Source organism: Georgenia sunbinii, assembly GCF_036421875.1.
GTDB classification, from domain to species: Bacteria; Actinomycetota; Actinomycetes; order Actinomycetales; family Actinomycetaceae; genus Georgenia_B; species Georgenia_B sunbinii.
On the sequence record NZ_JAZGOL010000002.1, the window covers coordinates 57,672 to 288,357 of the forward strand.

General features: G+C 71.6%; 181 protein-coding genes, 3 tRNA genes, 2 pseudogenes and 1 riboswitch (2 of these 187 only partly in view). Of the genes and pseudogenes, 80 read left to right on the forward strand and 106 right to left on the reverse strand.

Features of this window, described 5'->3' with window-relative positions:
* Positions 1–1,294 carry the 3' portion of an FAD-binding protein gene (locus tag V2J52_RS04745; protein WP_491062175.1) on the forward strand. The gene continues 728 nt to the left of window position 1, outside the view, so the window shows 1,294 of its 2,022 coding nt (coding positions 729–2,022); its start codon lies beyond the left edge, outside the window; the stop codon is at positions 1,292–1,294.
* Positions 1,295–1,507: 213 nt separating this feature from the next.
* A complete protein-coding gene (locus V2J52_RS04750; protein WP_331226538.1) occupies positions 1,508–2,467 on the forward strand; it encodes a type IV toxin-antitoxin system AbiEi family antitoxin domain-containing protein in 960 nt (319 codons plus the stop codon).
* A gap of 77 nt (positions 2,468–2,544) precedes the next feature.
* On the opposite strand, the gene V2J52_RS04755 is transcribed toward V2J52_RS04750, so the two are convergent.
* The 11 genes and pseudogenes from V2J52_RS04755 to V2J52_RS04805 form a co-directional block, all read right to left on the reverse strand.
* Positions 2,545–3,417, reverse strand: coding sequence for a sugar phosphate isomerase/epimerase family protein (locus tag V2J52_RS04755; protein WP_331226539.1), 873 nt, complete (start codon positions 3,415–3,417; stop codon positions 2,545–2,547).
* Between the two features lie 2 nt (positions 3,418–3,419).
* A complete protein-coding gene (locus tag V2J52_RS04760; protein ID WP_331226540.1) occupies positions 3,420–4,583 on the reverse strand; it encodes a Gfo/Idh/MocA family protein in 1,164 nt (387 codons plus the stop codon).
* 178 nt (positions 4,584–4,761) lie between these two features.
* Positions 4,762–5,778 (reverse strand): LacI family DNA-binding transcriptional regulator, encoded by a 1,017-nt coding sequence (locus V2J52_RS04765; protein ID WP_331226541.1) that lies wholly within the window; start codon positions 5,776–5,778, stop codon positions 4,762–4,764.
* Between the two features lie 328 nt (positions 5,779–6,106).
* Entirely contained in the window at positions 6,107–10,261 is a 4,155-nt protein-coding gene (locus V2J52_RS04770) for an Ig-like domain repeat protein (protein ID WP_331226542.1), read from the reverse strand.
* Between the two features lie 265 nt (positions 10,262–10,526).
* Entirely contained in the window at positions 10,527–11,786 is a 1,260-nt protein-coding gene (locus tag V2J52_RS04775) for a DNA sulfur modification protein DndB (protein WP_331226543.1), read from the reverse strand.
* 737 nt (positions 11,787–12,523) lie between these two features.
* A pseudogene (locus tag V2J52_RS17010) lies at positions 12,524–13,831 on the reverse strand (RNA polymerase sigma factor); the annotation flags it as partial.
* 884 nt (positions 13,832–14,715) lie between these two features.
* Positions 14,716–15,564, reverse strand: coding sequence for an HNH endonuclease (locus V2J52_RS04785; RefSeq protein ID WP_331227107.1), 849 nt, complete (start codon positions 15,562–15,564; stop codon positions 14,716–14,718).
* Between the two features lie 148 nt (positions 15,565–15,712).
* Positions 15,713–19,282 carry a metallophosphoesterase family protein gene (locus V2J52_RS04790; RefSeq protein ID WP_331226545.1) on the reverse strand — a complete coding sequence of 1,190 codons (3,570 nt, stop codon included), beginning with the start codon at positions 19,280–19,282 and terminating at the stop codon, positions 15,713–15,715.
* 177 nt (positions 19,283–19,459) lie between these two features.
* Positions 19,460–20,557, reverse strand: a complete 1,098-nt coding sequence (locus V2J52_RS04795) for a VIT1/CCC1 transporter family protein (protein ID WP_331226546.1) — start codon at positions 20,555–20,557, stop codon at positions 19,460–19,462.
* A gap of 60 nt (positions 20,558–20,617) precedes the next feature.
* A complete protein-coding gene (locus V2J52_RS04800; RefSeq protein WP_331226547.1) occupies positions 20,618–21,631 on the reverse strand; it encodes a Gfo/Idh/MocA family protein in 1,014 nt (337 codons plus the stop codon).
* Positions 21,632–21,637: 6 nt separating this feature from the next.
* The gene (locus V2J52_RS04805; protein ID WP_331226548.1) at positions 21,638–21,928 is read right to left on the reverse strand and encodes a YtxH domain-containing protein; all 291 of its coding nucleotides are present in this window, start codon (positions 21,926–21,928) and stop codon (positions 21,638–21,640) included.
* A gap of 121 nt (positions 21,929–22,049) precedes the next feature.
* Between V2J52_RS04805 and trpS the strand changes: the two genes are divergently transcribed.
* On the forward strand, positions 22,050–23,195 hold the full coding sequence (trpS, locus tag V2J52_RS04810; RefSeq protein ID WP_434056374.1) for a tryptophan--tRNA ligase: 1,146 nt from the start codon (positions 22,050–22,052) through the stop codon (positions 23,193–23,195).
* Between the two features lie 351 nt (positions 23,196–23,546).
* Here the strand turns inward: trpS and V2J52_RS04815 are convergent, their stop codons facing one another.
* The 3 genes from V2J52_RS04815 to V2J52_RS04825 form a co-directional block, all read right to left on the reverse strand.
* Complete coding sequence (locus tag V2J52_RS04815) at positions 23,547–24,728, reverse strand: GmrSD restriction endonuclease domain-containing protein (RefSeq protein ID WP_331226549.1); 1,182 nt, start codon at positions 24,726–24,728, stop codon at positions 23,547–23,549.
* Positions 24,729–24,917: 189 nt separating this feature from the next.
* The gene (gene metE / locus V2J52_RS04820) at positions 24,918–27,332 is read right to left on the reverse strand and encodes a 5-methyltetrahydropteroyltriglutamate--homocysteine S-methyltransferase (protein ID WP_331226550.1); all 2,415 of its coding nucleotides are present in this window, start codon (positions 27,330–27,332) and stop codon (positions 24,918–24,920) included.
* Positions 27,332–28,228, reverse strand: coding sequence for a methylenetetrahydrofolate reductase (locus V2J52_RS04825; RefSeq protein WP_331226551.1), 897 nt, complete (start codon positions 28,226–28,228; stop codon positions 27,332–27,334). The genes metE and V2J52_RS04825 overlap by 1 nt, the downstream gene beginning before the upstream one ends.
* 31 nt (positions 28,229–28,259) lie before the next feature.
* A riboswitch (SAM riboswitch) is annotated at positions 28,260–28,352 on the reverse strand.
* A gap of 227 nt (positions 28,353–28,579) precedes the next feature.
* Here V2J52_RS04825 and V2J52_RS04830 point away from each other — a divergent pair.
* Together V2J52_RS04830 and V2J52_RS04835 are read left to right on the forward strand one after the other, a co-directional pair.
* Positions 28,580–29,155, forward strand: a complete 576-nt coding sequence (locus V2J52_RS04830) for a bactofilin family protein (protein WP_331226552.1) — start codon at positions 28,580–28,582, stop codon at positions 29,153–29,155.
* A gap of 128 nt (positions 29,156–29,283) precedes the next feature.
* Positions 29,284–29,832 (forward strand): DUF4287 domain-containing protein, encoded by a 549-nt coding sequence (locus V2J52_RS04835; RefSeq protein WP_331226553.1) that lies wholly within the window; start codon positions 29,284–29,286, stop codon positions 29,830–29,832.
* Positions 29,833–29,866: 34 nt separating this feature from the next.
* Here V2J52_RS04835 and V2J52_RS04840 read toward each other — a convergent pair whose 3' ends face one another.
* On the reverse strand, positions 29,867–30,868 hold the full coding sequence (locus V2J52_RS04840) for an endonuclease/exonuclease/phosphatase family protein (protein WP_331227109.1): 1,002 nt from the start codon (positions 30,866–30,868) through the stop codon (positions 29,867–29,869).
* Positions 30,869–30,965: 97 nt separating this feature from the next.
* On the opposite strand from V2J52_RS04840, the gene add reads away from it, so the two are divergent.
* Positions 30,966–31,970, forward strand: a complete 1,005-nt coding sequence (gene add / locus V2J52_RS04845; protein WP_331226554.1) for an adenosine deaminase — start codon at positions 30,966–30,968, stop codon at positions 31,968–31,970.
* 40 nt (positions 31,971–32,010) lie between these two features.
* On the opposite strand, the gene V2J52_RS04850 is transcribed toward add, so the two are convergent.
* Positions 32,011–33,288: a DUF6986 family protein gene (locus V2J52_RS04850; protein WP_491062115.1), complete on the reverse strand. Its 1,278-nt coding sequence runs from the start codon at positions 33,286–33,288 to the stop codon at positions 32,011–32,013.
* Positions 33,289–33,340: 52 nt separating this feature from the next.
* Between V2J52_RS04850 and V2J52_RS04855 the strand changes: the two genes are divergently transcribed.
* Positions 33,341–33,790, forward strand: coding sequence for a SufE family protein (locus V2J52_RS04855; protein WP_331226555.1), 450 nt, complete (start codon positions 33,341–33,343; stop codon positions 33,788–33,790).
* A 462-nt stretch (positions 33,791–34,252) separates the two neighbouring features.
* Here the strand turns inward: V2J52_RS04855 and pucL are convergent, their stop codons facing one another.
* The 6 genes from pucL to uraD form a co-directional block, all read right to left on the reverse strand.
* Positions 34,253–35,194, reverse strand: coding sequence for a factor-independent urate hydroxylase (gene pucL / locus V2J52_RS04860; protein WP_331226556.1), 942 nt, complete (start codon positions 35,192–35,194; stop codon positions 34,253–34,255).
* A gap of 58 nt (positions 35,195–35,252) precedes the next feature.
* On the reverse strand, positions 35,253–36,095 hold the full coding sequence (gene xdhC, locus V2J52_RS04865) for a xanthine dehydrogenase accessory protein XdhC (RefSeq protein ID WP_331226557.1): 843 nt from the start codon (positions 36,093–36,095) through the stop codon (positions 35,253–35,255).
* Positions 36,095–38,461 carry a xanthine dehydrogenase molybdopterin binding subunit gene (gene xdhB / locus V2J52_RS04870; protein ID WP_331226558.1) on the reverse strand — a complete coding sequence of 789 codons (2,367 nt, stop codon included), beginning with the start codon at positions 38,459–38,461 and terminating at the stop codon, positions 36,095–36,097. The genes xdhC and xdhB overlap by 1 nt, the downstream gene beginning before the upstream one ends.
* On the reverse strand, positions 38,461–40,077 hold the full coding sequence (locus tag V2J52_RS04875) for a xanthine dehydrogenase small subunit (RefSeq protein WP_331226559.1): 1,617 nt from the start codon (positions 40,075–40,077) through the stop codon (positions 38,461–38,463). Before V2J52_RS04875 ends, xdhB begins: the two co-directional genes overlap by 1 nt.
* 462 nt (positions 40,078–40,539) lie before the next feature.
* Entirely contained in the window at positions 40,540–40,878 is a 339-nt protein-coding gene (uraH, locus tag V2J52_RS04880) for a hydroxyisourate hydrolase (protein ID WP_331226560.1), read from the reverse strand.
* A complete protein-coding gene (gene uraD, locus V2J52_RS04885; RefSeq protein ID WP_331226561.1) occupies positions 40,875–41,366 on the reverse strand; it encodes a 2-oxo-4-hydroxy-4-carboxy-5-ureidoimidazoline decarboxylase in 492 nt (163 codons plus the stop codon). The genes uraH and uraD overlap by 4 nt, the downstream gene beginning before the upstream one ends.
* A 94-nt stretch (positions 41,367–41,460) precedes the next feature.
* Between uraD and V2J52_RS04890 the strand changes: the two genes are divergently transcribed.
* Positions 41,461–42,315, forward strand: a complete 855-nt coding sequence (locus V2J52_RS04890; protein ID WP_331226562.1) for a bifunctional allantoicase/(S)-ureidoglycine aminohydrolase — start codon at positions 41,461–41,463, stop codon at positions 42,313–42,315.
* Positions 42,316–42,339: 24 nt separating this feature from the next.
* Here the strand turns inward: V2J52_RS04890 and allB are convergent, their stop codons facing one another.
* The 3 genes from allB to V2J52_RS04905 all read right to left on the reverse strand — a co-directional run bounded on the left by allB (position 42,340) and on the right by V2J52_RS04905 (position 46,214).
* Positions 42,340–43,698, reverse strand: coding sequence for an allantoinase AllB (gene allB, locus V2J52_RS04895; protein ID WP_331226563.1), 1,359 nt, complete (start codon positions 43,696–43,698; stop codon positions 42,340–42,342).
* A 12-nt stretch (positions 43,699–43,710) separates the two neighbouring features.
* A complete protein-coding gene (aceB, locus tag V2J52_RS04900; protein ID WP_331226564.1) occupies positions 43,711–45,297 on the reverse strand; it encodes a malate synthase A in 1,587 nt (528 codons plus the stop codon).
* A gap of 227 nt (positions 45,298–45,524) precedes the next feature.
* Entirely contained in the window at positions 45,525–46,214 is a 690-nt protein-coding gene (locus V2J52_RS04905) for a hypothetical protein (protein WP_331226565.1), read from the reverse strand.
* A 145-nt stretch (positions 46,215–46,359) separates the two neighbouring features.
* Here V2J52_RS04905 and hrpA point away from each other — a divergent pair, with 145 nt between their 5' ends.
* Entirely contained in the window at positions 46,360–50,649 is a 4,290-nt protein-coding gene (gene hrpA, locus V2J52_RS04910; RefSeq protein ID WP_331226566.1) for an ATP-dependent RNA helicase HrpA, read from the forward strand.
* Positions 50,650–50,752: 103 nt separating this feature from the next.
* Here the strand turns inward: hrpA and V2J52_RS17015 are convergent, their stop codons facing one another.
* The 4 genes from V2J52_RS17015 to V2J52_RS04925 form a co-directional block, all read right to left on the reverse strand.
* Complete coding sequence (locus V2J52_RS17015) at positions 50,753–51,076, reverse strand: type II toxin-antitoxin system Phd/YefM family antitoxin (protein WP_434056376.1); 324 nt, start codon at positions 51,074–51,076, stop codon at positions 50,753–50,755.
* A 124-nt stretch (positions 51,077–51,200) separates the two neighbouring features.
* The gene (locus V2J52_RS04915; protein WP_331226567.1) at positions 51,201–53,972 is read right to left on the reverse strand and encodes an FtsX-like permease family protein; all 2,772 of its coding nucleotides are present in this window, start codon (positions 53,970–53,972) and stop codon (positions 51,201–51,203) included.
* Positions 53,972–54,715: an ABC transporter ATP-binding protein gene (locus V2J52_RS04920; RefSeq protein WP_331226568.1), complete on the reverse strand. Its 744-nt coding sequence runs from the start codon at positions 54,713–54,715 to the stop codon at positions 53,972–53,974. The genes V2J52_RS04915 and V2J52_RS04920 overlap by 1 nt, the downstream gene beginning before the upstream one ends.
* Positions 54,712–55,305: a PadR family transcriptional regulator gene (locus V2J52_RS04925; RefSeq protein WP_331226569.1), complete on the reverse strand. Its 594-nt coding sequence runs from the start codon at positions 55,303–55,305 to the stop codon at positions 54,712–54,714. Before V2J52_RS04925 ends, V2J52_RS04920 begins: the two co-directional genes overlap by 4 nt.
* A gap of 146 nt (positions 55,306–55,451) precedes the next feature.
* Here V2J52_RS04925 and V2J52_RS04930 point away from each other — a divergent pair, with 146 nt between their 5' ends.
* Entirely contained in the window at positions 55,452–57,377 is a 1,926-nt protein-coding gene (locus tag V2J52_RS04930) for a SpoIID/LytB domain-containing protein (RefSeq protein ID WP_331226570.1), read from the forward strand.
* On the opposite strand, the gene V2J52_RS04935 is transcribed toward V2J52_RS04930, so the two are convergent.
* Both V2J52_RS04935 and V2J52_RS04940 read right to left on the reverse strand, forming a co-directional pair.
* On the reverse strand, positions 57,360–57,524 hold the full coding sequence (locus V2J52_RS04935; RefSeq protein WP_331226571.1) for a hypothetical protein: 165 nt from the start codon (positions 57,522–57,524) through the stop codon (positions 57,360–57,362). The two genes, V2J52_RS04930 and V2J52_RS04935, sit on opposite strands and share 18 nt — an antisense overlap.
* Positions 57,525–57,654: 130 nt before the next feature.
* Entirely contained in the window at positions 57,655–58,722 is a 1,068-nt protein-coding gene (locus V2J52_RS04940; protein WP_331227111.1) for an NAD(P)-binding domain-containing protein, read from the reverse strand.
* Positions 58,723–59,170: 448 nt separating this feature from the next.
* Here V2J52_RS04940 and V2J52_RS04945 point away from each other — a divergent pair, with 448 nt between their 5' ends.
* The 5 genes from V2J52_RS04945 (at position 59,171) to V2J52_RS04965 (ending at position 64,805) form a co-directional block, all read left to right on the forward strand.
* Complete coding sequence (locus V2J52_RS04945) at positions 59,171–60,649, forward strand: ABC transporter substrate-binding protein (protein WP_331226572.1); 1,479 nt, start codon at positions 59,171–59,173, stop codon at positions 60,647–60,649.
* Positions 60,650–60,942: 293 nt separating this feature from the next.
* Positions 60,943–61,884 (forward strand): LLM class F420-dependent oxidoreductase, encoded by a 942-nt coding sequence (locus V2J52_RS04950; RefSeq protein WP_331226573.1) that lies wholly within the window; start codon positions 60,943–60,945, stop codon positions 61,882–61,884.
* Positions 61,881–62,969, forward strand: coding sequence for an LLM class F420-dependent oxidoreductase (locus V2J52_RS04955; RefSeq protein WP_331226574.1), 1,089 nt, complete (start codon positions 61,881–61,883; stop codon positions 62,967–62,969). Before V2J52_RS04950 ends, V2J52_RS04955 begins: the two co-directional genes overlap by 4 nt.
* A gap of 107 nt (positions 62,970–63,076) precedes the next feature.
* Positions 63,077–64,423: an MFS transporter gene (locus V2J52_RS04960; protein ID WP_331226575.1), complete on the forward strand. Its 1,347-nt coding sequence runs from the start codon at positions 63,077–63,079 to the stop codon at positions 64,421–64,423.
* Positions 64,424–64,589: 166 nt separating this feature from the next.
* Positions 64,590–64,805 (forward strand): dodecin, encoded by a 216-nt coding sequence (locus tag V2J52_RS04965; RefSeq protein ID WP_331226576.1) that lies wholly within the window; start codon positions 64,590–64,592, stop codon positions 64,803–64,805.
* Between the two features lie 69 nt (positions 64,806–64,874).
* Here the strand turns inward: V2J52_RS04965 and V2J52_RS04970 are convergent, their stop codons facing one another.
* The gene (locus V2J52_RS04970) at positions 64,875–65,756 is read right to left on the reverse strand and encodes a macrolide 2'-phosphotransferase (protein WP_331226577.1); all 882 of its coding nucleotides are present in this window, start codon (positions 65,754–65,756) and stop codon (positions 64,875–64,877) included.
* 205 nt (positions 65,757–65,961) lie between these two features.
* Between V2J52_RS04970 and V2J52_RS04975 the strand changes: the two genes are divergently transcribed.
* Positions 65,962–68,226 (forward strand): choice-of-anchor I family protein, encoded by a 2,265-nt coding sequence (locus V2J52_RS04975; protein ID WP_331226578.1) that lies wholly within the window; start codon positions 65,962–65,964, stop codon positions 68,224–68,226.
* A 90-nt stretch (positions 68,227–68,316) separates the two neighbouring features.
* Here the strand turns inward: V2J52_RS04975 and V2J52_RS04980 are convergent, their stop codons facing one another.
* The 6 genes from V2J52_RS04980 to nrdH all read right to left on the reverse strand — a co-directional run bounded on the left by V2J52_RS04980 (position 68,317) and on the right by nrdH (position 74,289).
* Complete coding sequence (locus V2J52_RS04980) at positions 68,317–69,174, reverse strand: ABC transporter permease subunit (RefSeq protein ID WP_331226579.1); 858 nt, start codon at positions 69,172–69,174, stop codon at positions 68,317–68,319.
* Positions 69,171–70,097 (reverse strand): ABC transporter ATP-binding protein, encoded by a 927-nt coding sequence (locus tag V2J52_RS04985; RefSeq protein ID WP_331226580.1) that lies wholly within the window; start codon positions 70,095–70,097, stop codon positions 69,171–69,173. Before V2J52_RS04985 ends, V2J52_RS04980 begins: the two co-directional genes overlap by 4 nt.
* A gap of 250 nt (positions 70,098–70,347) precedes the next feature.
* Positions 70,348–71,322 carry a class 1b ribonucleoside-diphosphate reductase subunit beta gene (gene nrdF, locus V2J52_RS04990; protein WP_331226581.1) on the reverse strand — a complete coding sequence of 325 codons (975 nt, stop codon included), beginning with the start codon at positions 71,320–71,322 and terminating at the stop codon, positions 70,348–70,350.
* Between the two features lie 70 nt (positions 71,323–71,392).
* Entirely contained in the window at positions 71,393–73,525 is a 2,133-nt protein-coding gene (gene nrdE, locus V2J52_RS04995) for a class 1b ribonucleoside-diphosphate reductase subunit alpha (RefSeq protein WP_331226582.1), read from the reverse strand.
* On the reverse strand, positions 73,522–73,938 hold the full coding sequence (nrdI, locus tag V2J52_RS05000) for a class Ib ribonucleoside-diphosphate reductase assembly flavoprotein NrdI (RefSeq protein WP_331226583.1): 417 nt from the start codon (positions 73,936–73,938) through the stop codon (positions 73,522–73,524). Before nrdI ends, nrdE begins: the two co-directional genes overlap by 4 nt.
* Before the next feature lie 108 nt (positions 73,939–74,046).
* Positions 74,047–74,289, reverse strand: coding sequence for a glutaredoxin-like protein NrdH (gene nrdH / locus V2J52_RS05005; protein ID WP_331226584.1), 243 nt, complete (start codon positions 74,287–74,289; stop codon positions 74,047–74,049).
* Positions 74,290–74,819: 530 nt separating this feature from the next.
* On the opposite strand from nrdH, the gene V2J52_RS05010 reads away from it, so the two are divergent.
* The 3 genes from V2J52_RS05010 (at position 74,820) to V2J52_RS05020 (ending at position 76,588) form a co-directional block, all read left to right on the forward strand.
* A complete protein-coding gene (locus V2J52_RS05010; RefSeq protein WP_491062169.1) occupies positions 74,820–75,287 on the forward strand; it encodes an S-ribosylhomocysteine lyase in 468 nt (155 codons plus the stop codon).
* Positions 75,284–76,039, forward strand: coding sequence for a 5'-methylthioadenosine/S-adenosylhomocysteine nucleosidase (gene mtnN / locus V2J52_RS05015; protein WP_331226586.1), 756 nt, complete (start codon positions 75,284–75,286; stop codon positions 76,037–76,039). The genes V2J52_RS05010 and mtnN overlap by 4 nt, the downstream gene beginning before the upstream one ends.
* 63 nt (positions 76,040–76,102) lie before the next feature.
* Positions 76,103–76,588, forward strand: a complete 486-nt coding sequence (locus V2J52_RS05020; RefSeq protein ID WP_331226587.1) for a hypothetical protein — start codon at positions 76,103–76,105, stop codon at positions 76,586–76,588.
* A 37-nt stretch (positions 76,589–76,625) separates the two neighbouring features.
* On the opposite strand, the gene V2J52_RS05025 is transcribed toward V2J52_RS05020, so the two are convergent.
* The 5 genes from V2J52_RS05025 to V2J52_RS05045 all read right to left on the reverse strand — a co-directional run bounded on the left by V2J52_RS05025 (position 76,626) and on the right by V2J52_RS05045 (position 80,401).
* The gene (locus V2J52_RS05025) at positions 76,626–77,729 is read right to left on the reverse strand and encodes a sugar kinase (RefSeq protein WP_491062176.1); all 1,104 of its coding nucleotides are present in this window, start codon (positions 77,727–77,729) and stop codon (positions 76,626–76,628) included.
* A 32-nt stretch (positions 77,730–77,761) separates the two neighbouring features.
* Positions 77,762–78,385 (reverse strand): bifunctional 4-hydroxy-2-oxoglutarate aldolase/2-dehydro-3-deoxy-phosphogluconate aldolase, encoded by a 624-nt coding sequence (gene eda, locus V2J52_RS05030; RefSeq protein ID WP_331226589.1) that lies wholly within the window; start codon positions 78,383–78,385, stop codon positions 77,762–77,764.
* A gap of 212 nt (positions 78,386–78,597) precedes the next feature.
* Positions 78,598–79,386: an IclR family transcriptional regulator gene (locus V2J52_RS05035; protein WP_331226590.1), complete on the reverse strand. Its 789-nt coding sequence runs from the start codon at positions 79,384–79,386 to the stop codon at positions 78,598–78,600.
* Between the two features lie 26 nt (positions 79,387–79,412).
* Entirely contained in the window at positions 79,413–79,682 is a 270-nt protein-coding gene (locus V2J52_RS05040; RefSeq protein WP_331226591.1) for a LacI family DNA-binding transcriptional regulator, read from the reverse strand.
* Positions 79,679–80,401: a hypothetical protein gene (locus V2J52_RS05045; protein ID WP_331226592.1), complete on the reverse strand. Its 723-nt coding sequence runs from the start codon at positions 80,399–80,401 to the stop codon at positions 79,679–79,681. The genes V2J52_RS05040 and V2J52_RS05045 overlap by 4 nt, the downstream gene beginning before the upstream one ends.
* Before the next feature lie 83 nt (positions 80,402–80,484).
* Between V2J52_RS05045 and V2J52_RS05050 the strand changes: the two genes are divergently transcribed.
* The 3 genes from V2J52_RS05050 to V2J52_RS05060 all read left to right on the forward strand — a co-directional run bounded on the left by V2J52_RS05050 (position 80,485) and on the right by V2J52_RS05060 (position 83,619).
* The gene (locus V2J52_RS05050) at positions 80,485–81,747 is read left to right on the forward strand and encodes a LolA family protein (protein WP_331226593.1); all 1,263 of its coding nucleotides are present in this window, start codon (positions 80,485–80,487) and stop codon (positions 81,745–81,747) included.
* Positions 81,744–82,742 (forward strand): ABC transporter ATP-binding protein, encoded by a 999-nt coding sequence (locus tag V2J52_RS05055; RefSeq protein WP_331226594.1) that lies wholly within the window; start codon positions 81,744–81,746, stop codon positions 82,740–82,742. The genes V2J52_RS05050 and V2J52_RS05055 overlap by 4 nt, the downstream gene beginning before the upstream one ends.
* 124 nt (positions 82,743–82,866) lie before the next feature.
* Positions 82,867–83,619 carry an ABC transporter permease gene (locus V2J52_RS05060; RefSeq protein WP_331227112.1) on the forward strand — a complete coding sequence of 251 codons (753 nt, stop codon included), beginning with the start codon at positions 82,867–82,869 and terminating at the stop codon, positions 83,617–83,619.
* A gap of 25 nt (positions 83,620–83,644) precedes the next feature.
* Here the strand turns inward: V2J52_RS05060 and V2J52_RS05065 are convergent, their stop codons facing one another.
* Positions 83,645–84,436, reverse strand: a complete 792-nt coding sequence (locus tag V2J52_RS05065) for a deoxyribonuclease IV (RefSeq protein ID WP_331226595.1) — start codon at positions 84,434–84,436, stop codon at positions 83,645–83,647.
* A gap of 206 nt (positions 84,437–84,642) precedes the next feature.
* Positions 84,643–85,665, reverse strand: coding sequence for an NAD(P)-dependent alcohol dehydrogenase (locus V2J52_RS05070; protein ID WP_331226596.1), 1,023 nt, complete (start codon positions 85,663–85,665; stop codon positions 84,643–84,645).
* Positions 85,666–85,849: 184 nt separating this feature from the next.
* Between V2J52_RS05070 and V2J52_RS05075 the strand changes: the two genes are divergently transcribed.
* The 3 genes from V2J52_RS05075 to V2J52_RS05085 all read left to right on the forward strand — a co-directional run bounded on the left by V2J52_RS05075 (position 85,850) and on the right by V2J52_RS05085 (position 88,747).
* Complete coding sequence (locus V2J52_RS05075) at positions 85,850–86,431, forward strand: NADPH-dependent FMN reductase (protein ID WP_331226597.1); 582 nt, start codon at positions 85,850–85,852, stop codon at positions 86,429–86,431.
* 339 nt (positions 86,432–86,770) lie between these two features.
* Positions 86,771–88,282: a peptide MFS transporter gene (locus V2J52_RS05080; protein WP_434056377.1), complete on the forward strand. Its 1,512-nt coding sequence runs from the start codon at positions 86,771–86,773 to the stop codon at positions 88,280–88,282.
* A gap of 129 nt (positions 88,283–88,411) precedes the next feature.
* The gene (locus V2J52_RS05085) at positions 88,412–88,747 is read left to right on the forward strand and encodes a TM2 domain-containing protein (RefSeq protein WP_331226598.1); all 336 of its coding nucleotides are present in this window, start codon (positions 88,412–88,414) and stop codon (positions 88,745–88,747) included.
* A gap of 25 nt (positions 88,748–88,772) precedes the next feature.
* On the opposite strand, the gene V2J52_RS05090 is transcribed toward V2J52_RS05085, so the two are convergent.
* From V2J52_RS05090 to V2J52_RS05105, 4 genes are all read right to left on the reverse strand, one after another.
* Positions 88,773–89,975: a Fic family protein gene (locus V2J52_RS05090; protein WP_331226599.1), complete on the reverse strand. Its 1,203-nt coding sequence runs from the start codon at positions 89,973–89,975 to the stop codon at positions 88,773–88,775.
* Positions 89,976–90,049: 74 nt separating this feature from the next.
* The gene (locus V2J52_RS05095) at positions 90,050–91,039 is read right to left on the reverse strand and encodes an ABC transporter permease subunit (protein WP_331226600.1); all 990 of its coding nucleotides are present in this window, start codon (positions 91,037–91,039) and stop codon (positions 90,050–90,052) included.
* Entirely contained in the window at positions 91,036–92,022 is a 987-nt protein-coding gene (locus V2J52_RS05100; RefSeq protein WP_331226601.1) for an ABC transporter ATP-binding protein, read from the reverse strand. The genes V2J52_RS05095 and V2J52_RS05100 overlap by 4 nt, the downstream gene beginning before the upstream one ends.
* A gap of 149 nt (positions 92,023–92,171) precedes the next feature.
* Positions 92,172–92,255 (reverse strand) — tRNA-Leu (locus tag V2J52_RS05105).
* A gap of 239 nt (positions 92,256–92,494) precedes the next feature.
* Between V2J52_RS05105 and V2J52_RS05110 the strand changes: the two genes are divergently transcribed.
* Genes V2J52_RS05110 through pknB form a run of 7 tightly spaced genes read left to right on the forward strand, consistent with a single transcriptional unit; the run spans position 92,495 to position 101,094 of the window.
* Complete coding sequence (locus tag V2J52_RS05110; protein ID WP_331227114.1) at positions 92,495–93,205, forward strand: FHA domain-containing protein; 711 nt, start codon at positions 92,495–92,497, stop codon at positions 93,203–93,205.
* Positions 93,206–93,214: 9 nt separating this feature from the next.
* On the forward strand, positions 93,215–93,712 hold the full coding sequence (locus V2J52_RS05115) for an FHA domain-containing protein FhaB/FipA (RefSeq protein WP_331226602.1): 498 nt from the start codon (positions 93,215–93,217) through the stop codon (positions 93,710–93,712).
* A gap of 7 nt (positions 93,713–93,719) precedes the next feature.
* Positions 93,720–95,036 carry a PP2C family protein-serine/threonine phosphatase gene (locus V2J52_RS05120; RefSeq protein ID WP_331226603.1) on the forward strand — a complete coding sequence of 439 codons (1,317 nt, stop codon included), beginning with the start codon at positions 93,720–93,722 and terminating at the stop codon, positions 95,034–95,036.
* Positions 95,036–96,487: an FtsW/RodA/SpoVE family cell cycle protein gene (locus V2J52_RS05125; protein ID WP_331226604.1), complete on the forward strand. Its 1,452-nt coding sequence runs from the start codon at positions 95,036–95,038 to the stop codon at positions 96,485–96,487. The genes V2J52_RS05120 and V2J52_RS05125 overlap by 1 nt, the downstream gene beginning before the upstream one ends.
* The gene (locus tag V2J52_RS05130) at positions 96,484–97,941 is read left to right on the forward strand and encodes a peptidoglycan D,D-transpeptidase FtsI family protein (protein ID WP_331226605.1); all 1,458 of its coding nucleotides are present in this window, start codon (positions 96,484–96,486) and stop codon (positions 97,939–97,941) included. The genes V2J52_RS05125 and V2J52_RS05130 overlap by 4 nt, the downstream gene beginning before the upstream one ends.
* A 2-nt stretch (positions 97,942–97,943) precedes the next feature.
* Positions 97,944–99,203, forward strand: a complete 1,260-nt coding sequence (locus tag V2J52_RS05135; protein ID WP_331226606.1) for a serine/threonine-protein kinase — start codon at positions 97,944–97,946, stop codon at positions 99,201–99,203.
* Between the two features lie 16 nt (positions 99,204–99,219).
* A complete protein-coding gene (gene pknB, locus V2J52_RS05140; RefSeq protein WP_434056378.1) occupies positions 99,220–101,094 on the forward strand; it encodes a Stk1 family PASTA domain-containing Ser/Thr kinase in 1,875 nt (624 codons plus the stop codon).
* 74 nt (positions 101,095–101,168) lie between these two features.
* Here the strand turns inward: pknB and V2J52_RS05145 are convergent, their stop codons facing one another.
* Genes V2J52_RS05145 through V2J52_RS05160 form a run of 4 tightly spaced genes read right to left on the reverse strand, consistent with a single transcriptional unit; the run spans position 101,169 to position 103,575 of the window.
* The gene (locus V2J52_RS05145) at positions 101,169–101,807 is read right to left on the reverse strand and encodes an anthranilate synthase component II (RefSeq protein WP_331226608.1); all 639 of its coding nucleotides are present in this window, start codon (positions 101,805–101,807) and stop codon (positions 101,169–101,171) included.
* Entirely contained in the window at positions 101,804–101,968 is a 165-nt protein-coding gene (locus V2J52_RS05150) for a hypothetical protein (RefSeq protein WP_331226609.1), read from the reverse strand. The genes V2J52_RS05145 and V2J52_RS05150 overlap by 4 nt, the downstream gene beginning before the upstream one ends.
* Positions 101,968–102,783, reverse strand: coding sequence for a class E sortase (locus tag V2J52_RS05155; protein ID WP_331226610.1), 816 nt, complete (start codon positions 102,781–102,783; stop codon positions 101,968–101,970). Before V2J52_RS05155 ends, V2J52_RS05150 begins: the two co-directional genes overlap by 1 nt.
* Before the next feature lie 39 nt (positions 102,784–102,822).
* The gene (locus V2J52_RS05160; RefSeq protein WP_331226611.1) at positions 102,823–103,575 is read right to left on the reverse strand and encodes a DUF881 domain-containing protein; all 753 of its coding nucleotides are present in this window, start codon (positions 103,573–103,575) and stop codon (positions 102,823–102,825) included.
* 159 nt (positions 103,576–103,734) lie between these two features.
* Between V2J52_RS05160 and V2J52_RS05165 the strand changes: the two genes are divergently transcribed.
* Entirely contained in the window at positions 103,735–103,980 is a 246-nt protein-coding gene (locus V2J52_RS05165; RefSeq protein WP_331226612.1) for a cell division protein CrgA, read from the forward strand.
* A gap of 113 nt (positions 103,981–104,093) precedes the next feature.
* Here V2J52_RS05165 and V2J52_RS05170 read toward each other — a convergent pair whose 3' ends face one another.
* Complete coding sequence (locus tag V2J52_RS05170; RefSeq protein ID WP_331226613.1) at positions 104,094–104,762, reverse strand: rhomboid family intramembrane serine protease; 669 nt, start codon at positions 104,760–104,762, stop codon at positions 104,094–104,096.
* Positions 104,763–104,941: 179 nt separating this feature from the next.
* Entirely contained in the window at positions 104,942–105,463 is a 522-nt protein-coding gene (locus tag V2J52_RS05175; protein WP_331226614.1) for a peptidylprolyl isomerase, read from the reverse strand.
* A 158-nt stretch (positions 105,464–105,621) separates the two neighbouring features.
* On the opposite strand from V2J52_RS05175, the gene V2J52_RS05180 reads away from it, so the two are divergent.
* Complete coding sequence (locus V2J52_RS05180; RefSeq protein ID WP_331226615.1) at positions 105,622–106,323, forward strand: hypothetical protein; 702 nt, start codon at positions 105,622–105,624, stop codon at positions 106,321–106,323.
* Between the two features lie 84 nt (positions 106,324–106,407).
* On the opposite strand, the gene V2J52_RS05185 is transcribed toward V2J52_RS05180, so the two are convergent.
* From V2J52_RS05185 to dnaA, 11 genes are all read right to left on the reverse strand, one after another.
* A tRNA-Ala gene (locus tag V2J52_RS05185) sits at positions 106,408–106,483 on the reverse strand.
* A gap of 37 nt (positions 106,484–106,520) precedes the next feature.
* On the reverse strand, positions 106,521–106,688 hold the full coding sequence (locus tag V2J52_RS05190) for a DLW-39 family protein (RefSeq protein ID WP_331226616.1): 168 nt from the start codon (positions 106,686–106,688) through the stop codon (positions 106,521–106,523).
* Positions 106,689–106,715: 27 nt separating this feature from the next.
* Positions 106,716–106,792: transfer RNA gene (locus tag V2J52_RS05195), tRNA-Ile, on the reverse strand.
* 106 nt (positions 106,793–106,898) lie between these two features.
* Positions 106,899–107,699, reverse strand: a complete 801-nt coding sequence (locus V2J52_RS05200) for a DUF3566 domain-containing protein (RefSeq protein WP_331226617.1) — start codon at positions 107,697–107,699, stop codon at positions 106,899–106,901.
* A complete protein-coding gene (gene gyrA / locus V2J52_RS05205; RefSeq protein ID WP_491062170.1) occupies positions 107,696–110,305 on the reverse strand; it encodes a DNA gyrase subunit A in 2,610 nt (869 codons plus the stop codon). The genes V2J52_RS05200 and gyrA overlap by 4 nt, the downstream gene beginning before the upstream one ends.
* A gap of 46 nt (positions 110,306–110,351) precedes the next feature.
* Positions 110,352–112,427 (reverse strand): DNA topoisomerase (ATP-hydrolyzing) subunit B, encoded by a 2,076-nt coding sequence (gyrB, locus tag V2J52_RS05210; RefSeq protein WP_434056379.1) that lies wholly within the window; start codon positions 112,425–112,427, stop codon positions 110,352–110,354.
* 175 nt (positions 112,428–112,602) lie between these two features.
* Positions 112,603–113,118, reverse strand: a complete 516-nt coding sequence (locus V2J52_RS05215; protein WP_331226619.1) for a DciA family protein — start codon at positions 113,116–113,118, stop codon at positions 112,603–112,605.
* Positions 113,119–113,170: 52 nt separating this feature from the next.
* The gene (gene recF, locus V2J52_RS05220) at positions 113,171–114,334 is read right to left on the reverse strand and encodes a DNA replication/repair protein RecF (RefSeq protein WP_331226620.1); all 1,164 of its coding nucleotides are present in this window, start codon (positions 114,332–114,334) and stop codon (positions 113,171–113,173) included.
* 2 nt (positions 114,335–114,336) lie between these two features.
* Entirely contained in the window at positions 114,337–115,236 is a 900-nt protein-coding gene (gene gnd, locus V2J52_RS05225) for a phosphogluconate dehydrogenase (NAD(+)-dependent, decarboxylating) (protein ID WP_331226621.1), read from the reverse strand.
* 53 nt (positions 115,237–115,289) lie between these two features.
* Positions 115,290–116,420, reverse strand: coding sequence for a DNA polymerase III subunit beta (dnaN, locus tag V2J52_RS05230; RefSeq protein WP_331226622.1), 1,131 nt, complete (start codon positions 116,418–116,420; stop codon positions 115,290–115,292).
* Positions 116,421–116,821: 401 nt separating this feature from the next.
* The gene (gene dnaA / locus V2J52_RS05235; RefSeq protein ID WP_331227116.1) at positions 116,822–118,237 is read right to left on the reverse strand and encodes a chromosomal replication initiator protein DnaA; all 1,416 of its coding nucleotides are present in this window, start codon (positions 118,235–118,237) and stop codon (positions 116,822–116,824) included.
* A gap of 317 nt (positions 118,238–118,554) precedes the next feature.
* Here dnaA and rpmH point away from each other — a divergent pair, with 317 nt between their 5' ends.
* From rpmH to V2J52_RS05275, 8 genes are all read left to right on the forward strand, one after another.
* The gene (gene rpmH / locus V2J52_RS05240) at positions 118,555–118,692 is read left to right on the forward strand and encodes a 50S ribosomal protein L34 (protein ID WP_331226623.1); all 138 of its coding nucleotides are present in this window, start codon (positions 118,555–118,557) and stop codon (positions 118,690–118,692) included.
* Between the two features lie 2 nt (positions 118,693–118,694).
* Complete coding sequence (rnpA, locus tag V2J52_RS05245; protein ID WP_331226624.1) at positions 118,695–119,063, forward strand: ribonuclease P protein component; 369 nt, start codon at positions 118,695–118,697, stop codon at positions 119,061–119,063.
* Complete coding sequence (yidD, locus tag V2J52_RS05250) at positions 119,060–119,395, forward strand: membrane protein insertion efficiency factor YidD (RefSeq protein ID WP_331226625.1); 336 nt, start codon at positions 119,060–119,062, stop codon at positions 119,393–119,395. The genes rnpA and yidD overlap by 4 nt, the downstream gene beginning before the upstream one ends.
* A 12-nt stretch (positions 119,396–119,407) precedes the next feature.
* Positions 119,408–120,670, forward strand: coding sequence for a membrane protein insertase YidC (gene yidC, locus V2J52_RS05255; RefSeq protein WP_331226626.1), 1,263 nt, complete (start codon positions 119,408–119,410; stop codon positions 120,668–120,670).
* 209 nt (positions 120,671–120,879) lie between these two features.
* Positions 120,880–121,371: a Jag family protein gene (locus V2J52_RS05260; RefSeq protein ID WP_331227117.1), complete on the forward strand. Its 492-nt coding sequence runs from the start codon at positions 120,880–120,882 to the stop codon at positions 121,369–121,371.
* Positions 121,372–121,411: 40 nt separating this feature from the next.
* The gene (rsmG, locus tag V2J52_RS05265; RefSeq protein WP_331226627.1) at positions 121,412–122,116 is read left to right on the forward strand and encodes a 16S rRNA (guanine(527)-N(7))-methyltransferase RsmG; all 705 of its coding nucleotides are present in this window, start codon (positions 121,412–121,414) and stop codon (positions 122,114–122,116) included.
* Positions 122,117–124,225: 2,109 nt separating this feature from the next.
* Positions 124,226–125,230, forward strand: a complete 1,005-nt coding sequence (locus tag V2J52_RS05270; protein WP_491062177.1) for a ParA family protein — start codon at positions 124,226–124,228, stop codon at positions 125,228–125,230.
* Positions 125,223–126,656, forward strand: a complete 1,434-nt coding sequence (locus tag V2J52_RS05275) for a ParB/RepB/Spo0J family partition protein (RefSeq protein WP_331226629.1) — start codon at positions 125,223–125,225, stop codon at positions 126,654–126,656. Before V2J52_RS05270 ends, V2J52_RS05275 begins: the two co-directional genes overlap by 8 nt.
* 7 nt (positions 126,657–126,663) lie before the next feature.
* Here V2J52_RS05275 and V2J52_RS05280 read toward each other — a convergent pair whose 3' ends face one another.
* From V2J52_RS05280 to V2J52_RS05310, 7 genes are all read right to left on the reverse strand, one after another.
* Complete coding sequence (locus V2J52_RS05280) at positions 126,664–127,629, reverse strand: D-alanine--D-alanine ligase family protein (RefSeq protein WP_331226630.1); 966 nt, start codon at positions 127,627–127,629, stop codon at positions 126,664–126,666.
* Between the two features lie 23 nt (positions 127,630–127,652).
* Positions 127,653–128,984, reverse strand: coding sequence for an aminotransferase-like domain-containing protein (locus tag V2J52_RS05285; RefSeq protein WP_331226631.1), 1,332 nt, complete (start codon positions 128,982–128,984; stop codon positions 127,653–127,655).
* A gap of 74 nt (positions 128,985–129,058) precedes the next feature.
* On the reverse strand, positions 129,059–129,385 hold the full coding sequence (locus tag V2J52_RS05290; RefSeq protein ID WP_331226632.1) for a thioredoxin family protein: 327 nt from the start codon (positions 129,383–129,385) through the stop codon (positions 129,059–129,061).
* Positions 129,386–129,391: 6 nt separating this feature from the next.
* The gene (gene trxB, locus V2J52_RS05295) at positions 129,392–130,396 is read right to left on the reverse strand and encodes a thioredoxin-disulfide reductase (RefSeq protein ID WP_331226633.1); all 1,005 of its coding nucleotides are present in this window, start codon (positions 130,394–130,396) and stop codon (positions 129,392–129,394) included.
* Positions 130,397–130,468: 72 nt separating this feature from the next.
* Positions 130,469–134,719 carry a murein biosynthesis integral membrane protein MurJ gene (locus tag V2J52_RS05300; RefSeq protein ID WP_331226634.1) on the reverse strand — a complete coding sequence of 1,417 codons (4,251 nt, stop codon included), beginning with the start codon at positions 134,717–134,719 and terminating at the stop codon, positions 130,469–130,471.
* Positions 134,716–136,926, reverse strand: a complete 2,211-nt coding sequence (locus tag V2J52_RS05305; protein ID WP_331226635.1) for a DUF6049 family protein — start codon at positions 136,924–136,926, stop codon at positions 134,716–134,718. Before V2J52_RS05305 ends, V2J52_RS05300 begins: the two co-directional genes overlap by 4 nt.
* On the reverse strand, positions 136,923–137,444 hold the full coding sequence (locus tag V2J52_RS05310; RefSeq protein WP_331226636.1) for an NUDIX hydrolase: 522 nt from the start codon (positions 137,442–137,444) through the stop codon (positions 136,923–136,925). The genes V2J52_RS05305 and V2J52_RS05310 overlap by 4 nt, the downstream gene beginning before the upstream one ends.
* A gap of 72 nt (positions 137,445–137,516) precedes the next feature.
* On the opposite strand from V2J52_RS05310, the gene V2J52_RS05315 reads away from it, so the two are divergent.
* Positions 137,517–138,974, forward strand: a complete 1,458-nt coding sequence (locus tag V2J52_RS05315) for a CCA tRNA nucleotidyltransferase (protein ID WP_331226637.1) — start codon at positions 137,517–137,519, stop codon at positions 138,972–138,974.
* 37 nt (positions 138,975–139,011) lie between these two features.
* On the opposite strand, the gene V2J52_RS05320 is transcribed toward V2J52_RS05315, so the two are convergent.
* Together V2J52_RS05320 and V2J52_RS05325 are read right to left on the reverse strand one after the other, a co-directional pair.
* Complete coding sequence (locus V2J52_RS05320) at positions 139,012–139,530, reverse strand: beta-class carbonic anhydrase (protein ID WP_331226638.1); 519 nt, start codon at positions 139,528–139,530, stop codon at positions 139,012–139,014.
* 12 nt (positions 139,531–139,542) lie between these two features.
* On the reverse strand, positions 139,543–140,844 hold the full coding sequence (locus tag V2J52_RS05325; RefSeq protein WP_331226639.1) for an MFS transporter: 1,302 nt from the start codon (positions 140,842–140,844) through the stop codon (positions 139,543–139,545).
* Between the two features lie 336 nt (positions 140,845–141,180).
* Here V2J52_RS05325 and V2J52_RS05330 point away from each other — a divergent pair, with 336 nt between their 5' ends.
* The 9 genes from V2J52_RS05330 (at position 141,181) to rplI (ending at position 150,585) form a co-directional block, all read left to right on the forward strand.
* Positions 141,181–142,149 (forward strand): hypothetical protein, encoded by a 969-nt coding sequence (locus tag V2J52_RS05330; RefSeq protein ID WP_331226640.1) that lies wholly within the window; start codon positions 141,181–141,183, stop codon positions 142,147–142,149.
* A 350-nt stretch (positions 142,150–142,499) separates the two neighbouring features.
* Positions 142,500–143,165, forward strand: coding sequence for a PadR family transcriptional regulator (locus V2J52_RS05335; RefSeq protein WP_331226641.1), 666 nt, complete (start codon positions 142,500–142,502; stop codon positions 143,163–143,165).
* Positions 143,162–144,241: an inositol-3-phosphate synthase gene (locus tag V2J52_RS05340; RefSeq protein ID WP_331226642.1), complete on the forward strand. Its 1,080-nt coding sequence runs from the start codon at positions 143,162–143,164 to the stop codon at positions 144,239–144,241. Before V2J52_RS05335 ends, V2J52_RS05340 begins: the two co-directional genes overlap by 4 nt.
* A 232-nt stretch (positions 144,242–144,473) precedes the next feature.
* Positions 144,474–146,876, forward strand: coding sequence for a penicillin-binding protein (locus V2J52_RS05345; RefSeq protein WP_331226643.1), 2,403 nt, complete (start codon positions 144,474–144,476; stop codon positions 146,874–146,876).
* Positions 146,877–147,072: 196 nt separating this feature from the next.
* Complete coding sequence (locus tag V2J52_RS05350) at positions 147,073–148,770, forward strand: glycosyl hydrolase family 28-related protein (RefSeq protein WP_331226644.1); 1,698 nt, start codon at positions 147,073–147,075, stop codon at positions 148,768–148,770.
* A 185-nt stretch (positions 148,771–148,955) separates the two neighbouring features.
* The gene (gene rpsF / locus V2J52_RS05355) at positions 148,956–149,246 is read left to right on the forward strand and encodes a 30S ribosomal protein S6 (protein ID WP_331226645.1); all 291 of its coding nucleotides are present in this window, start codon (positions 148,956–148,958) and stop codon (positions 149,244–149,246) included.
* Positions 149,247–149,289: 43 nt separating this feature from the next.
* The gene (locus tag V2J52_RS05360; RefSeq protein ID WP_331226646.1) at positions 149,290–149,826 is read left to right on the forward strand and encodes a single-stranded DNA-binding protein; all 537 of its coding nucleotides are present in this window, start codon (positions 149,290–149,292) and stop codon (positions 149,824–149,826) included.
* A gap of 52 nt (positions 149,827–149,878) precedes the next feature.
* Positions 149,879–150,118: a 30S ribosomal protein S18 gene (rpsR, locus tag V2J52_RS05365; protein WP_331226647.1), complete on the forward strand. Its 240-nt coding sequence runs from the start codon at positions 149,879–149,881 to the stop codon at positions 150,116–150,118.
* A gap of 17 nt (positions 150,119–150,135) precedes the next feature.
* On the forward strand, positions 150,136–150,585 hold the full coding sequence (gene rplI / locus V2J52_RS05370; RefSeq protein ID WP_331226648.1) for a 50S ribosomal protein L9: 450 nt from the start codon (positions 150,136–150,138) through the stop codon (positions 150,583–150,585).
* 98 nt (positions 150,586–150,683) lie between these two features.
* On the opposite strand, the gene V2J52_RS05375 is transcribed toward rplI, so the two are convergent.
* The gene (locus tag V2J52_RS05375) at positions 150,684–151,982 is read right to left on the reverse strand and encodes an MATE family efflux transporter (RefSeq protein WP_331226649.1); all 1,299 of its coding nucleotides are present in this window, start codon (positions 151,980–151,982) and stop codon (positions 150,684–150,686) included.
* A gap of 427 nt (positions 151,983–152,409) precedes the next feature.
* Here V2J52_RS05375 and dnaB point away from each other — a divergent pair, with 427 nt between their 5' ends.
* Both dnaB and V2J52_RS05385 read left to right on the forward strand, forming a co-directional pair.
* The gene (dnaB, locus tag V2J52_RS05380) at positions 152,410–155,019 is read left to right on the forward strand and encodes a replicative DNA helicase (RefSeq protein WP_331226650.1); all 2,610 of its coding nucleotides are present in this window, start codon (positions 152,410–152,412) and stop codon (positions 155,017–155,019) included.
* 275 nt (positions 155,020–155,294) lie between these two features.
* Positions 155,295–156,269 (forward strand): annotated as a pseudogene (locus V2J52_RS05385) (SDR family oxidoreductase).
* 105 nt (positions 156,270–156,374) lie between these two features.
* Here V2J52_RS05385 and V2J52_RS05390 read toward each other — a convergent pair.
* The 7 genes from V2J52_RS05390 to V2J52_RS05420 all read right to left on the reverse strand — a co-directional run bounded on the left by V2J52_RS05390 (position 156,375) and on the right by V2J52_RS05420 (position 167,434).
* Complete coding sequence (locus tag V2J52_RS05390) at positions 156,375–162,587, reverse strand: GH92 family glycosyl hydrolase (RefSeq protein ID WP_331226651.1); 6,213 nt, start codon at positions 162,585–162,587, stop codon at positions 156,375–156,377.
* Between the two features lie 352 nt (positions 162,588–162,939).
* The gene (locus V2J52_RS05395) at positions 162,940–163,344 is read right to left on the reverse strand and encodes a type II toxin-antitoxin system VapC family toxin (protein ID WP_331226652.1); all 405 of its coding nucleotides are present in this window, start codon (positions 163,342–163,344) and stop codon (positions 162,940–162,942) included.
* 175 nt (positions 163,345–163,519) lie between these two features.
* Positions 163,520–164,080 (reverse strand): hypothetical protein, encoded by a 561-nt coding sequence (locus V2J52_RS05400; RefSeq protein WP_331226653.1) that lies wholly within the window; start codon positions 164,078–164,080, stop codon positions 163,520–163,522.
* Positions 164,081–164,115: 35 nt separating this feature from the next.
* Positions 164,116–164,835, reverse strand: a complete 720-nt coding sequence (locus tag V2J52_RS05405) for a hypothetical protein (RefSeq protein ID WP_331226654.1) — start codon at positions 164,833–164,835, stop codon at positions 164,116–164,118.
* An 85-nt stretch (positions 164,836–164,920) separates the two neighbouring features.
* Entirely contained in the window at positions 164,921–165,961 is a 1,041-nt protein-coding gene (locus V2J52_RS05410; protein WP_331226655.1) for a YdcF family protein, read from the reverse strand.
* A gap of 73 nt (positions 165,962–166,034) precedes the next feature.
* Positions 166,035–166,991 carry an epimerase gene (locus V2J52_RS05415; protein ID WP_331226656.1) on the reverse strand — a complete coding sequence of 319 codons (957 nt, stop codon included), beginning with the start codon at positions 166,989–166,991 and terminating at the stop codon, positions 166,035–166,037.
* 35 nt (positions 166,992–167,026) lie between these two features.
* Positions 167,027–167,434 (reverse strand): transferase, encoded by a 408-nt coding sequence (locus tag V2J52_RS05420; RefSeq protein ID WP_331226657.1) that lies wholly within the window; start codon positions 167,432–167,434, stop codon positions 167,027–167,029.
* Positions 167,435–167,601: 167 nt separating this feature from the next.
* Between V2J52_RS05420 and V2J52_RS05425 the strand changes: the two genes are divergently transcribed.
* The 3 genes from V2J52_RS05425 (at position 167,602) to V2J52_RS05435 (ending at position 180,303) form a co-directional block, all read left to right on the forward strand.
* Positions 167,602–172,449 carry an NAD-glutamate dehydrogenase gene (locus tag V2J52_RS05425; RefSeq protein ID WP_331226658.1) on the forward strand — a complete coding sequence of 1,616 codons (4,848 nt, stop codon included), beginning with the start codon at positions 167,602–167,604 and terminating at the stop codon, positions 172,447–172,449.
* A 168-nt stretch (positions 172,450–172,617) separates the two neighbouring features.
* Entirely contained in the window at positions 172,618–179,982 is a 7,365-nt protein-coding gene (locus V2J52_RS05430; RefSeq protein ID WP_331226659.1) for a metallophosphoesterase, read from the forward strand.
* A 96-nt stretch (positions 179,983–180,078) separates the two neighbouring features.
* Positions 180,079–180,303 (forward strand): hypothetical protein, encoded by a 225-nt coding sequence (locus tag V2J52_RS05435; RefSeq protein ID WP_331226660.1) that lies wholly within the window; start codon positions 180,079–180,081, stop codon positions 180,301–180,303.
* 59 nt (positions 180,304–180,362) lie between these two features.
* Here the strand turns inward: V2J52_RS05435 and V2J52_RS05440 are convergent, their stop codons facing one another.
* A complete protein-coding gene (locus V2J52_RS05440; protein WP_331226661.1) occupies positions 180,363–181,613 on the reverse strand; it encodes an APC family permease in 1,251 nt (416 codons plus the stop codon).
* A 32-nt stretch (positions 181,614–181,645) separates the two neighbouring features.
* Positions 181,646–182,104: a GyrI-like domain-containing protein gene (locus tag V2J52_RS05445; protein WP_331226662.1), complete on the reverse strand. Its 459-nt coding sequence runs from the start codon at positions 182,102–182,104 to the stop codon at positions 181,646–181,648.
* Positions 182,105–182,294: 190 nt separating this feature from the next.
* Between V2J52_RS05445 and V2J52_RS05450 the strand changes: the two genes are divergently transcribed.
* Positions 182,295–183,206 (forward strand): D-hexose-6-phosphate mutarotase, encoded by a 912-nt coding sequence (locus tag V2J52_RS05450; protein ID WP_331226663.1) that lies wholly within the window; start codon positions 182,295–182,297, stop codon positions 183,204–183,206.
* Between the two features lie 54 nt (positions 183,207–183,260).
* Here the strand turns inward: V2J52_RS05450 and V2J52_RS05455 are convergent, their stop codons facing one another.
* The 3 genes from V2J52_RS05455 to V2J52_RS05465 are packed head-to-tail and all read right to left on the reverse strand — an operon-like array spanning position 183,261 to position 185,253.
* Positions 183,261–183,407 (reverse strand): hypothetical protein, encoded by a 147-nt coding sequence (locus tag V2J52_RS05455; protein ID WP_331226664.1) that lies wholly within the window; start codon positions 183,405–183,407, stop codon positions 183,261–183,263.
* Complete coding sequence (locus V2J52_RS05460; protein WP_331226665.1) at positions 183,404–184,678, reverse strand: MFS transporter; 1,275 nt, start codon at positions 184,676–184,678, stop codon at positions 183,404–183,406. The genes V2J52_RS05455 and V2J52_RS05460 overlap by 4 nt, the downstream gene beginning before the upstream one ends.
* Positions 184,675–185,253, reverse strand: coding sequence for an ArsR/SmtB family transcription factor (locus tag V2J52_RS05465; protein ID WP_331226666.1), 579 nt, complete (start codon positions 185,251–185,253; stop codon positions 184,675–184,677). Before V2J52_RS05465 ends, V2J52_RS05460 begins: the two co-directional genes overlap by 4 nt.
* Positions 185,254–185,708: 455 nt before the next feature.
* On the opposite strand from V2J52_RS05465, the gene V2J52_RS05470 reads away from it, so the two are divergent.
* The 3 genes from V2J52_RS05470 (at position 185,709) to V2J52_RS05480 (ending at position 189,020) form a co-directional block, all read left to right on the forward strand.
* The gene (locus tag V2J52_RS05470) at positions 185,709–186,671 is read left to right on the forward strand and encodes a helix-turn-helix transcriptional regulator (protein WP_331226667.1); all 963 of its coding nucleotides are present in this window, start codon (positions 185,709–185,711) and stop codon (positions 186,669–186,671) included.
* A 108-nt stretch (positions 186,672–186,779) separates the two neighbouring features.
* Entirely contained in the window at positions 186,780–187,604 is an 825-nt protein-coding gene (locus tag V2J52_RS05475; RefSeq protein ID WP_331226668.1) for a hypothetical protein, read from the forward strand.
* Between the two features lie 54 nt (positions 187,605–187,658).
* Positions 187,659–189,020, forward strand: coding sequence for a plasmid pRiA4b ORF-3 family protein (locus V2J52_RS05480; protein ID WP_331226669.1), 1,362 nt, complete (start codon positions 187,659–187,661; stop codon positions 189,018–189,020).
* A 17-nt stretch (positions 189,021–189,037) separates the two neighbouring features.
* On the opposite strand, the gene V2J52_RS05485 is transcribed toward V2J52_RS05480, so the two are convergent.
* Both V2J52_RS05485 and V2J52_RS05490 read right to left on the reverse strand, forming a co-directional pair.
* The gene (locus V2J52_RS05485) at positions 189,038–190,906 is read right to left on the reverse strand and encodes an acyl-CoA dehydrogenase family protein (protein ID WP_331226670.1); all 1,869 of its coding nucleotides are present in this window, start codon (positions 190,904–190,906) and stop codon (positions 189,038–189,040) included.
* 151 nt (positions 190,907–191,057) lie between these two features.
* Entirely contained in the window at positions 191,058–191,276 is a 219-nt protein-coding gene (locus V2J52_RS05490; RefSeq protein ID WP_331226671.1) for a hypothetical protein, read from the reverse strand.
* A gap of 147 nt (positions 191,277–191,423) precedes the next feature.
* Between V2J52_RS05490 and V2J52_RS05495 the strand changes: the two genes are divergently transcribed.
* From V2J52_RS05495 to V2J52_RS05510, 4 genes are all read left to right on the forward strand, one after another.
* Entirely contained in the window at positions 191,424–192,296 is an 873-nt protein-coding gene (locus tag V2J52_RS05495) for an EamA family transporter (RefSeq protein ID WP_331226672.1), read from the forward strand.
* Between the two features lie 132 nt (positions 192,297–192,428).
* Complete coding sequence (locus V2J52_RS05500) at positions 192,429–196,568, forward strand: S8 family serine peptidase (protein WP_331226673.1); 4,140 nt, start codon at positions 192,429–192,431, stop codon at positions 196,566–196,568.
* Between the two features lie 162 nt (positions 196,569–196,730).
* Entirely contained in the window at positions 196,731–197,369 is a 639-nt protein-coding gene (locus tag V2J52_RS05505; protein WP_331226674.1) for a CYTH domain-containing protein, read from the forward strand.
* Positions 197,370–197,421: 52 nt separating this feature from the next.
* A complete protein-coding gene (locus V2J52_RS05510; protein ID WP_331226675.1) occupies positions 197,422–198,006 on the forward strand; it encodes a protein-L-isoaspartate O-methyltransferase family protein in 585 nt (194 codons plus the stop codon).
* 36 nt (positions 198,007–198,042) lie between these two features.
* On the opposite strand, the gene V2J52_RS05515 is transcribed toward V2J52_RS05510, so the two are convergent.
* The 8 genes from V2J52_RS05515 to V2J52_RS05550 form a co-directional block, all read right to left on the reverse strand.
* Positions 198,043–198,894, reverse strand: a complete 852-nt coding sequence (locus tag V2J52_RS05515; RefSeq protein WP_331226676.1) for an HTTM domain-containing protein — start codon at positions 198,892–198,894, stop codon at positions 198,043–198,045.
* 10 nt (positions 198,895–198,904) lie between these two features.
* Complete coding sequence (locus tag V2J52_RS05520; protein ID WP_331226677.1) at positions 198,905–199,429, reverse strand: hypothetical protein; 525 nt, start codon at positions 199,427–199,429, stop codon at positions 198,905–198,907.
* Positions 199,430–199,575: 146 nt separating this feature from the next.
* Positions 199,576–200,037, reverse strand: a complete 462-nt coding sequence (locus tag V2J52_RS05525) for a hypothetical protein (protein ID WP_331226678.1) — start codon at positions 200,035–200,037, stop codon at positions 199,576–199,578.
* A 144-nt stretch (positions 200,038–200,181) separates the two neighbouring features.
* The gene (locus V2J52_RS05530) at positions 200,182–200,811 is read right to left on the reverse strand and encodes a copper resistance CopC family protein (protein WP_331226679.1); all 630 of its coding nucleotides are present in this window, start codon (positions 200,809–200,811) and stop codon (positions 200,182–200,184) included.
* A 46-nt stretch (positions 200,812–200,857) separates the two neighbouring features.
* Positions 200,858–202,324: a DUF2079 domain-containing protein gene (locus tag V2J52_RS05535; protein WP_331226680.1), complete on the reverse strand. Its 1,467-nt coding sequence runs from the start codon at positions 202,322–202,324 to the stop codon at positions 200,858–200,860.
* A gap of 35 nt (positions 202,325–202,359) precedes the next feature.
* The gene (locus V2J52_RS05540) at positions 202,360–205,086 is read right to left on the reverse strand and encodes a lysylphosphatidylglycerol synthase transmembrane domain-containing protein (RefSeq protein WP_331226681.1); all 2,727 of its coding nucleotides are present in this window, start codon (positions 205,084–205,086) and stop codon (positions 202,360–202,362) included.
* A 51-nt stretch (positions 205,087–205,137) separates the two neighbouring features.
* Complete coding sequence (locus V2J52_RS05545) at positions 205,138–205,905, reverse strand: CPBP family intramembrane glutamic endopeptidase (RefSeq protein ID WP_331226682.1); 768 nt, start codon at positions 205,903–205,905, stop codon at positions 205,138–205,140.
* A 162-nt stretch (positions 205,906–206,067) separates the two neighbouring features.
* Complete coding sequence (locus V2J52_RS05550) at positions 206,068–206,322, reverse strand: heavy-metal-associated domain-containing protein (protein ID WP_331226683.1); 255 nt, start codon at positions 206,320–206,322, stop codon at positions 206,068–206,070.
* Positions 206,323–206,451: 129 nt separating this feature from the next.
* On the opposite strand from V2J52_RS05550, the gene purB reads away from it, so the two are divergent.
* A complete protein-coding gene (purB, locus tag V2J52_RS05555; RefSeq protein ID WP_331226684.1) occupies positions 206,452–207,969 on the forward strand; it encodes an adenylosuccinate lyase in 1,518 nt (505 codons plus the stop codon).
* A gap of 332 nt (positions 207,970–208,301) precedes the next feature.
* Here the strand turns inward: purB and V2J52_RS05560 are convergent, their stop codons facing one another.
* On the reverse strand, positions 208,302–208,805 hold the full coding sequence (locus V2J52_RS05560; protein WP_331226685.1) for a low molecular weight protein-tyrosine-phosphatase: 504 nt from the start codon (positions 208,803–208,805) through the stop codon (positions 208,302–208,304).
* A gap of 171 nt (positions 208,806–208,976) precedes the next feature.
* Here V2J52_RS05560 and V2J52_RS05565 point away from each other — a divergent pair, with 171 nt between their 5' ends.
* Together V2J52_RS05565 and V2J52_RS05570 are read left to right on the forward strand one after the other, a co-directional pair.
* Positions 208,977–209,261 carry a hypothetical protein gene (locus tag V2J52_RS05565; RefSeq protein ID WP_331226686.1) on the forward strand — a complete coding sequence of 95 codons (285 nt, stop codon included), beginning with the start codon at positions 208,977–208,979 and terminating at the stop codon, positions 209,259–209,261.
* Between the two features lie 59 nt (positions 209,262–209,320).
* Positions 209,321–210,811, forward strand: a complete 1,491-nt coding sequence (locus tag V2J52_RS05570) for a hypothetical protein (RefSeq protein ID WP_331226687.1) — start codon at positions 209,321–209,323, stop codon at positions 210,809–210,811.
* 3 nt (positions 210,812–210,814) lie between these two features.
* Here V2J52_RS05570 and V2J52_RS05575 read toward each other — a convergent pair whose 3' ends face one another.
* From V2J52_RS05575 to V2J52_RS05585, 3 genes are read right to left on the reverse strand one after another with little or no spacing between them, the layout of a single operon-like run.
* Positions 210,815–211,192, reverse strand: a complete 378-nt coding sequence (locus V2J52_RS05575; protein WP_331226688.1) for a phage holin family protein — start codon at positions 211,190–211,192, stop codon at positions 210,815–210,817.
* A gap of 40 nt (positions 211,193–211,232) precedes the next feature.
* The gene (locus tag V2J52_RS05580; protein ID WP_331226689.1) at positions 211,233–211,913 is read right to left on the reverse strand and encodes a response regulator transcription factor; all 681 of its coding nucleotides are present in this window, start codon (positions 211,911–211,913) and stop codon (positions 211,233–211,235) included.
* On the reverse strand, positions 211,910–212,782 hold the full coding sequence (locus V2J52_RS05585) for a sensor histidine kinase (RefSeq protein WP_331226690.1): 873 nt from the start codon (positions 212,780–212,782) through the stop codon (positions 211,910–211,912). The genes V2J52_RS05580 and V2J52_RS05585 overlap by 4 nt, the downstream gene beginning before the upstream one ends.
* Positions 212,783–212,913: 131 nt before the next feature.
* Between V2J52_RS05585 and V2J52_RS05590 the strand changes: the two genes are divergently transcribed.
* From V2J52_RS05590 to V2J52_RS05620, 7 genes are all read left to right on the forward strand, one after another.
* The gene (locus V2J52_RS05590) at positions 212,914–213,627 is read left to right on the forward strand and encodes an ABC transporter ATP-binding protein (protein WP_331226691.1); all 714 of its coding nucleotides are present in this window, start codon (positions 212,914–212,916) and stop codon (positions 213,625–213,627) included.
* A complete protein-coding gene (locus V2J52_RS05595; RefSeq protein WP_331226692.1) occupies positions 213,624–214,406 on the forward strand; it encodes an ABC transporter permease in 783 nt (260 codons plus the stop codon). Before V2J52_RS05590 ends, V2J52_RS05595 begins: the two co-directional genes overlap by 4 nt.
* Positions 214,403–215,134, forward strand: a complete 732-nt coding sequence (locus V2J52_RS05600) for a hypothetical protein (protein WP_331226693.1) — start codon at positions 214,403–214,405, stop codon at positions 215,132–215,134. Before V2J52_RS05595 ends, V2J52_RS05600 begins: the two co-directional genes overlap by 4 nt.
* A 96-nt stretch (positions 215,135–215,230) precedes the next feature.
* On the forward strand, positions 215,231–216,325 hold the full coding sequence (gene hisC, locus V2J52_RS05605) for a histidinol-phosphate transaminase (RefSeq protein ID WP_331226694.1): 1,095 nt from the start codon (positions 215,231–215,233) through the stop codon (positions 216,323–216,325).
* 328 nt (positions 216,326–216,653) lie between these two features.
* Complete coding sequence (pdhA, locus tag V2J52_RS05610) at positions 216,654–217,805, forward strand: pyruvate dehydrogenase (acetyl-transferring) E1 component subunit alpha (RefSeq protein ID WP_331226695.1); 1,152 nt, start codon at positions 216,654–216,656, stop codon at positions 217,803–217,805.
* Entirely contained in the window at positions 217,802–218,806 is a 1,005-nt protein-coding gene (locus V2J52_RS05615) for an alpha-ketoacid dehydrogenase subunit beta (protein ID WP_331226696.1), read from the forward strand. Before pdhA ends, V2J52_RS05615 begins: the two co-directional genes overlap by 4 nt.
* Positions 218,807–218,833: 27 nt before the next feature.
* Complete coding sequence (locus V2J52_RS05620; RefSeq protein WP_331226697.1) at positions 218,834–220,387, forward strand: dihydrolipoamide acetyltransferase family protein; 1,554 nt, start codon at positions 218,834–218,836, stop codon at positions 220,385–220,387.
* A gap of 27 nt (positions 220,388–220,414) precedes the next feature.
* Here V2J52_RS05620 and V2J52_RS05625 read toward each other — a convergent pair whose 3' ends face one another.
* Positions 220,415–221,623 (reverse strand): PP2C family protein-serine/threonine phosphatase, encoded by a 1,209-nt coding sequence (locus V2J52_RS05625; protein ID WP_331226698.1) that lies wholly within the window; start codon positions 221,621–221,623, stop codon positions 220,415–220,417.
* A 9-nt stretch (positions 221,624–221,632) separates the two neighbouring features.
* On the reverse strand, positions 221,633–223,771 hold the full coding sequence (locus V2J52_RS05630) for a S9 family peptidase (RefSeq protein WP_331226699.1): 2,139 nt from the start codon (positions 223,769–223,771) through the stop codon (positions 221,633–221,635).
* Positions 223,772–223,863: 92 nt separating this feature from the next.
* Between V2J52_RS05630 and V2J52_RS05635 the strand changes: the two genes are divergently transcribed.
* Both V2J52_RS05635 and V2J52_RS05640 read left to right on the forward strand, forming a co-directional pair.
* Positions 223,864–224,700, forward strand: a complete 837-nt coding sequence (locus V2J52_RS05635; RefSeq protein ID WP_331226700.1) for a hypothetical protein — start codon at positions 223,864–223,866, stop codon at positions 224,698–224,700.
* A 54-nt stretch (positions 224,701–224,754) separates the two neighbouring features.
* Complete coding sequence (locus V2J52_RS05640) at positions 224,755–225,444, forward strand: HAD family hydrolase (protein ID WP_331226701.1); 690 nt, start codon at positions 224,755–224,757, stop codon at positions 225,442–225,444.
* Between the two features lie 81 nt (positions 225,445–225,525).
* On the opposite strand, the gene V2J52_RS05645 is transcribed toward V2J52_RS05640, so the two are convergent.
* Entirely contained in the window at positions 225,526–226,404 is an 879-nt protein-coding gene (locus tag V2J52_RS05645; protein ID WP_331226702.1) for a hypothetical protein, read from the reverse strand.
* A 175-nt stretch (positions 226,405–226,579) separates the two neighbouring features.
* Between V2J52_RS05645 and V2J52_RS05650 the strand changes: the two genes are divergently transcribed.
* Positions 226,580–227,272, forward strand: a complete 693-nt coding sequence (locus V2J52_RS05650; protein WP_331226703.1) for an LmeA family phospholipid-binding protein — start codon at positions 226,580–226,582, stop codon at positions 227,270–227,272.
* Between the two features lie 181 nt (positions 227,273–227,453).
* Here the strand turns inward: V2J52_RS05650 and V2J52_RS05655 are convergent, their stop codons facing one another.
* Entirely contained in the window at positions 227,454–229,499 is a 2,046-nt protein-coding gene (locus V2J52_RS05655) for a bifunctional copper resistance protein CopD/cytochrome c oxidase assembly protein (protein ID WP_331226704.1), read from the reverse strand.
* Between the two features lie 122 nt (positions 229,500–229,621).
* Between V2J52_RS05655 and V2J52_RS05660 the strand changes: the two genes are divergently transcribed.
* Complete coding sequence (locus tag V2J52_RS05660) at positions 229,622–230,644, forward strand: AAA family ATPase (protein WP_331226705.1); 1,023 nt, start codon at positions 229,622–229,624, stop codon at positions 230,642–230,644.
* An 8-nt stretch (positions 230,645–230,652) separates the two neighbouring features.
* Positions 230,653–230,686, forward strand: the 5' end (the start) of a protein-coding gene (locus tag V2J52_RS05665) for a DUF58 domain-containing protein (RefSeq protein WP_331226706.1). The gene runs 854 nt beyond the window's last position; 34 of the gene's 888 nt are visible here — the first part of the coding sequence; the start codon lies at positions 230,653–230,655; its stop codon lies off the right edge, out of view.

Here is a 230,686-nt window from a genome sequence, read left to right on the forward strand (position 1 = left end):
GCAGTTCGGCCTCTCCTCGACCAAGCCGCGGTGGAACGTCTCGGGCACCTACATGCAGGTGCTGCCCCGCTTCGTCTCCACCGACGCCGACGGCAACGACGAGCGCGAGTTCCTCACCGAGACCATCGACGACTACGGCCGGCTGCTGACCATGACGTTCCTCAAGGGCTACCAGTGGCCCTTCGACGTCCGCAAGGCGCTGGACGGCTCCTCGCTCATCGACCTCCTCGTCTACCGCGAGACGGTGCTGCGCGGCCGCCGGGTGTTCCTCGACTTCCGCCGCAACCCGGTGCATGACGAGCTCGACGCGACCGCGCTGGCGCCGGAGGCCTACGAGTACCTCGAGAAGGCCGGCGTGCTGTTCGGCACGCCGATCGAGCGGCTCAAGCACATGAACCTGCCCGCCTACAACTTCTACCTCGAGCGCAACCCGTACGTGGACCTCGAGACCGAGCTGCTCGAGGTCGACGTCTGCGCCCAGCACAACAACGGCGGGCTCGTCGTGGACTCCTGGTGGCAGTCGAATGTCGCCGGGTTCTTCCCGGTCGGCGAGGCGGGCGGCGCGCACGGGGTCTACCGCCCCGGTGGTGCGGCGCTCAACAGCGGCCAGGTGGGAGCGACCCGGGCGGCGCAGTTCATCGCCTCACGCCGCACCGAGGATCCCGTCTCGGCCGAGGCCTTCGCCGCCGCCGCGGAGCCGCTGCTGGCCGACGCCGTCGGGCTGGTCTCCGCGGCGACCGAGCGTTTCGCCGGCGGCACGGTGGACAACACCGGGGACCTGCTGCGCGACGTCGGCGAGCTGATGAGCGCCAAGGCCGGCCCGGTCCGCTCCGAGCAGTCGATCGCCGAGGCGCTCGAGCAGGTCTCGACCTGGCTCGGTGAGTACCGCGAGCTGGTCACCGCCGACGCCGGGTCGCGCCGCGCCGTCAACCGCACCTTCCTCGTGCGAGACATCCTCACCACTGCGTACGTCTACCTCACCGCGATGGCCGACTACGTCGACCACGGCGGGCGCTCGCGCGGCTCGGTGCTCTACACCGACCCCGAGGGCTCGCTGCCCGTCGTCGGGCACGGCCCCGACGCCGCGGAGGAGCTGGACCTGCCGGAGATCTTCCGCTTCCAGCTCGACGGCGGAGCGCTCGACGACGAGGTGCAGGAGATCGCCTTCGCGCTGGCCGCCGAGGGAGCCGGCGAGGTCGACCCGACGTGGCGCCCCCGCCGACCCATCCCGGAGGCCGACGACTTCTTCGAGAACGTCTGGCGCGAGTACCGCGAGGACGGCAACATCCGCTGACGCGGCCGCGGTGACGGCGCCAGCGCGGCCGGCGCGGCGCCGCGGCGCTAGGTGTGGACTATTGGACCTCAGCGGGCCGAAAGTCCACACCTAGCAGGACCGCCGGGGCCGCAGGTGGCGGGCCCATCGCCTGCCGCCGCTCTTCTCCACAGGTTTGCCCACAGGTCAGGGCATCATCCACCGGGCGCCGCCCAGACCGGGCCAAGGTGTGGCATGCCCTGGGACCGCCAACGGATCGACGAGCTCGCCGCAGAACAGCACTCCGTCGTGACCCGCGCGCAGCTGCTCCAGGCCGGTGCCTCGGACAGGTGGATGAGGCACCGCGCCGACGCCGGCCTGTGGCAGCGCGCCTACCCCGGGGTCTACATCAGCCACTCCGGCAAGCCGGAGTGGCTCACCCAGGTCTCGGCGGCCCTCGCGTATGCCGGTAAGGGCGCTGCCATCTCGCACTCGACAGCCTCCGACTGGTGGTTCGAGAGCGAGGCCACGCGGGACCAGAGATCGTCGAACCCGGTGGAGGTCAGCATCCAGGCACCTCGTACCGTGAGGCCACAGCCGGGGCTGCGGATCTACCGCCGCCGGCGGATGCCAGAGGCCTGGCGGGGCAAGGTCCGTGCCGTCAGGCCCGACGAGACCGCTGTCGACCTCATCGGTCGTGCCACGGCCGACGACGACATCATCGCCATCCTCAACCGCGCCACCCGCAAGGTGGTGCACCCGGGTGCCATCCTCATCGCGCTCGAAAAGCGAACTCGCGTCCCCGGACGGCGGCTCGTCGTCGACCTGCTCGGCGAGGTCGCCGACGGCGTGGAGTCGCCGCTCGAACTGCGGTACCGGCGCGACGTCGAGCGCGCCCACGGGTTGCCGGTCTCGCAGCTGCAGGCACGAGAGCGGCTCGGCGGTCGGTTGATCCGGGCGGACTGCCGGTACCGCGGCTTCGGGGTGAGGGTCGAGCTCGACGGCAAGCTGGCGCACCCCGGGGGCCGGACCGACGAGGACACCTGGCGGGACAACGCGGCGTTGCTCGAGACGGACGAGATCACCCTGCGCTACCGGTGGCGCCACATCCTCACCACCCCGTGCCGCAGCGCGATGCAGGTCGTGTCCGCGCTACGCAAGGGCGGCTGGCAAGGCACCCCGCGCCCCTGCGGTCCCGGATGCCCCGCGGGCTGAGTTGCCCACCAATGCCTAGGTGTGGAGTTTCAGGCCATGAGGGACCGAAACTCCACACCTAGCGGTTCAGACCAGGCCTACAGGTAGGGCTGCACCAGGCGGGCGTAGCGGTCGGCGATGGTCGCGATGACCTCGTCCCCCGGGGTGTCCCAGATCTGCTGGTTGAAGATCTCCACCTCGACGTCGCCGTCGTACCCCGCGGCGGCCACCCAGCGGGTGATCGTCGAGAAGTCGATGTAGCCGTCGCCCATATAACCGCGCGACAGCAGCGCGTCGGCGGCGAGCGGCAGGTTCCAGTCGCAGACCTGGTAGGAGGCGATCCGGCCCTCACGGCCGGCACGGGCAATCTGCTTCTCCAGCGTCGGGTCCCACCACACGTGGTAGGTGTCGACGACGACGCCGACGGTCTCCGGCGCGAAGTCCGCCGCCATGTCGAGGCACTGCTCCATGGTCGAGAGCACGGCACGGTCGGCGGCGAAGATCGGGTGCAGCGGCTCGAGCACCAGCCGGACGTCGTGCTCGGCGGCGAACGGCGCGAGCTCGCCGATCCGGTCGGCCACCCGCTGCCGGGCGGCGACGATGTCGCGGTCGCCGCCCGGCAGCGGCGGCACCTCCGGTCCGGGGGCGGCCGGCAGCCCGCCGACGACCATGACCAGCTCGCGGGTGCCCAGCGTGGCGGCCTCGACGATGGCGGCACGGTTGTCCTCGAGCGCCGCCCGGCGGCCGTCGTCGTCGGCGGCGGTGAGGAACCCGCCGCGGCAGAGCGACGAGACCCGCAGGCCGGCGTCGCGCACGATCGCCGCGGACTGCTCGAGCCCGGCCTCGGCGACCCGGTCGCGCCACAGCCCGACGGCGGGCAGCCCGGCCCCGACGGCCGCGTCGACGGCCTCCTGCAGGGTGAGCGCCTTGGTGGTGGCGGTGTTGAGGGAGAGCCGGGAGAGGTCGACCATGCTCACAGCGTGATCGCGGGGATGTCGAGCCGGCGGCCCTCGGCGGAGGACTGCAGGCCGAGCTCGGCGAGCTGGACGCCACGGGCGGCGGAGAGCAGGCCGAAGCGGTGCTCGCGGCCGGCGAGGACGTCGCGCAGGAACTCCTCCCACTGCAGCTTGAAGCCGTTGTCGAGGTCGTCGTTGGCGGGGACACCGAGCCACTGGTCGCGGAACGGCTCGGTCACCGGCAGGTCGGGGTTCCACACCGGCTTGGGGGTGTGGGCGCGCTCCTGCGCCACGCAGTTACGCAGGCCGGCGACGGCGGAGCCGTGCGTGCCGTCCACCTGGAACTCGACGAGCTCGTCACGGTAGACGCGCACCGCCCACGAGGAGTTGATCTGGGCGACGACCGAGTCACCGCCGGGCGTGGTGATGTCGAAGATGCCGTAGGCGGCGTCGTCGGCGGTGGCGGGGTACTCGTTGCCCTGCTCGTCCCAGCGGGTAGGGATGTGGGTGACAGCCTTGGCGGTGACGGTGTCGACGGTGCCGAGGATGCCCTCGAGGACGTAGTTCCAGTGGCAGAACATGTCGACGACCATGCCGCCGCCGTCCTCCTTGCGGTAGTTCCAGCTGGGCCGCTGGGCCGGCTGGATGTCCCCCTCGAAGACCCAGTAGCCGAACTCGCCGCGCAGCGACAGGATGCGGCCGAAGAAGCCCTCGTCGACGAGCCGGCGCAGCTTGACCAGCCCCGGCAGGTAGAGCTTGTCGTGCACGACGCCGGCGGTCACGCCGGTCTGCTGCGCCAGGCGGGCGAGCTCCACGGCCTCGTCGAGCGTCTCCGCGGTCGGCTTCTCGGTGTAGATGTGCTTGCCGGCCTTCATCGCCGCCGTCAGTGCGGGGGCGCGGCGGGAGGTCACCTGCGCGTCGAAGTAGATGTCGATGCTCGGGTCGGCGATGACGGCGTCGGCGTCGGTGGTCCAGTGCTCGATCCCGTGCCGTTCTGCGATCTCGCGCACGGCGCCCTCGCGGCGCCCGACGAGCACCGGCTCGAGCTGGACGCGCGTGCCGTCCTCGAGCTCGAGGCCGCCGGCGTCACGGATCGGCAGGATCGACCGCAGCAGGTGCTGGCGGTACCCCATCCGACCGGTGATGCCGTTCATCGCGATGCGCAGGGTACGGGTGCTCATGTGCTCTCCATCGAGGGGCGGGACGAATAATGGGAATGCGCTTTCCACACTAGGTGTCGACGTAGTGAGGTGTCAAGGACTTTGCCGAGCCAGGGCAATGGACGGCACGTGGGCCGGCACCGCAACAGGCGACCCGGTGCGCGCACCGGCACAGCCGGCCGGCCGAAGGACCGCCCGGTCAGCTCGCGGGCCCGGGCGTGGACTCCCGGATCAGCACTTCTCCGGCGATGGTGACGAGCTCGGGCGCCTGCGAGGGGTCGGCGAGTGCGAGCGCGGTGGCGGCGCGCCCCATCTCCTCCAGCGGGATACCCACCGTCGTCAGTGCCGGGGTGATGTCACGCAGGGTGGGGATGTCGTCGAAGCCGGCAATGGCGAGGTCCTGCGGCAGGCGCAGCCCGGCGTCGCGGGCGGCCGCCATCGCCCCGACCGCCATGACGTCGTTGACCGCGAAGACCACCTCCGCGCCTGTGTTCGCGGCCAGCAGCGCCTGCATGCCGTCGTAGCCGCCGTCGCGGGTGAAGCCGCTCTCGACGACGTCGGCGTCGGAAATCTCCACACCGAGGCGGGCGAGCTCGTCCCGGAAGCCGACGATCCGCTCCCGAGCCGTCAGGTGGGCGCGCGGGCCGCCGAGGATGGCGAACCGCCGGTAGCCCTGGGCGTGCAGCGCGGCCGCGAGCGCCGCGCTGCCGCCGACGTTGTCCACCTGCACGGCGTTGACGCCGAGGATCGGCTGACCGATCATCGCGACCGTCCCGCCATTGTGCTGATAGGCCTCGAGGCTGCGACGCAGCATCTCGTTGGCGGCCTCGTCGTCCTGCCGGCCACCGGCGAGGATGATCGCGCGTGCGCGCAGGTTCTGCAGCGTCTGGACGAACTCGAGCTCGCGCGTGGCGTCGTGGTGGGTGTTGGCCAGCGTCACGGCCAGGCCGGACTTCTCCGCCGCCTGGGTGACGCCCGCGGCGATCGATGAGAAGTAGGGATCGGCGATCTCGTGCACGATGAGCCCGAGGATGGTGGTCTTCCCGCGCGCCATCGCCTGCGCGTTCGCGTCGGGCGAGTAGCTGAGCCGGGCCGCTGCCTCGAGCACCCGTTCCTGCAGGTCGGCGCGGACCGAGCGGTCGGAGCTGCCGTTGATCGCCCGGGAGGCCGTCGCCAGCGAGACGCCGGCCTCGCGCGCGACGTCACTGAGGGTCACCGCCCGGCCGTTGCTCGCTCGGGTGCGCGGCGGCGTCACGGTCGACCGGCTCCAGGCCGCACAGCTGTTGACGCGATGGCGTCCATGCCTTCTCCTTCAACGTCATGGCGGCTCGTTCGCGCCTCCGGGGCGCGGGGCCGCCCCGCGAACTCAACGAACGGTAGCAGCAAGCGCTTACCTAGCCAGGGTGGTCCGAGAGTCGATCTTTGGACGGGATCGTCCGCTCTGCGCTGACGGCAGCGGCCGGCGACCCGAGACACCGGATGGGCAGCCGGGCCCCGCACCGTGAGTGGTGCGGGGCCCGGCTGGCGCTCACGTGCTCACTGGATCAGCGGCCGCGAATCACCGCGATGTCCAGCCCCGGGACGTAGCCGTCGTCACCGCTGTACGTCGCAGTCACCACGCTCACGCCGCGCACGGCCGGCAGCTGGACGACGGCGGTGCCGTCCTCGTCCAGCGGCACCTCGGCCACCTCGGACAGCCCGACTCTCACGGTGACGGTGCCCGTGGGCGTCGGGGTGTTCCCTCGTCCGGTCACCTCGATGGTGATCTCCGGAGAGGTCCCCGCCGGCACCGAGCTCGGCGCGTCGATATCCACCCGGGCGAGCGCCGGCAGCACCACGTAGGTCGCGGCGCGGCTCGAGGAGGCCTCGTGGCCCGCGCTGCCCGGGAACACCGCGGTGAGGCGGTGCACCCCGGCTGCCAGGTCGGCCGGCAGCGCCAGCGTTGCCGTGGCGGTGAGCTCGCCGTCGGGGCTGAGCTCCCCGCTGGCGATCACCTCGCCGCCGGCGTGGATCTCCACGGCTCCCGACGGCGCGGCGGACTCGCCGGTGACGGTCACCTCGGCGCTGGTCTGCGCACCGTAGGAACCGACGTGACGCGAGAGGTCCAGCGACGTCGTCGTCGGCAGCGGCACCTCGACCTCGGCCGGGACGGAGACCGCGAGGTCCCGCATCCGGCCGGTGTTGTCGAACGAGCCGAAGCCGATGCTCCCACCGGTGAAGGTGGTGTCGGTCGCGGTCATCAGCGGCCGGTCGAGGCCGTCGACCCACACCGCGATCTCACCGGTGTCGGCGCAATGGACGAGCCGGACGTCGTGCCACTCCTCGTCGGTGATCGCCGGCGGCGCACCGATCGCGCCGTCGTACTGGTCGTCGATCCGTTCCCGGTCGGCGTTGTTCACCTTGTAGATGCCGTTGTGGGCGTAGATCGTGTTGTCCTGCGAGAGGTGCGCGTAGTAGTACTCGGTGTCCGACTGGTGGCCGAAGACCAGGATGATGTCCCGGTTGTTCACCGATGCCGGGGCGTCGAGCCTGACCTCCGCCTCCATCTGCACCGAGCCGAAGGTCTCGTCGTCGAGCAGGGCGTACTCGAACGGCCGGCGGATGCCGTCGTCCGGGTTGTCGCCCGCCTCGGCGAGGATGATCTGGTCGCCCGGCAGCTCCCACTTGTCCGGGGTGCGCGGCGCCCAGTTCTCGGCCGCCATGAGGTCGGTGACCGGCTCCGCGAACGAGCACGACGGCGCGAGCGGCGGCTCGACCGGATGCGCGTCGAACAGCGCGTACTGCGCGGCCACCTGCTCCGCCGTCGCCACCGTGTCGAGGAACATGAGATCGTCCATGCGCCCGGTGAACGGGTTCGACTCGCGGGTGTTCTGCGGGAAGCTGCCGCCGATCTTGATCCCGGCCGGGACCGTGTCGGACGTGGCGCCCTGGCCCCACGGGTTGGTCGAGGACGTGTACTCGCCCTCGAGCTGCTCACCGTTCATGAACAGCTGCATCTCACCGTCGGCGAAGTCGAAGTTCGCCGCGAGGTGGACCCACTCCCCGCGCTCGAGGATCTCGTCCCAGGGGAGGTCCGCGGCGAACGTCCACGACCCCTCGCCATCGACGCGGCGTCCCAGGGCGACGAGCTTGAGCTCGCCATCGACGGTGATGACCTCGAGGAGCGCACGCACCCCGTGGCCGTCGGAGTCCCCGGTGAGCACGCCGGCGAGACCGATCGCGTTGTACCGGTCGTCGGGGTTCGCCGAGTTGGTGTTCAGCGCGGGGTGCAGGCCGGTCGGCTTGAACCAGCCCATGACGGAGATCTCCTCGGCGCTGGCGAAGGCTCCGAGGGAGTCCACGCCGTCGGCGTCGTACACGCCGGCCTTCCAGTCGTCGTTCGACTGCTCGGTCGGGCTCATCTGCTGCGTCTGCAGCGCCTCGCCCGCCCCCGGGTACGCGGCGTCCGCGACCCGCATCTCGACGCCGCCGTTGACGAGCTCGATGTCCGTGCCAGAGATGCCCTGGTCAGCCTCGAAGGTCTGCGCGCCGTCGACGGGGTGGTCGAAGTCGTAGTGCGCGACGACGTCGCCGGCGAGCTCGGGCAGCACGAACGGTGATTGCGCCCCGACGGTGCGGGCGCCGGTGACGGTCCAGATCTTGCCGTCGGCCTTGGACACCAGGTACAGCTCGCCGTCGGCGTCCGCGCCGAAGCGCAGGTCCACCCGCTTGTCGCCGACGAGCTCCTGGAAGGTGGTCTCCTCGCCGTCGTGGAAGACCCGCAGCTCCTCGATCGTCGCGAGGTCGGCGGGGTCTCCCTCGTTGCGGACCATCTCGTCGGCCTGGGTGGACAGCACCCAGCCGCGCACGAGGTCGGTGAAGATGTAGCGGCCCTGCAGCTCGGGGATCTCGCCGCGGTAGACGAACCCGCCGTTGAGCGCGACGCCGGCGTCACCGGTCTGGCCGGGGTCACGGTTGTGGTCGTAGGCGGCCACCGGGTAGGTGAAGTCGAAGTCCTCGGCGTCGTTCGGCGGCAGCGGGAAGATCTGCCGGTTCTCGGCGAGGAACGAGCCCTCGCGGACGGACCAGCCGAAGTTGTCGCCCGGCTGCACCTCGTAGACGGACTCGACCTGCCACTCGCCGATGTGGCCAAGGTACATCTGGTGGTCGCCCTCGGGATCCCAGCTGATGCGGTGCGGGTCGCGCATGCCGACGGCGTAGATCTCGCCGAGCGCGTCCTCGGTGTCGACGAACGGGTTGTCGGCGGGGATGCCGTACTCGCCGTTGCCGCTGTTGTCGCCGAGCGGGTCGATCCGGAAGATCTTGCCCTGGGGCGTCGCGAGGTCCTGCGGGTTGTTGTTGCCGACGCCGTTGCCGCCGTCACCGACGAGGATGTAGAGCATGCCGTAGTCGGCGTCGCCCTCTTCGACGGTGGGGTTGAAGGCGATCTGCTGGACGGTGTGCACGCGCCCACCGAACGGGACGCGCATGAGCTCGCGGCTGGTGCCCTCGAAGGTCTCGGCCGCCGGGTCGGTCGCGTCCCACTCGGTGATGACGCTGTGGAAGCCGGTGTTGCCGAACGCCGGGAAGTCGGGCTCGTCCTCGGTCAGCGCGCTGCCCGCCTCGGTGTGAACGGTGTAGAAGATGCCGTTCTCGGCGAACTCGGGGTGGAACTCGGCGAAGCCAAAGCCGGTGCCCAGGCCCGCATGGTTGTGGAAGTTGTCGACGAAGTGGTCACGCACGTTGAGGTACGGGACGTACTCGCCGGACTCCTTGTCGACGAGGTAGAGGATCTCGTTCATGTCCGGCACCATCAGCCGGCCGGAGCCGTCCGGCACCTCGTCGAGGTGGGTGATGCGGTTGTGCCGGATGAGGCGCTGGTCGCTCGCCGCGGGGGTGGTCGTCGATGCCGGCAGCTGGACGAGCTCTTCGACCTCGATGCCGACGGTCGAGAGCTCCGGGTCGGGCAGCGGGTTGAGGAGCGGCTGCGCCGACTCGTCGGCGACCTCGCAGTCCGCGACGTTGCCGGTGGGGATGTCGAGGTTCGCGCCGGCGGTGTCGATCGCGACGTCGTCGAGCATGAGACGCCCGGTGTTCGGGGCGTTGTTGATCCAGAAGAAGCGGTCGAGCGCGCCGTCGACGTTCTCCCGGAAGTCGAAGGTCTCCTCGGCGCCCTCGGGCAAGCGGGTCTGCTCCTCGTACGGGCCGCCCTGGCTGTAGACCGCGACCTCGTCGGTCTCGTTGTCCGCGACGATCCACACGCACTGCCAGACGTCCTCCGACCAGGTGCCCGCGGTGCGGAACTGGCCACCGTCCCGGACGAGGAGGGTGTCGTTGTTCTGGTTGTTCACGTAGGCGCGGCTGTGGGCGAAGTCCGACGGGTTGTCGTTGTCGGTGATGCCGAAGGAGGTGTCGACACTGCCCTCGCGCCGCATCCGGAAGAAGACCGTGCCGGTGTCACCGTCCTCGATGGCGGAGACCGCTCGGTGCGCCCGCTGGGTGGGTCCGGTCATCTCCAGGACCCGGTTGTTCTGGTTGACGGGGTCGGGGATCACCGTGGCTGCCGTCGAGGCCGTCCAGCCGTCCTGGCCGTCGAGGGCGCCGACGGTGTACTCCTCGAAGCTGAGGATCTCGGTGAAGCCGGGCTCCTCGGTCTGGGCGGTGGCCGGCATAGCCAGCAATGAGGCGCCCATCGCGGCGGCGGTGGCCCCCGCGATCACTGCTCTTCTGTATCCAACCGGTATTCGTGCTGACGTCATCGTCTGCTCCCTGTGTCGGTAAGCGCTTTCTACGCGCTTGCCAGCGTATCGGCGCTACGAAGGGAGCGGCATCCTGCGTTGGGAGGATTGACACCGCGAGGGCTAGGGCTAGGGGACCGGCGATGCCCCGAGAGCGAGCATCCCAACCGACCACCTGCCGACTAGAAGCCGATCGGCACTATGCCGCTGCAGGCCACGACTGGCCGCGTGGCCTGCAGCGAGGCATTCACCGCTGCACGAACGGCCGGCCGTCACTCCCCCATGTAGCGATCAATGAGCTCAGTCCCTTAAGGTCCTGCGCTCGAGAGCTAGGCGCCTTCGCATCCTCGGCGAAGTAGCCAGTGGCTTGCCACTCGGCGGAGACCGGGAAGTCCATGTGCGGTGCCAGCTTTTCGAAGAGAAGACGAGCGCGAGCATCACCCTCGGCACTCACGCTGAAGGTGCCGCCCCTCTCCGCACGGACGGCAAGATCGTGATACGCCCCGGCGAGGACGCGGACGATCGTGACAGATCCGAGGAGACTTCGATTACGCAGCTCAACGGGATCGATATCACCCTGCGCCATCTCTTCGAGGTCGTCGAACGATGAGCTGAGCGCCTCGAAGAACGATATGGCGATCTTGGTGAGGGGAGTTTCGTTCGCTTCCACCTCAAAGGCACTCGTCGCCCGGCCCGACATACCAAGGGCAACATGCTTGACAATGTCGGAGACATTTTTGGCGCCAAGCCAGGACTCATTCTGACCCATGACGCGATCTCGTTCGAAGTCGACTCGATCCCGCAAAATGGGCAGCTCGCGAACAATGCTAGTGGTCACACGGTTCGCAATCTGGCGTTGGTCGAAGCTCACCGTGGTCGACTTCGTGATCCCCTTAGCGTTTACCGCGATGTCGCTAAAGTACTGCTTGTGAGTCTCGGCGTCCAGCCCCTCGAGGATCTCAAGGGTGACGTACTCGCGGCCGAGCCGCTCCTGATCTCTTGTGGCCTCTCGCGTCAAACCTTCGTAGTACTGGATACCGACTGGATCCTCGGCACGCTTGGACCGCTCGAGTTGCTCGCGGCTCTTTTTCAGGTCGTCAGAGATGGTGTCCGCGATGAGCTTCCATCCGAGGATGCGATGCTGCCCGTCGAGAATATCTAGCTCACCAGCGGTGTTGTATGGCAACTTTAGGACGCCAACTTCGACGCCACCCGCTGCGTACTTTGGGTCGAAATTGTCGAGCAAAGGCGCCAATGTGTCGAGCAACAATGGTGGCGACACCCATTCTTGGTTCGCCCGCCAGTACTGCCCGAACTTTCGCGCATGCGTTAAGTTGACCCGCCGGTTACCCTCGAACGGCTTCTCCGGATCAGGAATAGGCAGATGAGTCGAGATCAACCGCAACGGCAGGGCGACAACGTAGACACTGCGCCCAGCCCGCGTGTACCGCTGCGCGAGAAGCGACCGCCGATCGTCGTAGCCACTGAGATGAAGTTCTTCTGCCACCGGGACCTCTTTCTTAGGGAAGGTTAATTCTTGCGCTTGCTCAATAGACGTGAAATGGCTGACGCGACGACTCCACCGGCTCGATTCGGCACGGCGCGTAGGTCGCGTCGGGTGGGTGCCTGGGGACGCCGACTCTCAGAGCGAGGGTAGGTGTTCTCATCCAGGGATCGGTGCTTCGGAGTCACCACGGTCGGCGCCTTACCTCCAGGGTCGTCAGGCAACGGCGCTGCCGCACTCGTCCCAGCTTCAGCCCGCACGTCGGCGCACTGTCGGTTGAGTGTGGCCTCACCAACGTGATTCGCATCTGCCGCCTTACAGTCATCACGAGAGCCATGCGGATCGGCGTCCAAAACGGGTGCTCGTGAGCCGCCCGCCTCAGATACTGCCGCCAACGGCATCCGTGGTACTTTCCCATCTTTCGGCATGGGTACGTGCTCAGGTGCGACGGCGGCACTCGAGAGGGGTGACCGCTCAGCCGTCGACACTCGGATCACCGCGCTACCGAACGCATCGAGTACTGGCCTTTCCGAAGGCTGGTCAACGGCTTGGGTCTGCAGCACGCGGTCGCGTTCCTGACGAGCACCGTTGTCGTTCGCGCGGAGATCGCCCCCCTCTTTGGCATCGTCGGCTGCGCCGTCGGTAGTGAGCTGGCCGTCGGCCTCGCTGCTATCGCTACTCTCGAAGGGTTCCGGGCTGGGTCGGACAGGCTCGGGATAGCGACACATGACATCGGACCGGTATTCACACAGTGCCTCAGACCGGCTGGGGTGACGCAACTTGGCCATGGCCTTCGCTTCGATCTGACGGATCCGCTCCCGGGTGACGCCGTATACCTGGCCGATCTCCTCGAGGGTTCTTGCCCCACCGCCATCGAGTCCATAGCGCATGGCGATGATGCCCGCCTCACGCTCGGAGAGTGTGTCGAGCACGTGGAAGAGGTCCACTCGAAGCTGTTCATTCCAGAACTTAAGAGTAGGAACCAGGTCATCGACGTCCTCGATCTCGTGCCCGAACTCGACGTCACCGCCATCGCCTAGTGGTGTGTTCAGGGAGATCGGCTTGCGGTTGTACTTGAAAGCCTCGACAACTCCCTCCAGGGATACCTCGGCCTCAAGCGCCAACTCCTCCGTCGTGGGATCGCGACCGAGATCCCATCGCATCTCACGCCTGAGGCGGGTGAGCTTGTTGATGACCTCGACCATGTGGACCGGGATCCGGATGGTGCGGGCCTGGTCGGCCATCGCACGGGTGATCGCCTGGCGGATCCACCAGGTGGCGTACGTGGAGAACTTGTAGCCCTTGGTGTAATCGAACTTCTCCACTGCCCGGATGAGGCCGAGGTTGCCCTCCTGGATGAGGTCGAGGAACAGCATCCCGCGACCGGTGTACCGCTTGGCGAGGGACACCACCAGGCGCAGGTTCGCCTCGAGCAGGTGGTTCTTGGCCAGCCGGCCGTCATGCGCGATCCACTCCAACTCACGCCGCAGCCTGGCCGCGATCTCCTCGTCGCCGGCGAGGGTCACCCCGGCGAACAACCCAGCCTCGATCCGCTTGGCCAACTCAGTCTCTTGCTCGGCGTTGAGGAGCGCGATCCTGCCGATCTGCTTGAGGTAGTCCTTGACCGGGTCCGCGGTGGCCCCGGCGGTGACGACCTGCTGGACCGGCGAGTCGTCGTCGTCGGCGTCCGAGACGATGAAGCCGGTGTCGGCCACCGCAGGCGAGGCCACGGTCTTCGCGGCGGCCTTGGGCGAAGCCTTGGCGGGAGTGGTCTGGTCGGCGCTCTCCGCGGGCGCCTTGGCCGCGGACTTCGCCGGCGCCTTCACGGTCTTCGCGCCAGTGGACTTGGTGGCTGCCGGGGCCGTCGCCTTCGCCGATCCCTGCTTCGCCTGGGTCTCATCGATGGCCACGGTGCTCTCGTCCCGCGTGGGGGTGACCTTGACAGCCGGTGTTCGCTCGGATTGCGTGCCCAATTTGCCCGTTCGAGGACCGTCGGACTGCATCACATCGCGACGCCGTGCGAGCACGTCCTTCGACGGCAGCGCCATATCCTCGGGTCTCGTCTCCGTGCTGTCCGAGCGAAGCGGCTTCACGTCGGTCGACAAGCCGGTCGGTGCCGGCTCCGGTGCCAAGTCAGTGACTACGCGCTCATGTGGGAGCCGGGGCGCCGCGATCCTGTGTTCATTCGTGAGTCCCCTGACAAGGCGAGTGAGGGCACCCTGCGGCAATCCCATTAGCGAGAACAGTCCGAGATCGTGAATGGGCTTGGTGACGGACGCGGCCGGATAAGCGCCCGCACGATGGTCGAGGTCCTCAATGAGCAGTCGGAGGTCCACAATGATCGTCGCAGGCCGCGGCAGCGATGCGGCAATGAGAACATCATGGTCACCGACGGCTCCCACAACTGCATCAGAAAGCTCCTGCGTGCCAACCATGCTCCGCGTCAGAAGGCGTGCAGCCGCCTGATCCATGGTGAGGAGTTCACTGCCGACAGCTTGAGTCACCATGTCGACGGTCGCCAGGCCCTCGAACCTACCGAGCGCCGGCACGACGCGCTGCGCCCATCGGTACCGCTGTCGTACTGGCTCGAGCGCCTCGCACACCGCTAGCCAAGTCGACGCGGTGAGACCGCGATGCAAGCCGAGTCGTCGCGCCACCATCGTTACCGATCGGGCCGAGCTGCATGGTGCCCGCAGCTCGGCCATTGCGCGGGCGACTTCGAACTGCGTCTCCGGCAACCGGATCTCTTCGAGGACGGAATCAATCGTCGTCGACAAAACACCTCGTGAACCTTCGGCGTGAACCGATGGTCGACTCGACTGGGACAACGAATGGCCTCGGACTCTTCAGGATGTGGCAGTTTGGAGCGACGAGGGCAGCTTAACCACGGGCTCTGACATCTCCGGAACCCTGGGCTTCCCGGCGTCCAACGTCATGAGCCGGCGAACCGCGAGTAGCGCCAGTCGAGCAGCTCTCGCGACGGTTGATCGCGCCGGCGAGCCGGCACCGTGAGATGGCGACCGTGCATCGCCTGGAGACCGTGCTTAAGCATCGGCCCGTCGACTTCTGCGAGCAGGTCGAGCGCGATACGGACCTCGTACTCGGGCGTCACGCCGAGCATGTTTGCGTCGTACGCCGCGTGGTGGATCTTGCACAGTGATAGCCCGTTGTCGACGGTCGGCACACCACGCTCATGGCCGTCCGGAACGATGTGCGCGGCGTCCAGCAGCGCACCGTGCTTGAGCTCGCACACCGCGCACCGGGTCTCGTACGCAACGAGCACCCGGGTCCGGAACGCCGGCTGGTGGAGGCGCTGCTTGGCGAGTCGCAACGCGTACTCGCGCTGCGGCGTCGTCAGCTGCTTGACGTCGGGCAGGAACGTGAACGATTCGTCGAGGGCGATGATGAACGAGCGCTCCTCGGGATAGTCATCGACGACGTACACCGGCATCACCGGGGTGTAGATGTTCGCCATCTCCTTACGGAACAGGATGAGTGGCTGGCCGGTCTGCAGGGCATTTCGCAGCTTGCGGTTGTCGCCACCCCACTCATCGCCGTCCCGGTACGAGTAGTGCAGCAGCCCATCCTCGGACTCGACGTCGTCGTACGGGCCATGCACCGAGGCGACGATGGAGAGCGTGGATTCGAAGTCCCGAGGGTTACGGATACCGCGTGAGAAGTCGATGAGCGGCAGCTTCTCGCCGTCGATCCGGTGGTCGAGCAGTTCCTCGCGTCGGACGAAACCACCGTTGGCCTCGGCCCGCTCCTGGACCCACGCCATGATGCGCACGCGGAGCGCAGATTCTAGGGCCGAGTCCATGAGCTCAGCTAAGCACGACGGACGGCCCAGCAGGCCCGAATCACAAGAAGAGACCAGGGGCCCTGCACCTGGTGTGGTGCAGCGCCCCTGGTCGCGTGAAAGTGAGTCGTCAGGAGACGCCATCCGGTGTCCGGCGCACACCGAGCGTGTCGCGACCGTCCCCGTTCCAGTCCCCGACGTACACCTCGTCACCCACACGGCCGTAGGAGATCGCCAGTTCCGCCTCGCCACCGGTGAGCGAGTTGTTCACGTGGTAGGCCTTGCCCCGGCGCACCGCGAAGGTGTCGTGCCCGTCGCCGTCCCAGTCACCGGCCAGCGTCACGTCACCTTCCCGGCCGAATGTGAAGACGTGATCGGCGTCCCCGCCGGCGATGGTGTTCTTCACGTGGAAGTTCGTGCCGCGGCGTACCGCGAATGTGTCGGTGGCGTCGGCGTCCCAGTCACCGACCATCACCTCGTCGTCCGCGCGGCCGTAGGAGATCACCTGGTCAGCGTCCCCGCCACGCAGCGAGTTCATGACGTGGTACTCGCTGCCACGGCGCACCGCCAAGGTGTCGATGCCGTCGCCGTCCCAGTCACCCACCAGCACGACGTCGTCCGCGCGTCCGTACGTGAAGACGATCTCGGCAGCCCCACCATGCGGCTCGTTGCTCACGTGGAACGTGTTGCCGCGACGCATCGTGATCGAGTCCGCCCCGTCACCGTCCCAGTCACCGATCAGCACCTCGTCGGCGAACCGGCCGTACTGGAACACATGCTCCGGGACACCGTCCCACCCGTCGTTGAGGAAGAACCCGAACCGCTGAGTCGGCTCCTCGGGCTCACCCGGCTCACCTCCGGTGGTGAACGTCGCCAGCGGCGACACCGCGCGACCCTCGGTGGCATTCTCCGCCACCACGTACCACCCGTAGGTCTCACCCGGCTCGAGACCCGTCCACTCTGCCGACGCAGCTTCACCGGAAGCCACCGTGACGGAGCCGATGGCGTCGTCGGAGAGCACCGCGACGGAGACTGCATCAGTGGCGATCGACGTCGTCCTGCTCGTCAGGTTGACCGGGACCGTGAACTCATCCTCTCGCCCGTCGTAGCGGGACGCGGGGTCGAACTCAGTGGCACCGTGGTTGTCCATCCACGGTGAGTACGTGTCAACGGTCATCTCCGAGCGGTCCACGTCGAACTGCAGGAACCGGAAGAAGCCGGCCATCCGCTCGCCGTCAACCTCGTACGCCTGGTAGTCCGCGAGCATCTCGACGACGTTGTGCCCCGGCTCGGCAACGTCCGTGAGTACGTTCGTACCAACACCGCTCACGTGCCCGGACAGCACGAGGAACACGTTGGAGTGCTGCGAGACCAACGAGTCGAAGATCGGCTGACCGTCCGGGCTCGCGTAGCCCGCGCCACGACCGTCAGGAGCACTCGACGCGCCGAGGTAGTCGTGCGACGCGATGATCGCGTTGCGGTCGGGGTACTGGGAGAGGATTTCGTCCGCCCAGATCAGCTCCTCGTCGGTGACGTAATACGCCAGGTGGAGCGCGATGAAGTCGAGCCCACCTGCGGAGAAGAGGTCGTAGTGGTTGGAGTTGTCGCCCTCGCGCCACGGGGCACCGTACTCAGCGTTCTCCCACGAGTCCGACAACGCCTCGTACCGCTCGGGACCGAAGTACTCGTTGTACAGGTCCTCGTCGGCGCCGAAGACGTTGTCGTGGTTGCCGGAGAGCACGCCGTTGGGGATGCCCGCGTCGTCGAGGATCGACTGCATCTCGTCCGCAAACTCCCACTCGGCGCGGACCTGGGCGTTCCAGTCCTCGTTGTCGGTGAGAAGGAAGTGGTTCTCGGTGATGTCACCGGAGTGAAACGCGTAAGCGATGTTGCGCTCGTCGGCGTTATCGACGATCCACTCCGGGATCGCCCGGTACGCCTGCGCGAACGCGGCGCGCTCCTCGGCGGACTCACGCTCCGTCGCGCCCTCCGACAAGTACTGCGTGTCAGTGTTGTGCACGAGCGAGAAGTCGTAGGTCCCCGGGTCGCGGAACGCCTCATCGGGATCCTCCGCGATGTCGTCGGCAAACGGGTCGTAGCCCTCGACGAGGAGGTGCACCTCGGCCCCGTCGACGTGCTCGACGCCGGCAGTACCGGACGCCTCCGTCGGCCCGTCGGCCGTGCCGCGGACGTCGGTGGCCTTCTCCCAGACGAGCTTCTCGGTGTTCCACACGTGCAGGCGGACCCCTCGCGCGGGGTCGACCTCGCCTGACCACGACACGACGAGCTCGTCGTCCGCGGCAGCCTCCACAGGCACGTCGAACCGCTGGTAGGTGACGCCCTCGGCGGCCGGGCTGCGCAGCACCTCACCGTCACCGGGGCGCAACGCCACGGTGTCCGCCTCGGTCTGCCCGGTGAAGTCCAGCTGGCTCACCGGGAGCTCTTGCGCGGTGCCCTCGTAGGCCGCGTCAGGGAACGTCGGGTTGGCCGCGTAGAACGTCGCCTCGAGGTCCGAACCGTTCGGGTCGACAACCTCAGCGTGCAGCGTGACGTCGCTCCCCTCCTCGCTGCTCCCGCTCTGCGGGGACATCGCCCCGACGTTCGCGGAGTTCGGCGACGTCGTGAAAGAGACGACGTGGCGAGCGGTGTTGCCCAGCTCGTCCTCCGCCTCGACGACCAGCTCGTGCTCACCGGCCGCCAGATCGTCCGAGGAGATCGTGTCGCCGACGGCGACTACCCCGCCGTCGAGCGTGAGCGTGGGGGTGCCGCGGACACCGGCCTCGTCGGCGACCCGGGCATCAAGGGCGACGTCTCCGATGAGAACGCTCCCCGCAGCCGGAGTCGAGTCGATGAGCGCGGGCCCGGTGTTGTCGACGACGAGGCCGTGCGTCGTCGTCGCGCCGCCCGCGGTGCTCGCGGTGACCTCGTGAGCGCCGTCGGGGAGCTGGGTGGTGTCGAGCACGTGAAGGAGTCCGGCGTCGGCACCTGGCTCGCCGCCGATGGTGAACGTGAGGTCGATGGAGCGCGGTCGGGTCTCGTTCGACCCACAGTTGCCGTCACCAATAGTGATGTCCGAGGGGTTGGCGTCGTCGCGGATCTCGGTGCCGTCGGCCAGCGCGAGGCGGAAGTCGTCGAGGACGAAGTCGTCGTAGTTCATGCCGCACGAGCTGGGACGCGGACCCGCGCCCAGCGTGATCGTGTTCTCCCCGTGGACAAGGAGTTCGTACGGGACGCTGATGTCCGTCGTCGTGCTCGCGTACGTCTCGAGGATCGTGATCCGCGTGCCGTTGACCACGAGGTAGTTGCTGTAGCCCCGGGACATCGAGTTCGAGCCGACGTTGACCTGGAAGGATGCCTCGCCGTCCCCGAGTGTCGGCGCCGCGGGTACGTCGTCGCCGTTGACGGCGAGCGAGGCGAGCGGGTCCGTGCTGGACGTCGACGAGGCGGCTAGCGTCTCCCGCCCCGCGATCCGGGTACCGTCCGCCGGGGTGATCGTCGGCGACCCGGCGATTTCCTGCGCGGGGGTCGCCGCTGCGGGCTCCCACTCGCGCGGCAGGATCGGAGTGAGGGCGTTCTCCCCCACGGTGTCCACCGGGCTGTCGGGTGCCGCAGCGTGGACCGCGGCAGCCGGGACGGCCGTCACCGCCATAACGAGGCCGACGGTTGCCGCCGTGAACCGAGGAAGTCGTGAAGAACTCACGCATGCTCCTTCTGTGTGGTTGACGCCGGGCTTACGCTCCGGCGGCACCAGGGTCACCCACGGAGATGTCCCGCCGGCCACGCCACGATGACGTGCGGCTGAACGATCGGAGCGGTCCAGGCGTGCCCACTGCGGCCCTCCTCATCATCGAGGTAGCCGCCCCCACGCCGTCCAGAGTCAGCCCAACGTCGTCCCGAACACCAGCCCCAGCAGGTACGTCACCGCGGCCGCGCCGTAGCCGATGCCGAGCTGGCGCAGCGCCCGCTTGAGCGGCGGGGCGCCGGAGAGAACCCCGACGATCGCGCCGGTCGCCAGCAGCGCGAGCCCGACGATGACGGTGGCGACGACGATCGCCGTCAGACCGCTGAGCCCGAAGATGTAAGGCAGCACCGGCAGCAAAGCGCCGGAGGCGAAGAAGCAGAAGCTCGCCCCGGCGGCCGTCCAGGCGGTGCCGATCTCCTCGTAGTCCTGCTCGCCCTCGGTCGCGGGGCGCTCGGGTGCCGCGTTACGTAGCACCTGCTCGGCGTGCTCGGTGGCCTCCGGCGCACTCATGCCGCGAGCGCGGTAGACCAGGGCGAGCTCGTTGGCGTCGACGTCGAGGTGCGGGATGGCGTCGTCGGCGGTCGGGTCGGGCTGTGACGCCTCGAGCAGCTCGCGCTGGGAGCGGACCGAGACGTACTCCCCCGCCGCCATCGACAGCGCCCCGGCGAGCAGGCCGGCGATCCCGGTGAACAGCACCGTCTCGCTGGCGACGCCGGTCGCGCCGATCCCCAGCACGAGCGCCAGGTTGGACACCAGGCCGTCATTCGCGCCGAACACCCCCGCCCGGAACATCCCGGACATCCGGCTGCGGCCGCGGGTGGCGAGCGACCGCACCACCTCGCCGTGGATCTGCTCGTCGGCCGCCATGGCCGCGGTCGCGTCGTCGTCCGCGCCGTAGCTGGAACGGGTCTCGGCGCGCTGCGCGAGGGCGAGCACGAACACCCCGCCGAACCTGCGGGCGAGCCAGCCGAGCAGCCGGGTGCGCACCGCGCCCTTGCGCGGGTAGCCGACATGGTCGCCGAGCAGCTCACGCCAGTGCGTTTCGTGGCGCCCCTCGGCCTCGGCCAGCGCCAGCAGGATCTCGCGCTCTTCGCCGTCGCGGCGGTTGGCGAGGTCGCGGTAGACGGCGCCCTCGGCGCGTTCGTCCGCGAGGTACCTGCGCCACCGCCGAACCTGGGCGCCGGTCGGCCTAGCGGTCCCGCCGTGGTCGGGCGAAAGGTCTGTGGGAGTCACTTGTGCAGCATCCCAGGTCCGTCGCGGACCCGGGAAGCCGTGCCCACCACGCGACCGCCGTCAGGAGAGCGCGGTGTGGATCTCCTCGATGATCTCGATGACGGCGAGCGACTCCGAGGGGTCCACCGGCAGCGGGCCGTCGTCGCGCAGCGCGGTGGCGAGCAGCGAGTAGAAGGTCGGGTAGCTGCCCGGCTCGCTCGGCACCCGGGCGAGGTCGCCGACGACGCCGAGCACGCCGTCGTCCTCCGCCGTAGGTCGGCCGTAACCCGGGTCGGTCGGCAGCATGCCGCGGCCGAGCTGGTCCTCCTGGACGTCCCCGGCAGCAACGGTGAAGGCAGCCTGCGAGCCGAGCACCCGCAGCCGCGGCCCCGGCTGCCCGACGACCAGGCTCATCCACAGGTGCGACTGGGTCCCGCCGTCGTGCTCGAGCGAGACGAAGACGTCGTCGTCCGCGGCACCGCCGTACTGCGACACCTCCGCGTGCACGACCTCCGCCGGCCCGAACAGCACGAGCGCCTGGTCGATGAGGTGGGCGCCGAGGTCGAACAGCACGCCACCGCCCTCGCGCCAAGTGGCCTCGGCCTTCCAGGCCTTGGTCTGCCCGGTCTTCCAGCGTTCGATCCGTGACTCGTACCGGTGCACCTCGCCCAGCGCCCCGCTGTCCAGCAGCCGCCGGAGGGTGAGGAAGTCACTGTCCCAGCGCCGGTTCTGGAACGGCACCAGCACCTGCCCCAGCTCGGCCGCGCGCGCGACGAGCTCGCGGCCGCTCGCGACGTCGACGCTCAACGGCTTGTCGACGACGACGGCGCAGCCGGCTTCCAGCGCGGCGGTCGCCGTCGGCACGTGGGTCTGCGGCGGCGTGGCGACGACGACGAGGTCGACCTCCTGCGCGAGCGCCTCCTCGAGCGACGGGACGACGCGCGCCTCGGGGTAGCGCTGTTGCGCGTCGGCGACCCTGCCCGGATCGCCGGTGACGATGACGTCGAGCGAGTACGCGTCGTCGGCGGCGATGAGGGGTGCGTGGAAGACGCGCCCCGCCAGCCCGAAGCCGACGAGGGCGGTGCGGCTCGGCATCTCGCCCTAGATCCCCGGCTGCGACGGGGACGGGCGGACCGGCGCGTCGTCCGCGGAGGACGCCGAGGAGTGGATCCGCGTCTTCACGGCGTCGGCGACCTTGTCGGTGACCGCGGCCGCCTGGTCGCGGGCCACCTGGCCCACCTTGTCCTCAACCTTCTGCACGCTGGACTGGACGCGCGGGTCCTGCCAGACGGCCCGGCTGGTCGACTTGATCCGCTCGAACTGCTGCCGGCCGGCACGGGTGCCGAAGAAGTAGCCGACACCGACGCCGAGCAAGAACGAGAGCTTGCGCATGGACGTGCACCTTTCGAGTTGCCTGCCTGGCCGCCCAGCCTACGGGCCGCGCCTGCCACGTGCGCGCCCGGTGGCCGGGCGCGGCGCGGTCCACCGACGGTGACGAACTACCATCGTCCCCATGGCACAGGCACCGATGAGCACCGACGCGATCACCGAGGCGGACGCGGAGGTCGCGGACGCACTCGCCGACGCGACGTCCGAGGCGTCGCTCGCCCGGACAGTGATGCGCTCGGCGACCATCGAGTCACAGATCGACACCGACCCCTCCCGCTTCCGGGTGCTCACCGGGGACCGCCCCACCGGCAACCTGCACCTCGGCCACTACTTCGGCACCCTCGCCAACCGCGTCGCGCTGCAGCGCCGCGGGGTGGAGACCTGGGTGCTCATCGCCGACTACCAGGTCATCACCGACCGGGACGCCGTCGGCGAGATCGCCGAGCGCACACTTTCGCTCGTCGCGGACTACCTGGCGATCGGCCTCGACCCCGCGAAGACGACGATCTTCAGCCACTCCTCGGTGCCGGCCCTCAACCAGCTGATGCTGCCGTTCCTGTCGCTGGTCACCGACTCCGAGCTGCGCCGCAACCCGACCGTCAAGGCGGAGTTCGACGCCACCGGCGGCCGCCCGATGTCGGGTCTGCTGCTCACCTACCCGGTGCACCAGGCGGCGGACATCCTGTTCTGCAAGGCGAACCTCGTGCCGGTCGGCAAGGACCAGCTGCCCCACCTCGAGCAGGCGCGCGTCATCGCCCGCCGGTTCGACGAGCGCTACGGCCGGTCCAACCCCGCCGAGCCGGTGTTCCCCGCCCCCGAGGCGCTGCTCTCCGCGGCCCCGCTGCTGCTGGGGACCGACGGCCAGAAGATGAGCAAGTCCAAGGGCAACACCATCGAGATCGGGATGGACGCCGACGCCACCGCGAAGAAGCTGAAGAGGGCCGTCACCGACGCCGACCGCAACATCACCTTCGACCCCGCCGGCCGGCCCGAGGTCTCCAACCTCGTGCTGCTCGCCGCGCTGGCCAGCGGACGCGACCCGCACGAGATCGCCGAGGAGATCGGCGCCGGCGGCGGCGGCACCCTCAAGCGGGTGGTGACCGAGGCCGTCAACGAGCACTTCGCGCCGATCCGCGCCCGCCGCACCGAGCTGCTCGCCGACCCCGGCCACCTGCGCCAGGTGCTGGCCGCCGGCAACGACCGAGCCAACGAGGTCGCCGACGCCACCCTCACCGAGGTCCGCACCGCCATGGGCATGATCTACAACTGACCCCCAGCCGCATTTCCCAGCCCCGGCCCCAGCCCCCCCTTCGCCGACAGCTGGATTGTCACCGACAGCAGACTTGTCAGCGACAGCAGGATTGTCAGCGACAGCAGGATTGTCAGCGACAGCAGGATTGTCAGCGACAGCAGGATTGTCCGCAGAATTCTCTGCCTACGACAGGGCTGGGAGCGTCGACAATCCCGCTCTCGACGATAGGGGCGGCGTTGACAATCCCGCTCTCGACGACTCTAGGGGAGGTCCGCGTTGACAATCCCGCTCTCGACGACTCTGGGGGGAGGCTCGCGTTGACAATCCCGCTCTCGCGAGAGGTGGGTCTCGCGTGAAGGGCGGGCGGGGTTACTCGCAGACGGTGCCGTCGTTGTCGCCGTCGCGGTACCAGTCGTACTCCGGGTCTGTACCGGCGACGTAGGGGCCGAAGCCGGCCGCCTTGGCGTCCTTGCAGGTGCGGAACTGCGGGTCGGTGCTGCCTCCCTGGACCGGGGCTGGGCTGGCCGGCGGCGCGGACGTCGGTGCCGGGGCCGTGCCGGCGAGCTCCGGCATGAGGGCCGCGGTCTCGCGGATCGGCAGCGGCTGGTCGGGGCACCCGTCGAGGACGCTGACCATCGCGCGCTGCTCCGCGTCGGTCACCCACAGCGAGTACTCGCGCTTCACCGCGACCTGCCGAGCCACGTACTCGCACCGGAAGGACGTGTTCGGCGGCAGCCAGGTGGCGGTGTCCCCGTCGCCCTTCTGCGAGTTCAGCGGGCCGTCGACGGCGAGCAGGTTGAGCGGGTCGTTGCCGAACTCGCGCATGGTCGCACCGTCCCATGACTGCGCGCCCTTCTGCCAGGCGTCGGAGAGCGCGACGACGTGGTCGATCTGCACGTCGCTCGACGTGTCCGCGCCGCGGCGGAAGGAGATCTCGGCGCCCGAGTACGGGTCGTGCAGCAGCCCGACGGTGACCACGCAGCCGTTGGTCCCGGGCTCGACCACGAGGTCGACGAGGTCACGGCGCAGGACGTCGTTGCGGACGTCGCAGCCGTTGCGGTCCTGGTCGTAGGACCGGTAGGCGAACAGGTCGCGGTCGTACCCGGTCTTCGGCGCCCGGCCCTTGACGACCAGGTCCTGCGCCGCGGCGAGCGCAGATCCGGCGCGCTCGTCCACCGCCGGTGACGTCGACTCGGTCACCGTCGGCTCCCCCGCCGCGTCCGTCGTCGGCTCCCCTGCCGATGACGGGCTCGCCGCCGTCGGCGGCGACGTCGGCGCGTCCGGAGCCGCGTCGGCCGGCGGGCTCGCCGGCATCGTCGCGGCGCCGCTGGCGACCAGCACGGCCGCGACGACGAGCGCCACCGCACCACCGCCGCGGCCCGGCAGGTTGAGCGGCCGTCGGCCGGTGACGAGGGCCGCGAGGCCGACGACGGCGGCCGCCAGGCCGAGGACCATGAGCACGCCGGTGAGGCCGTCGACGAGCACCCCGAGGACGATCAGGGCTGCGACGGTGCTGACGGTGGTGCGCCACCGGCGTGAGGAGGAGGACACCCCTCATCTTCGCCTGACGACGACCATCGCTCCAACAGCCGCACCCGTGATGTCTCTATCCTCACGACACCGCGGCGAGAGTGCCCTGCCGCGCCGGCAGCGGCGTACCGGGGCCGGCAGGCCGCGACCCCGGATCGGGATCGCGGCCTGCCCGCCCGGCGCCGAATCAGCTGACCCGGCAAGCCAGGTTCAGACCGCGGCGGTCTGCGACAGCTTCTGCCGGACGGCGGCTGCGGCCTCGACGAGGTGGCGCAGCGCCGGCTCCACCTCGGCGTACCCGCGGGTCTTCAGCCCGCAGTCGGGGTTGACCCACAGCAGCCGTGCCGGCACCGAGTCGGCGGCCAGCGCGACGAGCTCCTCGACCTCGGTCTCGCTGGGCACCCGCGGCGAGTGGATGTCGTAGACGCCCGGGCCGACGCCGCGTGCGAAGCCGGCGGCCTGCAGCTCGGGCAGCACCTCCATCTTCGAGCGCGCTGCCTCGATGCTGGTGACGTCGGCGTCGAGCGCGTCGATGGCGCCGATGACCTCACCGAACTCCGAGTAGCAGAGGTGGGTGTGGATCTGCGTGCGGTCCGCGACGCCGGCGGTGGCGAGCCGGAACGAGCCGACCGACCAGTCGAGGTAGGCCTGGTGGGCCGCGGCGCGCAGCGGCAGCAGCTCCCGCAGCGCCGGCTCGTCGACCTGGATGACGCCGATCCCGGCAGCCTCGAGGTCGGCGACCTCGTCGCGCAGCGCGAGGGCCACCTGCGTGGCGGTGTCGCCCAGCGGCTGGTCGTCGCGGACGAAGGACCACGCGAGGATCGTCACCGGCCCGGTGAGCATGCCCTTGACCGGCTTCGCGGTGAGCGAGGCGGCGTACTGCGACCACTCGACCGTGATCGGCGCCGGGCGTGCGACGTCTCCCCACAGGATCGAGGGGCGGGTGCAGCGGGTGCCGTAGGACTGCACCCAGCCGTTGCTGGTGACCGAGAACCCGTCGAGGTTCTCCGCGAAGTACTGCACCATGTCGTTGCGCTCGGGCTCGCCGTGGACGAGCACGTCCAGGCCGAGGTCCTCCTGGAGCGCGATCACCCGGGCGATCTCCTCGCGCATCGCGGTGGTGTAGTCGGCGTCGCTCAGCTCGCCCTTGGTGTGGCTGGCGCGAGCCTTGCGGATCTCGGCGGTCTGCGGGAAGGAGCCGATCGTCGTCGTCGGCAGCGGCGGCAGGTCGAGGACCGCCTCCTGCGCCGCGACCCGCTGCGCGAAGTCGGCGCGGCGGTAGTCGGCCTCGGTCAGCGCTGCGGCCCGGTCGCGCACGTCGGCCCGGCGGACCCCGGCGTGCTCGAGACGGCTGCGGCGGCGGTCGGCAGCGGCGTCGAACGCCCCGGCTGCCGCCTCACGACCGTTGACCAGCGCGGTCGCCAGCGCGAGGACCTCCTCGATCTTCTGGTCGGCGAACGCCAGCCAGCTGCGCACCTGCGGGTCGAGCCCGGTCTCCGGCTCGACGTCGTAGGGCACGTGCTGCAGCGACGTCGAGGTCCCGACGGCGAGCCGGCCGGTGGCGACGGCGTCGGCCGCCAGCCCGGCGGCGAGCGCCTCGAGCTTGCCGAACGCGGCGTCGAGGTCCGAGCGCCACACGTTGCGGCCATCGACCACGCCGGCGACGACGGTCACGTCGCCGAGCACGCTGAGCACCTCGGGCGCCGGCACCTCGCCGCGCACCGCGTCGATCCCCACCGCCTCGACGCCGGCGGCGGCGAGCACCGGCAGCGCATCCTCCGCCGGGCCGTAGGCGATCGGCACGAACAGCGCCGGCCGGCCGGGGCGGGTGACCTCCCCGGCGAGCACCTCGTAGGCGCGGGCGGTGGCCGCGAGGATCCGCTCGCGCGGCAGGTCGGAGTCCACGGCCAGCGCCGGCTCCTCGATCTGCAGCCACGGCACACCGGCCTCGCCCAGCGCGTGGAGCAGGTCGACGTAGGCGGGCAGCAGGTCCTCGAGGCGGTCGAGCGGGTGGAAGCCCTCGGGCGCGGGGGCGGCCGGGGCGGCGCCGTCGGCCTCGGTCGCCGGCTCCTCGCCGACGGCCTTGCTCAGCAGCAGGAAGGTCACCGGCCCCACGATCGTGGGGCGGGTGGTGATGCCCTCGGCGGCGGCCTCGAGGAAGAGCTGGACGACGCGGCAGTCGGTGAGCCGGAAGCTCGTCTCCGGGCTGATCTCCGGCACCAGGTAGTGGTAGTTCGTGTCGAACCACTTGGTCATCTCCAGCGGGGACCGGTCGTCCTTGCCACGGGCCACGGTGAAGTAGCCGTCGAGGTCGAGGGCGCCGTCGTCGTCCTGGAGGTGACGGAACCGCGGCGGCACGGCACCGACGGTGGTCGCGGTGTCGAGCACCTGGTCGTAGTAGGAGAAGTCGCTGGGGATCGACGCGTCGTCACGGCCCAGGCCGAGCTCGACGAGCCGCTGGCGCGAGAGTCGCCGCAGCCCGGCGGCCGCGACCTCGAGGTCGTCGGCGTCGCTGCGGCCGGCCCAGAAGGACTCGATCGCCCGCTTGAGCTCGCGGTTCGGCCCGATCCGGGGGTACCCGAGGATCGTGGCGGCGGGCAGCACGGGGGTGGTGGAGTCGGGCATCACAGTGTCCTTGCGTGAGTGGGGGCGATGGTGGGTAGCGGCCGGCGCAGACGCTCGACGACGTCGAGCGCCGGCCGGAACTGGTTGAAGGTGTACAGGTGGATGCCGGGAGCGCCGGCGGCGATCGCCGCCTCGACGAGCTCGACGGTGGCGTCGATACCGAGGCGGTGGCGGTGCTCGTCGTCCTCGACGGCGAGCAGGTCGACCACCCGCTGCGGCACCTCGACGCCGGTGAGCTGGGCGAGGCGGGCGAGGCGACCGGGGTCGGTCATCGGGATGATCCCGGCGACCACGGGCAGGACGACGCCGGCGGAGCGGGCCTCCTCGACCAGCGAGACGTAGGGCTCAACGTCGTAGAAGACCTGGGTGACGGCGAAGTCGGCGCCGGCGGCCTGCTTGTCGAGCAGGGCCCGGACGTCCTGCGCGCGGGTGTGGCTGGTGCCGGCCGGGTAGGCGGCGACGGCGATGCTCACCGCGCCGTCGGTGCCGAGCCGCTCTCGCTCGACGTCGCGGATGAGCTCGACGAGCTCGCTGGAGCCGGCCAGCCCGCCAGGCTGCGGCTGCCAGCGGGTCTCCCCGGCCGGCGGGTCGCCGCGCAGCGCGAGGAAGTCCCGCACCCCGTCGTCGACGAGCTGCCCGACGAGGTCGGCGAGCTCGGCGCGGGTGGCGCCGACGCAGGTGAGGTGGGCGATCGGCGGCACCGTCGTCTCGCGCAGGATCCGCCGGACGACGTCGCGCGACGCGGTGCGGGAGGAGCCGGAGGCACCGTAGGTGACCGAGAAGAAGTCCGGGCCCGCAGCGGCGAGGCGCTGGACGGTCTCCCACGCGGCGGCGGCTGTCGCCGGCGTGCGCGGTGGGTAGAGCTCGAACGAGACGGTCGGTCGGCCGGACGGCACGGATACGAGGCTAGCGGTGCTCAACAGAGTTCTCCCATCGAACCTGGCGGAAGCACCCTCACCCGTGATCGGGGGGTTGCTGCGACGTCGACGAGCCAGGACTCTCGGCCGCTCTTGATGGCGTGGACATCGTGGCGGCGACGGTTGTCGCTGAGCAAGACACGTCCACCATGCGAGACCTGCAGGTTCGCCTGATGGCAGAAGTCGTCCCGCCCGCACGCAGGTGAACAGCGGGTGACCGGGCGGTGAGAGGCCTCTCACCGCCCCCTCACGGTGGCCTCACGGGCACCCGATGGACTGGTGCCGATCCACGGGGACGGTCCCGAGGACTTCGAGAAGAGGAACACCGCCATGAACGTTCGACGCACTCTCGCTGCCGGCGCGGTCGCCGGGCTCATGCTCGTTGCACTCCCGTCCGCAGCACAGGCCGACGAGATCGTCCGGTCCGGCAACTACACGGTGGCCGCCGGGCGCACCATCGACGGCGACCTCAAGGTCCGCAACGGCACCCTCACCATCAACGGCACGGTCGAGGGCAACGTCAAGCAGGTCGGAGTGGGCTCCATCGTCATCGGCAAGAACGGCCGGGTCGACGGCAACGTCGAGGAGACCGGCCACGGCACCGTCCAGGTCCACGGCCGGGTGGACGGCAACATCCAGGAGAGCAGCACCGGCAAGCTCGAGATCTTCCGCACCGCACGCGTCGACGGCAACGTCCATGAGCTGCACGACGGCGCGGTGTACATCCGCGGGACCGTCGACGGCAACGTCAAGGAGAGCGGGGCCGGCCACCTGTACCTCTACGGCACCGCCCGGATCGACGGCAACGCCAGCGAGCGCGACAAGAGCAACCTGTACGTCTACCGCGGCGCCCGCGTCGAGGGCGACATCAGCGAGGGTGGTGCCGGCAGCCGCATCAACCGCTGACCGGTCCGCCAGCCGCGACGCCCCGGTTCGCCGGCCAGGCCGCCCACGCCGCGGCGCGCCCCCACCTGCCCGGTGGGGGCGCGTCGTCGCCCTTCCCGCACCGCCACGGCGCCAGTACCGTGTGCGCCATGACGCGACGTACCGAGGACCTGGTCGGCGATGACACCGTGGTCGACCGCACCGGCCGCCCGCGGCAGGAGTGGTTCGCGCTCCTGGACGGCGCCGGCGCCACCGGCTGGGACCACAAGCGGATCGCCGCCTGGCTCGTCGAGGAGCACGACGTCGACGGCTGGTGGGCGCAGGGCCTCACGGTCGGCTACGAGCAGGCGCGTGGCATGCGCGAGCCGGGCCAGCGCCCGGACGGAACTTTCGAGGCGAGCGCCTCCAAGACCGTCGGCCGCTCCGTCGACGACCTCTTCCCGCACCTCGCGGACACCGACCTGCGCCAGGCCTGGCTCACCGGGCCGTGGCAGCAGACCGGCGTCACCGCCGGCAAGACGGTCCGGCTGGCCGGGGACGACGGCACCCGGGTGCTGCTCTCCGTCACCGCTGCCCGCGAGGGCCGGGTCAGGGTCACCGCGACCCACTCCCGGCTGCCCGACGCCGACGCCCGCGACCGCGCCAAGACCTTCTGGCGCGACGCCGTCGGGAAGCTCGCGACGCTCCTCAGCCGCTGAGCCGAGGTCCGGCCGGCGCCGCCGCGCCGCGGCGTCACGGCGCCACCGGACGGATCCGGGTCACCACCGCCCGGTGGTCGCTGCCGTCCACCTCGCGGACGGCGGCGTCCACGACCGTGAACGCCCGGTCGTCGACGAGCACGTGGTCGATCGCTGCCCCCAGGAGCGTGGGCAGTCGCGCCGGCCACGTCGCCACGCCGCCGACGCCGCCCTCGACCGACGCGTCTACGCAGCTGCCGAGCTCGCGCATCGGCGCGTGGTCGAGCGTGGCGTTGAAGTCCCCGCCGACGACGACGCCGCTCACCTCCCGGCACAGCGCGGTGACGGCGTCGAGGTCCCGCTCCCAGTCGGCCATCGTGCCGCCGCGCGCCAGCGGGGCGATCGGGTGGACCGCGACGAATACCGGTCCGGAGCCGTCGGCGGGCTCCGCGCGGACCGAGCCGAAGGTCGTCTCTGGACCGGCTGCCTCGGTGTACTCGCCGAGCCGGTCGCTGACGAGCAGCGCCGTCGAGCGGGCGTCCCACGCGCCCGTGCTCCGGGCGAACCACTGGTAGCCGGTGCCGGTGCGGTCGGTGAGCTCGGTCGCGATCAGCTCGGCGCTGGCGCCGGAGGTCTCGGGCAGCATGAGGACGTCCGCCGCGAGCTCGGCAGCGGCGTCGGCCACCTCGGCCGGGCCGGCGCCACCCCCGTAGGTGTTCAGCGCAAGCACGGTGATCTGCTCGCCGGGCTCGGCGGCCGCGAGCGTGCCGCTGGTGTCCAGGCCGCGGTGGCCCAGCACCGCGGCGTGCCCGAGCCCGACGGCGAGGAGCACGACGGCGAGCACCGTACGCCGCACACCGCGCCGGCCGAGGAGCAGCCCGACGAGGACGCCGAGCAGCAGCAGCGCACCGAGCCCGCCGAACCCCACGGCGAGCGCCGGCCGCAGCGCGATGACCTGGGTGACCGGCACCGTCGTCGAGAGGCCGAGCCGCGCCGGGTCGAGGCTGATGAGCGCGGCTGCCGCAATCACGAGGGTCAGCAGCCAACCGGCAAACATGCGCACAAGGACATTCTCACCCGCCGTGGCCCGGCTGGTGGACCCGGCCACCAGGGGCTGGTTTCATGGCCGGTCAGACAACCGGAAGAGGATCACCATGACCAGCACCAGTGAGTTCCTCGCCGCGCTGCCCAAGTGCGAGCTGCACGTGCACATCGAGGGCACGCTGGAGCCGGAGCTGCGGTTCCGGCTCGCCCAGCGCGGCGGCGTGCCGCTGGACTTCGCATCGGCCGAGGAGGTCCGTGCCTCCTACGAGTTCGACGGGCTCAGCGACTTCCTGGCGAGCTACTACGCGGGCATGGAGGTACTGCTGACCGAGCCGGACTTCTACGACCTCGCCTGGGCCTACTTCGAGCGGATGGCCGCCCAGAACCTCGTCTACACGGAGATCTTCTTCGACCCGCAGGCCCACACCTCACGGGGCGTGCCGTTCGACGTCGTCATCCGGGGGCTGCGGCGGGCGCAGATGGACGCCGAGAACATGCTCGGGGTGCGCAGCGCACTGATCATGTGCTTCCTGCGGGACTTCCAGCCGGAGTTCGCGATGGCGAACCTCGTGGCGTCGCTGCCCTACCGGGAGTGGATCGTCGGCGTCGGGCTCGACTCCGACGAGCGCGACAACCCACCGCGCAAGTTCGCCGCGGTGTTCGCCCGTGCCCGCGCCGAGGGCTACCGGCTGACCATGCACTGCGACCCGGACCAGCCGGACTCGATCGAGCACATCCGTCAGTGCCTGCACGAGATCGGGGTGGAGCGGATCGACCACGGCACCAACGTGCTGGAGAGCGACGAGCTCACCCAGGAGCTCATCGACCGCGGCATCGGCCTCACGTCCTGCCCGATCTCCAACCGGCAGCTCTACGGCGCCACCAAGGCCGCAGAGATCGCCGAGCTGCTGCGCCGCGGCGTGAAGATCACCATCAGCTCCGACGACCCGGCCTACTTCGGCGGGTACGTGCAGGAGTGCCTCGAGGTGCTGGTTGCCGAGGCCGGTCTTTCCGAGCAGGAGCTGATCCAGCTGCAGCGCAACGCCATCGACATCTCCTGGGCGCCGCCGCACGTGAAGGACGATTTCCGCGCGCGGCTGGCGGCACTGGGCTGATCCGGCGGCCGCTCAGCCACTCGGCTGACCCGGCGGCCGCTCAGTCGTCCCCTCCGGGGCGGCGCACCAGGGCGGCGACGTCCTCGACGCTCACGCCCGCCTGCGTCAGCTCGGCCCCGCTGATCGCCCCGCAGTCGAGACCACGACGTAGGAACCACGCCAGTGCCCGGGCGGTGGCGGGCTCGTCCATCACCGCGCCACCGGCCTGCCGGAGGTAGCCCGCCAGTCGGCCGGCTGCCGGAGCCAGGCCCTCGCGGTAGAACGCGTAGGTGGCGGCGAACCGGCTCGGCAGCTGGCCGGGGTGCAGGTCCCAGCCCTGGTAGAAGCCGCGCTCGAGCGAGCGCCGCACGAGCCGTCCGTGGTTGTGCCAGGCGGCCCGTACGTCGTCGTCGCCGCCGACCGGCAGGATGTTGGTCGACCCGTCGGAGAGCCGGACGCCGGTGCCCGCGGCGGCCAGCTGCATCACCTGCTTGGCGTGGTCCGCCGCCGGGTGCGCCATCGACTGGTACGGCGCGGCGATGCCGAGCGCCGCGGAGTAGTCGTAGGTGCCGTAGTGCAGCCCGGTGACGCGGCCGGCCCCGGCGTGGACCATCGCCGCGACGGCGGTGCGGCCGTGGTGGTCGAGCACCGCCTGCGGCGTCTCGACCTGGATCTCGAAGCGCAGCCGGCCGGCCGGCAGCCGGTTGGCCCGCTCGAGCTCGGCGCACAGCATCACCATCGTCTCGACCTGCGCCACCGCGGTGACCTTGGGCAGCGTGAGGGCCAGCCCGTCGGGCAGCGGCCCGTCCTCGAGCAGCGTGCTGACGAACAGGTCGAGGCTGCGGATGCCCCGTGCCCGGGTGACCCGCTCGAGGCACTTGAACCGGATCCCGACGAACGGGGTGCCCCGGCCGGTCGCGATCTCTCGCCGCACCCCGCGGGCGGCGGCGACGACGTCGCCGTCCTCCTCGGCATCGGGGCGCCGGCCGTAGCCGTCCTCGAGGTCGATCCGCAGGTCCTCGACCGGCTCGCGGGCGAGCTTGTCCGCCACCTGGGCGCCGACGGCGTCGCGAAGCTCGTCCGGGACGCCGATCGCCGCCAGCAGCGCCGCGGTGCCGCCGTGCTCGGCGAGCAGCCGGCGGGCCGCCGCGCCCCACTCGTGCGCCAGCCCCTCGCGGTACCGGTCGGCGGGGACGTAGACGGTGTGGACCGGCTGCCGGGAGCCGTCGTCGCCCGGGTAGGCCGTGGCGAGCAGCTCGTCGACGTCGCGCAGCCGTGCGTCGGCGTCGTCCAGGACGGCCCGGCCGAGCGAGGTCCGGGGCTCATCGCCGGGCGACACCGTCACTGGCCCCTCCCTCACGGCTGTCTGCGTTGAGTGGAAGACTACTCAGATGACCACTGCTGCCGAGGGACTACCGGACCAGCTCGCCGAGATCGTCGACGACTTCACCGCGATGTCGGTGCCGGACCGGCTGCAGCTGCTCGTCGAGTTCGGGCAGGAGCTGCCCGCGCTGCCCGAGCGCTACGCCGCGCACCTCGAGCTGCTCGAAGCCGTCCAGGAGTGCCAGTCCCCGGTGTACCTGCTCGCCGAGGTGGTGGTGAGCGATGACGAGCCGGTGGTGCGGCTGCACATCTCGGCACCGCCGCAGGCCCCGACGACGCGTGGCTTCGCGGGGGTGCTGCACGCGGCGCTCGACGGGCTGCCGGCGGCGCAGGTGCTCGCGGTGCCGATCGACGTCACCGACCAGCTCGGGCTCGGTGAAGCGGTCAGCCCGCTGCGGCTGCGCGGCATGGCCGCCATGCTCGGCCGCATCCAGCGCCAGGTGCGCGAAAAGTCGTAACAGCCCCGTCCGCGACAGCGGGATTGTCACCCACAGCAGACTTGTCACCGACAGCGGGATTGTCACCCACAGCAGACTTGTCACCGACAGCGGGATTGTCACCCACAGCAGACTTATCACCGACAGCGGGATTGTCACCCACAACAGACTTGTCATCGACAGCGGGATTGTCACCCACAGCAGACTTGTCATCGACAGCGGGATTGTCACCCACAGCAGACTTGTCACCGACAGCGGGATTGTCACCCACAGCAGACTTGTCACCGACAGCGGGATTGTCACCCACAGCAGACTTGTCACCGACAGCGGGATTGTCCGCAAGGCTCAGCGTCATCGGATCCTCAAGGCGTCGACAATCCCGCTGTCGGCGAGGAGGTTGAGCTCCGCGCTGTCGGCGCGGGGGCTCGACGGTGTCGACAATCCCGCTGTCGGCGCGAAAGGGGGGCGCGTGTCGGTGCGTGATCAGCAGAAGCCGGTGACCGTCGCCCACGCCCGCGGCTCGGGGGCCAGCCCGTCGCGGCGAACCTCCGCCTCGATGAGCCCGTACGGCCGGTCTGGGGCGTAGAAGACCTCGCCCGGGTTGTCCAGGCCGAACGGTGCGAGGTCGACGAGGAAGTGGTGGAGGTTGGGCATCGAGAACCGGATCTCGGCGATCTGCGGGTGGGCCTCGAGCACCCGGCGGCCCATGTGGAACAGCGACTGCTGCAGGGCGAGTGAGTGCAGGTCGGCGAAGGTCTCGAGCAGGATCCGCCGGACGTCCTCGTACACCGCGGTGAAGTCGACGCCGAGGTCCGCGTACCGCCACCGCGCGGTCACCGAGGTCGCCAGGATGCGGTCCGTGGTCTCCGCGAGCGTGGTGTAGCGGTCCCGGACGAAGCCGTGGAACTCCGAGCCGGTCGACTTCAGCACCGACAGCTCTTCCAGCCCGGCGACGACGAACACGTCGTCGCCGTCGCGCTGGACCACTGCGGTCCGGGTCTCGGTGCCGCCCTTGACGAAGGCGTGGTCGTGCTCGCCGTCGGAAGCGTGGTTCGGCAGCGACGTCGCGATGCGCTGCCAGCTGTGCTGCTTGACCTCCCAGCGGCCACCGCTGACCCAGTCGAAGGACTCGGTGAAGTGCCGTGCCAGCCGGATCGCGAAGTCCTCGGGCGAGCCGATGCCGTCCCTGGCGTGCGCGAAGACGGTGTTCTTCTGGGTGTCGGTGGCGACGACCGGGCCATTGTCCCCCTCGGTGTGGGCGACCGTGAAGTCGCCGCGCAGCTGGGAGCTGACCGTGAGGTCGGTGATGCGGTGACGCGCCTCGTCGCGGTCGACCTTCACGAGCCGCACCTCGGCCTTGCCGTACTGGTTGGCGCCCAGCACGATCCCGCCGCCGGCATCCGGCGTCTCCGCACTCTCGGTCATCGCTCGCTCCTTCGGTGGGGTGGGTGCGCTCGTCGCCGACGCGGGTGGACGGCGGTGGTCACGCCGGCGCCGCCACGGCCCGGCCGCCGCGGTGGGCCGTCGCGGACGTGCTGCTCTCGAGCGACTGCACGAGGGCGGCGGCGACGCTCACCGCGATGACCGCGGGCGACTTCCCGGTGATCCCCGGCAGTCCGATCGGGCAGGTGATCGTGCTGATCGCGGCGTCGTCGTGGCCGGCGTCGTGCAGCCGGCGACGGAAGCGCAGCAGCTTCGCCCGGGAGCCGATGAGGCCGACGTGCGCGAGGTCGCCGCGGGTGAGGGCGGCGTCGCAGAGGATGAGGTCCTCGGCGTGGTCGTGGGTCATGACGAGCACGTGCGCCCCGGGCGGCAGGGACCGGAGCACCACCTCGGGCGCCGGGGCGTGGTGGACGTGCACGTCGGCCTGGCCCTCGACGTCGGCCAGCTGATCAGGATGCAGCGGGTCCTGCCGGCTGTCGACGAGGTGCAGCGAGACCGGCAGCCGGGCGAGGATCCGGGCGAGCTCGTGCCCGACGTGCCCGACGCCGAAGATCGCCACCGTGGTCCGGCTGCGCAGCGGCTCGAGCAGGAGGGTGACCTCCCCGCCGCAGCACTGCTGACCGTGCCTGGTGGTCGCGTGCTCGTTGAGCGGCAGGGTCAGCTGCTCCGGTGCGGGGCTGCTGGCGGCGAGCATCTCCCGGGCGCGGTCGGTGGCGGTCGCCTCGAGGTTGCCGCCACCGATGCTGTCCCACGTGACGTCCGCGGCGACCACCATCTTGGCGCCCGCCTCGCGCGGGGCGTGGCCCCGCACCCCGACCACCGTGACCAGCACCCCCGGCCGGCCCTCGGCCCGCAGCTGCGCGACGGCGCCGAGCCAGTCCATCAGACCCTCGCCACCGACCCGTGGCGCGCGGCCACCGCGGCGTCCCGCACCGCCTGGATCGCCCAGAACACCGCCTCGGGGGTGGCCGGGCTCGCGAGGCGGACCTCCGGGTCGCTCTCGCCGAAGGCCGCCACCGCCTGGCGCAGCGCCTCCCGGACCGAGAACGCGAGCATGAGCGGCGGCTCGCCGACGGCCTTGGAGCCGTAGACGACGCCGGACTCGGTGGCCCGCTCGAAGAGGTGGACGTGGAGCTGCTCGGGCATCTCGGAGAAGCTCGGCAGCTTGTAGGTGCTGGCGGCCTGCGTGGCGAGCCGGCCGCGGTGCTCGCCGTCGGACTCGTCCCAGCGCAGCTCCTCCAGCGTCAGCCAGCCCACGCCCTGGACGAACCCGCCCTCGATCTGGCCGAGGTCGACCAGCGGCGAGAGGCTGTCGCCGACGTCGTGGACGATGTCGGTCCGCAGGAAGCGGTAGGCGCCGGAGAAGCCGTCGACCTCCACCTCGGAGACGGCGACGCCGTAGGCGAAGTACTTGAACGGCTCGCCCTGCATCCGCGCCGCGTCCCAGTGCAGGCCCGGCGTGCGGTAGTAGCCGGCCGCAGACAGCGAGATGCGCTGGAAGTAGGTGTCATGGACCAGCTCGGCGAAGGAGAGCTCGGCGTCGTGGAAGCCGATGCCGGTCACCCGGCCGTCGACGAACCGGACGTCGTCGGGGTGGATGTTCCACTTGCGCGCCGCCACCTCGGCGAGCCGGTCGCGGATCTGGTCGCAAGCGTCCTTCACCGCACCGCCGTTGAGGTCGGCGCCCGAGCTCGCCGCCGTCGCCGAGGTGTTGGGCACCTTGTCGGTGCGGGTCGGGGCGAGCCGGATGGCACTCAGCGGCACCCCGAGCGCGGTCGCCGCCACCTGCCGCATCTTGGTGTGCAGGCCCTGCCCCATCTCGGTGCCGCCGTGGTTGATGAGGACCGAACCGTCCTTGTAGACGTGCACCAGCGCGCCGGCCTGGTTGTAGGCGGTGAAGTTGAAGGAGATGCCGAACTTCACCGGGGTGATCGCCAGCCCGCGCTTCACGTGCGGGTAGGCCGCGTTGAACGCGTCGACCTGCCGGCCGCGAGCCGCGTGGTCGGAGCGCTCGAGCGCCTGGCTCCACAGCGCGGCAAGCCGCTCGGCGTGCCGCACCGGCTGCCCGTAGGGGGTGGACTGCCCCGGCTGGTAGAAGTTCGTGCGGCGCAGCTCGGCCGGGTCGAGCCCGAGGAGCGGGGCGCAGCGCCCGAGGATGTCCTCGATGACGAGCATGCCCTGCGGGCCGCCGAAGCCCCGGAACGCCGTCTGGGAAGTCTTGTTGGTCTTGGCGATCCGGCCGTGGATCTCGGCGTGCGGGATGAAGTACGAGTTGTCGACGTGGCACATCGCCCGGGTGAGGACCGGCTCGGACAGGTCCAGGCTCCACCCGCCGTCTGACGTCAGGGTGGCGACCAGCGCCTGGATGCGGCCGTCGGCGTCGAAGCCGATCTCCCAGGTGGCGTGGAACGGGTGACGCTTGCCGGTCATCGTGATGTCCTGGTTGCGGGTGAGCCGCAGCCGGACCGGCCGGCCGGTGAGCACCGCGCCGAGCGCCGCGACGGCGGCCAGCCCGTGCGGCTGCATCTCCTTGCCGCCGAAGCCGCCGCCCATCCGCAGGCACTGCACGGTGACCTCGTGGCTGCGCAGCCCGAGCACCTGGGCGACGATCTCCTGGGTCTCCGACGGGTGCTGGGTGGAGGACTGGAGGAAGACCTGCCCGCCCTCGTCGACCTGCGCCAGCGCCGCGTGGGTCTCGAGGTAGAAGTGCTCCTGACCGCCGCACTCGATCTCGCCGGCGAACCGGTGCGCCGACTGCGCCAACGCCGCTCGGGCTTCGCCGCGAGTGATCGTCGGTCGCATGCCCTGGAAGCTCTCCGCCTCGATCGCCTCGGTGAGGCTGAGCACGGAGGGCAGCGGCTGGTAGTCGACCGTCACCGCCTCCGCGCCCTGCCGCGCCGCCTCGAGCGTCTCGCCGAGCACCCAGCAGACCGCGTGGCCGTAGTACATGACCTCGTCGGGGAAGAGCGGCTCGTCGTGCTTGGTGCCGGAGTCGTTGCGGCCCGGCACGTCGGCGGCGGTGAGCACCCGGACCACACCGGGGACCGCGAGCGCCGGCTCGGCGTCCAGCCGGGTGACGCGGGCGTGCGCGTGCGGCGCCTGGACCGGCCAGGCGTGCAGCGTGCCGGTGCTGCGCAGCGCGAGGTCGTCGGTGTACAGGGCGGTGCCGGTCACGTGCTGGTCGGCGCTCTCGTGGGGGACGGCGCGGCCCACCACGGGGTCGATCGGACGTTCGGCGAGGGATGCCATCAGGGCACCTGCTCGCTGCGCGACGGATCGTGCTCGGCGTAGAACCGCAGCAGCGACTGCTCGAGCATCGCGCTGCGGTAGCGGGCACTGGCCCGGTGGTCGTCCATCGGGGTGCCCTCGCCCGCCATGACGGCCGCCGCGGCGACGACGTTCTCCCGGGTCCAGGCCCGGCCGCGCAGCGCCTCCTCGGTGGCCCCGGCCCGTACCGGGGTGGCGGCGACACCACCGAGGCCGATCCGGATCTCCGTGACGGTGCCGCCGTCGAACCGGGCAGCCAGCGCGACGGCAACGCTCGAGATGTCGTCGAACCGCCGCTTGGCGATCTTGTGGAACGCGGTGTGCTCGCGCAGCGGCAGCGGGATCCGCACCGCCCGGATGATCTCGCCAGGCTCTCGGAGCGTCTGGCGGTAGCCGGTGAAGTACTCCGACAGCGCGACCGCGCGCTCCCCGTGGCTGGCGGCCAGGACGAGCGCGGCGTCCAGCGCGAGGAGGGCCGGGGCGGCGTCCCCGATCGGCGAGGCCGTGCCGAGGTTGCCGCCGAGGGTCGCGCTGTTGCGGATGAGCCGCGAGGCGAACAGCGGGAACAGCGCGGTGAGCATCGGGACCTGGCCGTCGAGGGCGCGCTCGATCTCCGAGAGTGTCAGCGCCGCGCCGATCTCGATGTGGTCGGCGGCGACGGTCAGCGTGCGCAGCTCCTCGAGCCGGTCGATCGCCACCAGCCGAGCCGGCCGGGCGTGGCGGATATTGACCTCGACGCCGAGGTCGGTGGCACCGGCGACCAGCTGGGCCTCGGGACGCTCGGCAAGCTCGGCGAGCAGCTCGGCCAGCGTGGCGGGGCGCCAGAACTGCGCGCCGCCGACGGCGAGGGACGTGGCGCGCGGCGCCGGGGCCGGGCGCGCTCGACGCTCCGCCACCGGGTCACCGACGTCCGGGTCGCCGAGCGCGTAGGCGGCGTCGCGGATCGGGCGGTAGCCGGTGCAACGGCACAGGTTGCCGCTCAGCGCGTGCAGGTCGAAGCCGTTGGGGCCGGTCTCGCCGTGGCCGGCGGGGCGCTGACCATCAGCGGACAGGTGGCCGTCGGTCTCGCCGTGACCGTCGGTGGACGGATCGTCGTCGCGCGACCGCTGGCCGTCGCTGGAGAGATCGCCGTCGGTCGGCAGGTCGCCGTCGCTCGATGGCTGGACGTCGTCGGCCGCCAGGCCGACGGGCCGGCGACGCTCGGGCCGGTAGTACTCCGCGGCCATCGCGCAGACGAAGCCCGGCGTGCAGTAGCCGCACTGCGAGCCGCCACGGTGGGCCATCTCCCGCTGGACCGGGTGGAGGTTCTCGACCACGCCGGCGCCGGCCGCGGTGCCCAGCCCCTCCGCGGTGATGACCTCCTGGCCGTCGAGGGCGAGCGCCGGCGGTAGGCAGGCATTGACCGCCGTCCAGCGGGTGCCGGCGTCGCCGTCGGGCCGGGCGACGAGCACCGCGCAGGCGCCGCACTCGCCCTCGGCGCAGCCCTCCTTGGCGCCGGTGAGACCCTCGGCGCGCAGCCAGTCGAGCAAGGTGGCGTGCACGCCGGTACCGGCGATCTCTCGGACCCGCCCGTTGACGGTGACCTCAGCTGGACCCATCGCTCACATCCTCGTTGAGCCGTTCCCAGCACCCTAACGCGAACCCCGCCCCGCCGTCGGCCGAAGACTCCCGCCAGTTGGGTCGATCTTCTGGTGCATAGATCGACCGTCACAACGCGACATAAGTACCCAGAGGATCGACCTATCCGGAGGGTGCGGAGGGGCGGGTGCGGGCGCCAGCGTCGGCCGCCGGCGCCGGCCCGGCGGCCGGAGCGTCAGACGGCGCTATGGACGGGCCTGCGACCTCGCGGAACTGCGGATGCCGACATGAAGTCCGCGACCGGCGCGAAGTTCTGCCGCAGTTGCGGCCACAACTTTAGGTTCTCCCAGTATCTGCGGTGCCGTGGCGTCAGTGCCGGTGACTTCATGTCGGAATCCGCAACACCTTTGCTCAAGCGGCTGAGCAGTGCCGCGGTGCCGGTCTAGCGCGTCAGCCGAGCCGGTCGGTCACGCCGGGCGCCGTCAGGTGCCGCGGTAGGTGGAGTAGGCGAACGGGCTGAGCAGGCAGGGGACGTGGTAGTGGTCCTGGCCCTCCTCGACGACGAAGTCGATGGTCACCGAGGGGTAGAAGGTCGGGGTGTCCCGGGCGCGGAAGTACTCACCGGTCGCGAAGATGATCCGGTAGGTGCCCGGCGCCAGCCGCGCCGGGCCGAGCGCGCCGCAGCGGCCGTCGGAGTCGGTGGCGCCGGAGCCCACCTCGGTGACGGCGTCGCCTTCGACCCGCGACAGCGTCACCCCGACGCCCACCGCGGGCGCGCCGGCGACGGCGTCGAGGACGTGGGTGGTGATGTGTGAGGTCATGCCAGCTCCTCCTGGAGGCGACGGACGGCGATCTCTCGGAGCTGGTCGGCGGTGATCCGGTGCTCGGTGGCCGGGTCGTTGCCGAGGCGGTGCTCGAGCGCGGCGAGGATCTCGTCGCCGCCGCGGCCGGCGGCCCGGATGAGGAAGACGTGGCCGAACCGGTCCTCGTAGGCCCGGTTGGCGGCCCGCAGCCGCTCGGCTGTCGTGGCGTCGACCGCGGCCTGTTCGCGGCGCGAGTGCGCGGCGCCGGCGTCGTCGCCCGCGGGCGGCTCGCCGACGCGCGGGTGGCGCGCGGCCGCGGCGTCGACCTCCTCGTCCGTCCAGGGGTCGGCCGCCGTCCGGGCGGCCGCGAGCAACGTCCCGACGTCGGTGTACGGCCGCCCGGTCGCCAGCTCCGCGGCCCACCGCGGCACGTCGACGCAGGTGAGGAGCAGACGCCGGGCAGCGTCGTCGGAGGCGGCGTTGAAGCTCGCCAGTCCCGAGGTCACGACGTCGGCCTCCCACTAGATTCGAGGAGCGGAGCTGGTGCCACTCTCGTCACCCGCACGCAGGACCGCAACCCCCGGCCCGAAAGGACCCCCGATGCCCGAGCCGACGTACTGGTCCACCCACGGCGGCCACCCGCCGCAGACCGACCTGCTGACCGACCGGGCGATGTTCCGGGAGGCCTACGCCGTCATCCCGCGCGGCAGCCAGCGCGACATCGTCACCTCGAAGCTGCCGTTCTGGGAAGGCACCCGGCTGTGGGTGCTCGCCCGGCCGCTCACCGGCTTCGCCGAGACCTTCTCGCAGTACCTCATGGAGGTCTCCCCCGGCGGCGGCTCGCAGCGGCCCGAGGACGACCCGGCGGCCGAGGCCGTGCTGTTCATCCTCGAGGGCGAGCTGACGCTGCGCCTCGACGAGGACGCGCCCGACACCAACGAGCACCGGATGGTCCCGGGCGGCTACGCGTTCCTCGCGCCCGGCACGCCCTGGTCGGTCCGCAACGACGCCGCCGTGCCCGCCCGCTTCATGTGGATCCGCAAGGCCTACCAGCACGTCGACGGCGTGGCGGTGCCCGATTCCTTCGTGACCAACGAGCGCGAGGTCGAGCCGGTCGCCATGCCGGGCACCGACGGGCGGTGGGCCACCACCCGGTTCGTCGACCCGGCCGACGTCCGCCACGACATGCACGTGAACGTCGTGACCTTCCAGCCCGGCGCGATCATCCCGTTCGCCGAGACCCACGTGATGGAGCACGGCATCTACATCCTCGAGGGGCAGGCGGTGTACCGGCTCAACGAGGACTGGGTGGAGGTGCAGGCGGGAGACTTCATCTGGCTCCGCGCGTTCTGCCCGCAGGCCTGCTACGCCGGCGGGCCGGGCCCGCTGCGCTACCTGCTGTACAAGGACGTCAACCGGCACGTCCCGCTCGGCCTCGGCGGCATGCACCGCTGACCGGCGGTGGCGCACCGGACCCGTTCAACCGCCACGCCGCAGCAACCGCCCGCGCGGCTGCGCGAGGTCGACCTCGACGCCCCGCACGAAGCTCCGGCGGACCACCCCGCGCAGCGTCCTGCCCTCGTACGGGGTGAGGGGGTTCTTGTGGTGCAGGCGCTGAGCGCGCACGACGAACTGCTCCTCCGGCGCCAGCACGACGAGGTCGGCGTCGTAGCCGACCGCCAGCCGGCCCTTGCCCCGCACCTCGGCCCGGTCGGCGGGCCGGGCCGCCATCCAGTCGACGACCCGCTCCAGACCGATGCCGCGACGGCGCGCCTCGGTCCACACGATCGGCAGCCCGAGCTGGATCGAGGAGATGCCGCCCCAGGCGGCCCCGAAGTCGCCGTCGTCGAGGTGCTTGAGGTCCGGCGTCGACGGCGAGTGGTCGCTGGCGATGTACTCGATCGTCCCGTCGAGCAGCCCCTCCCACAGCGCCTCCCGGTTGGCCGACTCGCGGATCGGCGGGCAGCACTTGAAGGCGGTGGCGCCGGCGGGGACGTCCTCGGCGACGAGCGTGAGGTAGTGCGGGCAGGTCTCCGCGGTGAGGTCGACGCCGTCGTGCTGGGCCGCGCGGATCACCGGCAGCGAGTCGGCGGAGGAGAGGTGGACGATGTGGCTGCGCGCGCCGGTCCGCCGGGCGCGCTCGACGACCTCGACGACGGCGCCGTCCTCGGTCTGCCGGGGCCGCGAGGCCAGGTAGTGCCGGTAGTCGCGGTCCGGCGTGCTCGCCGGCCCGAGGACCGCCCCCGGGTGCTCCGCGTGCACGATCATCATCGCGCCGAGGCCGGCGAGCGCCGTCAGGAAGGTCTCGAGCTCGTCGAGCTCGAGGTGGGGGAACTCGTGGACGCCGGAGGGCAGCAGGAAGCACTTGAAGCCGAAGACGCCGTCGTCGTGCAGCGCGCGGAGCTCGCCGAGGTTGGTGGGCACCGCCCCGCCCCAGAACCCGACGTCGACGAACACCTGCGGGGCGGCGACGCGACGCTTGAGTGCCAGCGCCGCCGCGTCCACTGTGGCCGGCACGGAGTTCAGCGGCATGTCGAGGATCGAGGTGACGCCGCCGGCGGCTGCGGCGCGGGTGGCGCTGGCGAACCCCTCCCAGTCGGTCCGGCCGGGCTCGTTGACGTGCACGTGGGCGTCGACGAGCCCGGGGATGAGCGCCTCGTCGCGGGCCAGCTCGATGACGGTGCGCCCGGGCAGGCCGGTGCCGAGCGGCTCGACGGCGGTGATCACGCCGTCGACCACGCCCACCTCCCGGGGCGCGACGCCGTCGGGGCCGACGACCCGGGTGCCGCGCACGACGAGGTCGAACCGGTCACCGGTGGTGGACTCCCGCGAGGCCATCGGCGGGCCCGGTCAGGGCATCCGCTCGTAGGCCGGCAGGGTAAGGAAGTCGGCGTAGTCGTCGGCCACGGCGACGGCGAGGAAGGTCTGCTTCGCCTCCTCGTAGTCGCCCGGCTGCCCCGGCAGCGCGGCGATCTCCTCCTCGACCACCCGGCCGACGAGCTCGCGGGTGACCAGCTCGCCGGTGTCGGCCAGCGTGATCTTGTTGTGGAGCCACTGCCAGACCTGCGAGCGGGAGATCTCGGCGGTGGCGGCGTCCTCCATGAGGTTGAAGATCGCCACCGCGCCCTGCCCGGCCAGCCAGGACCGCAGGTACTGGATGCCCACCGAGACGTTGCTCCGCAGCCCGGCCTCGGTCACCTCGCCGGGCGTCGAGCGGACGTCGAGCAGCTGCGCCGCGGTGACCGTGACGTCTTCGCGGGTGTTGTCGATCTGGTTCGGTCGGTCGCCGAGCACGGCGGTGAAGACCTCCGCGCACAGCTCGACCATGCCGGGGTGCGCCACCCACGAGCCGTCGAAGCCGTCAGTGGCCTCGCGGGTCTTGTCCTCGCGGACCTTGGCGAACGCGGTCTGGTTCACCGCCTCGTCGCGGCTCGGGATGAACGCCGCCATCCCACCCATCGCGTGCGCGCCGCGCTTGTGGCAGGTGCGCACCAGCAGCTCGGTGTAGGCGCGCATGAACGGCACCGTCATCGTCACCGCGTTGCGGTCCGGCAGCACGAAGTCCCGGCCGCGCGTCCGGAAGGTCTTGATCACCGAGAACATGTAGTCCCACCGGCCGGCGTTGAGCCCCGCGGAGTGCTCGCGCAGCTCGTGGAGGATCTCCTCCATCTCGAACGCCGCCGGGTAGGTCTCGATGAGGACGGTGGCCCGGATGGTGCCCCGCGGGATGCCCAGCAGGTCCTGCCCGATCTCGAACGCCTCGTTCCACAGCCGGGCCTCGAGGTGCGACTCGAGCTTGGGCAGGTAGAAGTACGGGCCCTGCCCCTTCTCGATCTGCCGCCGCCCGGCGGTGGCCAGGTAGAGCGCGAAGTCCACGAGCGCCCCCGACGTGCCCTCGCCGTCGACCAGCAGGTGCTTCTCCGGCAGGTGCAGGCCGCGGGGCCGCACGATGATGGTGGCCAGTTCCTCGTCGGGACGCAGCGCGTAGCGCTTGCCATTCTCCGCGGTGAAGTCGATGGTGCGGTTGATCGCGTCGAGCAGGTTGAGCTGGCCACCGACCACCGACTCCCACCGTGGCGTGTTCGCGTCCTCCTGGTCCGCCAACCAGGCTCTCGCGCCGGAGTTCAGCGCGTTGACCGTCATCTTCCGGTCGGTCGGGCCGGTGATCTCCACCCGCCGGTCGACCAGGCCCGGCGCCGGCGGAGCGACCCGCCAGGAGGCGTCCTCGCGGATGCCCGCCGTCTCGGGCAGGAAGTCCAGCGTGCCGCCGTCGGCCAGCGCCGCGACCCGCCGTCGTCGTGCCTCGAGCAGCTCGCGCCGCCGGGCGTCCAGCCGGCGGTGCAACGTCGCGACCAGCTCGAGCGCGGTGGGCGTGAGCACCTGCTCGTACCGCTCACCGGACTCACCGGTCACACGCACGCCGTCGGGAGCCTTCACGTCGTCACCCACCTTCACCACGGGGAAGCGAGAGATTCTTCAGCCGAGCGTAGGTGAGAATGGACCATCGTGGGCAGTGAACAGAACGCCGCACCCGCCGGTGACCGGCCGCCCGGGGGCGATCGACGCGAGCCGATGGTGCCCGGCGCGATCCAGGCGGCGCCGGGGGCGAGGGTGCGGCTCCGCGCGGTCCGGTGAGGCCCGCGGGATCAGCGCAGCAGAGCCGGTCAGCGGGCGAAGCCGTTGATCCTGGCGCGCGCCTCGTCGCGATTCGCCCCGACTCCGCGCTCGGGCAGCGCCACCTGCGCCAGCTGCTCGGCGTGAGGGACCTGCTGTGCGACAAGCCTCTGCTGCAGCGTGGCGATCAGCTCCTCGGGGCGGCCGCGATAGGCGAAGGCCCAGAGCTTGCCGCCACGCACCGTATCTGTCGAGGTGTCGAAGCCGTGGGCCACCACGCTGCTGCGCGACCGTGCCTGCGCGGGCAGCGGCCCGTCGAAGACCAGGCCGCGCCGGGACTGCGGGAAGTAGAACAGGGTCGAGCCGAAGGACCTGCCGGTCACCGCGGACAGCCGTCCGACGTCGCTCACACAGGTCACGCCCCGCGGCTCGAGGGCGCGATAGGGGATCACGTACGGGCTCAGCAAGGGGAAGAAGCGACCGACGACCAGCCCTGCCTCGCACAGCACCAGACGGACGTCGCACAGCAACCACCACGCCACCACCAGCAGCACCAGGGGGATCGAGGCGCCCCACACCTTGGTGCCGATCCCGAGGTTCTGGTTCACCGCCGTTGCGCCGACGATGACCACGATCATCGCGACGAAGAGCAGGTGGAACCAGAGTGGGAACGTCTGCCGGTAGGTGCGCACGGGGCGACCGAAGCTCTGACGCCGGGCGATGCGCGAGGCCTTGCCCACGGCTCAGCCCTCCTCGGGAGCGAGGAACCAGGCCGCGAGCCCGAGGAGCTCCTTGACGGCCTCGGACCTCGTGTCCAGGGAGGCACCTTCGCCATCGGGGAAAGCGCGCGCCTCTTCAGCCGAGCGTAGGTGAGAATGGGTCATCGTGAGCAGTGAACAGAACGTCGCAGCCGCCGGGGACCGGCAGCCCCGGGGCGACCGACGTCCCGCGGGTGCCGGCCAGCGGCGCCGTGGTGGCGGCCGGGGCCGCACCGGGAACCGCCGACCCCGCGAGCACCGCGGCTTCACCGAGGAGCAGCTCACCGCGCGACGCGAGGCGCTGCCGGCGATCAGCTACCCCGAGCAGCTGCCGGTGTCCGCACGGCGCGACGAGATCGCCGCCGCGATCGCCGCGAACCAGGTCGTCATCGTCGCGGGCGAGACCGGCTCGGGCAAGACCACCCAGCTGCCGAAGATCTGCCTCGAGCTCGGCCGCGGCATCACCGGCCAGATCGGCCACACCCAGCCGCGCCGGATCGCGGCGCGCACGGTGGCCGAGCGGATCGCGGAGGAGCTCGGCGTCCAGCTCGGCGGGGCGGTCGGCTACCAGGTGCGGTTCACCGACGAGGTCGGCCCCACCACGCTGGTCAAGCTGATGACCGACGGCATCCTGCTCGCCGAGATCCAGCGCGACCCGATGCTCCGCCAGTACGACACGATCATCGTCGACGAGGCGCACGAGCGGTCGCTCAACATCGACTTCATCCTCGGCTACCTCGCGCAGCTGCTGCCCCGCCGGCCCGACCTCAAGGTCGTCATCACCTCCGCGACGATCGACTCCGCACGGTTCGCCGCCCACTTCAGTGCGCCGCCCGAGGACGACGGCGAGCGCGTGCCGGCCCCGGTCGTCGAGGTCTCCGGGCGTACCTTCCCGGTCGAGCTGCGCTACCGCCCGCTCGTGCCCGACCTCGAGGAGGACGACGGCGGGACCTCGGCCCCGGCCGCTACGGACGCCGACGCGCTCGACCAGCCGACCGCGATCTGCCGGGCGGTCGACGAGCTCGTCGCCGAGGGACCGGGCGACATCCTCGTGTTCCTCTCCGGCGAGCGCGAGATCCGCGACACCGAGGTCGCGCTCGCCGAGCACCTCGGGCCGCGCTACCTCGGCCGCGGGGACGCCGACCGCCCCGGCGTCATCGAGGTCGTCCCGCTGTATGCCCGGCTGTCCGCGGCCGAGCAGCACCGGGTGTTCCGCACCAGCCGCCACCGCCGGGTGGTGCTCGCCACCAACGTGGCAGAGACCTCGCTGACGGTGCCGGGGATCCGCTACGTCGTCGACCCGGGGACGGCGCGGATCTCGCGCTACTCCAGCCGGACCAAGGTGCAGCGGCTGCCGATCGAGCCGGTCTCCCAGGCGAGCGCGAACCAGCGGTCGGGGCGGTGCGGGCGCGTCGCGGACGGCATCGCGATCCGGCTGTACTCCCGCGCGGACTTCGAGTCCCGCCCGGAGTACACCGAGCCAGAGATCCTGCGGACCTCGCTGGCCTCGGTCATCCTGCAGATGGCCTCGCTCGGGCTGGGCGACATCGAGCGGTTCCCGTTCGTCGACATGCCCGACACCCGCGCGGTGCGCGACGGCATCCAGCTGCTCACCGAGATCGGCGCGCTCGACGGCGGGCAGCCGGCCGCGGACGGCGGGCCCCGGCTGACCCCGGTCGGGCGCCAGCTCGCCCGGCTGCCGATCGACCCGCGGCTGGGGCGGATGCTGCTCGAGGCGGAGAAGCTGGGCTGCGCCGCCGAGGTGATGGTGATCGTCGCCGCGCTCAGCCTGCAGGACGTCCGCGAGCGCCCCGCGGACCACCAGCAGGCGGCGGACGAGAAGCACCGCCGGTTCACCGACCCGACCTCGGACTTCCTCGCCTACCTCAACCTGTGGCGCTACCTGCGGATCCAGCAGCGCGACCTGTCCGGCTCGGCGTTCCGGCGGCTGTGCCGCGCGGAGTTCCTCAACTACCTGCGGGTGCGCGAGTGGCAGGACGTCGTCACCCAGCTGCGGCAGCTGGCCAAGCCGCTCGGGCTGACGATGCGGCCGCTGTCGCTGCCGAGCACCGCCGAGACGGCCGGCGACCCGGTCGGCGCGGCCCTCGCCCTCGGGCAGTCCGCCGACACCCCGAGCGCCGACGCGATCCACCAGGCGATGCTCGTCGGGCTGCTGTCGAACCTCGGCAGCTACGACGAGCGGCGCCGGGAGTACCTCGGCGCGCGCGGCACCCGGTTCGTGGCATGGCCCGGCTCGGGGCTGGCGCGCAAGCGGTACGAGTGGGTGATGGCGGCCGAGCTGGTGGAGACCTCCCGGCTGTTCGCGCGCACCATCGCGCGGATCCAGCCGTCCTGGGTGGAGCCGGCCGCCGCGCACCTGGTGAAGAAGGTGCACTCCGAGCCGCACTGGTCCACCAAGCAGGGCGCCGCGATGGTGCACGAGAAGGTGCTGCTCTACGGCATGACCCTGGTGGCCGACCGCACCGTGCTGCTGGCCAGTGTCGATGACGCCGACTCCCGGGCGCTGGCACGGGAGATGTTCATCCGCCACGCGCTGGTCGAGGGCCAGTGGCGCACCCACCACAAGTTCTTCGCCCACAACCGGGCGATGCTCGAGGAGGTAGCGGAGCTGGAGAACCGCACCCGCCGCCGCGACCTCGTGCTCGACGAGAACGGGCTCTACGACTTCTACGACGAGCGGCTGCCAGACTCCGCGGTCAGCGCCCGGCACTTCGACTCGTGGTGGAAGAAGCAGCGCCACGAGCAGCCCGAGCTGCTCACCTTCACCCGGGAGCTACTGCTCGGCGAGCGCGGTGACGTCTCCGCCGGGGACTTTCCCGACACCTGGCAGCAGGGCGACCTCACGCTGCCGCTCACCTACCAGTTCGAGCCGGGCACCGCGGCCGACGGCGTCACCCTCCACGTCCCGATCAGCGTGCTCGGCCGGCTGCGGCCCGACGGCTTCGACTGGATGGTCCCCGGCCTGCTGCCCGAGCTCACCGTCGCCACGATCCGCGCGCTGCCGAAGAAGGTGCGGGTCCAGCTGGTGCCGGCACCCGACGTCGCGGCGGAGGTCCTCACGATGCTGCCGCAGTGGTCGGAGGTGGCACCGGCGCCGTTCGGTGCGCCGTCGTTCCGGGAGTCCTTCAAGGCCACGGTGCGGATGCTGCGGGACGTCGAAATCCCCGACGATGCGTGGGACGACGAGCGTCTGCCGCCCCACCTGCGGATGAACTTCCGGGTGGTCGACGGCGACGGCAAGGTGCTCGGCGAGGGCACCTCGCTGGCTGCCCTCCAACGGCGGCTCGCCGCGCAGACGCAGCACGCGGTGCGCAGCGCGGTCAAGAGCGCGGTCCAGATCGCCATGGAGGAGGCCAGTCGTGACGCAGGTCCCGGTGCCGGGCAGGTCGCGCGGCGCGGGGACGACGCGAGCGGGGGCGGCACGGCGGCTGCCCGCGACGCCGGGCCGGTGGCGCCCGGGAGCTCCGCGGTGCCGGCCGGGTTCGCCGAGCAGCGCGGCCTCACCGGCTGGCCGGACCTGCCCGACGGCGTCATCCCGCGGCAGATCGAGTCGGTCGGCCCGCAGGGGCTGCTCGTTCGCGGGTACCCGGCGCTGACCACCCAGGTCGCCGGCCCGGCCGCGGGCCGGGTCGACCTCGTCGTGCTCGCCGACGCCGGGGAGCAGGTCCGCGGCCACCGGCGCGGCGTGCGCCACCTGCTGCTCGCCGAGACGGCACTGGCGACGCCGAGGGTGACCACCCGGTGGACCGGCCGGGAGGCGCTCTCGCTGGCCGCCAGCCCGTACCGCGACACCGCTGCGCTGGTGCGTGACGTGCAGCTGGCCGCGGTGACGGCGATCGCCGACGAGTGGGTGGCCCGCGGCGCCGGCGAGCCGATGGACGCGACGGCGTACGGCGAGCTGCGCACCGCGGTGCGCGCCGACCTGGAGGAGCGGGTCTACCGGATCATCGGGCAGCTGGTGGCGACCCTTGACGCGTATCGCGGGCTCGAGGCCGCGATCCGCGATGCGACGTCGATGTTCCTGCTCAACACGCTCACCGACGTCCGGGACCAGGCGGCCCGGCTGGTGTTCCCCGGCTTCGTCTCGGCCACTCCGGCCGACCGGCTCGTCCACCTGCCCCGCTACCTGCGGGCCGCCCAGCGCCGCATCGAGCGCGCGCAGGACAACGTCCACCAGGACACGAACCTCGCGTGGCAGGTCGGCGAGGTCGAGGACGAGTACCAGGCCGCCGTCGACGCCGCCCGGCACGCCACCGCCGGGCCCGACCGCGACGCGACGCTCACCGAGGTCCGGTGGCTGATCGAGGAGCTGCGGGTCAGCCTCTTCGCCCAGCAGCTGGGCACGCCGACGAAGGTCTCGGTCAAGCGCCTGCAGAAGCTGCTGCGCTCGGCCTGAGCTACCGGATCGAGCTGAGGCCGGCGGCGCTTCGGGCCCTCTACACCGTGGACGACGGCGTCCTTCTCGTCGTCGTCGTGACCCTTGGTCATCGCAGTGACGTCTACGGACGTTGACGGCGGTGGGACCTGCAGCTCCTCATCGCGCAGCTCGACCTGCGCGAACTGTCGCGACAAGCTCCTCCGCGGGCCCGGAGCTGAGGACCGGCCGCGGAACCGGCTTGCTGCGGGCGTCGTCGAGCAGGGCAACCGATGCGGTCGGCCTGACGCCATGCCTCTGGGGCGCGGCGAGCCCTGAGGGCGTCGGGACGAACGAGCACGGCGACAACACGCCCGTGCCGGGTGATCGCAACCTCTTCGCCCGCTTCCACCCGGTCCAGCTGGGCGGGAAGAGTCTGACGTGCGACGCTCGCACTGATCGTGACCATGCCGTCACCGTACGCTCACGTACAACACTGCACGGTCTGCCGTGCGCCGGACTGGACAGGGGACGGTAGGGCTGCGTCGCGGGCGCCCTCCACGCCCGCGACGCAGCCAGTTGGGGGTCGCGGGCTATCCCGCGATGCGGCGCACCATGGGCAGCCGGGAGCGGGTGAACAGCCAGGCGGCGCCCATCGCCACCAGCGGCACGCCGAGTCCGATGGCGGCCACTGCCGGCCACGGGATGACCAGCTGCCAGAGCGGGTCCACCCGGCCCCACTGGTGGCGCATCGCTGTGACGATGACGGCGGCGAGCAGCAGTCCGGTCCCGGCGCCGATCACCCCACCGATGAGGGTGAGGACGCCGGCCTGGGCCGCCGCGATCCGCCGTCGGATCCCCGGCGAGGCGCCGACGGCCGCCAGGGTGGCCAGGTCGGGCCTCGTCTCGGTCTGTGCCAGCGCGATGCTCATCATCGTTGCGCCCAGACCGACGACGAGGGCCGCAGCCACGACGATCCACACCGCGAGGGACTCATTACCGGGGCCACGCTCGACGCCGACGTAGGCCATGGTGTCGAGCTCGTAGGCGGCGTCGTAGGCAGCCGTCTCCTCGCCCTCGGTCGGCATTCGGGAGGTCGAGGCCAGCAGGCCGACGTCCTCGGTGTGCAGGCCGAGCTCCTCGACCACCTGGGGAGGGAAGACCATGGCGAACACGTCGAACATGCCGTTGCTGCCGAGATCAGCTGCGGTGGCAGGCAGCTCGTAGGTGTCGACCACCCTGACCTCCTCACCGTCGACGTAGCGCTCGTCGTCGAGGTGCACGGTGCCGTCGCGATGGATCGCGAGCTCGCTGGGGACCACGACTCGTCCCGCTGCAAGCGCCGCAGCAGCCTCCTCGGCACCCGGGAATCCGAGGCTCGTCATCAGGGTGCCGTCGTCGACGAGCACCGCACCCGAGAGCCGGGACACGAGCGTCTGCGTTCCCGACCACGCCGACTGCTGGCACCGTGGGTCGTCAGCGTGCTCGAGGAGCTCGGCGGTGCCCGGGCTGCTGAGCTCGTCCAGCGGGCACGCGTCGCCGCCGGGCCATCTGGTGAGGAAGAAGGCTGCCTCGTCGGCGGACGCGGCATCGTCGGGATCGATGAGCGAGGCCATGGCCACGGTGTGCACGGCCTCGACCGGGAGTGTGGCGTGCACGATGCTCGACAGAGCCGTGAGCTGGTCAGCAGTCACGGCCGCGTCGGACTCGAAGGGGAGGATTCCTGCGATGACCGTGCCCTCGGGCCCTGCGGCCATGTACGTCGCGTCTCGGTGCGCCTCGGAGGACGCAATGAAGCCGGCTCCGGCAGTGGCGCCCGCGAGCGCCGCGATGATGGCCGCAACCGCCGGCGCGGTCCGGGACCGCTGCCGGGACGCGTCGCGCAGCGCGAAGCGTCCCGCGAGTCCCAGGCGCGGCGCCAGCCGGGCCACCAGCGCGACGATCGCGCCGGCCGTGGCCACGATCCCGATCTCCAGCGCGACGACGCCGCCCACGACGAGGAAGGGTTGCGACGCGCTCGCCCCGACGATGGCCACCGCGACGCCGGCGCCGGCGAGCACCGCACCGATGATCGCCACCCGGCGGCGCGGACGGGCCTCGGCGCGACGGCCGGCGAGCGCGGCCACGACGTCGAGCCGGCCGGCGCGCCGAGCCGGCAACCAGGCGGCGGCCGTGGCGATGAGGGTTCCCAGGGCGATGACCGCCGGCAGCACGAGCCAGGGAATCCGGAGCGCCGGGAAGGTGAGCGGCCAAACGAGGTTGACGCCCCAGACCGCGAGGACGGCGACGCCCAGCCCGAGCACCACGGCGAGCGTCGAAGCCGCCAGCCCGATCGTGACACCACCGAGCAGAACGACCCGACGCAGCGTTCGGGCATCGCCACCGACGGCCGCGATCATCGCGAGCTGACGCTGGTTGCGCTGGGCGCCCACGGCGAAGGCGGGGCCGATGAGCAGGATCGCCTCGACGAGCACGATGGCGGCGACGGCACCGACGACCGCAACGACACCGGCGTCGGTGCCGCCCATATCCGGGCCGCCGTGCCAGGTATCCGGGTTGAGCACGACGTGCCGGCTCAGCACCGGCGAGCCGATGGCATTGAGCTGTTCGACATGCGCGGCGGTGACGGGACTGTCGCCGAAGACGTACCAACGCACCTGCCGCTCGCTCCTCCCGCTCTGCGTGCCGTCCGGCACCGCGGGCAGCGTGCCGGTCAGCGCGAGGGCGGCGTCCGTCGCCGCACCGGCTTCGAGGACGCCTGCAACCGTGCCGGTGAGCGGCTCGTCGAGGCCCAGGTCGATCGTCAGGGCGTCCCCGACCTCCACCGAGAAGGTCTCGGCGGTGTCCTGACCGACGAGGAACTCACCGGGAGATCGGGGCAGTGCGCCGGAGGTCAGCGGTGCCGTGACGAGGTCGGCGAGCCGGTCCTCGGGCAGCTCGAGGACCTCGGCGTGGGACGGCCGGGAGCGCGCCTCGCTCGTCGCCATCCCGCCGTCGGCCGTCGCCCGCACCAGCTCGGCGTCAGCCGGCAGTATCGCGGCGATCGCGCGCTCGTGCTCGACGTCGCTCGGCGGATCGGAGTCGTCGCCTCCACCGCCCATCGGCCCGTACTGCCCGAGCACACCCTGGTCGACCTCGCCGGCCCAGCGCGCGCCGATCTCGGCCTGGGCAACATCCCCGAGCCGGCTGGCGACGATCTGCTCAGGAGTCGGTTCCCCGGAGTTCAGCAGCGTGCCGCCGGCGGTACCGACGAGCAGCGGCAGCCCGATCATGGTGGCCACGAGCGCGGTGCGGCCCTTGGCCCGCCGGGCGTCGCGCGCCGCGATACGGGCGGCGGCCCGGAGCGCGACGAGCCGGCGCGCCATCAGTGCCCGTCCGCGGTGGTCAGCAAGGACTCCGGCTCGGCCGGGTCGCCGGTGGAATCGATGACCACGCCGTCGCGCAGGAAGATCGTGCGGTCCGCCCAGGCAGCGTGGCGTGCCTCGTGGGTGACCAGCAGGCCGCCCGCGCCAGCGTCGATGCGTGCCCGCAGCAGGCGCAGCACGTCCTCGCCGGTGGTGGAGTCCAGCGCACCGGTCGGCTCGTCGGCGAGGATGAGACGGCGCGGTCCGACGACCGCGCGGGCGATGGCCACCCGCTGGCACTGCCCGCCGGACATCTCGTCGGGGAAGCGGCCGGAGAGCTCGGCGAGACCGACCTCCTCCAGCGCCGCCGTCGCCTCCGCGCGGGCGCTGCGTAGCGCCACGCCGTCGAGCTCGCGGGGCAGCGAGATGTTCTCCAGCGCGGTGAGCGCGGGGATGAGGTTGAAGTCCTGGAAGACGTAGCCGATGGAGCGCCGTCGGAGCTTCGCGCGTGCCTGCTGGTCGAGCGAGGTCAGCTCGTGACGGCCGAGGTTCACCGTTCCGGCGGTGGGTGTGTCGAGCCCGCCGGCGATGTTGAGCAGCGTCGACTTCCCGGAGCCGGAGGCACCCATGATCGCCACCAGCTCGCCGATGCGGATGTCCAGGTCCACGTCGCGCAGGGCGTGCACGGCCGTGGGACCGTCGCCGTGCACCCGGCCGACACCGCGCAGGCTCAGCAGGACGGGCCTGGCATCGGGTGTGCTCATCGCCGTGCCTCTTGGTCCTGTCGCGACGACGGGCTCACGTCGGCCGCGCCCTGCTCTGCCGTTCGTTGATCCGGTGCCGTCCGAGCGGCTCGGGCGACCTTCGCCTCGACGTGGTCGAGCCAGCGGATCTCTGCCTCGAGGGCAAAGATGAGGTGGTCGAGCACCAGGCCCCACGCGAGGTCGTCGCCGGCGGTGCGGTGCAGCCGGGTGTACTCGTGAAGCGAGCGCATCGACTCGCGGCGCTGGCGCTGGACCAGGTCGACGACGTCGACTCCCGGCGCGGCAGCGGCCAGCGCGAGCTTGATGACGAGCTCGTCACGGGCCGGCGCCCCCCGCTCCACGGGCGTCGTCCACCATGCGGCTGCGGCCTCGCGCCCGGCAGTGGTGAGCCCGAAGCGCTCGACGTCGCTCCCCTCACCGGCGAGCGCCTCGACCAGGCCGTCGCGGGCGAGGCGCTGCACCGTCGTGTAGACCTGCCCGATGTTGAGCGGCCAGGTGCTCCCGGTGCGCTCCTCGAACTGCTGCTTGAGCTGGTAGGTGTGCATCGGCTCCTCTGCGAGGAGGGCGAGCAGACCGTGCCGGACCGACATGTCATCTCCGATGGTTACTGAGTAATGTGTCAGAGGTTACTCAGTAACCTTTGCCTGTCAAGAACCGGCCCGCCGCGTCTTTTCCTACCGCCGGAGTACGCTCAGGTGCACGGCCGCCAGCCCGCCCACGAACGATCGAGACCGCCATGCGCAGCTTCCGTCACCTCGTCTCCGCCGGCCTCGCCGCGCTCCTCGTCGGCGCCGTTCTCGTGGTGGCACCCGCTCCTGCCACCGCCGCCGAGACCTACCCGCGTCCCGCTTCCGGCTCCTGGGAGGTCCAGGGCCGCGGGTGGGGCCACGGCATCGGGATGTCCCAGTGGGGCGCGCAGGGCGCCGCTCAGCAGGGGCTGAGCTACCGCCAGATCCTCGGGTTCTACTACCCCGGCACCAGCGTCGGCTCCGTGGGTAACAGCACGCTGGACGTGCGACTGATGGCTCACCAGAACACCGGGTCGGTGCAGCTCTGGGCGCCGGCGGGTGCGACGCAGATCAGGGTCGCCGGCGCGGGCAACACCACCCGCAGCTACCGGGGCGGCTTCATCACCGTCGATCGCGCGGAGGGCAACCGGTTCTGGGTGCGGCACACGACGGCGTCCGGAGCGAAGGGGCCGGAGCACGTCTTCACCGCGACCGAGCTGACCGTCACGGCACGAGACAACGACGGCGACAACCTCGGCGCCGTCGTCGGCTCCAGCTCCTCCCGGGGCACCTGGTACCGCGGCACCATCCAGCTCGTGCGCGAGAACAGCACCCAGCTCGACGTCCGCAACCACGTGGCGCTCGAGCAGTACCTGCGCGGCGTCGTCCCCCGCGAGGTGCCGGCCTCCTGGCACGGGCAGGCGCTGCGCGCGCAAGCGGTCGCCGCCCGCAGCTACGTGCTCGCCGAGATCGCCGGCAACTCCGCGGGTCTCACCTGCGACACCACTGCCTGCCAGGTCTACGGCGGCCGCGCCGTCGTCGACCGCGCCGGCAACGTCGTCACCGCTCACGACCACCCCCGCACGGACGACGCGGTCACCGACACCGGCGGCGAGGTACGCAGGTACAACGACGCCGTCGCCTTCACCCAGTTCTCCTCGACCAACGGGGGCTACTCCACCCGTGGTAGCCAGCCCTACCTCGTGGCGAAGGCCGATCCCTACACCGGCACCGCCTCCGGGGACACCCGCAGCCGGTGGACCGACCGCCTCGACGTGAGCACCGTCGAGGCGCACTGCCCGCGCAACGGGCGTCTCCAGGAGCTGGTCGTCACCAAGCGCGACGGCAACGGCGCCTGGGGCGGGCGGATCACCGAGGCCCAGGTGGTGTGCAGCACCGGCACGCAGACCGTCACCGGCACGAGCAACCTCCGGTTCGGGATGCTCCACCACTGGTGGCGGGTCACCCCGCCGCCCACCGGCTTCTTCATCTCCAACACCTTCGGCTCTGAGGCAGACGTCGTCTTCCAGTACGGCCGCGACACCGACGAGGTGCTCATCGGTGACTGGGACGGCAACCGCAGCGACACCATCACCGTCCGCCGGGGCGACGTCTTCCACGTGAGCAACACGCTGCGCGCCGGCGGCGCCGACTACTCCCTGCGCTACGGCCGCCCCGACGACGTCATCCTCGTCGGCGACTGGGACGGCGACGGCCGCGACACCCTCGCGGTGCGCCGCGGAAACGAGTACCACATCCGCAACGACAACCGGGGCGGACCGGCCCAGCAGGTCATCACCTACGGCCACGCCGGCGACGACGTGCTCGTCGGGGACTGGAACGGCGACGGCCGCGACACGCTCGCTATCCGCCGCGGACAGGAGTACCACGTGAAGAACTCGCTGCGGGGCGGCGACGCCGACGCAGTGATCTTCTACGGCCGGGCGAGCGACGACGTCATCGTCGGCGACTGGGACGGCGACGGCCGCGACACCTTTGGGGTGCGCCGCGGCCAGGTGTACCACCTGAAGAACTCCATCAGCGGCGGCGACGCGGACCGCGTCGTCTCCTACGGCCGCCCCACCGACGAGGTCCTCGTCGGCGACTGGGACGGCAACCGCACCGACACCCTCGGCCTACGCCGCCTCCAGTAGTCCCGCGCCCCCCTCCTCACCGACAGCAGGATTGTCACCGACAGCCGACTTGTCGTCGACAGCGGGATTGTCGTCGACAGCCGACTTGTCGTCGACAGCGGGATTGTCGTCGACAGCCGACTTGTCGTCGACAGCGGGATTGTCCACGCCAGAATGTGTGGACAATCCCGCTGTCAGCGCATGTGAGGGGCGGCGGCGGGTCGACAATCCCGCTCTCGGCGCAAGTGGGGGCCGGCGGCGGGTGGACAATCCTGCTGTCGGCGCGTGGGGTGGCTGGTCAGCTCAGGAGGTCGTCGAGCTCGCGGACGGCGTCGCGGCCGGCGCGGTTGGCGCCGACGGTGGACGACGACGGTCCGTACCCGATGAGGTGCACCCGCGGCTCGGCCGCGACCCGCGTCTCGGCCATGACGATCCCGCCGCCGTGGCCGCGCAGCCGCAGCGGTCGCAGGTGGTCGAGCTGCGCGCGGAAGCCGGTCGCCCACAGGATGACGTCGGCCGGTTGGACGCTGCCGTCGGCCCAGCGCACGCCGTCGGGCTCGATCCGCTCGAACATCGGCCGCCGCTCGAGCACGCCGCGCGCCGCCATCGCGGCCACCGCCGGGGTCCGGAGCAGGCCGGTGACGCTGACGACCGACCGTGGCGGCAGGCCGGCGCGCACCCGCTCCTCGACCATCGCGACGGCGTGCCGGCCGGCGTCCTTGTCGAAGGGGGTCTCCCGGAACGTCGGCTCCCGGCGGGTGACCCACGTCGTCGACGTCACCTGGGAGATCTCGTCGAGGTGCTGCACGGCCGAGATCCCGCCCCCGACGACGACCACGTGCCGGCCGCGGAACTCCTCGGCGGAGATGTAGTCGGCGGTGTGCAGCTGCTCGCCGCGGAAGTCCCGCTGCCCGGGGTAGGTGGGCCACATCGGCTTGCGCCAGGTGCCGGTGGCGTTGATGAGCGCGCGCGTCGACCAGATGCCGGCGTCGGTGACGACGCGCAGTCGGCCGGCCGGGTCATCATCGACGCGCTCGACCGACCGCACCCGCACCGGCCGCTCCACCGGCAGGTCGAAACGCTCCTCGTACTCCCCGAAGTAGCGCGGCAGCGCAGCGCTCGACGGCTCGCAGTCGTCCGGCGGCGGCTGGCTCATGCCGGGCAGGTCGTGGATCCCGTTGACCGTGGCCATCCGCAACGACTCCCACCGGTGGCGCCACGCGCCGCCCGGGCCGTCCTCGGCGTCGAGCACGACGAAGGTGCCCGACGCTGCGGCCGAGTCCGCGCCGTCGTCGCCCGTGATGCCGCGGTAGCCGCGCCGCTGCAGGTGGTAGGCCGCGGACAGGCCCGCCTGCCCCGCCCCGATGACGACGACGTCGACGCGCCAGGTCGGCGTGCCGGCCGGGGCACCGTCGAGGACGGGGTGCGGGTCGTTGAGGAGAACTGGGCTCACGTCGAGGTAACGCCACGGCGCGGAGGTTGCTTCCCGCCGGTACGTTCGAGCGCCGCCGCGACCAGAGCCCCCACACCACCACCCTTAGTCGCTCCTAAGGGCGCTCAACCCAGGTTCAGATGGTCGATCTATGGCCCGGGTGGTCGTCCAAAGCTGCTGGCGGCCCTCCCGCGGGCGCGGGCGGCCCTCACCCAGGCGCGGGCCGGGCACCGACCGGGCACCGACCGGGCACCGGTGGCGACCGACCGAGCCTTGGCACCCCATGGCTCGCCCCGCGATTTCCCTATGTCACGTATTGGTTGGGTCACCTGTCGGCAACGACATCCGGGTAGGCTGGTCGATAGCGACCTGGGGAGGACAGATGAGCCGCGTGGGCCGACGCGTCGCCATCGGCGCGCTCGTGACCGGCTCGCTGATTCTCGCCGCCTGCGCGGATCCCGGCGGTGACGACTCCGACGCCGACCCGCAGGCCGGCATCACCACGGTGACCTTCCGGCTGTGGGACGAGGCCGCCGCCACCGCCTACCGGGAGTCCTTCGACGCCTTCACCGCCGCGAACCGCGACGTGCACGTCGAGGTCGAGGTGGTGCCGTGGGAGTCCTACTGGTCCCAGCTGGAGGCTGACATGGCGGCAGGCACCCCGGCGGACATCTTCTGGACCAACACCGCGAACGTCGAGGGCTACGCCGACGCCGGCCTCCTCGTGAGCATGGACGAGGTGCTCGACCGTGACGCGGTGCAGTGGCAGCCCGCCGTCGTCGACCTCTACACGCACGACGACCAGCTGTGGGGGGTGCCGCAGCTGTGGGACGCCGTCGCCCTCTACTACAACGCCGACCTCGTCGAGGAGGCCGGCATCGACCCCACCGACCTCACCTGGGCTCCACCGCCGGCGCCCGAGCCCGCACCAGATCCCACCGTCGCCCCCGAGGCGGACGCCGCCGCGGTCACCGTGCCGGCCGCGGAACCCGCCGCGGAGCCCGCCGGCGAGCCGACCGACGAACCGACCGACGAACCCACGGACGACGCCGAGCCCGCGGCACCGGCGGACACCCTGCTGCCCGCTGCCCAGCAGCTGACCGTCGACACCGAGGGCCGCACCGTCGCCGACGAGGACTTCAACCCCGAGGCGGTGGCGCGCTACGGCTTCAACGCCGAGCCAGAGCTCCAGTCGGTCCTCCTGCCGTTCCTCGCGCAGGCGGGCGCCGAGTTCCAGACCGGTGACGAGCTCGGCTTCGGGTCACCGGAGGGCGTCGCCGCGGTGCAGTACCTCGTCGACCTCGTCACCGTGCACCACGTCGCACCGCCCGCGGAGGTGACCGCCGGCGTCGACGCCACGCTGGAGATGTTCCTCGACGGCCGGCTCGCGCTGTTCCAGTCCGGGTCCTACCACCTGCGCCAGATCGCCACCGAGGCCGACTTCACCTGGGGCATCGCGCCCGTCGTCGCCGGCCCGACGGGCCAGGTCTCGATCGTCCACGGCGTGGTCGCGGCAGCCCACGCCGGCACGGCGGACCTCACCGCCACCACCAAGGTGCTCGACTGGATCGGCTCGGCCGACGGCCAGCTCGCCCTCGCCGGCCAGGGCATCGCGCTGCCGGGCGTGGTCGACGCCGAGCCGGCCTTCCTCGACCACTGGGGTCAGGCGGGCGTGGACGTCTCCCCGTTCCTCGACGCCGCGGCGGGCGAGCTGACGCCCCCGCCGGCCGGCCCTGGCATGCAGGCCGCCATCGACGCGATCGCCCCGGTGCTCGACGACGCCTTCCGTGGCGACCTGCCGGTTCCCGACGCCGTCGACCTCGCGGTGGCGAGGGGCGACGCCGCCCTCGCAAGCGACTGACCCGATTAATCCCGTGACAGGCCCACCGGACGGTGCCTACGCTCGTCGGACACGGGAAAGGAGGTGGTCCGACCAGTGAATTCTTATCGGACGCGTGAGGTGACTGCTCGCTAGCAGTCCGGCGGACGGACTCCTGGGTCCCCGCCGCGACCGCGGCCAGATCCCAGCAGTCACCGGTACCCGCGGGCGCCGTGGCTCGTCCACCACGGCATCCCGGCTCAGCATCGAGCCGGGGCCCGCGGGTTCTCCGCAGCCTGGGCGGGCCCGACGACGGCGCATGGCAGGCTAGCGGCATGGACCTTCGTATCTTCATCGAGCCCCAGCAGGGCGCCACCTACGACGACCAGCTCGCCCTGGCGCGCCGCGCCGAGCAGCTCGGCTTCTCGGCCTTCTTCCGCTCCGACCACTTCCAGCGGATGGGTGACGGTGACCCCGGCCCGGGCCCCACCGACTCGTGGGTGACGCTCGGCGCGCTCGCGCGGGAGACGTCGACGATCCGGCTCGGCACCCTCGTCACCTCCGCCACCTTCCGGCACCCCGGGATGCTCGCGGTCCAGGTCGCGCAGGTGGACGAGATGTCCGCCGGCCGCGTGGAGCTCGGGCTGGGCACGGGCTGGTTCGCCGAGGAGCACGCCGCCTACGGCGTGCCGTTCCCGGCGCAGCGCTTCGGACTGTTCACCGAGCAGCTGGAGATCCTCACCGGCATGTGGTCGACGCCGATCGGCGAGCACTTCAACTTCGACGGCGAGCACTACCAGCTGGTCGACTCCCCCGCGCTGCCCAAGCCGGTGCAGGAGCCGCTGCCGATCATCATCGGCGGCAACGGCCCGCGCCGGACCCCGCTGCTCGCCGCCCGCTTCGCGGCGGAGTACAACCAGTCCTTCCCGGAGAAGTCCGCCATCGCGGCGCAGCGGGACCGGGTGCGCAGCGCCTGCGAGGAGCTCGGGCGCGACCCCGACGAGCTCGTCTACTCCGTCGCACTGGTCGCCTGCGTCGGCCGGGACGAGGCCGAGGTCGCGCGCCGGGCGGCCACCATCGGGCGGGAGCCCGCGGAGCTGCGCAGCAACGGACTAGCCGGCACCCCGCAGGAGGTCGTCGACGGGATCCGCGCGCTGCGCGAGCAGGGCATCACCCGGGTCTACCTCCAGTGCCTGGACATCGCCGACCTCGAGCACCTCGACCTCATCGCCGCCGAGGTCATGCCGCACGTCGCTACGACGGCCGCGGCACGATGACCGACGACGGCGAGCGGGACGTGGCCGGCGCAGCACCTGGGCCGCAGCGCTCGCTCGCCGTCGGGCTCCACCTCGGCTACTGGTCCGCCGGCCCGCCGGAGGGCGCCGCGCAGGCGGTCGCACTCGCCGACGCCGCGGGGCTGGACTCGGTGTGGACCGCCGAGGCTTATGGCTCGGACGCCTTCACGCCGCTCGCGTGGTGGGGGTCGCAGACCTCCCGGGTGCGGCTGGGCACCGGGATCGCGCAGCTCTCGGCGCGCACCCCGACGGCGACCGCGATGGCAGCGCTCACCCTCGACCACCTCTCCGGCGGCCGGTTCGTGCTCGGCCTGGGCGCCTCCGGGCCGCAGGTGGTCGAGGGCTGGTACGGGCAGCCGTACCCACGGCCGCTGGAGCGCACCCGCGAGTACGTCGACGTCGTGCGGCAGGTGCTGCGACGCGAGGCGCCGGTGACGATCGACGGCCACCACTACCGGCTGCCGCTCACCGGCGGCACCGGGCAGGGCAAGGCGCTGCGCCCGACGGTGCACCCGCTGCGAGCCGACCTGCCGATCCACCTCGCCGCCCAGGGACCGCGGAACGTGGCGCTGGCCGCGGAGATCGCCGACGGCTGGCTGCCGGCGTTCTTCTCGCCCCGGCTCGACGACGAGTTCCGCGAGCGGCTCGCGACGGGCTTCGCGGAGCGGGACGCCCGGCTGCGCCCCGCAGCGGACTTCGAGGTCAACGCGTCGCTGCCGGTGGCGCTGGGCCGGGACGTCGAGCAGGCCGCCGACCACCTCCGTGGCCATCTGGCGCTGTACATCGGCGGGATGGGCTCGACGGAGACGAACTTCCACCGCGAGGCGATCGAGCGGCTGGGCTACGACTCGGCGTGCGCCGAGGTGACCCGCCGCTGGGCCGCCGGCGACCGGGAGGCCGCTGCCGCCGCGGTGCCCACCGAGCTGGTCCTCGACGTCGCGCTGGCCGGCAACCCGGATCAGCTGCGCGACCAGCTCGCCGAGTGGCGCGGCACCGTGGTCACCGGCGTCCTGCTGCAGACCGACCCCCGTGCGGTGCCAGCCGTCGTCGAGGCCCTCGCCCACTGACCAGCCCCCCTCGTCACGGCCCGTCCCACCGGACCGCCGCACGGGTTATGCTCATGTGGAGTACAGCAGGTAGAGTCGCGCCTTCTGGCCCCGACACGAGGACTCCCATGACCCAGCACGCCGCCCCCGACACCCCGGTGTCGAGCTCCCTCACCCGCGCCCAGCGGCTCGACCGGCTGCCGTTCACCCGGGCCCACCGCAAGCTGCTCGGGGGCTCCGGGCTGGGCTGGGCCCTCGACGCGATGGACGTCGGCCTCATCTCCTTCATCATGGCGGCGCTGGCCGAGGAGTGGCTGCTCAGCCAGACCCAGGTCTCCTGGATCGGCTCGGTCGGCTTCGTCGGCATGGCGATCGGAGCGAGCGTCGGTGGGCTGCTCGCCGACCGGATCGGTCGGCGGCAGGTCTTCGCGCTGACGCTCCTCATCTTCGGGCTGGCGACCGGCGCCTCCGCGTTCGCCGGCGGCCTCGCCATGCTCATCGTGCTGCGCTTCCTCGTCGGCCTCGGGCTCGGCGCGGAGCTGCCGGTGGCCTCCACCCTCGTCAGCGAGTACGCCCCGAAGCGAATCCGGGGCCGCATCGTCGTCATCCTCGAGGCGTTCTGGGCCCTGGGCTGGCTCGCCGCCGCCCTCATCGGCTACTTCGTCGTGCCGCTGCACAACGGCTGGCGGTGGGCGTTCCTCATCGGCACGGTGCCGGCGTTCTACGCGATCTACGTCCGGCTCCGCCTACCCGAGTCGGTGCGCTTCCTCGAGCGCAAGGGCCGCGCCGCCGAGGCCGAGGCTGCGGTCCGGGTCTACGAGGAGTCGGCCGGCGTCGCGGCCGTCCCCTCCCCGCCGTTGCCGCCCGAGCAACCTGCGCCGCACTGGCGGGCGCTGTGGGCACCGCGCTTCCGGCGCCGCACCGCAGCGCTGTGGGTGACCTGGTTCGGGGTGAACTTCGCCTACTACGGGGCCTTCATCTGGCTGCCGTCGTTGCTCGTCAACCAGGGCTTCTCGCTGGTGAAGTCATTCGAGTACACGCTCATCATCACGCTCGCCCAGCTCCCCGGGTACGCGCTGGCCGCGTTCCTCATCGAAAAGTGGGGACGGCGCGCGACGCTCGCCACCTTCCTCGCCGGCTCAGCAGTCGCGGCGGTGCTGTTCGGGCAGGCCGACACAGTGGCGACGCTCATCGCCGCCGGCATGGCGCTATCCGCCTTCAACCTCGGTGCGTGGGGCGCGCTCTACGCCGTCAGCCCGGAGATCTACCCGACGGCGCTGCGCGGCACCGGCGCCGGCAGCGCGGCCGCGTTCGGCCGCATCGCCTCGATCATCGCACCACTGTCGGTGCCGTGGTTCGTCGTCACCGGCGGCTCAGAGCTGGCCTTCGCCATCTTCGGTGTCGCATTCGTGGTGGCGATGGTGGCGGCACTGTTCCTGCCGGAGTTCCGGGGCGTCGAGCTCGAGGACGAGTAGCCGGCGAGTCCCGGCGATGGCCCCGGCGATGACCCCGGTGACAACGGGAAGGTTTCGTCAGGCTGAGCCGGACGGAACCTCCCCGGTCCAGCCGCGCGATCGGGGCGCCGTCGCGAGCCGGGCGCCGTCGCCGAGCGGGTGAGGGCCGACCGCGCCATGATGAGTCATGGACAACAACACGTACCGCGTCACCGAGATCGTCGGCACCTCTCCCGAGGGGGTCGACCACGCCATCCGCAGCGGCATCGAGCGGGCCTCGAAGACCATCCGCAACCTCGACTGGTTCGAGGTCACCCAGGTGCGGGGGCACATCGAGAACGGCGCCATCGCGCACTACCAGGTCGGTCTCAAGGTGGGCTTCCGCCTCGACGACGACGCCTAGTTCCTCCGGTACCCGCAGCGGCACCCGGGGCTGTGCGGCCTTGTTCCCGGGGCGGTCACGGTGCCCGAGCTACGGATCGAGCTGTGCCTGCGCGGCCTCGCGGTGCTCGGCGCGGCCGGTGGCGAGCGCGTAGAGCCCGTAGCCGATCGGCCCGGCGGCCATGAGCGCGGCGCACCGGTCGGCGAGCCGTGGCCACTCTGTGCCGCCGGCGGCGCGGTAGGCGGCGACGGTGACGTCGAAGGCCTCCGTGGGCGCGCCGGCGTGCTGGAACATGAAGTCCCGGGCAGGGTCGTCGAACCTCGCGGTGGTCCAGTCGATGACGCCGGTGATCGCGCCGTCGTCGTCGATGAGTGCGTGCGCCGGGTAGAGCTCGCCGTGGCTGAACACGGTGCGGTCGGGCCACAGGTCGTCATCGGCCAGCCACGAGTCGAGCCGGCCGCGCAGTGCGTCACCGATGCGGAAGGAGTCGGCGACGACGGCGACGTCCTGCTGCCAGCGGCGCCGGACCTCGTCGGGCTGACGGACCTCGATCCCCCGGGCCCGCGCCTCGGCCACCGGCGTCGCGTGGAGGTCGGCGAGGAGCCGGCCGAGGGTCTCGGCGTAGCGCGGGGACGCGGGATCGAGGTGCCAGACCGGCTGGTCGCCGTCGAGCGTGAGGCCGGGGGCACCGGGCAGCTGCGGGTAGGCGACGAGCTCGTCGGACACCACCCGCCACTCCGGGACCGCCACCGACAGGCGCTCGGCCGCGAGCTCGAGAACGGCAGCTTCCTTCGGCAGGCCCACTGCGACGTCGGGGCGGCGGGGGATCCGCAGGATCCATGGCGTGCCGTCGAGGGTGCGGGCGTAAGCGACCTGGAAGTCCAGGCCGATCTCGTTACGAGAGATCGACGCCGGATCGAGCGTAAGTCCGTGAGCCGCCGCCAGGTCGAGAAGTGGGTCGGGTGTAGCCATGCCGCCACCCTCCCAGCGACCGATGCGGTCCGCATCGGAATTTCCGCTACCGCCTCGGGCGAGCATGCGGGCGGCCGGCCGTGAGCACGGCGGCGGTCAGTGCGCCGACACCGCCCCCGTCCGTTCATCCGCGAGACATCTCGTCGCTACCGCGCGCTCATAGCGTTGCCGTGACCCGGCACGTGCCGACCGACGAAGGACGATCATGCCTCCACAGCCGACCGCCTCCCACACCGTGCGCCGCCCGCTGCGGCGCGCCCTCCTGCCCGCGACCGCCACCCTCGCCGTCGCCGCCCTCACCGCCCCGCTGGTCGGGATCGCCGCCCAGGCCGCGATCGTGCCCGAGCCCGTCACCTACTCCGCCGACGACGCCGCCTTTGAGCTCACCGCCGTCGGTACCTACGAGTCCGGCATCTTCGACGCCTCCGCCGCGGAGATCGTCACCTACCACGCCGGCACGCAGCGGCTCTTCGTCGTCAACGCCGCCGAGGCGAAGGTCGACGTCCTCGACCTCGCGGACCCGTCGAACCCCACACTGCTTCACGAGATCACCGCGGCAGCGACCCCGTCCGCCGACGGCGGGACGATCCCCGAGGGCGCGGTGGCGAACTCGGTCGCCGTGCGCGAGGACGGCCTCGGGCTCATCGCGGTCGAGCACCCGACCAAGACCGAGCTCGGCTACCTCGTCACCTTCGACGCCGCCGGTGACGGCACCGCGCTCGGCGCCGTCCGCGTCGGCGCGCTGCCGGACATGGTGACGGTGAACGCGGCGGGCACCTACGCCGTCGTCGCCAACGAGGGCGAGCCGGCCAACGACTTCTCGGTCGACCCCGAAGGCTCGGTCTCCGTCGTCACGCTGCCGGCGACGCTCGGCGCTCCCGCGCAGGACGACGTGCGCACCGCGGACTTCCACGCCTACGACGACGGCACCCGCACCCTGCCCGACGACGTCCGGGTCTTCGGCCCGACGCCGCACGGCGACGACCTGCCGATCTCGCGGAACCTCGAGCCCGAGTACATCGCCATCGACGGTGACGACCGCACCGCCTACGCCGCGCTGCAGGAGGCCAACGCCGTCGCCGTCGTGGACCTGGAGTCCGCCACGGTCACCGACATCTGGCCGCTCGGTTTCAAGGACCATTCCGTCGAGGGCAACGGGCTCGACGCCTCGGACCGGGACCCGCGGGACGCACCCACCATCGCCATCAACACCTACCCCGGGCTGCACGGGATCTACATGCCCGACGGCATCGAGTCCTACACGGCCGGCGGCGAGACGTTCCTCGTCACCGCGAACGAGGGCGACGCCCGCGAGTTCGGCGACTACGTCGAGTCGATCCGGGTGAAGGACCTCGGCGACCCTGACGAGACCCCGGCCCCGGGCGTCTGCGAGGACGCCGCCGTCACCGACCACCTCTCGGACGACCAGCTCGGCCGGCTCAACGTGAGCATCGCCAACGGGCTGGCCGAGGACGGTTCCTGCTTCGACGAGCTCTACGCCTTCGGTGCCCGGTCGATCTCGATCTGGACCACCGACGGTGAGCAGGTCTTCGACTCCGGCGACGAGTTCGAGCGGATCACCGCGGCCGCCGCGCCGGAGTTCTTCAACTCCAACCACAGCGAGTCGAACCTCGAGGGACGTAGCGAGGACAAGGGGCCCGAGCCGGAGAACCTCGCGATCGGTGAGGTCGACGGCCGCACCTACGCCTTCGTCGGCTTCGAGCGGTTCGGCGGCGTCGTCGTCTACGACATCACCGAGCCGTCCGACGCCCGCTTCGTCACCTACCTCAACAACCGGGACTTCTCGGTCTCCATGGAGGACGTCGTCGACGCGGAGCCCGGGGACGACGCCGTCCAGGCGGCCCTCTCCCAGGCCGGCGACCTCGGTCCCGAGGGCGTGACCTTCATCCCCGCCGCCGCCTCCGGGAACGGCCTGCCGCTGGTGGTCGTCGGCAACGAGGTCTCCGGGACGACGACGATCTTCGCCGTCGGCGAGGCGACGGCGGTGACACCTGCCCCGGCGACGTTCACCGACCTCGACGGGACCGAGCAGGACGTCGTGACCGTCCCGGCCGTCGACGGCGTCGAGTACCTGCTCGACGGCGCGGTGGTGCCCGCCGGCACCTACCCGGGTACCGGCGCGGTCACCGTCGAGGCACGGGCGCTGCCCGGGTTCGCCCTCGCCGACGGCGCCGAGGCCACGTGGTCATGGGCCTTCTCGGCCGACAGCGAGCTGCCGACCGAGGAGCCGACCACCGTACCGGCGGACGACCGCCCGGACAGCGGTGACGACGGCGGCCGGGACGACGACGGTGCGCCGGGTGGGTCCGGCGCACCGGAGCCCACCGGTGGGGAGGCCGGCTCGTTGCCGAGCACCGGAGCCTCCGTCGGCTGGCTGGCGGGCGCCGCGGCGCTACTCGTCGGCCTGGGCCTGGCGGTCCCGCTGACCCGCAGGCTCACGCGCGGCTGATCTGGCACACCACGACAACGGCGCCCCACCCGGATACTCCCGGGCGGGGCGCCGTTGTCACTGCTGCGGAAGGAGTCGGCGGCGTCAGGGTCAGGCGTCGCGCCGCCAGATGCTGATCGCCCCGGCGGTGAGGGCCAGCAGGGCGTAGCCACCGACCACCGCGACGCCCTGCCAGGCGGTGAGCACCTCGTTGGTGCCCTGCACCCCCGAGGTGCCGACGAAGGCGATCGCCGCCGGCAGGGGCGTGACGGCCACCAGATTCTGCACCCACTCGATCGGGACGACCTGCAGCACGCCCGGGATGAGCAGCAGCAGACCGAGCACGGTCGTGATGGTCGCGGCCGTGTGGCGCAGCACGGCGCCGAGACCGAGCGCGATGAGCACGACGGCGACGAAAAAGTACGTCATCCCGCCGAACGACTGCCAGGTGGTGGCCTGGTCGAGCGCCGGGACGAGGTTCGCGTCGGAGAGCCACGGGGCCGCTGCGGCGGTGCCGGCGAGCAGGCTCAGCACACTGACCAGGATGGTGAACGAGACCAGCGCCAGGCCCTTGGCCCACAGGACGGGCAGCCGGGTGGGCACGGCGACGAGCGTCGAGCGGACCGTGCCACTGGCATACTCCCCGGTGATGAGCAGCGCTCCGAGGACGGCGACCGTCACCATCCCGAACTGGAAGCCGGAGATGACGAGCTCGGCGCCGTCCGGCTCGATGCCCAGCTCGGCGGCGAGCCGGACGACGTCGTCGACCGCGGAGGCCTGGACCGCGCCGAGGGCCGCGATGACCAGCACCGTGATGGCCGCCGTCCACCAGGTCGAGCGCAGCGAGACGAGCTTGACCCACTCGCCGGCGAGGACGCCGCGGAAGCTGACGTCACCGGCTACCGAGGTACTCGGCCGGCCGGCAGTGCGCGGCGTGGTGGCGGCAGGGTGCGTCGTCGTCGTGGTCATCGCGAGGTCTCCGTGGTCGTGGTGGTGGAGCGGTACTCGACCGCCGTGCCGGTGAGGTTGAGGTAGGCCTCCTCGAGGCTGGCGCGCTGGAGGCGCAGCTCGTGCAGGACGATGCCGTCCCGGGCGGCGAGCGCTCCGACGGCCTGGGCGGAGGTGCCGCGGACCCGCAGGCCGCCGTCCTCGGCCCGGTCGACGACGGCGCCGGTCGCCTCCAGCCGCGCCCCGAGCTCGCCCGCCTGCGGGGAGGCCACCACGACGACGGCGCCGGTCGCGGAGTCGATGACGTCCTGGACGGGACCGGCGGCGAGGATCCGGCCGCGGCCGATGACGAGGAGGTGGTCCGCGGTCATCGCCATCTCGCTCATGAGGTGGGAGGACAGCAGCACGGTGCGACCCTCCGCCGCGAGCTGCCGGACCAGGGTGCGCACCCAGGTGACGCCCTCGGGGTCGAGGCCGTTGACCGGCTCGTCGAGGATGAGGGTCCGTGGGTCACCGAGCAGCGCCCCGGCGATCCCCAGCCGCTGTCCCATGCCGAGGGAGAAGCCCTTCACGCGTTGGTGCGCGACCGCGCTCAGACCGGTCATCTCGATGACGTCGTCCACGCGCTTGCGCGGGATCCGGTGGCTGGCCGCGATCGCCCGCAGGTGCGAGCGTGCGCTCCGCCCGGGGTGCGCGGCGCTGGCGTCCAGCAGTGCCCCGACCTCCCGCAACGGTGAGCGGTGCCGGCGGAAGTGGGCTCCGTTGACGGTGACGGAGCCGGAGGTCGGCCGGTCGAGGCCGACGATCATCCGCATCGTCGTCGACTTCCCGGCCCCGTTCGGTCCGAGGAAGCCGGTGACCGTGCCGGCGGGGATCGTGAAGCTGACGCCGTCGACGGCGGTCTTCTCGCCGTACCGCTTGGTGAGGTTTCGTGCCTCGATCATCTGCTTGCCTCTGGCTCGTCAGCCGGGCTCGGTGCGCCGGCTGGTGTCGAGTCCAGTGAATCGGGCATGGCCGTGCCGGCGGATCGGGGATCGACCCCGGTTCAACCCTGGTCCGTCGGCTGGCGGGCCAGGGTTTCCCCCTCCGGTCTGCCGGCCTCCCCGGCCTTCCTCAGGGGGCCACCGGGCACAGCCGAAGAGCCGGACCGTTCGGGTGAACGGTCCGGCTCTCAGCAGCGAGCAGAGGCGAGACTCAGAAGTCCCAGTCGTCGTCCTCGGTCTCCACGGCCTTGCCGATGACGTAGCTCGAGCCCGAGCCGGAGAAGAAGTCGTGGTTCTCGTCGGCGTTGGGGCTCAGCGAGGACAGGATCGCTGGGTTGACGTCCGTCTGGTCCTTGGGGAACAGGCCCTCGTAGCCCAGGTTCATCAGCGCCTTGTTCGCGTTGTACCGCAGGAACGCCTTGACGTCCTCGGTCAGCCCGAGCGGGTCGTAGAGGTCCGCGGAGTACTGCTCCTCGTTCTCGTACAGCTCGAAGAGCAGCTCGAACGTGTAGTCCTTGAGCTCCTGACGACGCTCCGGGGACTGCTTCTCCAGCGCGCGCTGGTACTTGTAGCCGATGTAGTAGCCGTGGACGGCCTCGTCACGGATGATGAGGCGGATGAGGTCAGCGGTGTTGGTGAGCTTGGCCCGCGAGGACCAGTACATCGGGGCGTAGAAGCCGGAGTAGAACAGGAACGACTCGAGCATGACCGAGGCGATCTTGCGCTTCTCCGGGTCGTCGCCGCGGTAGTACTGCAGGATGATCGCGGCCTTGCGCTGGAGGTTCTCGTTCTCCTCCGACCAGCGGAAGGCCTCGTCGATCTCCGGGGTGGAGATGAGCGTGGAGAAGATCGAGGAGTAGCTCTTGGCGTGCACCGACTCCATGAACGCGATGTTCGTGTAAACGGCCTCCTCGTGCGGGGTCGTCGCATCCGGGATGAGGCTGACCGCGCCGACCGTGCCCTGGATGGTGTCCAGCAGCGTGAGCCCGGTGAACACCCGGGTGGTCATGTTCTTCTCGGCGTCGTTCAGGGTCGCCCACGACTGGACGTCGTTGGACAGCGGCACCTTCTCCGGCAGCCAGAAGTTCGAGGTCAGCCGGTCCCAGACCTCGACGTCCTTCTCGTCCGGGACCCGGTTCCAGTTGATCGCCTGGACCCGGTCGACGAGCTTGAGCTTCTCCGACACGTTCGTTGCTACTTTCGTCGTCGTTCAGGAGGCCGTCGGGTGGCGGCCCGGGAGAGCTGGGTGCCGGCTGCTACAGCATGCAGCTGACGCAACCCTCAATTTCCGTGCCCTCGAGGGCGAGCTGGCGGATCCGGATGTAGTAGAGCGTCTTGATGCCCTTGCGCCACGCGTAGATCTGCGCCTTGTTCAGGTCCCGGGTGGTCGCACCGTCCTTGAAGAACAGCGTCAGCGACAGGCCCTGGTCCACGTGCTGGGTGGCCGCGGCGTAGGTGTCGATGATCTTCTCGGGGCCGATCTCGTACGCGTCCTCGTAGTACTCGAGGTTGTCGTTGGTCATGTAGGGCGCCGGGTAGTACACGCGCCCGAGCTTGCCCTCCTTGCGGATCTCGATCTTCGACACGATCGGGTGGATCGAGGAGGTCGAGTTGTTGATGTAGGAGATGGAGCCGGTCGGCGGGACCGCCTGGAGGTTCTGGTTGTACAGCCCGTGCTCCTTGACCGACGCCGCCAGCGCGCGCCAGTCGTCCTGGGTGGGGATGTGGACGCCGGCGGTGGCGAACAGCTCGCGGACCCGCTCGGTCGCGGGCAGCCACTCCTGCTCGGTGTACTTGGTGAAGAACTCACCGCTGGCGTACGTGGAACGCTCGAAGCCGGCGAAGGCCCTGCCGCGCTCCTGGGCGAGCTTGTTCGACTCGGTGATCGCGTGGAACGCCACCGTGTAGAAGTAGATGTTGGTGAAGTCCACGCCCTCTTCGGACCCGTAGAAGATCCGCTCGCGGGCGAGGTAGCCGTGCAGGTTCATCTGGCCCAGGCCGATGGCGTGGGACTCGCTGTTGCCCTTCTCGATCGAGGGCACCGAGTTGATGTGCGTCTGGTCCGAGACTGCCGTCAGTGAGCGGACCGCGGTGCCGATCGTCTTGCCGAGGTCCGGGGAGTCCATCGCCTTGGCGATGTTCAGCGACCCGAGGTTGCAGGAGATGTCGTTGCCGACGACGTCGTAGGACAGGTCGTCGTTGTACGTCGACGGCGTGGAGACCTGGAGGATCTCCGAGCACAGGTTCGACATGGTGATCCGGCCGTCGATCGGGTTGGCCTTGTTCACCGTGTCCTCGAACATGATGTACGGGTAGCCCGACTCGAACTGGATCTCCGCGAGGGTCTGGAAGAACTGCCGCGCCTTGATCTTCGTCTTCTTGATCCGGCGGTCGTCGACCATCTCGTCGTACTTCTCGGTCACGCTGACCTCGCCGAACGGCACCCCGTAGACACGCTCGACGTCGTAGGGCGAGAAGAGGTACATGTCCTCGTTCTTGCGGGCGAGGTCGAAGGTGATGTCGGGGATGACGACGCCGAGCGACAGGGTCTTGATGCGGATCTTCTCGTCCGCGTTCTCCCGCTTGGTGTCGAGGAACCGCATGATGTCGGGGTGGTGGGCGTTGAGGTAGACCGCGCCGGCCCCCTGACGCGCACCGAGCTGGTTGGCGTAGGAGAAGGAGTCCTCCAGCAGCTTCATCACCGGGATGATCCCCGAGGACTGGTTCTCGATCCGCTTGATCGGGGCGCCGGCCTCGCGCAGGTTGGTCAGCGAGATAGCGACGCCGCCACCGCGCTTGGACAGCTGCAGCGAGGAGTTGATGGCGCGCGCGATCGACTCCATGTTGTCCTCGGTGCGCAGCAGGAAGCAGGAGACCAGCTCGCCACGGGCCGCCTTGCCGGCGTTGAGGAAGGTGGGCGTCGCCGGCTGGAACCGGCCGGAGAGGATCTCCTCGACCATGTCGAGGGCGAACTGCTCGTCACCGCCGGCCAGCGCCAGCGCGACGACGACGGTGCGGTCCTCGAACCGCTCGAGGTACCGGGTGCCGTCCCACGTCTTGAGCGTGTAGGAGGTGTAGTACTTGAAGGCGCCGAGGAAGGTCTCGAAGCGGAACTTCTTGGCCCACGCCGCGTCCCAGATCTGCTCGAGGAACTCCGGAGAGTACTGCGCGAGGACCTCGGGCTCGTAGTAGCCCTCCTCGACGAGGTAGTCGAGCTTCTCCTTCAGCGTGTGGAAGAAGACGGTGTTCTGGTTGACGTGCTGCAGGAAGTACGCGCGAGCGGCCTTCTTGTCGGCGTCGAACTGGATGTTCCCGTCCGCGTCGTAGAGGTTGAGCATGGCGTTGAGAGCGTGGTAGTCCAGCTCCGGCGCCGCGCTCTGCTGCGTCATGCCGATATCAGTGACCGTTGCTGCCAAAACTGTCCCAATCCCTCGCGGACGCGGTTGACGTCCTCAGTTGTACCCAGAAGTTCGAAGCGGTAGAGATACGGCACCTGGAGCTTCGCGGAGATGATGTCGCCCGCGATGCAGAAGGCCTCGCCGAAGTTGGTGTTGCCCGAGGCGATGACCGCCCGGCACAGGTCCCGGTTGGATTCCTCGTTGAGGAACTTGATGACCTGGCGCGGTACCGCGCCGCGGCCGTGCCCGCCGCCGTACGTCGGGACGATCAGCACGTATTCCTCGGTGACACGGAGGAACGGGTCGGCCGGGCGCAGCGGGATCCGCTGCGCCGGCAGGCCGAGCCGCTCGACGAACCGGTGCGTGGTGTCGGAGACCGAGGAGAAGTAGACGATGTTGCCCATCTCGCCCCCTGCCTGTAGCCCTACGATGCGCCGGCAGGCCCTCGGCCGAGGCCGGCGCGTTGGTCTCGGCCGGATCGCCGGGTGAGGGCGATCCGGCCGAAGCATGTGTCAGACCGCGACGGCTGCCTGCGCCGCCAGCGCCTTGATCCGGTCGGGCCGGAAGCCGGACCAGTGGTCGCCGTCGGCGAAGACGACCGGGGCCTGCTGGTAGCCGAGCGCCTTGACGCTCTCCAGTGCCTCGGCGTCGACCGAGATGTCGACGACGTCGTACTCGAGCCCGTTCTTGTCGAGCGCACGGTAGGTCGCGTCGCACTGGACGCAGGCCGGCTTGCTGAAGACGGTGATGCTCATGTGAGCGGATCTCCTTTCGTGCGGTGAACTCGAGTCCCGCTCCCCCTCAGGGGCCGGTCATTCACCAGTGGAACCACACGGATGTAGTTCCCGCGGTCAGTAGGTCTCAGACACTACACCTAGTGGTGGCGGTTGGGTACTACCCCAAGGTGTTGTGTCGGCGAGTCGACTCTCGGCGTGTCCTCCACAGTTCCGGCGTACTGCTGTGCATCATGCGCCCCCTGCTGGGGACGGGCTGTGGACGACGCCTCTCGCGTCGCCGTCGGCCCGTGCCCAGAGCCTGCCAGCGACCACTGACATCGCGCGGCCCGCCTCGTCCGCCGACGGCGCCACCGTGGCCTGTGGACAACTCCGGCCGGTATCCCCCAGGTTTATCCACAGGATGTGGACGGCCGTCGACGAACCGTCAGACACGCAGACCGACACGCCGGGGCGGCGTGTCGCAGGCCACGAACGACCGGCTGGGCAGGTCCGAGGGTGGCGCAATCCACACCAAACTCGCAGGACAGGCACATACCACATCGCCCATGATGGAACCTGTGAAGACAATGAATGTCGAGAGCTTCAACCTCGATCACCGAGCCGTCCGAGCGCCGTTCGTCCGGGTCGCCGACACCAAGACGCTGCCGGGGGGCGACGTGCTCACCAAGTTCGACATTCGGCTGCGCCAGCCCAACGTCGAGCACCTCGAGATGCCGGTCGTGCACTCGCTCGAGCACCTCATGGCCGAGCACATGCGCAACCACAGCGACGTCGTCGTCGACATCTCGCCGATGGGCTGCCAGACCGGCTTCTACGCCATCGTGCTCAACACCGGCTACGACGCCTTCCTCCCTCTGCTGGAGACCACGCTGCGCGACGTCGTCACTGCCGACGAGGTGCCCGCGGCCAACGAGGTGCAGTGCGGCTGGGGCGCCAGCCACGACCTCGAGGGGGCCCGCGCCGCGGCCCAGGGCTTCCTCGACGCCCGCGACGCGTGGGAGCAGGTCATGGCATGACGGAGCTGCTCGGGACCGCCTTGCCACCCGGCTCGCCGTTCGCCGCGCCCCAGGCGACCGTGGACGCGATCGTCGTGGCCGCGATGGACGAGGAGATCGCGCCCTTCGAGCAGCGGGCCGAGCACCTGAGCCACCACCGGCAAGCCGGCGCCGCCCGGTCGGTGCTCGCGACGGTCGACGGCCGGCGGCTGCTGCTCGTCCGCAGCGGGATCGGCGCGGTCAACGCGGTCACCGCGACGACGCTCGCCGTCCACGCGGTCCGCGCCACCGTCGTCATCTCCGCCGGGTCCGCCGGCGGGCTGGGCCGAGCGGTACGCGTCGGGGACGTCGTCGTCGGCACCGAGCACGCCTTCGCCGGCGCCGACGCCACCGCCTTTGGCTACACCCTCGGCCAGATCCCGGGGATGCCGGCCACCTTCCCGGCCAGCGCTGCGCTGCTCGACCGCGCCCAGAACCGCCCCGGCGTCCTCGTCGGCGCGATGCTCTCCGGCGACTCCTTCGTCGACGGTCGCACCGTGGAGCACTACCGGGGCGCCTTCCCTGACGCGCTGACCGCGGACATGGAGTCCACCGCGATCGCCCAGACCTGCTACAACTTCGACGTCCCGTTCCTCGCCGTCCGCGGCGTCTCGGACCTGTGCGGCCCCGACGCCGGGGACGACTTCCGGCTCGCCGTCGACGATGTCGCGGCACTGTCGGCCGACGTCGTGCTCGACCTCATCGCCGCGCCGGTCGCTGCCCGCACCCCCTGACTCCCCACCGCCGGCGCGGCGCGGGCCGGTCGCCGGCAGGATCACGGCCGTAGGCTTGGCGCCATGAGTTCGATGCTCGCCGCCGCCGCACTGCTCGTCGTCGTGCTGCTGGTCATGGTCGTCGTGGTCACGGTCCTGGTGCTGCGGGCGCGGCGCGCACCCGCGGCCGACGGCGGGCCGGTCGCGGCACCGGGCGCCGGAGAGGCACGCGCCGAGGCCGCCGAGCTCACGCTCGCGCTGGACGAGCAGGTCGCACGATCACGGACGAGCCTCGAGTTCGCCCGGATCCAGCTCGTCGACGGCGCGAGCGCGTCGCTCGCCCGCGCCATCGACGAGGGTCGCGCCGCGGGCACCGAGCTCGCTCACGCCCTCGCGTCGTCCCGGGCAGCCGCAGGCTCGACCGGGACGACGCACGGCCCGGGTGGCACAGCGGCCGCCGGGCAGCTCGCCGCGGGTCTGGTGCGCGCCCGGGCGGCGCACGCCGCGCTCAGCGCCGCCGAGGCGGAGGTCGCCCGGGCCACCCGCCGGCTGGACCCGCCGCCCGCCTGACCCGAGCCGGGTGGCCGCGCCGGGTGTCTCGGGCCCCTCAGCGGTCGACGCGTGCGCTACCGCCGCCGGCCAGCTTGAGAACCTCGTCCTTGGTGACCATCGAGGTGTCCCCGGGGGTGGTCATCGCCAGCGCGCCGTGGGCGGCGCCGTACTCGACGGCGGTCTGCAGGTCGACCCCCTCGAGCAGCCCGTAGATGAGGCCGGAGGCGAAGGAGTCGCCGCCGCCGACGCGGTCGAGGATCTCCACGCCGGTGCGGTGGGTGGCCTGCACGACGCCGGTCTCCCGCGACCACGCGAGCGCGCCCCAGTCGTTGTCCGAGGCGCTGCGGACGGTGCGCATGGTGTTGCCGATGACCTGGAAGTTCGGGTAGTCGGCGGCGGCGCGCTCGATCATCGCGACGAAGCTGTCGGTCTCGAGGTTGGCGAGGTTGTCGTCGACGCCCTCGATCTCGAAGCCGAGCGAGGCGGTGAAGTCCTCCTCGTTGCCGATCATCACGTCGATGTACTTGGCGATCTCCCGGTTGACCTCCTGGGCCTTGGCCTGGCCGCCGATCTCCTTCCAGAGGCTCGGGCGGTAGTTGAGGTCGTAGGACACGATCGTGCCGTGCTTCTTCGCCGCGGTGACGGCCTCGACGACGACCTCGGCGGTGGTCTCGCTGAGCGCGGCGAAGATGCCACCGGTGTGCAGCCAGCGGGCGCCGAGCTCACCGAAGAGGTGGTCCCAGTCGACGTCGCCGGGCCGCAGCTGGGAGGCAGCGGTGTGACCGCGGTCGGACACCCCGACCGCGCCACGGACGCCGTAGCCGCGCTCGGTGAAGTTGAGGCCGTTGCGGGCGGCGCGGCCGAGGCCGTCGAACGGCAGCCAGCGGATGTGGGAGGCGTCGACGCCGCCCTGCAGGATGAAGTCCTCGACGAGCCGGCCGACGTGGTTGTCGACGAGCGAGGTGACGACGGCGCTGCGCAGCCCGAAGGCGCGGCGCAGGCCACGGGCGACGTTGTACTCCCCGCCGCCCTCCCAGACGCGGAACTCGCGAGTGGTGCGGATGCGGCCCTCGCCGGGGTCGAGGCGGAGCATGACCTCCCCGAGGGAGACGGCGTCGTAGCGGCAGTCAGCGGCTGGGCGGATGGTCAGGGCCATGATCGGTTCCTTCGTGGTGGTGAGGTCGGGTCTGGTCAGGATGCGGCGAGCGCGACGGCCGCGGCGGTGAGCCGGGTGATCTCGTCGAACCTGCCGGCGGCGACGAGGTCGCGGGGCGCCATCCAGGAGCCGCCGATAGCGGCGACGGCGTCGATGGCCAGGTAGTCGGCGAGGTTCGCCGGGCCGATGCCGCCGGTCGGCACGAAGCGCACGCCACCGAACGGCGCGGTGAGTGCCTTGATCGCCGGGGCGCCGCCGGAGGTGCCGGCCGGGAAGAACTTGACGGTGTCGAGGCCGAGCTCGAGGGCTGCCTGGATCTCGGTGGCGGAGACCGCGCCGGGCAGCGGCAGCACGCCGTGCTCCTGGCAGCGCTCGACGACGGCCCGGCTGAGGCCCGGGGAGACGACGTACGTGGCGCCGGCGGCGACGGCCTCGTCCACCTGCGCCACGGTGAGGACGGTGCCGGCGCCGACGAGGATGTCGCCGCGGTCGGCCATCGCGCGGATCGCGTCGGCTGCCGCGGCGGTCCGGAAGGTGACCTCGGCGACCGGCAGCCCGCCGGCGACGAGGGCCCCGGCGAGGGCGTCGGCGTGCGCGGCGTCGTCGAGGACGACGACGGGCACGAGCCGGGCGGCACTGAGGGACGAGAGGACGCTCATCTGTCAACCATTTCGCTAGGCAGAACGCACGTGTCGGCGTCCAGAACTGATGATGTCAGGTGGATCGACACCTGGCAATGATCGGCACTCGGCGGCTCGGGCCGCTGCCGTCCGCCGGCGTCGGGCCGAGCACGACGGGGCGCCCCGCCGCGGCGGCTACGCGGGCGGGGTGGTCACCGCACGCCGGCCGGCGTGCAGGAGCTCGTCCGGCGCTAACCGACCGTCGGCAGCGTCATTCCGGTGGGCAGCAGCGGCGGCAGCACGCGCTGCACCTGCTCGTGCAGCCACCCGTAGCGCTCGTCAGTCATCCGCTCGGCCGGCGCGGTGATGCTCACCGCAGCCACCGGCAGCCCGGCACGCAGCAGCGGGACGGCCAGGCAGCTGATGCCGGGCTCGTTCTCCTCGCGCTCGGCCGCGAAGCCGCGCCGTCGGGCGTCCTCGAGCGCCCGCCACAGGTGGTCGGCGGTCACCGCCGCCGCCGGGCCGTCGTCGTCGGCCCGGGAGACCTCGACGTAGCCGTCGAGCATCGCCTCGGTCGTGCCGCGGTACGCCAGCAGCGCCCGCCCGAGCGCGGTCGAGGCCGCGGGGGGCCGGCGCCCCACCGCCGACCACACCCGCACCGACCGCTGCGGCTCCACCTTGTCGATGTACAGCACATGGGCGCCGTTGAGCACCCCGAGGTGGACGAGCTCAGCGATCTCGGTGGACAGCGCCACCAGCGCGGAGTGCAGCAGCAGCGGCAGCTGGTCGTCGGCGAAGTAGCGGTCGTGCAGCCCGATCGCCGCGGGGCCGAGGAGGTAGACGCCGGTGGCGTGGTCCTGGGTGACGAAGTCACGGAACCGCAGCGCCGCGAGTGCGCGGTGGACGGTCGACTTGTTCAGCCCGAGCCCGGTCGCCATGTCCGCCAGCGACGAACCGCCCGCACCGGCGCGAGCCAGGGAGTCGAGGATGAGCAACGCCCGGTCCACGGCTTCGATCGGGGAGCCGCCCGTCGCGTCCACCGAGCCTCCCGTGCCGTCGCGTGCCGTCAGTGCCTGCCCGTCAGCGTATCGGCGCCGGGCGCCACCGAGGGCATCGACCGGTGGGCCCAGCCCGGCGGCAACTGATGGCACCTGGCTGCAGTGATGGGATCGGGGCGGTAGCCGAGATCGCGGGCCACCTGCAGCACCCGCTGTGTCCGCTCCTCGCTGACGACGGCGCTGCCGGCCATCACGCGGCTCACGGTGGCGATCGAGACTCCCGCCGCCCGCGCCACCGACCGCACGGTCACGGCCTCGGGTGGCTCGGCCTTGGTCATCCCCCCATTGTGTCCGATGCGGAGCCTGGCTGGTCATCGCCCCGTGCGCCGATGGCGCCGGCGATGCGCTGCTCGAAGCTGTCGGTCGCTGCGACCGGCAGCACGACGAGCCCGTCGAGCTCCCGGGTGGCACGGCGGTAGGCGGTCTGCCGCTCGGCGTAGGTGGCCGACGGGTTGTCGGCGAGCGCGATGAACTTCCGCGCCCGGACCAGCGCCTGCTGCTCAGCGGGCGAGAAACCGGCGGTCTGCCGGCGCCGGGCCTCCTGCTCGGCGACGTCGAACGCGGTCTCGTAGTGCCTGACGGCGTCGCGGAACTCGGTGAGGAGGTCGGGGTCGGTCAGCTCGGCCGGGTCGTCGGGACGCAGCGACTCGGCCTCCCGCTTGGCGCGGTGGAAGTCGACGGTCAGCGGCTCACGCATGTCGGTCATCAGCGGGTAGTCGATGAGCTTGGCGATGTCGAGCTCGTAGTCCAGCCAGCGCTGGTTCACCGCCGTGTGCCGGTCCAGCGTCCGGTCGATCTCCCGGCGGGTCACCCGGACCTGCTCGGCCTCGGCCGTCCGTGCCCCGTACTTGATCCTGGCAAGCTCGATCCGGTCCCGACGACGGCGCTCGTCCCACTTGCGCAGCCCTTTGGCGAAGCCGCTCACCGAGCCACCGATGACGCCTCCCAGCGGGAAGACCAGCCACCAGTAGCTGCCGATGAACTCGAAGATGCCCACTGGCGAAGTGTAGACAGTGCGGCACTGGCACCAGCGCCGGGGCCGACGTACCGTCGATGCAGGCGCGTTCGAAGGAGCACCCCATGACCCGCACCTGGCACCGCTGGCTACCCGCCGGCGCCGTCGCCGCGATCATCGCGGGCACGGTCGCCGTCACCTCGCAGGCCGGCGCGGTCGACCTGCCCGACAGGTCCCCCGAGGACGTGCTGGCGATGGTCGGCCGCCACTCGGTCACCGCGTTCTCCGGCAGCTTCGAGAAGAGCGCCGACCTCGGGCTGCCCGAGCTGCCGGCCGGGCTCGCCGGCGCCGGTGGCTTCGGTGGCGGACCGCCCGGTGGTGCGGGGCTCGGTGACGACGCCGGCGGCGACGACGCCCTCCCTGCCGACTCGGATCAGAGCACGCCCGCGACCGAACCTCCCGAGGCCACCGCGGCCACCGAGCTGCTCGAGCTGCTCACCGGCGACCACACCGGCCGGGTGTTCGTCGGTGGCCCGGGCGAGGCGAGGTTCCAGCTCGTCGACGGGCTGGCCGAGCGCAACGTCGTCGTCAACGGCACCGACGTCTGGGCGTACGACTCCGCCACGAACACCGCCACCCACGTGACGCTGCCCGACCCGGCCGACCTTCCTGCTCCCCCGGAGCGGCCCGGCCACCCGGAGCGGCCGGACGCCGTGGACATCCCCACCCCCGAGGAGCTGGCGACCGCCGTCGTCGACGCGCTCGAGCCGAGCACCGAGCTCAGCGTCGGCCAGGACGCCCGGGTCGCCGGCCGCGACGCGTACACCCTGGTACTCACCCCGCGCGCGGCGGAGACGCTCGTGGCGAGCGTGACGATCGCCGTCGACGGCGAGACCGGGTTCCCGCTCGGCGTCACGGTGATGGCCGACGGGCAGACCGACCCGGCGTTCCGGCTGGCGTACACCGACATCGACCTCGCCGCGCCGGACGCGTCGCTGTTCGACTTCGCGCCACCCGCTGACGCCACCGTCGAGGCGTACGACGTCCCGGTGCCGGACCCGGCCGACTGGCCCGACCACGGCGCTGCGGGGCCAGGCACCGACCACGCGCTGCCGCCCGAGCTCGACGCCCCGGGGCAGGCAGGGGCGCTCGGCGAGCTGCCTGGACCGGCGGTCCTCGGCGAGGGCTGGGGCACCGTCGTCGTGCTCGACGCCGGGGCAGATGCCACCGCACTCACCGAGGAGCCGCTGCTGGCCGAGCTCACCGAGCCGGTCGACGGCGGCCGGCTGCTGTCCACCTCGCTGCTGAGCGCGCTGGTGACGGACGACGGTCGCATCCTCGTCGGCGCCGTCACCCCGGAGCACCTCCAGGCACTCGCCGACTCATGACCCCCGCCGCCGCGGCTGCCGGTGACGACCTCGCCGTCGAGACCCACGGGCTGACCAAGCGCTTCGGCCGCCAGCTCGCGGTCGACGATCTCGACCTCGCCGTGCCGCGGGGCAGCGTGTTCGGTTTCCTCGGGCCCAACGGCTCGGGCAAGACGACGACGATCCGGGTCCTCCTCGGCCTGGCCACGGCGACGTCCGGCGCGGTGCAGCTGCTCGGTCGCGACATGCCCGGCGCGCTCCGCGAGGTGCTGCCGCGGGTCGGGGCGCTGGTCGAGGGACCGGCGAGCTACCCGTTCCTCTCCGGGGCCGCCAACCTCCAGCGCCTCGACGCCGCGGACGGTCATGCGGCGTCGGCCACCCGCGACAGTCGCGTCGCGGCGGCGCTCGAGCGGGTGGGGCTGAGCCACGCCGGCAGCAAGCGGGTGCGCGCCTACTCGCTGGGGATGAAGCAGCGCCTCGGGATCGCCGGGGCGCTGCTGATGCCGCGCGACCTCCTCGTCCTCGACGAGCCGACCAACGGGCTCGACCCGCAGGGCACCCGGGAGGTCCGCACGCTCATCCGGTCGCTGGCCGACGGCGGCACCACGATCGTCGTCTCCAGCCACCTGCTCGCCGAGATCGAGCAGGTGTGCAGCCACGCTGCGGTCATGCGCGAGGGGCGGCTCGTCGCGCAGGGCAGCCTCGACGAGCTGCGCGGCCTGGGCCAGACCCGGCTGCGGGTCGTCACGCCCGACCCCGTGGCAGCCCGCCGTGAGCTCGCCCGGTTCGGTCTGGTCCCGGTCAACGACGACTCCGCGACGGCACCGCCCCGGGCCGATGAGGGCGCGGCCGCCGTCGTGGTGGCCGCGTTGCCCGACGACGCGCCGCTGCCGGAGACGGTCGCGGCCGCGCTCGTCGCCGGCGGGGTACGGCTGCGCGGCTTCGGGATCGAGCAGGAGACGCTCGAGGACCGGTTCGTCGCACTCACCGGAGAGGGGTTCGACGTTGCCCACTGACGCCGGGCGCCCGGACGGCGCCGGGCCCACGACCGGCGCCCCGGCAAGCCGCCGCAGGGGCAGCGCCTGGGCGTTCGTCGGGTCCGAGCTTGCCCTGCTGCTCGGCCGGCGCCGCACCTGGGCGATGCTCGTCGCGCTGGCGGCGATCCCGGTGATCATCGCCGTCGTCGTGAAGGTCTCGTCGACGCCGCCCGGCCCGGGCCAGGGCCCGCCGTTCCTCGACCGGGTCACCCAGAACGGGCTGTTCGTCTCGATCACCGGCCTCGTGGTGACGATCCCGCTGTTCCTGCCGCTGACCGTCGGCGTGGTCGCCGGGGACACCGTGGCCGGCGAGGCCGGGCTCGGGACGCTGCGCTACCTGCTGCTGGCACCGGTCGGGCGGCTGCGGCTGCTGGTGACCAAGTACGTCGGCGCGGCGGCGTTCTGCTTCGCGGCGACGGCGAGCATCGTCGTCGCCGGCTCCGCCATCGGGGCCGCGCTGTTCCCGGTGGGGCCGGTGACGCTGCTGTCCGGGGACACCATCGGGCCGTGGGAGGCCCTCGGCCGTGCGCTGCTCGTCGCGGCCTACGTCAGCGTGTCGATGCTCGGGCTCAGCGCGGTCGGGCTGTTCCTCTCCACCCTCACGGTGGTGCCGGTCGGGGCGATGGCGGCCACCGTCGTCGTGTCGATCGTCGCGCAGGTGCTCGGCTCGCTCGACCAGCTGGCCTGGCTGCACCCGTGGTTGTTCAGCCACCACTGGCTCGGCTTCGCCGACCTGCTGCGAGAGCCGATCGCGTGGGGCTCGTTCGCTGACAACGCACTGCTGCAGGGCGGCTACATCGCGATGTTCGGCGCCCTCGCCTACGGCCGGTTCGCCGGCAAGGACGTGCTGTCCTGAGCCGGTGAGCCCGGTGCCCGGCGGCTCAGCCGAGCCGCTCGCGCAGCCAGCCGATGTCGGTGCCCTGCTCCGCGACGCCACCGGGGGTCTCGACGATCACCGGTGCCCCGGCGTCACGGACGAGGGCGACGAGGTCGTCGGCAGGCAGGCTGCCGGCGCCGAGGTTGGCGTGCCGGTCCGCACCGGAGTCGAAGGCGTCGCGCGAGTCGTTGGCGTGCACGAGGTCGATGCGGCCCGTGGCGGCGGTGATCCGCTCGACGAGCCCGGCGAGCTGCTCGCCGCCGGCGTAGGCGTGGCAGGTGTCGAGGCAGAAGCCCACCCGGTCTCCGCCGTCAGCGGCCGAGACCGCCTGCCACAGCTGGGCGATCCGGTCGACGCCACGCGCCATCGCCCTGGTGCCGCCGGCGGTGTTCTCGATGAGGATCGGCACGGCCAGGTCGAGGCCGTCGATGCACTTGCGCCAGTTGTCGAAGCCGATCTCCGGGTCCTCGTCCTTGGTCACGTGGCCGCCGTGGACGACGACGCCACGCGCCCCGACCTCCGCGGCCAGGTCGACGATCCGCTGCAGCAGCTTGCGGCTAGGGATCCGGATCCGGTTGTTCGTCGAGGCGACGTTGATGACGTAGTGCGAGTGGACGTACAGGTCCACGCCGGCCTCGGCGGCCTCCTCCCGCAGCCCGGCCGCCCCGCCCGGGTGGGCGACGGAGACGTCCTTGAAGCTCTGCGGGTCACCGAGGAAAATCTGCGCGGCCTGCGCACCGCGAGCGCGGGCCTCCCCGACGGGATCGGTGCGGTCGACGTGAGATCCGATGATCATGCCCCGAGCCTACGACGCCCGGGGCAGCCGGGTCAGCGGCGCCGGCGCCGCCGCCCCGCCTCGCTCCGCCGCCCCGACCCGAGGGCTCGTCCCTTTCGCTCAGAACCGCCCTGCTAGAACTGGCGACCGTTGATCGAGAGGTACGAGACGACGGGCCACAGGTGAGGCTGGGGCCGGGCGCCGGGCCACAGGTGGGACGGGGCCGCTCAGGGGACGACGATGGCGCGGCCGGTGATCTGGCCCTCGTCGAGGAGCTGGTACGCCCGGGGGGCGTCCTCGATCGGGTACGTCGTCGTGTGGATCTCGATCTGGCCGCGCTTGGCCATCTCGACGACCTCGATGAGCTCGTTGCGCCGGCCCCACAGCGAGGTGGTGACCGTGACGTCGTACGGCGCGGACATGAACCCGACCTTCGCGGTGCCGCCACCGGCCCCGAGGATGACGACGACGCCCGCGACCCGCACCGCAGCGAGCGCAAGCTCCCCGGTGGCGTCGATGCCGACGAAGTCGAACACGACGTCGGCTCCTCGTCCGCCGGTGAGCTCCTTGACCTTCGCGGCGGCGTCGGCGTCGGACTCGAAGGCCTCGTGGGCGCCCATCTCGCGGGCGAAGGCGAGCTTGTCCTCACCGATGTCCAGCGCGATGACGTGGGTCGCGGTGAGCTCGCGGAGCAGCTGGATCGCGACGTGGCCCAGGCCGCCGGCTCCGATGACAACCGCGGTCGAGCCACCGCCGAGATGGCCGATGACGCGCTTGATGCCGCGGTAAGGGGTGAGCGCGGCGTCGGTGAGCGAGGCGGCCTTGACCGGGTCGAGGTCGCCGATGGGAACGAGGTGGCGGGCGTTGTCGACGATCATGTACTCCGCCATCGCGCCAGGGGCGCCGAGGCCGGGCGAGCGCATGCCGCGCAGGCACAGCTGCTCGGAGCCGTCGGCGCACATCTCGCAGACGCCGCAGCCCCAGCAGCCGTAGACGATGACGGCGTCGCCGATCTCGACGCCCGTGGCACCCTCCCCCAGCTCCTCGACGACGCCCGCGGGCTCGTGACCGAGCGTCTGCGGCATCGCGTAGGGGAAGCCTTCCTCCGGCATGTCCATGACGACGTGGTCGGAGTGGCACATGCCGGCGGCGGTGATCCGCAGCAGCACCTCTCCGGGGCCGGGGACCGGCCGGTCGATCTCGACAACCTCGGGGCCTGCTCCAAAGGTGCGGTACTGGACGGCCTTCATGGGGACTCGCTCCTCGCTCGGCGGGGGTGGATATCTCGACGGTACCGGCGCTCGGGCGGCGGCCCCTGGGACCTCGGTCCGCCCTGGGCCCCAGGGTGACGCAGCCCACGTCGAGGGGCGGAACAACCTGTCTATCTTGAAGGTTCAAGCCAGCGACCACAGCCCACCTGAGTGAGGAAATCTCTTGACCAAGATCGCCATCGTTACCGGAAGTGTCCGTCCCGGCCGCCAGAGCCTCAACGTCGCCCACTGGGTCAAGGGCGTCGCCGAGCAGCGCTCGGACGCCGAGTTCGAGATCGTCGACATCGCTGACTTCGCACTGCCGGTGTGGGACGAGTCGGTGCCGCCGGCCATGGGCCCGGGCCAGCAGCCGCACTCCCAGCGGTGGTCGGCGAGGATGAACGAGTTCGACGGCTTCGTGTTCGTCGTCTCGGAGTACAACCACTCGATCACCGGCGCGCTGAAGAACGCGCTGGACTACCTCGCGCCGGAGATGCACAACAAGGCCGCCGGCTTCGTCAGCTACGGCTCGGCCGGCGGCGCCCGCGCCGTCGAGCACCTGCGCGGGATCCTCTCGGAGATGCAGGTGGCGCACGTGCGCAACGCCGTGCTGCTCGGCCTCGCCACCGACTTCGAGAACTACGCCGTCCTCGCGCCCACCGCGAACGCCATCGCGTCCGTCGAGCCGATGCTCGACCAGCTCGTGCCGTGGACCAAGGCGATGGAGGGCGTCCGCAGCAGCCAGCTGGTCAGCGCCAACGCCTGAACCACCCGAGAGCAGCCCTACCCCCGAGAGCGGGATTGTCCCCGAGAGCAGACTTACCCCCGAGAGCAGGATTGTCCCCGAGAGCGGGATTGTCCGCAGCGCGCTCGACGGGCAAGCGGGCTCGAACGTGGACAATCCCGCTCTCGGCGAAGGGGCGGGGTGGACAATCCCGCTCTCGGCGAAGGGGCGGGGTGGACAATCCCGCTCTCGGCGAAGGGGAGGGGTGGACAATCCCGCTCTCGGCGAGGGGGCGGGGAGTGGGAGAGCGGGCGGGGAACTCCGTCGCCCGGGGACGGTGACCGGCTGGCGGACCACCGGTGACGAGCGGAGCATGGGGCCATGGCCTCTGAAGATCCGGCAACGGCCGGCATGTCGCCGGCAGCACCCTCACCCAGCGGCGATCGCGGCGGGAGGAGCTTTCTCGGTCAGCCTCGGGGCCTGGCGAACCTGTTCAGCGTTGAGCTGTGGGAGCGGTTCTCCTTCTACGGCATGCAGGGCATCGTGCTGCTGTACATGTACTTCCAGACCACCGACGGCGGGCTGGGCATCGACCGGGTCGAGGCGACCAGCATCCTCGGGGCCTACGGCGGGTCGGTGTACCTGTTCTCCATCCTCGGCGGCTGGGTCGCCGACCGGCTGCTCGGCTCCGAGCGCACGATGTTCGTCAGTGCGGTGCTCATCATGCTCGGCCACGTCGGGCTGGCCGTGCTGCCCGGCTTCCTCGGCCTGGCGACCGGCCTCATCCTCGTGGCCATCGGATCCGGCGGGCTCAAGGCGACCATCACCAACCTCGTCGGCGCGCTCTACTCCGCCGACGACCCGCGCCGCGACGCCGGCTTCTCCATCTTCTACATGGGGATCAACGTCGGCGGGCTCATCGGCCCGTTGCTCACCGGGGTCGCACAGGAGCGGTGGGGCTTCCACCTCGGGTTCACGCTCGCTGCGGTCGGCATGGCCATCGGGCTCACCCAGTACCTGCTGGCGCGCCGGCACCTGCCCGACCGCGTCCATGGCGCGCCCAACCCGCTGCCCCGTGACCAGTACGGCCGGTACCTGGGGATCGCCGTCACGGCCGTCGTCGTCATCGTCGTCGCCGCCGTCACCGGGCTGCTCAACCCGGGCAACCTCGCCGACGTCGTCGTCGTCGCGACCGTGGTGTCCGCGGTGGTCCTCTTCGCGGTACTGCTGACCAGCAAGCGGATCGACCGCGACGAGCACTCTCGGGTGGTGTCGTTCATCCCGATGTTCATCGGCTCGGCCGCCTTCTGGGCGCTGTTCCAGCAGCAGTTCACGGTGATCACGATCTACTCCGACACCCGCCTCGACCGTGAGTTCGCCAACCTGCCGTGGCTCGGGGACTGGACCATGCCGATTCCGTGGGTGCAGTCCTTCAACCCGTTCTTCATCATCGTGCTGGCACCGGTCTTCGCGGCGCTGTGGACCCGGCTCGGGAACCGGCAACCGAGCACGCCGGTGAAGTTCAGCCTCGGCATCATGCTCATGGGCGCGGCATTCCTCATCTTCCTGCCGATGGCCGGCACCGTCGCGGTCCCGGTGCTGTGGATCGCGCTCATCATGCTCGTCGCGACGATGGGTGAGCTGATGCTTTCCCCGGTGGGGCTGTCGCTGTCGACGAAGCTGGCGCCGAAGGCCTACCCGGTGCTCATGGTGGCGCTGTTCTACCTGTCCCTCGCGCTGGGCACCGCGCTGTCCGGCACGCTCGCCAGCTTCTACACCGAGGAGAACGAGGCGGCCTATTTCGGCACCCTCGGCGCGGTGACGATCGGCATCGGCCTGCTGCTGCTCGCGGTGGCGCCCCGGGTCACCCGGATGATGCGCGGGATCCGCTGACGATCGACAAAACGGCGTTCTACCACCGCAAACCGCTCTAGGATTGGGAGCATAACCACGCCCCCCGAGCCGAGCTCACCGGCCCAGCCTCACCACCAGCCGAACAGTGGAGCTCCGCAGCAGTACGGGGTGCCACCGCAGTACGGCGTGCCAGCGCAGTACGGTGCCGCGCCGCAGTACGCCGGCCACCCGCAGTACATGGCGCCGCCGAAGTCCCGCATCGCCGCCGTGCTGCTGTGCTTCTTCCTCGGCAACCTCGGGATCCACAACTTCTACCTCGGCTACACCGGGCGGGGCATCGCGCAGCTGTTGCTCGCGTTCGCCGGTTACGCGACCGCATTCATCCTCATCGGCTTCGTGTTCCTCGTGCCGCTGTGGATCTGGGTCATCGTGGAGTTCATCGCGCTGCTGGTGTCCCAGCAAGGCACCTACTCCAGGTCGGCCAACGGGATGCCGCTCACCTGACCAAGCTGACCCGGCCGACGGCCGGTTACGGCGACGCCGCGGTCAGCACCCGCATCACATCGGGCGCGAAGAAGCGGCGGGGATGGCTCCCTTCCACCGAATCGAGGAGGCCTAACCGCTCGAGGTCAGCCGCCAACGCGTTGGCGCGGCCGTAGGACACAGCGAGGTCCCGTTGGACCTGACGGACCGTAAATGTTGAGTGAGCGATGGCGTAGTCAACGAGGTGGTGTGCAGTGTCCGCCCGCAGGTTCGACGCGCGGATCACGTCCTTCATCTCTCCTTGCGCGGCGACGAGCGCGAGCATCTGTTGGTGGGTCTGCGTCGCAGAGGCTTCCAGGCCCTCAGCGAAGAACCCGATCCAGCCGTCCCAGTCGCCCGTCGTGCTGACGGCGAGGAGCCGGTCGTAGTACTCCGTCCGGCGCGCCTCGAACCACGGCGAGACGGTCAGTGTCGGCTCGCTCAGTGTGCCCATCACCAGGAGGTGCAACACGATGAGCAGTCTCCCCATCCTCCCGTTGCCGTCGTGGAACGGGTGCAGGGTTTCGAACTGGTAGTGGCCCATGGCTGCGGCGACGACCGGATCGATCGCCCTTCGATGGTCGGTATGCAGCCACGAGAGGAGGTCACCGACCCGAGCGCCCAGCTCGATGCCAGGTGGCGGCGGCACGAAGCGGGCGGCGTGTACCGGGAACTCGTCCGCTCCGGTGCGCCTTCGATGACCGATCACGACCTGGGTATCGCGGATCTGGCCCGACGAGCTGGTCTCCGTGGGCGTTCCGGCAACCAGGTTCCGCTGGAGCTCCGCCAGCATGCTGACGGACAGCCGACGACCGCTCCCGATCCAGTCGAACGCCTGATCGGCCGTCGTCACGAAGTTGAGCACCTCCCGCATCGCCGGACTCGCTGGGTGATCGGCATCCGCCGTCAACACATCGCGTAGCGGTTCGTACGTTCCTTCGAGCGCCGCCGTACTCTGAGCCTCTCGCCGCAACGAGGGTTGCCGTAGCAGGCCTGGGTTCGGCAGATGTCGCGCCGTACTGTCGAGGGCAGCAAGGGCCGCCCGCGCATCGCCCACCCGGATGTGTGTCGCGGTGCTGAGCGATCCGGACATTCGGCCGAGCGGCTCGGGGACGAAGGCGACGTGAGTCCAGGGCCCGAGCCGAGCGTCGGTGCCCTGGATGGGAACCAACTCACCCGTCTTTCGGTTTCCGAACATGGCTACGTCCATGATTTCAGTCTATGGCCCGTTCACTGAAATATCGCGGGTTGATCTTCTTGATTGCAGACATCGCTGCCGACACCTCAGGCAGCGTCCCGGCGCCGGAACACCAGCGCACTGACCACGACGACGACGGCGGTCAGCACCAGCAGGAAGCCGGCGCTGTGCCCGAAGGACAGCGTCTGCTCGGTGTACTCGCACATCGTGCCGGTCGCGTCGGTGGTGCACTCCTCGAGGTAGTAGGAGGTGCCGTGCTGCACCCAGCCGTTGACGTTGGTGCTCAGCACCCAGGGCGCGGTGGCCGGCACCAGGCCGGTGACGATCTGCTCGCCGACGAGGTAGGCGACCCCCAGCCCGAGGATGGCGGCGGTGTGGCGCAGCAGGAAGCCGAACGCGCCGCCCACGAGAGCCGCCAGCGCCACCACGCCGACCACCCGCAGCGACATCCAGGCGGTGTCCTGCCAGTCCTCGCCGGTCATCGCGTGCGCCAGCCCGACGTGGTCGGCGATAAGCGCCGAGCCCGCGACGACGACGCCGACGGCGAGCAGCGCCACCGGGATCATGCCCAGAGCCGCAGCCAGCATCTTCGAGGCGTACACCCGCAGCCGGCGCGGCTCGAAGCTCAGCCAAGTGCTCATCGCGCCGGTGCTCAGCTCGGCCGCGGAGAACGTCGCGCCGATGAGCAGCGCCGCGAACACCAGGAGGTAGGCGTGCATGCCGAGGTAGCCGGGCAGGCTGTCCTGCAGCGGCGGGGCGGTGTTGATGAACCACTCCCGCTCCGGGGCGGTGATCCCCTCGCAGCCCCAGTCCACCGCTTCACCGAGCCGCTCGGCCTCGGCTGCCTCGTCCTCGAGGCACAGCGCGATGTCCTCCTCGCCGTGCTCCTCCCAGTGCGCCAGCTGCTCCTGGTAGGCCTGCTCGGCGTACTCCAGCTCCTCGCCGGACATCGGCTGGGAGGTCTGCCAGACCCCCCACAGCAGGAGCAGCGACGCCGCCAGCGTGCCGAGCATGGTGAGGACGACGAGCCGCCGGGAGACCAGTCGGCGCAGCTCGACGCGCAGCAGGCGGGTCATCGGACCTCACCGTCCTTCGGTCCGGTGCCGGCATCTCGGCCGTGACGGCCGGCGGCCGGCCGGTCGAGGCCCTCGCCCGCGGTGAGGTCGAGGAAGACCCGCTCGAGGTCCATCCGCTCGGGGGTGAGCTCGTTGACGTAGATCCCGGCGACGGCGAGCAGCTCGGTGATCCGGGCCGGGTCCGACGCACCACGTACCCGCAGCATCCCGCCGTCGTGGCGGACCCGCAGCCCGGCCTCGGTCAGGATCCGCTCGGCGGCCACCGGGTCGGCGACCCCGACGTTGACCGCCGCCGGCTGGGCGCTGCCGCCGATGACGTCGGCCACCCGCCCCTCGGCGAGCAGCCGGCCGCGGCCGATGATGGAAACGGTGTCGGCCACCTGCTCGACCTCGGCAAGGATGTGGCTGGAGACCAGCACGGTGCGCCCCTCGGCCCCCAGGCGCCGCATGGTCTCGCGGATCTCCCGGATGCCGCCCGGGTCCAGGCCGTTGGTGGGTTCGTCGAAGATCAGCAGGTCGGGCGACTTGAGCAGGGTGGCGGCGATCGCCAGCCGCTGCTTCATGCCCAGCGAGTAGGACTTGTAGCGGTCACCGGCCCGCTCGTCCAGCGCCGTCGACTCGAGCACCTCGTCCACCTTCCCGGCCGGTGCACCGATGGCGCCGGCGAGCAGCTCGAGGTTGCGTCGGCCGGTGAACGTGGGGAAGAACTTCGGCGACTCGACGATGGCGCCCACCCGGCCGATGACCGCCGGCAGCTGGCGCGGCACCTCGTGCTCGAAGATGCGCATGGTGCCGGACTCGGGCCGGATGAGGCCGAGCAGCATCCGGATCGTCGTCGTCTTGCCCGACCCGTTCGGCCCGAGGAAGCCGTGCACACCGCCGATCGGCACGTGCAGGTCCAGCCCCTCCACCCCGACGCTGCCGCCGCCGCGCCGGCGGTAGGTCTTGCGCAGCGCTGTCGTGGCGACGGCGAACTCACTCATCAAGGCTCCAGGGGAAGGATGGGGCACCGTTCGGGCCTGGAGCGGAGCCTATCGGCGCCAGCGCCGCCGATGACGGAAGATCAGGCGCTGGGCGGAGCTCAATGAAGACGAACGGCGGGATCCCGTCTCGGGATCCCGCCGTTCTGCTGTGCGCGAGGGGGGACTTGAACCCCCATGCCCTTTCGAGCACACGGACCTGAACCGTGCGCGTCTGCCAATTCCGCCACTCGCGCCTACATGGTCACAGCGTGGAAAAGGTTAACACGCACGGCCTCCTCGCATCGACGTCCAGGGGGTCAACGAGACGCGCCTCACACGACCAGAGGTCCGCAACCGGCCGGAGCCCTCAGAAGGTCGCCACACGCTCACCGTGCCGGATGCACCGGGAACGATGCATGATCGTTACCATCAGGAAGGTTGTGTCTGGGGGACGTCCGCAGGGTCCGGTGTGCTGGGGAGGAGGTGTGTGAGGTTGGGAGCGCTCGACCGCTTCGAGAAGAAGGTGGAGAACGCGGTGAACAACGTCTTCGCCAAGGCGTTCCGCAGCGAGGTCAAGCCGGTGGAGATCGCCAGCGCGATCCGCCGCAACATGGACGATCGCGCCGCGGCTCTCTCGCGAGGGCGCACCGTCGTGCCCAACGAGTTCACCGTCCAGCTGAGCACCAGCGACCGCGAGCGCGTGCAGTCCTGGGGCGAGGAGGCCCTCGTCGACGAGATGGTCGCCGCCATCACCGAGCACGGTGCCAGCCAGCACTACTCGTTCGTCGGTCCGGTCGCGGTCACCTTCACCACCGACGAGGAGCTCGCCACCGGCCGCTTCGCCGTCGACTCCAACACCCGCCGCGGCGCCACCGCCCCGGCCGCCGCCACCGCGGCCTCCACCCGCCACCCGATCATCGACATCGACGGCGAGCGCTACCTGCTCACCGGCCCGGTGACCGTCCTCGGGCGCGGCACCGAGGCGGACATCGTCGTCGACGACTCCGGGATCTCCCGGCGCCACCTCGAGCTGCGGGTCACCCCGAGCGGCACCGTCGCCACCGACCTCGGGTCCACCAACGGCACCTATGTGGAGGGGCACCGCACCGAGGCCGCTACGCTGCTCGACGGAAACACCATCACCATCGGCCGCACCCGCATCCTGTTCTGGAACGGCTCCGACGACGACACCACCGGCGGGTAGGGACACGTCATGACCGAGCTTGCCGTCACGCTGCTACGCCTCAGCTACCTCGCGCTGCTGTGGGTGTTCGTGATCGCTGCCCTCGCGGTGCTGCGCAAGGACGTCTTCGGCACCCGGATCACCCGCCGCGCGCGAGCCGAGGCCCGCGGCAGCCGCCGGCCCAGCCCGCCGCCAGCCCCGGCGGCCGCCCGCAAGGAGCAGCGCCCCGCCCGCAACGCCCCCACCCGGCTGATCGTCACGCAGGGCCCGCTGTCGGGCACCACGCTGCCACTGGGCCCGTCGGCGGTACTCGTCGGGCGCGCCCCCAGCTGCACGCTGGTCCTCGACGACGACTACGCCTCCGGCCGTCATGCCCGGCTCTTCCCGCAGGACGACGCCTGGTGGGTGGAGGACCTCGGGTCCACCAACGGCACGCTCGTCGCCGACCAGCCCATCGACCGCCCGGTCCAGCTGGCCGCGGGCACCCAGGTGCGGATCGGCCAGACCGTGATCGAGCTGCAGCGCTGACCCGCCGATGACCCTCACCGTCAACTTCGCCGCCCGCTCCGACGTCGGGCTCGTGCGCACCGCGAACCAGGACTCCGGCTACGCGGGGCCGCACCTCCTCGTGCTCGCCGACGGCATGGGCGGCCCGGCCGGCGGCGACATCGCCTCCTCGGTCGTGCTGTCCCACCTCGTCCACCTCGACGACGACGTCCCGGCCGCCGACGACCTGCTGCCGCAGCTGCGCGAGTCGCTCGCCGCCGCGCACCGCGACCTCGAGGAGCGCGCCGACCAGGACCCGGAGCTCGCGGGCCTGGGCACTACCTGCATCGCGCTGCTGCGCTCGGAGACCAAGATCGCGATGGTCCACATCGGCGACTCCCGGGCCTACCTGCAGCGCGACGGCGTCGTCACCCAGGTGACTACCGACCACACCTTCGTCCAGCACCTGATCGACCTCGGCCGGCTCACCCCCGAGCAGGCCGAGCGCCACCCGCAGCGCTCGGTGCTGCTGCGGGTCCTCGGCGACACCGACGGCGACGTCGTCTTCGACGAGTCGGTGCGTGAGGCACGGCGAGGCGACCGCTGGCTGCTGTGCTCCGACGGGCTGTCCGGCGTCGTGAGCGCCGAGACCATCGCCGACGTCCTCGCCTCGGTCGCCGACCCGGGCGAGTGCGCCGAGGAGCTCATCGCCCTCGCGCTGCGCGGCGGCGCGCCGGACAACGTCACCTGCGTGGTCGCCGACTTCCTCGACGTCGATGCGCTGCCCGACGGCGCCGCTCCCTCCACGGCACCGCAGATCGTCGGCTCGGCGGCCACCGGCCGGTCGCTGCGCAGCCGCGGCTCGCTCGGCGCTGCCGGCCGCGCTGCCGCCCTCAACGCGCCGCCCCCCGAGGAGCCGGAGCCCGCAGAGCGGCGCCCCGGGCGACTGCGCCGGTGGCTGCTCGGTACCGCCATCACGCTGGTGGTCCTCGGGCTGATCGCCGCCGGCGGCTGGTTCGGCTACCGCTGGACCCAGACCCAGTACTACATCGCGCCCGACGGCGACGTCGTCGCGATCTTCCAGGGCATCCCGCAGGAGGTGGGCCCGGTGTCGTTCTCCCGGCTCCACACCCGAACCGACCTCCGGCTGGACGAGCTGCCCACCTTCGCGCAGCGTCGCCTCGAGAGCACCATCACGGTCTCCTCCCTCGACCAGGCGCAGCAGCGGGTCGGTGAGCTGCGCGAGGAGGTCCGCGACGTCGGCAGCGGCAGCACCCCGGTGCCCGAGCCGACCCCCACGCCGACCTCGACGCAGACGCCGACCCCCACCCAGACGCCGAGCCCGTCGACCTCCGGCGGTCCGTGATGGCGACCATCACCCAGCAGACGGCCCGGTCCGGCCGCGGCATCGAGCTCGTGATGCTCGCCCTCGGGCTGGGCATCGGCCTGTACGCCTACCTCCAGGTGGGCCTGGCGACCACCGGCTCGCCGCCGGCCGGGATGCTCACCCACGGCGGCGTGCTCGCCGCGCTGGCCCTCCTCGCGCACGTCGCGCTGCGGTGGCGGGCCCGCTACGCGGACCCGGTGATCCTGCCGACGGCCGTGGCCCTCAACGGCATCGGGCTGGCGATGATCTACCGGCTCGACCACGCCTACGCGCTGCGTGAGATGACGACCGGCTTCGCCAACCGGCAGGTGCTGTGGACCGTCATCGGGATGCTCGCCGCGGTGGTGATCCTCGTCGTCCTGCGCGACCACCGCACGCTGCGCCGCTACACCTACCTGTCGATGATCGCCGGCCTCGTCCTGCTGCTGCTGCCGCTCCTGCCGATCATCGGCAACGAGATCAACGGCGCCCGGATCTGGATCAGCGTCGGCCCGATGTCCTTCCAGCCCGCCGAGCTCGCCAAGGTGTTCCTCGCGATCTTCTTCGCCGGGTACCTCGTGACCAACCGCGACACCCTCGCGCTCGCCGGGCCGAGGATCCTCGGCCTGCAGCTGCCTCGCATCCGCGACCTCGGCCCGATCCTGCTCGCGTGGGCGGTGGCGCTGGTGGTGCTGGTCTTCCAGCGCGACCTCGGCGCCGCGCTGCTGTTCTTCGCGCTGTTCGTCGCGATGCTCTACGTCGCCACCGAACGGCTCAGCTGGGTCCTCATCGGGCTCACCCTGTTCGGCGCTGGCGCCGCGCTGGCCGCCACCACCTTCGGGCACGTCGGCGCCCGGTTCGCCGTCTGGCTCGACGCGCTGAGCCCGGAGATGTACAACCGGAACCCGGGCGGTTCAGGACAGCTCGTCAACGGGCTGTTCGGGATGGCCTCCGGCGGCCTCATGGGCACCGGCTGGGGTGAGGGCCGCCCGGACCTCGTGCCGTACGCGAACTCCGACTTCATCATCGCCTCCCTCGGCGAGGAGCTCGGGCTCACCGGCGTGCTGGCCATCCTCCTCATGTACCTCGTCCTCGCCCAGCGCGGCATGCGGGCGGCGATCGGTGTGCGCGACGGCTTCGGCAAGCTCCTCGCCTCCGGCCTCTCGTTCGTCGTCGCGTTCCAGATCTTCGTCGTCGTCGGTGGCGTCACCCGGCTCATCCCGCTCACCGGGCTGACGACGCCGTTCCTCGCGCAGGGCGGCTCCGCGCTGGTGGTCAACTGGATGATCATCGCGCTGCTGCTGCGGATCTCCGACAGCGCCCGGCGCCCGGCGCCGCTCGCCGGCGACCTCCCGGTGGGCCCGATCGCCCCCGGCGGCAGCGCCACCCCGGTCACCTTCGACTCGGTGGGCGACGACTCCTCACCCACCGAGGTGGTGAGGCTGACGTGAACACCCCCGTCCGCCGACTGACCGTCGTCGTCGCCCTCATGTTCCTCGCGCTCATGGTCACCGCGACGTCCGTGCAGTACTTCCAGGCGCCCTCGCTCAACGCCGACGGCCGCAACGTGCGCACCATCTACCAAGAGTTCGGCCGCGACCGCGGGCCGATCATCGTCGCCGGCGACACGATCGCCTCCTCGACCCCGGTCGACGACGTCTACGGCTACCAGCGCAGCTACGACCAACCACACCTCTACGCCCACCTCACCGGGTACTTCGCCGCGGCGCTCAGCTCGATGACCGGGCTCGAGCGAGAGACCAACGAGGTCCTCAACGGCACCGCCGACTCCCTCATCGTCCAGCGCATCCAGGACCTGGTCACCGGCCGCCAGCCGCAGGGCGGCTCGATCGAGCTGACCATCGACCCGGCCGGGCAGCAGGCGGCGTGGGACGCGCTGGGCGACCAGCGCGGCGCCGTCGTCGCCCTCGACACCCGCACCGGCGCGATCCTCACGATGGTCTCCAAGCCGAGCTTCGACCCCAACGAGCTCGCGGTCCACACCGGGGCGGAGGCGAGCGCCGCCTACGAGACGCTGCTCGCCGAGGAGACCGACCCGCTCATCAACCGGGCCATCGGCGGCGACCTCTACGCCCCGGGATCGAGCTTCAAGGTCCTCGTCGCCGCGGCGCTGGTGGAGCAGGAGGGTTACGAGGCCGACACCGAGGTACCCGCGCCGGCGCAGCTGGCGCTGCCGCTGTCGGACCGGGTGGTGTCGAACCCGGGCGGGATCTCCTGCACCGCGAACCCGACCGTCCCGCTGCAGTACGCGTTCACCCACTCGTGCAACACGCCGTTCGCGGCGCTGGGCATGGAGCTCGGCGAGGACGCGCTGCGCGAGCAGGCCGCCGACTTCGGCTTCGGCGAGCCGCTGCGCGTGCCGCTGCGGGTCACCCCCTCCACCGTGCCGCAGGGCATGGACGCCGCCAACACCGCGATGGCCTCGATCGGCCAGTACGACGTGCGGGTCACGCCGCTGCAGATGGCGATGATCTCGCAGGCGATCGCCAACGGCGGCCAGCAGATGCAGCCCTACCTCGTAGCCACCGAGCGTCGCGCGGACCTCGAGGTGGTGTCCACCACCGAGCCGACCGTGCTGCGCCAGTCCGTCTCGGCCGGCACCGCCGACGTGCTCACCGACCTCATGGTCGATGCCGTCGCCAACGGCACCGGCAGCCCCGCACAGCTGCCGGGTATCACCGTCGCCGGCAAGACCGGCAGCGCACAGAGCGGCACCGATGCCCCGCCGCACGCCTGGTTCACCTCCTTCGCCCCCGCCGAGGACCCGCGGGTGGCGGTCGCGGTCGTCGTCGAGAACGGTGGCATCGACGGCGACCTCGCCTCCGGCGGCACCACCGCTGCCCCGATCGCGCGCCAGGTGCTGGCCGCGCTGCTGCAGGAATGACCATGGCAGCCCACGCCGGCCGCGTCCTCAAGGACCGGTACCAACTCACCGAACGCATCGCGGTGGGCGGGATGGGCGAGGTCTGGCAGGCCCACGACCGCACCCTCGAGCGGGTGGTGGCCGTCAAGGTGCTCCGCGACGACCTCCGCGGCAACGAGACCGCGCTGGCCCGGCTGCGTGCCGAGGCACGCAACGGCGGCGGGGTCTCGCACCCGAACGTCGCCACCCTCCTCGACTACGGCGAGCGGGCCGGCAGCGGGTTCCTCGTGATGGAGTACGTCGCCGGCGAGCCGCTGTCCGACGTCCTCGACCGGGAGCGCACCCTGCCGCCGCGTGACGCGCTGCGGATCATCGCGCAGTGCGCCGCTGGCCTGCACGCCGCGCACGTCGCCGGCGTCGTCCACCGCGACGTCAAGCCGTCGAACATCCTGCTCACCCCCGAGGGGGTCGCCAAGCTCACCGACTTCGGCATCTCGCTGGGGGTGGGGCAGGACGCGCTCACCGCGGCCGGCATGGTCATGGGCACCGCCCAGTACCTGCCGCCCGAGCTGGCGCTGGGGAAGAAGGCCTCGCCCGCGGGGGACATCTACGCGCTCGGGATCGTGGGCTACGAGTCGCTCGTCGGGCAGCGCCCCTTCACCGGCGCGAACCCGGTGGAGATCGCCTTCGCGCACGTCGAGCAGCCGGTCCCCACGCTGCCGGCCGGCATCCCGGCGCCGGTCCGTGACCTCATCACCGCGATGCTCGCCAAGGACCCTGCCGACCGGCCCCGGTCCGCGGCGGCACTGGCCCGCGCCGCGGAGGAGCTGCTCAGCGGCCCACCAGCGTCGCCGGTGGTCCCCACCCGGCCGGTGGCGGGAGCGGCTGCCGAGCGGGCGGTCACGACAGCCGCGCCGGCCGCGGCGACGACGCGCTCACCAGCTGCGGCCGACACGCCGCCCGCCGGCGCCGTCGTCCCCGCCACCATCGCCGGCTCCGGGCCCGCCCCGGACCGCCAGGACCAGCCCTCCGACGACCACGGACCCACGGCGGCCCTTCTTGCCCCGGCCGTTCCCACGCGCCGGGCCCTGCACCGCACCGCGCGGGCCCGACGGCGGCCCATCGGTCGCGACCTCGCCGCTGACCGCCGGTGGCTCACCGCCGTCGGCGTCGGTGTGGCCATCGTCATCGTCCTCGCAGCAGTGCTCATCGGTACTCTTGCCCTGGGCGAGGACTCCCCGGCCGGGGCCGTGCACGTGACCATCGACCGATCCAGCGACTGACAGCGAGGAACCACGCGTGGTGGACGAAGTACCCAAGGTGCTCGGCGGACGATACGAGGTCCACGACCTCATCGGCCGTGGGGGCATGGCAGAGGTCTACATCGGCCACGACCGACGGCTCTCGCGCACCGTCGCGATCAAGGTGCTGCGCTCCGACCTCGCCCGTGACCCGATGTTCCAGACCCGGTTCCGGCGTGAGGCGCAGTCGGCCGCCGCCCTCAACCACCCGGCGATCGTCTCGGTCTACGACACCGGGGAGGACGACGTCGTCACCACCCGGGGCGAGTCCGTCCACGTGCCGTACATCGTCATGGAGTACGTCGAGGGGCACACCGTCCGCTCACTGCTCACCGACGGCACCGCGGTACCGATCGACGAGGCCGGCGAGATCGTCGTCGGCGTCCTGTCGGCACTGGCCTACTCCCACCGCGAGGGCATCGTCCACCGCGACATCAAGCCCGGCAACGTCATGCTCACCCCGACCGGCCAGGTCAAGGTGATGGACTTCGGCATCGCCCGGGCGATGGCGGACTCCGCCGCGACGATGACCCAGACCCACGCCGTCGTCGGCACCGCGCAGTACCTCTCCCCGGAGCAGGCCCGCGGCGAGGTCGTCGACGCCCGCTCCGACATCTACTCCACCGGCTGCCTGCTCTACGAGCTGCTCACCGGCAAGCCGCCGTTCAGCGGCGATTCCGCCGTCGCGGTGGCCTACCAGCACGTCCGGGAGATCCCGCGCCCGCCCAGCGAGGTCGCCGCCGACATCCCCGAGGCGCTGGACCGCATCGTCCTCAAGTCGCTGGCCAAGGACCGCGAAGAGCGGTACCCGGACGCCGACGCGATGCGCACCGACCTCGAGAAGGCGCTGCGCGGCGGCGCCGTCTCCGCGCCCGCCGCCAACACGTGGGCCGCCGCGGCCGCCGCCCAGCCGACCACCGTGGTCTCCGGGCCCGCCACCCGCGCGATGCCGGCCGCCGCACCCGCGACGGCGACGACCGCCACGGTCAACGACGAGGACGAGGACGAGGAGAGCCGTTCCCCGTGGTGGGTGTGGCTGCTCGTGCTCATCGGGCTCGCCGCGGCGATCGCGGTCGCCTACCTCCTCATCACCGACGGCGAGGAGGAAGAGCCCCCGCCACCGACCGCCGTCGAGGTCCCGGTGCTGGACGGCATGGACGAGGCGCAGGTGAGGGCCGAGCTCGAGGAGGAGGGGCTCGTCCTGAACATTGGCGACCCCCAGTTCTCCGACGCGGTCGAGGAGGGGCTGTTCGTCAGCGCCGACCCGGAGGTCGGCACCGAGGTGGAGCCCGGTGAGGCCGTCACGGTGAGGTTCTCCGCCGGCCCGGACTCCGTGGCGATGCCCGACGTCCGCGGGATGACCCAGGTCCAGGCACGCGACACGCTCGACCGGCTCGACCTCGACCTTCGGTACCGGACCGAGTCCGTCGACGATCCGCGCAACGAGCGCGACCGCGTCTCCGAGGTCGAACCGGCGGTGGGTGATCCGGTGTCCGCCGGTAGCGAGGTCACCCTGGTCCTCGCGACCGGCAACGTGGAGGTCCCCGACCTCAGGGGGATGCCCCTGGAGGAGGCGCAGGAGGTCCTCAGCGACCTCACCATCACCCCCGGTACGCCGGTGCAGCAGGAGACCGGCGACCACGATCCCGGCACCGTCATCGACCAGGACCGTGAGGGCCCCGGTATCCCGCGGTTCAGCACGATCACCCTCACCGTGGCCATCGAGGTCCCCACCCCGGATCCGACGACGGACGAGCCCACCGACGAGCCGACGACGGAGGACCCCCCGCCCGGCGACGAGCCCACGACGGAGGACCCCCCGCCCGGCGACGAGGATCCCTCACCCGACGCCGGCATCGGCACCACCGGCTGAAGCACAGCGCCGACCCGCCACCCCACGCAGCACGCGCCCCGCGCCCCCGCCGGGGGCTAACCGCGGGGGCGGCGTCAGGTGCGGATGAGGGGGGCCATGCCGGCGCTGCGGGCGGGGGCGCCGGCGTCGCCGGTCATCGCCAGCCAGTTCGCCAGCAGCCGGTGGCCGTGCTCGGTGAGCACCGCTTCGGGGTGGAACTGGACGCCGTGAAGCGGCAGCGAGCGGTGCGCCAGCGCCATGACGACGTCGCCGGTGCGGGCGGTGACGACCAGCTCGTCGGGCACCGTGGCGGTCTCCACGGCGAGCGAGTGGTACCGGGTCGCGGTGAACGGCGACGGCACGCCGTCGAAGACTCCGCTGCCGTCGTGCTCCACGAGCGAGGTCTTGCCGTGCATGAGCTCCGGCGCGTGGCTCACCGTGGCGCCGAAGACCTCGGCCAGCGCCTGGTGGCCGAGGCAGATGCCGAGCAGCGGCACCTGGGCCGCGGCGCACGCCTCGATGATTTCCCGGCTGCTGCCGGCCTCCTTGGGGGTGCCTGGCCCGGGTGAGATCAGCACGCCGTCGTAGTCGGTGACGTCGCCGGCGGGCTCGTCGTTGCGGACCACGGTGGTCTGGGCACCGAGCTGCTGCAGGTAGCCGACGATGGTCCACACGAAGCTGTCGTAGTTGTCGATGACGAGGATGCGGCGGGCGGCGCCCGGTGCACCCGTCACGTCGTCGCCTCGATGGTCGTCTCGTTGAACGGCATGAAGGGAGCGATCTGCGGGAACAGCCAGGTGAAGCACGCGTAGACCGCCACTGCCGCGAGCATGAGGAGCAGGACGACCCGGAACCACGCAGGGCCGGGCAGGATCCGCCAGAGGGCGCCGTACATCAGTTACCTCCCTCGACCATCTCGGCGGGCATGCCGTCGGCCTTGTCCACCCAGTAGTCGAACTCGCCGTAGGTGATCCCCCGCTGCGCCGCCGAGAACAGCGGGTGGCAGGTGGTGAGCGTGATGAGCCGCTCGGTGGGCTCGACGCCGACCTCGTTGGGGACCGGTGCGATGACCTCGACCTGGTCGGGGTAGACGATCTCGTGGCTCGTCACCCGGTAGACGATGTAGGCGTCGTCGGTCTCCACGATGAGCGAGTCGCCATCGACGATCTTCTCGATCTCACGGTAGGGCGCGCCGTAAGACTGCCGGTGCGCCGCGGAGGCGAAGTTGCCGATCTCCCCGGGCCGCGCGGTCTCGGGGTAGTGGCCGATGTAGCCCTGGTTGAGGGTGGCGTCCAGGCCGACCCCGCTGGCGATCGGGCGGTTGTAGTCCTCGCCGAGCCGCGGGATGTGCATCGTGCCCATCACGTCGCCCTCGTCGCCCGCCGCCGGGACCGGCGGGGCGTCGCGACGCTCCTCGCCGACGAGGCTCGGGGCCTCGACGTAGTTCTCGGTGGCCTGCCACTCCTCGAGCACGGTGTCCTGGAAGGCGTTGGCCTCGACATCGGTCCACCACAGCTGCCAGACCACGAACAGGCCGAGCAGCACCCCGAGGGTGATCATCAGCTCGCCGACGACTCCCACGAGGCCCGCGAAGAACCCACGGCGACGGCGGGGCCGTTGCCGGGTCCGGGTACGGCGCGGCGGTTCGCCGGACGGTGGCTCGCCGGACGGCCACGTCTCGGTCAGCTGCCGGACGTCGGAGGTCGCCATCGCGGATCCCCTCAGTGGTGGTGAGTGATGTCTCGTAGCCTAATCGACCACGACGCGGGCATGTTCCATCCGGGTGGGACCGCTGTAGGCGGGCATCTCGATCTCCTCGACCGTCTCCTGGGACCAGCCGAGCCCCACCTGGGCAACGTACTGCTGGTAGATCTTCACCGCGGGAGCGGCTCGCACCGCAGCCGTCAGCTCCGCGGTGTCACCGATCGCGCTGATCCGGTACGGCGGTGAGTAGTGCCGGCCGTGGAGGAGCAAGACGTTGCCGATGCACCGCACCGCGGAGGTGGAGACGATGCGCTGGTCCTGGACCATCATTGCCTCCGCCCCGCCGGCCCACATCGCGTTCATCACCGCCTCGAGGTCCTGCTGGTGGACGACGAGGTCATCGGGGTGCAGCCCGGCAGCGGCCAGGTCGGGCGGCGCCGGGGCGTCCCACATCTCCACGACGATGCCCGGCCCCGCCAGCGGCGTGCTGCCAGCAGCGATCTCGGTGATCTCGGCAGTGGCCTCGTCGACGACGGGCGCGACGTCATCGGTGTCGATCAGCGTGTCGACCGCGGCACGCAGCTCCGCGACGTTCGCCTCGGACTCCTCCAGCCGCTGCGTCTGCGCCCGGGCCAGCTCGACGAGGTTGCTCGGGGAGCGCTGGTCGGCACCCTCGAACAGGTGGGCGTTGGTCGCGAACAGCAGCCCGGCCAGCGCTGCCACCAGGCCGACGGCGACCGACCGCCTCGCCCGGCGCGGTGCGGGGGCGCTCTCGGACGGGTCAACCGGCAGTGTCATGTCGTCCCCATTCTGCCGATTGCGCCATCGATCGCCGAGCCGCGGCACGGGTGTGTGCTGCTGACCACTACGCTAGGTGACGACTGTTGCGTCCGGAAGGGCACAACGCCAGCCCCATGCCCATCGCCCGTCGGGCGACCCGTTGAAGGAGACGCGAGCGTGCCGGAGTCCAAGCGCCGCAAGAAGAAGTCCACGTACACCCCGCCCGCACCGCCGAAGGCCAAGGAGAGCCCGCAGTGGTGGGTACCGACCGCCGTCGTCCTCATGGTCGTCGGGATGCTGTGGGTGGTGGTCACCTACATCATCGAGGCCGCCGGCCCGATCCCTGGGCTGGGTCAGTGGAACCTCGCGGTGGGCTTCGTCGTCCTCCTCACCGGCTTCCTCATGACGCTGCGCTGGCGCTGACAGGTTCTCCCCAGGTGTGCACATCCCTGTGGAGAACTACACGGGTGTAAGTCCACCCCTGTCCACAGCTGTGGACAGGGGTGTGGAGAACTACATCGGTGTGACTCGCCCGTTCAGACCGTGGCGTACTTGAGTACCGCGAGCACGATCAGGACGACCAGGACGACGACGCTCGCGGCCACCGCCACGATGGTGCGCCGTCCCTTCGGGGCGTAGACGAACGCGGCGGTCAGCAGCCCACCGGTGATGAACCCGCCCAGGTGCGCCTGCCAGGCGATGCCGGCGATGACGAAACCGAGCACCGCGTTGATGACGAGGAGCACGAGGATCTGCGTCGCGTCGCGCCCCAGGCGCCGCAGCACGAGGCCGATGGCGGCGAACAGCCCGAAGACCGCACCGGAAGCACCGACCACCGCGGTCATCCACGAAGCGGCGGCCGGCGAGGCGAGCAGCAGCACCCCCACCGAGCCACCCAGCGAGGACAGCAGGAAGAGCGCGGTGTAGCGCCACCGCCCCAGGGCGGGCTCGAGCACGCTGCCGACGATCCACAGCGCGTACATGTTCACGGCCAGGTGGAGGAACCCGCCGTGGAGGAACGCCGCCGTGAGGAACCGGTAGGGCTCGGTCTCTCCGAAGGCGGGGACGAACCACAGGGTGCTGCGGACCCCGGGTGCCACCCGGTCGACGACGTAGACGAGCAGGCACAGCGCGATGAAGGTCATCGTCACCACCGGCTTGCCGTGCCGGACCCGGCCGCCGAAGACGGTGCGCTGGGTCGGCATCGCGCGCTCGGCCTGACGCACGCAGTCGACGCACTGCACCCCTACCGGGGCGGCTCGCTGGCACTCGGGGCAGGTCGGGCGCCCGCAGCGCTGACAGCTGACGTAGGAGACTCGGTCGGGGTGGCGGGGGCAGACCGGCGCCGCAGCGCCGGTCTGCCCCGAGGGGTAGCTCATAGGTGTCAGTCGGTGACGGTGACCGAGTTGATGACGAGGTCGGTCACGGGGCGGTCGTTGCGCCCGGTGGGCGTGCCGTTGATCGAGTCGACCACCGCTCGCGAGGCCGCGTCGGTCACCTTGCCGAAGATGGTGTGCTTGCCCTGCAGCCACGTCGTGGGAGCCGTGGTGATGAAGAACTGCGAGCCGTTGGTGCCGTGCCCGGCGATCTTCCCGGCGTTGGCCATCGCGAGAACGTAGGGCTCGGTGAAGTCCAGCTCGGGGTGGATCTCGTCGTCGAACTGGTACCCGGGGCCACCGATGCCCTGTCCGAGCGGGTCGCCGCCCTGGATCATGAAGTTCGGGATGACCCGGTGGAAGATGACGCCGTCGTACAGCGGGGCGTTGGTCTCCTCACCGGTGCCGGGGTGAGTCCAGGTCTTCGCGCCAGTGGCCAGCGAGGTGAAGTTCTCGACGGTCTTGGGGGCGTGGTTGGGGAACAGCTCGACGACGATGTCGCCGACGCTCGTGTGCAGTGTGGCTTCCATGCAGCGATACTTTCACGCATCCGCCGCATCGTGCAGCCGCGGCGCGTCTGGCAAGGTAGACGATGGTAGGACGCCACAAAGAAGACGACGGGATGGTGCAGGAGTCGGCCCGTGATGGGACCATGATTCCTTAGCATCGCAGCCACGAGGGAGAGCACATGTCGCGCAAGCAGAAGTTCAGCGAGATCGACGCCGAGAAGGTCCGCCGACAGGCCGCTGAACTCGGGCACGTCATCGGTGAGCAGGCCGGCAAGGCCGGTGAGGCCGCGGCCTCGCTCGCCGAGCAGGGCAAGGTGTGGGCGACCGACGTCGCCGCCCCCAAGCTCGACAAGGCCTGGCGCGACGGCGTCAAGGCCACCGCCCCGAAGATCGAGGCCGCTGCCGAGAAGGCGCGGCCGGCGGTCGACACCGCGCGGGACAAGCTCGTCGAGGACTACATCCCGCGGCTGCAGCAGGCGATGCACGACGCCGCCGCTGCCGCCGCTGGTGAGGACAACATCAAGGACCGCGCGGGCAAGGCCGGCAAGGCCGCGAAGAAGGCGCTGACCAAGCCGACGAAGTCGCACCGTGGGGCCAAGACCGTCGGGTGGATCCTCGTCGGGACCGCCGCCGCCGGCACCGGCTACCTGCTGTGGCGCCGCACCCAGCCGGTCGAGGACCCGTGGGCCGAGGAGTACTGGGAGGACGCGACCAGCGCACCCGAGGTCTCTACCGTCCCGCCGGTGGCGGACGCCGAGCCCGCCGCGGACATCGCGGAGGTCGTCGCCGACGCCGACGCCGAGGCTGCTGAGCAGGCCGCGGAGTCCCCGGTCGACCTCGGTCGTGGCGGCGAGACCGCGACGGACAAGACCAAGAAGTAGGACGTCCGTCGCGCTGAACGACAGAACGTGCTGGGTCCGCCCCCTGGGGCTGGATCCAGCACGTTCTTCATTCCCGCTGCGTGATGGTGGAGCCAGCGGGACTCGAACCCGCAACCCCCTGCTTGCAAAGCAGGTGCGCTACCAATTGCGCCATGGCCCCTCGGCCGGTCGCCCGGCTGAAGAGATAGTACCGGCCCTCAGGAGCCGGCCGGTGCCACCGTGCCGGTCGCCTCGGGGAAGGTGTTCCCGCCGAAGCTGTCGGTGACCTCGGCCCACAACGCGCGGTCCTCGCGGTCCTGCTTGACCTTGGTCCACACGGCGTACCCCGCGACGGCGAGAGCGGTGATCCCGACCAGCTTCTTCATCATCACTCCCGTGGCTCGGACATGCGGTGGTGGGCCTAGCTGGACTCGAACCAGCGACCTCTTCCTTATCAGGGAAGCGCTCTAACCGTCTGAGCTATAGGCCCGTTCGCCCCCGGAACTTCCAGGAGGGCGCCGATGCAGACTACCTCAGCGCGCCGACCGTTCCCAAACCCGGCGAGCGGTTGGCGAGAGTCATCTTCGCCACACCTGTCAGTCGTCGGTGAGGGTGAGGTGCACCCCGCCGACCAGCGCGGCGACGATGTTGTAGAGGAACGCCGCGAGGGTGGCCAGTGCGGTGAGCAGCAGGATGTCGACGACGGCGATGATCGCCGCCATCGAGATCACCCGGTCGAACTCGGCGTACTCCATGAGCTGGAGGAAGTCGGGTGACCCGAGCGTGACGAGCAGTTCGCGGATGTCGGCGAACACCTGCATCGAGTCGAGCAGGAACCACATGGCCGCGGTCGCGATCATGATGCCGATGCCGATCGCGATCGACATGAGGAACGACAGCTTCATCACCGACCACGGGTCGACCCGGGCCAAGGAGAGCCGGACCTTGCGCGCACCCGTCGGCCGGCCGGCGGTGGGGGGCTGGTTGGCAGCCCTCGCCTGCGCCGCGGGTCCGGGGTCCTCGCCCAGCCTGGTGGCACCGGTCGCCTCGCGCGCGGTCGAGCTCGTCGCGGTGGCACCGAAGCGTGGCGCGGTGGCCGCCGGCGGGCTGGCCACCGGGCCAGCGGTCGGCGCGGCGGGCCCGGTCGGTGCGGCACCCGTCGCACCGGTGGCGTCAGCCTGCACGGGCGGGTGCTGGGCCGTCCGCGGGGTCGCCATCGTCTCGTCCACCGGTGATGACGGCGAGTCCGGGGCGCTCAGCGACGGCTCGGCCTTGGCGGCGGCGAACCGCTGGGCGAGGCTGGTGCGGATGGCTGTGCGTTCCGCAGCGCCGGCCTCGTCCGGACCACCGGCCGCTGGGCTAGGAGCGCTCGGCCCCTCGGGGGTGCTGCTGCTCATGCTTCTCCTCCGTCGTCACCCGGTGCGGCCTCTTCAGGGGAAGACGCTACGCCATCGTCCCCGTTGAGGTCGCTCTCCGTGTTCCGGGCCAGCCCGATGATCCGGTCACCGTTGTCAGGCTTGGCGAAGATGACGCCCTGGGTGTTGCGGCCGGTGAGCTTGACCTCGTCCACCCCCGACCGGACGATCTTGCCGCGCTCCATGATGACCAGCACCTCGTCGCCGGGCGCGGTGAGGAGGGCTCCGACGAGGTCGCCCCGAGCCTCGACCAGGTTGGCGACCTTGATCCCCAGACCGCCACGGCCCTGCACGCGGTACTCACTCACGGCGGTGCGCTTGGCAAAGCCGCCCTCGGTGACGACGAACAGCGCGCTGTCCTCGTTCCAGGGCCGCACGACAGCCATCGCGAGAAGGTCGTCATCCTCCCGGAACTTCATCCCGGTGACCCCTGACGTCGCGCGGCTGAGCGGGCGCAGCGCCTCGTCGGACGCGGTGAACCGGATCGACTGTCCCTTGCGGGAGACGAGCAGCAGGTCGTCGTCGTGGTTGGCGAGCCGCGCGGAGACCAGTTGGTCGACCTCGCCGCCGTCGTCCTCGCGCAGGTTGATCGCGATGATGCCGCCGCTACGGGTGGAGTCGTAGTCGGTGAGCCGGGTCTTCTTCACCAGCCCGGCCTTGGTGGCGAGCACGAGGTACTCGGAGTCCTCGTAGTTCGGGATGCTCAGCACTTGCGCGATGCTCTCGTCCGGCTGGAAGGCCAGTAGGTTGGCAACGTGCTGACCCTTGGCGTCACGCCCGCCCTCGGGCAGCTCGTAACCCTTGGCGCGGTACACCCGCCCGGTATTGGTGAAGAACAGCAGCCACTGGTGGGTGGTGGTGACGAAGAAGTGGTCGACGATGTCGTCCTCGCGCAGCTGGGTGCCACGGACCCCCTTGCCGCCACGGCGCTGCGAGCGGTAGTTGTCGGTCCGGGTGCGCTTGGCGTAGCCGCCACGGGTGATCGTGACGACGACGTCTTCCTCGGGGATGAGGTCCTCGATCGACATGTCGCCGTCGAACGGCACGATGGTGGTGCGCCGCTCGTCGCCGAACTTCGCGACGATCGTCTCCAGCTCGGTGGAGATGATCGTGCGCTGCCGGGCCGGGGAGGCGAGGATGTCCTGGTAGTCGAGGATCTCCGCCTCGATCTTGTCGTGCTCGTCGATGATCTTCTGCCGCTCGAGTGCGGCGAGCCGGCGCAGCTGCATCGCGAGGATCGCGTCGGCCTGCACCTCGTCGATGTCGAGCAGGTCCATCAGGCCGGTGCGCGCGGTGTCGGCGGAGGCCGACGCCCGGATGAGGGCGATGACCTCGTCGAGCGCGTCGAGCGCCTTGAGCTGGCCGCGCAGGATGTGGATGCGCTCCTCGGCCCGCTTGAGGAGGAACGTCGTGCGCCGGACGATGACCTCGACCTGGTGGTGGACCCAGTGCCGGACGAAGGCGTCCAGGCTCAGCGTGCGGGGCACGCCGTCGACGAGGGCCAGCATGTTGGCCGGGAAGTTGTCCTGCAGCTGGGTGTGCTTGTACAGGTTGTTGAGCACGACCTTGGCGACGGCGTCGCGCTTGAGGATGATGACCAGGCGCTGACCGGCACGCCCGGAGGACTCGTCGCGGATGTCGGCGATGCCCTGGATCCGGCCGTCGTGGACGTACGAGGCGATCTTCGTCGTGAGGTTGTCCGGGTTGACCTGGTAGGGCAGCTCGGTGACCACGAGGCACTGCCGGCCCTGGATCTCCTCGACGTTGACCACGGCGCGCTGGGTGATCGAGCCACGACCGGTGCGGTAGGCGTCCTCGATGCCGCGCCGGCCGAGGATGGTGGCACCGGTGGGGAAGTCGGGGCCCTTGATGCGCAGCATGAGCTCGCCGAGCAGCTCCTCCGGCTCCGCCTCGGGGTTCTCGAGGTACCACTGCACGCCGGCGGCCACCTCGCGCAGGTTGTGCGGCGGGATGCGGGTGGCCATCCCGACGGCGATCCCCTCCGAGCCGTTGACCAGCAGGTTCGGGTAGCGCGCGGGGAGCACGATGGGCTCTTGGTTCTTGCCGTCGTAGTTGTCCTGGAAGTCGACCGTGTCGTGGTCGATGTCCCGGACCATCTCCATGGCCAGCGGCGCCATCTTGCACTCGGTGTACCGCGGGGCGGCGGCACCGAGGTTGCCGGGAGACCCGAAGTTGCCCTGGCCTGCGATGAGCGGGTAGCGCAGCGACCAGGGCTGCACGAGGCGGACCATCGCGTCGTAGATGGAGGTGTCGCCGTGAGGGTGGTACTGGCCCATGACCTCGCCGACGACGCGGGAGCACTTGTTGAACGACGCGTCGGGGCGGTAGCCGCCGTCGAACATCGCGTACAGCACGCGTCGGTGCACCGGCTTGAGGCCGTCGCGGACGTCGGGCAGCGCACGCCCGACGATGACGCTCATCGCGTAGTCGAGGTAGGACCGCTGCATCTCGAGCTTGAGGTCGACCTGCTCGATGCGGTCACGCTGCACCGCAACACCTGCCGTGCCCGGGTCGGCCGTCCCCTCGTCGCCGGTGGGCTCGGGGGGCGTGGTGGGAGGCTGCGTCACTGTTGTCCTTCGTCGTCGGAATTAAGGGGCCGGGTAGCCGCGCGGCCTAGATGTCGAGGAAGCGCACGTCGTGGGCGTTGCGCTGGATGAACTCGCGGCGGGACTCGACGTCCTCGCCCATGAGCACCGAGAAGATCTCGTCGGCCGCTGCGGCCTCGCCGATGGTGACCTGCTTCAGGGTGCGGGTGTCGGGGTTCATCGTGGTGTCCCACAGCTCTTGGTCGTTCATCTCGCCCAGGCCCTTGTACCGCTGGATGCCGCTGTCCTTGGGCAGCCGCCAGCCGGCGGCGCGGCCGTCGGCCAGGAACGCGTCACGCTCTCGGTCGGTGTACACGTACTGGTGCGGGGCGTTGGACCACTTGAGCCGATACAGCGGCGGCTGCGCGAGGTACACGTGGCCGTGCTCGATGAGCGGCTTCATGTAGCGGAACAGCAGGGTGAGCAGCAGGGTCGAGATGTGCTGGCCGTCGACGTCGGCGTCGGCCATGAGCACGATCTTGTAGTACCGCAGCTTGGAGACGTCGAACTCCTCGCCGATCCCGGTGCCGAACGCGGTGATGAGCGCCTGGATCTCCAGGTTGCCCAACGCCTTGTCCAGCCGGGCCTTCTCGACGTTGAGCACCTTGCCCCGCAGCGGCAGGATCGCCTGGTGCTCCGGGTCACGGCCCTGGACCGCGGAGCCACCGGCCGAGTCACCCTCGACGATGAAGATCTCCGACTTGGTGGCGTCGCGGCTCGAGCAGTCCTTGAGCTTTCCCGGCATCGAGGCGGACTCGAGCGCACCCTTGCGGCGGGTGGCCTCGCGCGCCTTGCGCGCCGCCAGCCGGGCCGCGGCGGCCTGCTGGCCCTTGCGGATGATGTCCTTGGCCTCGTTCGGGTGTGCGTCGAGCCAGTCACCGAGGTGGCTGTAGAGGACCTGCTGCACGTAGGTGCGGGCCTCGGTGTTGCCGAGCTTGGTCTTGGTCTGGCCCTCGAACTGCGGCTCGCCGAGCTTGATCGACAGCACCGCGGTCAGACCCTCGCGGATGTCGTCACCGGTGAGGTTCTCGTCCTTCTCCTTGAGGATGCCCTTGTCCTTGGCATACCGGTTGACGACCGACGTCAGCGCGGAGCGGAAGCCCTCCTCGTGGGTACCGCCCTCGGAGGTGTTGATGGTGTTGGCGTAGGTGTGGACGGCCTCGGAGTAGGCGCTCGTCCACTGCAGCGCGACCTCGAGCGAGATCCGCCGCTCGGCGTCCTCGGACTCGAGGTAGATGATCTCGGGGTTGATGAGCTCGACCCGCTTGGCGGCATTGAGGTGCTTGACGTAGTCGAGCAGGCCGTCGGCGTAGAGGTAGCTGACCGCGCGCTGGCCGGGGTGCTCCTCCTCGGTGGGGTCGGGCTCCTGGCCGGTGACCTCGTCACCGGTGTCGCCAGCGCGCTCGTCGACGAGCGTGAGGCGCAGGCCCTTGTTGAGGAAGGCCATCTGCTGGAACCGGGCCCGCAGCGTCTCGAAGTCGAAGGTGGTGGTCTCGAACGTCTCCTCGCTAGGCCAGAACGTCACGGTGGTCCCGGCGGACGTCGCCTCGCCGGCCTCGACCAGCGGCGCGACCGGCACGCCGTGGCGGTACTGCTGGTGCCAGATCTTGCCGTCGCGGTGGATCTCCACCTCGAGCTGGGCGGAGAGCGCGTTGACGACAGAGACGCCGACGCCGTGCAGCCCGCCGGAGACCGCGTACCCGCCGCCGCCGAACTTGCCGCCGGCGTGCAGGACGGTGAGGACGACCTCGACCGCGGGCTTGCCCTCGGACTCGACGATGTCGACCGGGATGCCGCGGCCGTTGTCGACGACCCGGACCCCGCCGTCGTCGAGGAGCGTGACCTCGATCAGGTCGGCGTGCCCGGCGAGCGCCTCGTCGACGGAGTTGTCGACGACCTCGTAGACGAGGTGGTGCAGGCCCCGCTCACCGGTCGACCCGATGTACATCCCCGGCCGCTTGCGGACGGCCTCGAGACCCTCGAGAACGGTGATGTTCGTTGCGTCGTAGCCCGGTTCCTCGGGGCTCGTCCCGGAGTCCGGGGCGAGAGTCTCGTCAGCCACTGTCTGGGGCTCTCCTCGTCGATCGTTGTCGCGCAGCACCATGCCACCACCTGGTGACGGACAGCATGCGGCGCTCCGCATTCACCCGCTGGCGGCAGGACGCCGGCAGTGCGCGGGTCGGTCGGTCAATTCTACTGCGTGGCGGCGCCAAACCGCGAATATCCACAGGGCTTTCCACAAGCAGATCGTCCGTTTCGGGGAGTTCTCCCCATGCCGGTCAACCGTAGGTGTCCCGTGGACCACGTCCCGGCACTGATCGGCGGCCCTTCGCCCACGACGGGCCGCCGGGGCCGCGGATGACGATGGTCTCCACCACTCCCTCGCCGACCTCTTCGGCGAGCCGCCGCTCGAGCTGCGGCTGCAGCAGCCGCAGCTGGGTGGCCCAGGCGGTGGAGTCCGCGCGGAGCACGAGGGTGGCTTCGTCGAAGGTCTCGATCTCGCAGTGGTCGGCGAGGTGGTCGCCGACGATCTCACGCCACCGCCCGACGACGCCGCCGATGCTGATCGGTGCGCTCCAGCCGTGCTCGAGGGTCATCTTGGACACCAGAGTGCTCAGCGGTTGCGGGTCGCGCCGGGAAGGGCCGGAGCCGCTGCCGACGTTGCCGATCCCGGGGCCCGGCCGGAACCGTGGCCGGCCCGGTGAGGTACGCCGCAGCCCCTTCGCGGCGGCGGCGCCGCGGGCACGGGCCAGCGCCTGCCGGGCGGCGCTCAGCTGCTCCTTGTCCTGCGCCACAGGGGCGGCGTCGGGGGTCGCGCCTGAGGGAGGTGGGGTCGCTGCGGAGCCGTCAGCCACGGGTCACCGTCCCTCCCGCCACCGTGAACCGTGCGCCGGCGAGGCTCTCTGGCACGTCCTCGGCGACCGCCGCGGTGATGAGCACCTGCTCCGCGCCACCGACCATGCCCGCCAGCCGCTCCCGTCGCCGGACGTCGAGCTCGGCGAACACGTCGTCGAGGATAAGGATCGGCTCGGTGTCGTGATCGCGCAGCACCTCGTACCCGGCCAGGCGCAGCGCCAGCGCGAAGGACCACGACTCCCCGTGGCTGGCGTAGCCGCGGGCGGGCAGCCCACCAAGAGTGAGCACGAGGTCGTCGCGGTGGGGGCCCACGAGGCTCACCCCCCGGTCGATCTCCTTGCTCCGCAGCTGCGCCATCGCGTGCACGAGACGCTGCTCGACGGCGGCACTGTCGGCCAGGGCATCCTCGTCCGCCTCCCCGGCGGGGCCCTCGCCGCCCTCGGCGTCGAGCAGCGCGGAACGGTAGCTGATCACCGCGTCACCCTGACCGGCGCTCACCTCTTCGTACGCCTGAGCCACGTGCGGTCGCAGTCGCCGCATGACGTCCACGCGGGCGGCGATGACCTGCGCGCCGACAGCCGCGAGGTGTCCGTCCCACACGTCGAGCGTGCTGAGGTCCGGCGACGAGCCACCCCGCCGGCGAGCCGCTCCAGCGCTCTTGAGGAGTGCGCCGCGCTGCCGCAGGACCTTGTCGTAATCGCTGCGGACGCCGGCGAGCCGGGGGGTGAGCTGGACGAGGAGGTCGTCGAGGAGCCGTCGTCGCACCTGCGGGTCGCCCTTGACGAGCTCGAGGTCCTCCGGCGCGAACACCACGCTGCGGACGATGCCGAGCACGTCCCGGGTGCGGCTGACCGCGGCCCGGTTGAGGCGGGCCCGGTTGGCCCGGCCGGCGACGATCTCCAGCTCGACGAGCGTCTGGCGGCCGTCGCGCACCGCTCGGGCGCGGATGACGGCACCGCCGGTACCGTGCCGCACGAGCGCCTGGTCGGAGGCGACCCGGTGGCTGGTGAAGCTGGCGAGGTAGGCGATCGCTTCGACGATGTTGGTCTTGCCCTGGCCGTTGTGGCCGACGAAGGCGGTGACGCCGGGGTCGAGGGCGAGGACGAGCTCGGGGTAGGACCGGAAGTCGTTGAGCGCGAGGTCAGAGACGTACACGCCTACGACGCCGGGCCGACCGGGCGCGTCGCGTGCCCGCCGAACTCCTCCCGCAGTGCGGCGATGGCCTTCATCGCCGGTGACTCGTCCTGCCGGGAGGTGAACCGGGCGAACAGCGCCGCGGAGAGGGTGGGCGCCGGCACCGCGTTGTCGATGGCCTCCTGCAGCGTCCAGCGTCCCTCGCCGGAGTCCTCGGCGTAGTCGTCGATGGAGGCCAGTCCGGGATCGTCCTCGAGGGCGTCGACGAGCAGCTCGAGCAGCCAGGAGCGGACAACGGTGCCGCGCTGCCAGCCGCGCATGACGGCGGTGACGTCCGGAACGAGGTCGGGCCGGGAGGCGATGACCTCGTAGCCCTCGGCGAAGGCCTGCATGAGGCCGTACTCGATGCCGTTGTGGACCATCTTGGTGAAGTGGCCGGCACCGGTGCCGCCGGCGTGGACGAAGCCTTCGTCACGCGGCCCCTCGGGGCGCAGTGCGTCGAAGATCGGCATCAGCCGCTCGACGTCCTCTGCGCTGCCGCCGACCATCGTGCCGTAGCCACCTTCGCGGCCCCAGACCCCGCCGGAGATCCCGACGTCGAGGTAGCGGATGCCTCGCTCGGCGAGGAGGTCCGCGTTGGGCTGGTCGTCGCGGTAGTAGGAGTTGCCGCCGTCGATGACCAGATCGTCTTCGCCGAGGACGTCGGCGAGCTGCGCGATGGTGCTGCGCGTGATGTCGCCGGCCGGCACCATGACCCACACGACGCGTTCCCCAGCGGGCATCGCGGCGGCGAGGCCGGCGAGGTCGGGAACGTCGGTGATGTCCGGGTTGGTGTCGTAGCCGGTGACGGTGTGTCCCGCCGCGACGAGCCGGTCTCGCATGTTGCCGCCCATGCGACCCAGACCGATCATGCCGATGTGCATGTCAACTCCTTCACGTGGGAACGGCGCCACGGTTGTGGCGTTGCGGTGGTGAGCTACCCAGCGAACCGGATGGGCATGAGGAGGTAACGGAAAGTGTCGTCGCTTTCATCCTCGAGGCTGCCCTGGCCGGTAAGGACCGCGGGCTTGCTCGGGTGCGTGAAGGACAGCCGGACGAAGTCCGTGGTCAGCGCGCCGAGCCCGTCGAGGAGGTAGTGCGGGTTGAACGCGGTGGTGATGTCCTCACCGACGAGCATCGCCTCCAGCGCCTCGGATGCCTGCGCGTCCTCACCCTGCCCGGCTTCGAGGACGACCTGGCCGTCGGTGAACGAGAGCCGGATCGGGGTGTTGCGCTCGGCGACGAGGGCCACCCGCTTGGCGGCCTCGACCAGCGGCGCGGTCGCGACGACGGCGTGGGTGGTGGTCTCGTCGGGGAAGAGGCGGCGGACCGGGGGGTAGTCGCCGTCGACGAGGAGCGACGTGGTCTGGCGGCCGGCGGCCTCGAACCCGATGAGGGAGGCGCTGGCCTCGCTCCCGAGCGCGACGTCGACTGTCCCGGCGCTGGTGAGCGACTTGGCGACGTCGGACAGCGTGCGGGCGCGGACGAGGGCGACCGCGGAGAACGACGGGGACGCCGGGTGCCAGCTGATCTCACGCATGGCGAGCCGGTAACGGTCGGTCGCCAGGAGCGTGAGCTTCTCGCCCTCGATCTCCAGGCGGACGCCGGTGAGGAGCGGCAGGGTCTCGTCACGGCTCGCGGCAGTGCTCACCTGAGCGACGGCCTCGGTGAGGACGTCGGCATCGATGGCGCCGGAGATCTCGGGCATCGCAGGGAGCGCGGGGTAGTCGTCGACCGGCATGGTCAGCAGCGAGAACCGGCTCGAGCCGCAGGTGATCATCACCTTGGTGCCGTCGAGGGTGAGGTCGATGGGCCGTGCCGGCAGCGCCTTGGTGATGTCCGCGAGCAGCTTGCCCGAGACCAGCACGACGCCGGGAGCCTCGACCTCGGCGGCGATGCTCGAGCGTGCGGAGACGTCGTAGTCGAAGCTCGACAGTGTCAACGTGCCGTCGCTGGTGGCCTCCAGCCGGACGCCGGCGAGGACAGGAACCGCGGGGCGGCTCGGTAGTGACCGAGCTGTCCATGCGACGGCCTCGGCGAGGATGTCCCGTTCGACCCTGAGCTTCACGTTGATTGACCTTCCATGTGTCCACGACGGCGCTGCTGGAACCTTACGCGACCTGTCGGGAGCCGTGTCACCGGGATGCGCGGATGGGCACTGTACCGCGAGGTTCTTGTTGTTCACAGGCATCGCAGGGGTAAGGGTTCGTAGTCGTAGTAGGCCTTGTGGATCCTGTGGACAACTCGCAACCGTGCAGGTCACGGCCGAGATCCGGATGTGTAGTTCGGAGCTGGGCGACCTGGGGACAACTGTGGTTGTCGGTGGACAACCGAAATGGGTCCGCCGCTGTCCACTGGTGGAGGACAAGTTGTCCACCGACAACCGGCCGTCGTCCACGGCTGTCCACAGGCTTGTCCACATCTGTGCAATTCGGGGCGACCGACGGCGCTGTCGGGTCCGGCAGAACGTCAGGAACTGTTGCGAGCCTGCTGCTTGATCCGGTTGGTGAGCTCGGTGACCTGGTTGAAGGTCGACCGCTTCTCTGCCATCTGCTCGCGGATCTTACGGTTGGCGTGCATCACTGTGGTGTGGTCTCGCCCGCCGAAGAGCTGTCCGATCTTCGGCAGCGACAGCTCGGTGAGCTCCCGGCACAGGTACATCGCGATCTGTCGGGCGTTGACGAGCACCCGGGACCGGTCCGCGCTGCACAGTGCCTCGATGGAGATGGAGAAGTAGTCAGCGGTCTGACCCATGATGAGCGTGGGGGTGAGGTCCTCGCCGTCGGTGTCGGTGATGAAGTCCTTGAGCACCATCACCGCGAGCGACTCGTCGACCGGCTGCCGGTTGAGGTTGGCGAAGGCGGTGACGCGGATGAGCGCACCCTCGAGCTCGCGGATGTTCGTCGAGATCCGCGACGCGATGTAGGACAGCACAGCGTCGTCGGCCTGCAGGTTCTCGTTGCCGGCCTTCTTGCGCAGGATCGCGATGCGGGTCTCGAGGTCGGGCGGCTGGACGTCGGTGAGCAGGCCCCACTCGAACCGCGACCGCATCCGGTCCTCGAAGCCGTTGAGCTGCTTGGGTGGCAGGTCGGAGGTGATGACCACCTGCTTGTTCGCGTTGTGCAGCGTGTTGAAGGTGTGGAAGAACTCCTCCATCGTCTGTTCCTTGCCCTGCAGGAACTGGATGTCGTCGATGAGGAGCACGTCGACCTCGCGGTACCGCCGTTGGAACGCCTCCGCCTTGTCGTCACGGATCGAGTTGATGAAGTCGTTGGTGAACTCCTCGGAGTTCACGTAGCGCACCCGGACCCCCGGGTAGAGGTTGCGGGCGTAGTGCCCGATCGCGTGCAGCAGGTGGGTCTTGCCCAGCCCGGAGTCGCCGTAGATGAACAGCGGGTTGTACGCCTTCGCGGGGGCCTCGGCGACGGCGGTCGCGGCGGCGTGGGCGAAGCGGTTGCTCGCGCCGGTGACGAAGGTCTCGAAGGTGTACTTGGGGTTGAGTCGCGCGGCCTGGCCGTCGGCGTCGCTGGCGGACCGTCCGCGCTCGGTGGCGCTGCGGGGCCGGGACTCTCGAGGTGCGGTGGACCACGTGTCGTCGGGCTCCGGCTCGGGCTCCGCCGGCGAGGGCACCTGCACCTCCTCGAGCGTGGGGTCCACGGTCACCGCGAAACGTACCGGGCTGCCGGTGGCCTCGGTGAGCGCGTCGGTCAGTGCCACCCGTGCGCGCGTCTCAAGAAACTCCTTGGCGAAGTCGCTCGGTACCGCGAGCAGGAGGGTGCCGTCCACCGCGCCGAGCGGACGGGTGAGGCGGATGAAGGCGAGCTGGGCGCCGCCGATGTCCCCGCTCTCGGTGAGAATCTCCACGGCGCGTGCCCAGGTATCCATGATCTGGATCTGGTCGTTCTCAGGCACAATGGTCCTCTCCAAAGCAGCGGTCGGGCGTATCGAGTGTCGCACCCGTCGGACTGATCCACATAGTTATCCACAGATTGTGTGCAACGCCGCAGCGACGCGACGAGGCGTGGCAGTGACAGGAACCACGGTTGGTGGATTGACCAGCGACTGGGCGGTCACCTATCGTTGGCAGGTCGCTGCGGCGGCTCTTGTGTGGTGCCTGTCACCAGACGGAAGCCTGCGCGCTGACCGTCTGGATCTGCTACCGAGCACGGTGGCGGGAACAATCGACTTTTTGGAGTACTGCCGTGAGCAAGCGGACCTTCCAGCCGAACAACCGGCGTCGTGCCAAGGTGCACGGCTTCCGGCTGCGCATGCGTACCCGTGCAGGTCGCGCCATCCTCGGTGCGCGCCGCCGCAAGGGACGCAACAAGCTCTCGGCCTGAGCGTGCTGCCGCCGCGGCATCGGATGCGTCGGTCGGAAGACTTCACCGACGCCGTCCGTGGCGGCGCCCGCAGCGGGACGCGCACCGTCGTCGTCCACCTTCGCGAGCCCACGAGTGCTGGTGACAAGCCTGCGCTCGTGGGACTTGTCGTATCCAAGGCCGTGGGGAACGCAGTCGAGCGCACACAGGTGAAGCGGCGGCTGCGCGGGGTCATGGCATCGCGGATGACTGGGCTCGCGGCCGGAGAGATGATCGTGCTCCGCGCCCTGCCCGCAGCCAGGGATGCCAGCAGTGCGGTGCTCGCCGCAGACGTTGACACCGGGCTCAGCGGTGCGCGGCGCCGACTGGCCCGCCGCGGGGCGTCCCGGTGACCGCCGTCCGACGAGGGCTCGGCGCGCGGGTGCTCGCGCTGGTGGTCCGCGGATACCAGCTGATCGTCTCGCCCTGGCTGCCGGCGAGCTGCAAGTACTACCCCTCATGCTCGGCCTACGCGATCACCGCGCTGGAACGCCACGGGGCCCTTCGTGGCAGCGGGCTTGCAGCGTGGCGGCTGCTGCGCTGCAACCCGTGGAGCGACGGGGGCGTCGACGAGGTCCCCGACCGTGGCGGAGTCATGCCGTGGTCCTCGAAACGGCGCGGACAACGTACCCTCGACGTAGTTGACGGTGGGGCGCGGACTCAGGACGCGCCGGAAGAACTCTAGGAGATCACCCGCATGGGTTTCTTTGACACAATTCTGTACCCACTCAAGTGGGTCGTTGCGTGGATCCTCTATCTCTTCCACGAGGTGCTGACCGCCGTCGGGCTCGACCCGGCGAGCGGGACCACGTGGGCGCTGTCCATCGTGGGCCTCGTGATCCTCATGCGGATCATCCTCATCCCACTGTTCTTCAAGCAGATCAAGGCATCGCGCGGCATGCAGCTCTTGCAGCCGGACCTCCAGAAGCTGCAGAAGCGGTACAAGGGCAAGAACGACCCTGCCTCGCGCCAGCAGATGCAGGCCGAGATGATGGCGCTGTACAAGGAGCACGGCACCAACCCGTTCTCCTCGTGCCTGCCGATCCTCGCGCAGTCCCCGATCTTCTTCGCGCTATTCCGCGTGCTGTACTCCATGCCGCAGATCGCCAACGGCAGCTACCGGGAGGGTGAGCCGCTCGGGCCGATCGACGCGGGCGTCGCCTCGCAGTTCATGGACGCCACGTTGTTGGGTGCCCGACTGTCCCAGTCGTTCCTCGGCGAGGGCTCCACAGTCGGCGTAAAAATTCTCACTGCAGTCCTCATCGTGCTCATGTCGGCAACGACGTTCACCACGCAGCGACAGCTGACGATGAAGAACATGCCGCAGTCCGCGCTGGACAACCCGATGGCCAAGCAGCAGCGGATGCTCATGTATCTGATGCCGCTCGTCTTCATGTTCTCGGGGGTCTACTTCCCCATCGGTGTCCTCATCTACTGGTTGACCACCAACCTGTGGTCGATGGGTCAGCAGTTCTACACGATCCGCAAGTTGCCTGCACCGGGCTCGGAGGCCGAGCGTCAGTACCAGGCGCGGCAGCGGGCGAAGCTGGAGCGCAGTGCCGCGCGCAAGGGTGTGCCGGTCGAGGAGCTCCTGCCTGCGGAGGAGGCACCCGAGACGACCGTCCAGCGCGGGCAGCGGGTACAGCCCAAGCGCAAGGACCGCCAGCGGAAGGTCGACGGCGCCACGGCGCCGGCCGGCGCCGGGAGTGCCCCTGGGTCTGCTGCGTCGGCCGACGACGCACCCGTAGCGGCCGCTCCGCCGAAGAACGCTACGAAGAGCAATGCTCCGAGCGACGACCAGCCCGCGAAGAAGAAGCCGGCTGCCGAGGTCGGCCCCAAGAAGACCCCGCAGCAGCGTGCAGCCGAACGGCACGCGCAGCGGGCTGCGCAGCGGAAGGCTGATCTCGAGCGTCAGCAGCAGCGCAAGAACCCTGGGTCCGGCTCCACGCCGAAGAACTGAGCCCCTGCACTGCGGCTGGTGAGCCGCACCAAGATCTGGTCCGATAGCGGACACCGAGGAAAGAGGAAGAACCCGTGAGTGAGCAGCAGGCAGCACCGGCGGAACGGGCATCCGACGTGGAAGACGATGTGGTCACCACCGAGGCGACGGATGACACGGCCGCCGAGCAGGACGTCACCGAGGACGCTACCGCCAACGGTGAGCGGCGGGTGTCGAACACGGTCAAGCGCCTCGAGGAGGAGGGCGAGATCGCAGCGGACTACCTCGAGGAACTGCTCGACATTGCCGACCTCGGCGGCGACATCGATCTGTCGATCGATCACGGCCGCGCCGCGGTGGAGATCGTCGCAGAGTCCGGCGAGGAGCATGAGCTGCGCAAGCTGGTCGGCGAGGACGGCAAGGTTCTGGACGCGCTCCAGGAGCTCACGCGGCTAGCCGTGCAGGCACGCACGGGCGAGCGAAGCCGACTGATGCTCGACATCGCTGGGCATCGTCGTCAGCGCAAGAGTGAGCTCACGACGGTTGCGGACGAGGCCATCGGCCGCGTCACCGCGGGAGAGCACCGAGTGACGCTGGATCCGATGAATCCGTTCGAGCGCAAGGTGGTCCACGACGCTGTGGCCGCGGCTGGATTGGTGAGCGACTCCGAGGGCGTTGAGCCCCACCGGTTCGTGGTCATCTCCAGCAAGCCGAGCGCCTAGGTTCGAACGTGCGTTCTATTATGTGGCGTCGGAGCAGACGATGACGGCAGACGGCGAAGCGGGGGGCGACGCGGCAGGAGCCGGCGGCTCCCCCCTCGGTGTCGACCAGGAGCTTTCTGCTGAGACGCCGCCGGCCGGTGCCGCCGACGTGTTCGGCTCGGGGTGGGGCCAGGCGCAGCAGTTCGCCGAGATGCTCGTTGCTGAGGGCGAGCTCCGAGGCCTCATCGGCCCGCGCGAACTGCCGCGGCTGTGGACCAGGCACCTCCTTAATGCCACTGCCGTCGTGCCGTTCATACCGGAGGGCGTCACTGAGTTCGCTGACATCGGTTCAGGCGCAGGATTCCCGGGCGTGATCGTCGCGCTCATGCGGCCGGATCTCCGCGTACACCTCATCGAACCCATGGATCGCCGTGTCACGTGGTTGACCGACGTCGTCGCAGAGCTCGACCTGGACAATGTGCGGGTCCACCGCGCCAGGGCAGAAGAGCTCCACGGCGAGGAAGCGTTCGAGGTGGTGACCGCCAGGGCCGTGGCGAGTCTCAAGAAGTTGATCCCATGGACGGTGCCGCTATTGGTTCCCGGCGGCCGGCTGGTGGCTCTCAAGGGAGAGCGTGCTGCCGAGGAAGTGTCTGAGGCACGCAACGTGCTTCGGAAGGCCCGCGTGAGCGAGGCCGAGGTTCATGAGGTGACGGTGCTTGGCAGCGATGTCCCGGCGCGCGTAGTTGTCGCGGTTCGAAACTCGTAGTTGATTGCAAGGCGGTCGCGTTTCACGTGGAACCGCCCCGCGCGAGGGTCTGTGCAGCGGTGGCTGGTGGCTGGGATGTGATGGGCCGCGCGTGCCGGCGGCGGCACGGTGACGTCCAGGAGCTGCGCCCACCGTTGGTGCTGCGGGCGACGCGGTGCGTGCGTCGCCGCTGTTGGCCGGCAGCTCCGACGCGGCTGGCGGTGGTAGCAATGCGATCTGGATTTGTGGCAGTTGATCTCGCTCGCCAGTTGGACACGGTTCCACTCCGCGATCCTCCGTGGCGGACGCCACGGCCTTAGGGCCGATCGCGTTGGGCGTGTTGCGCCAGTTAGGGTTCCACTGGTGGAGCCCACCCGACGATCGGATGGTTCCACGTGAAACTTTGACCTGAAGTGGCGGTGGCGACCCGTCAGCCAGGGATCCTCGCCGAGCGCCGAGCGCCGAGCGCCGAGCGCCGAGCGCCGAGCAGAGTGCCTCCAGTGGCATTCACGCTCGATCCCAACATGCCTTGCATGGTGTGCAGCAAGCACTCGGTCCACGACCAAGGCGGCGGGCACCGTGACGGCCCATACGCTGGTCGCGTCCAGCCGCTACGTTAGCGATTGGAAAGATGACGCCGCAGTTACCCACCTTAACGATGGCGGCTGAAAGGAGCTCCATACGTTTCTGATGCCGCAGGCGGAGCCTGTCATCGTCCACGAGGGCCAAAGTCCGAGCGCGGCACGAGCGTTCCTGACGACTGCCACGGTTTCACGTGAAACCCTTCTCCCGCCCGTGCGCAACACCATGCTCGACTGTCCCGGACAGGAGGAAGCTACTGCGCCCTCCGTGGTTGCCCGCGCTAGTTACAACTACAGCGACGCCTTGCGGGCACACGCCTATCGCGGCGTTAGAACGTACGCGCCTTGTTCGCGCAGCTTCACCACCGCTATCGCCCGCGGCCAACCTGGGACCGCGCGGTTTCACGTGGAACCGAGACCATCTTGGCCGGCCGGCGAGGTCGGAACCGACGGTACGCCTAGGACGCCCCTCGACGGAGCCTGTCGTCCGTGCCGCAGCGCATCATCCACCGAGCGCGGGGATGCCACGAGGTCCGACGTGATGGGCTTGAGCGCTCATAAACGTTGAGAGAGGTATTGGGCGGCCATAGCCAGGCCCCCGTGCCCGGTGAGCTGCTTGCGCAGTCTGACCGCTGACCATGCAGCATTGAGGCGGCCGACAGCGCAGCAGCAGCCAGTACCACCGCAACTTGCTGTGTGAGCTTGCTCGGGAAGTACCGGCGAGCTTCCGACGCTTCGTCCCGGAGGACGTGTCCACATGACTGCTCTCCGCTCCAGTTTCGGGTGATGATCAGGTTGGCTGTACATGGTTCGCTAATGCCAGTACGGGCGCGGGCGTGGGCCGTGGAGGTGCTCCGTGATGGTGGAGATCGGCGCATCCTTCGTTTCACGTGGAACGGCGGCCGAATCTGCCAGCCGAGTTCCCCGGCTCCTGTCCCTGGCCGTGCGGTATCAGCGTCCCCTTGATGCAGTGAGGGCGAGGATGGCCATGTGGTCGCCACGCAGAAGAGCAACCCTGCCGCCTGGGCACGCACGCGATGCACGATGAAGCCGGCTCCATCTGGGGGCGAGCCCTGTGGACGGCCGAGCGGGATGTCTGCACCAGTGAACGGCGAAGGAGGTCGGCAGGGGATGCACGATACGACCTATGCACGGACCTCGGTTCCACGTGAACCATGGTGACCAGAGACTGAGGCGCGCTCGGTCACAGTGAGCTGGTGAGCCTTGCGCATCCCCTACTACGGACGAGAGTTTCGGCAAACACCCGCCTCATTAACTCGCAACCGAACGATGCGGTCGCGGTTTCACGTGGAACCGGAATGCTCCAAGGCGACAGTGCCGCGGACGCGATCCACGACACTACGCGGCGCTTGTCAACGGAACCGTGGGGAGCGATTACCCTGGTACCAGGCCGATGGCGCAAGTGTCGCCGAGTGCGGAATCAATCTGAGGGGTGCGTGTGGCACAGCCAAAAGACCGTGTCGATCCGACGACCCGAGGTACCTCCGAGCGCCAGGCGACGGCGGGCGCGGCGAGCTTCTTCGACGAGATCTCAGGATCCGATGAGTTCACTCCCCTCGCTGCTCAACTAGCCGAGGACGCGCGGCGCCGGGTCGCCCTTGAGGGCACCTTGTTTCCCAAGCCACAGGAGACGCGCATCTTCACGGTCGCGAACCAGAAGGGTGGCGTAGGCAAGACGACAACTACCGTCAACCTCGCTGCTGCGTTGGCGATCGGCGGGCTCCGCGTACTCGTCATCGACAACGACCCCCAGGGCAACGCCTCCACCGCACTCGGCATCGATCACCATGCCGGCACACCGTCGACCTATGACGTCCTCATCGACGACGTACCGCTGGCCGAAGTCATCCAGCCGTGCGAAGCAGTTCCGGGACTCTTCGGCGCCCCGGCCACGATCGACCTTTCCGGAGCCGAGATCGAGCTCGTGTCGATGGTGGCCCGAGAGAACCGGCTGCGTAACGCCATCGCGACGTTGCAAGACGACGAAGAGCAAAAGTTCGACTACATATTCATCGACTGCCCGCCAAGTCTAGGTCTACTCACGGTCAACGCGTTCGTCGCGGCACGTGAGGTGCTCATCCCGATCCAGTCGGAGTACTACGCCCTGGAGGGCCTCAGTCAGCTGTTGCGCAACATCGAGCTCATCCGGGGTCACCTCAACCCCACGCTACATGTGTCGACGATCTTGCTGACGATGTACGACAAGCGGACCAACCTCTCCCGCCAGGTGGCAGAAGAGGTACACACCCACTTTCCCAAGCAGACGCTCGACATCGCGATCCCGCGATCGGTGCGAATCTCCGAGGCGCCCAGCTACGGGCAGACGGTGCTCACCTATGACGCCGGCTCGACCGGGGCCCTCGCCTACCGCGCAGCGGCGCAGGAGATTTCTAAGCGTGCCACCCAGACAGGCCAGGCGGGCGATGCCGACAACAACGGTACGGCTCCGAACGCGGACCACCACGCCAACGATCCACAGCAAGAGACGCCCGGAAACGGGCACCTGAACTCGGAGGACGACATCAATGAGTGAGAAGCGACGCGGTCTGGGCAAGGGACTGGGCGCCCTCATTCCGTCGGCACCGGCTACCGGCCGGCCGGTCGACGTCTTCTTCCCCGAGCAGCGGTCTGGCGACCGCCCCGCCGAACGCGCAGTGCGCGGCGAGGCGGTCGTGGCGCCGCCGGCTGAGGTGGCCGCCACGGTGTCCGCCACAACGCCGGCGGCCGCGCCGGCCACGACCGGACGGCGCACGGGGGCGTCCAGTGCGTCCTCGGCGGGCGCTGCCCCGAAGAACGGCACCCGCCGCCCTGCCGCCAAGCGCGCGAAGATCCCGGCTGACACGCTGACTCCCCGCCGCCGGTCAGCGCCCACGGCCGCGACGCCGCCCACGGCCGCGCCGCACACGCCCGAGACGGATGCAGCGGCCCAGACGCCGTCGGCGGTGTCCGCGGCGGCCGCACCGGCTCCCGTCGAAGCACCGGCCCCCGTCGAGCCCCCTGCCCCCGTCGAGACCCCTGCCGCAGCCGAACAGCCTGCCACCGCTGCCCCGGCCACCCCCGCTTCCCCGGGCGCCGCAGCGGTGTCACCGGTGGCCGAGGACGACGGCCTCGTCGAGGTGCCAGGTGCCACGTTCGCCGAGGTCGCCGTGGGTGACGTCGTCGCCAACCGGCGTCAGCCTCGTCAGGTCTTCGACGAGGAGGAGCTCGAGGAGCTCGCTGCGTCGATCCGCGAGGTCGGCGTGCTGCAGCCGATCGTTGTTCGGCCGCTGCCCGCCGGCGACGACGCCGGCTACGAGCTCATCATGGGCGAGCGCCGCTGGCGTGCCTCCCAGCTCGCCGGGAACACCACGGTGCCGGCGATCATCCGGCAGGTAGACGACAACGACCTGCTGCGCGACGCGCTGCTGGAGAACCTCCACCGCTCGCAGCTGAACCCGCTGGAAGAGGCTGCCGCCTACCAGCAGCTGCTCGAGGACTTCGACTGCACGCACGAGGAGCTGGCTGCGCGCATCGTCCGGTCACGTCCGCAGATCTCCAACACCCTGCGGCTGCTCAAGCTGCCGCCGCTGGTGCAGCGGCGCCTCGCCGCCGGCGTGCTCTCCGCCGGCCACGCGCGCGCGTTGCTGGGGTTGTCGGACGCCGGCGCCATGGAGCGGCTCGCACAGCGCATCGTCGCGGAGGGGCTGAGCGTCCGGACCACCGAGGAGATCGTCGCGCTCGGTGACGAGCCGGTCGACCCGGAGCTGCGCCGTCGTCCGCGCACCACCGCGTACACCGCCGAGCTCAACCAGATTGCCACCAAGCTCGCCGACCGGTTCGACACCCGGGTGAAGATCGGGATGGGTCAGCGCAAGGGCCGGATCAACATCGAGTTCGCCAGCGTCGAGGATCTCAACCGCATCCTCGAGGTCCTCGCGCCAAGCGTCGACCAGGTACCGACGGACAAGCCCGCCGGCTGAAAACGACTCAGCCGCGGGCGGCGGCCGCTGCCACGAGGGTCGTGTAGAGCCCGGCCGGGCTGGGCCCGCCGGCCTCGGCGTGCGCCTGGGCGGACTGCGGGAACAGCGAGGTCTCGGTCATCCCCGGGGCCACGTTGATGTCGAGGAACCACGGCACGCCGGCGTCGTCGACGATGAGGTCGGTGCGTGACAGGTCTCGCAGGCCCAGCGCGCGGTGGGCGGTGACCGCCGCGTCGCACGCAGCCGCGGCGACGTCAGCCGGCAACCGCGCAGGGACGAAGTACTCGGTGCGTCCCGGGTTGTACCGGGCGTCGTAGTCGTACGGGCCGTCGGTGACGATCTCCACGGGCGGCAGCGCCACCGGGCCGTCACCGGAGTCGATCACGCTGACCGCGACCTCCGTGCCGGCGACGGCGCGCTCGATGAGCGCGGTGCTGCCGTAGGACAGGCTGCTGACCAGCGCCTGCGGCAGGTCCGCGGCGTCGGTCACCATGGTCACGCCGAGGGCGGACCCGCCGTCCTCCGGCTTGACCACCAGTGGCAGGCCCAGGCCCTCCAGCGTGGTCGACATGACACCCGGGGAGCCGATCTCGTGGAACAGCCCGCGCGGCAGGGTGACGAACGCCGGGGTGGCGACCCCGGCGCGCGCGACGATGCCCTTGGCCACCGGCTTGCGGGAGGCGAGCCGGCAGGCGGCGGCGTCGGACCCTACGAAGGGCAGCCCGAGCATCTCGAGGAGGCCTCGGAGGGAGCCATCCTCCCCGGTCGAGCCGTGGACCAGCGGGAACACGACGTCCGGCCGTGAGTCGGCGATCGCCGGCAGCAACGTGTGGTCGACGTCGCGCACCTCGACCTGCTGGCCGGAGCTGCGCAGCAGCTCAGCGATCCGGCGCCCGGACCGCAACGAGACGTCGCGCTCGTGCGAGAGGCCGCCGGCGAGGATGAGGACGTTCAGTGGCTTCTTCGTGGGCATGGTTGCCTGCTCCGATCCGCTGGTCACGCCTGGTCGGGTGACGGAATGTCGATGAGTTGGCCGCCGCCTCGCGGCCGGGCCGTCGTGCCGAACATCTCGGTCAGCTCCGCCTCGGCCCGCACGACGCCGGCGAGACGGCGCACGCCCTCCCGGATCCGCTCCGGCGTCGGGTAGCAGAAGGAGAGCCGCATGTGGTCCGCGCCCTGCCCGTCGGCGTAGAACGCGGTGCCGGAGACGTAGGCGACGAGGTTGGTGACGGCGCGGGGCAGCATGGCCTTGGCGTCGAGCCCCTCGGGCAGCGTCACCCAGGTGTAGAAGCCGCCCTGCGGCACCGTCCAGCTGGCCTCCGGCAGGTACTCCTGCAGGGCCGTCATCATCGCGTCCCGGCGCTCCCGGTACTGCACGCGGAAGTTCTTCACCTGCGAGTACCAGTCGTACTCCTGCAGGTAGGAGGTGATCGACAGCTGGCTGAACCGCGACGGCGAGAGGATCGCTGCCTCGCTGGCGAGCACGAGCTTCTCGCGCACCGCGTGCGGCGCGGCCGCCCAGCCCACCCGGTAGCCGGGCGCGAAGGTCTTGGAGAACGACCCGAGGTAGATCACCCCGTCCGGGTCGTAGCTCTTGAGGGCCGGCAGCGGGTCGCCGTCGAAACCGAGCAGGCCGTACGGGTTGTCCTCGAGGATGAGCACACCGTGGCGGCGACAGATCTCGACGATCTGCGGGCGCCGCTCCTCGGTCAGCAGCACCCCGGCGGGGTTGTGGAAGTTCGGCACCGTGTAGAGCATCTTCACCCGGCGGCCCTCGGCCTTGAGGCGCTGCAGGATGCGGTCGAGCTCGACGGGCACCAGGCCCTCAGCGTCCATCGGCGCGTGCACGATGTCCGCCTGGTAGGCGCGGAACACCCCGAGCGCACCGACGTAGCTCGGGGCCTCGGCGACGATCACGTCGCCGGGGTTGACGAAGATCTCGGTCACGAGGTCGAGGGCCTGCTGAGACCCGGTGGTGACGACGACGTCGTCCGGGTGGGCGTGGACGTGGTCGTAACGCATCACCTCGACGATCTGCTCACGCATCGCGAGCTCGCCCTGGCCGCTGCCGTACTGCAGCGCCTCCGGGCCGCGATCGCGCAGCAGCCGGGCAGTCATGTCCGCGAGGAAGTCGATCGGCAGGCCGGAGATGTTGGGCATCCCGCCGGCGAGCGAGACGACCTCCGGCCGGCTGGCCACCGCGAAGAGCGCTCGGATCTCCGAGGACCGCATCCCGTGGGCGCGCTCGGCGTAGGAGTCGAACCACGGGTCAAGTCGTGTCCCGGTGACCGGGGGTGTCTCCGGTCGTGGCTCGTCGGGGCTCGTCACAGGTCGTCCTCCTCCGGCGTCGTGCGCGCTGCCCGACACGTTACGCCCCGGCGCCCCGGCGGAGCACATCCGTGTCAGGCTGCGAACGGTTCGAGCTCAGCCAGGAGGGTCGGCTTGGGGCGCGCACCCACGATCATCGCCTCGAGCTCACCGTCCCGGACGACGACGAACGTCGGGATGGAGACGACGCCGTAGCGGGCGGTCGTCAACGGCGCCGCGTCGACGTCGACCGTGACGAAGGTCAGCCGGTCCCCGAAGCGGTGCGCCAGCTCGGTCACGACCGCGGCCATCGTCATGCAGGGCGCGCACCAGCCCGCCCAGAAGTCGACGACGACGGCGCCGGCAGCTGCCAGCACCACGTCGTCGAACTCGTCGTCGGTGACCGCCCGTACGCGTCCCATCGTCGGTTAGAGCGCCAGTGCGCCCTGCGGGGTCTGCGAGGCGTCCTTGGCCGGCTCGGCGGCCTCGCCGAGGGCGGCGAGGTAGCGCTCGGCGTCCAGCGCTGCCGCGCAACCGGTGCCGGCGGCGGTGATGGCCTGGCGGTAGGTGTGGTCCACGGCGTCGCCGCAGGCGAAGACGCCCGGCAGGTTCGTCACGGTGCTCGGGGCAGCGACGACGATGTAGCCGTTCTCGTCCAGCTCGACCTGGCCGGCGAGCATCTCGGTGCGCGGCACGTGGCCGATCGCCACGAACACTCCGGTGGCGTCGAGGTCGCGCTCCTCACCGGTGACGGTGTCACGCAGCCGGACCCCGGAGACCTTCTCCTCGCCCTGGATCTCGATGACCTCGCTGTTCCACGCGAACTCGATCTTGTCGTTGGCCATCGCGCGGTCGGCCATGATCTTCGAGGCACGCAGCTCGTCGCGGCGGTGGATCACGGTAACCTTGTCGGCGAACTTGGTGAGGAAGGTGGCCTCCTCCATCGCCGAGTCCCCGCCGCCGACGACGATGACGTGCTGGTTGCGGAAGAAGAAGCCGTCGCAGGTCGCGCAGTAGCTGATGCCGCGCCCGGTGAGCTTCTGCTCGCCCGACAGGCCCAGCTCCTTGTAGGCGGAGCCGTTGGCCAGGATGACGCTGCGGGCGCGCAGCACGTCACCCTCGCCGGTGGTGACCACCTTGACGTCACCGGCGAGCTCGACCGACACGGCGTCGTCGTAGCGGACCTCGGCACCGAAGCGCTCGGCCTGGCCCTGCATCTTCTCCATCAGCTCCGGACCCATGACGCCCTCGGGGAAGCCAGGGAAGTTCTCCACCTCGGTGGTGTTCATCAGCGCGCCGCCGGCCGTGATGGCGCCGGCGAGCACCACCGGTGCCAGGTTCGCGCGCGCGGAGTAGATCGCCGCGGTGTAGCCGGCCGGACCGGAACCGATGATGACGACCTCGTGGGTCGTGGTGGATGCGTTCTCAGTCATGGCTGTCCTAACGACGGTCGGGGTGCGGGGATCTGGTAGCGATAACGGCGACGGCGGACCGATTGTTCCGGCTCACTCGACGGTGAGCCCGGCCAGCTCGATCCGGTTGCGCCCGTCAGAGGCGGCCGTCGGCAGCTCGGTGAACCACAGCACGAGCTGGTCGGTCGTCACCGGCTCGGCGAAGGTGAACGTGGTCTCCGGGCCCATGTCTCCCGAGGCGAGGAGATCGCCCTCGGTCGGCGTCGACGGGTCGGTCGCGCGGATCTCCACGTTGCCGCCCTCGCCCATGAGGTCGAGGGTGACGGCGGAGACGACGGTCTCCTCCTCGAGCTCCACGGAGAGCCCGATGCCGGACTTCATCCCGTAGGAGGGATCGACGTAGGAGCGCGACCGCCAGTAGCTGCTCGAGTCGTCGTCGAGCGCACGGCCGGTGAGATCGGGGTTCTCGGCGCCGTCCCCCTCGGGGTCCAGCGGGGCGAGGGAGGCGATCACGGGCGGCTCGGCCGCCTCGGTGGTCGGTTCGGCCTCGGTGGTCGGCTCGGGCGCGGCGCTGCCGTCGTCGGTCGCCTCCGGCTCCGCCTCCTGCGTCACGGCAGGAGTGGGCAGGACGACGGGCTCGGAGTCGGCGAACAGCGTCCGGAACGCGAGGACCGCCGCGAGCATGACGGCGACGAAGGCGATGGCGAGCACGATCGGGGTGGGGTCGAGGCGCCGTTCCCGGAACGGCACCGGGGCGCCGTCCGGGCGGGCCTCGTCAACCGGACCGGTGGGCTGCGGCTGCCACGTCGGGTCGGCTGCCGGCCGGACGGGGGCGTCAGTCGCGACGGGTGCAGGTGTTCCGGCACCTGCGGCCGGCGCCGGCGGGGCATCAGCGGTGGCGGCGTCCTGCTCCTGCGCGGACAGCGCAGCCTCGACGGCCTCCTCCCGCCGTACGGCGTCAGCCTCCTCGGCCCTCGCCTCGCGCTGCTCACGCCAGCCGGCGATCTTCCCCCGTACCGAGCTGGTGCTCGTGCGGGCGGCGTCCGCCACCGCCGACGCGGCGCCCGCAGCCGCTGCGCCGAGTGCCGCGGTGGCCGCGGAACCACGGTGGTGGCGACCGCCGCCGGCGGGAGCCTCGGCCGGCACGTCCCCGCCGGCGGCCACGACGTCGGTGAAGTCGGTGGGAGCCGGCGTTCCGGTCAACGAGCGCGGCCGCCAGCCGGTGGTGTCGGGAGCGGCTGCCTCGGTCGCTGATGAGGGTGCGCCGGTCGTGTCCTCCGACGCGCCGTGCTCGTCGACCTGGGCGCGGACGGCGGCGCCTGTGGAGACCGCGGGCCAGGTCGGTCGAGGCCGGGCGGCAGGCATGACCGCTGCGGGGTCGGCCGTGCCACCGGTCGCCAGCGTGCCGGCGACGGCGGCACCGGCGACGGCGGTCGCGGCCGATGCACCGGCTGCCGCCGCAGCGGCCGCTGCGGCACCGGGGGCAGTGACGTCCGGCGGGCCGGATCCGGAGTCGGGGTCGGCCGGTTCGGTGGCGGTGGGCACCGCGTCGTCGAGACCGTCGACGTCGTCGTCCTCGTCGTCAGACTCGCTGCCGGCGGCGACCTGTGCCGCGGTGAGTGACGCGGCGGGTTCGGGCGACGCGGTGAGTGACGGCAGCGCGAGGTCGTCGCCGGCGAGTGCCTCGACGTTGATGTCGCGCCAGGGCGCGAGCTCACGGATGAGCTCGCTGGGCGTCCGCGGCCCGTCGTAGCCGGGGCGCAGCGTGCGGCGACAGAGGTCGTCGAGGTCGGCGGGCACGTCGGCGCGCAGCTCGCGTGGCGCCGTCGTCACGCCCTCGGTGCTCGGGGCGTCGGGCAGGTGGGCATCGGCCATGCCCGGCCGGCGGGTGGCGTCGGCGGCCGCGCTGCCGTTGGGCCAGTGGCCGGTGAGCGCGACGTACATCAGCCGGACGAGGCCGACGGCGTCGTTGCGTGCCGCCGCCAGCGGGTCGCCGTCGTCGAGCCCGAGGTAGGCCGCCGCGATACCGGTGCCGGCGAGCTTGACCTGGCCGTCCGGGGTCAGGTGGAGCGCGGCGGGAGTGAGGGCGAGGTGGTGGACACCACGGCGGCGCGCGGTCTCCAGGGCGCTGGCGGCCTCCCCGATGACGGCGCGCGCCTGGCTGGCCGGCAGCGTGCCGGTGGCGGCGAGCTGTGCCAGCGACGGACCGCCGGCGACGTCGGTGACGATGTAGCCGTGGGCGTCGTGCTGGCCGACGTCGAGGATGCGCTGCAGCCGAGGGTCGTCCACCAGCGCGGCGCGACGTGCGGCGTCGAGCGCCTCGAGCGACGGGCCGGTGGTGCCGGGCAGCACGATCGCGGAGACCACCCGGTCGAGAATCTGGTCGCGGCCCTGCCACAGCGCGGTGCCGGGCAGCATCGGGTCGAGCTCGTGCTCCAGCCGGTAGCGTCCGGAGAGCACGGTGCCGGGTGGCAGCGTGGGCGCGTTCTGCGCGGAGTGGCTGTCCAGCGTCTCGTTCCCTTCGTGGCGACCCGCGCCGGTCGTGGCGACGTGCCCGCTCATGGTACGCACTGCGTCACCCGCTCCCATCCGACGGGCCAGCGTGCCGGACCAGCGCGCCAGCGGCTGCGGCAGCCGCTGGCCCACGGCAGCCACCATCGAGCCGACCGGACGCAGCATGGTGTCGAGCTCGTCGACGCGCAGCCCCCGCAGCAGCAGGAAGTACACGACGCTCATGACCACGCCGGTGCCGACGACGCGTGCCAGTGCCTGGAGCAGCCGGAGCACGGTGCTGTCGGCCATCGCCGCCGGTCCCATGAGGTGCAGCAGCGCCCACCCCACGAGGATCGCGGGCGTCGCCGCCATCACGAGTCGCAGGTGGGTGCGCAGCACCCGGCGGCCGTCGAGGCTCGGCAGCTTGAGCCGCAGCGCGAGGTAGGCGACGAGGAAGCCGACGACGTTCGACAGCGTCATGGCCGCCGCAGCGCCCACCAGCCACCAGTGCGGCGGCAGCAGCGTGGCGGCCAGGCAGCCGACGATGACGATGGCGGTGAGCGGGATCTGGAGCCGGAACAGCGACCGGGTGTCCTCGAAGGCGTAATACACCCGCTGGACCATGGTGAAGGCGCCCAGCGCGGCGATCCCGGCAAGCAGCACGACGACCACTCGCGCGATGCCCTGCGCCTCGGCGAGCGTCGTCGTCGGCAGCACCGCCTGGACCAGCGGCAGTGCGATGACAGCGAGCGCCCCGCCGGCGAACACGGTGAACACCCCGATGGTGCGCAGCCCCAGCGAAAGGTCGGTGCGCACCGCCGCGGTGTCGCCGCTCGCCGCGTACCCGGAGACCCGGGTGAACAGCGCGGTGACGAGGGAGACGGTGATGAGCGACTGCGGCAGCAGGTAGAGGAAGTTCGCGTTGTCCCAGGCGGCGTTGCCGGGCACGAAGGTCACCGCGCGGGCCGCGATGCTCGGCAGCTCGGCCACGGTGGACACGCCCCGGGTCGCCATCGCGGAGGCAGCCCCGGCGGCGAGGTTGGAGATCGCGATGAAGCCGAGCTGAGCGACCGCGAGGCTGGCGAACGCCCAGGTCGCCACCCGGCTTGCCCGGCCCAGCCCGGAGCCGCGCAGCCCCCAGCGGGGCCGGAAGTGGAAGCCGGACCGGCGCAACGGCACCACGAGCACGACAGCCTGCAGCGCCACACCGACCGTGGCGGTGCCGGCGATGACCGCGATCCGCAGCCCGGTCCACGCCGCCGGGTCCTCGTGGGCGCCGGTGGCGGCCCCGCCGAACACGAGGATGTAGCCGACCAGCCCGACGATGGCGACGACGTTGTTGACCGCCGGCGCCCACATGTACGGCCCGAACACGCCGCGGGCGTTGAGCACCTGGCCCAGCAGCGTGTACATCCCGTAGAAGAACAGCTGCGGGATGCACCAGATCGCGAAGGTGACCGCGAGCGTGAACCACTGCGGCTCGAGCTCGGCGGCGTAGACCGCCACGAGCACAGTGGCACCGGCGGTGAGGAGCGTGGTGAGGGCGAGGAGCGCCACGCCGGCCATGGTCAGCAGCCGGTTGACGTACTCGTCGCCGCCGTCGCGGCCCTTCATCGCCCGGACGATCTGCGGCACGAGGATCGCGTTGAGCACCCCGCCGGCGACGAGCATGTAGACGACGTTGGGCAGCTTGTTCGCCACCGAGAACGAGTTCGCCGCCCCGGTGAGGCCGATCGCGGCCACGAGCACGACGTTTCGGACGAGGCCGAGGAGCCGGGACACGAGCGTCCCGGAGAACATCACGGCCGCGGAGCCCGCCAGGCCCCGGGGCGCGTCGGCTGACGTGGTCACGGTGTCTCGTTGGGGTCGTTGGGGTCGTTGGGGTCGCTGGGATCGGTGGTGTCGGTGGCCGGCTCGGCGAGCGAGGCGCCCTGCCGGGTGCGCCGGGCCCGGCGGACGGTGCGGATGAGGCCGACGATGATCATGACGACGAGCAGGCCGGCGACGATCGCGGTGCCCACCGTCTCCCAGTCCGCCCGCACCCGGACCTGGATCTCGGTCGGCTCGTCGATCGGGTCGCCTGCGGGCGAGGTGAGGATGACGTCGACGACGACGTTGCCGCTGCCGACGGCGTGCACCGGCACCTGCGCGGTGGCCGTCTCGTGCGGCGCGACCGTCAGCGAGACCGCATCCGGTGCCACGAGCCGGGGGTCACGCGGTCGCAGCCGCACCTGGACGTTGGCCGCCTGGGTGAGGCCGTTGCTCACCGCGACCGGGATGTGGGCCTCGGCGTTGATGAGGTTGAGCGTGCTGCCGGGGCGCGCGGCGACGAGGCCGCGGCGGGTGTCGGCCGCATCCTCGGCGGCGCCGAGGATGCGGGTCCGGCCCGCGGGTGCCTCCCGCCAGGCGACGGCGGGCAGCTCGAGGAGCTCGGTGCGGACCGGCTCGACGAGGGCGGCGGGCTCCTCGAGCACCGCGGCGAACGCGGACGTCCGCGCCATGACGTCGGCGGCCCGGTCGAGCTCCGGCGGGGTGAGCTCCCCGGTCTCGACCACCTCGTCCGGCAGCTCGGTGCGCTCGAGGTCGTCCGGGACGTCATGGCTGAGCACCTCGGCGAGATCGACGCGGTCGAGCCACGGCGCGCTCGACAGCGCGTTCAGCCGTTCGGTGAGCTCGGCGGGGTCGCCGGCGAAGTCGCGGGGCAGGGCCAGGACGAGGTCGCGGCGGTCGGTCGGTCGTTCCCGGGTGACGACGGCGGTCTCGGCCAGGAGGAGCTGACGGGCGGTGAGCGCGTCCAGCGGGATGGCGGCCGGTACGTCGGCCGGCAGGAACGGCAGGCGCTCGCCGGCGAGGAGCGCGGAGAGCCGGTCGTCGCTGAGGGCAGCGGGCAGCTGCCAGCCGTCCCCGGCGAGCTCGGCCCGGCCGCTGGGGGTGTAGGTGAGCTGGTCGACCACCTCGAGCGCCGAGCTCGGCAGCACCGCGGCAGTGGCGCCCCTGCCGGCGACGGTGGCGAGCGTCGCGGCGTCCGGCTGGGTGGCTGCCGGCCACGCCAGGGTGCTGCTGACCGTCCCCGCCAGCCCGCTTTGCTCCAGGGCAGCCACGGTGAGGTCGGCGCCGTCGTCGAGCAGGTCGGTGCGACCGAGGTGGGTCAGCGCGGCGACGTCGGCGTCGGCCCACGGCAGCGCGTGCACGGTGCGCCCGGCGCCACCGGCGAACGAGGCGACCGCCTCCCGCAGCGCGGTCACCGCAGGGTCCACGGCGTCGACATCGTCCTCGTCCTCGTCCTCGGGAGGGGCGGTCGTGGGGCCGTCGGCGGGGGCGCCGTCGCCGGTGAGGTCGACCGGGTCCGGCGCACCGACCAGCAGCGACGGGTCGACGGCGAGATCGACGTCGGCCTCGTCGAGCGCCCCGACGAGCCCGGTGAGCCGGTCCGCGGCGGCCTCGGCCACCGACGTGCCCTCGAGGCGGGCGGTGGTCCGCTCGCCCGCGGTGGGGGTAGCGGCGCCCAGCACGGCCAGCGGCATGGTCTCGATGTCGAGGTCGGGCCACCACAGCAGGAAGCTGCGGTCGGTGGCGGCGGGCGTGACCGGGTCGGCGGCATCGCTGGCGGCGACCTCCAGCCCGCGCGGGCCCCAGCTGACGTAGCTCTCGTCGAGCGGCAGCTCTTCCGCGGGCACCCGAATCGCGAACGAGGTGACCTCACCCGCCGCGACCGGCTCCTCGAGAGCGACGGCCTGCAGCAGGTAGGTGCTGGAGAAGGTGCCGGGCAGCAGCCACTGCTCGAGCATCGAGCGGCTGATCGGCGTCCGCTGCTGCGCCCGCAGCCGCAGCTCGGGCTCGACGAGCGGGGCGTCGGTGTCGTTGGTGACCGTGCCGCGCACGACGAGGTCGTCCCCGGGGCGCAGCACGGCGGGCTCGATGGACGTGAGGCTGACGGTGACCTCGCCGGCCGTCTCGCCCGCGGTGGGGTCGTCAGGCGCCGGGGCCACGCCGAACGTCGGGATCGCGGTCGACAAGATCAGGGCCAGGGCGAGGACTGCCAGGCGGATGCTCCTCATGCGCGGCCGGCCAGCACGTCCCTCGCGGTGGCGACCACCCGGCGTTCGTTGGGGTAGGCCAGGCGGGCGGCCACCTCGTTGAGCCCTACCCACGCGACGTCCTCTGCCTCGTGGTCCGGGTCGTTCTCGATGGTCAGCTCACCGCCGGTCGCCTCGAGCAGGAAGTGGTGGACGACCTTGTGGACCCGGCGGTCGTCGCCGGCGAACCAGTAGTCGATCGTCGCGAGGTGACGCAGGACACGGCCGGTGATCCCGGTCTCCTCCTCGATCTCCCGCACGGCGGCCTCCTGCGGGGTCTCCACGCCCTCGAGGTGCCCCTTGGGCAGGCACCACTCGAGCCGGCCGCCGCGGTTGCGGCGCGCGATGACAGCCGTGTAGGCGAGGCCGTCGATGACCTTGACCACCAGCCCACCGGCCGATGTCTCGTCGACGACGGGCAGCAGCGCGGTCCGCCGCACTGTCGCGTGGATCCGCGGTGGCCGGGGAATGCGGCGGCGCGGAGACGGGACGGCGGACATGAGGTCACCATAATCAACGCCGGCCGCTCCCGGCGCCGCGCGCGCCGCCGGGGACGTGGCAGGCTTGGACAAATGCCCACCCAGAACGCGCCCCGTCCCGCCGCAGCGCTCGCCCGCACCGCCGCTGCGGCGCTCACCTCGCTGCCCCCGACCGTGCTCGAGCTCGGCGGTGTGTTCGCCGACGCCGGGCACGAGCTGGCGCTCGTCGGTGGCCCGGTCCGCGACGCCTTCCTCGGCTCGGTCAGCCACGACCTCGACTTCGCCACCTCCGCCCGGCCGGAGGAGACCGAGGCGCTGCTGGCGCGCTGGGGCGACGCCCACTGGGACGTCGGCAAGGAGTTCGGCACCATCGGCGCCCGACGCGGTGACGTCATCGTCGAGGTGACGACCTACCGCACCGAGAGCTATGAGGTGGGTTCGCGCAAGCCTGTCGTCGAGTACGGCGACACCCTCGAGGGCGACCTGTCGCGGCGCGACTTCACCGTCAACGCGATGGCGGTGCGGCTGCCCGCCCTCACCTTCGTCGACCCGCACAACGGGATGGCCGACCTCGAGGCCGGGCTGCTGCGCACACCGGTGGAGCCGGAGCAGTCCTTCGACGACGACCCGCTGCGCATCATGCGCGCCGCCCGGTTCTCCGCCCAGCTCGGCTTCGACGTCGCCGAGGACGTCATGGCGGCGATGTCCACGATGGCGGAGCGGCTCGAGATCGTCTCGCCCGAGCGGGTCCGGGGCGAGCTGGAGCGGCTGCTGATCTCCCCGCGGCCCCGACGCGGCCTCGAGCTCATGGTCTACACCGGCGTCGCAGCCGTCGTGCTGCCGGAGCTGGCCGAGCTGCAGCTGACCGTCGACGAGCACAACCGGCACAAGGACGTCTACGAGCACACCCTGGTGGTGCTGGACCAGGCCATCGAGCTGGAGACCGGCCGCGCCGGTGCCGTACCCCGGCCGGACCTCGTGCTGCGGCTGGCCGCCGTCATGCACGACGTCGGCAAGCCCGACACCCGCCGGTTCGAGCCCGGCGGCGGGGTGAGCTTCCACCACCACGAGCTCGTCGGCGCCAAGATCACCCGCAAACGGCTCAAGGCGCTGCGCTTCGACAAGCAGACCATCAAGGACGTCAGCCGGCTGGTCGAGCTGCACCTGCGGTTCCACGGCTACGGCGAGGGCGCGTGGACCGACTCCGCGGTGCGCCGTTACGTCACCGACGCCGGCCCGCTGCTCGAGCGGCTGCACCGCCTCACCCGCGCCGACTGCACCACCCGCAACCGGCGCAAGGCGATGCGGCTGTCGGCGGCCTACGACGACCTCGAGGAGCGCATCGTCGCGCTCACCGAGGCCGAGGAGCTGGCCAAGGTGCGTCCCGAGCTCGACGGCGAGCAGATCATGGCGCTGCTCGGCGTCGGACCGGGCCCCGTCATCGGGCAGGCCTACAAGATGCTGCTCGAGCTGCGGATGGAGGAGGGCATGGTCGGCGAGGAGGTTGCCCGGGAGCGGCTGCTCGCCTGGTGGGCCGAGCGCGAGGGCTGAGTGTGAGGGCTGAGCGCGAGGCTGTGGCCGGGCCTGGTCAGACGACCGGGCGCAGCAGGCCGGAGTCGACGTCGTACAGGAAGCCGCCGACCTCCACGTAGTCCGCGACCAGCGGGTGGGCGTAGACCTTGTTGACCTCGGCGCGGACGTCGGCCTCCTGGTCGCGGATGACGCCGAAGGTCATCCAGGACGCGTCCTGACCGGTGCGCTCGGCGACCTTTGCCTGCAGCTGCTCCTCGGTGTCGGTGGCCATCGCGCAACGGGTGTGGTGCACGACGAGGATGCGCCGCACGTTGAGCAGGCTGACCCCGATGACCAGCGCGATGAGCACCTGGTCGGTGACCCGGCCACCCGGGTTGCGCAGGATCTTCGCGTCCCCCGGCTCGAGGCCGATCATGCCGAGCGGGTCGATCCGCGAGTCCATGCAGGTGACCATGGCGACCCCGGCGCGGGCGACGCCGTCGAAGCCGGCGAGCGCGAAGTTGCCGGCGTATCGCCGGTTGGCTTCGAGGAGGTCAGAGAAGTCAGGGTCCGGGCGCGAGGGCTGAAGAGTCACAGACCGAACTTACTACCGGTGGATCGGCCTCGGCTCATCGTGCAGCCGGCGGACGCCGGTGCGGTAGCCGGTCGCGAGGACGACGTAGGTGACGGCCAGCCCGGCGAATACCGCCCGTGACCAGCCGCTGTCCGGCAGCGCCACTGCTCCCAGCGCCGCTGCGGCGACGAACGCTGCGTTGTACATCACGTCGTACAGCGCGAAGGCGCGGCCGCGGTAGTCGTCGTCGGTGTCGCGGTGCACGATCGTGTCCACTGCGATCTTGGCGCCCTGGACGCTGAGGCCCAGCATGACGGCAGAGACCCCGACGACGCCGATCACCGGCGTGGTGGCGAGCAGCAGCTGGCTCACCGCGCCGATCCCCAAGCAGACGACGATCCAGCTCGACGGTGACATCCGCTCGTGCGCGACCGGGGTGAGCACGATCGCCAGGCCGTTACCGGCGAACGACACCCCGGTGAGGAGCGCGAAGGTGGCCATGCCGGCGCTGTGGTCGGCGGGGTCGGAGAGCAGGTTGCGGGAGATGAGGATGAGCGCGATGAAGTTCATCCCGTACAGGAACCGGTGCAAGGACATGACGGCCAGCCCCATCCCCGGGGTGCCGCGGCGCACGAGGTAGCGGGCGCCGTCGGCGAGCTCCGCGAGGGTGTGGCGGAGATCGTCGGCCAGCCCGGCAGCGGTGGCGGCGCGGGTGGGGCCGAGCTGGTCGCGGCCCAGCCGAGCCGCCAGCACCGAGGCGACACCGAACAGCAGCGCCGCGCAGACCAGCGCCGCGGAGTCCTTGACGCTGTCGGCGGTGACGATCGCCCCGACGAGCAGCCCGAGCGCCGCGCCGACGACGGCCGACACCGCGCCGAGGGTCGGGGTGAGCGTGTTGGCCATGAGCAGCTGGTCCCGCGGGACCACCCGCGGCAGCCCGGCCGAGAGCGCGGACAGCAGGAAGCGGTTGACGCCGAGCGTGACGAGCGCGACGACGTACACCAGCGCCGTCACACCGGTGGCGGCGATGAGCACGGCGAGGACGAGCGCCAGCACCACTCGGATCGCGTTGCCGAGCAGCAGCACCTGGCGCCGGCTCCACCGGTCCAGCAGCGGCCCGACGAACGGGCCGACGACGGTGAACGGCAGCAGCAGCACCGCGAAGGCGGCGGCGACGCCGGTCGCGGTGGCCATGCTCTGCGGGCTGAAGAAGAACAGCGCCGCGAGCCCGACCTGGAACATGCCGTCCCCGCACTGCGACACCAGCCGCACCGCGAACAGCTTGCGGAACCCCTCGTGGACGGCGACGGTCCGCAGGTCGCTCAGGACGCTCATCGGCTGGTCATGACGTCGCGAGGCACCGACGCAGGCTATCCGACCGGTGCGCGCGGGTTGCGGAGGGCCCCGCCCGCCCCGCGAGGTCGCCCCGTCCGTGAGCGGGGAGCTTGCGTCAGTCCAGGCCTGACGGAAGCTGCCCGCTATGACGGGCCGTTTGGTCGGCGGCGGGCGCGGCCACGGCTAGGGCTCGGCGACAGTGTCAGTGTCAGTGCTGCAGGCCAACTGGCCGTCCGTCGCAATGACGGTGGTCCACGGTTGCCCTTCGCGGCGGTGATTCCCCCACCTGCGGTCGACTGCGGGTAGCCGTGGCGGGAGTCGGACCATGCTGGGTGGATGGCCCCGGACCCACGGCGTCTCGACCACCTCGCTGCGCGCCGCGCCTCGGTGCTCACCCGGCGCGAGCTACTCGCGGAGGGGGCGACGCCGGACTGGATCTCGCGCCAGGTGTTAGGCAAGCGCTGGCAGCGGGTCTACCCCGGCGTGTACGTCACCCACACCGGTCCACTCAGCTGGCGGACGAGCATGGTGGCCGCGCTGCGGTACGCGGGACGGGGCGCCGCGCTCTCCCATCGCAGCGCCAAGGCCTACTGGGTGGAGCGCAACGATGCCCAACGCGCCGCGGCGGGGGGCCTCGTGGAGGTGAGCGTCCCGTGGTCCCGTGTCGTCCGTCCGCAGCCGGGGCTGCGGGTGCACCGACGTCGGAGGATGCCCGAGGTCAGACCGGGCCTGGTGGCCGTGACCGCGGAGGCGGAGACCGCGCTCGACCTCGTGGACCGGGCGACGGGCGCGGACGACGTCGTCGGGATTCTCACCCAGGTGTGCCGCCGACTGCCGCCGGCGGACGTGCTGAGCACCGCCGAGCAGCGCTCGCGGCTGCGGCACCGGGCGTTCGTCGTGGCGGTGCTCGCCGACGTCGAGGACGGGGTGGAGTCGCCGATGGAGCACCGCTATCACCGGGACGTCGAAGATGCGCACGGACTGCCGGCGGCGGAGCTCCAGGTGCGCGAGAAGCTCTCCGGCCGGTGGACCCGGGCCGACTGCCGTTACCGGCGCTACCGGGTGCGGATCGAGCTCGATGGCCAGCTCGCCCATCCCGATGGTCGGACCGACCTCGACACCTGGCGGGACAACGCCGCGCTGCTCGCGACCAACGAGATGACGCTGCGGTACCGCTGGCGGCACGTCGGCGTCGATGCCTGCCAGACGGCGGTGCAGGTGATCACCGCGTTACGGCGAGGGGGCTGGACCGATGCCCCTCGCCCCTGCGGCCCCCGCTGCCCGGTGGCCGCGCTGCCCCGGTGACTCTCGCGGCTCTCTGACCGGTGACTCCCGTGACTCCCGGTGACTCTCGCCGACCGGGGAGCTTCCGTCGGCCATGGACTGACGAAAGCTCCCCGGTCCGGGCAGCCCATGTGGACGGCGGGCTCCGTGGCGACGGCGGCCCACGGGCGGGCGCGATCGGGTGGGATTCGTCGGCCCTGGACCGACGGAAGTCACCCGTTTCGCGGGGCGGGCAGCCGCTGCCCGCTGCCCGCTGCCCGCTGCCCTGAGCCGCCGCCGCTGCGGCCCGCCCGCCGAGACGAGGCCATGTGGTGCGCTACTCTCGATCCGGATATATCGCAGCGATAGATCGGGCATGAGGAGGTGTGGGCATGGCGGCACGGAGCAGCGGCGGGAGCACGCGCAGCGGCGGGACGAGCACCCGCGCACAGGTCCTCGAGCTTGCCATCCTCGGCCAGCTCGACCGGTCGCCGATGCACGGCTACGAGCTGCGCAAGCAGCTGAACGCCCAGCTCGGGACGTTCCGCACGCTGTCCTACGGTTCGCTGTACCCCGCGCTGCGGCGCCTCACCGACGCCAGTCTCATCGTCGAGGCCACCGGTGACACGCTGCCGCACGCGCTCGCGGGCAAGCGCGCCAAGATCGTCTACGAGCCCACCGCGGCCGGGCGCAAGCACCTGGCCGAGCTCCTCGCGCGCGCCGAGCCGACCGCGTGGGACGACGACGTCTTCGACGTCCGCTTCACGCTGTTCGCGACGACCGATGCCCGCACGCGGCTGCGGATCCTCGAGGGCCGCCACGCGCGGATGGTCGAGCGGCTGGCGATGCTGCGCCTGTCCACCCAGCGCGCCCGGCACCGGATGGACGCCTACACCGCCGAGCTCGCCCGGCACGGCCTGGAGCAGGTCGAGCACGAGGTGCAGTGGCTGGAGAACCTCATCGACACCGAGCGCGGCACCCGTGGCGCGCTCGACTTCCGTACCCCACGGGCTGCCGACGGCAGCCCGGATGCCACCAACAGCAAGGAGACACCATGAGCTCGATCCGCGTCGCGATTGTCGGAGTGGGCAACTGCGCATCGTCACTCGTCCAGGGGGTGACCTTCTACGCCGACGCCGACCCGGCGGGCTCCGTCCCGGGGCTCATGCACGTGACCTTCGGGGACTACCACGTCAGCGACGTCGAGTTCGTCGCCGCGTTCGACGTCGACGCGAAGAAGGTCGGCCTCGACCTCGCCGAGGCGATCAACGCCAGCGAGAACAACACCATCAAGCTGTGCGACGTCGCGACCACCGGCGTGACCGTCCAGCGCGGCCCCACCCTCGACGGCATCGGCAAGTACTACGCCGAGCTGGTCGAGGAGTCCGACGCCGAGCCGGTCGACGTCGTCGCCGCCCTCAAGGAGACCAAGGCGGACGTCCTCGTCTGCTACCTGCCGGTCGGCTCGGAGGACGCCGCGAAGTTCTACGCCCAGTGCGCGATCGACGCCGGCGTCGCCTTCGTCAACGCCCTGCCGGTGTTCATCGCCGGTACTCAGGAGTGGGCCGACAAGTTCACCGCTGCGGGCGTGCCGATCGTCGGTGACGACATCAAGTCCCAGGTCGGCGCCACGATCACCCACCGGGTGCTCGCTAAGCTGTTCGAGGACCGCGGTGTCGTGCTGGACCGCACCTACCAGCTGAACGTCGGCGGCAACATGGACTTCAAGAACATGCTCGAGCGTGACCGGCTGGAGTCCAAGAAGATCTCCAAGACGCAGGCGGTGACCTCCAACCTCAGCCACGACCTCGGTGCGCGCAACGTGCACATCGGCCCCAGCGACTACGTCCAGTGGCTCGACGACCGCAAGTGGGCGTACGTGCGCCTCGAGGGCCGCGCCTTCGGCGAGGTGCCGCTCAACCTCGAGTACAAGCTCGAGGTGTGGGACTCGCCGAACTCGGCGGGCATCATCATCGACGCGATCCGCGCCGCGAAGATCGCGCTGGACCGCGGGATCGGCGGCCCGCTGCTCTCGGCGTCGAGCTACTTCATGAAGTCCCCGCCGGTGCAGCGTCCCGACGACGCCGCCCACGCGTCGGTCGAGGCCTTCATCGCCGGCGACGTCGAGCGCTGACCCGCCGCGGCCGGGGCCATCGACGGCCCCGGCCGCGTACGACGTCCGGGCACGTACGACACCCTGGGCACGGTGAGCACCACCGGCAGACCAGTGGCGGATGCTGGGTAGATCGTGTGAAGACCACCCGTTCTGAGGGATGCGTCACGGCGCCAGAAATAGGTGTACCCCATACTGTTTGGCGATGTCGGGCGCTGCCCGGCCACCTGTAGCCAACGAAAGAGGGAAGCCCGTGGCGGGCGACACGAAGGACGCACGCCGATCCCGGCGACGGACAACGGGCGAGTCGACCAAGAAGCGTCGGTTCGACTACCCGCGGGCCGGCAAGGGCCGGGTCCGTCGCTGGGTGCCGAGCTGGCGGGTGGTCCTCGGCGTCGCCGTCACCGGGGTCGCCGTCGTCGTCGGGCTGTTCGCCGCGGCCTACATCACCACCGACATCCCCGAGCCGGGCGACTTCGCCCAGGCGCAGGGCACCAACGTCTACTTCGCCGACGACGAGACCGAGATGGGCAGCTTCGCGGAGTACAACCGGCAGATCGTCGACATGGCGACGCTGCCGGAGCACATCGGCCAGGCGGTGGTCGCCTCCGAGGACCGCCGGTTCTACGAGAACGTCGGCGTCGACCCGATCGCCATCGGCCGCGCGCTGTGGAACAACCTGCGAGGAAACCCCACCCAGGGTGGCTCGACGCTGACCCAGCAGTACGTCGAGCGCTACTACCTGGGCACGACGACGAGCTATGTCGGCAAGTTTCGCGAGGCGATCCTTGCGCTGAAGATCGACCGCGAGCAGACCAAGGACACGATCCTCGGCGACTACCTCAACACCATCTACTTCGGCCGCAACGCCTACGGGATCGAGACGGCCGCGCAGAACTACTTCGGCAAGCCGGCGGCTGACCTCACCCTCTCGGAGTCCGCGCTCATCGCCGGGATCATCCCGGCGCCCAGCGCGTGGGACCCGGCGGAGAACCCGGAGCGGGCCGAGGAGCGGTGGGCGCGCACGCTGGACTTCATGGTCCGTGACGGGTGGATCACCGAGGAGGAAGCTGCCGCGCAGACCTTCCCCGAGACGATCGACTACGCGCGCTCGGATACCTACGCCGGGCCCAACGGCTACCTGCTCGACATGGTGCGCGACGAGCTCGTCTCCGAGGTCGGGATGACCGAGGAGCAGATCGACACCCTCGGCCTGCACGTCCGCACCACGGTCGACGCCGAGGCGCAGGCCTCCGCCGTCGAGGTCGTCGATGCGCTGCCGGAGGACCGGCCGGAGAACAACCGGGTGGCGCTGGTGTCGATCGACCCGGAGAACGGCGCCGTCGTCGCGCTGTACGGCGGGCCGGACTTCATCAGCCAGTCCCGCAATGCCGCCACCCAGGACGTCGCGCAGGCGGGGTCCACCTTCAAGCCCTTCACGCTGGTCGCCGCGCTGGAGGAGGGGATCGGGCTGGACAGCACCTACCCGAGCTACACCCCGATGGAGATCGACGGCTTCGAGCAGCCGGTCAACAACTACGACCAGGTCAACCGCGGCTGGGTCAACCTGATCACTGCCACCGAGCAGTCGGTCAACACCAGCTACGCGCTGCTCAACGTCGAGGTCGGGCCGGAGCGCTCGATGCAGGCGGCGATCGACGCCGGCTACCCGGAGGACACCTTGGGCCTCGAGGCGGTGCCCTCGAACGTGCTCGGCCCGGCCTCCCCGCACCCGATCGACGTCGCGCGGGCGTACGCGACGTTCGCGGCGCAGGGCGTGCGGCACGAGACCCACATCGTCGCCGAGGTGCTCGACGGCGACGGCAACACCATCTACACCGGCGGCAGCCCCGGCACCGAGGTCTTCGAGCCCGACGTCATGGCCGAGGCGACCTACGCGATGACCAAGGTCATCGAGGACGGCACCGGGGTGCGCGCCCGGGACATCGACCGGCCGGCGGCCGGCAAGACCGGGACCTCCAACGAGGGTCGCTCGGCGTGGTTCGCGGGCTACACCCCGCAGTTGGCGACGGTCGTGGCGATGTACCAGGTCGGGGAGGACGGCGGCGAGGAGAGCCTCACCCCGTTCGGGGAGTACGAGTCCATCACCGGCTCGACCTACCCGACGACGATGTGGCGCGACTTCATGGTCGAGGTCCTCGCCGACGAGCCGATCGAGGACTTCCCGGACCGCCCGACCCCGCAGGCGCCATCGCCGCGGCCGCAGCCGACCCGCGAGCCGGCCCCGGACCCGACCACCCAGGAGCCGGAGACGGTCGAGGTGCCCGGCGTCGTCGGGCAGGACGAGGCGTCCGCCGTCGCGGCGATCACCGCGGCGGGCCTGGTCCCGGAGGTCACCCGCTCGGAGTCCGACCAGCCAGCGGGAACCGTGGTGAGCACGCTGCCCGGCTCCGGCAACGCCGTCGAGCCCGGATCCACGGTGACCGTCGTCGTCTCGAGCGGGCCACCCGAGCCGGAGCCGCCCCCCGAGCCGACCGAGGAGCCGACGACGCCGCCGACGTCCGAGCCCACCGAGGAACCGACCACCGACGAGGGCGACGACGAGCCACCGCCCGGACCCGGCCCGGGCACCGACGACAGACCCGGCCCGGGCGGGCCGGGGAACAACGGACAGGCACCGGCGCCCGGCGGCTGACGACGGCGGGCGATGCCCGTGGCTCCAGGCAAGACGTGGCAACCCCGCTGGCCCGTGACGCGATCCGTGGTGAGATCCGACGGTCGCGCGCAACGGCGGCGACGTCGGGGGGACCGGTCGTACCGCGAGGTGATCGCGGTGCGGAGCGGTCGGCGCAGACCACCCCGACGACGATGAGGTCAGGGGGAATGTCATGGTGGACTTCGGATCAGCACCGGTCAGTCGGCGCGGTTTTCTCGGTGTGGCGGCCGCGACGACGGCGATCGCCGCACTCGGTCCGGCCGCGGGGGCCGCACCTGTCGGCGCGGTGCCCGCCGCGGGGCAGCAGGACCTGTCGCGACAGCTCCTCACCGAGTGGTCGCAGGCGCCGGGGGCACACCCGCTCGTCGGGGACTTCACCCGCGCCGGCTACCGCGGCGGGTCGCGGGCGCCGCGCATCCGGGTAGCGGCCAACGTGAGGAAGTTCGGCGCCAAGGGTGACGGGGTCACTGATGACGCCGCCGCGTTCAACGCCGCCGTCCGTGCCGTCGGGGAGCAGGGCGGCGGCACCGTCCTCGTCCCGTCGGGGACGTACCTGCTCAGCTCGCCGATCTTCATGCACTGGTCCGGTGTCGTGCTTCGTGGCGCGAGCGTCGGGCGAACCGTCCTGCACTTCTCGCGCCCGCTCCAGGAGGGGTACCGCGACAACTGGCAGGAGTCGCAGGGGCAGAACCGCTGGTCGTGGGCCGGTGGCCAGATCTGGGTGGTGCCGGAGCCGGTGCTGCGCAAGCTGGAGCGTGAGGAGTGGCTCGGCACCGAGGGCTGGATCCCCGGCGCCACCCTCGCCGCCGTCGGTGCCGCGCCGCGTGGCGCGCAGGAGATCAGCGTCTCGTCGACGGCAGGGCTGCGGACCGGCGCCATGGTGCTGCTGGAGACCGAGAACCCGTCGGACGCCGGGCTGCTGCGCCACCTCGCCGGGGGCACCCCCGGCGCCATCGGGTACGACTGGCCGGCCGGGGCGCCGCAGCTCGTGCGCGGCACCGAGGGCTTCTACCCGCAGTACGGCACGCTGCAGTGGCCGGTCCGGGTCGAGAAGGTCATCGACGCCACCACCGTCCGGCTCGCCCAGCCGGTCAAGCACGACCTCAGCCCGCGGTGGCCGTCGGTGCTCCGCGAGCTCGGGCCCGCCGTCACCGAGGTGGGCGTCGAGCGGCTGACCATCCGCAACGAGCTCCTCACCCAGACCCGGCACAACCAGAACCCGGGCTCCAACGGCGTCCACTTCCAGGCGGCACACGACTGCTGGGCCGACCAGGTCCGGGTGGAGAACGCCGACGTCGCCTTCGGTCTCACCGGGGCGAAGTCGGTGACGATGTCGAACGTCACCGTCGCGGGCCGGGCCACCCACCACCCGTTCGTCATGCGGATGCAGTCCCACGACAACCTTGTCGAGGACTTCGAGGTCGAGCCGTTCACCGTGCCGCTGGTCGAGGGCGCGAACCTGCACGGCCTCAACGCCGAGGGGCTGTCGTCCGGCAACGTCTACCACCGGGGAGTGGTGGCGGAGGGCACCTTCGACTCCCACCGGGCGCTGCCGTTCGAGAACCTGCGCACCGGGATCACGATCAACAACACCGGTCGCGTCGGCGGCTCGTCGCGGTCGGGGCCGTACTTCGGTGCCCGCACCGCGCACTGGGGCGTGGACGTCACCAACGGGCGGTCCTACGCGGTCTGCCTCGGTGACATCGCGCCGAAGAGCGTCACGGTCGGTGTCCGTGGGGTGACCGAGGACACGAGCGAGCTGCGGGCGGACTACCCGGGAGGCCGGCCGGCACTGGAGAGCGTCACCGACCTCGGCGCGTCCGCCGTCGCCGATCTGTACGAGGCGCAGCGTGCGGCGGGCCGGCCGCGCTGACCGGGCCGCCTCCCCGCCGTCGGGTGTGAGCGGGACGACTGTCCGAGGGGTGGCACCGGTACGTTAGAGTGTTGTGCTGGCCTGTGCGGAGCGCACCCGCGTCCACCCGCCCGGGCCAGACAACGCAGCACCCTCCTGTCACGGAAGGACCGTGACCGCCAAGTCCAAAGGAGGTGGGTATAAGCATGCGTCGATACGAAATGATGATCATCCTCGACCCGGAGGTCGACGAGCGCACCGTCGCCCCGTCCCTCGACAAGCTGCTCTCGGTCATCACGACCGGTGGCGGAACCGTCGAGAAGGTCGACATCTGGGGCAAGCGTCGGCTGGCCTTCGAGATCAAGAAGCGTTCCGAGGGCATCTACGCCGTCGTCGACATGACGACGACGTCGGAGCTCGCGCAGGAGCTCGACCGGCAGCTCGGCCTCAACGAGGCAGTCCTGCGGACGAAGCTCATCCGCCCCGACGCTCGCTGAGCCTCGAGGCACCCACCAACGACCCGAGCTGAAGGAGACCGGCATGGCAGGCGAAACCATCATCACCGTCGTGGGGAACCTCACGGCGGACCCGGAGCTGCGATTCACCCCCTCGGGGGCTGCGGTCGCCAGCTTCACCGTGGCTTCCACGCCCCGGACCTTCGACCGGCAGTCCAACGAGTGGAAGGACGCCGAAACGCTGTTCATGCGTTGCTCGGTGTGGCGCGAGGCGGCGGAGAACGTCGCCGAGTCGCTCGCCAAGGGCAACCGGGTCGTCGTCCAGGGACGTCTCGTGCAGCGGTCCTTCGAGACCCGTGAGGGCGAGAAGCGCACCGTCGTCGAGATGCAGGTCGACGAGGTCGGTCCGTCGCTGCGGTACGCCACGGCCAAGGTCACCCGCACCCCGCGTGGGGGCGGCGGCCAGGGTGGTGGCGGCGGCTTCGGCGGCGGTCAGGGTGGCGGCGGCGGCAACCAGGGCGGCTTCGGTGGCGGCAACGCCAACCAGCCGGCCGGTGGCCAGTCCGACGACCCGTGGGCCACAGGTGGGTCGAGCTCGTTCGGTGACGAGCCCCCGTTCTAGTCAGACGTTTCGTGCGGCTCGCGCCGCGCACTGAATCTCAAGGAGTACAACCATGGCGAAGCCCGTTCTTCGCAAGCCCGGCAAGAAGAAGGCCAACCCGCTGAAGTCGGCCAAGGTCACCGGGATCGATTACAAGGACACCGCGCTGCTGCGCAAGTTCATCTCCGACCGCGGCAAGATCCGCGCGCGCCGGGTCACCGGTGTCACCGTCCAGGAGCAGCGTGCCATCGCCCGCGCGGTCAAGAACGCCCGCGAGATGGCGCTGCTGCCCTACGCTAGCTCGGCTCGCTGAGGCGGAGGGACACACTCATGGCAAAGATCATCCTCACCCACGAGGTCTCAGGCCTCGGTACCGCTGGTGACGTCGTCGAGGTCAAGGACGGCTACGCCCGCAACTTCCTGTTCCCCCGCGGCCTGGCCACCGGCTGGACCAAGGGCGCGCAGAAGCAGATCGACCAGATGCGTCAGGCGCGCAAGAAGCGCCAGGTCGCCACGGTCGAGGAGGCTCGCTCCATCCGCGACAGCCTGCAGTCCAAGCCGGTCGTCGTCTCCGCGCGCAGCGGCGCCGGCGGACGTCTCTTCGGTGCGGTGACCACCACCGACATCGCCGAGGCCGTCAAGGCGGCCGGTGGCCCCTCCGTCGACAAGCGCAAGATCGAGGTCTCCAGCCCGATCAAGTCGCTCGGCGAGCACAAGGTGCAGATCCGTCTGCACGAGGACGTCCAGGCCACGGTCGAGATCTCGGTCGTCGAGGCCTGACCAGGCTTTGAGTCGGCCTCCGGGCTGGCTCATTGGGCTCGCGCTGCGGCCCGCCCTGCGCGAACGGGTAGTTTTCGTCAGTCTCTGGCTGACGAAAACTACCCGTTCGTCGATCGCCCCTCCGCGCCCAGCACCATCCAGCGGTCGCCGCGGAACCGTACGCCGGTCGTCACGGCGCGCGAGAGCATGAAGCCGCCGGCGAAGGCCGCCCACAGCCACGCGAGCCCGGGGGCGCCGCCGGGCGCCCACAGCCACACGGCCGCGACGAGCGGCACGTAGACCACCAGCGTGAGCATCCCGGCCCACGCGAGGAACCGGCCGTCGCCGGCGCCGATGAGGACGCCGTCGAGGACGAACACCCAGCCGGCCATCGGCATCGTGACGCCGGTGATGACGAGGGCGACGGCGGCCGCGTGCTGCACCGCCGGGTCAGCGCTGAACAGCCGGGTGATCCACCAGCCGCCACCGGCGATGACGACGCCGATGACGGCACCGAACCCCACTCCCCACCACAGCGCGCGGCGGGTGACCGCGCGGACGCGGTGGTGGTCGCGCGCGCCCAGGCCCTGGCCGACCAGTGCCTGGGCAGCGATTGCCAGCGCGTCCAGCGCGAAGGCCGCCAGCCCCCACAGCGCATTGACCACCTGGTGCCCGGCCAGCCCGACCGGGCCCAGCGCCGTCGCCGTCGTGACCGTCAGGAGGATCGCTACCCGCAGCGTGAGGGTGCGGACGAACAGCGGTGCGCCGGCGACCGCACCGGCCCAGATCCCTGAGCGGTGGGGCCGCAGCGAGATTCGCAGCCCGCGGGCGCGGTGGAGAACGACGAGAGCCAGCGCGGCTCCCATGAGGGTCTGAGCGACGGCGGTGCCCAGGCCGGAGCCGGCCACGCCCATGCCGAGCCCGTAGATGAGCAGGGCGTTGAGACCCACGTTGAGGGTCGCGCCGGCGACGGCGACGACCAGCGGCGTGCGGGTGTCCAGCAGCCCCCGTAGCGTGCCGGTGGCGGCGAGCACGACGAACATTCCGGGCAGCCCGCCGGCGGAGTAGCGCAGGTAGGCGACGGCGTGCGGCGCCACGGTGGCGTCGGCGCCGAGGGCGGTCACCAGCCAGTCGGCGCTCAGCCCGAGCGCCAGTGCGACGGCGACGCCGAGCCCCAGGGCCAGCCACATGCCGTCGATGCCGGCACTGACGGCGCCGGCCCGGTCGCCGGCCCCGACGCGCCGTGCGGTGGCGGCGGTGGTCGCGTAGGCGAGGAACACGAAGATCCCGACGGCGGAGACGAGCAGTGTGGAGGAGAGTGACAGGCCGGCCAGCTCGGCGGTGCCCAGCCGGCCCACCATGACGGAGTCGATGAGGACGAACAGCGGCTCGGCGACGAGGGCGCCGAGCGCGGGCACCGCGAGCCCGAGGAGCTGACGGTCGAGCCGGCGGCCGGCTGATGCTGCCGGGACCGCTGGTGCGGGTGTGACTCGGCCGTCATCCCCAGGCCGTGGTGCTCTGTCCACCAATGTGCTGACCAGTTTCCTTCCACATGCTGTGCACTCACCAACCCGTGTCATGCTGCGGGTTCAACCGAATTGCACCGGTGTTATCCACATAGTTATCCACCTCCTGTGCACAGAGGTGGGGACACTGTCCACCGGCTGTCCCCAGGGTTGTCCACAGGCGTGGATAGCGTACCCGCGGTGCGCCGCGTACCGTCGCTCGCAGTAAGACCGTGCGCGTGGCGCGACCCTCCAGTCGTCGCCTGCGGCCCCTGGGCTCGCCGCCGGCCAGGCATGTCAGTGGCCTGCGGTAGACCTGCAGCACGAAGAGGGAGTCGCGATGACCGATATCGACACGCGGGTACTTGAGTCCAACAACGGCGGCCGCGAGTACTTCGATCGCACCCCGCCGCAGGACGTGGCGGCCGAGCAGGGCGTGCTCGGCGGCATGCTGCTGTCCAAGGACGCCATCGCCGACGTCATCGAGGAGCTGCGGGGCCAGGACTTCTACCGGCCGGCGCACGAGATGGTCTACGACGCCGTGCTCGACCTCTACGGCCGCGGCGAGCCTGCCGACGCCGTCACGGTCGCCGCCGAGCTGAACAAGCGCGGCGAGCTGAGCCGGGTGGGCGGGGCCGCTTACCTGCACACGCTCATCTCCTCCGTCCCGACGGCGGCCAACGCCGGGTACTACGCCCGCCTCGTGCGCGACCAGGCGGTGCTGCGGCGGCTGGTCGAGGCCGGCACCCGCATTGCCCAGCTGGGGTACGCCACCGACGGCGGCGACGTCGACGAGCTGGTCAACTCGGCGCAGGCGGAGGTCTACGCGGTCACCGAGAACCGCACCAGCGAGGACTACACGCCGCTGCGCGACACCATCAACCAGACGATGGAAGAGATCGAGAACAACGCCAACCGCGGCGCCGGGATGGTGGGCGTGCCCACCGGGTTCACCGACCTGGACGCGTTGACGAACGGCTTGCACCCCGGGCAGATGGTCATCGTCGCGGCACGGCCGGCTGTCGGCAAGGCGCTGGCTCTCGACACCCCGCTCCCGACGCCGGACGGCTGGACCACCATGGGCGAGGTCCAGGTGGGTGACAGCCTCCTCGCCGTCGACGGAACGCCGACGAGGGTCGTCGCGGCCACCGAGGTCATGGTGGACCGGCCGTGCTACGAGATCAAGTTCGACGACGGGACGACGATCATTGCCGATGCTGAGCACCAGTGGCTGACCGAGACCCGTGCCTCGCGGAGGTCGGCACAGGAGGCTCTCGTCGGCGCCGGCAGTTCTCGCCGCAAGGCCGTCGTAGCCGAGGTGAGGACGACGGCGCAGATCGCCTCGTCGCTGCGCTGCGCGACCGCGGACAACCGGCTCAACCACTGCGTGACGACAGCCGCCCCGCTAGCGCTGCCCGAGCGTGAGCTGCCCCTCGACCCGTACGTCCTGGGTGTGTGGCTCGGCGACGGTCACAGCAACGGCGCCCGGTACACGTCCGACGACCCGGAGATCGGGCTCTTCATCGAGGCCGCCGGCTACCAGGTCCGGGCGTGCGCCGGCCGCAACTACTCGATCCGGCTTCCCGAGAGCACGTGGCGCAGTGAGCGCGCGTGCGATGTCTGTGGCGCACTGTTCGTGCCGCGGGCCACGCAGGTTCGCACCTGCGGTCGGACTTGCGGCCCCAAGCGCAGGACGCTGCACCTGGAGGAGGTCCGGCCGGTCTGCATCGACTGCGGCGTCGAGTGTTCGGGGACTGGGCAGTGCGAGTCGTGCTACCGGGACCACGGCAGCGTCCAGGCGATCCTGCGCACCGTCGGCGTGCTGGGCAACAAGCACATCCCGATGGAGTTCCTCCGCGGGGGCGAGCGCCAGCGTCGCGCTCTCTTGTCAGGCCTGATGGACACCGACGGGACGGTCTCGCCGGCCGGCTCGCTTCAGTTCACCGTCACGAGCCGGCGACTGGCGAATGACGTCCGCGAGCTGATCCACAGCCTCGGCTACCGGACCGGCTGGTCGGAGCGCACCGTTCGCGGCCGGACGGCCGACAGCTCGACCGCGTTCACGATCACCTTCACCACGGACGACACGGTCTTCGCCCTCACCCGCAAGCGTCAAGTGCACCTCGAGCGCCGGCATGGTTCCACCCCCCGCCGGAGGTCCCGGTTCATCACCTCGGTACGGCGGGTGGAGAGCGTGCCGGTCAAGTGTGTGCAGATCGACCACCCGACCCATCTCTACCTCGCGTCCCACGCGATGGTGCCGACCCACAACTCCACGTTGGCACTGGACTGGTGCCGTTCGGCGTCCATCAAGCACGGACTCACCTCGGTGATCTTCTCGCTGGAGATGGGCCGTACCGAGCTGACCATGCGGCTGCTGTCCGCCGAGGCCGGCGTGCCGCTGCAGAACATGCGCAAGGGCACCATGCGTGACGAGGACTGGACCAAGGTCGCTGGCGCGATGAGCCGGGTGTCAGAGGCGCCGCTGTTCATCGACGACAGCCCAAACATGTCGCTCATGGAGATCCGCGCCAAGGGCCGGCGGCTCAAGCAGCGCCACGACCTCAAGCTCATCGTGGTCGACTACCTGCAACTGATGAGCTCGGGCAAGCGGGTGGAGTCGCGACAGCAGGAGGTCTCGGAGTTCTCCCGTGCGCTCAAGCTGCTCGCCAAAGAGCTCGAGGTGCCGGTCATCGCGGTCGCGCAGCTCAACCGTGGCCCCGAGCAGCGCACCGACAAGAAGCCGATGATGAGTGACCTCCGTGAGTCCGGCTCGTTGGAGCAGGACGCGGACCTCGTCTTGCTGCTGCACCGCGAGGACTCCTACGACAAGGAGAACCGGCCCGGCGAGGCCGACCTCATCATCGCCAAGCACCGTAATGGCCCCACCGACACCATCACCGTCGCCTTCCAGGGCCACTATTCGCGGTTCCACGACATGCCGCAGTAGGGGTGCCGCGATGACGCGCACGCGGCTCGGAAAGTTCGGCGATGACGTTCCGCAGGGGGGATTCCCTTCGGAACGTCCCCATGGAACGCCGCCTCGGCCAGCGTGATTACCTCCACCGGGTTCGATGCTTACGGTGCGGACTCGGAAGGTCTGCCCTACGGGGGTTGCGTCCGTACTCGCGCAGGTCTTTCGTGTGTTCGCCAGTGCAGCGCCGCATTGTCGGCGGTGTGGTGTAGAGACGATGGTGCCCCTAAGAACAGAGCATCGGAGATCTGATGGCACGCAGAGACGCTGACCCCAACTACGAGACCCGCCCGGCCAGGACTCCGCTCGAGGGGAAGTCCCTCTTCGGCAGTTCGTACGGCACGGAAGACAAACGCCAGCGTCCCATCGTCGTCACTGGCGCCACTGGGGCCATCGGCCGCCGGGTCATTGTGAGCTTGCTGGAGGCTGGCTACTCGGTGCGGGGCACGTCTCGAAGTCCCGAACCTGCGTCACTCCCATCGGGCGCGGAGGCGGCTCACGGAGACTTGGAGGCTCCGTCCACTCTGCGCAGCGCGTTCCGTAGCGCGGCTCAACTGGTGTTGATCGCGGTGCCATAGACCGTGCAGGAGGTGCTCGCTCGCGCCAAGCAGCAGGGAATCGAGCACGTTGTCGTCATCTCATCCGCGGCCGTGACAGCTGGCTACGACACCACCTACAACGCTGTCGTGGAAGACGCCGTGATGCGTTCAGACCTGGAGTGGAGCATCGTCCGCCCGGGTGAGTTCGCGACGAACTCGCTCCTGATCTGGGGGCCCACGATCAGAACATCTCGCCGAGTGGTCGAACCCTTTCCCGATCAGGTCGGCCACCCCATCCATGAAGGCGACGTCGCCGACGTCGTCGTGGCCGACCTGCTCGACCCGCAGCGTCGAGGGCGAATCGACACGATCATCGGACCTGACAGCCTCACCAAACGTGAACAGGTCGCGGCAATCGCAGAAGCGGTTGGCGAAGAAATCGCTCTCGACGTAGTCACCGCAGACGAGGCCCGCGCCTTCTATCGGGATCAAGGCGGCTTCGCGGCCGCGAATGCAGAGCTTCTATTCGGCTTTGAAAACTACAACGGCGTCGAAGGCGCCGCCGACGAACCGCACGACACAAGCGCCCCAGACGACGGCGCTTACCTCACTCTCGAGCAGATCACAGGAGCCACGGCACGTACCTACCGACGATGGGCGGATGATCACGCCCCCGACTTTCTCTGACCCCGGAGTGCAGCAGCTCCTGGGGGCGGCTCTGCAGCAGAGGGGGTGCCGACCCGGCGTCTCCGCCGTTCGGCACCCCCTCAGTGGTGCTCTGTCAGCTCAGGGCTACTCGCTCACGCCCCCCGCGCGGCGGGCGCGCACGGCGAAGAGCGCACCGCCGACGGCGAGCAGCAGCGCCGCCGCGAGGCCGAGCCCCGCGACTGTTGCACCCGTGGCCGCCAGGCCGCCGGTGCTGCTGCCGGTGTTGCTGCCGTGTCCCGCGCCGTGATCGCCACGGTCGCCGGAACCGCCGGACTGCTGGCCGGATCCACCGGGCCGACCGGGCTCACCAGGCATGCCGGGCTCGCCGGGTTCACCGGGCCGACCGGGCTCGCCGGGCTCGCCGGGGGTGCCGGGCTGACCGGGCTGACCGGGCTCGCCGGGGGTGCCGGGTTCACCGGGCTGACCGGGCTCGCCGGGGGTGCCGGGCTGACCGGGCTGACCGGGCTCGCCGGGGGTGCCGGGCTGACCGGGCTCGCCGGGCTGACCGGGCTCGCCGGGCTGACCGGGCTCGCCGGGCTCGCCGGGCTGACCGGGCTCGCCGGGCTCGCCGGGCTGACCGGGCTCGCCGGGCTCGCCGGGCTGACCGGGCTCGCCGGGCTCGCCGGGCTGACCGGGCTCGCCGGGCTCGCCGGGCTGACCGGGCTCGCCGGGCTCGCCGGGCTGACCGGGCTCGCCGGGCTCGCCGGGCTGACCGGGCTCGCCGGGCTCGCCGGGCTGACCGGGCTCGCCGGGCTCGCCGGGCTGACCGGGCTCGCCGGGCTCGCCGGGCTGACCGGGCTCGCCGGGCTCGCCGGGCTGACCGGGCTCGCCGGGCTCGCCGGGCTGACCGGGCTCGCCGGGCTCGCCGGGCTGACCGGGCTCGCCGGGCTCGCCGGGCTGACCGGGCTCGCCGGGCTCGCCGGGCTGACCGGGCTCGCCGGGCTCGCCGGGCTGACCGGGCTCGCCGGGCTCGCCGGGCTGACCGGGCTCGCCGGGCTCGCCGGGCTGACCGGGCTCGCCGGGCTCGCCGGGCTGACCGGGCTCGCCGGGCTCGCCGGGCTGACCGGGCTCGCCGGGCTCGCCGGGCTGACCGGGCTCGCCGGGCTCGCCGGGCTGACCGGGCTCGCCGGGCTCGCCGGGCTGACCGGGCTCGCCGGGCTCGCCGGGCTGACCGGGCTCGCCGGGCTCGCCGGGCTGACCGGGCTCGCCGGGCTCGCCGGGCTGACCGGGCTCGCCGGGCTCGCCGGGCTGACCGGGCTCGCCGGGCTCGCCGGGCTCGCCGGGCTCGCCGGGCTGACCAGGCTCGCCGGGCTCACCCGGCTCGGATGCCGACTCGGGCCGCAGCAGGGTGATGCTGGCGAGGCTGAGCTCGCCGGCGTCCTGCCGCAGGCCGACGGTCGGGGCCCAGCCCGTGTAGAGCTCCTCCTCCATGCTCAGGCTGAGCAGGCCACGACGGACGAGCTCCCACTCGCCGTCGTTCTCGAACCAGACGGTGACCTCGCCGTGGTCGCCGCGGACCGCGAAGCGGTCGCCCTGCTCCCACTCGACCGGGAAGGCCGGACCGGCACCCTCGGACAGGCCCTGACCGATCCTGTCGGCCTGGACAGTGATGCCGCTGTTGCCACGCGAGTGGTTGTACCAGGAGTACGCACGCTCGGCCGGGCCGGCGCTGATGCCCAGCATCAGCGTGTTCTCGTCCGGCGTGCCGTCGAGGAAGGCGCTCGGCTCGACGACCAGGGCGAACTGGTCCCCGGCCTCCTGGGGCAGCGCGAGCTGCGTCCAGGCACGCTCCTCGGACGAGGAGGTAAGCACGCCGTCGGCGACGTCCACGTCCAGCGCGGCCGGCTGCTCGGAGCCTCCGCCGTAGACCGTGTACTCCTCGAGACGGTCCTCGGAGAAGTCGTCCTCCCAGACGACCTCGCCGTAGGTGTCGGCGTCGAAGTCCTCGGGCGTGGGGAGCGGCAGGTTCTGCGCGGGCTCCTCCGGACCGGGCGCCTCGGCGCCCGCCTCGGTGACCCAGCGCGCGCCGTCGTCGTACTTGGTGATGGTGAAGGAGTCGAGCGTGTCACCGGCCGCGTACTGCCCGTTCGTGCCGCGGGGTGCCACCCACGTCGCGACGGACTCAAAGCTCAGCGTGTTCTCCTCCACGCGGATCGCCTGGTACGTGGCCACGTCCTGGACCTGCACTTGGAGTTCCGCGTTGTTCTGCGTCCAGCGGTTGTCGTCGGACGGCGGGAGGTCGTACATCTTCTCGCCGGCGTTCGCGACCACGTAGACCGGACCGGCGCTGGTGCCGTCGACGTCCGTGCGAGCGTTGTTGTGCATCCCGCGGCCGTAGGTGTGGTCGTGACCCTGCAGCACGAGGTCGACGTCGTTGCGCTCGATGACCGGCAGGATGTGCTGCCGGTACATGACCTCGTCACGCAGCCCACCGCTGGAGACGCCGACGGAGAAGACGGGCTGGTGGTTGAAGACCACGGTCCAGTGGTGCGGGTTGGACTGGATGGTGCGCTCGAGCCACTGCGCCTGCGCGGTGAACCACGCCTGACGGTTGAGCTCGCAGTCGTCCGGCTGACCCGCGGGGCGCGAGATCGGGCAGATGTCGTCGTGGTTGGCGTTGACGCTGATGTAGCGCACGCCCTGGTAGTCGGTGAAGTAGGCGGTGTCCTTGAGGACGTTGGCCAGGTGCTCACCGTGGGTGGCGGCGAACTGACGCGCGTCGGACGGGATGGGCCCGTTGGCGTCGTAGGTGAAGCTGTCGGTGAAGTTCTCGATGAACGGCTGCCCACCGATCTCGTGGTTGCCGAGCGTCGCGAGGACCTGGCTGTCCGTCCGGAGCGGTGACATGACGTCGAACCAGTCGTCCCACTGCTGCTCGCTCGTCGCGTGGTCGATGAGGTCACCGGCGACGATGGTGAGCGGCGCGTCGGGGTGCGCCTCGTGCGCGGCGTTGACGGAGCGCGGGTAGATCGTCGGGATGCCGTTCTGGGCGTCGCCGAGGTACAGGAACGTGTACGGCTCGAACTCCGCCGCTGCCGTGGTGAAGCTGAACCACTCGCTCCAGCGGTCACCCGACGCGACGCGGTACTCGTACTCCGTGCCCGGCTCCAGGCCCTCGAGCCGTGCGCTGTGGCTGCGCGAGGGGTAGCCGAGCACCGAGCGCTCGGGCTGGCTCTCCGCCTGCACCGTCACGGTGTCGCCACCGTCGGCGGGACGGACCTCGGCGATGCCGGCCAGGCGGCGCGGACTCTCCGAGCGCCAGGTGACGTACTGCGAGGTCGACGGGTCCTGCGTCGCGGTGAGGACGACCCGCTCAGGGTCACCGAGCGGCGCGTTCTCGTCGAACCAGTCCTCCTCGGACGTGGCGATGTCGAAGACGTGCATGAGGCCGCCGTGGTCGGCGCCCGGAAGGATGACCGCCTCGACCGTCTTGTCCGCGTCGAGCGGGGCGGGGCGGGTGGCGAAGACCCGGAACGTGCCGCCACCGACGCTGCCGCTGCGGCTGATCCGGTTGCCGACCTGGACCGCGGTCTCGTTGCCGCCACCAGGCCCCTGGCCCCAGTCGGTGAAGTAGACGGGCACCTGCTGGGTCGAGCCGTCGGTGTACTCGACGGTCGCGTCACCGGCCGCGGGGCCGTTCGTGGCGAGACCGAGGAAGGAGATCGTCGCCGCCTGCTTTGGCTCGAGGTCGATTCGCTGGCCGTGGGGGATCCAGTTGTCCGGCTCGCCGGGCTCGGCTTCCGGCCAGGTGAAGACCATGCTCTCGTGGCGGGGGTGGGGGATCTCGGCGCCCTGGGCCGCGCCTCCGGCGGCGAGACTCTCCCGGGAGAACGCCCAGTCGCTGAGGTCCATCGATCCCATGTTGGCTGCGCCGTGGGGGACGGTGCCGACGTTGTTCCTCGCGGAGGTGCCGTCGGTGTATGACGGCGGGACGTCCTCGGCGCCCGAGCCCCAGCCACCCGGGGTCTCGGACATCTGGAAGTCGAGGACGCCACCCTCGCGGGTGAAGTCCTCGTCCACCCAGGACGCCGTCTGCGCGACGCCGTCGACGCTGAGGCCAGCGGTGTAGCGCGCGCCGTCGGAGACGCCCGGGGCGTTGATCTCGTAGACGCGCTCGGAGTCGGCGCTCGTGATAGTCACGGCGTCGAACATCGGGGCGGTGACGACGAGGTTCGCCGTGCCGTAGATGGCGGGGAAGACGCCGAGGTTGGCGAAGACCGCCCAGGAGCTGAGCGAACCCTGGTCGTCGTTGCCGGGAAGGCCGGAGGGGCCGGTGTGGTACATCTCGTCCATCGCGCGGTAGAGCACGTCGGTCGTCTTGTGCGGCTTGCCGAGCCAGTTGTAGACCCAGGGGGTGGTCAAGGCCGGCTGGTTGGACAGGTAGTTGCCGGACTTGTTGTAGGCACCGGCGTCGAGGTCCTCCATGAGCCGGTCGACGACCGCCTCGGAGGCCGCCGCCCCGCCGCGCATCTCGATGAGCGTGCCGATGTTGTGCTGCACGTGCCAGTTCCACTGGTGGCCGGTGGACTGGTGGAACTGGTTGCCCCGCTCCTGAAGGTTGAAGCCGCGGTCGAAGTCGTTGCGCGAGCGCGGGCGGACCTCCTCGGTCTGCGGGTCGAGGACCATCCGCCAGTTCTGCGCGCGCCCCATGAAGGTGTCGTGGGCCTCCTCGTCCCCGAGGCGCTGTGCCAGCTGCGCCACGGAGAAGTCCGTGAGGGCGTGGTCGAGGATGCGCGAGGTGGCGTCGCCGCCCTTGCCGTTCTCGATCATGCCGGTGGCGAAGTACTGGAACGCCTGGAAGCGGCCGGAGTCCGTCGCGGGCAGGCGCTGGGAGTCGACGATGGACGCGAGCACCGCCTCACGGTCGTAGTCCGTCGCCCCGAAGGCGTCGAGCGTGCTCACGAGGTTCTGGTAGCTGTCGACGCCCCGGAAGGCCTCCCACCGGCCGGCCAGCGCGACCTGGTCCGCGACCGTCTGGTTCATGTCGTCTGCGACCGACGGGTAGAGCATGGCGAGCAGCTGGGCGTGGCTACGGACCATGTCCCAGCCGCCGCCGGAGAAGATCTTGTAGTGGTTGCGGCCCGGCTCGACGGTCTGGACCGATCCGTCCTTGGCGCGGTACTCGCCGTTGACATCCTGGTGGACGTTCGGGTGGAGCAGCGCGTGGTAGAGCGCGGTGTACAGCGTCACCCGCTGGTCGTGGGTGCCGCCCTCCGCGTCGATGACCCCGAGAGCCTCCTCCCACTCGGCCCGTGCCTGTGCCCGGACCTCGTCGAAGTCGGCGTCGGCGACCTCGGTCTCGCGGTTCTCCGCGGCGTTGTCGACGCTGACGTAGCTGAACCCGGTCTGCGCGGTCACCTCCGCGCCGTCGGCGAAGGTGATCCACCCGCCGACCTGGTTGCGGAAGTCCGCGGACGTGTCGCCCGTGACCCGCTCGGCCTCGGTGCCCGAGGCGGTCAGCTGGGCGCCGTCCCAGGTCCCCCAGGACTCGAAGGGCTCGTCGTAGGTGGTCGAGAAGTGGGCGACGTACTGGCCCTCGTTGCACACGTCGGCGCCGTAGGTCCAGCCGCTGACAGTCCGGGTCTCCGGGTCGATGTCGAGGACGACGTCGTGGACCTGGTTGTTGGCACCGGACGCGTTGACGAGCAGGGTGGCGCTGTCCGCGTCCTCGGGGAAGGTGAAGCGGCTGACGGCGGTGCGGTCGGTCGACGTCAGCTCGGAGAGCACGCCGTCCGCGGTCTCGACGGCGTAGTAGCCGGGCTCGGCGACCTCGTCGTCGTGGCTGAAGTCGAGGAAGTAGCTGCGGTGGTCGACGCCCGGGCTGAGCGGGAGCGCGCCGGTCTCGGTGAGCTCACCGCTGTAGGGGGTCGTGGGGAACTCGTAGCCGCCGTAGTTCAGGTGGCAGCCGGTCCCGGAGTAGCGGGTCATGCCGAAGCCGCGGATCTGGTCACCGGTCCACTCGTACCCGCCCTTCTCCTTCACCAGGGTGTGGGCGTCCGGGTCGGTGTTGTACGTGGTGGGGCTGGGCTGGACCATGCCGAAGGGCAGCGCGCCGGAGGGGAAGGTGTTCCCGTACGCGTCGTTGCTCTTGTCCTGGGTGAGGTCGAGCTCGGTGCCGATGAACGGGTCGACGGCGTCGAACGGGGCCGTGGTGTCGGCCGCGGCAGACGTCGCGGTCGCCGTCAGCGCTCCGGTCGAGGCCATGAGTGCGGTCAGCAGGTAGCCGACCGCACGCCGCGGACGGCGCCTGGTCGCTCTGGCCGCGGGCGCGGTCGGCGTGGGTGGAACTGTGGACATGCGGAAGCCCTTCGACAAGCGAGACGGGGGGACCTTCAAGTACTCCCAAATCGAAGTAAACGGAAGGTGTCATTTGCGCCAACCTGTCGCGAACGTTTGTGACGTCCGATGAGCACGTCCGTAAAGGCCGGAGCCAGTGCCCGCGAGTAGCGGCCCATGAACGTGTCGTAGGCATCGCCGTCGGCACTGAAGGATCGTGCACCTGGCACGGGGGTCGTCCCGTCAGGACGGACCTCGCGGTGAGTGGTCGCAATACCGACCCCGCCCCGGTGCCCCGTCGGCTCCCGAGGACCGGACGCGAACCTTCGCCTGCCCGTGTCGGTGACGGTGACGGTGACGCAGGCACTGCGCCTCACGAGTGCCCCAGCACGTCCTCCAGCGTCGCGACCGGCACCACGGTCGCGGCGACCTTGGCCAGCTCGGGGTCGAGGGTGGTGAAGGCGTCGGCCTGCAGGCGGGTGAGGGCGAGGTACTCGGCGGTGAGCGTGTCCGGCCAGGAGAGGCGCTCGGCGATGTCCCACGCGGTGCGCTGCAGCACCCGGTCGCCGAGGAGCCGGATCCGCAGGCCACGGACGTGGTCCAGGTAGTCATTGGCCTCCTGCCTGGTCAGCTCGCCGGCCCGCACCGACCGGTACAGCAGCGAGACCAGCTCGGAGCGCAAGAGGGTCGGCGCGGCCAGCTGGGTGCCGATGCCCGGCGCCGCCCCGGTCCGAGCAAGCTCCAGCGCGACGTCGGCACCGATGACGAAACGTCGCATGGCACGTCCTTCCGCGGACACGCGTGTCGACTATTGCACCGCAGCTCGCCATCCGGCGCCACCGGGATCGCACCGCCCACACCGGGACCGCCCCGCCGAACACCGGCGCTACCGTCCAGCGCACGCGCCGTCAGCCCCGCCGGCAACGGCCAGTCATGCGGCCTCGAGGCAGTGGTCAGCCGGTCGTCGGCGGCGCGGTGAGCTTCTCCACCATGACCGCCAGCCCCTGACGGGCGGACCGTCGCGCCGACTCGACCCGCTCCTGCATCGCCCGGGCGTCCTCGAGCGACGCCGTCGCCCGCTCCAGGGCTTCCCGGCACGCCTGGACACCGAGCTCGCGGTCGCGCTGCGCTGCCGTCTGGTCGTCGTGGAAGCCCTGGACCTCCCCGGCGGCCAGCTCCACCGCACGGTCGAGCAGGAACCGGTAGGAGGCCCGCAGCTTCTTGGGGGTCGTCTTGCGCACCAGCGCGTCGACGTCGTCGTCGACGGTCGCCCGCATGAAGACCAGCGGGTCGGACCGGTACTGCTCGTCGGCCGCGGCCTGCTCGGCGCTCGCCAGCCGGTCGCCGGCCTCGGCGAGCTCACGCTCGGCCTCCCGAGCGGCTGCCGCAGCGGCGTCGAGGTGGGCGGTGAAGCGCGTCTCCAGCGCGTGGGCCAACTGCTCGTGCTCCCCGGCGGCCAGACCATCGGCGGTCTGGGGCTCGGTCGCCCTGCTACGCGCGTCCTGCTCGGTCATGCTCACACCTCACCCGTCGGTCGACCTCCACCCTCTCATCCGGCACCGTTCGGGAACATCTCCGCATAGCCGGGGACGACAGCGGCGAGGACGCCGGCGGCCACGATGCCCAGCAGGAAGGCCCACCCGCCGGTGAGGCGGGTGGCGACCGGCCCGCGCGACCCTCGGCGCCACAGCGGCAGTGGCTCGAGCACGACGAAGAGGAGCATCATCGGCGGCACGGCGAGCCACAACCACCACCAGGCCCACTTGGTCGCCAGCCGCGGCGGTGGTCCGGCGATGAGCACCACCAGCGCGGTGAGGGCGGCGATGCCCGCCCAGTGCCAGGTGATCCCCGACGGCATGATCTGCGACGGCGGAGCGACCCTGACGTCCACCCCAGCGCGCTGCGCGGCGTGCAGGATCGCCTGTCCCTCGTCGACCCAGCCAGGCGGCTGCGGGAGCGAACCACGCTGGAACTCGTAGCTGGTGCGGCCGGGGCGGCCATGCCCCTCCCAGGTGACCGGGAGGCTGCCCTGGACGAAACCGGGCTCCCGGAGCGCGATGGTCACGCTCGTGACCTCGCCCGTCTCCAGGGCGTAAAGGAGATCGTCGACCGACCGGTCGACGGGGGTCAGCGCCAGCTGGAACCAGCCGGCCACCAGCCCGACGGCGATGAGTCCCCGGAGCGCCAGCCGCCACCAGGCCTGCTGGTGCCATACGGCCGGCGGCAGCACCGCAGGAGGCGGGAGCTGTAGCGGTGCCGGGTGGGCCATCCGGCCACCATAGCGACGCCGCCACTGCCACGGGCTCGGTGACCGCCCCGCGCCCACCGGCCGGGTGGGCGCAACCCTGCTCCGGCTATCCGGCCAGCGCCCTCACCAGCACCACGGCCCCGTAGCCCACCAGGGGCAGCGACAGCAGCCCGAGCAGGACGGCGTTGAGCCGCAGGTTGTCACGCAGCAGCGCGACGAACTCCCGAACCATGGCGGAGGGCCAGAAGTAGCGTGCCGTCGGTGCCCCGACGGCGTTGCCGGCAAGCCCGACCGTCCGCATGAGGGTCGCCGCCCGCAGTGCGTGGTAGCTGCTCGTCACCACCGTCACCGGGCCGTCGACCCCAGCCTTGGCGAGCATCTGCCGTGACTCCAGGAGGTTCTCCCGGGTGGTCCGGGAGCGGTCCTCCACCAGCACGTGGTCGGCGGGGACGCCGTCGGCAATGAGCCAGTCGGCCATCGCCCGCGCCTCAGGCATGAGCTCGTCCGGTCCCTGCCCGCCTGACGTGACGAGCACCGCCGCGGTCCCGGCGGCACGGGCGCGGTCGTAAACCTCGCGTCCGGTGCGCAGCCGCCCGGCGAGCAGCGGGGTCACCTGGTCGCCGGCGAGGCCGGCGCCGAGCACGATGACCCCGGCCGGTGTCGGACCGAGGCGTGACTGGCGTCCGTAGAGCCAGGAGTAGCCGAGGAACGCGGTGAAGGCGAAGCCGAGGTAGCCGATCGGCAGCGCCGACAGCAGGACCGCGACGGCCATCGGCTCGGACCCGCCGCCTCGCACTGCCGCGACGCCGAGGGCGAGGTAGGTGAGCAGGCCCAGCCCGGCGACCAGGGCGAGCGCCGTCGCCGGTGATACCCGTTCCCGGCGGAGGACTTCGACGCCGTAGTAGACCCCCGCCAGCGCCAGCACCGCCGCATAGCCGAACAGGATGCTGAGCAGAGCGAGCAGCGCGAGCCCGCCCGCCAGATGCCCAGGGTCGCCGCCCAGCTGGCCCACGAGCTCCACGACACCGAACCCGACCATGGAGATCCCGGTGAGCAGGACGACCCCGTTGCCGAGCCGCCGGGGCTCGGCCCGCATGAGCGCCACGCCGAGCGCGAGCACGCCGGCGGCGACGATCAGCTGCGTCATGGGCGTCCCTCCCTCGGCCCGGTCAGGGCCGGACCCGGGACGGGGTGGATGTTGCCGGAGTGCACCGTGCCGGTCACCCGAGGACGTCGTCGAGCGCGGCGTCGAGGGTCGGGAACGCGAACCGGAAGCCGGCGGCGTCGAGCACCTCGGAGGTGGCGTGCCGGCCGGTGGCGGCGAGCGCGGGGTCGGTGCGGAGCACCACGGAGCCGAGGCGCAGGAGCGGCAGCGGGGTCGGCGGCGCCCAGGGCCGGCCCAGCCGCCGGCGCAGCGACCGCATCATGTCGGCGTTGCGCACCGGCTCGGGCGCCGAGGCGATGACGGTGCCCTGGACGTCGACCGCCGGGTCCAGCCCGAGCGCCGCGCGCACCACCGCGAGCCAGTCCTCGACGTGGATCCAGCTCATCCACTGCCGGCCGGTGCCGATCGGGCCGCCGAGGCCGAACCGGGTGACGAGCAGCATCCGGTCCATCACCGGCACGTCGCGGTCGAGCACCAGCGACGTCCGCAGCACGGTGAGCCGGTCGGTGTTCGCGCCCTCGACGGCCGCCTCCCACGGCACCGCGACGCCGGTCATCTGCGGCAGGCCGGGGTCCGGCACGGGGGACGACTCGGTGACCCGCTGCTCGCCGGCGTCGGAGTAGATCGCCGTCGTGCTCGCCTGCACCCAGCGGGCCAGCGGCGCGTCCAGCCGCCGGCTGGCCTCGACCAGCGCCCGGGTGGCCGCCACCCGGCTGTCCCGCAGCGCAGCGATGTTGGCCGCGGTGGGCCGGACGTCGACGAGCTTGCCGGCGAGGTTGACGAGGGCGGTGCCGGCCGGGTCGGTCAGCTCGGTGGCCCAGGGGCCGACGCTCCGGCCGTCCCATGCGACCTCCCGTGCCGCCGCGCCCCGGTCCGGGGTGCGAGAGAGGACGACGACGTCGAGCCCTCGCCCGGCGAGGTCGGCCGCGAGCCGCCGCCCGAGGGCGCCGGTGCCGCCGGCGATGACGACCTTGCGCAGCGGGGCACCGCCGCCGCCCGGTGAGGTTGACATGCGGCCAGCATGCCACCGGCGTGGCCGTCGCCGCGTTATGCCGCGGTGGTGAAGTCTCCCGGACCGGCCGCGATCCGGGCGCCGGCCGGGTAGCTGAGCTCGGGCCCGACCGTCGCGCCGTTCTCGACGCGGGCCACCGCTCCGATGACGGCCCGCGCCCCGAGGCGAGCGCCCTGGCCGAGCACCGCGCCGGCACCGAGGTGGGCGTGCGAGCCGATGACGGCGTCGCGGCCCACGACGGCGTCACGGTCGATCCAGGCGCCGGCCGCGATCCGGGCCCCGGCGTGGACGCGGGCACCGGAGTCGACGTAGGCGCCGGCCGCGACGTAGGCGTTGGGATGGACCTGGGCGCCGATCTCCACGAGGCCGCCGCCGTTGGGGTGCGGGGCGTAGCGGAGCTGCAGGCCGTCGTCCTCGAACTCGATGTAGCGGCGTCTGCGCACTCGTTCCTCCTGTCATGGCGTCACGTGTCGGTCTATCTGTTTCAACACCGGGAGCCGGGCGAAATTCCGGCGCGCGGTACCGGTCCACAGCGCGGCGGCTCGGCGCGGTGCGTAGCATCCGGCACAGGTGCGGAGCCCGATGTACCCGAGCAAGGGAGTTGTCAGTCATGGCCTCGATGCGCGACGAGGAGCGGACCGAGGTGCTGCGGGCGGCGGCCGCCACCGCGGACAGCCTGCCCGCCGCCGAGGGCGTCCCCCGGGCCCAGGTCACCACGCTGCTGCAGAGCTTCTACCGCGACGTCCTCGGTGAGGACCTTCTCGCGCAGTCGCCCCGCGAGCTTCTCGGTGCTGCGCTGTCCCACCTCGCCGTGGCCCGGGACCGTCGGCCCGGCACCGCGAGCGTCCGGGTGCTGGCGCCGCAGGAGGGCGCCGGCGCCACCGTCGTCGAGGTCGTCACCGACGACATGCCCTTCCTCGTCGACTCCGTCACCGCTGAGGTCTCCCGTCAGGGCCACGCCGTCCGCCTCCTCGTCCATCCCCAGCCGCGGGTGCGGCGCGACGCCGACGGTGCGCTGATCGTCGTCCTCGACCCCGCCGACGACGCCGACGACGCGCTCAACGAGTCGTGGGTGCACCTCCACGTCGGCCCTGTCGCCGGGGCGGATGACCGGGAGAAGCTGGCAGACGGCCTGCGACGGGTGCTGGGCGACGTCCGCGCCGCCGTCACCGACTGGCCGCCGATGACCGCCCAGGCCCGCACGATCTCCACGGCGCTCCGAGACAGCCCGCCGGGCCATGCCGCGGCCACCGAGGTGGCGGAGGCCCGGGCGCTGCTCGACTGGCTCGCCGACGGCCAGTTCGTCTTCCTCGGCTACCGCGAGTACGCGTTTACCCCGGAGCAGGGCAGCGAGGAGGCCTACCTCGAGCCGGTGCCGGACACCGGCCTGGGCTTGCTCCGCGACGACGACCGGGACCGGCGGACGCTGCCGCCCGCTGCCGCCCGCAAGGCCGCCGAACCGCGGCTGGTCATCGTCACCAAGGCGAACTCGCGCTCCACCGTCCACCGCCCGGAGTACCTCGACTACGTCGCGGTGAAGGTCATCGACGACGACGGCCGCGTCACCGGAGAGCAACGGTTCATCGGGCTCTTCACGCCGACGGCGTACGACTGGGCGGTCACCGAGGTGCCCTTCGTCGCGAGCAAGGTCCGTCAGGTCCAGGAGCGGGTCGGCTACCCGCCGGTGAGCTACCTGGGCAAGACCCTGCTGCGCGTCCTCGAGGCCTACCCGCGCGACGAGCTGTTCCAGGCGCCGGTCGCGCAGCTGAGCGAGGTCGCCACCGCCGTCGTCCACCTGCGTCACCGGCCCCGGACCCGGCTGTTCCTGCGCGCGGACCCCTACGAGCGGTTCGTCGCTGCCCTCGTCTACCTGGCCCACGACCGGTACACCCCCGCGGTCCGTCAGCACATCGCTGACCTGCTGCGCGACGCCGTCGGCGGCCACGGGGTGGAGCACGCCACCCGCGTCTCGGAGTCAGCGCTGGCGCAGCTCTACTTCGTCGTCCGCGTCGCCCCCGGGACCGCGCTGCCGCAGCTCGACGTCGCCGCGCTCGAGCAGCGCGTCGCCGCCGCGGTCCGCAGCTGGGAGGAGGACCTCGCCGACGCGGCCGTCGAGCGGTTCGGCACCACGGACGCGCAGCGGCTGCTCAGCCGGTTCGGCCAGGCGTTCCCCGAGGGCTACAAGGAGGACGTCGCGCCACCGGAGGCCGCCGAGGACCTGCGCCACCTCGACGCGCTCACCGGCGACGCCCTCGGCCTGCGTCTCTACCTGCCGCCCGGCGCGTCGCCCGAGGGGCGCCGCCTCAAGCTCTACCGCCACGGCACCCTCGCGCTCTCCGCGGTGCTGCCGATCTTCCAGGGCTTGGGCGTCGAGGTCCTCGACCAGCGCCCCCACACCCTGCACGAGGCCGACGGCACCGAGACCCACATCTCCGACATCGGCCTCGACCTGCGCTCCGGCAGCCTGTGGCCCACGAGCGACGACGACCTCGCGCAACGGCTGCACGATTCTTTCCTCGCCGTGTGGCACGGCGCCGCGGAGGACGACGGGTTCAACGCGCTGGTCCTGCTCGCCGGCCTCCGGTGGCAGCAGGTCGTCGTGCTGCGGGCGCTCGCGGCCTACCTGCGGCAGACCGGGTCGGTGTTCTCGCGCCAGTACGTCGAGGCGACGCTGCGGGACAACCCCCGGCTCGCGCGCCTCGTCGTCGAGCTGTTCGAGACCCGCTTCGACCCGAACTGGGACACCGACGACGACGAGCGCGAGCGCGCTGAGAAGGAGGTCGCGCAGCGGGTCCTCACCGAGCTCGACGACGTCGCGAGCCTCGACCAGGACCGGATCGTGCGCGCCCTCGTCGGCATCGTCCGGGCGACCGTGCGCACGAGCTACTTCCAGCACCTCGACCCGGCGGCGAGCGACCACGACGGCCCGCCGACGGTGACCTTCAAGCTCGACCCGCACCGGGTGCCAGACCTGCCGGCGCCGCGCCCTACCGTCGAGCTGTGGGTGTACGGCCCTCGGGTCGAAGGCGTGCACCTGCGGTTCGGCGAGATCGCCCGCGGCGGGCTGCGCTGGTCCGACCGGCGCGAGGACTTCCGCACCGAGGTCCTCGGCCTGGTCAAGGCGCAGGTGGTGAAGAACGCGATCATCGTGCCGGCCGGCGCCAAGGGCGGCTTCGTCGGCAAGGACCTGCCCGACCCGGCCGCCGACCGGGAGGCCTGGCTGGCCGCGGGGCAGGCGGACTACCGGCTGTTCATCGCCGCGCTGCTCGACGTCACCGACACCGTCGTCGACGGCGAGATCGTCGCGCCGCGCGGGGTGGTGCGCCACGACGGCGCCGACCCGTACCTCGTCGTCGCCGCGGACAAGGGCACCGCGGCATTCTCCGACGTCGCCAACGAGATCTCCCGCGAGTACGGCTTCTGGCTCGACGACGCCTTCGCCTCCGGCGGGTCCAGCGGCTACGACCACAAGAAGATGGGCATCACCGCCCGCGGCGCCTGGGTCGCGGTGCAGCGCCACTTCCGCGAGCGTGGCCACGACACCCAGGCCGAGGACTTCACCGCCGTCGGCATCGGCGACATGAGCGGGGACGTGTTCGGCAACGGCATGCTCCGTTCGGAGCACATCCGGCTGGTGGGCGCCTTCGACCACCGCCACATCTTCCTCGACCCCGAGCCCGACGCCGCAGCCTCCTTCGCCGAGCGCCGGCGCCTCTTCGAGCTGCCCCGGTCGAGCTGGGCGGACTACGACGACTCGCTCATCAGTGCCGGCGGCGGCGTCCACCCGCGGTCGGCCAAGTCCGTCGCCATCACCCCTGAGGTCCGCCGGCGGCTCGAGCTGGCCGACGACGTCGAGCAGCTGACGCCCGCCGAGCTCATCCGGGCGATCCTCACCGCCCGAGTCGACCTGCTGTGGAACGGCGGCATCGGCACCTACGTCAAGGCGTCCAGCGAGTCCCACGCGGACATCGGGGACCGCGGCAACGACGCGATCCGGGTCGACGGCGCCGAGCTGCGCTGCCACGTCGTCGGCGAGGGCGGCAACCTCGGGGTGAGCCAGCTGGGCCGGGTGGAGGCGGCGCAGCACGGCGTGCACCTCAACACCGACGCCATCGACAACTCCGCCGGGGTGGACTCCTCCGACCAGGAGGTGAACATCAAGATCCTCCTCGCCGCCCCGGTCGCTGACGGCCGGCTCGCGCTCGCGGACCGCGACGAGCTGCTCGTGACGATGACCGACGACGTCGCCGCCCGGGTGCTGCGGCAGAACTACGAGCAGAACGTCCTGCTCGGCAACGCCCGCACGCAGCAGGCCCACATGCTCGGTGCGCACCAACGGTTCATGCACTGGCTCGAGGAGCGCGGCGAGCTCGACCGCGACCTGGAGTTCCTGCCGCCGGACTCCGAGCTGGCGCGCCGCGCCGACCGCGGCCAGGGGCTCACCTCCCCGGAGTTCGCGGTGCTCGTCGCTTACGCCAAGCTCGCGCTGAAGACCGACCTCATCGCCTCCGACCTGCCCGACGACCCGTGGTTCGAACGGGAGCTGCGGGAGTACTTCCCGCCGGCGCTGCAGGAGGACTTCGCCGCGGACATCCCGTCCCACCGGCTGCGCCGGGAGATCATCACCACCCGGGTGGCGAACTCGGTGATCAACCGCGGCGGCATCACCTTCGTGCACCGCGCGCTCGACGAGACCGGTGCCGCGCCCGCGCAGGTCGCCCGGGCCTTCGTGGTCAGCCGGGAGGTGTTCGACCTCGCGGCATTCGTCCGGGAGGTCGAGCAGCTCGACAACGAGGTGGGCACCGAGGTGCAGAGCGCGCTCTACCTCGAGTTCCGGCGGCTGCTCGACCGCGGTGTGCGGTGGTTCGTCGAGCACGGCGGTGCGGACCTCGCCGTCGGCGCGACGATCGACCGGTTCGGTCCGGCGGTCCAGCGACTGGGCCCCGAGGTCGCCGGCTACCTCCGCGGCCGCGCCCGGCAGGACGTGCTCGACCAGGTCGAGGAGCTGACCGCGGCCGGCGTGCCACGGCCGCTCGCGGAGACGGCCGGCTGCCTCGTCGAGTCGTTCTCGCTGCTCGACGCGGTGGTGCTCAGCGAGCGGTCCGGCCGCCCGGCCGAGCAGGTGGCGCCGTTGCGCTTCGCCGCCGAGGAGCACTTCGGCATCGACCGGCTGCTGCTGCGGGTCCGCGAGCTGCCCCGTGAGCAGCGGTGGGACTCGCTGGCGCGGGTGGCGATGCGCGAAGACCTCCACGGCGTGCTCAACGACCTCACCGAGCGGGTGATGGCCGACGGCGACGACGCTGCCTCACCGGAGGAGCTGCTCGCCGCCTGGGACGAGGCGCACCCGGCGGCGGCCGACCGGCTGCGCGAGGTGCTCGCCGAGCTCGAGGACCGCGAGGAGGTCTCGTTGGCGTCGCTGTCCGTCGCGCTGCGCACGCTGCGGACGCTCGTCGGCTGATAGGAGCCTGAGCCGGTCGCCGCACCGGGAACCGAGTTCCGCCGATGTACGTCCGACGTTCATGACGTCGCCGCTATGCGTTCGTCTCGAGCCGGTTACCTGGTCCAGGCGGTGGCTCCTGGCCTCGCCGGTACCAGGACCTACGACTGAATCGGCTGTGATCCCGGCATGTCCCGTACGCGCTCCGTCCGCACTGCTCTCGCCACCCTCGTCGTCGGAGGTCTCGCGTGCGCGGGCCTCCTGCCCACTGCCGCAGCGGCCGAGCTCTCGCTGTCCGGCGCGGGCAGCAACCGAGACCCGTACCAGATCGCCAGCGCGGACGACCTCGTGGCGGTCGCGGACGCGATCAACGAGGAGCCCGGACGGTTCGGCAGCGCGAGCTACCGACTCACCGCGGACATCGACTTCGCCGGGGCGGAGTTCGACGGCATCAACACGTTCTCGGGGGTGCTCGACGGCGCGGGACACTCGATCAGCGACATCACCTACGGCACCCACCCGGACGACGGCGATGCCAACCGGGACTCGCGGGCGCTGATCCGCCGCGTGAGCCAGGGGACCGTACGCAACCTCACGCTCGACGGCGTCCGGGCCGACAACGGCGACGACGCGGGCTTCGTCGCCGGCCTGGCCGTGTTCGCCGTCGGCGCCACCGTCACCGGCAACAGCGTCATCGACGCGGACCTCACTGCGCGCAGCGCCGAGAAGGTCGCGGGAATAATCGCCGAGCTCGACGGCGGCACGGTCACCGACAACCGGGTCCACGGCACGATCGTCGCCGGCGAGATGCCCGCGGGAGCGGTGGCGTACGCCAAGGGCACCACCCTCGTCGCGAACAACCTGGTGGACGTCGACCTCACGATGCTCACCGGCGGCGGCAGCGCCGGGACGAGGGGCAACGACGCCGGGCACGTCCTGGCCTACCCCGGCACCCCGAACGACGGCACCTTCACCGGGAACGTCGCGCTCGGCGGCACCATCGACTACTCCGGGAAGGTCGACGGATTCACCGGGCGGATCATCGGTTACACCGGGTATGACGGGTGGACGGCGGAGGACAACCTCGCGAGCACCGCGATCACCATCTCGGGCGAGTCGGTGACGGGCCCGGGTACCCGCAACCAGCACGGCGCGGACACCACCCCCGAGCAGCTCGCCCAGCGCGCGACCTACGAGGAGCTCGGCTGGGACTTCAACAACGCCTGGGACTGGGACGAGGAGCTCGCCCACCCGGTGCCCGCGACGTCCTACAGCCTGTTCGGCACCGGTACCGAGGAGAACCCGTTCGAGATCGGCACCGAGGAGGACCTCGAGCTGCTCGCCGCCCAGCTCAACGCCGGCAACGGCAAGTACACCGGAGACAAGCACTACGTCCTTACCGGTGACCTCGACTTCACCGGTCGGGCGGCGTTCCCGGGCATCGACCGGTTCGAGGGGGTGCTCGACGGCGCCGGGCGCACGGTCCGCGGCCTCACCTACGGGCCGAGCAGCGACAGCAACCAGCTCGGCCTCGTGCGGCAGCTCGACGGCGCGTCCGTGCACGACCTGACCCTGGCCGGTGTCACGGCGGACGGTGGCCAGCACCCGGACCTGGTCGCCGGGCTCGCGGTGATCGCCACGGACAGCACCATCGAGGGCGTCAGCATCATCGACGTCGAGCTCGTCGCGCACGACGCCGAGAAGGTCGCCGGCCTCAGCGCCGAGGTCCACGGCGACAGCATCGTCCGCGCCAGCTGGGTCGACGGCACGATCTCGGCCGACAAGATGCCCGCCGGGGTCGCCTCCTACGCCACCGACGACGCGCAGATCACCGACAACCTGGTCTCCGTCGATCTCACCACGCGGCAGACCGGCGGCGCCCGGGGCGTCGATGCCGGCCACGTCCTCGCCTACCCCGGCCACGACAATTCGGTGTCCGTCGAGCGCAACGTCGCGCACTCCGGCGACATCGCCTACAGCGGCACCGTGCCCGGGTTCGCGGGCCGCATCCTGGGCTTCGTCGGTCCGGACAGCTACCGGGTCGCCTCGCTGCGCGACAACCTCGCCCTCGACAGCATCCGCATCGACGGTGCCACCGTCACCGGCGCGCACGACGACCAGAACGGCGCCGACACCAGCGCCGACGACCTGCAGGAGCAGGCGACGTACGAGGCCATCGGCTGGGACTTCGCCGAGGACTGGCGCTTCGACGCGGAGCTCGGCCACCCCGTGCCCCACGTCATCAGCGACGACCAGCGGCCGAACCGCATCACCACGACCTTCCACGGTGACAGCCAGACGCAGCGGGCGTTCAGCTGGTACTCGAGCATCGCCGACGGCGAGGCCGTCGTGCGGATCAGCAGCGACCGGGAGTTCCCCGAGGGGGAGTCGACGTTCGACGTGCCGGCCGAGCAGCGCACCAGCCGGGACGGCGAGACCTTCTACCAGGCCGTCGCCGCCGGCCTGCAGCCGGGGAGCACGTACCACTACCGGGTCGGCGACCGGGCCGCGCAGGTGTGGAGCCCCACCGGCGCCTTCGTCACCAGCGACGGCGAGGACGACTTCACCTTCGTCAACCTCACCGACACCCAGTCGCAGAACGAGGACGAGGCCGAGCTCTCGGCCGCCACGATCGCCAAGTCCCTCACGCACGTCCCCGAGGCGGAGTTCATCGTGCACAACGGTGACGTCGTGGAGAACGGTGACCGTGAGCAGGACTGGATCGACCTGCTGGACGCCGCGCAGCCCAGCCTGCTGAGCACGACCGTCGCGCCGGCCGCCGGCAACCACGAGGCCACCGCCGGAGGCTTCGTCGACCACTTCGCGCTGGACGCACCCAACGGCCAGGACACCGAGAGCGGCGCCTACTACTCCTTCGACTACAACCGGGCGCACTTCGTCGTGCTCAACACCAACGAGGACCCCGAGCAGGCGGTGAGCGACGCGCAGCTCGAGTGGCTCCGCTCCGACGTGACGGCGGCCCGCGACGGCGGCGCCGAGTGGATCATCATGAGCCTCCACAAGGGGCCCTACACCACGGCGACCCACCTCGACGACCACGACATCGTCGCCATGCGCGACGTGCTCGTGCCCCTCATCGACGAGCTCGACATCGACCTCGTCCTCCAGGGCCACGACCACGTCATGAGCCGGAGCAAGGTGCTCGTCTCGGACCCGGACGGCGTCGAGAACGCCGCCGTGGCCGAGACCACCGTCATCACCGAGATGAAGAACGGCAAGCGGGCCGAGTACGCCGTCGACCCGGACGGCACGATCTACTTCCTGCCGAACACCGCCGGCGCCAAGCACTACACCCAGGCCACCGAGGCCGCGGACGGCATCGACCTGGACGCCTACCTCGACCTCTTCGACCGCACCGGGGAGCAGGACACCGAGAACTTCGCCGGGATCACGGTGACCGAGGACCGGCTGACGGTCGACGTCTACGACATCAGGGCCGAGGGCAGCCCGCGCGTCTTCGAGAGCTTCGGCGTCGACCGGCAGGTCTCACCGGTGAGCGCCCGGATCGACGCGCTGCCCGAGCCCAGCACGCTCAGCGTCGATGACGCGGACGCGGTCGGTGCCGCCCGTGACGCCGTCGACTCGCTGAGCACCGCCCAGCAGGGCGCCGTCGAGAACCTCGACCGGCTGGCCGCGCTGGAGCAGCGCCTGCGCGAGCTGGGCGGACTGGTGTCCACCGACGGCAGCACCCTCGCGTGGGCCGACGGTGCGGCGACCGAGCGCCAGCCGATCACCGTGCGCAACACCACCCGTTCCGACTTCACCGGCGCGCCGGTGCAGGTCAGACTGGCAGATACCCCGGACGTCGCCGCGGACGCGCTCGCGGTGCTCGGCACCGACGGCGCCCCGCTCGCCTACGAGGTGGAGCGGTGGCAGCCGGGCGAGACCTCCGTGCTGTGGATCAAGCTGCCCCAGCTGGCCGCCGGCTCGGCGACCACGGTCTGGGCGTACTACGGGGGCAGCGGCGCCGGCAACGACCCCACCCAGGTGTGGGGTGAGGACTACGCGCTGGTCGAGCACCTGGCGACGCCGAGCGAGGCCGGGGAGGCCCGGACCGACTCGACCGGGACACAGACCGGCACCGTGGTCGGCGACGGGCTGGACACGGTCGAGTCCTCGCTCGGCACGATGGCCACCGACTTCGGCGGGGCGCGTATCGAGTACCCCGGTGACGTCGGCGGCGACCACGACCGGTTCACCGTCAGCACGGTGTCCGTCATCACTGACGCCGAGCTGGCCACGCTCAGCGGCGACGCCCCGATCGTGGCCAAGGAGAGCGCCACCGACGACGGCCTCGCGACCTTCTGGCAGGGAGTGCGAGCCGACGCCGAGGTGGGCACCCGGCTGGCCGGCAACAGCTTCGAGTTCGGCGACGTCGACCTCAACCACTCGTTCGCGATGCCCGAGACCGGCACGCCGCACCTGGTCACCCAGACCTACGACGGCATGACGTACTCGGTCTTCATCGACGGCGAGGAGGTGCACAGCGAGATGCTGGAGTACCGCACCACGTTCTCCGACCCCGCCGTGCTGACCACGATCGGTGACTACGCCACCAACGACGGCGAGCTGTCGGCGCCGTTCCCGGGTGTCATCGACGAGGTGCAGATCGCGGGCGTCCCCTTCACCCCGGACTTCGAGGCGTTCCGGTACGCCAACTACTTCGGTGACGCCGTGACCGTGGGCGAGCGTGCTCAGCGCGAGGACGACCCGGTGCAGCTCATCATCGGCACCCCGGAGGGCGGAGCGGAGCTCGAGGCCGGGCTGGTCGACGTGACCGGCACGGTGAGCAAGCGCGCGACGATCACCGCCTCCGTCGCCGGCGACGTGACCGCATCGGAGGAGGTCGGCGCCGGTTCGTTCGCGATCGAGGTACCGGTCAACGCGCTCGGTGAGCAGACCATCACGTTCACCGCCACGGGCGAGGACGGCACCACGGCGGCCGACGTCGCTGCGACGGTGCTCGACACCGTGGCCCCCGCCCCGCCCCACGTGGCCGACGACGCCGCGGACGCCGGTGGCGACGATGCGGCGGTGACCCTCACGGCCACCCCGCGGACCGAGGACCTCGAACGCACGACGGCGACGTTCTACGCCGACGAGCTCCTCGACCTCGACGCGGGCGGCACGGTCGTGCGCACCGGCACCACGACCGACAGGTTGCCCGACGCGCTGACCCCGCAGAGCGGCGAGGTCACCGACGAGCTGTCGCCCACCACGGTGGGCGAGGACGAGAACCCGTTCCAGATCTACGAGATCCCGGTGCCGGACGACCAGGCCGCCGAGGGCCAGCTCCACCTCAGCTGGCGGGGCACGGCCGACGATCGGCCGGTCTCGGCGTACGTCTACGACCATGACGCGAACACCTGGCTGCTCAAGGACTCCGGGGCGAGCTCGGCGGGCGACGAGGTCACCCTCGACGTGACCGCGCGCAGCGACGAGGGGGCGCTGGCCGACGGCGTGCTGCACCTGCTGGTCTGGCGCGGCCTCACCTCCCTGCCCACCGACGCCGGCTACGACTTCGAGCAGCTGCCCGACCCGGCGACCTACGACTGGGCGTTCGACCACGTGCCCGACACCCAGCTGTACGCCCAGGCGACGCCGGAGCTCATGGTCGACCAGTTCGAGTACGTGGCCGAGGTGGCCGACGAGCGCAAGACTCAGATCGCGGTCCAGGCCGGTGACCTCGTCAACCGCCCGTACCTGTCGCAGGAGTACCAGTACCTAAACGCGGAGCCCGCGGTGGCGGCCTGGGAGGACGCCGGCCTGCCGTACATGGTCTCGTGGGGCAACCACGACTACCACGACGTCGACGAGGGCCGTAACACCAGACTGATGCTGCCGACGTACTTCCCGATGTCGCGCCTCGAGGCGAGTCTCGAGGACAGTGCGTTCACCTTCGGTGGCAGTCACGAGATCGACAACTACTACTACACCGCCGAGATCGACGGTGCGAAACTGCTCTTCCTCACGGTCGGGTTCTTCTCGATCGACGACGGGGACGAGTCCGGCATCGCCTGGGCGCAGGACGTCATTGCCGGCCACCAGGACCACGCCGTCGTGCTCGCGGTCCACAACTCCGTCAACACCGAGGCCGGACGGTGGTCGAACGACCACGTCGTCGACAACCTGGTCACGCCGTACGCGAACGTCGAGCTCGTGCTCGGTGGCCATGTCACCGGCACGGGTGTCGCGAGTGCGAGGACGGCCGGCGGTGGCACTGCCTACGGTGTGCTCACCGACTACCAGGGTCGTGTCTACGGCGGTCAGCAGTACCTCAAGCACATCAGTGTCGACGCCGAGAACGACCTCATGTACTTCAACACGTACTCACCGCTGCTCGACACGGCGACCTCCGACGGGCCGTGGCACAACGAGATCGGCGAGGGCGAGGTGCCCGGTCTCTACGGCCACGACACCGAGAACTTCGTGCTCGAGATCGACCTCGGTGGAACGACGACGCGCACGCTCGCCACGAGCTCGCTGACCGTGGCGGCGGGGGAGCCGGCCCAGGTGGGCTCGCCGCAGCACGCGACCGGTGACGAGCCGGTGAGCGTCGTGCTGGACGACGTCACTCCGGACCAGCGGTACGGCTGGTTCGTCGAGCTTGAGGACGCCGCGGGCCACGTCACCCGCAGCACCGTCTCGGCGTTCGTGGGAGGGGCGGCGGCGACTCCCGAGGCGCCGGGCACCCCGACGGACGTCATGGCCACCGTGAGTGGTGACGCGATCACCGCCGAGTGGTCGGCACCCGGCGACGACGGCGGCGCGCCGGTCGAGCAGTACGAGGTGACGCTGAGTGACGGCACGACCGCGACGGTCGGCGGGGGCCTGCTGTCCGCGGTGCTCGACGGGGTGGCGCCGGGCGACTACACGGCCACCGTGCGGGCGCTCAACAGCGTCGGTTGGTCCGAGAGCTCCGCTGCCTCCGAACCAGTCGTCGTCGAGGAGGACGGACCGGGCTCGCCGGACCACCACGGCACGATCGACGTCACCGGCGACCTCGTCCCGGGCGGCGGCATCAGCGTGAGCGGTACCGGGTTCGTGCCGGGCGCCGACTACGAGGTCCAGCTGCGCTCGACCCCGACCGGTCTCGGCACCGCCACGGCGGACGACGCGGGCGCGTTCACCGTTGCGGCGACCGTCCCGGCCTCGGTCGCGGTCGGCGAGCATCGGGTGGTGGTGCGGCACGGCGGTGAGGAGGTCGCCTCCGCCCTCGTCGACATCCGCACGGTCGACACCGACGACGGGGACGACCTGCCCGACGGGGATGGCGCCGCGGACGACGGCGACGGGTCAGGTGTCGGGACCGGTGATGACGGCGGGACCGGCGGCGACGCCACCGGCGACGGCGGCGGCAGCGACGACGGTGGGGCGGACGCCGGTGCCGGCACTGGCTCCGACGCGTCCGGCGGCCTGCCCGCGACCGGCGCCGACGGGACGCTCTTCGCGTGGCTGTCCGTGCTTGCACTGCTCGTCGCCGCAGCGGGCGCCGGACTGGTCGTCAGCCGGCGCGGACGCCCGGGCCGGTAGCACGCCGGCGATGACGCTCCGTCCCCGACCGGACGGAGCGTCATCGCCCGCCGGCGGGCGGCGCCGGGGCATCGCGAGGCCGACCCGGTCCACGACGTGCGCCACGGCCGCCACCGCGACCGTCGCCAGCATCACCTGCACCGGCAGCTGGCCGAGCAGTCCACCAACGAGCGGCGGCAGGCGGTCCGGGACCACGGCGTCGAGGACGAGCCGCCACGCCTCGACGACATCGGCGACGCCGCCGGAGGAGAAGGACATGGTCTCAGCCCACCGCGGCAGGCCCCGGTACCGCTATCGGGGATCGCCCTGGACCGACCCTGAGGTGTCGCGGCGCGACCCCGACCGGTGGGTCGCCGACGACTGACGGCCGGTAGTTCCTGTCAGCGCGTCCGGCGGGCCAGCCGCAGGAGGACACCGACGAGCAGCACCCCGGCGCCGACCGCGATCGCGGCCGGCGGCAAGGTGGCCACGAGCACCAGGCAGCCGACCGCGCCGAGCACCTGCAGCCGCCGCGGGAAGCGCCGGTACGGGGCGTGCTGGCTGAACGCCGCCACGTTGGCGACGAGGTAGTAGACCAGCACCCCGAAGGACGAGAAGCCGATCGCCCCCCTGAGGTCCACGGACAGCACGAGCACGATCACCACGACGGCGAGCGTCACCTCCGCGCGGTGCGGCACCCGGAACCGGGGGTGGACCGCGGCCAGGGTCCGCGGCAGGTCGCCGTGACGGGCCATCGCCAGCGAGGTGCGGCCGATCCCCGCGATGAGCGCGAGCAGCGCGCCAAGCGACGCCGCAGCGCCGCCGATGCGCACCACCGGCGCTGCCCACGACCAGCCGCTCGCGTCGACCGTGGCGGCCAGCGGCGCCGTCGTCGCGGCCGTGCCCGCCGGTCCCAGCACGGCGAGCACGGTGACCGCGAGCACCGCGTAGATCGCCACCGCCAGGCCCAGCGCGATGAGGATGGCGCGCGGGATGGCTCGAGCCGGGTCGAGGACCTCCTCACCCATGGTGGCGACGCGGGCGTACCCGGCGAACGCGAAGAACAGCAGCCCGGCCGACTGCAGCACCCCGTACCAGCCGCCCGTCGTGCCGTCCCACGGACTCAGCTGTGACCACTGCGGCGCGCCCCCGACCAGCCCGGCGACGACGACGACCGCCAGTGCCACGAGGACGACCGCGACGATCACCCGGGTGAGGCGCGCGGTCCGGGTGACTCCCCGGTAGTTGACCGCGGCCAGCCCGACCACCGCCGCCACGGCTACGGGCCGCTGCCAGCCGGCCGGGGCCGCGTACGCGGCGAAGGTCAGCGCCATGGCGGCGCAGCTCGCGGTCTTGCCGATGACGAACGCCCAGCCGGCGAGGAAGCCGGGCCACGGCCCCAGCCGTTCGCGGCCGTAGACGTAGGTCCCGCCCGACGTCGGGTACTGCGCCGCCAGCTGCGCCGAGGCGGTCGCGTTGGCGTAGGCGACCGCGGCGGCGATCACCAGCCCGACGAGAAGCCCGGAGCCGGCCACCGCGGCCGCGGGGGAGAATGCGGCGAAAACCCCGGCGCCGATCATCGAGCCGAGGCCGATCACCACCGCATCGGTGGTGCTGAGCCGGCGCGCCAGGGCGCCGTCGTGGGAGGTCACGGCTGCACCGTAGGTGACCCTGGTGAACGGAGTCAGTCTCGCAACGGCCAGCTGAGCTCGGTACGCATCGCGGCCGGGTCGCCGTCCGGGGTCGGCTCGGTCACGTAGACCTCCCACATCTCGTCCGCGGCGTTGAGGCCGCGAGCGACGATCCACTCCCACAGCGCCCGCCAGCTGTCGCCGAGCTGGTCGTAGGAGCCCTCGTGGACGGCGCGGACGACGCGCGGCGCCGCCAACGAGGCCGCGTAGACCTCACCCTGCCGGCGGATCACCTCGGCGACCGGGTACCCGAGCTCGACGTCGACGGTGTCCCCTGGCAGCCCGAAGTACCGCGCGTAGGCCGGGCCGGTCGGGCTCGCCCCCTGCTCCGCCAGCACGGTGGCGAGCAGGCCGAACGACCGGTCGAAGAAGCCGGCGAGCTCGGTCATCGGGATGGTGTCGCGCACGGCGGCCGTGGCGACCTCTGGCAGCTGGATGATCTCAGGTGTCATGGCCCGGCCTCCTGATCGGCGACGCGGTGTCGCGCGGTGTGGTGACGACAGGCTAGGTGATGTGGCAAGCCGCGGCCCGCTGGCCCTGGCAAGGCGCCGCCGGAGTCGGAACGAACGCCCCGGGCGGAACGGCACGTCGGCAGCAATCTCGTAACGATCACCGACCGCTGAGCCGGAGTACCGTCGAGCCATGGACAGCATCCGCCCGGTCACCGACCTTCCCGACTCCGTCACCCTCACCACCGGCGAGGGTGACCTGCCGGTGCTCCGGGTGGCCACCCCGGCCGCCACCGCCGAGCTCTATCTCAACGGTGCGCACGTCACCGCCTGGACGCCGGCCGGTGAGCGGCCGGTGCTCTGGATGAGCAACCACTCCGAGTTCGCGCCCGGTTCGGCCATCCGCGGCGGCATCCCGGTCTGCTTCCCGTGGTTCGGCGCCGGGCGGGAGCCCGGGCTGGCACCGCCGGCCCACGGCTTCGCCCGGCTCGCCGGTTGGCGGCTCGTCGGCGCCGAGGATCGCGACGACGTCGTCACGCTGACGCTGCAGCTCGCCACCGCCGACGTCGCCGGCCTCGAGCCGGCGGCGGCGTGGCCGCACGACTTCGAGGCGACGTACACGGTGCGGGTCGGGCGCGAGCTCCATGTCGACCTCACGGTGCGCAACACCGGCGACTCGGCGTTCTCCTACGAGGAGGCGCTGCACACGTACTTCGCGGTCGCCGACGCCCGTACGACCCGGGTTCTCGGTCTCGACGGCGCGGCCTACCTCGACAAGGCGCCCGGCGCGGGTCCTGATCTCGTGACGCAGCACGGCGCCGTCACGTTCGAGGCGGAGACCGACCGGGTCTACCGCTCGACGGCGACCGCGCTCGTCGACGACGCCGCCGGTGGCCGGGTCATCGGCATCGCCAAGGAGGGATCGGCGCACACGGTGGTGTGGAACCCCTGGATCGACAAGGCGGCGGCGATGGCCGACTACGGCGACGACGAGTGGCCCGGCATGGTCTGCGTCGAGACCGCCAACGTCCTCGACGAGGCGATCACGCTGGCGCCCGGGTCCCAGCGCACGATGGCCGTCACGTACACCGTCAGCGACGAGTGACCAGAGCCTGACTCCGAGCGATGACCGCGCGGCCCGGCAGGCCAGCAGGGCGGCTCAGCGCCGGGTGCCGGGCCAGCCGAAGGTCGTGCGCGGCTTCCTGGGCCGGGATGCGGGGGTGCGCTCCGCGCGGGTGTAGTCCGCGAGGGTCGTCCCGACGCTGCGGGCCGCAAAGTCGTGGAGCAGGTGCGGGTGCATGGTCATGCCTCCTCTCCGACGTCGTGGCGGGCGGCCGTGAGCGGCCCGACGGTGTCACCACGGCCGACCCGGCCGGCGACGACGGTCGCCAGCAGCAGGAGCACGATCGTGGTGAGGATGAACAGCCGGTAGTCGACCACGCCGATGGCCGCGGCACCCGCCATGGTCAGGAGGGTCTGCGGCAGGTTGAGTGCCACGTTCGAGGCGGCGGCCACGCGGCCCTGCAGGCGTGGTGGCGTGAGTCGCTGGCGCAGCGTGACGAAGGCGACGATCATCCACGGCGCGCCTGCTCCGACGGTCACCAGGCCGAGCATGACCACGCCGAGGTCGGCGCCGCCACCGATCGTCCCGGCGAAGGCCAATGGGGTCATGCCCATGGCCATGGTCAGCAGCCCGACGGTGATGAGCCGCGGCTCCCCCCACCGGCGGATCAGCCGGGCCGAGGTGAGGCCGCCGCCGACGGCGCCGATCCCCTGAAGGCTGACGAGCACGCCGAGCATCGCGGGATCGACCCCGAGCCCCTGCTCCATCACCGGGAAGACGGCGACGTTGGTCAGGCCCGTCGCTCCAACCCCGATGGCGAGCGCGATGGTCAGCACGCCGAGCGGTGCCATCCGGGTCAGGTGGCGGAAGCCGCCGGCGAGCTGCGACCGGTACGCGCCGGACGCGGGCTCGCCTGGGCTCTCGGTGACCGTGAGTCGCGTGAGCAGCACGGCGGTGACCGCGAAGCAGACCGTTGTGAGGACGACGACAGCGCGCGGCCCGGCGAGCACGTACAGGCCGGTACCGAGCAGCGGGGAGAGCAGGCGGAAGGCCTGGTCGACCGTGCTCAGCAGGGCGTTGCCGCCGGGGAGGTCGTCGTCGTCGAGGAGGTCGCGGATGAGGCCGGACTGTGCGGCGGCGGTGACGTAGCCCATGGCGCCGTAGGCGAAAGTGACCACGTAGACGAGCCAGAGGTCGCCGGGGCCCGTGACGAGCACGAGGCTGAGGACGACGGGAGCCATGAGCGCGTTCGCCACGGCGAGGAGCCGCTTGCGGGAGACACGGTCGACCAGCTGGCCGATGAACGGGGCGACGAAGGCCGGCAGCCCGAGGGCCGCGAACACGGCGGCGGCCGCGCCGTCGGAGCCGGTGAGCTCCTTCACCCACACCGCCACCATGAGGTAAAGGGCGCTGTCGGCGACGTTGGTGAACACCCAGGCGACGCTCAGCTGACGAAAGCCCCGGTGGCGCAGCGCGGACGGGCCGCGGCGCGCGGGAGCGCCGGTGGCACTCACGGTGTCTCCGAGGGCGGGTCGGCATAGACCGCCGAGAGGAGGCGGACACGGCGGACGCCCGCGGGGCGCGACGCCGGATCGTCCTCGCGCTCGGCGAGTCCGTCGAGGAGCTCCTTGATCCCCCGAGCGAGATCGGCGGCCTCCTCGGCGGTCGCCCAGACGGTCGAGGTGATCAGGGCCGTCGCGTCGAGCCACTCCTGCGGCTCCCGGGGCAGGTGGTCGAGAGCCGCGGCGAGCCGCTCCGCCTGGCGGCCGAAGGACATCCGGGCGAGCTCGGTGGTGGCGTGCAACGACCCCGGGACGTCCGGCGCCGGCTCGGTGCGCAGGGACCGGTGCACCACCCGCCACGGCTTCTCCCGGCCACGGGGCTCGGCGCGCTCGACGTAGCCGTACTTCTCCAGGGTCCGCAGGTGGAAGGAGCAGCTGGCCACCGACTCACCGACACGCGCTGCGCACTCGGTCGCGGTCGCCTCCCCGACCTCGTGAAGCACATCGAGGAGCTCCAGGCGGAGGGGGTGGGCCATGGCGCGGATGCGCTCGGGATCGGAGATCGACTCGTACTTCTTCGGGCTCATGCCCCAAACCCTAGATGCTAAAGAAGCCTTGCGCAAGACTTCTTTAGGAAGACTCCTTGCATGACAGCAGGCGTCGGCAGCTGGGTTCTGGCGCCGCTCAACGGAGCATCTGTGAGATCACCACCACCGACGGCAGCCCGACGAGGGCGGCACCGCCGATGGCCGTGGTCAGCCGCGCCGGCCGGCGGGTCGTTGGTTGCCGCCGCCCCGGTGTCGACCGGCGGCGGAGCGAGCTGCGTCCGCGGCGGGTGCGTGGTGGGCGAATGGCGCGTCCGGAGGCGGGCATACGCTGCTTCCGGGTGAGCTCCGCCAAGGTCACACCAACGCTCCGAGCAGCGAAGTCGTCGAGCAGATGGGGATCCATGTCATGTTCCTTCCGAGGCCGGACCGGACATTCATGACGCTACGAGCGGTACCGGACACCCTGTGTCCGCTGCCCCAGGCAGGCTGACCACATGGCCGACTCCTCCCGCCGGATGCTCGAGCTGCTCAGCCTGCTGCAGCTGCGGCGCGAGTGGCCCGGACGTGAGCTCGCGGACCGACTGGCGGTCAGCGACCGCACGTTGCGGCGCGACATCGACAAGCTCCGGGACCTCGACTACCCAGTGCAGGCGATCAAGGGGCCCGGCGGCGGGTACCGGCTGGGTGACGGTGCCCGGCTGCCTCCGCTGCAGCTCGCCGCGGACGAGGCGGTCGCCGTCGCCATCGGGCTCAGCACCGCCGCGAGCAGCAACGTCCACGGCGTCGGGGAGGCAGCACTGCGGGCGCTGGGCAAGCTGGAGCAGATCCTGCCTGCCGGCATGCGGGCCCGCAGCCAGCAGCTCGGCGCCAGCGTGGTCCATGTGCCGGGCTCCGCCGTCGTCGAGCCGAGCGTCCTCGTCACCCTGGCCGGCGCCTGCCGGGACAGCTTCGTCGTCCGGTTCGACTACGTCGGGGGCGACGGCGCAGCATCGCTGCGGGAGGTAGAGCCCTACCGGCTGGTGACGTGGGTCGGGCACTGGTACCTCGTCGCGTGGGACCTCACCCGCCAGGACTGGCGCACCTTCCGGGTCGACCGGCTGCGCCCCCGGGTCCCGCTGGGCCGCCGGTTCACCGCACGGCAGCTGCCCGAGGACGACGCCGGCGCCTACCTCGTCGCCAGGGTGCGGGCGCTGTGGAAGGACAAGGCCGCGATCCTCGTCCACGAACCGGTCGACAGCGAGGTGATGCGGCGCTGGCGTACCCACGGCGAGGTCGAGGCGGTGGACCCGCGCACGTCGCGGCTCCGGCTGGACGGTGACTCGCTCCACGTGCTCGCCGGGATGCTCGCCGAGCTCGACGCCGACTTCACCGTCGAGTCGCCACCGGAGCTGGTGGCCTACCTCCAGACGGTCGCGCGCCGGTTCGCCGGAGCGGGCGAGCCGCCGCAGGGAGCCTGACCGCTGCCACTCACCTCGCGGCCGCGACCGGCTGGTGCCAGCCGGTCGCGAGAGCCCCTGCTACTGTCGGCGCCCAGCGGTGCCAATGTCGATCTCGGGGGCGAGGACATGACGGAACGAACCGACCAGCAAGCGGCAGCCGTCCGACGATCAGCACCGTCGCGGGGGGCGATCATCGGGCTCACCGCTCTGGTGGCCGCCACGGCGGCCATGGCGCAGATCCAGCTGCACGAGTACGCGCACGCCGTCGTCGCGCTGCTGCTCACCGGTTCGGCGACCGTCACCGGGGCGATGGCCGACCATCCGGCGACGACCGACGCGAACCTTGCGCTCATCGCCATCGCCGGGCCGGTGTTCTCGCTCGTGCTCGGCGCGGTGCTGTACCTGCTCGGGCGGGCGGTGGCGAGCGGGTACCTCCGGGCGCTGGTCGTCTGGGCGGGGCTGGCGTCGCTCCAGGGTGCCTTCGGCTACCTGATGATCAGCCTCGTCGCGCCGGTCGGTGACACCGCGGTGGCATTCGAGATCTGGGGCGTGCCGCTGTGGGGCTCGGTGCTCGCCTTCGTCGTCGGGCTCGCCGGGATGTTCCTCAACGCGTACCTGCTGTGCCGGGAGATCACCCGGGCGCTCTCGGAGCCCGCCGGTATCGTCGCGGCCTCGGTGTGGACGTGGCTGGTGGCGACCGGCGTCCTGCTCGTCACCTACGCAGCGGTCGCGCTCGCCGCCGGGGCCGACGGCGAGGTTCTGCTGTGGACCATCATCGGGCCGGGCACCGCCCTGGTGTTCGCACCGATGGCGACGTTCTTCTGGCGCCGCACGCCGCACCTCGAGCGCGGCTACGACGTCGGGCGGCCCGGTGCTGTGGTGACCGGGTTCGTCGTCGTTCTGGTGATCGTGCTGGTCCACGGGTTCGTCGGCGTCGAGCTCGGCGGCTGACGGCCGCGCGGCGATAGCCTGGCGGGAACGCCGTGCTACCGAGGAGATGACGTGATGACCGACGCGTTGCTGCCCGGACCGAGCCACGCCGTCATCACCAGGCTGACGATCACGCTCGACGACGTCGAGCCGCCGGTCTGGCGGCAGCTGGAGGTCCGCGGCGAGCTCACGCTCGACGTCGTGCACGAGCTGCTCCAGGCAGCAATGGGCTGGGAGAACTACCACCTGCACCGCTTCTGGCGGGGTGTTGACGCCTACCAGCCGGCCGAGCCGCGGTTCGTCACCGAGATCGACATCGCCGAGGGCGAGGACGGCGTCCGCGAGTCCACCGTCCGGCTCGACCAGGTGCTGCGGGAGGCGGGAGACGTCCTTGGCTACCTCTACGACTTCGGCGACGACTGGCAGCACACGCTCACCGTCGACGACGTCCAGCCAGCCTCCGGCGACGAACCCGCCGCGAGGTGCCTGGACGGGCGGGGTGCCTGCCCACCGGAGGACGTCGGCGGTCAGTGGACCTACAGCGAGCTGGTCGCCGCCCTGGCGGCCACGGACCCGGACGCTGAGCAGTCGGCACTGCTCGACCAGTACCGCGACTGGCTGCCGGCCGGTTTCGACCCGGCCCGCTTCGACCCCGCCGAGGCGACCGCCGCGATGGCGGCCGTGAGTGAGGGCGCGGCGGCGGTCGCCGACCTCATGAGCACGCCGGTCGTCGCGCTGCGCTCGTTGGCGGGCCGGCTCGGCGGCGAGGACCTCGCGCTGCTCGCCGAGCTCGCCCGGTCGGCCGCGGCGGCGCCACCGACAAACCTCGCCCCGGCGGTGCGGCCGTGGCAGGTGCTGCTCGACGCGGTCGGCCCCGAGGGCACCTCGCTCACCGCGGCCGGCCGGTTGCGGCCCGTCGTCGTCCAGGAGCTGGCGCAGGCGCTCGGCGTCGACCACTGGTGGCCGGGACGGACCGACCGGGAGGACCAGACCGTGCCGGTCGCCCGGCTCCGGGAGACGGCGCGGGCACTACGCCTGGTGCGCAAGGACCGGGGACGGCTGGTGCGGACCCCCGCGGGACGTCGGGTGGCGACCGACGCCGCCGCGCTCGCGGCGCACATCGCCGGTGCGCTCCCGCTCGGCCGTGACGACTTCGAGCAGGAGGCGGGCGCTGTCTGGCTGCTGTGCGTGGCGGCGGGCCGGGATGACGCGCACGAGGTCACCGCCCGACTGCTGTCCGAGGCGGGCTGGCGGATCGGCGCCGACGCGCTGATCGACACCTGGGCGGTGCGGCAGGGCGCCCGGGCGACCGGCATAGTGCTGGGGATCGTCGTCGACGCGTTCCGTGAGGGCTCACCCCGGGAGCAGACCGGAGACCAACCGGCGGCCGCACCGGCGGTCCGGGCGCTCGCCGCCCGCGCGGTGCTCGGCCGGTAGGGACCCGCAGCCGCTGGTCACGACGGCTCGGCGATCCACGGCCCGGTGCCCTCCGACGGGTCGAGGACGCCGTCCTCCGCCCAGGCGTGCTCCCCGGCGAGGACCTCTCGGGCGAGGCGTTCGTCGTCGACGTCGTTGTTGGACCACAGCGCCCGGAACAGGCGGTCGACCTCGAGCCGGGCCTGCCGGCAGTAGGCGTCGGCAAGCCGGGTGCTGCCCGGTTGCCCGTCGGCAGCCTGCATGCGGGCGCGTACGCACACCGCCGTCATCGCGAACAGCTCGGCGCCGATGTCGACGACCCGGCCGAGGAAGCCCTGCTTCTTCTCCAGCCCGCCCTGCCAGCGCGCCATGCCATAGAAGGTCGAGCGGGCCAGCCGCCGCGAGGACCGCTCGACGAACCGCAGGTGGCGCGCGAGCGTGCCGAACTGGTCGTAGCTGCCAGGCAGCTGGCCGCGGCCGGCGTAGAGCGTGGGCAACCAGGTGGCGTAGAACTTCGCCGCGTCCAGCGCCGCGGATGCCTTCTCCCCCGGGCTGGTGTCGGGGTCGATGATGTCGCCGGCCACCGACAGGTGGGTGTCGACCGCCTCCCGTGCGATGAGCAGGTGCATGATCTCGGTGGAGCCCTCGAAGATCCGGTTGATCCGCAGGTCGCGCAGCACCTGCTCGACCGGCACCGCGCGCTCACCGCGCGCCGCCAGCGACGCCGCCGTCTCGTAGCCGCGCCCGCCGCGGACCTGCACCAGCTCGTCGGCCACCCGCCACGCGCGTTCGGAGGTGTAGAGCTTGGCCAGCGCCGCCTCGATCCGGATGTCGGTGACCCCGGCGTCGGCAAGGTGGCCGGTGAGCTCGAGCACCGCCTCCTGCGCGTAGGTGTTGGTGGCCATGAAGGCGATCTTGTGGGCCACCGCGGCGTGCTCACCGACCGGCCGGCCCCACTGCACCCGCTCCCGAGCCCACTCCCGGCCGATCTTCAGCGACCACTTGCTCGCCCCGACGCACAGCGCGGGGATCGACAGCCGGCCGGTGTTGAGCGTGGTGAGGGCGATCTTCAGGCCGGTGCCCTCGCCGCCCAGCACCGCGTCCCGGCTCACCCGGACCCCGTCGAACCGGGTGACGCTGTTCTCCAGGCCGCGCAGGCCCATGAAGGCGTTGCGGTGGGTGACGGTGACGCCCGGGGCGTCGGCCTCGACGACGAACGCGGTGATCCCGCCGCGCCGGCCGTCCTCCGTGGGAACCCGGGCCATGACGACGAGCAGCTCGGCGATGGCGCCGTTGGTCGCCCACAGCTTGGTGCCGTCGAGGACGTAACCGCCGTCCGGCGTCGGGGTGGCGCGAAGCTGCAGCCGGGCGGGGTCGGAGCCGACGTCCGGCTCGGTGAGGAGGAACGCGGAGACGGCGCCCGCCGCGCAGCGCGGCAGGTAGGCGACCTTCTGCTCCTCGGTGCCGAACTGCTTCACCGGCTCGGGCACCCCGATCGACTGGTGCGCGGACAGCAGCGCCCCGAGCGACGGGTTGGTGGTGCCCACGAGCATGAGCGCGCGGTTGTAGTACACCTGGCCGAGCCCGATGCCGCCGTACTCCTCGGGGATCTTCATGCCGAACGCCCCTACCGCGGCGAGCCCGTCGAGCACGTCCTGCGGGATGCGGGCCTCGCGCTCGATGGCCTCGCCGTCGACGGTGCTGAGGAACTCCCGGAGCCGAGCGAGGAACGCCTCGCCGCGGCGGATCGCCGCCGGGTCCAGGCGGGGGTGCGGGTCGATGAGCTCGGGCCGGAACCGGCCGAGGTAGAGCTCCTTGGCGAAGCTCGGCTGACGCCACTGCGTCTCCCGGGCCTGCTCGGCCACCTGCCGTGACTCGCGCTCCGATACCTGCGTCGTGCTGGCCATGATCGCCTCCCAGCGTCGTTACCGGTACTCGAAGTATCGGATAGTTTGCGTCGGAGCGATAGGGGAGGGGGCATGGCGCTCGTCCGGGGCGTGGTCCTCAGGTCCACGGGGAGCAGCGCTACCGAGGGCCGGGCGAGTGGAGCCCGCCGCGCTATCCGCGGCTCTTGCCGCGGAGCTTGAGCGAGATCCCGTACAAGACCATGAACGGGCCGGCGATGAGACTTATCCATGCCAGCACGTATCCCCTGGCCTGCCTGGACTCGGAACTGGCACCGGGGGCGAGGTCGAGAAGGAACAGCCCCATCGCGACCAGCAGAGCGCCAAGGATGAGATAGCCCCACCAGACCAGCTTCTTCTCGGTAGCGGGCATCGGCCGCAGCCCCTTCGCCTCGGCATCCGTTGTCCCACCTGATTCTGCGTCACGGGAGCTCGTCGTGCTCGCTGTGGCCGGTTGAACCTGGCCGAACGGACCGGTCTGGCGAGATGCCCGCCATCACCGCGCGGCTAGGGTGGCCCGGTGCCCCGAACCCCGCCGAGCGGGCGCGTCGTCGCGATCGGACTGGTGCTCGCCGCGTCGGTGTCCACCCAGTTCGGTTCCGCCGTCGCGGCCCTGATCTTCCCGCGCGTGGGCGCCGGGGGCGCGATCACCCTGCGGCTCAGCTGTGCCGCCGTCATCCTCCTCGCGGTGCTCCGGCCACGGGTCAGGGGACGGTCGCGGGCGGACTGGCTCGCGGTGGTCGCGCTCGGCACGTCGCTCGCGGTGATGAACACGACGTTCTACCACTCGATCGCCCGCCTTCCCATCGGCGTGGCGGTGACCTTCGAGGTGCTCGGGCCGCTCGCCCTCTCGGTGGTCACCCGGCGCCGGGCGAGCAGCGTGCTGTGGGCGCTGCTCGCGCTCGCCGGGGTCGCCACCCTCGGCGGCGGCGACTTCAGCGACCTCGACATCGCCGGGGTCGTCCTCGCGCTCGTCGCCGGCGCCGCCTGGGCGGCCTACATCCTGCTGAGCGCCGACGTCGGCCGCCGCTTCGCCCGCGCCGACGGGCTGTCGCTGGCGATGGCGGTCGCCGCGCTGCTGACCCTTGTGCCAGGGATCCTCGATGGCGGGAGCGAGCTGCTGGTCCCCAGCGTCCTCGGTGTCGGTGTCCTCGTCGCCGTGCTCTCCTCGGCGCTGCCGTACAGCCTCGAGATGGCCGCGCTGCGCCGGATCCCGCCCGGTGTCTTCGCGGTGATGATGAGCCTGGCGCCGGTGATCGCCACCCTCGCCGGCTTCGTCGTGCTCGGTCAGGCGCTGGCACCCGCCGAGCTCGGCGGCATCGCGCTCGTCGTCGTGGCCACCGCCGGTGCGCTGCGTGCCAGCCGGCCGGCCGGCCCGGGTCTTCGAGACTGAGATTCGCGGCCGGGTGGGGTGACGGGTGTCTCAGGGGGACGCTACGTTGGTCGCAGCTCCGCGGCAGTGATGCCGTGGTGCCCCCGCCGAACCGACCCGCGGCGTGGGTCCTCCGGCGAAATGAGTCCCGAGATGCGTCGCTCGCTGACGGCCGTCCTGTCCACCCTGGCGCTCGCCGCCGTCGCCGCGCTCGGGGCAGTACCCGCTGGCGCCGCGAACGATCCGCCGCCCGACCTCTCGCTGCCCGGCATCGATGCCGGGCACAAGGTGAGCCAGACGCTCCGGGCGGCCGACGGTCCGATCACCGCCTTCGTCCAGCTCGCCGCGCCCTCCGCGCTCGACGTCGTCGAGGAGGGCGGCTCGGTGGCGGCCGCCGGAGCGGCGGTCGAGGAGGTGGAGCAGCTCGCGGCCGCGGTCGTGCCGCAGGACGCTGCGAGGCTCCAGACCCGCAGCGCCGCGCCGCAGCGGCTGTCGGTGACGAGCAACCTCGTCGCAGGCACCGTGGTCACCGGTGACGCCGACCAGATCCGGGCGCTCGCGGAGTCCGACGACGTCGTCGCGGTCCACCTGGTGACCCTCAAGGAGCCGCAGAACAAGGGCACCAACAGCTTCACCCGTGCCGCCGAGGTGTGGGAGGCCTACGGCGAGACCGGTGAGGGCATCCGGATGGGGGTCATCGACACCGGGCTGGACTACACCCACGCCGCGTTCGGTGGGCCGGGCACCGCCGAGGCGTACGCGGCCGCCTATGGCGAGGACGGCGCCGGACCGGTCCCTGAGGGGCTCTTCGACGACGCGAAGTTCCTCGGCGGCTACGACTTCGCCGGCCCCAACTACGACGCGTCGGGCCGCATCCCCGGTACCACGCTGATCCCCGAGCCGGACGAGAACCCCATCGACGCGCTCTACACCGGCGAGAACAGCGGGCACGGCACGCACGTCGCGGGCACCGCCGCCGGCTACGGCGTCACCCCGGACGGCGAGACCTTCCGGGGCGACTACGGCGGTCTCGAGGACACCAGCGACTGGCAGGTCGGGCCAGGCTCGGCGCCCGAGGCCGGCATCTACGCGCTCAAGGTCTTCGGGGACCAGGGCGGCTCGACCGGCGTGACCATCGACGCCCTCGAGTGGGCGGCCGACCCCAACGGCGACCTCGACTTCAACGACCGGCTCGACGTCATCAACCTCTCGCTCGGCGCCTCGGCCGCCCCGGTCGACGACCCGGAGAACCTCTTCGTCGACCGGCTCGCCGAGCTCGGCACGCTGTCGGTGATGTCCGCCGGCAACAGCGGCGACGCTACCGACGTCGGTGGCTCCCCGGGCAACTCGCGCAGCGCGCTCGCCGTCGCGAACTCGGTCGGCGGCACGATGACCTTCGACGCCGTCGAGGTGACCGCCGCGGCCGACGAGTCGCTGCTCGGCCAGCACGCCATGCAGAACACCGTCGCCTACGCCGGCAGCGAGGACGCCGAGGGCCGGGTGATCTACCTCGGTGCGGCCGTCGACGGCTGCGAGCCGCTCACCCCCTATGCCGAGCAGATCGCCGGCGAGATCGTCTGGCTCTACTGGGACGACAACGACGCCACCCGGGCCTGCGGCAGCGGTGCGCGCTGGGCGAACGCCACCGCCGCCGGCGCGGCCGGCGTCCTCATCGGCACCGAGGACCCGATCTTCGCCGCCGGTATCGCCGGTGACGCGCAGACGCCCGGCGGCCAGCTGACCGCCGCCACCACCGACCTCCTGCTGCCGGAGATCGAGGCCGGCACGCTCGAGGTGCGGGTCGGCCCGTCCTACACCGGCGCCGAGTTCGTCGCCGACCCCACCGTCGCCGACACCCTCAACCCAGGGTCCTCCCGCGGCGCCCACGGCTCGCTCGGAGTGGTCAAGCCGGACGTCGCCGCGCCGGGGACCTCGATCTCCTCGGCAGCGTCCGGGGCCGGCACGCTCGCGCACACGCTCACCGGGACATCGATGGCCTCGCCGCACGTGGCCGGCATCGCCGCGCTCGTCCGCGGCGCGAACCCGACGTGGACCCCGGTCGAGGCCAAGGCCGCGATCATGAACACCGCCGTCCACGATGTCCTGCGCGACCCCGGCCCCAGCGGGCCGCTGTTCGGTCCCGAGCGGATCGGCGCCGGACGGGTGGACGCCCGTGAGGCTGTCACCACCGGTGCTATCGCCTACGACTCCGCTGCGCCGGACCTGGTGTCGGTGAACTTCGGGGTCGTCGACGTCGGCGAGGAGACCGTCGTCGCGAGTCGCACCATCACCGTGGAAAATGTCGCGTCCCGCGCCCCCGTGCGGTTCCTGCCGCGGTTCGAGGCGGCCTCGACCACCGGCGGTGCGACCATCACGACCTCGCCGGCCTCCATCACGGTGCCGCCGGGCCGCAGCCAGACGGTGACGGTGACCCTCACCGCGGACCCGGCGACCCTCGCCCGGGAGATCGACCCGACGTCCGACCCCGACTCCGGTATCGGCGTCGCCCGGGAGTTCGTCGCCACGCTCGCCGGCCGGGTCGTGCTCGCCCCTCGGGGCGAGGGCGACACCCTGGTGGTCCCGGTCCACGCCGCCCCCCGGCTCGTCTCCGAGGTGTCCGCCGAGCCGGTCGTGATGCCGGCCGCCGACGCGCTCAGCGCTCCGCTCGAGCTCACCGGCCGCCCGGTCGACTCCGGCGGCTGGACCTCGCTGGCCTCGGTGCTCGAGCTCGTCGCCACCAGCCCGAAGCTGGAGGCGTCCCCGGGCATCGCGACGTCGCCGACGCAGGTGGCGGCGGGCGACATCCGGTACGTCGGAATGATGTCGACCGCGCCGCAGCTCGAGGCAGCCGGTGAGGCCCCCTGGCTCGGCTACCTCGGTGTCGGCATCGCGGTGGAGGGCGAGTGGCCCACCCTCGGCACGACCACGGTGCCGGTCATCGACACCGACCTCGACGGCGACGGCGTGCCCGACCTGCAGACGGTGGTGCAGAAGTACGACACCACGGTCGACGTCACGCTCGCGATCACCTTCGACTACGAGACCGGGCAGTCGATCTCCCTCTCCGCGATCAACGGGACGTGGGGCGACGTCGACTCGACGGTGTTCGACAACAACGTGCTCGTCGCCCCGATCCCGCTCGGGCTCATCGAGCCCGGCACGGTGCCGACGTTCACGGTGTGGACCTCCTCGCAGTACGCCCCCAGCGGTGACGGCGTCATCGACTCCGTCGAGCCGGTGAGCTACGACCCCTATGCCCCGGACGTGTGGACGACCGGCGGTGAGCTCAACGCGATGTGGTCCCCCACCGGCACCGATCTCACCGTCCACCGCGCCGCCGGCGCCACCGAGCCTGGCCCGCTGCTCGTGCTGCACTCGCACAATGAGCTCGGGGCGCGCGCGCAGGTCGTCGACATCACCGTCCCCGAGGTGGAGACCACGCCGACGACGACGACGCTCACCGTCACCGGGGAGCCGGTCGTCGGCTCCGAGCTCGCGCTGAGCGCAACCGTCGCACCCGCCGAGGCGGAGGGCACGGTGACCTTCCACGACGGCGAGCACGAGCTCGGCTCGGCCACGGTCGAGGCCGGCTCAGCGAGCATCGCCACCCCCCTCGGTGCCGGCAGCCACTCGCTGACCGCCGCGTTCGTCCCGGAGTCCGAGCTGTGGGAACCCTCCGTGAGCGAGCCGGTCGTCGTCGATGTCGCGGCCGCGCCGTCGCGCACGACGCTGCGGCTCGGCAGCCGGCTCGGGACCTACGGCACCAGCACGACGGCGCAGGTGACCGTCGACGCCGACGCAGACGCGCCGTCAGGCACCGTGGAGATCCGTGAAGGTGACGAGGTGATCGCCGCCGGTGAGCTGGTCATCGACGGGAGGACCGGGCAGCTGACGCTCGACCTGCCGGCCGACCTGGCCGCCGGCACCCACCGCCTCACCGCCGTCTACACCGGCGGCGGCGAGGTCGCCGCCTCCACGAGCACCACGACCAGCTACACGGTGCGGCCGCTGGTGTCACGGGTGAGCATCAGCGCCGAGTCCTGGCAGGTGCCGCGGGGCACCGCGCCGGAGATCACCGTCGAGGTGCTCGGTCGCGGGCAGGCACCGGTGCCGACCGGATCGGTGCAGGTCTACGCCGGGCTGCGGCACGTCGCCACGGTGCCGCTGCAGGCGGACGGTACCGCCGACGTCCAGCTGCCGGCGCTGAGCTCGCTCACGATCGTCTCCGCGATCTACACCGGTGACGACGGCTACCTGCCGGGCCTGGACCTCGCCACCGTCCGGGTGCGCTGATGAGGCGTGGGGGGGGGGGGGGNCACGATCGTCTCCGCGATCTACACCGGTGACGACGGCTACCTGCCGGGCCTGGACCTCGCCACCGTCCGGGTGCGCTGATGAGGCGTGGTTCGGCCGCGTCTGCGGCCGAACCACGCCTGCGGCCCGTAGCCTGACGCCATGAGCGACACCGGTTTCGGTGACTTCGAGTTCGAGCGCAAGTTCGTCGTGCGCGAGCTGCCGGCGCAGCTGCGCGACGAGCCGGGCCCCTCGGTCATCGTCCAGAGCTACTTCCTCGCCGCCGACGGGTACGCCCTGCGCATCCGTCTCCAGGGCCCGGCCCCGGACGAGCCGCTGCCCGTCGAGGTCGACGAGTACGACGTGCTCGAGCGGCTCGCCGACTCGTTCACCTTCTGCGCGCTGACCGCCAAGGGTCCGTACGTGGGCGGCACCCGTTACGAGGCGGAGCGCGAGCTCGACGTCACCGCCGGGCTGGCGATGGTGCGCCTCGGTGGTGACCTCGTCGCCAAGCTCCGCTACTCGCTGTGGCTGGGGACCGACGGCTGGGTGATCGACTCGTTCCTCGGCCGCAACCACCCGCTGATCATCGCTGAGTGCGAGCGCGGTGGCCCGGTCACCGACCTGACCATCCCGGACTTCTGCGTCACCGAGGTCACCGACGACGCCCGGTTCGCCAACGACTCCCTCGCGGGCACCCCGTTCCGGCACTGGAGCGCGAGCTTCGGGCGTCAGCTGGCCGCGGACGGGCCGCGCTTCCTCCAGGAGTTCGGCCGCAACGAGCTGGGCGCGCACAGCTGACCTGGTGACCTGCGCCCGCGCGCTGCGGCCGGCGGGTGGGCATGATGGTGCCATGGCGACGGCAGCCGAACGCGTGAGCCGGGCGATGGCCCGGCTCGACCGCCGCGCGTTCCTGCCGGCCGACCAGCACCGGTTCGCCGACCTCGACCTTCCGCTGGCCCTGGGGCACGGTGCCACGTGCTCGCAGCCGACCACGGTGGCGCGGATGCTCGAGCTGCTCGACCCGTGCCCCGGCCACCAGGTGCTCGACGTCGGCAGCGGCTCGGCCTGGACCACCGCGCTGCTCGACCTGCTCACCGCGCCCGGCGGCAGTGTCCACGCCGTCGAGCTGGAGCCTGAGCTGGTGAGCATCGGAACCGCGAACCTGCGCGCGGCGGGCGTCACCGGACCGGTGGTCCGGCTGGCGGCGTCGGGGGTGCTGGGTGACCCCGACGCCGCGCCGTTTGACCGGATCCTGGTGTCCGCCGAGGCGGACTCGCTGCCGGCGGAGCTCGTCGCGCAGCTCGCCGACGACGGCCGGATGGTCATCCCGGTCGCGGGCCGGATGACGGTCGTCGACCGGTCCGACGGCGAGACGCAGACCCGCGCCGAGGGCACCTACCGGTTCGTGCCGCTCCGTCAGGAGCCCGACGGCTGACCGTGAGAGCGGCGGGTGCCGAACGGCGTCGGCTCCCTACGCGCTTGACGGCTGGGCGACCTGGCCGGTGCGGCGCGAACGGTCCACGAGCCGACGGGTGACTTTCTCGAGCGGGAGGAAGGCGAACCAGCACACCACCGTGGGCAGGAAGTGGATGCCCATGGCCACGAAGGTGGCGAGGTGGAAGGCGAAGAAGCAGCCGATGGCCAGGTAGAGCCACCGCCCTCGCAGGAAGAGCACGACCGGCGAGAGGATCTTAAGAATGAGGGAGCCCCACTGGGCCGCCCGCAGCAGCATCGGGTACTCCAGCGTCCAGCGCACCAGGTCCGATCCCCGCCGCACGATCGCCCAGGTCAGTACCGAGCCGTTGGCCCAGGTGACCAGGCTTCCGGCGCGTGACCACTTGGCGAACACCGAGCCGAAGTAGGTGAGCACGGTCGCGAGCTGGATGCAGCGAAATGCCCATCCGGCTGCCTGGGACAGGCGGTGATCGCGGTAGTGGGCGACTCCGATCGTCGGCAGGACGAGCGTGGTGACCATCAGGGCCATGTGGTCGTGCTGGACGTAGGAGAAGCCCTGGGAGTTCAGCGCCCAGATCCAGAAGGTGACCGTCGCGCCCCAGCCGGCGAGGCGTTGCACCCTGCCCGCGATGGCGAGCACGCAACAGGCGATGAGCGCGGCCAGCAGCCCGTAGGAGATCTCGGTGCTCAGGGGCGGCAGTTGGACCAACCGGGCCAGGAGCGTGGGTTGGTACAGCTCGGGGACGTAGGAGTGCTGGACGACGTCGTTGAAGTTGTAGAGCACGTCCCAGATGACGAAGGCATAGATCAGGGCACGAAACGCTGCCACCCGGGCCAGCGGGACGGGACGGGTCAGCCAGCGCCGCACCGCGCCCACGTCAGTCCCCCTCCATCGCGGTGGACTCCCAGCGCAGCAGCTCGATCTGCTCGGGCTCCCCGACCACGTAACCGTTCTCCAGCTGTTGAACCGAACGCATGAGGTAGAGCGTCTCGATCAGGGGTGCGCCCGGATCGAGGGCGGCACGCGAGTCGACGACGGCCTGCATGAGCTCTGGACGAGCCAGGATGCGGTCCAGCTGGCCCTCGATCTCGGCTCGTGCCACACCGATCGACCGCTCGTTCATCGCGATGCGCTGGCCGTCGCCAGCGGCGGTGTCGGCAAGCAGGTAGGTCGAACGGATGGTGCCGTTGAGGTCTCGTGCCGTGGCGTACTGCGACAACGTGCCGAGGGGGAACAGGTCGTTGGTGTCGGCGAGCTGCCCGTAGCCGAGCACACCCAAGGCGGCAACCATCGCGACGACTCGAGTCACCAGGCCCGCAGTGGACAGCCGCTGGGCGTCAGCGTTGGTGGGAGGTGACGTCACGAGCCGGCCCTGTGTGGCGACCTCGGTCTCGTTCGGCACCGGCCCCGTCCATTCATGATCAGCAGCGTATCGGCGCGACGCGGCCGCAAAGTGGGTACCGGCACGCGATCACGACCAAGCGCGGCTCGATTCGCCGCGCTTGGTCGTCGTTCGGCCGTACCCCGACGGTGAGGGCGACTGCCGGATCAGGCGGCGTCGGTCTCGCAGGTGGCGGTGAGCTCGTCCTGCGCGGCGGCCGAGCCCGCGACGTCGATCGAGGTGAGGTCCGGGAACTGCGGCTCCTCGCCCTCGCTCATCGCCTCGTTGTAGGCGGTCACGGCCTCGCTGAACGGGGCCTTGATCTCGTCGAGGAGCGTGGCGACGGACTCCGGCGCGGTGCGGGACAGCTCGGTGAGGCGCTGCTCGAGGACGTTGACCTCGCTGTAGGAGGCGGGGTCGATGACCTCGCCGCCGGAGAGTGCCGAGCGGGCCGCGTCGGAACGCTCCGCCAGCGGCGTGCCGGTGCCGGCGAAGAACGCCTCGCAGGCGGTGGTCTGGGCGTCGTCCGTGGGTGCCGAGGCGGTGGCGTCCTCGTCCGGTGTGGACGAGCTGCAGCCGGCGACGAGGACGAGGAGCAGGGCACTGGGGGCGATGAGGCGACGGATCATGGCTCTGACACTATGCCGCCGAGGGGCTGCGGCTCACGTTGATTTCAGCGGCGCCGTCTGCCGGAGAATGGCGCGTGCTTGCAACGAAAAGTCGTTCCGAACCGGCTGTCGACGAGCAGTGCGACATGGGTCACACGGCGACGGTCACTCCGCCGAGCGCTGCCGGCGAACGGCGTTGACGATGAGCGCTCCGACGCTCCCGACGGCCACCACGCCGATGGCGACGACGGCCCACGTCGGCAGCCCGGAACCGTCGTCGGTCGCGGCTGGCGTCGACGTGGCGGACGCCTCCGGGTCGGCGGTGGTGGCCTCCGTCGTCGGCTCCGGCGCGGGCGCCGCGGCGTCGGTGGTGGGCTCGTCGGCTGCCGGCTCTGTAGGCTCGGGCTCGGCGGCCTCGACGGTGAACCCGATGCGGCCCTCGATCGGGTGGCCGTCGCTCGAGGCGACCCGCCAGACGGCGGTGTACTCCCCGGCCGGCAGCGGGTCCGTGATGTCGGCGCGGACCTCGGTGCCCTCGACGACCCCTTCTGCCTCGACCACCGGCTCGCCGTCCGCGTCCTCGACGACGATGGCGGACCCGACGGCGAGCGGCGGGTTGTTGAAGGTCAGCGACACCTCCGCCGGGGACTCGGGCAGCACCTGCCCGTCCTCCGGTGAGGACGCGATGAGCATGTCGTGAGCGACTGCGGTGGGCGCGAGGAGCCAGCCGGTCAGCGCGACCAGGACGGCGACGAGCAGGACGCGGGCACCACGAGAGGAGTCGACGGAAGGCATGACGCCATCCTAGGCAGGAGCCGGCAGGCGACCGTTCACCGGCGTGTCAGCCGTCGGTGGCCCGTTGGGCGACCTGGTAGCCGTGGCTGTCGAGCACGACCTCGTAGGACGTACCGGGATGCTTCCCCTCGGCGTAGCTCGCGGCGTCCGCCGGCGGGTTGTCGCCCCAGGTCGAGCCTTCGCGGTCGATGACGTAGTAGTCGGCGGCGGGGTTGTCGGCGGTGCCGGACCACAGCGTGGTGGTCGTCGGGACGAGGTAGGCCAGCAGCGCGATGTCGCTGGCGACGGTGGCGCCTTCCGGGATGAGCTCGAGCACCTCCCGGGCACCCTCGGCGCGGCTCGGCACCCGGTAGGTCTCGGCGTCCAGCAGGCCGACCACCGGCAGGTCCGGCGCGGTGAGGACGACTGCCAGCAGCGTGCCGGTGACGGCGACCCGCGTCCGGGTGCGGTGGGACCAGCGGTCCGGTGCCGAGCGGACCACCGCGTCCGCGGTGTCCGCGGTGTCCGCGGTGTCTTCGGCGGCCGGCGCCGGGTCGCGGCCTCGGGACACTCCGGCGCGCGGCCCGACCGCGTCGAGCAGGGCGGCGGCCGCCAGCGGCATGAGGACGGCGTCGTAGTGCCACAGCCACGTCCAGTAGAACGAGACGTCGCCGAGGAACCGCCAGGCGAGGGTGGGCAGCGCCGCGAGCAGGATCGGCGAGCGCAGCCCGACGACGCCCGCGGCGAGCACGAGCAGCAGGACGGTGACGACCTTCTCGCCGGGGCCGAGGAACGCGGCGAGGGTGCCGAGCGGGTCACCGAGGGCATCCCCGACCGACAGGTTGTCGGTGTAGTCCCACTGCCCCCGCGGGTTGAGTGCGGGCAGGATCACCGTCGTGGCCAGCAGGAACCAGCCGGCGCCCCAGGCTGCCAGCCCGATGCCCTCCCGGGTGGCGCCCCGGCGCCAGATGATCAGGCCGAGGACGGCGACCAGGAGGCCGAGGTCCTCCTTGACGAAGACGACGAGCCCGAGCCACACCACCGCAGCACGCCATCGGCTCTCCAGCAGGGCAGCGAGGCCGAACGTCAGCAACGGCAGCGCGAAGGCGATCTCGTGGAACTGGGTGCGCACCGCGCCCTGGAGCCCGAATGACAGCGCGTACCCGACGGCGACGAGGACGCCGGGCCGGCGTCCCAGCCAGCGCACCGCCAGCGCCGTCACCGGCCAGGTAGAGACACCGACGAGGAGCGCCTGGACCACGAGCAGCGTGAGGCCGGAGGGGAACAGCCGGTACACCGGGCCGAGGAGCACGAGGATCGGGTGGAAGTGGTCGCCGAGGAGGTTGAAGCCCGGTCCCTTGATCGGCACGATCGGCGCCTCGAGGTGCGCGTAGGCCTTGGCGAGCTGGGTGAAGATCGCCAGGTCCCAGGACGGTGAGTACCAGCTGCGCCACTGGGTGACGGCGACGAGGAGGTAGACGGCGGTCGCCACGGCGGCGACCACCCAGGCCTCGCGGCGCGGCCGTCGGGACACGCGCGTCGGCGTGGTGGTTGTGGCCGTTCTCGCCGTCACACGTCGCCCCGGCGCTGGAGGTAGCGCAGCGCCACCCAGCCGATCGGCACCCTCGCCCAGAAGGTCAGCACCCGGAACACCAGCGCGGTGGAGAAGGCGACGCCGGCGGGGATCCCGCTGACCGTGAGGCCGGCGGTCAGCGCCGCCTCGACCGGCCCGATGCCACCGGGGGAGGGGACCGCCGCGCCGACAGTGTTGGAGGTGAGGTAGGTGATCGCGAGGGTGGTCGGCGCCAGCGTGTAGCCGAACGCGGCCAGCGCCGCACCGAAGGACGCGACGTAGCCGATGGTCATGATGAGGTTGCCGCCGATCCCCATGAGCAGCCGGCTGGGGCTGCCGACCACCCACAGCAGGCGTGGCCACACCTGCTGCAGCGTGGGCCCGACCTTCAGCCACAGCCAGCTGCGCAGCGGCGGGACGAGCAGGACGATCGCGACGAGCGCGACGGTGGTGACCGCGACCGCGTTCACCGCGCCGGTGGGCAGCGAGAGGGTCCCGGCGGAGCCGGTGATGAGTGCCATGGCGACGAGCAGCAGCACCGTGGTGACGAACTGCGAGACCTGCACGAGTGTGACGGTGGCGACCGCCAGCGGCATCTTCACCTTCTGCTTGGTGAGGAAGCGCAGGTTGAGGGCGGCGGGGCCCACCCCGGCGGGTGCGACGAGGGTGACGACGCCGGCGGCGGCCTGCACCAGCGTCGTGCGCACCAGCCCCAGCCGTTCCGGGGAGAAAGCCACCAGGCCCATCGCCGATCCGAGGTAGGTGATGACGCCGAGGACGAAGGTGGCCAGCAGCCACCACGGGTTGGCGTCGCGGGCGGCCGCGACCACCTGCTCGAAGTTGAGCGATCCGAGGAGCAGCCAGACGGCGACGACCGCGATGGAGACCATGACCACGGTTCGAACGCTGAACCGCGCGAGCCGGACCGGCTCGACGTCTGCTGCCGGGACCTCGTCGACCAGCCGGGCGCGCAACGAGTTGAGCAGCTCCCGTGGTTTGCCGGCCGCCGCGCGGGCCTGCCCGGTGAGGATCACCGGCTGCAGCAGCGGCGCCAGCGCGGCGAGCTGGCCCGACCTCAGGCTGCGGCTGGCGCTGGCCAGCGCCCGTTCCTCGCCGACGTGGATCGCGGTGAGGGCGAGCAGCTGCGCCTGGTCCAGCCGGCGGGTGAGCTCGGCGGAGGCGATCTCGCCGTTCTCCCAGTCGGTCAGCCACACGGCGGCGTCAGTCCCGACGAGGATGGCACCGGTGGTGAGGTCCTGGTGGGCGATCCCGGCGACGTGGGCGGTGCGCAGCTCGGACCACATCGCGTCGAGGACGTCGTCGCCGACGTCCTCGGGATCCATGTCGACCAGCCGGCGGGCGCCGGGGATGTGCTCGCTGACGAACAGGACGGAGTCACTGGCCTCGGCGAGGCCCACGAGTGGCGGGATGCGCACCCCGGCCCGCTCCGCGGCGTACGCGAGCAGCACTGCACGGTCAGCGGTGTCGCGGAGCGTCGCGCTGCGGCGGTGGGCCAGGCCCCGCACCCGCAGCGTGCTCCACAGCGAGGAGAGGTAACCGACGACGTGGCGGTCGCCGTCGAGCACGGTGACGTACCAGCGCTTGCCGGCGGTGTCGTGGACCGAGTAGACGCGGTGCGCGCCGAGCGCGTCGAGCGTCACGCCGCCCGGCGCGGCGAGGTCGGCGATGACCGTCGCGGGGTCGACGAGCGCGTCGGGGACGATCGTGTCGGGGCGCCGAGGCGCACCGCCGGCACGCGTCGGTGTGGCGCCGTCGTCCTTCGCGGCAGTGGCCATGGTGGGCGCCGGCGGCTCGGCGGCCACCGGCGTGCTGATGTCCAGCCCCTGCTCGGTGTAGCCGATGGGCGCGGTTGTCGTCACCGTCCAGGCTTGCGGCTCGCCCTCGGTGGCGTCCAGCCGGACCACGCGCGCCGGGTCGAGCCCCGCGCGCCGCAGCCCGCGCACCAGGCTGACGCCGGTGGCGCGCACGTTGAGGACGCCGGCGGCGTAACGCATGCCGAGCCCCACCGCCCGACCGAGCAGCACCGTGACGACCGCGCCGGGCAGCGTCAGCGCGCCGCGGAGCACGCTGAGCACGATCACGCCCCACAGCAGGCTCCACGACCAGCGCACCGCGCGGCGCCGCCCTCGCGGCCCCACGGTGGTCAGCAGCGCGGCGAGGGCGGCGACCACCGGGTTCATCGCGACGACCCGATGGCCCTCGGTGGTGATCGTCAGCCCGATGGTCAGCGCGGTGGCGCCGTAGGTGTCGAGCAGGAACGCGGCACCGGCGGTGACGAGCGCGGCGACGATGCCCGCGGTGAGCGCCTCGAGCGCGGTGCGCCACCGCCGTCGGACCAGCTCAAGGGCGAGGACGACGAGCGGCACGAAGAAGGTGACGAGCCCTTCGAGGATCGTCACCGGCAGCAGGAGGAGCTGACGGAGCACCGCGGCGACGGCGGACTGCACGTCCTCGGTGACGCCGATCGCGGTCGCGTGGGCGTACACCGCGAGGAGGAGCACGACGGCGATACCCACGCCGGAGCCGATGAGCTCGACGAGGTCCCTGGCCCGGCGGACCCGCACCTCGGGGAAGTCGACGAGCAGGACGCGGCTGCGGGGAGTGGTGTCCTCCGGCCGCCGCGAAGTGCTGCCAGGACGGAGGTTGCTCCAGGATGCGGTCGCGGGGACGGTGAGGTCGGTGGCGCCCCCAGGTTCCGTCATGCGCCCGAGTTTAGGCGCACCGGTCACCGAAGACGTTGCACGGCCCGCGGCTCAGCCCACGCCAAGGTGGCGCAGGACCGTCGCCGGCAGCAGCGCGTAGCCGACGAACGCGACGACGTCGAGCAGGGTGTGGGCGATGACGAGCGGGCCGGTGCGCCGTCGTCGGCGGTAGTACTCGGCGAACACCAGGCCCATCGCGAGGTTCGCGAAGAACGGGCCGATGCCCTGGTAGAGGTGGTAGCCACCGCGCAGCACGCTGCTGGTGACGACGATGGCGACCGGTCGCCAGCCGAGCTGCTCGAGCCGCTCGGTGACGTAGCCGACGGCGATCACCTCCTCGAGCAGGCCATTGGCCAGTGCGGAGAGGATGAGGACGGGCACCACCCACCAGTAGGCGTCGAGCGCGGCGGCGCGGATCTCCACCGTGATGCCCAGGGCGCGGCCCAGGCCGTAGAGCGCGAGGCCCGGGACCCCGATGACGGCGGCGAGCCCCACCCCGACCCCGAGGTCGCGCGCCGGCCGGCTGAAGTCGAGCCCGACCCGGTGCACGGCGCGGCGGCCGGGCTCGCTCAGCAGGTAGAGCGCGAGGAGGACCGGCAGCACCTTGAAGCCGATGCCGAGCAGCTGGTAGACGAGGTCGAGGTAGGGCCGAGACGACCGGGACGCGTTGAGGGTCGCGGACTGCTGCCCCAGCGGCGGCCCGGCGGTGAGCCGGGCGACGATGTTGACGACGGCGTAGACGGCGGACTGGCCGAGGGACAGCCCGAGCACGATCCAGATCTCGGCGCGTATCCGCGACCGGCGCCAGGTGGGGTCCACGGTCCGGTTATAGCAGGCCTTCCGGTGCGGGTCCTCGCGGGGCCGCCTGCCCGCCCGGGTCGTCGACGACCCGTCGCCCGGCTCGCCCCTTCCACTCACCAAACCCCTGTTCGAAGGGGCGAGCGGTGATCGAGGGGGGCGGCCCGAGCGACGTTGCGTTTCTCAGTCGTCGACGTGGATCGCGGTGACGGTGTAGCCGGCCTCGTCGACGGCGGCGCGCAGCGCGTCCTGGTCGAGCACGGCATCGGAGACCACGGTCGCCTCGGAGGTCCCGCCGTCGCGCAGGATCACGCTGACCTTGCTGACGTCGGGGACGGCAGAGAGCTCCTCGGTCACCGCGGCGACGCAGTGCGCGCAGGTCATGCCCTCGACGTCGATGACGGTGGTGCGGTCGACGGGCGACGGGTCGTTGCTCATGGTCTCTCTCCCGGATAGGTGTGGCGCCATAGTGGCGCACATCAGCGTGCGACCGCCAGGACGGCGCCGCACGCGGGCCGGCCGCGGACGTGTCGGCAGCAGGTCGGTGCACTCTGAAAGACTGAGGGCATGAGTGAGCACAACGCCTCCGTCCCGGTCACCTCCGCACTCGCCACGACGACGGCGAGCGCTACCGCCGCGCCCGGCCGCAACCGGGTGGAGCTTGCGGGGATCGAGCCACCGATCGCGCTGGGGCCGCTCGACGGCCGCTACCGGCCGATCGTCGCGCCGCTCACCGAGCACCTGTCGGAGGCCGCGCTCAACCGCGCCCGCCTCGACGTCGAGGTCTCCTGGCTGGTCCACCTCACCACCACCGGTGCGCTGCCCGGCGCGCCGTACCTGGACGACGCCGACATCGCCTACCTGCGCGGCGTCGTCGACTCGTTCGGCGCGGCGGAGATCGCCGAGCTCGCCGAGATCGAGGCGGAGACCCGCCACGACGTCAAGGCCGTCGAGTACTTCCTCAAGCGGCGGCTGGCCGCGGCCCGCGACGTCCTGGGGGAGGGCTCGGTGCTGCCGGACGTCGGCGAGATCGTCCACATCTTCTGCACCAGCGAGGACATCAACAACCTGTCCTACGCGCTGACCATCCGTGACGCCGTCCGCCAGGTGTGGCAGCCAGCGGCGATCGCGCTCGTCGGCGAACTGGCGGCGCTGGCCAAGGACAACGCCGAGATCCCGATGCTCTCGCGCACCCACGGGCAGACCGCGACGCCGACCACGCTCGGCAAGGAGCTCGCGGTGCTCACCGCTCGGCTGCGCCGGCAGCTGCGGCGGATCTCGCTCACCGAGTTCAACGGCAAGATCAACGGCGCGACCGGCACCTACGGAGCGCATGCCATCGCGGTGCCGGAGACCGACTGGCAGGCGGTGTCACGGTCCTTCGTGGAGGGCCTCGGCCTCACCTGGAACCCGCTGACCACCCAGATCGAGCCCCACGACTGGCAGGCCGAGCTCTACGCCGACGTCGCGCGGTTCAACCGCATCCTGCACAACCTGTGCACCGACGTGTGGACGTACATCTCGTTGGGCTACTTCCGCCAGCGGCTGTCCGCGCAGGGCTCGACCGGCTCCTCGACGATGCCGCACAAGGTCAACCCGATCCGGTTCGAGAATGCCGAGGCGAACCTGGAGATCTCCAGCGCACTGCTCGACACCCTCGGTGCCACGCTGGTCACCTCACGCCTGCAGCGCGACCTCACTGACTCCACCACGCAGCGCAACATCGGGGTGGCCCTGGGGCACTCGTTGCTGGCGATCGACAACGTGCGCCGCGGGCTCGCGGGGCTGGACGTCGACGTCGACGCCATGGCGCGCGACCTCGACGACTCGTGGGAGGTGCTCGGCGAGGCGATCCAGTCCGCGATGCGGGCGGCCTCCGTCGCGGGCGCCGAGGGGATGGCCGACCCCTACGAGCGGCTCAAGGAGCTCACCCGCGGCCGGCGGGTCGACGGCGAGGGCATGCGTGAGCTCATCGCCGGCCTCGGCCTGCCCGAGGAGACCGCCCAGCGCCTGCTCGCCCTCACCCCCGCCACCTACACCGGCCTCGCCGCAAGCCTGGTCGACCACCTCGACGACCTCCCCTAACCCCGCCCGGGATTGTCAGCGAGAGCGGGATTGTCCGCGACAGCCGACTTGTCCGCGAGAGCCGATTTGTCCCCGAGAGCTGACTTGTCCGCGACAGCTGACTTGTCCGCGACAGCTGACTTGTCTGCGAGAGCGGGATTGTCCGCAGCGCACTCGACGGGCAAACGGGCTCGAACGTGGAGAATCCTGCTCTCAGGGACGGGTGTACGTGGACAATCCCGCTCTCGGTGAGGGGGAGGCGCGAGGGGCGTGGACAATCCCGCTCTCGGCGAAGGGGGGAGGCGCGAGGGTGGGCGTGGACAATCCCGCTCTCGGTGAAAGAGGGGGAGGGGTCAGCGGGGGCGGTCGGCGAGCACGGCGCGTAGGTGCTCGACGAGGCCCTCGCAGGCGGGGGCCAGCTCCTCGTAGGTCGTGACGAAGTCCCGCTCGTCCCCGAAGTAGGGGTCGTCGACCTCGAGCTCGCCGGTCTCCCGAGCCACCGGGTCGAAGTCGCGCAGCAGCCGGATCTTGGCGGCTGCCTCGTCCGTCGGCGCGAGGGCTCGCAGGTGGCGCTCGTGGCTGCGGTCGAGGGCGAGGACGAGGTCGACGTCAGCGAAGTCGGCGCGGATGAACTGCTCCGCCTTGTGCAGACTGCCGTCGTGTCCCCGCTCACGCAGCGTCGCGACGGCGCGAGGGTCGGCCGGGCCGCCGATGTGCCAGTCGCCGGTACCTGCGGAGACGACCCGCACCGCCTGGCCGAGACCTTCGCGGTCGAGCAGGTCGCGCAGGATCGCCTCACCCATCGGTGAGCGGCAGATGTTGCCGGTGCAGACGAAGGAGACAGTGAACGGGGTCATCTCCGCATTGTCCCAGGTCAGCGTGGCAAAGGCACATGACGGCGTGGCGCCGGCGGCGCTGTCCACAGCTCCGCCTCGGACCCTCGCCATCCTCGGGGCTCGATGGCGGCGAACGGCGGCGACGGCGCACCGGACTAGCGTCCTGCGCATCCGAGCATCCTGGAGGTGGTTATGACCGACCTCAGCTGCCTGCCGGTCGCCGTCGACCAGTGGGGCGGTGCCGGCGACGCCTGCGCTTCGGCCGTGGACGCGATCGGTGCCCTCACCGAGATGCAGGCGTCGCTACGAGCGGCCTTCCCGGAGCACTGGCGGTCGGTGGCCGCAGACGGCTTTGCTGACCGGCTCACCGAGCTGCTGGTCGGCTGCGCCCGGGTCCTCGACGCCGTCGAGGAGGTGTACGGCCTGGCCCGGCAGATGGCCGAGGACGTCGCGACGTCACACCCGGCGGCCGGCTGATGCTCTTCCACGCCCACGATGGAGACGGCGCCCCCGCCGCTCTCCGAGACCCGTACGCGATGGCGGTGCACGTCCGTGGCGGCGTCGGCCACCAGCGGTATGACACCGAGGAGCTGGTACGGATCGAGCAACGGCTCGACGACGTACGCCGCGGCGGCGACCACGCCCGGGGTGCGCTCGAGGCGATCCGTCACGACGTCGACCTCGACGCCGACCTCGCACCCACCGCCGCCCGGCTCGTGCACGGCGCGATCGACGAGGCCGTCCATGGGCCCGTGGGGCTGGAGCACCTCCGCTCGGAGGTCGATGAGCTCCACATCGCCCTGCGGTACGCCCGGCTGACCTACGAGGAGGCCGAGGCAGCGGCTACCGCCCACGCCGCGGTGCCCTCGGCGATCAGCTACTTCGCGGCGCTCCTCGACCCGCTCCACCTGCCGAGCACGCTGGGCAGCACCCTCGGGGCCGCGCTGCTCGTCGGGCGGCTGCCGGTACGGCCGCCGAGCACGACGTTCGGCCGAATCGGGGCCGCGGCGTCGGAGCTGCTCAACTGGGCGATCGGTGACGACACCCTGCCGCCGGACGCGATCGCGCTCGACCGTGCCGTGCGCGAGCTCGGCGAGGGCGGGCAGCACATCCTGCCGTGGTTCCTGCTGCCGGGGACGTGGACCTACGACGGCCGGCGGTTCGACGTCGAGCAGCTCACCCGGGCCCAGCGCCTGCTCGTCCCGGTCGTCACCGGCTGGCACCTCGTCAGCGGGCGTCGGCCGCGCGGTGCCCCGGACGCCGCGCTGGACGTGCTCGCCGTCGAGCCGCCCCACCCGGTGCCGGTGACCACCGACCTGCCGACGACGGTGGCCGCGCTCCACGCCATCCATATCGGCGACGACGACGTCGAACCGGGCAGCATCCAGCTGCGCCGCGCCGACCACCCCGATGGCTCGCGCAGCTGGGTGCTGCTGCTGCCGAGCACGCAGGCGCTGGGGCTCGGCGGCCGCAACCCGGTGGACAACCTCACGAACTTCGAGACCTACGCCGGCGCCGTCAGCGACGTCGAGATCGGCGCCATCCGCGCGATGGAGCTGGCGGGGGTAGCGCCCGGCGAGGCGATCGCCGTCGTCGGGTTCAGCCAGGGCGGGCTCACCGCGATGCGGCTGGCCGCCGACCCGCTCGTGCGCAGCAGGTACGACATCCGCGCGGTGGTCACCGCCGGGTCGCCGGTGGGGCACCTGCCGACCCCGGCCGAGACCGAGGTGCTCAACCTCGAGCACATGGAGGACGTCGTCGTCGGCCTGGACGGCACGTCCAACCCCGCGGAGCTGCACCGCACGACGGTGAGCCGCGCGCTGACCACCGGGGAGCACGGCGCGCTGGACTTCAGGGTGCCGCTGACCACCGCGCACTCGATCGACGCCTACGCGCAGACCGCCGCCCTCGCGCTGGCCTCCGGCGACCCGTCCGTCGGCCACCTGGACGCGCGGCTGGCGGAGATCACCGGCCGCCCGGGGACACCGGTGACGGCGACGACGTACCGGCTCGAGCGGGCCGGCTGAGCGCTACCGCTTGCTCGGCAGCAGCGCGTTGAGGAGCCAGCTCGCCAGCGAGATGATCACGCCCGCGGCAAGCGCCCACCAGAAGCCGTCGACGTGGAGGCCGAACTCGGTGAAGCCCGAGAGCCAGCTCGTCAGCAGCACCATCAGCGCGTTGACGACGAGCGTGAACAGGCCCAGCGTGATGATCGTCAGCGGCAGCGCGAACAACGACACGACCGGTTTGATGACCAGGTTGACCAGCGTGAAGATCAGCGCGATGACGGCGATGACGAGGACCTGGTCCCAGCCGTCACCGCGGTCGGCGACCGTCACGCCGCTGAGCAGCAGCGTCGACAGCCAGATCGCGACGCCGTTGATGATGAGTCGGAGGATGAATCCCATGTAGCGATGGTGCCATCCTGCTGGCCTGCGATGTCAGGCCTCACGAACTGCCGGGGCCACCGCCGGCGGCGACCAGCCCCTGCTCGTAGGCGGCGATGACCAGCTGAGCGCGGTCGCGGGCATGCAGCTTGGCCAGCAGGCTGCCGATGTGGGACTTGACGGTGCCCATCGAGACAATGAGTGTCTGGGTGATCTCGTGGTTGGACAGGCCACGCCCGACGAGGGTGAGTACCTGCCGCTCCCGGCTGGTGAGCACGTCGCACGCCGGCGCGGGCGACGGGACCGGGCGCTGAAGATAGTGCTCGATGAGGCGCGCGAGGATGCGCGGCGCGAACAGTGATTCACCGGCGTGGGTCCGCCGGACAGCCTCGGTGAGCTCCTCGGGGACGGCGTCCTTGAGAAGGAACCCGCTGGCGCGGGCGCGCAGAGCGGCATCGACGTACTCGTCCAGCTCGAACATGCTGAGCACGAGGATCCGGACGGCGGTCAGCGCCGGGTCGGCGGTGATCCGGTGGGTGGCGTCGATACCGTCGCCACCGGGCATCCGGATGTCCATGAGCACGACGTCGGGGCGCAGCTCGGTGGCCTGGGCGACGGCGTCGTCACCCGTGCCGGCCTCACCGACGACGGTGATGTCGGGGGCGGCGTCGAGCACCAGGTGCAGGCTGTGACGGATGAGCGGCTGGTCGTCGACGACGAGCGCCCGGATCGGTGCGCTCACCGAAGCACCGGTCGGCTGGGCGTCTCCGGCACGCTCGCGACGAGCAGGTAGCCGCGGCCGGTGCTCTCGGTGTCCATGGAGCCCTGCAGCGCGGCGACGCGCTCGCGCAGCCCGACCAGCCCTGTGCCGGCCCCGGGCTGCGCTGTCCAGCCGAGGGCCGGACCGTCGTCGACGACGGTCGTGAGGACGGCGTCCTTCGTACGGCGCACGGTGACGCGGGCGGTGGTCGGTCCGGCATGGCGGGCGGTGTTGGTCAACGCTTCACGCACGACGGCGCACACGGTCAGCTGGGTGCCCGCGGACACCTCGCCGAGCTCGCCCACGTCGAGCTCGGCAACCACGCCACCGGCTCGGGCGGCATCGACGATCTCGGCCAGGTCGGCGAGGCTGTTTGCGGGGCGCAGCGGTGCCTCGGTCCCCGGGGTGCGCAGCAGGGCGAGCATCCGACGCAGCTCGGTGGTCGCTGCCCGGCCGCTGCGTTCGATGTCGACGAGGGCCGCAGCATGCTCGGCACCGGCGCCGGGCCCCGAAACGCTCTGGGCTGCGGCTGCCCGGACCGTGATGAGGCCGAGGCCGTGGGATGCGAGGTCGTGCAGGTCCCGGGCGATCCGTAGTCGTTCGGCCTGCGCGGCTCGTTCCGCGGCCCAGGCGGTGAGCTCGTCCTCGTAGACGCGGCGCTGATGACGACTGCGCAGCAGCGCCCAGGCCATCACCGACGCGGCGAGCACGGCGGCGACGAGCATCGTCGTCAGGACCGCGGCGGGTGGGCCGATCCCGATGGTCGAGAGCGTGAGCACCAGCAGTGCCAGCAGCAGGCCGGCGGTCAGCCAGACCCGCGAGCGCAGCACGGGCCGGTCGGCGATCTCCACCTCGCCAGCGTAGATCGCGGGTGCTCACGGCACATCGGACCTGGGTCCGACGTACCAGGGTCCGACGGCCGTCGCGAAGTCCGGACCCGGGGCCGATGTCCGCCCCGGCGCCGCCGTCGAGGCTGATGGTCATGATCCTCATCGACCAGCTCGTCAAGCGCCACGGCACCCGGACGGTCCTCGACCACGTGACATTCCGGGCCGAACCCGGACGGGTGACCGCCTTCCTCGGGGCGAACGGGGCGGGCAAGTCCTCCACCCTGCGGATCCTGCTCGGCATCGACCACCCCGACGGCGGCAGCGCCCTCGTCACCGGCCGGCCCTACCGGCAGCTGCGGTACCCGTTACGCACGGTCGGCTCGATGCTCGACGGTTCCGGTGCACACCGGTCGCGCACCGCACGTCACCACCTGTCCTGGGTCGCCCGCTCGAACCGCATCGCCCGCCACCGGGTCGCGCAGGTGCTGGAGGATGTCGGCCTCACCGACGCCGCCGATACGCGGGTCGGGCGCTTCTCGCTGGGGATGGGGCAGCGGCTGGGGCTGGCGACGGCGTTGCTCGGTGCGCCGCAGATGCTGGTGCTGGACGAGCCGGTCAACGGCCTGGACCCGCAGGGAATCCGCTGGATCCGCGACCTGCTCCGGGGACATGCGGACGCCGGGGGCACCGTGCTGCTCTCCAGCCACCTCATGAGCGAGGTCGCCGACGTGGCGGACGACCTCGTCGTCATCGCGGGCGGCCGGATCGTGACGACGGGGACGGTCGAGCAGGTCACCGCGGGGCACGCCTCGCTGGAGGCAGCGTTCTTCACCCTCACCGCCGGTGAGCACGGGGCGGCACGATGATGCTGTGGACCACGCTCGCGGCCGAGCTCCGCAAGGCGGTGTCCCTGCCGGCGGTCTGGGCCGGGCTGGCCGTCGCGCTGCTCGGATCGACCGCCCTCACCCTGCTCAACGCGGTGACCACGCGGTCGGCCATCGACGCCGGCGCGCTGCACCGCGTTGCTGACACCTCACCGGTCGAGACCGCCTTCGCGGCGATGCCGCTCGGCACCGTCGGCGCGGTCATCGTCGGCGTCGTCGTGGTCAGCAGCGAGTACGTCACCAGCGACGACGGCGGCGGCAGGCAGATCGCCGCGACCCTCGCCGCGGTGCCGCGCCGCGCCGTCGTGCTTGCCGCGAAGGCGCTGACCGTCGCCGTGCTGGTCCTCGCCGTCGCCGCGGCCACGATCCCGGTGACGGTCGCCGTCGCCGTCGGGATCATCGGCGAGGGCGGCGTGGAGACCGTCACCGTGGCAGAGGCCGCCACCCGCGGTCTTGGCGGCGCCCTGTACTGGTCGCTCACCGGACTCATCGCCTGCGCGATCACGGTGCTGACCCGCAGCGGGACCGTCCCGCTCCTCGTGCTCGTGGTGAACAGCTCCCTGGTGTCGGTCTCGTTGCTGCTGACGAACGTGACGGAGCTGGCCCACTGGTTGCCCGACATGGCCGGCCGCCGGCTCTTCGGTGGCGACTTCACCGTCGACGGCGGGCTGGACGCCGTGCCCGGGGGCCTGGTGATGGCCGGCTGGACGATGGCCCTGCTGGTGGCCGCCGCGGTCGTCTTCCGCCGCCGGGACGCGTGAGTCCGGTGCGTCTGCGCGACATCGTGGCCGCCGAGCTCGACAAGCTCCGCACCCTGCCGCTGGTCGCATACTCCGTCATCGGCACGATCCTCACCGGTGGCGTGATCGCCGCCGCGCTCGCTGCTGCCGACGGGGCCGGTGCTCCGGCGTCCGCGCTGGACATCACGCTGCGCACAGTCCCCTTCGTGCACGGGGGCCTCGTGCTGCTGGGGGTGCTGCCCGCCGGCCAGGAGTACGACGGCCGTCAGCTGCGCATGACGTTGGCAGCCATGCCTCACCGTGGGCGTCTGGCCACCGGCAAGACCGTCGCCGCGCTGGTGGCCGTCATGATGGCGGCGGCAGCGACCGTCGCTGGCTGCCTGGCCGCGGCGAGGCTCACCCAGGTGCTGCTCGACGTCCCACGACAGCCGACCGCGGTGGACCCCTGGAGCCTGGCGGGCGCCGTCATCTACCTCGCGGTCATCGGTGTGCTGGCTCACGCGGCGGCGATGCTGCTGCGGCACGTGATGCCCGCGCTCACCGTCGTCCTCGGTCTCCTGCTGATCATCTCGCCGGTGCTCGCCGGCGCCACCGAGCATGCGCGTTGGCTCCCTGACCGTGCCGCGGCGCAGCTCTACCAGGCCACGGATCCGGCGCTGTCCCCGGTGGGTGGCGTCGCCGTCGCCGTGGGGTGGATCGTCCTGGTCGGGGTCGCCGCGATGCTCCGGGCCGTCCGCAGCGACCCCTGAGTGGGGGACCGCCGGCGCTGCTCGCCGGTGGTGGTGCTCAGGGGGCCGTCGCGACCGAGTTACGTCTCCAGCAGATGGGGTGCGACCATGGCGCCCATGGCACCTGCGTTCCGGCTGCGTGGAGATCTCGACTCCCTGCCGACCTACGTCCCCGGCCGACCGGCTCCCGCGGGCATGACGACCTTCAAGCTCTCCTCGAACGAGAACCCGTTCCCGCCGCTGCCGGGAGTCGTCGCCGCGGTCGCCGACGCTGCCGCGGACCTCAACCGGTACCCGGACCTCGCGGCCACCGAGCTGGTCGCACGGATCGCCGCCCACGTCGGGGTGAACGAGGACCGCGTCGTCGTCGGCAACGGCTCGGTCGCGGTGCTCGAGACGGTGCTGCAGGCCGCCTGCCGGCCCGGTGACGAGGTCATTCACGCGTGGCGCTCGTTCGAGGCGTACCCGATCGCGGTGCAGCTGGCACGGGCGACGTCGGTCCGGGTGCCGGTCACCGCCGACGGCCGGCACGACCTCCCGGCGATGGCCGCCGCGATCACCGACCGGACCCGAGTGGTCCTCGTGTGCAGCCCCAACAACCCGACCGGCACCGTCGTCCACGAGGACGAGATGCGGGCCTTCCTCGCTGCGGTGCCGCGCGAGGTCCTCGTGGTCCTTGACGAGGCGTACATCGAGTTCGTCCGCGACCCGGAGGTGGCGGACGGCCTTGCGCTGCTCGCCGAGTTCAAGAACCTCATGCTGCTGCGGACCTTCTCCAAGGCGTACGGGCTCGCCGGCATGCGGGTGGGCTACGCGCTCGCCCGGCCGCGCCTCGTGCGCGGACTGCGGTCGGCGTCGACGCCGTTCGGGGTGAACGCGCTGGCCCAGGTGGCCGCGGTTGCCGCGCTGCGCGCGCAGCAGGAGGTCGAGGCCCACTGCGCCGAGGTCGTTGCGGAGCGGGAGCGGGTCGTCGACGCGCTGCGTGGTCAGGGGTGGGCAGTGCCGGACGCGCAGGGCAACTTCTACTGGCTGCCGCTGGGGCGGGCGTCGGGCGCCTTCGCCCGTGAGTCGTTCGCGCGAGGCGCGGTGGTGCGTCCCTTCAGCGACGAAGGCGTCCGGGTGAGCATCGGTGAGCGGGAGGGCAACGACCTGGTGCTCGACCTCGCCGCCGACTGGCGCCGCCACCCCATCACCTCCGCCGCCACCCCGTAACGAGGCGGCCGCGGCCGGCTCCGGCACGCGGTACCCCACCCGCCGCCGGGTCGTGCGCGGACAATCCCGCTGTCGGTGACAAGTCTGCTGTCGGTGACAAGTCTGCTGTCGGTGACAATCCCGCTGTCGGTGACAATCCCGCTGTCGGTGACAAGTCTGCTGTCGGGGACATGGGAGGGCGGTTTCGGGTCCGTACAACGGGGTCCCGGGAGATCTGTGCGACCTCTACAACCGCAAGTTACGGGACCGTAGGTTACGCTTGCGTAGGTTCGAGGCTCGACCCGAATATCTTGCAGGAGGACAGGGACCGATGGAGGTTGTCACCACCATGGACAGACTGACGCCGACCCCTGGCACGACGCACACGGATGATCCCGACGCGCTCGTCCAGCTGCTCGACCGCACGGGTCGACGCCTCGACCATGACCGTTACGACCGGTGGGTCGCGAACGTCGACGGCGCAGCGTTGCGCGACATGTACCGCGACATGACCCTCACTCGCGCCTTCGACAACCAGGCGACGGCGCTGCAGCGTCAGGGCCAGCTCGGGCTGTGGCCGCCGAGCCTCGGCCAGGAGGCGGCGCAGGTCGGCTCCGGCCGCGCGATGCGCTCCCAGGACTTCGTCTTCCCGTCCTACCGGGAGCACGGTGTCGCCCAGGCCCGCGGCATGGACGTCCGCGACCTGCTGCGGGTGTTCCGCGGCACCGAGCACGGCGGTTGGGACCCGAAGGCGCACAACTTCCATCTCTACACCTTCGTCATCGGCTCCCACACGCTGCATGCCACCGGCTACGCGATGGGGGTCCAGCGCGACGGCGACGTCGCGACCGGTGACGCCGAGCGCGACCGGGCCGTCATCGCCTACTTCGGCGACGGCGCTACCTCGCAGGGCGACGTCCATGAAGCCATGGTGTTCGCCGCCGTCAACAAGGCGCCAGTGGTGTTCTTCTGCCAGAACAACCAGTGGGCGATCTCGGTCCCCGCGAGCGGGCAGACCACCGTGCCGCTCGCGCGCCGCGGTGAGGGCCTGGGGATCCCCTCGGTCCGGGTCGACGGCAACGACGTGCTCGCGACCTACGCCGCCACCGCCGAGGCGCTGGACCGGGCCCGTAACGGTGGTGGGCCGACCTTCATCGAGGCCTTCACCTACCGGATGGGCGCCCACACCACGTCGGACGACCCCACCCGCTACCGCACGAGCGTGGAGGAGGAGTACTGGAGCGAGCGCGACCCGATCGCGCGGCTGCGGAGCTACCTCACCGACTCCGGCCAGGCCGACGCCGCCTTCTTCGCCGAGGTCGACGTCGCCGCCGAGGAGCTGGCCACCAGCACCCGTGACTTCTGCCGCGAGCTCAGCGCCGGGTCCCCGACGGAGATCTTCGACCACGCCTACCAGGCCGAGCACCCCCAGGTCGCCGCCGAGCGGGAGTGGTTCACCGAGTACCACGAGTCCTTCGACGACGCCGGGGCGGCCCGATGACCGCGGTCGCCACGCCGATGGCCAAGGCGATCAACGCCGGCCTGCGGGCGGCGATGACGCGCGACGACAAGGTCCTGCTCATGGGCGAGGACATCGGCCCGCTCGGTGGGGTCTTCCGGGTGACCGACGGCCTGCACCGGGAGTTCGGCGCGACGCGGGTGGTCGACACCCCGCTCGCTGAGTCCGGCATCATCGGCACCGCGATCGGGCTGGCGATGGCCGGCTACCGCCCGGTGTGCGAGATCCAGTTCGACGGCTTCATCTTCCCGGGCTTCGACCAGATCACCACCCAGCTCGCCAAGCTCAGCTACCGCTCGGCGGGCCGGGTCACCGTGCCCGTCGTCATCCGGGTGCCGTACGGCGGTGGGATCGGCGCGATCGAGCACCACAGCGAGTCTCCCGAGGCGCTGTTCGCCCACACCCCGGGGTTGCGGGTGGTGTCCCCGGCGACCGCGGGTGACGCGTTCACGATGATCCAGCAGGCCATCGCCTCCCCGGACCCGGTGCTGTTCTTCGAGCCGAAGGCCCGCTACTGGGACCGCGCCGACGTGGACGTCGACGCCGACGTCGATCTCTCCGGCACCGGCGTGACCACCGGCCTCCACGGCGCCCGCATCGCCCGGCCCGGGACCGCGGCGACCCTCGTCGGCTACGGCCCGACGGTCAAGACGCTGCTGGCGGCGGCGCAGACCGCGTCGGACGAGGGGCACGAGCTCGAGGTGATCGACCTTCGGTCGGTCTCGCCGATCGACTTCGCGACGGTCACCGCGTCGGTGCGGCGCACCGGACGGCTCGTCGTCGCCCACGAGGCACCGATGTTCTTCGGCGCCGGCGCTGAGATCGCCGCCCGGGTGACCGAGGAGTGCTTCTACCATCTCGAGGCCCCGGTGCTGCGGGTCGGGGGCTTCCACACCCCCTACCCCGCCTCCGCCCACGAGGAGGAGTACCTGCCCGGCCTGGACCGGGTGCTCGATGCCGTCGACCGTGTCCTGGCATTCTGAGGACCGCCGACCCCAAGAGGAGAACGTGTGCCGACCTATCAGCAGTTCCTGCTCCCCGACGTCGGTGAGGGCCTGACCGAGGCCGACATCGCCGAGTGGCACGTCGCCGTGGGTGACACGCTCTCCGTCAACCAGAACATCGTCGAGATCGAGACCGCGAAGTCGCTCGTCGAGCTGCCCGCACCCTGGGCCGGCCGGGTGAGCCAGATCCTTGTCACCGAGGGGCAGACGGTCGCGGTCGGCACGCCGATCATCGTCATCGACGTCGACCCCGACGGCGAGGCCCCGGCCGACGACGGCGCACCGGTGGCCGTACCGGCCGACGGCGTCGCCCAGGAGGCGAGCACGAGCGGTGACGTCCTTGTCGGGTACGGCACGAAGGCCGCCCCGACGGCTCGCCGCCGGCGCCGCCCGGCTGCACCCGAGCCGTCGTCGTCACCGAGCCCGGCACCGACGTCGGCCGCGTCCGCAGCCGTGCCACTCGCCGCCGCCCAACCCGCCGCACCTACGCAGCCCGCCGCACCCACGCAGCCCGCCGCGCCGGCGCAACCCAGCGCGCCCGCGCAGCGCAGCGCACCCGCCACTCCCGCCCAGGTCCCGCCGAGCGCGCCGGTCGCCGTCGGCGCACCGAAGGGCGCCGGGCAGCCCGCTGCCACGCCCGCCGCCGCGCGGACCCCGGCGGTGCTGGCCAAGCCCCCGGTGCGCAAGCTCGCCAAGGACCTCGGCGTCGACCTCACCGCGGTCGCCGCCACCGGCCCGGGGGGCATCGTCACCCGTGAGGACGTCGTCGCCCACGCTGAGGAGGCCGAGCCCCGACGGCTCGCCACCTACCCCGGGGACGACACCCCGTGGCTCGCCGACGGCCTGGTCTCCCCCGACGGCCGCACGACGCGGGTCGCGGTGCGCTCGGTGCGCAAGCGGACCGCGGAGGCGATGGTCTCCTCGGCATTCACGGCGCCGCACGTGACGGTCTTCCACACCATCGACGTCACCCGGTCGATGAACCTCGTCTCCCGGCTCAAGGCGGATCGGGCGTTCGCGGACGTCCGCGTGACACCCTTGCTGCTGGCGGCCAAGGCGCTGCTGATCGCGGTGCGCCGCCACCCGGAGGTCAACGCGTCGTGGGACGACGAGGCGCAGCAGATCATCTACAAGCACTACATCAACCTCGGGATCGCGGCCGCGACGCCGCGGGGCCTGATCGTGCCGAACATCAAGAACTCCCACCGGCTCGACCTCCACGAGCTGGCGACGGCGATCGCCGAGCTGACCGCGACGGCCCGCGCCGGGCGTACCGCGCCGGTCGACACGAGCGACGGGACGATCACCATCACCAACGTCGGGGTGTTCGGCATCGACACCGGCACCCCGATCCTCAACCCCGGTGAGTCCGCGATCCTCGCCTTTGGCGCGATCCGGCAGCAGCCGTGGGTCCACAAGGGCAAGATCAAGCCGCGCTGGGTCACCCAGCTCGCGCTGTCCTTCGACCACCGGCTCGTCGACGGTGCGCTCGGCGCCCGCCTGCTCGCCGACGTCGCCGCCGTGCTGGAGAACCCCGACATGAGCCTCGTCTGGACCTGACCGGGCTGGCGAGGAGGCCTGGGTCGGTCAGCCGACGTGCCCCGGCCGTACCTCGCGGCGCTCGGGCGGCGCCCACTCGATGATCATCAGGGTGGCGTCGTCCCGCAGTACGCCGCGATGGTGCTCGAGCACGCTGCGGACGACGAGCCGGAGCGTCTCCGGTGCCGGGCGCTGCGCGACCGCATGCTCCTCGAGCAGCGTGACGAGACGGTCGAGCCCGAAGAACGTGCCGTCGTCGGCGCGGGCCTCGGTGATCCCGTCGGTGTAGAGGATGACGCGGTCGCCGGGCTCGAGCTGCTCGTGGCCGGTGCCCAGGTCCTGGGCGCCGAGCCCGAACATCCCCCGCCCAGGGTGCTCGAGGGCGCGGACCACCCGCCCGCCGCGCAGCAGGAGCGGGTGGGGATGGCCGGCGTTGAGGTAGTCGAACCGGCCGGTCGCGGTGTCCAGCCGGGCGAGCACGCCGGTGGCGTAGCCCGCGCCGTCGGTGTGCCCGTGCATCGTCTCGTCGATCATCCGGCCGCAGGTGGCGAGGTCCGCGCCCCGACGGCGGTGGTTGCGGTACGTCGCCAGGGCCACCGAGGCGAGCAGCCCGGCACGCAGGTCGTGGCCGGTGCCGTCGAGGATCGCGAACTGCGCGGTGGTGCCCTCGACGGCGTAGTCGAACAGGTCACCGGCGACCTTCTCGCAGGGCTCGAGCAGGCCTGAGATGACGACGTCGGGCGCGGTGAAGGTCAGCGGCGGCAGCAGGTTCCAGATGATCTCCGCCTCGACGCGGCGGTCGCCGGCGCCCCGCACACGGGTGATGGCGTCGCCGGACGGCGAGAGCACGGCGACGAGGTGGCCGGTGAGCGACGCCAGCCGCCCGAGGTCGGCCGCCCGGTCGCGCGGGTCGGGCCCGCCGGGCAGCGCTCTCACCCGCAGCACTCCCAGCCGTTCCGCGCCGTCGAGCAGTGGGATCCAGTGGTCGCCGTCGGCGTCGGTGGTGGGCGCCATCGACCGGAAGGCGAGCCCCGCGCCGGCCTCGTCGTCGACCGCACGGGTCGTCCCCTCGGCGCCCAGCGGCACGAGCCGGCACTGGTCGAAGGTCACCAGGTGCGCGACGACCTGCCAGCCCATCGTCCGGCCGGCAGCCGCGAGCAGGTCCGGCAGCGCGTCGGAGGAGGCGTGCCGGGCGCCGTCGAGCAGGACGTCGAGGGCCGCCAGGACGGTCGACGCATCGGCGCGGTCGCTGCTCATGGCGTCACGTTACTGCGCTGGTCGCGTGATCCCCAACGTCGCGGGCAGCTCGCCCGGCCCCTCGCCGAGCACGTGCTCGGCGAGGAACCCGAGGTTGACCTGGTACCAGACCTTGGCGTTCTGCGGAGTGAGGATCCAGTGGTTCTCGTCGGGGAAGTAGAGGAACCGGTGCGGGGTGACGCCGTCGTCGTCGGCCGGCAGCCCGGAGGACGAGAGCAGCTCGTACCAGAGCCGCAGCCCCTCGCCGATCGGCACCCGGTAGTCCTTGTCGCCGTGGATGACGAGCATCGGGGTGCGGATCTCGGCGACGTGCCGGTGCGGGGAGTTGGCGAGCGCCATCTCCGGGGTCATCTCCCGGCCCCAGTACCAGGCGGCGTCCGTCGTCGGGCCGAAGGCGTCCAGCGCCCAGAGGCTCGCGTGGGTGACGACCGCCCGGAACCGGTCGGTGTGCCCGGCGACCCAGTTGGCCATGTAGCCGCCGAAGGAGCCGCCCATCGCGGCCGTCCGGGTGGCGTCGATGTCGTCGCGCTCCTCGACGGCGTCGGTGATCGCCATGAGGTCGGTGAACGGTGCCGCACCCCACGCGCCCCAGCCGCGCTGGACGAAGTCCTGGCCGTAGCCGGTGGACAGCGCCGGGTCGGGCAGCAGCACGGCGTAGCCGCGGGCGACCATGATCCACGGGTTCCAGCGCCACGACCACGAGTTCCACGAGCCGAGCGGGCCGCCGTGGATCCACAGCAGCAGCGGGGCGGGCGCGGCGGCGGACGCGCCGTCGGGCAGGGCCAGCCAGGCCCGGACCCGGGTGCCGTCGTCGGTGGTGGTCTCGATCTCGGTCAGCGTGCCGGGCAGCGCGGGCCGCTCAGCCGGTCCGCGCAGCCGCGTCACCGCGGCGCTGCCGGGGACGAAGCCTGGCCGGCCGATGCCCTCGAGGTCGATCCGCACCACCTCGGCCGGGTAGGCGTAGGAGGCGCGCAGCGCGTAGGCGGCGGTGCCGTCCGGGGCGACGACGACGTCGCTCAGCGCGCCCTCGTCGGTCAGCCGGACGACGGCGCCGGTCGCGAGGTCGGCGTGGAACAGCCGGGAGCGGCCGTCGTCGTCGGCGACGACGAGCAGGCCCGAGCCGTCCGGCAGCCAGCGGACGTCGCCGGGCCAGCGGTCCCAGTCCGGAGCCACCTGCTGCGGCTCGCCGCCGGTGGCCGCGACCACCTCGAGCCACTGGCGCGGCGCCTGGTAGGCGGTGCTGGGCGACTCTCGCGCGTAGGCGACCAGCTGTCCGTCGGGGCTGATCCGGGGGGTGCCCAGCTCGACCTCCGGCACGGCGACCAGCACGGTCTGCTCCCCGGTGGCGACCTCGATGCGGTGCAGCTCGCTGCGCATCGCGCCGCGGGCCTCGGCCACGTTCCACGTCGTCACCAGGAAGCTGCCGTCAGCGGCCAGGTCCTGCTGGGCCTCGCGCAGCGCGCCACCGGGCGACGGCGTGAGGTCGCGCAGCGGGTGGCTGCCGCGCGGCGGCTGGTCGCTGCCGGCAGGGGAGCCGCCGTCAGTGGCGGGGACCGTCGCGGGCTCGTCGGCCGCGGGCTCGACGGCCGCGGGCTCGGCGGCGTAGAGGCGCGGCGCGTCGGGGCCGAGGTCGTGGTCCCAGTACCGCACCGGGTAACCGGTGTGGAGGATCGCGCTGACCTTGGACTCCTTGCGCGACGTGCGCAGCCGGTGCTCGTCGGCCAGCGACGCGGCGGCCGGCAGGGCGCTGGCCGCGACGACGACCGTCTCGCCGTCCCGCGCCGCGCGGACGCCGGAGACCCCGGCGGGGTGGGCGGCCAGCAGGGTGGCCTCGCCGCCGGCGGCGGGCAGCGACCAGACCCCGGGCCGGACGTCGTCGCCGTCGCCGCGCTTGGCGACGAACAGCAGGTCTCCGCCGGCGGTGAACGTCGGCTGCGACTCCCCGCTGGTGCCCCGGGTGAGGCGGCTGGCCGGCCGCTCGCCGGTGGGGTCGACGTCCCACACGGCGGAGACGTACGCCGTGCGGTCCTCGTCGAGCGCGCTGACCGCGGCGGCGAGCCGGGTGCCGTCCGGGGACAGCGCCAGCCCACCGAGCCGCGGCAGCGCGATGTAGTCGTCGAGGTTATGGAAGGGGGTGTGGTCGCTCACGGTGCCGTCCTATCACGGCCCGCCGTCGACCCGCGCCGGGCCGCCCGGCGCGTTGACCTGCTGTGGCGCGCGGTGCGCTCTAACGTGTGACCGTGGCGAACTCCGCAGCCTCACCGCAGCCGCACGCCGACGCCGGTCCGCCGGTGCACGAGCACGTGGCGGCCGAGCTCGCGCGGGCCCTCGCGGCCGCGCAGCGGGAGATCTACTGGCTGCGGCAGGAGCGCCGTCGACTGCTCGGCGCCGACCCGCCCGCCGACGCGGACCCCGGCGAGGCGGACGCGGACGGCCCGCCGGTGGCCGACGTGCTGCTGGACCAGGTCGCGCGGGCGGCGGTGCCGGTCACCGCCCGCCGGCTCGCGATCGGCGAGGCCCGCAGCGAGTCGACCACCTGGGACCGGCTCACCGACGCGGTGCGGGAGATCTACCTCGAGCGGGCCAGGGCCGCCGTCGAGGCCGTCGTGCCGGTGTTCGTCGCAGCCCTCGAGGCGATCCCCGGGATGGCCGAGGTGCGCCTCGCCCAGCACCGCCTCGGCCTGCCGACCGACAGCGGTCTCGCCGAGCTGCTCGAGCACGCCCGCGCCGAGGGCGGCGCGCAGGTCCTCAACGACGTCGCGCACGACGTCGAGGCCCGCAACGTCGAGCACGAGGCGTTGCGGCAGGCGATCCAGGCGGTCGAGCTGGTGATCGTCGACGGCGAGCACATGGCCGCGAGCCACTCCTCCGCGGTCGCCGTGGAGGTGGCCGAGTGGTTCACCGACCGGCTGCGGCGCTCCCTCGCCGCCCCGGACGTCACGCTGAGCGACGCGCTCGCGGCCGAGCGGGAGCAGGTGCTGCTCGCGGTCGCCGAGCAGCTCGGCTACACCGGGATCGCCGCGCTCACCTGGTACACCGAGATGAGCAACCGGATCGACGCCGGACCGCCGGGCTGACGCCGCAGGGCGCCAGCGGGTGCGCCGCGGCCGCCGCTGCGGTACGAACGGACCATGAACCCTCACGACGACGCCGCCGGCGCCGTGCTGCTCGACATCGACGGCACGCTCGTCGACTCCAGCTACGTCCACACCGCGGCCTGGTCGCGCGCGTTCCGCGAGGCCGGGCACCCGGTCGACTCCTGGCGGACCCACCGCTGCATCGGCATGGGCGGCGACCTGCTGCTCGCCGAGCTGCTAGGAGATCGCGCCGACGAGCTCGGCGACGAGGTCAAGCGGCGCCACGACGAGCACTACGCGGCGTCGGCCGTCGAGCTGCACCGGTTCGACGGGGTGCCCGAGCTGCTCGCGGCGATCACCGAACGAGGCGCCCGAGCGGTGCTCGCCTCCTCCGCCTCGCCCGCCGAGCTCGACATCCTCCGCACCGTGCTCGAGGTGGACGAGGACACCCACCCGATCACGTCGTCGCAGGACGTCGATGCGGCCAAGCCGCACCCCGACCTCGTCCACGCGGCGCTGGCAGTCTCCGGGGCCGGCGCCGACCGTGCCGTCTTCGTCGGCGACGCGGTGTGGGACGTCGAGGCCGCGGCGCGCGCGGGCCTCCCGTGCGTCGGTGTGCTCACCGGCGGTATCAGCGCCGCGGAGCTGACCGGGGCCGGCGCGGTGGCGGTCTACCGGTCGGTGGCCGAGCTCGGCGAGGACATCGACTCGTCCCCGCTGCGCCGGGCGTGGCCGGACGCCTGACTTGGTCAGTGGCGCACGAGGATCACGCCTCGGCAGCCCGGGGCGGCGACCCGGCAGCCGACGACGCGGACGCCCGACGAGTCAGGGCAGCGTGACCTCGGTGGGGCTTAGTGCGAACTCGGTCCCCGAGACGGTGTGCCAGCAACGCACACCGGTCCCGACGGCGGTGCACGCGTAGTCGCCGACCGCCGCCGAGCGGCCGTCGGCGAGTTCCGTCGCGCCACCGGTGACGGTGCCGGCGCACGGATAGATCTCGGTCGCGAACAAGGCGACGGAGAACGCTCCGGTGGCGCCCTCGAGGCACGCCGGCGGGTCGGCGAAGTCGTGCGTGGTGACCGCGCAGCCGACGCCGTCGTAGGTGAGGGTGCACCCGACGCCGCCGGCGGTGCGGAAGGTGGGGGCGTCGAGGGCGTCCGTCGGGGCGGGGTGGTGCTGCGGCAGCTCTGCCAGGTGGTCCTGCAGGGTGTAGACGAGCAGCGGGTCGGCGCGCGGATCGTCGATGATGTAGCGGGCGAGCTGCTCGACGTAGCGGCCGTCGCACCGTGCGGCCAGCCCGTCGAGGGTGACGGCGGGGCGGCGTGCTGAGACGAGGTCCGCCCACGAGCCGGTGCTGCCGGCCACCGGGACGTACTCGTGAAAGATCTGGGCGTCGGCGTAGAGGTTCGCGCAGCTGCTGGTCTGCACCAGCGAGTCGAGCCGGGCGACGGCCTGGGCCAGCTCGACGGCGTCGACCTCCTCGGCCGTCCCCGCAGGCTCGTCGGGCCCGGCCTCCGGCGTCGGGATCTCGTCGTCGTCCTCGTCCTCGTCGTTGTTGCCGAGTGCCGGCTCAGTGACGGCGAGCGCGGCGTCCGGCAACGGAACCGGATCCGCGGATTCTCGCTGGCTCACCCCCCACATCAGCAGCAGCGCGAGCGCGAGCGCCACGCCGCCGACGATGAGCGTCAGCAGCGGCCATGCCATGCCCGACGGCGGTTCGACGTCAGCACGAACGTCACGCCGGCTCCTCCGGGGTGGGGGCGCGGCGACGCCGGGCTCCCGGTCCTCGGGCGCTGAGGTGTGCGTGGGCACCGCGTTGCCTCCCAGTGGCCTGTTACCCGCGACATCCGGGTGTCGTTCCCCCTTATACCGTAGGGGCATGCGCCGACTCGCCGTCATCACCCTCGTCCTGCTCGTGGTGCTCGGGATCGTTGGGGTGGTCGCGGACCGTGCGTTGCACGCCAAGGCGGAGAGCGAGGTCCTCGGTGCCGTGTCGCAGCACGTCGCGCTGGCGCCCGGCGCGGACGTGACGATCGACGGGTTCCCGTTCCTCACCCAGGTGCGCGCGGGCCGGTTGGCCGAGGTCCGCGGGAGTGCGCCCGAGGCAGCCTTCGAGGGGCTCGTGCTCACCGGCGTCCGGGTCGCCGCTCGCGGCGTGAGCCCGCAACCGCCGTACATGGCTGAAACGGTGGAGATCAACGCCGACATCCCGCTGCGCACGCTGCGCTCGCTGCTCGCCGAGGAGCTGCCGCTGCTGGAGCGGGTCGTGGAGCTCGACAGTACTGACGGCCGGCTGCGGCTCTCGACCTCGGTGGCCGGGCTCGACGTCGCGGTCGGCCTCGAGCCGACCATCGAGGACGGCCGGATCGGGTTCGAGCTGGGGGAGGCGCTCGCCGGCGCCGACGCCACGGCCGGCGCGGAGCTGCTCTCCCTGCTCAATGTGGCCGTCGCCGAGCTGCGGTTCGACATCCCCGGGCTGCCGGACGGGCTGGTGCCTACTCGGCTCTCGGTGGTCGACGACGGTGTGCGGCTGCGCCTCGAGGGCACCGACGTCACCTTCCCTGCCGGCTGACCCCGGCAGCGCGTCCGTGGACAATCCCGCTGTCGGTGACAATCCCGCTGTCGGTGACAATCCCGCTGTCGGTGACAAGTCTGCTGTCGGTGACAATCCAGCTGTCGCGGACAATCCCGCTGTCGCGGGTGGGGGGGCCGGCTGTCACGGGTGGGGCTGGCGTGGGGGCGGCGGGAGTCGGTCAGCGGGTGTCGTCGCGGGCGTCCTGCTGGGCGAGCTGGGCCAGGCGGGCGTTGTAGGCGACCAGCTCGGCGTCGTTGTCGCGCTCGGCCTGGCGGTCGGTGCGCACCGCGATGCGCTCCTCGTCCTTGGCCCACAGGATCCCTACCGCAACCGCCATCGCCAGCGTCGGCAGCTCACCGATGCCCCAGGTGAACGCGCCGCCGATCTCCTGGTCGGCGAGTGCGTCGACCCACCACGGCAGCCCGAGGCGGCCGAAGTGGTCCGCCGCGAAGAGGGTCGTCGCCTGCATGACGGCGATCCCGAAGAACGCGTGGAAGGCCATGGTGGCGAACAGCAGCACCAGCCGCAGCGGGTACGCCGGGCGGGTAGGCCCTGGGTCGATGCCGATGAGGGCGTTGGCGAACAGGTATCCGGCGAGGGTGAAGTGCACGACCATGAGCACGTGGCCGATGTGCAGGTCCATGTCCAGCGCGAACTCGAACGCCGGTGAGTAGTAGAAGAGGATCATCGAGCCGGCGAAGTTCAGCGCCGCGATGCCGGGCTTGGCGAAGAACTGCGCCCAGCGGGAGTGCACGAGGGCCAGCAGCCACTCGCGCGGCCCGCGGGAGCCGTCGCCGCGGGCGGGCAGCGCGCGCATCGCGAGGGTGACCGGTGCGCCGAGCACGAAGAAGATCGGCACCACCATGACGAGCAGCATGTGCTGGATCATGTGGCCGCTGAACATCACCAGCCCGTAGACCGCGGGGCCGCCGGAGGTGATCCAGCCGAACAGCAGGGCGCCGGCCAGCCAGGACGCCGTGCGCGGGACGGACCAGTGGTCACCGCGCCGCCGCAGCCGCAGCACCCAGGTGAGGTACACGCCGGCGGCGGCGATCGCCGCGATGCCGAACAGGATGTCGGGCCGCCACTCGGTCAGCCACGTCCCGAGGCTCGGCGGGGGCGGTGCCGGGTAGCCGGTGATGTCCTGCACCGGGGTGGGGCGCGCCGGCGGTTCCTGGGGGACCGGCGGCGGGCTGGCGGCCAGCGCGACGGAGACGCCGATGACCGCCGCCATGAGCACGACCTCGCCGGCCGCCACCCGCCAGAACCGCGCGGGGCGGTCAGCCACCTGCGGCACGGTGCGGCGCCGGTGCAGCCACCCGACGAGACCGAGCACGATGAACGCCACCGTCTTGACGATCACCAGCTGCCCGTAGGGCGTGGCGAGCCCGGCCAACGAGCCGACCCGGACCAGGCCGTTGGCCAACCCGGAGACACCGACGAGCATGAACACCCAGCCGGCCATCGTGGAGTAGCGGACGACGGCGGGGACGCGGTCGATCCCGAGGCGGTGCCCGACGAGGCACAGCACCGCCAGCCCGCCGGCCCACAGCGACATCGATCCGATGTGGAGCCACATGGCGGAGACCGCGAGGCCGTGGTCGGCGGCCCCGGCGGCGTGCCCGGTGAGCGCGATCGGGACCAGCGCGGCCAGCCCGAGGAGGCTGGCGAGCGCGGCACCGGTCGGGGTGTTCACCGCGACGACGAGGACGCTCAGCACCGCGACCATGAGGGTCGCGACGAGGTGGGCGCGGCCCATCGGGATCTGGGTGACGAACTGGGCCAGCTCCTCGCCGAAGGTCGGAGCGTCGAGCGGCCGGCCCGACGTGCGTGAGTAGGTGAGGACGATCCGCAGCGCGGCGGCGGCCGTCCAGGTGATCGCGCCGCCGACGGCGACCTTGAGCGCCAGTCGCCAGGCAGCGCCGTCGACGGCGGCCGTCGACCGGCGCCAGCGGGCCGGCTGGCCCGGCTGCGCCGGCCGGGGCGTCGCCGGCAGCACGACCGCGCACAGCGCGAGCGCGCCGATGGTCACCGCGGCAGCGCCGTCGGCCAGCGTGGTGACGAGCGGCACGCCCCAGCGGACGACGGCTCCCGGGTCGAGCACCGAGGACGCGGCCACCGCCCCGGAGAACAGCAGGGCGAGGACGAGCGCGAGGACCGCTGCCCCGGCGGCGAGCGCCATGCCGGCGGCGGGGCGCAGCCGCCTCGAGGAAGGTGTGCTCACCCGTCCAGGGTATGCCGCCGGGGCGGGAGCCCGATGCGGGGGTGTCCAGGTACGGATGGCATACTCGCGCCGGTACTGACCGGCTCGGCACGATCGGCCGGACCCACGGAGAACGGGGAACGATGACCATTGCGAGCGACGGGGGCCTGGCCCCTCGCACGGCGACGATCGCGCACGACGACGTCCGTCGCGCTGGTGAGCTGCTCGGCAGGATCGATGCGATCTTCGCCCAGCGGGTCGTCGGTCAGCAGGCACTGCGCGCCGCGCTGGTCTCGACGCTGCTGGCGGGCGGCCACATCCTGCTGGAGTCGGTGCCGGGCCTGGCGAAGACGACGGCGGCGCACACCTTGGCGTCCTCGGTCTCGGGAACCTTCCACCGCATCCAGTGCACGCCGGACCTCATGCCGAACGACATCGTCGGCACGCAGATCTTCAACTACGCGACCGGCAAGTTCTCCATCCAGCTCGGCCCGGTGCACGCCAACCTCGTGCTGCTCGACGAGATCAACCGGTCCAGCGCCAAGACCCAGTCCGCCATGCTCGAGGCGATGCAGGAGCGGCAGACCTCCATCGGTGGCGAGGTGTTCCCGCTCCCCAGCCCGTTCATGGTGCTCGCGACGCAGAACCCCATCGAGGAGGAGGGCACCTACGTGCTGCCCGAGGCCCAGATGGACCGGTTCCTCGTCAAGGAGGTCCTCACCTACCCGAGCCCCAACGAGGAGCTGGGGATCCTTGACGGCATCAGCTCCGGCTCCTTCGACGCGCCGCTGTCGACGAGCCCGGTCTCGCTCGAGGACGTCGTCTACCTCCAGCGACTCACCCACGAGGTGTACGTCGACGCCTCGATCAAGCAGTACATCGTGGCGATCGTCAACACCACCCGCGGCGGCGGGCCGCGACCGCTGCCGAAGTTCTCCCAGCACGTGCGGGTCGGTGCCAGCCCCCGTGGCGCCATCGCCCTCATGCGGGTGGCGCAGGCGCACGCGCTGCAGCAGGGCCGCAGCTATGTCGTGCCCGACGACGTCAAGGTGCTGAGCCACAGCGTGCTGCGCCACCGACTGGTGCGCACCTACGACGCGCTCGCCAACAACGTCGCGCCCGAGTCCCTCATCGACGCCGTGTTCGCCGCGGTGCCGGCCCCGTAAGGACCGTCATGTCGAGCGCCTCACGGCTGGCCAAGATCCGCG

Bases quoted from the DNA above. Each gene is read 5' to 3' on its own strand.
- V2J52_RS04750 (WP_331226538.1), top strand. From the start codon at position 1,508: ATGCCCTGGGACCGCCAACGGATCGACGAGCTCGCCGCAGAACAGCAC.
- V2J52_RS04755 (WP_331226539.1), bottom strand. From the start codon at position 3,417: ATGGTCGACCTCTCCCGGCTCTCCCTCAACACCGCCACCACCAAGGCG.
- V2J52_RS04760 (WP_331226540.1), bottom strand. From the start codon at position 4,583: ATGAGCACCCGTACCCTGCGCATCGCGATGAACGGCATCACCGGTCGG.
- V2J52_RS04785 (WP_331227107.1), bottom strand. From the start codon at position 15,564: ATGGCGTGGGTCCAGGAGCGGGCCGAGGCCAACGGTGGTTTCGTCCGA.
- V2J52_RS04800 (WP_331226547.1), bottom strand. From the start codon at position 21,631: ATGCCGAGCCGCACCGCCCTCGTCGGCTTCGGGCTGGCGGGGCGCGTC.
- V2J52_RS04805 (WP_331226548.1), bottom strand. From the start codon at position 21,928: ATGCGCAAGCTCTCGTTCTTGCTCGGCGTCGGTGTCGGCTACTTCTTC.
- trpS (WP_434056374.1), top strand. From the start codon at position 22,050: ATGGCACAGGCACCGATGAGCACCGACGCGATCACCGAGGCGGACGCG.
- metE (WP_331226550.1), bottom strand. From the start codon at position 27,332: ATGCCCGACTCCACCACCCCCGTGCTGCCCGCCGCCACGATCCTCGGG.
- V2J52_RS04830 (WP_331226552.1), top strand. From the start codon at position 28,580: ATGAACGTTCGACGCACTCTCGCTGCCGGCGCGGTCGCCGGGCTCATG.
- V2J52_RS04835 (WP_331226553.1), top strand. From the start codon at position 29,284: ATGACGCGACGTACCGAGGACCTGGTCGGCGATGACACCGTGGTCGAC.
- V2J52_RS04840 (WP_331227109.1), bottom strand. From the start codon at position 30,868: ATGTTTGCCGGTTGGCTGCTGACCCTCGTGATTGCGGCAGCCGCGCTC.
- add (WP_331226554.1), top strand. From the start codon at position 30,966: ATGACCAGCACCAGTGAGTTCCTCGCCGCGCTGCCCAAGTGCGAGCTG.
- V2J52_RS04855 (WP_331226555.1), top strand. From the start codon at position 33,341: ATGACCACTGCTGCCGAGGGACTACCGGACCAGCTCGCCGAGATCGTC.
- pucL (WP_331226556.1), bottom strand. From the start codon at position 35,194: ATGACCGAGAGTGCGGAGACGCCGGATGCCGGCGGCGGGATCGTGCTG.
- xdhC (WP_331226557.1), bottom strand. From the start codon at position 36,095: ATGGACTGGCTCGGCGCCGTCGCGCAGCTGCGGGCCGAGGGCCGGCCG.
- xdhB (WP_331226558.1), bottom strand. From the start codon at position 38,461: ATGGCATCCCTCGCCGAACGTCCGATCGACCCCGTGGTGGGCCGCGCC.
- V2J52_RS04875 (WP_331226559.1), bottom strand. From the start codon at position 40,077: ATGGGTCCAGCTGAGGTCACCGTCAACGGGCGGGTCCGAGAGATCGCC.
- uraH (WP_331226560.1), bottom strand. From the start codon at position 40,878: ATGACCTCACACATCACCACCCACGTCCTCGACGCCGTCGCCGGCGCG.
- V2J52_RS04890 (WP_331226562.1), top strand. From the start codon at position 41,461: ATGCCCGAGCCGACGTACTGGTCCACCCACGGCGGCCACCCGCCGCAG.
- allB (WP_331226563.1), bottom strand. From the start codon at position 43,698: ATGGCCTCGCGGGAGTCCACCACCGGTGACCGGTTCGACCTCGTCGTG.
- V2J52_RS17015 (WP_434056376.1), bottom strand. From the start codon at position 51,076: ATGGTCACGATCAGTGCGAGCGTCGCACGTCAGACTCTTCCCGCCCAG.
- V2J52_RS04915 (WP_331226567.1), bottom strand. From the start codon at position 53,972: ATGGCGCGCCGGCTCGTCGCGCTCCGGGCCGCCGCCCGTATCGCGGCG.
- V2J52_RS04920 (WP_331226568.1), bottom strand. From the start codon at position 54,715: ATGAGCACACCCGATGCCAGGCCCGTCCTGCTGAGCCTGCGCGGTGTC.
- V2J52_RS04925 (WP_331226569.1), bottom strand. From the start codon at position 55,305: ATGTCGGTCCGGCACGGTCTGCTCGCCCTCCTCGCAGAGGAGCCGATG.
- V2J52_RS04930 (WP_331226570.1), top strand. From the start codon at position 55,452: ATGCGCAGCTTCCGTCACCTCGTCTCCGCCGGCCTCGCCGCGCTCCTC.
- V2J52_RS04945 (WP_331226572.1), top strand. From the start codon at position 59,171: ATGAGCCGCGTGGGCCGACGCGTCGCCATCGGCGCGCTCGTGACCGGC.
- V2J52_RS04950 (WP_331226573.1), top strand. From the start codon at position 60,943: ATGGACCTTCGTATCTTCATCGAGCCCCAGCAGGGCGCCACCTACGAC.
- V2J52_RS04955 (WP_331226574.1), top strand. From the start codon at position 61,881: ATGACCGACGACGGCGAGCGGGACGTGGCCGGCGCAGCACCTGGGCCG.
- V2J52_RS04960 (WP_331226575.1), top strand. From the start codon at position 63,077: ATGACCCAGCACGCCGCCCCCGACACCCCGGTGTCGAGCTCCCTCACC.
- V2J52_RS04965 (WP_331226576.1), top strand. From the start codon at position 64,590: ATGGACAACAACACGTACCGCGTCACCGAGATCGTCGGCACCTCTCCC.
- V2J52_RS04970 (WP_331226577.1), bottom strand. From the start codon at position 65,756: ATGGCTACACCCGACCCACTTCTCGACCTGGCGGCGGCTCACGGACTT.
- V2J52_RS04975 (WP_331226578.1), top strand. From the start codon at position 65,962: ATGCCTCCACAGCCGACCGCCTCCCACACCGTGCGCCGCCCGCTGCGG.
- V2J52_RS04980 (WP_331226579.1), bottom strand. From the start codon at position 69,174: ATGACCACGACGACGACGCACCCTGCCGCCACCACGCCGCGCACTGCC.
- V2J52_RS04985 (WP_331226580.1), bottom strand. From the start codon at position 70,097: ATGATCGAGGCACGAAACCTCACCAAGCGGTACGGCGAGAAGACCGCC.
- nrdE (WP_331226582.1), bottom strand. From the start codon at position 73,525: ATGACGCAGCAGAGCGCGGCGCCGGAGCTGGACTACCACGCTCTCAAC.
- nrdI (WP_331226583.1), bottom strand. From the start codon at position 73,938: ATGGGCAACATCGTCTACTTCTCCTCGGTCTCCGACACCACGCACCGG.
- nrdH (WP_331226584.1), bottom strand. From the start codon at position 74,289: ATGAGCATCACCGTCTTCAGCAAGCCGGCCTGCGTCCAGTGCGACGCG.
- V2J52_RS05010 (WP_491062169.1), top strand. From the start codon at position 74,820: ATGGAACCTGTGAAGACAATGAATGTCGAGAGCTTCAACCTCGATCAC.
- mtnN (WP_331226586.1), top strand. From the start codon at position 75,284: ATGACGGAGCTGCTCGGGACCGCCTTGCCACCCGGCTCGCCGTTCGCC.
- V2J52_RS05020 (WP_331226587.1), top strand. From the start codon at position 76,103: ATGAGTTCGATGCTCGCCGCCGCCGCACTGCTCGTCGTCGTGCTGCTG.
- eda (WP_331226589.1), bottom strand. From the start codon at position 78,385: ATGAGCGTCCTCTCGTCCCTCAGTGCCGCCCGGCTCGTGCCCGTCGTC.
- V2J52_RS05040 (WP_331226591.1), bottom strand. From the start codon at position 79,682: ATGACCAAGGCCGAGCCACCCGAGGCCGTGACCGTGCGGTCGGTGGCG.
- V2J52_RS05050 (WP_331226593.1), top strand. From the start codon at position 80,485: ATGACCCGCACCTGGCACCGCTGGCTACCCGCCGGCGCCGTCGCCGCG.
- V2J52_RS05055 (WP_331226594.1), top strand. From the start codon at position 81,744: ATGACCCCCGCCGCCGCGGCTGCCGGTGACGACCTCGCCGTCGAGACC.
- V2J52_RS05060 (WP_331227112.1), top strand. From the start codon at position 82,867: ATGCTCGTCGCGCTGGCGGCGATCCCGGTGATCATCGCCGTCGTCGTG.
- V2J52_RS05065 (WP_331226595.1), bottom strand. From the start codon at position 84,436: ATGATCATCGGATCTCACGTCGACCGCACCGATCCCGTCGGGGAGGCC.
- V2J52_RS05070 (WP_331226596.1), bottom strand. From the start codon at position 85,665: ATGAAGGCCGTCCAGTACCGCACCTTTGGAGCAGGCCCCGAGGTTGTC.
- V2J52_RS05080 (WP_434056377.1), top strand. From the start codon at position 86,771: ATGGCCTCTGAAGATCCGGCAACGGCCGGCATGTCGCCGGCAGCACCC.
- V2J52_RS05090 (WP_331226599.1), bottom strand. From the start codon at position 89,975: ATGGACGTAGCCATGTTCGGAAACCGAAAGACGGGTGAGTTGGTTCCC.
- V2J52_RS05095 (WP_331226600.1), bottom strand. From the start codon at position 91,039: ATGACCCGCCTGCTGCGCGTCGAGCTGCGCCGACTGGTCTCCCGGCGG.
- V2J52_RS05100 (WP_331226601.1), bottom strand. From the start codon at position 92,022: ATGAGTGAGTTCGCCGTCGCCACGACAGCGCTGCGCAAGACCTACCGC.
- V2J52_RS05115 (WP_331226602.1), top strand. From the start codon at position 93,215: ATGACCGAGCTTGCCGTCACGCTGCTACGCCTCAGCTACCTCGCGCTG.
- V2J52_RS05120 (WP_331226603.1), top strand. From the start codon at position 93,720: ATGACCCTCACCGTCAACTTCGCCGCCCGCTCCGACGTCGGGCTCGTG.
- V2J52_RS05125 (WP_331226604.1), top strand. From the start codon at position 95,036: ATGGCGACCATCACCCAGCAGACGGCCCGGTCCGGCCGCGGCATCGAG.
- V2J52_RS05135 (WP_331226606.1), top strand. From the start codon at position 97,944: ATGGCAGCCCACGCCGGCCGCGTCCTCAAGGACCGGTACCAACTCACC.
- V2J52_RS05150 (WP_331226609.1), bottom strand. From the start codon at position 101,968: ATGTACGGCGCCCTCTGGCGGATCCTGCCCGGCCCTGCGTGGTTCCGG.
- V2J52_RS05155 (WP_331226610.1), bottom strand. From the start codon at position 102,783: ATGGCGACCTCCGACGTCCGGCAGCTGACCGAGACGTGGCCGTCCGGC.
- V2J52_RS05160 (WP_331226611.1), bottom strand. From the start codon at position 103,575: ATGACACTGCCGGTTGACCCGTCCGAGAGCGCCCCCGCACCGCGCCGG.
- V2J52_RS05170 (WP_331226613.1), bottom strand. From the start codon at position 104,762: ATGCCGACCCAGCGCACCGTCTTCGGCGGCCGGGTCCGGCACGGCAAG.
- V2J52_RS05175 (WP_331226614.1), bottom strand. From the start codon at position 105,463: ATGGAAGCCACACTGCACACGAGCGTCGGCGACATCGTCGTCGAGCTG.
- V2J52_RS05180 (WP_331226615.1), top strand. From the start codon at position 105,622: ATGTCGCGCAAGCAGAAGTTCAGCGAGATCGACGCCGAGAAGGTCCGC.
- V2J52_RS05190 (WP_331226616.1), bottom strand. From the start codon at position 106,688: ATGAAGAAGCTGGTCGGGATCACCGCTCTCGCCGTCGCGGGGTACGCC.
- V2J52_RS05200 (WP_331226617.1), bottom strand. From the start codon at position 107,699: ATGAGCAGCAGCACCCCCGAGGGGCCGAGCGCTCCTAGCCCAGCGGCC.
- gyrB (WP_434056379.1), bottom strand. From the start codon at position 112,427: ATGGTGCTGCGCGACAACGATCGACGAGGAGAGCCCCAGACAGTGGCT.
- gnd (WP_331226621.1), bottom strand. From the start codon at position 115,236: ATGCACATCGGCATGATCGGTCTGGGTCGCATGGGCGGCAACATGCGA.
- dnaA (WP_331227116.1), bottom strand. From the start codon at position 118,237: ATGGATACCTGGGCACGCGCCGTGGAGATTCTCACCGAGAGCGGGGAC.
- yidC (WP_331226626.1), top strand. From the start codon at position 119,408: ATGGGTTTCTTTGACACAATTCTGTACCCACTCAAGTGGGTCGTTGCG.
- rsmG (WP_331226627.1), top strand. From the start codon at position 121,412: ATGACGGCAGACGGCGAAGCGGGGGGCGACGCGGCAGGAGCCGGCGGC.
- V2J52_RS05275 (WP_331226629.1), top strand. From the start codon at position 125,223: ATGAGTGAGAAGCGACGCGGTCTGGGCAAGGGACTGGGCGCCCTCATT.
- V2J52_RS05280 (WP_331226630.1), bottom strand. From the start codon at position 127,629: ATGCCCACGAAGAAGCCACTGAACGTCCTCATCCTCGCCGGCGGCCTC.
- V2J52_RS05290 (WP_331226632.1), bottom strand. From the start codon at position 129,385: ATGGGACGCGTACGGGCGGTCACCGACGACGAGTTCGACGACGTGGTG.
- trxB (WP_331226633.1), bottom strand. From the start codon at position 130,396: ATGACTGAGAACGCATCCACCACGACCCACGAGGTCGTCATCATCGGT.
- V2J52_RS05305 (WP_331226635.1), bottom strand. From the start codon at position 136,926: ATGAGGAGCATCCGCCTGGCAGTCCTCGCCCTGGCCCTGATCTTGTCG.
- V2J52_RS05310 (WP_331226636.1), bottom strand. From the start codon at position 137,444: ATGTCCGCCGTCCCGTCTCCGCGCCGCCGCATTCCCCGGCCACCGCGG.
- V2J52_RS05315 (WP_331226637.1), top strand. From the start codon at position 137,517: ATGCCCACCCAGAACGCGCCCCGTCCCGCCGCAGCGCTCGCCCGCACC.
- V2J52_RS05325 (WP_331226639.1), bottom strand. From the start codon at position 140,844: ATGAGCGTCCTGAGCGACCTGCGGACCGTCGCCGTCCACGAGGGGTTC.
- V2J52_RS05330 (WP_331226640.1), top strand. From the start codon at position 141,181: ATGGCCCCGGACCCACGGCGTCTCGACCACCTCGCTGCGCGCCGCGCC.
- V2J52_RS05335 (WP_331226641.1), top strand. From the start codon at position 142,500: ATGGCGGCACGGAGCAGCGGCGGGAGCACGCGCAGCGGCGGGACGAGC.
- V2J52_RS05340 (WP_331226642.1), top strand. From the start codon at position 143,162: ATGAGCTCGATCCGCGTCGCGATTGTCGGAGTGGGCAACTGCGCATCG.
- rpsF (WP_331226645.1), top strand. From the start codon at position 148,956: ATGCGTCGATACGAAATGATGATCATCCTCGACCCGGAGGTCGACGAG.
- V2J52_RS05360 (WP_331226646.1), top strand. From the start codon at position 149,290: ATGGCAGGCGAAACCATCATCACCGTCGTGGGGAACCTCACGGCGGAC.
- rpsR (WP_331226647.1), top strand. From the start codon at position 149,879: ATGGCGAAGCCCGTTCTTCGCAAGCCCGGCAAGAAGAAGGCCAACCCG.
- rplI (WP_331226648.1), top strand. From the start codon at position 150,136: ATGGCAAAGATCATCCTCACCCACGAGGTCTCAGGCCTCGGTACCGCT.
- dnaB (WP_331226650.1), top strand. From the start codon at position 152,410: ATGACCGATATCGACACGCGGGTACTTGAGTCCAACAACGGCGGCCGC.
- V2J52_RS05390 (WP_331226651.1), bottom strand. From the start codon at position 162,587: ATGTCCACAGTTCCACCCACGCCGACCGCGCCCGCGGCCAGAGCGACC.
- V2J52_RS05395 (WP_331226652.1), bottom strand. From the start codon at position 163,344: ATGCGACGTTTCGTCATCGGTGCCGACGTCGCGCTGGAGCTTGCTCGG.
- V2J52_RS05400 (WP_331226653.1), bottom strand. From the start codon at position 164,080: ATGACCGAGCAGGACGCGCGTAGCAGGGCGACCGAGCCCCAGACCGCC.
- V2J52_RS05405 (WP_331226654.1), bottom strand. From the start codon at position 164,835: ATGGCCCACCCGGCACCGCTACAGCTCCCGCCTCCTGCGGTGCTGCCG.
- V2J52_RS05410 (WP_331226655.1), bottom strand. From the start codon at position 165,961: ATGACGCAGCTGATCGTCGCCGCCGGCGTGCTCGCGCTCGGCGTGGCG.
- V2J52_RS05415 (WP_331226656.1), bottom strand. From the start codon at position 166,991: ATGTCAACCTCACCGGGCGGCGGCGGTGCCCCGCTGCGCAAGGTCGTC.
- V2J52_RS05425 (WP_331226658.1), top strand. From the start codon at position 167,602: ATGGCCTCGATGCGCGACGAGGAGCGGACCGAGGTGCTGCGGGCGGCG.
- V2J52_RS05430 (WP_331226659.1), top strand. From the start codon at position 172,618: ATGTCCCGTACGCGCTCCGTCCGCACTGCTCTCGCCACCCTCGTCGTC.
- V2J52_RS05445 (WP_331226662.1), bottom strand. From the start codon at position 182,104: ATGACACCTGAGATCATCCAGCTGCCAGAGGTCGCCACGGCCGCCGTG.
- V2J52_RS05450 (WP_331226663.1), top strand. From the start codon at position 182,295: ATGGACAGCATCCGCCCGGTCACCGACCTTCCCGACTCCGTCACCCTC.
- V2J52_RS05455 (WP_331226664.1), bottom strand. From the start codon at position 183,407: ATGACCATGCACCCGCACCTGCTCCACGACTTTGCGGCCCGCAGCGTC.
- V2J52_RS05465 (WP_331226666.1), bottom strand. From the start codon at position 185,253: ATGAGCCCGAAGAAGTACGAGTCGATCTCCGATCCCGAGCGCATCCGC.
- V2J52_RS05470 (WP_331226667.1), top strand. From the start codon at position 185,709: ATGGCCGACTCCTCCCGCCGGATGCTCGAGCTGCTCAGCCTGCTGCAG.
- V2J52_RS05475 (WP_331226668.1), top strand. From the start codon at position 186,780: ATGACGGAACGAACCGACCAGCAAGCGGCAGCCGTCCGACGATCAGCA.
- V2J52_RS05480 (WP_331226669.1), top strand. From the start codon at position 187,659: ATGACCGACGCGTTGCTGCCCGGACCGAGCCACGCCGTCATCACCAGG.
- V2J52_RS05485 (WP_331226670.1), bottom strand. From the start codon at position 190,906: ATGGCCAGCACGACGCAGGTATCGGAGCGCGAGTCACGGCAGGTGGCC.
- V2J52_RS05490 (WP_331226671.1), bottom strand. From the start codon at position 191,276: ATGCCCGCTACCGAGAAGAAGCTGGTCTGGTGGGGCTATCTCATCCTT.
- V2J52_RS05500 (WP_331226673.1), top strand. From the start codon at position 192,429: ATGCGTCGCTCGCTGACGGCCGTCCTGTCCACCCTGGCGCTCGCCGCC.
- V2J52_RS05505 (WP_331226674.1), top strand. From the start codon at position 196,731: ATGAGCGACACCGGTTTCGGTGACTTCGAGTTCGAGCGCAAGTTCGTC.
- V2J52_RS05510 (WP_331226675.1), top strand. From the start codon at position 197,422: ATGGCGACGGCAGCCGAACGCGTGAGCCGGGCGATGGCCCGGCTCGAC.
- V2J52_RS05525 (WP_331226678.1), bottom strand. From the start codon at position 200,037: ATGATCCGTCGCCTCATCGCCCCCAGTGCCCTGCTCCTCGTCCTCGTC.
- V2J52_RS05530 (WP_331226679.1), bottom strand. From the start codon at position 200,811: ATGCCTTCCGTCGACTCCTCTCGTGGTGCCCGCGTCCTGCTCGTCGCC.
- V2J52_RS05540 (WP_331226681.1), bottom strand. From the start codon at position 205,086: ATGACGGAACCTGGGGGCGCCACCGACCTCACCGTCCCCGCGACCGCA.
- V2J52_RS05550 (WP_331226683.1), bottom strand. From the start codon at position 206,322: ATGAGCAACGACCCGTCGCCCGTCGACCGCACCACCGTCATCGACGTC.
- purB (WP_331226684.1), top strand. From the start codon at position 206,452: ATGAGTGAGCACAACGCCTCCGTCCCGGTCACCTCCGCACTCGCCACG.
- V2J52_RS05560 (WP_331226685.1), bottom strand. From the start codon at position 208,805: ATGACCCCGTTCACTGTCTCCTTCGTCTGCACCGGCAACATCTGCCGC.
- V2J52_RS05565 (WP_331226686.1), top strand. From the start codon at position 208,977: ATGACCGACCTCAGCTGCCTGCCGGTCGCCGTCGACCAGTGGGGCGGT.
- V2J52_RS05570 (WP_331226687.1), top strand. From the start codon at position 209,321: ATGGCGGTGCACGTCCGTGGCGGCGTCGGCCACCAGCGGTATGACACC.
- V2J52_RS05575 (WP_331226688.1), bottom strand. From the start codon at position 211,192: ATGGGATTCATCCTCCGACTCATCATCAACGGCGTCGCGATCTGGCTG.
- V2J52_RS05590 (WP_331226691.1), top strand. From the start codon at position 212,914: ATGATCCTCATCGACCAGCTCGTCAAGCGCCACGGCACCCGGACGGTC.
- V2J52_RS05595 (WP_331226692.1), top strand. From the start codon at position 213,624: ATGATGCTGTGGACCACGCTCGCGGCCGAGCTCCGCAAGGCGGTGTCC.
- hisC (WP_331226694.1), top strand. From the start codon at position 215,231: ATGGCACCTGCGTTCCGGCTGCGTGGAGATCTCGACTCCCTGCCGACC.
- pdhA (WP_331226695.1), top strand. From the start codon at position 216,654: ATGGACAGACTGACGCCGACCCCTGGCACGACGCACACGGATGATCCC.
- V2J52_RS05615 (WP_331226696.1), top strand. From the start codon at position 217,802: ATGACCGCGGTCGCCACGCCGATGGCCAAGGCGATCAACGCCGGCCTG.
- V2J52_RS05625 (WP_331226698.1), bottom strand. From the start codon at position 221,623: ATGAGCAGCGACCGCGCCGATGCGTCGACCGTCCTGGCGGCCCTCGAC.
- V2J52_RS05640 (WP_331226701.1), top strand. From the start codon at position 224,755: ATGAACCCTCACGACGACGCCGCCGGCGCCGTGCTGCTCGACATCGAC.
- V2J52_RS05645 (WP_331226702.1), bottom strand. From the start codon at position 226,404: ATGGCATGGCCGCTGCTGACGCTCATCGTCGGCGGCGTGGCGCTCGCG.
- V2J52_RS05650 (WP_331226703.1), top strand. From the start codon at position 226,580: ATGCGCCGACTCGCCGTCATCACCCTCGTCCTGCTCGTGGTGCTCGGG.
- V2J52_RS05660 (WP_331226705.1), top strand. From the start codon at position 229,622: ATGACCATTGCGAGCGACGGGGGCCTGGCCCCTCGCACGGCGACGATC.